Origin of the sequence: Ilumatobacter sp. (assembly GCF_965215205.1) — a bacterium.
In the GTDB taxonomy this organism is placed as follows: Bacteria; Actinomycetota; Acidimicrobiia; order Acidimicrobiales; family Ilumatobacteraceae; genus Ilumatobacter_A.
This window is the reverse complement of record NZ_OZ244049.1, coordinates 1-225,892: the sequence shown is the minus strand read 5'-3', so window position 1 is coordinate 225,892 and position 225,892 is coordinate 1. Positions and strand designations below refer to the sequence as shown.

The following is a 225,892-nucleotide window of genomic DNA, read 5'->3' as shown; positions in this document are numbered from 1 at the left end:
CCGACCGTCGTCGAACACGGCGACCGCTCCGGCGCGCTCGGTCGTCTGCAACCGGTGGGCGACGACCAGGCCGGTCCGCCCCTCGAGGAGGCGACGCGACGCGCGCACGACCGCCGCTTCGGTCATCGGGTCCATGCGCGCCGTCGCCTCGTCGAGCACGATGATCCCGACGTCGCGCACCAGCAGGCGGGCGAACGAGACGAGCTGCTCCTCCCCGGCCGACAGGGCGGTCCCGCCCGGGCCGAGCTCGGTGTCGAGGCCGTCGGGGAGCCGCCCCACCCACGCCGAGAGGCCGAGCTCGTCGAGGGCGGCCTCGATCCGCGACCGGGGGACGTCGGCGAACAGCGCGATGTTCTCGGCGAGCGTTCCGGCGATGATCTCGGTGCGCTGGGTGACGACGCCGACCGCCGACCGCAGCACGTCGAGGTCGAGGTGGAGCACGTCGACGCCACCGACGAAGACCGTCCCGGGGTCGGGGTCGACGGCGCGCGACAGCAGCGACGCCAGCGTCGACTTGCCCGAACCGCTGCGCCCGACGAGAGCGCACGTGGTGCCGGCCGGGACCGTGAAGGTGACACCGTCGAGCGCGAACGGCCCGTCGTCGTAGGAGAACCGCACGTCACGGAACTCCACGTCGAGGCGGTCGTGGCCGAGGCCGAGCCCGCCCACCGCCTCCGCGGGGGCGGCGAGGACGGATCGCAGGCGCGTCACGGCGCCGACCCCGGCCTGAATGTCGGGGAGCTGGTGCGTCGCACGGGCGACCTGGCCGACGAAGGTGCTGGTGACCGCGAACAACGTCACGAGGGTGGCGATCGAGCCGGCGTCCCCGGCGAGCGCCGCCACGCCGACCACAACGGTCGTCGCGAGCAGGCCGTGGAGGACGAGCCCGGACCGGCGGGTCATCCGCACGTCGAGCTCGAGCACCTCGGAGAAGCGTGCGTGGACGACGGCGGCGAGCTGGGCGCTGCGGCGCACGACGAAGCCCTGCCCGAGGCTGGTGCGCAGGTCGTCGCGCGCGGCCACCCCCTCCTCCATGGCGGCGGCGTGGTCGCTCCAGGCGGCCTCCTCGATCACCCGCAGCTCGGCGACCGGGCCGAGGAGGCCACGCACGACGAGGAACACCAGCGCCGCCGTCGCCGGGAACAGGAACCAGGCGGGGGTCCAGGTGAGGCCGGCCACGACGAGCAGCGGGATCGCCCCGAGCGCCAGGCGGATCACGACCCAACCGCTGTTGCGCAGCAGCGACCCGGTCTCGTGGGTGTCGTCGTCGACCCGGTCGAGGATCTCACCGACGGGCTGCTCCTCGAGATCCGTCAGCGTCTGGTGCATCACGGCGTCGAGGAGGTCGACCCGCGCGCGGCCCTCGGCTCGGTCGACCACCGCGCTCCAGATCGTGCGACCGGCGGTGTCGAGCACCCCCGCACCGACGACGCAGGCGGCGAGGAGCCCGACGAGCGTCCACGACGGGCGCTCCGCGAGCCGTCCCACGACGACGGTGCCGAGCGCCGCACCGATCGCCCCCACGGCCGACGCCGTGAGCGCGAGGACGGTCGCCCGACCCCGGAGGCGGCGCCACCCGAGCTCGCGACCGGCGGTGGCCGTCGTCATCCACCCGACGCTAGGTCGGGGGGACGGCCCCTCGAACGTGGGTTTCCGTCGTCCGGCCGATCAGTCGAGAACGGAGCGGACCGGCGGACCACCGGCCGTCGTGGTGCGCTCACGTCGCGGAGAGGGGGTGGGGGCGACGGGGCCGCCCGACGTCACCCGCCGCCGGTCTCCGGTGGGCGAGCCCCGTCGAGGTCCGCCACGAGCTCGTCGAGCTCGATCGCGCCGGCGATCCACGCGGTGGTCCGTTCGAGCACCTCGTCGCGGTAGGACGAGGCGAACCCGTCGGAGGCGTCCGGGCGCATCGTCCGGCGCTGCGCGAGCAGCCTGGCGAGGCGCCGGTCCTCGGGCTGGTGGTAGCGGTCCACGTCGATGGACGAGCGACTGCTCAGGTAGCCGCCTCGGCGCGCCCACGCGGCCGCTCCCTCGGGCGACGCGAGGTAGGCCACCAACCGGTCCACCGCGTCGGCGTCGACGAACTGCACCACGGAGTCGTTCCCGACGATGATCGGCGCCGGAGCGTCCGGGTCGACGCCCGGCAGCACGAAGACGTCGACGTCACCGTCCGGGCCGATCTCGACGTCGTCGTCGAACCACACCGTGGCGAAGCTCGCCTGCTTGAACATCGCGCACCCCGGTTCGTCGTCGAGGAGCGGACCGGGGATCGAACCCAGCTCCGTGCCGAGCACCCGGGTCGCTCCGCCGGCCGACCGCCCACCGGAGAGCACGAGGTCGGCGAACTCCTCGTGGGCCGAGCGGATCGCGGGGTCGGAGAAGCCGCGCTCCCCGCGACGCCACTCGTCGTACACCTCGGCACCCGCGCGCCGCACGACCAGGTCCTCGACCCAGTCGGTCGCGGGCCACCCGGTGTCGTCGCCGGAGGAGACCCCGAAGCACCACGGCGCGAGGTCCGACGACGTCTCGACGAGCTCGACCAGGGCGGTCAGCTCGTCCAGCGACCGCGGCACCGACCACCCCCGCTGGGCGAAGAGGTCGGGGCGGTGCCACACGAGCGACTTCACCACCGTCCGGTAGGGGAACGCCCGCAGCTCCCCGGCGTCGTCGACCTCCAGCGTGGAGTCGGGGAAGTCGGCCCGGACCGCCGTCGCGACGTCGTCGGAGAACGCGACGATCGCCTCCTGCGCCGCGAGGTCGTCGACGAACCCGGCCTGGGGGATCACCGCGACGTCGGGCGGGGCGAGCGCTCCGTCGAGGCGACCGCGCAGGTCCGACACGACATCGAGGCTGCCGGTGTAGCGGACCTCGATCCCGGTCCGCTCCACGAAGCCCTCGACGGAGTCCGCGAACGCGTCCGCGTCGGCTCCGAGCCACGGTCCGAAGACCTCGATCGAACCGTCGCCCGCGCCCTCGTCGCTCGGGGGGCGGGCATCCGCGCACCCGACCGCGACGAGAGCGGACGTCGCGGCCGCGAGCAGCGCCGTGCGCCTCACCGCGCCGACACCACGGACAGCTCGTCGCTCTGGTACAGCAGCCGCAGCTCCACGGGGCCGTCGACGCGGTCGCGGATCCGCTGGGCGAGCGACCACGCCGGCGGCGACTCGCCGACACCGACGACGACCAGCTCGACGTCGGCCGTCCCGCCGCTCGTCTCGGCCGACAGGGTGACGATCCGCGCCTCGTCGTGCCAGTCCTCGACGGACTCGACGACCGAGCTGCGCAACCGCATGTCGCGCACGGTGGACGCGGTGTGCCGGAACAGGGGGACGGCGACGGCAGCGACGGCGAGCGCCGTCACGAGCACCCGTCGGCGCAGCACCCCGCGCCGCAGCGTGGCCGGGGGACGGAACCCGCTGACCGCGAGCACCAGCCCCGCTGCGAACACGATCGCGGCGAGGTTGGTGAGGTACAGCAGGACGGCGTTGGCGGCCTCGTCGACGAGGCCGAGCTCGAGGGTGATCCCGGCCGTGGCCAGCGGAGGGACGAGCGCGACGGCGATGCCCACCCCCGGCAGCGCCGAGATGGCCGAGCGTCGTGGTTGCACGTAGCCGCCGGCCGCCCCGGCGGTGATCGCCACGCCCAGGTCGAGCAGACCGGGGAAGGTGCGTCCGCGGATCTCCGCGGGCAGCGCGCTGACGTCGATGACGGATCCACCCGCCAGCAGGCTCACCGCCCACCCGAACGCGACGGCGAGGGCGGTGCCGACGACGATCACGCCGAGCGAGCGCGCCAGCCGCAGGTCGTCGGCGGTGACGGTGGCGGCGGCCGCCGCCATGATCGGCGTCATCAGCGGTGCCACGAGCATCGCCCCGATCACGACGGCACCCGAGTCCGACAGCAGCCCGAACGACGCGATCGACGCCGACAGGGCGATCAGCGCGCAGAACCGGACGAGGAAGTCGCGCAGCGCGGGTCCCTGGTGCGGGATCAGCTCGTCGACCGACCGACGGGCGTCGGCGTCGGGCTCGGTCGGGAGCACCGATCCCACCCAGCGGGCCGCCCCGCCGATCGCGGTCTGGGATCGCCCACGCGCCCCCGCCGGCGCCGGGCCCGTCGAACGCTCGCCGGTCGTCACGAGGCGACCGTACTGCGTCGGGGGGTGGTGCTCGCCACGATGGATCCGTCGCGAGACGGGCTCGGACACCCGGCGCCTCCCGTCCACCGGGCGGCCTGCGACACGACCGGACCGACGCACCCGCGACGTGGCCGGGGAGGAATCGGCCCGGGTTCCGGGCACCGTGTCGGGGTGGAGCACGTCGACATCGCCGTGATCGGTGGCGGCCCGGCCGGAGCGGCCGTGGCCATCCGCGCCGCCCGGCAGGGGGCGACGGTCGTGGTCCTCGAGAAGGGCGAGCACGGCCGCGACAAGGTGTGCGGCGACGGGCTCACCCCTCGGGCCGTCGGCGCGCTGCACGACCTCGACATCGACCTGTCCGACGCCCACCGGATCCGCGGGCTTCGGATGATCGCCGGCTCGACGACGCGCGAGCTCGACTGGCCGACCACCGACCGGTTCCCGAACCACGGCGCGGTGTGGCCCCGTCGACGCCTCGACGCCGCGCTGATCGACGCCGCGACGGCATCGGGCGCCGACGTCCGCTTCCGGACCGTCGCCCTCCCCGTGCTCGACGGCGACCGGGTCATCGGCGTCGACACCCGCCCGGCCGGCGACGACGCCACCGGACCGACGACGCGGATCACGGCCGACCTCACCGTCCTCGCGGCCGGCCCCCCGGGCGCCGCGGCGCGGGTGCTCGGCGCGACCCGCGTCGAGGGCGAGACGTTCGGCCTCGCCATCCGCACCTACGCCGAGACGCCCCGCCACGACGACGAGCACCTCGAGGCGATGCTCTCGCTGACCGACGAGGCGGGCACGGCGATCCCCGGCTACGGCTGGATGTTCCCCGCCGGGGACGGCACCGTCAACATCGGGGTCGGCGCGCTGTCGACGATGAAGGGGTTCAAGTCGCTGAACCTCAACTCGATGATCGAGTCGTACCGCCGGGTCGTCGAGCCCGACTGGCAGCTCGGGCCGAACCTGTCCAAGCCGCGTGCGTGGCGACTTCCCATGTCGGCGCAGCGTCGTCACGGGCCGGGTTGGGTCGCGATCGGGGACTCCGCCGGCCTGGTCAACCCGATGAACGGCGAGGGGATCGACTACGGGCTCGAGTCGGGGATGCTCGCCGCCGACCTGTTCGTCGCCGATCCGGCCACGGCCCCCGAGCGCTACGACCGCGAGGTCGGGAGGCGCTTCGACGCGTTCCTGCGCACCGGACGCCGGTTCTCGTTCCTGATCGGTCACCCGTGGATCCTCAAGACCGGGCTGCGCTTCTCGGTGAGCACCGAGTCGATCGCGAACATCACGCTCGCCGTGATGGGCAACCTCGTCGACGACCGGACCCCCGGCGCGGCGGGCCGTGTGATGTGGGCCGCCGACAAGGGCCTCGGGCTCGCCGACCCGGTCCTGCGCCGCACGCGCGCCTCCGCCTGAGCGACGCGACCTCGGCGGCGCGAGGCGGGTCACGAACCGAGCGGCCCGCTTCGGCCGTCACGAGCGGGCGTCCCCGCCCGCGGAGCCGGTCCTCGCTCGAGCACCGCTCGCGCCGGCGGGCCAGACTGGTGAGGTGGTGTCCCTGCGACCGGCGACGGCATCGGACGAGCCGTTCCTGCGCGAGGTGCTCGCCATCGCCGCCGACTGGCGACCCGGCACCGACGTCCGATCCGCCGACGAGGTGCTCGACGACCACGCGATCGCGCGCTACCTCGCCGGGTGGCCGCGGCCCGGCGACCTCGGGGTGGTCGCCCACGATCGCGGCACCCCCGTGGGCGCGGCGTGGTGCCGCACCTTCACCGGCGAGGATCGCGGTTACGGCTTCGTCGCCGCCGACGTCCCCGAGGTGACGATCGGCGTGGTCGAGCAGCGGCGCGGCGAGGGCATCGGCCGCCGCCTGCTCGTCGCCCTGATGGGCGCGGCGAGCACGATCGGGGCGCAGCGTCTCAGCCTCAGCGTCGAGAGCGACAACCCGGCCCTCGAGCTGTACTCGCAGGTGGGGTTCGTCGAGGTGTCGCGGGTGGCCGACTCCCCGACGATGGTCGCCGACTGCCGAGACCTCCCCCGTGATCCCTCGGCGACGGGGAGCGACGTCGCCACCGAGTCGACGACCTGAACCCCCAGCTGCGGACCGGACGAGAGCTCCGCTGCTCGCAGCAGTGGTCTCGGTTCGACCGGCCGGCATACCCGGAACGCATCCGATGACCAGTCCGCGCCGCCCGCCGATGACCGCGCAGATCGTCGTGCATATGTCGACCGACTTGCAAGACGCCCGGGTTCGTGACGACGACGAGCATGACCGAACGGTGGCGCACAGCGCCCGGGTCCACCTCGAGCGCGTCCTGTCGGTCTGGTGACGTGTCCCTGGCATGAGGGAAATGCGTCGCCCCGGGGTCCCTGCGCGGCGCGCCGTGAGTGGCTATTGTCGCACGCGATTGGTCAGCGGTTCGCCTCGGAACGTCTCAGGAGTAGCGCATGAGTTCCGAGGCGAAGCGAGAGGTCGTAGCGGTACGTCACGATGCGCTGGTCGGGGCGTTCCGGTGGTCAGAGATGACGATCGTTCAGCACAAGCGGATCGTTAAAACTCTCGCCGAACTACCGCCCCCTCGAACTCCCGCCGACCGCTCCTTGGTCGGTCGATCGCTGTGCGATGCCCGCTTCTTCGTGTACTCGGCTCGAATGTTGTCGCAAGCGACCGATCAGCTACGCGACGCCCACCCGGCGCTGACCATGCCCCCCGAGATGCAGGAGCATGTCCGAGTCCTACGGAACTGCATTGCCCACTGGGATGAGGCCCGGTCAGGAAGAGCGTTCGATGAGCTGGAGAGGCTCGTTGGACACCGCAACATCGACACCTTGATCTGGAGCGTCGACGCCCCTGATCTGACGTTCGGCGGACTTCGTCTCGATCACGTCTTTGAGTTCAGCAAGCGCATCCGGCCGATCCTGAACAACCTTCTGCCAAGGGCCTGACGCCGGGTCCCGATGGCTGGCCGCAAGGCTGCGCATCACGGCGGCGTCTACCACGTCCGTGCAGCTCGATCCCGCCGGGCGGCGTACGCCTGCCCGTCGGCGAGATCCTGGCGCTGCCGGATGACGCTGCCGAAGCGCAGACGTCACCGTGATGGGACGCCGGCCCGATGGACGGCCGGTCACCTGATCGACGGCGATCCGTCGCCGCCGTTCGCCCCGGAGTGCTCGCCGTGCAACTACTCGTGGGGCGCGAGGCTCGGCAACGCGACCCGCACGGTCGGCACGAACCCTTGATCGAGAGTGTGGCGACCCCCAGGGGGGTCAAAAGTTCGGGACCGGGTGGTCCCGCCCAGACCCCTCCGCTGCTCTCGACCGGTCGCGACGACCGGTCGAGCTCGACCGGCGACGGCGGTGCGGCCCGGACCCGTCGCGCCGGAGCTGCCGTGCCAAGCTCCGGCGGTGCCCCGCCCGGACGAGCCCGACCACGTCGCGATGGCGAGGGAGGCGTACGACCACGCGGTCGACCGCTACCTCGATGCGGTGGGCACGACGGTCTCGGCCGAGTTCGAGACGACGATCGACCTCGCGGCCCTGCGTGCCTTCGCCACCGACCTCGCCACCGCGGTGCGGGGATCGGTCATCGACGTGGGTTGCGGGCCGGGGCGGGTGACCCGGCTGCTCGCCGACCACGGCCTCGACGTCCGAGGCGTCGACGTGTCGGTTCGCATGGTCGAGGCGGCCCGTACCGCGCACCCCGACCTGCGCTTCGACGTGGCGTCGCTCACCGACCTGCCCGCCGCCGACCGCTCGATGGCCGGGGTGGTGTCGTGGTACTCGATCATCACCACCCCGCTCGACCGGCTCGGCGAGGTCTGGCGCGAGTTCGACCGGGTGCTCGTCGACGCGGGTCGGATGCTGGTCGCGTTCCAGGCCGGGGACGGCGAGGTCGTGGAGCGCTCCGACGACGGCTCACCGACGCTGCGGCTCCACCGCCACCGCGCCGACGCGGTGGCGACGTCGCTCGACGGGGAGGGGTTCGAGGTCGTGCTCGATCTCCGCCGTGCCGCCGCCCTGGACCACGAGACGACCCCGCAGGCGATCCTCATCGCACGGCGGGCGCGAGGGTGAGACCGCCGCGACGCGGCACCCGACGGGAACGGAGCCCGGGAGCCCGCTCGGGGTGTGGCACGATCGCTCGATGCGGGTGGTCGGGGCGTGCTCGCTGGGAGGCGCCGGCCACCTCGAGCCGCTGCGGCCCGTCCTCGACGCGGCAGGTCGCCTCAGAGCCGAGACCATCGTCGCCGGTCCACCCGCTCTCGCCGAGCTGGTCGCCGACGCCGGGTTCGACTTCGCCCCGTGCGGTGAACCCCACGAGGACGTCGTCGCACCGATCCGCGAGCGCCTCGCGACCGCTCCGGCCGCGGAAGCGTCGGTGCTCGGCGACCGCGAGCTGTTCGGTCGGCTCGCGACGACGGCGATGCTCCCCGGCATGGAGCGGCTGCTCGCCGAGCGACCCCCCGACCTCGTCGTCCGCGATCCGTGCGAGTACGCCTCCGCCGTGGTCGCGCATCGCGCGGGCATCGGGGTCGTCCAGGTCGCGATCGGCCTGGCCGAGGTGGAGTGGCGCTCGATCGGGGTCGCCGCACCGGCGCTCGAGGACCACCGCGCCGGGCTCGCCGACGAGGTCCGCGCGACGCCCTACGTCTCGCGCTTGCCCGCCTCGGTCGACCCGTCGCCGTTCGGTGACACGCGTCGGTTCCGCAGCACCCCGGTCCCCGCGTCACCCCTGCCCGACTGGTGGGACGGATCGACGGCTCCCCTCGTCTACGTCAGCTTCGGCACGGTGCTCGGGTACATGACGACCGCGGCGGCGGCCTACGAAGCAGCACTCGAGGCGGTGGCCGGTCTCGAGGCCCGCGTGCTGATGACCGTCGGCCACCGGTTCGATCCGGACCGGCTCGGGCCGGTCGCGTCCCACGTCCACGTCGAGCGGTGGGTCGACCAGACCGACGTGCTCGCCGAGGCCGACCTGGTGGTGTGCCACGGCGGCTCCGGGACGACGTTCGGCGCGCTGGCGGCGGGGCTCCCCGTGGTGATCACCCCGATGTTCGCCGACCAGCACGCGAACGGCGCCGCCGTCGAGGCGGCCGGAGCCGGGCTCACCGTAACGCCCGGGGACCGCGACGGGGTGCGCGGCACCTTCGACCGAGCCGACGTCGGCCCGCTGATCGCAGCGATCGCAGCGGTCCGCGACGACGGGTCGCACCGGGTCGCGGCGCAGCGGATCGCGGAGGAGATGGCCGCGGCGCCGACGCTCGACGAGCTCGTCGCCGACCTCCTGTCCGACCCGTCGCCGCGGCACTGACGGGCGGGCCGATCCGCGACGACGGCGCCTCGGCGCGGGCGCCTGCGCCTCAGGCCTCCACGGCGGCGGCGAGGCGGTCGAGGGTGAGACCCATGGTCTCGCGGTTGCGGCCCGGACGGTCGTCGATCCCCGACATCGTCCGGCTGAACTCCAGCGCCGACTCCGGTCGCAGGTCCTCGGCCCACTCGGTGACGTGCGAGCCCCCGTCGGTGGGCTCGATCCGGTACCCCCAGGTCGCGAAGTGGACGTCGAACATCGAGCACTCGAACGCGAACGCCCGGCCGGGCTCGGCCTCGACGACCCTGCCCTGCGTCGTCCACTCGTGGTCGCCGTTGCGGTTGTGGCCGTCGAAGGTCGCGCCCACCACGGCCCGCTCGACGCCGCCGTGCCACTCGCAGGAGTGGCACTCGTCGGACCACTCGCCCATGCGGGTCACGTCCGAGATCGCGTCGTACACGGCCTCGGGGGTCGCTGCGATGGTCCGTTCGATCTCGACGCGCTCTCGCATGGGAACAGCTCACCACGTCGGTGGCGGCGAGGTCGACCCGGCCCCCCGTCACCGGACCACCACCCGGTCGTGCGTCGGATCGATGGGCGTCGCGTCGTCGGGCGAGGTCGACGTCGCGGCGACGTCCGGCCCGATGCCGGCCGACCCGATGCCGGACGGTGCGACCACCGTCGGATCGACGTCGAGCGCCGACGCCGCAGCGCCGTCGACGTCGACGTGGGGCAGCAGCCGGTCGAGCCACGCCGGGAGCCACCAGTTGGCGTCGCCCATCAGCGTCATCGTCGCCGGGACGAGCACGACCCGCACGATCGTCGCGTCGACGGCGATCGCCACGGCGAGGCCGAGCCCGAACATCTTCGTGGTGGGATCGTCGCCGAGGACGAACCCGCCGAACACCGAGATCATGATCAGCGCAGCCGAGGTGATCACCCGCGCCGTCCCGGCGAGGCCGGCGATCACGGCGCCGTCGTTGTCACCGGAGGCCACGTACTCCTCACGCACCCGTGACAGAAGGAACACCTCGTAGTCCATCGACAGACCGAACACGATCGCGAACATGAACATCGGCACGAACGACACGATCGGGACCGTCGACTCGAGCCCGATCAGCTCCTCGCCCCACCCCCACTGGAACACCATCACCAGCACCCCGTAGGCGGCCCCGATCGAGAGCAGGTTCAGCAGCGCCGCCTTGAGCGGCACGAGGATCGAGCGGAAGACGAGCATCAGCAGAACGAACGAGAGCGCCACGACGGACCCGACGAACAGCGGCAGGCGGTCGGTGACTCGCCCCGCCACGTCGCCGACGTTCGCCGTCGACCCGCCGACGTGGGCCGACGCCGGGCCGTCACCGACGACGACGGGGAGCACCTCGGCGCGCAGGCGCTCGACCGTCGCGAAGGTCGCGTCGTCCTGCGGCGCGGTCGTCGGCTGCGCCACGATGGTGGCGATCCCGGCGGCGTCGTCCACGATCGGCGAGGCGACCGACTCGACCCCCGGGTCCGCGACGATCGCACCGACGAGCGGATCGACGATCGCAGGCTCGCCCGCCAGGTCGACGACGATCAGCAGCGGACCGTTGGCGCCCGGACCGAAGCCCTCGGCGACCAGGTCGTAGGCCCGCCGTTGGGTGCGCGAACCCGGCGCGCTCCCCTCGTCGGGGGAGCCGAGGTCGAGCGCGAGGACCGGGGCGGTGAGCGCCAGCAACACCCCCGTCACGCCGAGCGCGTACGGCCACGCGTGCCGCGAGACGTGGCGACCCCACCGCGTCCAGCGCGCACCGACCCCGCTCCCGCGGCCGCCCCGGTGGATGCCGAAGCGGTCGATCCCGTGCCCCGCGAGGCCGAGGAAGGCCGGCAGCAGGGTCACCGACGCGACGACCATCACGGCGACGACCACCGACACCGCGACCCCCGCGGCGGTGAGGAACGGGATCCCGGCGACCCCGAGCCCGAGGATCGCGATCACCACGGTGCCCCCGGCGAAGACGACCGCCTGGCCGGCGGTGGCCACGGCGCGCCCCGCCGCGTCCGCGACGGCGATCCCCCGGTGGAGGAAGTCGCGGTGGCGGGTGACGAGGAACAGGGCGTAGTCGATGCCGACGCCGAGGCCGATCATGCCGGCGATCTCCGGCGCCCAGCTCGGCACCTCGATCACCCACGCGAGCAGCGACATCGCGCTGACCCCGAGCGCGAGGCCGAACAGAGCCATGCCGATCGGGAGGCCCATCGCGACGACGGAGCCGAACGCGACGAGCAGGACGACGACCGCGACGAGCAGCCCGCCGACCTCGCCCGGGCCGGTCTCGGGTTCGTCGAACGTGAAGAACAGGTCGCCGCCCGCCTCGACCTGCAACGACGAGCCGGCTCGCACCTCCGTGAGGGCGGTGCGCAGCTCGTCGAGGTCGCGGGCGTCGAGCTCCGAGATCTCGCGGTACCTCACGTCGAGCAACGCGACGCGCCCGTCCGGGGAGACGAGACCGGAGGCGACCGCCGCATCGGGATCGTCGGTCAGCATCGCGACCGGATCCGCGACCGCGAGCGCGCCGCCGAGCCGGACGAGGCGGTCGCGCACCGCCGCGAGATCACGCCGGGCGCCGTCGTCGTCGAAGAACGTCGTCCCCGGCTCGCTCGGCGTGGCGACCACGCGGGCGCTCGACCCGGCCCGGTCCGACCCGGCGCTGCTGAGCAGGTCGAGGGCGCGCTCGGAATCGACGCCGGGTACCTCGAAGGTGTCCTCGAGGTCGCGGCCGAGCATCGTCGACGCCGCCACGACCACCACGGCGACGAGCGCCCACGCCCCGATCACGCGCCACGGGTGGCGGGCGGCGGACCGACCGATCCGGAACAGGGCTGACGACATGGTGATCTCCTCCACGAGACGGCGGAACGCCGATCGGCGATCCCGCATCCCACGCTGACGATCCGCACGCCCCGGGTCATCGGGGGATCGGCCGTTCGCGCCTCGACCGAACGGGTGGGACGGGATCGTCCCTTCGGCCGATCCGCCGCCACGGCCCGATCTCTACGCTGGTCCGCGTGTCCCCCGCCGTGATCTCGTCGCTCCTCGCCGAGCCGGCCGTCGCGGACCCGCCGCGTCGGGTGCGGCGCGACTGGGTGCTGCTCGCGGTGATGGTGCCGACGGCGATCGTCGAGGGGGTCGTGAGCGACCGGGTGTCGTGGTTCCCGGCGAGCGGCGTCGTCGTCGTCGCGATGATCGTCGCGACCGCGCTGTGGCGTCGGACGCACCCGCTGGCGGTCACGCTGACGACGTTCGGCCTGCTCGTCGCTGCCGACGCCGTGGCCGCGATCCGCGGGGACGCCCCGTTCGAGTACTACTCCGCCGCGCTGCTGCTGGTCGGCGTGTACGCCCTGTTCCGTTGGGGCTCGGGTCGCGAGGCGGCGATCGGCCTCGCGGCGATGGCCGTCGCCTTCGCGTCGACGATGATCACCAACTGGACGACGCTCGGCGACGCGATCGGCGGGGCGCTGGTGCTGTTCTTCCCCGCCGCGCTCGGTGTCGAGGTCCGCCACCTCGTCGGCGCCCGCGCCCGTGACCTCGCCGACGCCAAGCTGCTCGAGCGCGAGATGCTGGCGCGCGAGCTGCACGACTCGGTCGCCCACCACGTCTCGGCGATCGCGGTGCGCGCCCAGGCCGGACGGCTGCTCGGCGCCTCCGAGCCCGCCGAGGCGCTCGACGCGCTCGAGGTGATCGAGCGCGAGGCATCGCGCACCCTCGTCGAGATGCGCGCGATCGTCGGCACCCTGCGCGGATCGCAGGGCCCCGAGCTGTCCCCGCGGCCCGGCCTCGCGGAGGTGGTCGGCCTCGCCGCGCCCGACGTCGGGCCGCGCGTCGAGATCCACCTCGACGACGACCTCGGCGACATCGCCGAGACGGTCGGGACGGCGCTCTACCGCGTGTCGCAGGAGGCGATCACCAACGCCCGACGCCACGCCCACGACGCGACCACCGTCGAGGTGTCGATCACCGGCGAGAACGACCGGGTGCTGCTGCGCGTCGACGACGACGGCCGGCCCGCCCCGGCGTCGCGCACCCCACGCTCGGAGGGTGGGTTCGGCCTGGTGGGGATGGCCGAGCGGGTGCATCTGCTGGGCGGGACCTTCGCCGCCGGCCCTCGCTCGACCGACGGGTGGCGCGTCGACGCCACGATCCCCCGCGGCGGTCCGCGATGACGCTGCGGGTCCTCGTCGCGGACGATCAGGACATCGTGCGGACCGGGCTGAGGATGATCCTCGACGCCCACGACGGCATCGAGGTCGTCGCCGAGGTCGCCGACGGTCGCAGCGCGGTCGCCGAGGCGCTGCGGCTGCGTCCCGACGTCTGCCTGCTCGACATCCGGATGCCGGGCCTCGACGGGATCGAGGCGACCCGTCTGCTCGCCGGACCCGGCGTGGCGGAGCCGATCGCGGTCGTCGTCATCACCACGTTCGATCTCGACGAGTACGTCCACGGCGCGCTGCGCGCCGGCGCGCGCGGGTTCCTGCTCAAGGACGCCGGCCCGGCGCTGCTCGTCGACGCGATCCGCGCCGCCGCGGACGGCGACGCGATGATCTCGCCGAGCGTCACGGCCCGCCTGCTGTCGACGTTCGCCGGTCGCGACGCCGCCTCGGCGGGGCGCGAACCCGTCGAGGCGCTCACCGCGCGCGAGGAGGAGGTCCTCGCCGCGGTCGCCCGCGGCTCGACCAACACCGAGATCGCCGGCGAGCTCCACGTGAGCCTGAGCACGGTGAAGACCCACGTCGCGAGCACGATGGCGAAGCTCGCCGTGCGCAACCGCGTGGAGCTCGCGATCTGGGCGTACGAGACCGGTCGAGCGGGCTGAGACCGCTCGGGCCGCCGCTCACTCGACGTCGTGGTTCGCGAGCCGCCAGCTCGCCAGCGCCAGCGCCCCGACCGCGACCGCCAACGGGACGACGACCCCGATCGCGGTCGAGAAGTCGGCCCCCGTCAGGTCCGCTCCGGTGCGGTCGGCGATGATCGAGCGCGTGTAGGTGCGCATCGCGAACCGTGCGACGCCGGGTCCGCCGAGGGCGATGAACCCCTCCCAGATCAGGATGTACGCGAGGCCCCACACGATGTGGCGCACGAGCAGGACGCCGAGCATCGTGAAGATCGAGCAGTAGGTGACGAGGCCGACCACCGAGGCCAGTACCGTCGCACCGACGAGCCCCTCGCCGACCCCGGTCAGCGCCGCGGCGGCGATCACGGGCGGGAGGGTGATCGGGGCGGCGATCGTCAACGCCGCGAGGGCCGCGCCGACGACGACCGGCCATCGCCGGAGCGGGCGCAACCACAGGTAGATCAGGGTCTTGTCCTCGCGCAGGTCGCCGATCGCGGCACCGCCGAAGACGAGGCAGACCACCGGGATCACGATCGCGAAGCCGAGGTTCGCGATCACCGAGGCAGCGGCGTCGACGTCGGCCGCGTCGGAGGTCCCCACGGCGAACCCGGCCACGGTCGCGGTCAGCGACAGCAGGAGCAGGCCCACGACCCGGCCCGGCGAGACGAGTCGGGCGACCGTCACCCGGTACGCGATCGCGAGAGCGCGACCGGCACCCACCGGGTGCCGTTCGACGCCGTCGGGGTACCCGACCGGACCCGAACCGGAGCGCCGCTGGCGAACGCGGTCGGTCCGGTCCGTCACCGTCCCTCCACGAGGTAGCGGAACACCGACTCCAGGTCGTCGTCGAGCGGGGCGACCTCGGTGAGCCGCGCCCCGAGGTCGACCGCGATCGGAGCGAGCTCGCGCCCGAGGGCGTCGACGTCGAGGGTGTCGACGACGACGTGCTCGTCGGCCAGGTCGACCCCGGTCACCAGTCCACGCTCGACCAGCGTCGAGGCGACGCGGCGCGGATCGGAGGTGGCGAGGCGGATCCGGTGCGGACGGTCGTCCATCAGCTCGCGCAGGTCGCGGTAGTCGCCGCGGGCGACGAGCCGCCCCTGCGCGACGACGAGCACCTGCGAGCCGAGCCGGGCGACCTCGTCGAGCACGTGGCTCGACACGAGCACGCAGCGACCGGCGTCGCCGAGGCGGTGGAACAGCTCGATCATCCGACGCCGCTGCACGGGGTCCAGGCCGGTGAGCGGTTCGTCGAGGATCAGCACCCTCGGGTCGTTGACCAGGGCGGCGGCCACCTTCACGCGCTGGCGCATCCCCTTGGAGAACGCGCCCAGCTCCTTGCTGGCGACGTCCGCGAGGTCGACCTGCTCCAGGGCCCAGCGAGCCACGTCGCCGGCGTCGCCGGGGGACACGCCGTGGGTGCGGGCCGCGATCTCGACGAAGCCCGCCGCCTCGAGGTGATCGAACAGCGCGTCCTGCTGGGGGACGAGACCGATGCTGCCACGCACCTCGCGATCGCGGCGCGGGTCGGCGCCGAGCACGCGCAGGGTCCCGCGCGAGGGGGCGGTCAGCCCGCACAGCATCCGGAACAGCGTCGACTTGCCCGCACCGTTCGGGCCGAGCAGCGCGGTCACGCCGTCGTCGATCGCGAAGGTCACGTCGCTGACGGCGACCACGGATCCGAACCACTTCGACGCCCCGTCGACGGCGATCATCCCGCTCGGCGGGACCGCACCCGCGGCGGGCGGAGCGAGGGGCGCCGGGGGCGGCAGCTTCGGGCCGGACGGCGGCCCGGTCGGCGCGGGCGGGGCCGTCATCGGGCGATCACCAGTCGCGAGTAGCGCCACACGACGACGGCAGCACCCGCCACGATCCAGGCGATGTTGACCGCGACCACGCTCCACGTCGACAGCTCGGGGAAGCTGCCGCGCTCGCCGAAGATGCGGTAGACGAGCTCGAAGGGCATCGAGAAGGCGTCGATCAGGCGCCACCGCGGTGACAGCCCGGCACCGTCGACGAGGGCGGACGCCACCGCCGGCGAGGCGAGGGCGAGCAGCACCACGCCGATCGAGGCGAAGGCTCGCCGGTCGGTCAGGCTCGCGGCCGCCATCGAGATCGCCGTGAGCGCCCCCGACACCGCGAACGACGAGACCACGATGCGCCCGAGCACGCTCATCCACCCGTCGAAGCCGTCGGGGCCGACGTTCTCGAACGTGTACCCGATCAGCACCAGCAGGGGCGGTCCGAGGGTGACGAGAGCGAGGGTGGCGAGGACCGCGACGAGCTTGGCGACGAGGTACGTCCCGCGGTGCAGCGGTGTCGACAGGTACATCGCGAGCATCCCGTTGCGTCGGTCGCCCACGAGCACCTCGGGCGCGACGAGCCCGGCGAACAGCAGGATCGCGGCGGTGACGAAGCCGTAGTAGCTCGCGTAGTCCGCGATCTCGTTGGGGTCGAGCAGATCGCCGACGAGCACCGACAACCCGACGAACACGATCGCCGGGATGTACGCGATCCCGACCGCGATCACCGGGAAGATCTTGTGGCGCGCCGGGCGCCCGATGCCGAGCGTGGCGCGGACGCTCTGCCACGCGACGCTGCGGATCGCTCCGCCGACGCCGGCACGATCCCCCTCGTAGCGCTGGAACCCGCGCTGGACGATCTGCGCCGTGCCGCCTCCGCGGACGCCGGCCGGACCGGGCGGGTCGCCGCCCGACGGGGGCGGCGGAGGTGCCGGGGCACCGGTGACGTCGCCGCGCTCGGCGCCGCTCACGACGAGCCCGCCCCGATCCGGTCCCCGGCGGATCGTGCGCCGGCGTCGTCGCTGAACACGTCGTCGAGGGAGCGCCGGCGGGGTGCGAGGCGTCGGATGCGCGCTCCCGCCTCGGCGACGGCGACGACGATCGCGTCCGACAGCTCGTCGTCGGATCCCGGGCCGGCCGGCGTCGTCGACGACGACGACGACACGGTGAGGGAATCGACCGTGCGACGAACCCGGAACCCGGCGTCGGCGAGGCGGCGCTCGACCGCCTCGACGGTCCCCGGCCGGTCGGCGAGATCGACGAGCCGGCCCGCGTCGAGCGCGACGACGTGGTCGCAGATCCGCTCCACCTCCTCGAGCACGTGGGAGGACAGCACGACGTCGATCCCGAAGCGCCGGTTGACGTCGACGATGATCGCGAGGACCTCGTCGCGCTGGACGGGATCGAGGCCGTCGGTCGGCTCGTCGAGCACGATCAGCGACGGATCGGCCGCGATCGCCTGCGCGAGCTTCACCCGTTGGCGCTGCCCGGTCGACATCGTCCCGAGGGATCGGAAGCGCTCCTCGCCCAGGCCGACCAGGTAGAGCGAGTCGCTCGAGCGGGATCGGGCCTCGTCGGCGGGGAGGCCCTTGACCTGCGCGAGGTGACGGACGAAGTCGTCGGCGCGCATGTCATCGGGCATCACGTTGCGCTCGGGCCCGAACCCGATCCGCGAGCGCAGCTGCGGCCCGTCGGTGCGCGGATCGAGGCCGAGGACCTCGATCGACCCCGACGACGGCGTCAGCAACCCGAGGCAGACGGAGATCAGCGTCGTCTTGCCCGCACCGTTCGCCCCGACGAGGCCGGTGACCCCGGGCGGCACGTCGAGGTCCAACCCGTCGAGGGCGCGTGTCGAGGGGAAGTCCATCACCAGACCGCTCGTCGAGATGATGGCGCCCACGTGCGTGAGTCTTGCACCGATCCGCACCGCGCACCGACCGTCGCGCGAGCACGGTCGCCCGGGTCGGGCTACGTTCGCGGCGATGCCGAGCGGACCCGACCGCAGGAACCTGTACCGCGTCCTGCACGTCCAGCCCGACGCGCCCCCGGCGGTGCTGAAGTCCAGCTACCGCGCCCTCATGCTGAGCATGGAGATGCACCCCGACCGCGGCGGCGACCACTGGAGCGCGGCGAGGATCAACGACGCGTACGCCGTGCTCTCCGACCCCGTCGCACGAGCCGACTACGACCGCACCCTGGTCGCGTCCCCGTCGGCCGCGGACGCCCGCGGGGCGGCGGGGCGGGCGCAGCCGACCCCGTCCGCTCCCATCGGAGCGGACGGGTGCGCTCCGGACGACGACACGTGCTGCGTCTTCTGCGGCGCGCGGAGCCGGGGCACGGCCGATCCGTCGAGCGCGTCGTGCTCGGTGTGCCGGAGCCCGTTGGGCCTCGCCGACGCCCCGCAGGTCGTCGCCGACGGACGCCGCATCGCGCGCCGGGTGGAGCGCGACGGCGCGATCCGCTTCTTCGAGCGGTGGCCGTCGCCGCCACCCGGCGTCGGGCGCATCCTCGACCTGTCGCCCAACGGGCTGCGCTTCGAGGCCGATCGCCCGATCGGCGAGTTCCGCATCCTCAAGCTGGCCGGCCCCCTCCTCGACGCCGTGGCCCGCGTCGCCTCGGTCACCGAACACGGAGGCTCCAGCGCGATCGGCGTCGAGTTCTACACCGTGCGCTTCCACCACGATCGCGGCACCTTCCTGTCGACGACGGCGTGAGCCCCCGGGGGCGCTCGGTCGCGCCCCCGGGTCAGCGTGCGCCGCGTGCGTCGGGGAGGGTGACCACCACCCGGGCGCCGCCGAGCTCGTCGCTCGCCGCGATCACGACGTCGCCGTCGTGGGCCGCGACGACCTCGCGCACGATCGACAGGCCGAGCCCCGACCCGCCGCCGTCGCGCGAGCGCGCCTCGTCGAGTCGGACGAAGCGCTCGAACACCCGCTCGCGCTCCGCGGGCGGGACGCCCGTCCCGTCGTCGTCCACCGCGAAGGTCACCGCGCACCCGTCCCCGACGATCGACACCGCCACCCGTCGACGGGCGTGGCGACGTGCGTTCTCCACCAGGTTCCGCACGACGCGGCGGAGCTGCTCGGCGTCGCCGCGGACCTGCCCCGCCGAGACGGCGGAGACGTCGATCACCACCTCCGGGTCGGTGCGCTCGGCGAGCCGGACCGCCTCCGACAGGACCAGGTCGTCGAGGTCGACCAAGTCGTCGGCGCGCGACGGCGACCCGGAGTCCCGACGGGCGAGCAGCAGCAGGTCGTCGACCAACCGCTGCATCCGCTCGTTCTCGGCCGCCACCACCGCCGCGACGTCCTCCCAGTCGGGGGCGGGGGACGCGGCGGCCGTCTCCAGGCGGTGGCGGACGATCGTGATCGGCGTGCGCAGCTCGTGCGACGCCGCCGAGGAGAACTCCCGCTGCGACCGGGTCTCGACCTCCAGGCGATCGAGCATCGAGTTCATCGTCGCCGCCAGCCGCCGGACCTCGTCGTCGGTCGTCGGGACGGGCACCCGGCGCCCGAGCTCGGTCGCCCCGATCTCGGCGAGCTCCGCGCGCATCGAGTCCACCGGCCGCAGCGATCGACGGACCACCCGCCACGTGGTCAGACCGGCGAGCGCGGTGATCGCCGCTGCGCCGACGCCGAGCGCCGTCGCGGCGATCCGCACCGTGCGGTCGACGTCGTCCAGCGCCTCACCCACCACGACGCGGACCGGCCCCGACGGCGACCTCGCGCCCACCGCCAGCACGCGGAAGTCGACGAGCTCCCCCGTCGTCTCACGCACCGCGACGATGGTCTCGGCCCCGGTCGCGACGACGTCCACCGGCGGACGCCCGCGGACGTTGCTGCTCGCGGCGACCACCCGGTCCCCGAGCACGATCTGCGCGAAGGACCGGCCGTCGTCGGGGATCGCGATCTCTCGCGGGGTGACCCCAGCCGCCGTCAACGTGGCGAGATCGCCGGCTCGCAGCTGCAGGGCCGAGTCGAGGTTCTGGACCATCGTGGTCCGCAGGATCGCGACGAACCCGGCGGCGGCGGCGACGGACGCGATCGCGAACACGATCGTCGCGAAGAGCGTCGCTCGACCCCGGATCGAGGCGAGCGGGGTCACCGGGTCACCCTCCCGCCTCGGACAGGCGGTAGCCCCGGCCGCGCACCGTCTCGATCGAGCTCCGATCGAACGGGACGTCGACCTTGCGACGCAGGTGGCCCACGTACACCTCGACGATGTTCGCGTCCCCGGCGAAGTCGACGTCCCAGACGTGGTCGAGGATGTCGCGCTTCGACACGACCGCCCCGGCGGCAGCCATCAGGTGCTCGAGGACGGCGAACTCCCGCGCCGTCAGCTCGATCCGCACCTCACCCCGGCGGACGGTGCGCCGGGTCGGGTCGAGCACCAGGTCGCCGACCACGAGCTCGGTCGACGGCTGGGCCGAGCTGCGGCGGATCAGCGCACGCAGCCGAGCGACCAGCACGAGGTGCGAGAACGGCTTGCGGAGGAAGTCGTCCGCGCCGGTCTCGAACGCCTCGGCCTCGTCGAGGTCACCGTCCTTGGCCGTCAGCACGAGCACCGGCGTCCAGTCGTCGCGCGCACGCAGCGCCCGGCACACGAGCCACCCGTTGCGGCGCGGGAGCATGATGTCGAGCACGATGGCGTCGTAGTCGTGCAGCGCCGCCATCTCGAGCGCACGCTCGCCGTCGAGCGCCACGTCGACCGCGAAGCCGTCCGCGGTGAGACCGGCCTCGAGCGAGCGCGCGAGCGGCTCGGAGTCCTCGACGACCAGCACCCTCACCCCAGCCACCTCCCGGGGGCGGGGACCGCGACGGCTCCACGCGTCATCATCGCTCCATTCCATCGGATCGAACCTGAAGCGGCGTTCAGGTCGCTTCAGCGTCCCTTCAGGTCGCACCCCCATGCTGGCCCTCCATCGCACCCGACCCACCCGGACGAGAGGACCAACCGTGACCGACACCCCCGACCGCCCCCACCGCGGACCGACCGCAGCGGCCCCCACCACCCCGACGGACCGCCCCGGATCGGCGTCCCCGTGGCAGCCCCCCGCCCCGGCGCCCACGCCCTCGACTCGTGCGGGAGGCCGACGTCCGGGCGTCGCCCGCAGCGCCGTGGTCGCCCTGGCCTGCGTCGCGACGATCGCCGGCGGGACCGCCGGCGGAGCGATCGCGGGCCACCGTGCGGGTGCCGGCGACGCCGCCGCCCAGGATCGGGCCCCGGTCGCCGAACCCGCCGCGGCCACCCCGGCGGTCGCGCCGGCGCCCGCCACCTCCGACGTCAGCGACCTCGTCGCAGCGGCCGCCCCCAGCGTGGTCCGCATCGACGTGGTGGGCCCCTCGGGGCGGCGCGGGGGGACGGGCACGGGGTTCGTCGTCTCCGCCGACGGCGAGATCGCGACCAACGCCCACGTGGTGGGCGACGCCGCCACCGTCGACGTCACCTTCTCCGACGGATCCACGACCGAGGCGCAGGTGATCGGTACGTCCCCGGGTCACGACCTCGCGATCGTCGACGTCGACACCGCGGGGCTGGTCCCGCTGCAGCTCGGCACGAGCGAGGACCTCGCCGTGGGCGAACGGGTCGTCGCGATCGGCAACGCGCTCGGGCTCGAGGGCGCCAGCACGGCGACCGACGGCATCGTGTCGGCCCTCGGCCGCTCGATCGCGCTGCAGGACGGGACCCGGATGACCCACCTCATCCAGACCGACGCCGCGATCAACCCGGGCAACTCGGGCGGGCCGCTGCTGACCCTCGACGGCCGCGTGGTCGGGATCAACTCGGCGGGGTCCGTCGGCGCCCAGAACATCGGGTTCGCGATCTCGATCGACACCGCTCGTCCGCTCCTCGACCAGCTGCGGACCGGAGAGCCGATCACCAGCGCCTTCCTCGGGATCACGACCGCCGAGGCGGCCGCGGTCGGCACCGACGTGACGGCCGCCGACGGGCTCGTGGTCGTCGACATCACCCCCGGCTCGGCGGCCGAGGGCGCCGACCTGCGGCGGGGCGACGTGATCGTCGGGGTCGACGGGGACCCGGTGGCGGCGGCCTCCGAGCTGGCGGACGTGATCGCCGATCGCGATCCGGGCGACGCCCTCGAGCTCGAGATCCAGCGAGCGGGGCAGGCGGCGCCGATCGACGTCGAGGTGGTGCTCGGCAGCCGGCGGGTCTGAGCGGCGCGGGCGCACGTGCCGCTCGACGCCGCGGCGCTCCACCTCAGAACTCGATCACGAGTCGCCCGCGCACCCCGCCGGCCTCGAGGCGACGGTGCGACTCGGCGGCGTCCTCGGGGGCGAAGGTGTCCGCGACCCGCAGCGTGATCGCCCCCTCCTCGACCTGGCGGCGCAGGGTGTCGAGCTTCTCGCGCTCCTCCAGGTAGGTGTGGACCCACACCTGGTGCACCTCGATGTCGCGCGGGGCCTCGCCGCGGAACCCGCGCACGGTGGCGAAGCCGCCCCCGTCCTTCACCGCCGCGAACAGGGCGTCGTTCTGGACCGAGCCGTCGATGATCGCGTCGACCCCGTCGGGAGCGTGCTCGGCGATCCGGTGGGCGACGTCGTCGCCCCGACGCACGACGACGTCCGCCCCGAGGTCGCCGACCAGCGACTCGTCGTCCTCGGAGGCGTCGGCGATCACCCGCAGGCCGTCGGCCTTCGCGAGCTGGACCGCGTACCCGCCGAACGCTCCCGCCGCGCCCGTGACGGCCACCGTCTCCCCCGGCTCCAGGCCGAGCAGGTCGAGCGCGAGGCGCGCGGTGAGGCCGTTCATCGGCAGCGTCGACGCCTCCACGTCGGTCGTGCCCTCGGGGACGGCGACGACCGACCCGGCCGGGAGCGCGAGCTTCTCGGAGTAGCCGCCGTGGGATCCGTCGGGGAGCACGATCGCCATCACGTGGTCGCCCACCGAGAGCTCGGTGTCGACGTCGGGACCGATCGCCTCCACGACCCCGGCGACGTCCATCCCCGAGACGTACGGAGGCGGGTCCTTCTTCTGGTGCTCGGCACGGGCGCCGTTGCGTCCGTAGGTGTCGGTGGGGTTCACCGTGGCGGCGTGCACCCTCACCAGGATCTGACCGGGCCCTGCCTCGGGGTCGGGGAGCTCCACGACCTCCAACGCCTCGGGACCGCCGTGCTCGTTGACTCCGACTGCTCTCATCGCAGGAGTCTCCCCGATCCCGCGCCTCACCCACGAGCGCAGCCCGCCCGTCGCGGAGGTCCCACGAGGGGTTCGTCAGGCGCGGCGTTGCTGGAGCAGGACGCTGTCGGGGTCCGCGGCCGAGGCGGTGCCGGCGCGGACGACGGCGAAGCGCTCGCAGATCGATCCACCGAGGATCGCGAGCGACCCGAGCGCCGACAGGAGCCGACGCCCGCGCGGGGTGACGAGCGAGGCCGCGGTCGCGACGGCACCGGCGACGCTCAGCGCGGTCGCGGCGTGGGCGTACGGCGCCGCCTCCGGGGAGTCGTAGGTGTCGAGCGGTCCGAGCCGGCGCTTCATCACCCCCGCCGCCACGACCTCCCCCACGGCACCGAGCACCGCGACCCGAGCGGCCAGCGGCTCGAGACGTCCGTCGACCGACGCGAGCAGGCCGCTCGCCGCGCCGGCGCTCGCCGTCGCGCTCCCGGCGAAGACGAACGGCAGCTCCCGGCGCGCCTCGTACCAGGCGGGGGTCGCCGTGTCGGCGACGAGCACCGCGGTGTAGGTCGCGATCGACGGGCCGACGAGGGCCGCACCGGCGCCCAGCGCACGGCGCAGGCGCGGGAGGGCACCGAGCTCGTCGAGGATCCAGGCGCCGCCCGACAACGGGCTGTAGGCCATCAGCAGCCACGAGCCGACGCTCATCGGCGACGACGGTCGCAGCACCCGCAACATGTGGTGGAACCGCTTCGGCCGGCCGAGGTCGACGATCAGCAGGACCGGGCTCGGGAGCAACCCCGCCACCGCTGCCCGCCGGGCGTGGACCGCGAGGCGGCGGCGCCCGGTGAGCTCGGCGACCTCGGCGAGCACCGACGACGCTCCGGCGAGACCGCCGGTGAAGAAGTACCAGCCGATCGCGTCCTTCCAGATGTGGGGCCGCACGATCGGCTTGCCGTAGTAGCCCGACGTGTCGGCGGCGCGTTCGACCGGGGTCTCGGGACCGGCTCCCGGTTCCGCCCGAACCCGTCGAGCGACCGTGTCGGTCACCGTCGTCCTCCCAGCGCCGCCGCCGCGATCCCCCCGACGAGGGTGGCCGCCGCCATCGCCGCGCTGGCCCACATCCGCGGGAGCTCGCGGCTGGCGACGACCGGTGCGGGGGGCAGGCCGTACACCTCGGGCTCGTCTCGCAGCAGGAAGACCGCACCGGACCCGCCGACGCCGTCGGAGGGGTCCTCGCCGTACAGCCGGGCCCGGTCGTCGCCGGCGTCGTGGAGCTCGCCGAGGCGCTGGTGGGCGCGTCGGCGCATCTCGTCGAGCGGTCCGAACTGGATCGAGTCGGTCGGGCAGGCGTGCGCGCACGCGGGGGTCTGGTCGCCCTTGAGCCGGTCGTAGCAGAGCGTGCACTTCGCGGCGCCGCCGGTCGACTCGTCGCGCCCGATCACACCGAACGGGCACGCCGGGACGCAGTACCCGCACCCGTTGCAGATGTCGGGCTGCACGACGACCGTGCCGAACTCGCTGCGGAACAGCGACCCGGTCGGGCACACGTCGAGGCACCCGGCCTCGGTGCAGTGCTTGCACACGTCCGAGCTCATCAGCCACACGATCGACGCCGGACCGTCGGGCGAGGTGAGCGCGGTCGGCAACGTGACCTCCCCGGGCGCCACCGGGTCGACGTGGAGGTCGGGCGCCGGGGTCCCCGACGCCTGCCGGTGCCGGGCCTGCTCGATGAAGGTGACGTGGCGCCAGGTGGTCGCACCGAGCGCCCCGGTGTTGTCGTAGGAGTCCCCGGACAGCTCGCCGACGGTGCTCGGGATGTCGTTCCACTCCTTGCACGCCACCTCGCACGCCTTGCATCCGATGCACACCGAGGTGTCGGTGAAGAAGCCCGCCCGCTCACCCGATGCGACGACGAGGTCGTCGTGGGCGACGAGCCCCGAGGGGACGCCGGAGCGGTCGCCGAGCACGGTCATCGGCTCGCTCCGTCGCTCGCCGGGCCGCTCGGGCGAACGTCGGCAACGGAGGTGCCCGCCATCGGGGGCTCGAGCTGATCGTCGTCGTGCCGGTGCGACGTGTCCGGGCGGTGCGCGAGCACGAACTCGCGCCGTGCCGGTCCGCGCGGTCGTCGTCCCGGGACGATGTCGCACGTCTGGGCCTTGGTGTCCTGGATGTGGACGTTGGGGTCGAGGCGCAGACCGAGCAGGTCGTTCGCCGAGTCGCCGGTGTTCGCGCCCGACCACCCCCAGTGGTACGGCAGGCCGACCTGGTGGACCCGGTGCCCGTCGACGTCGAGCGACGGGATCCGCTCGGTGACGAGCACCCGCGCCTCGATCGCCGCCCGCGACGACACGATCGTCGCCCACCCCATGTGCTCGAGCCCGCGGACCCCGGCCAGCTCGGGGCTGACCTCGCAGAACATGGCCGGTTGCAGCTCGTTCAGGCGGTCGACCGTCCGGCTCATCCCGCCCGCGGTGTGGTGCTCGGTGACCCGGTAGGTGGTGACCACGAACGGGTAGGCCGCGCCGTCATCGAGACCACCCCCGCCGGGCTCGTCGGGGTTCGGGTGGAGCGGGTTCTCGGGTCGGTCGATCGACTCGATCGCCGGGTTCTCCTGGCGGTGGTGGATCGGGTTGCGCACCGGTGACTCGTGGGGCTCGTAGTGGGTCGGCAGGGGCCCGTCACGCAGGCCGGCGGGGACGTACAGCCACGCCTTGCCGTCGGACTGCATCACGAACGGGTCGTCGCCGCCGAGGGCGTCGGCTCCCTTCGCGCCCGGCTCGGGTCGGAAGTCGGGGCGCTTGTCCGCCTCGATGTCGGGGACGTCGTGGCCCGTCCACGAGCCCTGCTCCTCGTCCCACCAGACGTAGGCCTTGCGCTGCGACCACGGGTCGCCCGCCGGGTCGGCCGAGGCGCGGTTGTAGATGATCCGCCGGTTCGCCGGCCAGGCCCACCCCCACTCCGGAGCCACCCACGACTGCTCGGAGCCGGGCCGTCGGCGCCGGACCTGGTTCACGCCGTCCGCGTAGCAACCGGTGTAGATCCAGCAGCCTCCGCTGGTCGAGCCGTCGGCGCGCATCTCGGTGTAGGACGACAGCGGCGTCCCGTCGGCGTGGGAGCCGTTGATCTCGGCGAGCACCGCCTCGGGGTCGGGCTCGTCGGTCGGGCCCTCGAGCGGGTAGTCCCAGGTGAGGTCGAGCACCGGGCGGTCACGGGGGTCCTCGGAGCCGGCGAGCCGCTCGCGCACGAGGCGGCCGAGGTGGTAGAAGAACCACAGGTCGGAGCGGGCATCGCCCTCGGGCTCGACGGCCTTGTCGTGCCACTGCAGGAGGCGCTGGGTCTGGGTGAACGACCCGCTCTTCTCGGTGTGGGCCGCGGCGGGGAGCAGGAACACCTCGGTCCCGATGTCCTCGGTCACCAGCTCACCGGTCTCGATCTCGGGCGAGTCCTTCCAGAAGGACGCCGTCTCGATCTCCTGGAAGTCGCGCACGACCATCCAGTCGAGCTCGGCCATGGCCATCCGGTGCATCCCCGAGTTGGTCGAGCCGACCGCCGGGTTCTCACCGAGCACGAAGAACCCGGTCACGTCGCCCTCGAGCATGCTCACCACCGACTGGTAGGTCGAGTGGTCGCCGGTGAGGCGCGGCAGGTGATCGAAGCACCAGTCGTTCTCGGCGGACGCCGCGTCGCCGAACCAGCTCCGCATGAGGCTCACGGTGTACGCGTCCATCGCCCCCCAGAAGCCGGTGTCGGGGGCGCCGGCGTCGACGAACTCGGCGAGCGAGGCCGAGTGCTCGACGTGGGGCATCGGGATGTAGCCGGGGAGGTAGTTGTACAGCGTCGGGATGTCGGTCGAGCCCTGGATGGTCGCGTGGCCGCGCAGCGCCATGATCCCGCCGCCGGGGCGGCCCATGTTGCCGAGGAGGGTCTGCAGGATCGCGGCCGAGCGGATGTTCTGGACCCCGACCGAGTGGTGGGTCCACGCGACGGCGTAGCAGAACGATCCGGTCCGCTCACGCCCCGAGTTGGCCGTGATCGCGTCCGCGACCCGGTGGAACAGCTCGACGGGGATCCCGCACGTCCGCTCGACCATCTCGGGGGTGTAGCGGGCGAAGTGCCGTCGCAGCACCTGGTACACGCAGCGCTCGTCCTGCAACGTCGGGTCGACCCCGGGGGCGTCGACCGGCTCGGTCTCGGCGTCGACGACGTGCATCTCGGCATCGCTCGCCTCGCCGCCGGCCTGGCGGTCACCGGCGGACGCCTTCGCCCCCTGGGACGCGTAGGCCCAGGCGGCCGGGTCGTAGGTCCGGGTGTCGGGGTCCCACCCGGCGAAGACGCCGCCGAGGTCGTCGGCGTCGACGTAGTCCTCGCCGACCAGCATCGACGCGTTCGTGTAGGCCTCGACGTAGTCCCGGAAGTCGGAACCGCTCTCCATCACGTGGCGGATCAGCCCGCCGAGGAACGCGATGTCGGTCCCGGGACGGATCGGCACGTGGACGTCGGCCACGGCGCTGGTGCGGGTGAAGCGCGGGTCGACGTGGATCACCGTCGCCCCCCGCCGCTTGGCCTCCATCACCCACTGGAACCCGACCGGGTGGTTCTCGGCCATGTTCGAGCCCATGATCGTGATCACGTCCGAGTTCTGCAGGTCCTGCAGGAAGCCCGTCGCCCCACCCCGTCCGAACGATGCCCCCAGACCGGGGACGGTGGACGAGTGTCAAATGCGCGCCTGGTTCTCGATCTGGACGGCCCCCCACGACGTCCACAGCTTCTTCCAGAGGTAGTTCTCCTCGTTGTCGATGGTGGCGCCGCCGAGCGACGCCATCCCCATCGTGCGGTTCAGCGCACGCCCCTCGGCGTCGGCCGCCTGCCAGTGCTCGGCGCGGTTCGCGACCACCCGATCGGCGATCATCTCCATCGCCTCGTCGAGGTCGAGCGACTCCCACTCGGTGCCGTGCGGGCGGCGGTAGCGGACCGACGTCAACCGGCTCGGCGACTGGACCAACGCCTTCGTCGCCGCTCCCTTCGGGCACAGGTGACCGCGCGAGATCGGCGAGTCGGGATCGCCCTCGATCTGGGTGATCCGCTCGTCCTCGACGAAGACCCGCTGCCCGCACCCGACCGCGCAGTACGGGCAGATCGACTGGACCACGCGGTCCGCGGTGTCGGTGCGCGGTGTCAGCTGCACCGACCACGGCGACCTCGCGGCGGGCCCCTTGGCGCCCCGGTCGGAGCCGGTGACCTGGCGGACGACCGGCCATCGGGCGAGGCGGGAGGTGAGGGATTCGCTCATCGGGGGTGCTCCACGGGTCGGTGACGACTCCACGACGCCACCACGGGACCCGGCGCCGGGATCCTCGCATCGTCGCCCAGCGACCCCGCCCGGGTCCACTCCGGCGCCGACGATCGCCGTCGCGCTCGGCGCCGTCGTCGAGCGCTCGCCGCGATCAGCACCGGGGGGTGTGGGCGAGGCCGGGGATCGCCCCGAGCACCTGCTGCGACGGTGTGGCGATCGTGCCGGGCCGCATCACGCGACGCAGGTGCGACCAGGCCGCCCGGCCGCGCGACACGGGAGCCTCGGGCCGGCGATCCGCGGTCGGGACGACCCGCGGGCGGGCGGCGTGCCGCACCGTCGAGGTGTCGGTGACCGGCGCGAGCGCCGGGAACGCGACCGTGGGGGCCTCGCCGCGGGCTCGGGGGGTCCGCAACCGGTAGCTGCAGGCCGTGCGCTCCTGCCCGGTGCGGATCGCGGTGCGGCGATGCGAGGACCGCGAGCGGTGGTCGATCGGCGTCGAGGGGGTCGCGCTCCGGTCGGGGGCGGGGGCGACGGGGGCCGGGGAGGTGGTGCGACTCGTTGTCATGCCTCCAGGGTGCGCCCGGTGCGAGCATGACACAAACGACATGTTCTTGTGCTTCCCATGTGAGGCTGTCATGCTGTGGCGATGCCACCCGCGCTCCAGCTCGACGTCGAATCGCTGCGGACGCTGATCGCCACGCTCGACCACGGCGGGATGACCCGGGCGGCGGAGCGCCTCGGGGTGACCCAGTCCGCCGTCAGCTGGAAGATCAAGCGACTGGAGCAGCGCATCGGTCGACCGCTGCTGATCCGCGACGGCCACCAGCTCCGCCCGACGCGCGACGCTCGCGCCCTGCTCGACGAAGCTCGCGAGCTGGTGGCCATCCACGACCGCCTCGCGGCGCGCCTGTCCAGCTCCGAGCTCACCGGGATGGTGCGCCTCGGCTCCAACGAGGAGATCGACCCGGTCAAGATGGCCCGCCTGCTCGGGCGGTTCGCCTGGTCCCACCCCCACGTGCGCGTCGAGTTCGTCATCGACTCGACGGTGCGGCTCACGCGTGCGCTCGCCGACAACACGGTCGACGTCGCGATGATCCAGGTCGTCCCCGCCGACCTGCGCGAGGACGACGTCGTGCTGTGGTCGGATCAGCTCCGGTGGGTGACGTCGTGGGACGATCCGGACCGGTACACGTCCCCGGTCCCGCTGGTCACCTTCGGCGAGCACTGCTTCTACAACTCGATCAGCGAACCCGCCCTCACCGCCGCGGGCATCGAGCACTCGGTCGCGTTCGCGGTCTCGTCGTCGAGCGCGCACCGGGCGGCGATCGTGGCCGGCCTGGGGGTCGGGGTCCTCGGGGAGCGGTACCTCGACGACGAGATCGTGGAGTGGCCTCCCGGACGGGAGCTGCCCGACCTGCCGACGGTCCACCAGCTCGCGCGCACCGTGCCGGGGCAGGCCGACGAGGTGACCGACACCCTCGTCGCCGCGATCCGCGCGGAGCTGCTCGACCCCGCCGTGGCCACCGCGGCCGCCTGAGCCCGAGCCACCCCGACCGAGCAGCGCGACCGGGGCGGCGATCCGCGCGCCCACGAGGCGCGCGAGCACCGACGAGATCTAGGATCCGGGGCGTGCCAGGAGTCGGCGGGCCCGGGAGAAGAGGGCGATGACGTGAGGTCGCCCGAGAGGTGGACGAACTCGTTCGTCGACCCGTTCGAGCGGACCGCGCCGCTGCCGACCGCGTCGGCGGTCGCCCGGCTCGGCGACCTCGCCGGCGAGATCCTCGAGCAGTCCGGGCAGGCCGTGTGCGTCACCGACGCCGAGCTCGACCGTCCCGGACCGCGCATCTCGTGGGTCAACCCCGCCTACCTGGACATCTTCTGCTGCGACATCGACGACGTGATCGGCCGCTCACCACGCTTCGCCCAGGGGCCCCTGACCGACCGCGTGGTCCTCGACCGCATCCGCGAGCACCTCGTCGAGGGCACACCCGTTCGAGCCCAGGTGATCAACTACCGCTTCGATCGCACCGTGTTCCGGCTGCGGTGGAGCATCGACCCGATCCGCCGAGCGGGTCGCGTCACCCACTTCGTGGGACTGCTCGACGACGTGACCACCCAGGACCGGATGCGCCGGCGGCTCACCGCGCTCGACACGATCCTGACGGCGGGTCGCCCGGCGTCGAGCCTGAGCGGGCGCGAGCGCGATCGCGCCGTCGCGCGAGCGCTGGCGGAGTCGATGGCGCCGATGGTCGCCGAGATCGGGGGCGCGCTGGTGCGCGTCGGCGACGACGAGGCGAGCGTCGCCCCGCCCTCGATCGGCGTCACCGACGACCCGATCGTGACGCGCCTCGACATCGGCTCCGTCGGATCGCTGACGGTGACCACCCACCCGGACGCCGGAGCGCTCGTCGATCACCTGGGGATGCAGGAGATGGCCGCGCAGGCGGCGTGGCTCGCCGGGATCAGCCCGCCGCCCGCGACCTGACGCAGCGGATGCTGCGCGTCCCGTGGTCGTCGACGACGCTCACGTCGTCCATGACGGCACGCACGATGAACAAGCCGCGGCCGGTGCAGTCGCAGTCGGACGGCCGGCGCAGCCCGTCGAGGTCGTCGAGGCCGTCGGCTTCGCTCACGTCGAGGATCCACCGGTCGGGGGTCGTCGTGAACACGACGGCGAAGTCCCCGGCGTCGGTGTGGCGCATCACGTTCGTCGCGAGCTCGCTGACCGCGAGCTCGAAGTCCTCGACCTCGCTGGTCGTGCCACCCGACGCCCTCACCGCCCGGCCGACGCGGGTCCGCAGGGCGTTGAGCTCGCTGGGGTCGGCGTCGACCGTCACCCGTTGCACGGAGACGGCCGGATCGGACATGCGTCCACCCTGCCCACCCAGGACCGCCGGGAAACCGCGCGCCGTGGCCGCCGTGCCGTCAGCGAGGGAGGATCTGCACGATGACGGCGGCCGCGTCGTCGGTCCGCCACCCGCGTGCGGCGCGCCGCGCCACGAGGTCGCGCACCCGGTCCACGGGACGCCGAGCGCTCGCCCCGTCCGCCAGCTCGTGCTCGACCTCGGAGGCGAGCTCGGCGATCTCGACGTCGAGGTCGCGGTCGCGCGCCTCGACGACGCCGTCGGTGAACCCCACGAGCACGGTCCCGTCCGACACCTCCGACTCCGACGCGGAGTGCCCTCCGAAGCCGGAGCCGAGCGGCGGACCGACCGCGCCGGCGATCTGCGCGAACCCCGCACCAGGTCGCCCCACGATCGGCCCGGGGTGGCCCGCCGAGCACGTCCGGGCGGTTCCGTCCGAGTCGACGACGAACACCAGCGCCGTCGCCATCACCCCGGGCGACCGGCGACGCAGGTAGGCGTCGGTCGCCGACATCGCCTCGACCGGATCCCCGCTCGCCACCAGGTGCGCGGCGAGCACGTCACGGATCTGGGTCATCTCGATCGCGGCGCTCAGGTCGTGGCCGACCACGTCGCCGATCACGAACGCGCAGCGGTCGACCTCGAGCTGGACCACGTCGAACCAGTCACCGCCGACCGCCTGGAAGTCGCGACCGGGCTCGTAGAGCGTGGCGACGTCGAACCCGCGCACCTCCGAGATCGGCTTCCCGAGCATCATCGTCTGCAGGCGCCGCGCCAGCTCGCCCTCGACCTCGGTGCGCATCGAGCGCTCGAAACCGGGCCCCGCCCGTTGCGTCAACTGGGCGAGCAGCTCGAGCTCGACGCCGTCGAGCTCGTGGGCGTCGGGCCACGCGATCGCGATCGCCGCGGCGGGGCGATCGCCGAGCCCGATGCCGCTGACCACCACACTGCCCATCTCGGCCTCGGCGACGAGCTCGGGCGACAGCCCCCACGCCAGGGATTCCGACACGCTCGACAGCGCGACCAGGGGCTCGACCCCGCGCAGCACGTGGCAGATGGGCACCTCGGACTCCAACGGGATCCGTTGCCAGTCGCGCCGGATCACGGGCGGGACACCGGGGCCGTGGACGAGCATCGCCGTGTCGTCGTCGTCGACGAACGCGATGCTCGCCCAACCGGCGTCGAAGATCTCGGCCGCGCCGTCGACGATCACCTGGGCCACCCCCGAGCGCGACACCTCCGCGCTCGTGCGGGCGGCGAGGCGGTTGACCTCCGAGCGGAGCTCGCGCGCCCTGCGCTCCCGGGCGAGGGCCGAGCGCAGCGCGATGTTCTCCCGCTCGAGCTCGGCTTCGGCATCCGACAGCACCCGTCACCCCGCCGCTTCGGGCGTCGCGGCCGGGTCCGCCTCGATCAGGCCGTGCTCGACGCAGAGCTCGGTCGAGAGCTCCTTGGGACCGACCTCGTCGAACGCGACGACGATGACGTCGGGTCGGCGCGAGGTCACGCACCCCCGCCCGAAGTCGACGTGCGACACGACCGTCCCCACCGGGAACTCGCGATCGGGCACCTCCTCGGTGACGATCTCGCACACGTCGCAGTGGCCGCAGCGCTCCAGGGACTCGCCGAGGCTCGTCAGGATCTGCGACCAGCGGCAGTGGCGTGACGAGCGGTACCGCTCGACCGCGAGGAGCTGGGAGCGGTCGAACTCCTCTCGCTCGGCGCGCAGCCGCTCGACGACCTCCAGCTCGACCGCCCCCGTGACCGCCAGCCGTGGCCGGGTGGCGATCGCCCCCGCCTGCTCCAGGATCGACAGCGCGCGCGCCACCGTCCCGGCTCCGAACGGCATCTGCTCCGCGAGGCGCCGGCGCGAGACCACGCCGCCGCGCATCGCGTCGTAGACGGCAGCGCACTCACCGACCGACGTGGAGCGCACCCCCGATCCGAACGCCCGCCGCGACCGGGCGCGCAGCGAGACGAACACCGCCCCGCGGGCCGGGGCGCCGTCTCGACCCCCCCGGCCGACCTCCTGGTAGTAGGCGAGCAGCGAATCGGGCATGTCGAGGTGGACGACGGTCGTGATGTCGGGGACGTCGATCCCCATCCCGAACGCGGTGGTGGCCACGATCACGCATCGCTGCTGCGAGCGGATCAGGCCGAGCGCCTCGGACTTCGCCGACTTCGGGAGTCCGCCGTGGAACGGTCGCGCGACCTGTCCCGTCGCCTCCAGTCGCTCGGCGATCTCGACGGTGAGCGCGCGCGTCGGGACGTACACGAGCGCCTTGCCCTCGCCCGGGGTGAGGTGCTCGACGATCCGATCGATCGCGTCGTCGGCGCTCGACGAGCCGACGACCGAGAGGTGGATGTTGGTCCGCTCGAGGTCCGAGGTGACGATCTCCGCCTCGGCCATGTCGAGGGAGCGGCAGATGTCGGTGCGCATCCGCGGGTCCGCCGACCCGGTCAGCGCGACGGCGAGCGGGGTCCCGAGCCGGCGACGGACGTCGCCGATCACCGTGTAGTCGGGACGGAACCCGTGACCCCACGTGACGATGCAGTGCGCCTCGTCGACCGCGAGGAGGCGCACGCCGATGCGCGCGAGCGCCTCGACCACCGCCTCGTCGGTCAGGATCTCGGGCGTGGCGAAGAGGTACCGCGCCGCCCCCGACGACAGGCGGTCGACGATCGCGGCTCGCTCGGAGTCCGAGGTCGCGCCGTCGATCGCGACGGCCTCGCCGAGGTCGGCCGAGGCGATCGCGTCCATCTGGTCCTCCTGGAGCGCCAGGAGGGGCGACACCACGACGCAGACCCCGTCCAGGATCTCGGTCGCGACCTGGTAGATCGCCGACTTGCCCCCACCGGTGGGGATCACGGCGAGCACGTCGCGCCCGGCGACGAGGGCCTCGACGGCCGCCCGCTGCGCCGGCCGGAGCTCCTGGATCCCGATCCGGCCGGCCTCCGCGTCCAGGTCGACCGCGCCCGGCGGCGCGACGAGGTCGACCGTGCCGGCCGCCGGCTGGGGACTCGTCGTCGACGGGGCCCGGCTCACGCCTCGCCGCTCCGTCGGAACGAGCGCAGGCGAGCCGGATCGAGCCGGCTCCGCACGGTGCCCTCCGACGAGCGCCGGTCGGAGACGACGACCGCCCCGACGCCCGGGGGCGTCCGCGAGTCGAGCCCGGCCGAGAACGCACGCACGGCGGAGATCGCGGCCGCGACGATCGGCACGGCGAGGAACGCTCCCGCGAGCCCGGCGACGGCACCGCCGGCCGTGAGCGAGACGAGGACCAGCACGGGGTGGATGGACACCTGACGGGCGACGATCAGCGGCTGGAGGACGTTGCCCTCGATCTGCTGGACGACGAGCGTGAGGATCACGACCCACACCGCGGTGGCCGGACCCACGGCGACGAGCGCGACGAGCGCGGCCGCCGCGCCGGCGACGACCGCTCCCACCACCGGGAACAACCCGGCGATCGCGGTGAGGATCATCAGCGGGAGGACGAGGGGGACGCCCAGCACCCACAGCCCGAGCCCGATGAGCAGGCCGTCGGCGATGCCGGTGATGATCACGCTGCGCAGGTAGGCCGACACCGTCGTCGAGACGGCCTGACCGCTGCGGTCGAGGGTCGCGCTCCGCGACTCGTCGACGCGGGTCACGATCGCCTGCCACATCGACGGACCGTCCTTGGTCAGGAAGAACGTCAGCACGATGGTGAGCAGCACGCCGCCGAGGATCTGGAGCACCATCGTCGCCTGCTGGGTGCCGAGCGAGTCGACCCCGCTCGACAGCCACGATCGCAGCGTCTCCTCCGCGTCGGCGATCTGGGCCTCGTCGAGGTCGAACGGCTCCCCCGACAGCCACGACTCGATGCGCTCGCGCACCTGCTCCTGGGTGAGGCTGTCTCCCTCGAGCGTCACCCGGGTCCGATCGACGACGAACCAGCCGGCCCCCGCGACGATCGCGCCGACCCCGACGATCGGGATGGCGGCGGCCAACGACGACGGGGTGCCGAGGTCCTCCAGCCGTCGGGCGAGCGGACGCAGCGTCGCGGCCACCAGGAACGCGACGAGCAGCGGGACGAGCGCGACGCGCACCTGGAGGGCGATCCACAGGATGGCGCCGAGCAGGATCCCGATGACGATCAATCGCATCGCCCACGCGGCGGTGCGATCCAACCACTCCGGGACCAGGAGGGCCGCTCGGTCGTCGACCGCGGCGGTGGCACCCGCGTCGTCGTCGGACCCCTCGCCCGCTACGCCGACGTCGCTCGCTGCGTCCCCGCCGTCGCCGATGTCCACGTCCCCGCCCGTCCGCTGCTCGCTCACCACGTCACCAGATCGGTCACCCTACGACACCAGGGTGCTCAACGACCCCAACTCCCGCTCGCCGTGGTGCTGGCGCAGGTAGAGGTGCAGGTCGTGGGCGCGCTGGGCGGTGTCGACGTCGGAGGTGAACGGGCGCGGCCCGAAGGCCCGCCCGAAGCGATCGAGGACGTCCGTGCAGGTCCGTTCGACCACCTGCCTCAGCGACCGGGCGACGAACTCGGCCTCCGCCGCGTCGTCGTGGGCGTCGTCCATCTGGCTCCCCGCGCCGACCAGCAGCGCGAGCAGCGACCAGCGGGCCGCGACGAGCGCGCCGTGCTGGGCTCGGCGGTGCGGGTCGTCGTCGACGAGGCGCGAAGCCGTGTCGGCGAGAGCGATGGCCGAACCCGCCCAGCACGCGGCCGGCCCGCACGCCCCGTGCCAGAAGCCGGGGCGGGTCAGGTACCAGTCCGGCCCGCCGACCACGTCGTCGGGGCCGACCGGGTGCTCGTCGAGGACGATCGCGGCGGTGGCGGTGTCGCTCAGCGCCGACGTCGCCCACCCCACCGTCTCGCCGACGACGGTGGACGACGGGGTGACGTCGACGTCGAGCAGCAGGCGGGTGCCGTCCGAGTCGACCACGGTGATCAGCGCGCGATCGACGATCCCGACACCCGTGCCGAACGGTTTGCGCCCGCTGACGGTCCACGTCGCACGGTCGAGGACGACCGCCTCGCCGGGCTGCTCCGATGCCCACACGCCGTACGCCACGTCGGGCGGTGCCGTGCGCCCCGCCTCGGTCAGGATCGCCACCGCGTCGGTGTGCGCCTCGGCCAGGCGCGCCACACCGACGGGCTGGTTGCGTGCGATGTCGCACAGCCGCAGCAGGCGCTCGGCGCCCTCCCCGTCGGCCGGCATGGGCAGGTCGAGCGATCCGCGTCGCACGAGATCGGTGAACGACCGCGCCGTCGTCATCTCAGCACTGGGCGGCCCGGGGCGCGACGATCGCAGATCATCACCCTCGGTACCCCGAGGTGACGCTGCGCATTCGAGCGCGACGGGGTCGATCGTCGGCTCAACCGGACGATCCCCCGACGGCGGCGAGCGCGCGCGCCGCGGACTCGATGCGCTGCGGCGCCACCTCGACGAGGGGGTCCGGCCGATCGCGCACCGTGGCCTGCGTGAGCCGCCTCACGTCGAGGTCGGGACCGACCTCGTCCCACGACAGCGGCGTGGAGACCGTCGGGATCGAGCGCGCCCGCGGGCTCCACGCCGCGATGAGGGTGGCGCCGATGCCGACGCGGGTGCAGTCGACGAACAGGCGACCGCCGCGCTCGTCCTTCGCGAACCGCGTCGTGAGCTCGTCGGGGTGCCGCCGCACGCACTCGGCCGCCACACCCTCGACCAGCGCGCGCAGCTCGTCGGTGGCGTAGCGGCGCTCGACCGGCACGAGCACGTGGAGGCCACGACCCCCGCTCGTCTTCACCCCCGAGCGCAGCCCGATCTCGTCGAGTACCTCGCGCACCCACGGAGCCGCGACCACCGCCGTGACCGAGGACTCCGAGGGGTCGAGGTCGATGACCAGGGTGTCGAGCCGGTCCGGCCGGTCCACTCGGAACAGGCACGCGTGGAGCTCGGTGACGTTCTGCCCGGCGCACCACCGCAGCGCCTCGGGCGAGTCGATCAGGGCGTAGTCCACATCTCGGCGCGCCGTGCGGGCGTGGGTCGTCCACCGCCCGACGAACGCCGGGGCGTGGGACGCGAGGTCCTTGCGCATGAAGCCGTCCCGGTCGACCCCGCGGGGGTGGTGGTTGAGCGTCACCGCACGCCCGGCGAGGTGGGGCAGCAGACGATCGCGCACGTCGTGGTAGTAGTCGGCGAGGTCCGCCTTCGTGATCGACCCCTCCGGCCACAGGACCTTGTCGGGGCTGCTCAGCTCCACGTCGTTCGTCGCCATCGCTCCTCCTCCGTCGCGTGCGCGCGTCGCGCACGCCTCGCCCACCGTCTCCGACGCTCGCACGCCGCTCGGTCGGCGCCCACGACCGTGTTCCCCTCTCCCCACGATCCCACTCCCCCCGCCCGACCTCGCGACCGCTGCGACGCATGGATCGGGTGACGTTCGGGTACCCGGATCGCTCACCCACCACATCGAGAGAGGACCCAACATGTTGCGTTTCGATCCCTTCGCCGACCTCGACCGGATGTCCCGGCAGGTGGAGCGCCCCACGCGCTCGTCCGTCCTCGCCATGGACGCGATCCGCGACGACGACGAGGTCGTCATCTACTTCGACGTCCCCGGCGTGAGCCGAGACGACATCGAGGTGAACGTCGAGAAGAACGAGCTGACCGTGCGCGTCGAGCGCCGCTGGGACGACAGCGGCCAGCAGAAGCTCGCCCAGGAGCGGGCGCAGGGGACGTTCACCCGCTCCCTGATGCTCGGTGACGCGCTCGACCTCGACCAGCTCACGGCAGATCTCGACGAGGGCGTGCTGACCGTGAAGGTCCCCGTCTCGGAGACCTCCAAGCAGCGCACGATCCAGGTCGGCGGCGGGTCGTCGAGCAGCGAGGCGATCGACGCGACCTCGAGCGACTGAGTCGGTCGGCACGGGCGGTACCGATCACGACCCGCCCGGGGACGGCTCCACCCGGTACCGCCGATCGCCGGCGGATCCGCCGCCGGCGTCGACGGCGGTGAGATCGCGATGACCGTCGAGAGCCTCGCGCACCGACGACGAGGTCGACGGTCCTCGAGCCGCCACGCGGACGACCTCGCCGTGCGCGACCTCGCCGGCGGACTCCCCGGCCGCGCCGCGGGCCCGCCCGAGAGCGAGGGCCGTCGCCACCGCCCGCTCGACGATCGCCTCGTCGTCAGGCGGCTCCCACCAGGCGCGACCGCGCTCGCCGAGAGCGACCTTCGCGTCCTGGACGCGCCGACGCGCGCTCGCGACCGCGTCCTCGTCGCTCGACCGTGAGCCGGCTCCGACGGCGCGCCGGGCCGCCATCAGCTCGCGCACCAGCTCCGCGCGGACGTCGTCGTCGATCGCCGGATCGCTCGCCCTCCACCTCCGACCGTCGACCACGATGTGGCGACCGTCCTCGGTCCGCTCGACCTCCCGACTCACCGCGCCCGGCCCCCGGCCCGAGCGACGGGCGGGCGAGCGGTCACCCGGCCACACCGCTCCAGGCGCCCGGCGCGACGAGGGACCGGACGCGGGACCGCTCGTACAGCGCCTCGTACGCGTCCACCATCACGTCGATCGACAGGGTGGCGACCGCGTGCTCGCGGCACCGCCGGCGGTCGGCCGCGGCCGCCACCTCGATCGCGGCGGCGAGCGCCGCCGCGTCGTCACCCTCCGCGATCGCGCCGACGTCGGAGGTGATGACGTCGGGCAGGACACCGCGGGCGAAGGCGGCGACCGGGGTCCCGCAGGCCAGCATCTCCGCGGCGACGAGGCCGAACGGCTCCTCCCAGCAGGGGGCGACGACCCCGACGGCTGCGGTCGCGTACAGCTCGACCAGCTCGTGCGAACCCAGGTGGCCGAGGTAGCGGACGTCGGGGCCCAGCCGCGGCCGCACCTCGCGCTCGAAGTACACCGGTTCCTGGATCGGACCGGCGAGGTCGATCGAGCGGCCCGCGAGGCGGGCGGCGTCGATCGCGACGTGCGGGGCCTTCTCCGAGACGATGCGCCCAGCCCACGCGCATCCCTCGCCGGCGGCGTGGTCCCCCGGGGACCACACCTCGACCTCCACCCCGTTCCACACCGGTCGCGAGCGAACGGGTCGCCATCGCCGCGCGAGCGGGGCGGAGACCGCGACGACCTCGTGGGAGTCGCGCGGGTCGACCTGGCGCGCACGGTGGGCGGCGTCCACCTCCGCGATCGGGGGGCAGTGGAGCACGTGCAGGACGCCGAGCGGCCCGTAGTCGTGCGACGCCGGGAGCTCGTGCAGCGTGTTGTTGTGCACCGCGTCGAAGCGCCCGGGCATCGTGACCTGTTCGAGCACGCGCCGGTGCCCGACGTCGAGCTGAGCGACGGCGCTCACCGGCATCGAGGTGTCCGATCGCTCGGAGGCGTCGATCTCGAGGGATCGCTCGATGATCGGGGTGACCGGGAAGTCCGGGGGAGGCGCGGAATCGCCGGGGCCGGCGAAGAGGGTCACCTCGTGGCCGCGCCGGCGCAGCGCCCGTGCGAGCGTGAGCGTGTGCGCCTCGAGCCCACCGGCGAACGGCTCGCCGACGGCGAAGCGGGCGGGGCCGAGCACGGCGATCCGCCGCGGTCGCCGCGCAGCGGCTGCGAGCGGTCGAGCGATCTGGAGGGGGCGAGCACGCACGGCAGGGTGAGTACCCGGGGCGCGCAGATCGCATTCGTGCCCCCCGAGACCCGTGGTACCGTCACGTGGCGGGCGGAGCGCGAGCTCGACTGGTCGCATCGTCGACGGATCCGCGACGAATGCGACGGGTTCGCCTCGGGTACCACCGGAGGGACGCACCATGAGATCCACCGCACCGCACATCGTCATCGTGGGCAGGTCCGGGGTGGGCAAGTCGACCGTCGGGTTCGAGTTGTCACGCCGGCTGCACCGTCCGTTCTTCGACGCCGACAACCACCCCGACCGAGCCCCCGAGCACGCCGGCGAGGCGACCGACGACGAGATCGTCGCGTGCCGGGACTGGATCCAGGTCATCTGCTCCACGTCGATGCCCGCGGTCATCGCGGCTCCGTGGGTCGGCGTCGACCAGGTCCTGCGCTCGCGGGACGAGCAGCGGTGGGGGGAGCCGCACTGGATCGTGCTGCTCGAGGCCGACGATGACGTGCTTCGAGGGCGCATCGGCGAGCGAGGCGCGCCGGCGAGCCCGGCGGCCGACGCCGATGCCGACGACCGCCTGGCCGCTCTCCGAGCAGCGGCGGCCGTGGAGGTCGACACCGGCAGCCACTCGACCTCGGAGGTCGTCGACCGTGTCGCGCAGGCCTGGTCGCGACGCTCGGAGAACCTCCCGGCGCGCTGAGCCCGCGGTCCGTGGTCGGCCGCCGCGAGCGCCTGCGCGATCGGGCGTCGAGCGCACCTCGTCCACGACGTGCGGAGCACCGCGTCACGACGTGCGCAGCGCCACGTCACGACGTGCGCAGCACCGCGTGACCTCGAGCGTGCATGACCCCGGCCGCCGTCGGGTACCGCTCCGTCGGACGTCGGCACCGTGCCGGTCGTCGACGAGAGAGGATCGTGGAACCCATGTGGATCGTCATCACCGCCGTCGGGGTCGTCGCCCTGATCGTGGTCCTCGTCGTGCGGAGCTCCGCACCCGGACGGTCGGCACCGGACCCCGACGACCAACCCGAGGTCACCGACCCCACCCACCACGACCTGCCCGAACCGGGTGAGCACCGCTCGGCGCACCGTCCCGACGGGTCCCCCGTGCCGGGGTCCGAGGAGGATCGCAACCGACATGGCCAGGCGTGACACCGCGATGACGTCGCCGGAACGATCCGATCGGTCCCGATGAGCGACTCGACCACGATCACCGAGCGCTTCCGCGACGCCCTGCGCTCGCTCGAGGAGTCCTCGTCGACCGACGACCTCGTCGATCTCTACGCGTCGGGGTGCTCGGTCGGCAACGTCGTGGACGGCGAGGCGTTCTCCGGGCACGACGGCGTGCGCGAGTTCTGGACGATCTACCGCGAGCAGTTCGACGAGGTGAGCTCGGAGTTCGCCGTGATCGCCGGAGACGACTCCGGCGGGGTCCTCGAGTGGACGACCACCGGCACCTCGAACGGCCACGAGGTGTCGTACCGGGGCGCCACCGTGCTGGAGGTCGCCGACGGCGAGATCACCCGATCGATGGCGTACTACGACCCGGCCGACCTGGGCCGCCAGGTCGTCGAGAGCTGAGCGTCGGCGGGCTCCGGCGACCGGGCCGCCCGGCCGTCGCCGCGCCTCGGTACCGTCGGTGAACATGCCACCGGACCCGCGCGACCTCGTGCGACGCCTCAACCGAGCAGGAGACTCGGTGGGTGAGTTCCTGCGCGACTCCGAGCGACGGATCAACGACCGGGCCGCCGAGCTCGGCGGCGCACGGCGCAGCACCGCCCGGACCCCGGACGAGATCCAGGCCGACCTCGACCGCCTCGTGGGCCTCGACTCGGTGAAGGAGCAGGTGACGACCCTCGTGGCGCTGCTCTCCGTGCAGCGCGAGCGCCGCGAGCACGGGTTGTCCGACCTGCCCACCAGCCACCACCTCGTGTTCACCGGGAACCCCGGGACCGGCAAGACGACCGTCGCTCGGCTGATCGCCGAGATGTACGGGGCGCTCGGCCTGCTCGAGCGCGGGCACCTGATCGAGGTCGACCGCGCCCGCCTGGTCGGCCAGTACGTCGGCCACACGGCGTTCAAGACCAACCGGGCGATCCGGCGCGCCCTCGACGGGGTGCTCTTCATCGACGAGGCCTACGCCCTGACGCCGCCGGGGCCGCGCAGCCTCGACTTCGGCGCCGAGGCCGTGGAGACGCTGATCAAGCGGATGGAGGACCACCGCGATCGCCTCGTCGTCATCGTCGCCGGCTACCCCGAGCTGATGGAGGAGTTCCTCGACTCCAACCCGGGGCTGCGATCCCGCTTCTCGAGGGAGATCGACTTCGACGACTACACCGACGCCGAGCTCGTCGCGATCATCCGCAGCCTCGCCGAGGAGGCGGAGTACGCCATCGCGCCCGATGCCGACGTCGCGCTCGCGGAGATCTTCGCCGTGGCGCGCGACGATCCCGGGTTCGGCAACGCCCGCTTCGCCCGCACGCTGTTCGAGCAGGCGGTCAACCGCCAGGCGCTGCGGTTGCAGCGCGCCGGGGTGCGCGGCATCGGCCGAGACGAGCTGACGACGCTGACCACCGACGACATCGACGAGGCGGCCGAGCTGCTGTGAACCGGCGGACGGTCGCCGTGCGGCACCGGGGCGGCGGTCGTTCGAGTCCCGACGCGACGGCCCGCCCCCGATCTACGCTCGGTCGGTGATGGTCGTGCGCGGAGCCGAGGACGTCGACGCGAGCCAGGAGATCACCGACTCGGCCGAATCGATCTGGACGAGCGTCGTGGAGGCGCTCCCCCGCATCGGGATCGCCGTCGTCGTCACCGTCGTCGGCTACGTCGTGGCGCGACTGCTGCGCTACGTGCTCGCCAAGGTGTTCGCCCGCTCGCAGACCCCGAGCTTCACGCGGGTGATGAGCAAGCTGTCGGGATACATCGCCATGGCGCTGTTCGTCCTCGCCGGGGTCACGATCGCCTTCCCGTCGGTCCAGCCCGTCGACCTGCTCGCCGGGCTCGGCTTCTTCTCGATCGCGGTCGGCTTCGCCTTCCAGGACATCCTGGAGAACACCCTCTCCGGGGTGCTGCTGCTCTTCCGCCAACCCTTCGCGTCGGGGGACCAGATCGAGGTGGACGGCCAGCGCGGGACGGTGCAGGCGATCACCATCCGCGAGACGCGGCTGAAGACGTTCGACGGCGAGCTCGTCGTCATCCCGAACCGCGACGTCTACAAGAACGTCATCCAGGTGAACACCCACTACGACGACCGGCGCGTCAGCTTCACGGTGGGCATCGCCTACGAGAACGACGCGCGCGAGGCGTGCGCCGTGATCGTCTCGGCGCTCGATCGGGTGACCGGGGTCTCGGGTCGACCCGGACCCGAGGCGCTGGTGCGCGAGCTCGGGGTGTCGACCGTCGACATCGTCGCCGCCTTCTGGTGCGGCCCGCGCCAGCACGACGTGCTGATCCTGCGCGACGAGGCGATCAAGAAGGTCAAGGAGGCGCTCGAGGCGGCCGAGATCGAGATGCCGGCCGACATCATCGCCCTGCAGGCCACGCCGAGCCTCAAGGCCGCGCTGCAGAACGAGGCCGACGTGACCCCCGGCGGCTCGATCCGCTCGTGAGCCGACGGTTCGAGGAGCTGGACCGCCAGCCCACCGCGATCGGCGAGATCAGCCTCCGCCGACGGCTCGAGCCCACGACGCTCGTCGACGTGTTCGAGATCAAGATCGGCGAGGACGGGCTGATGTCGAGCCTGATCACCGACGGAGAGGAGGCGGTCGCCACCGTCGGGCTCGCCGCGACGGCCAACGATCCGCTCGACGTCGTCGTCGGTGGGCTCGGGCTGGGGTTCACTGCCGACGCCGCGCTCCGGGACCCGCGGGTCCGATCGGTGCGCATCGTCGAGGCGCTCGCGCCGGTGATCGATTGGCACCGGCGGCACCTCGTCCCGCTGGGCGCCGACGTCGCGGACGACCCGCGCTGCGAGATCGTCCACGCCGACTTCTTCGCCCTGGCGGCCGGCGGGCTCGACCGGTCGCCCGGTGGCGACGGTGCCGGGGACCGGCGCGTCGACGCCGTGCTCCTCGACATCGACCACTCGCCCCGCCACGTCCTCGACCCGGCGAGCGCGCCCTTCTACCGCCCCGGCGGCACCAGCGCCCTCGCCGCGGCCATCCGATCGGGCGGGGTGTTCTCCCTGTGGTCGAACGACCCTCCCGACGACGACTACCTCGCGGTCCTCCGCGGAGCCTTCGACCGGGCGGACGCCGAGGTGGTGACGTTCGCGAACCCGCTCACCGGCATCGACACGTCCAGCACGATCTACGTCGCGACCGTCGCTTGAGCGCAGCTCGTGCGATGCCGCGGATCGGCCTCAGGGTGACGACGGGGGGAGTTCGAGCCCGAGCGTGACGACCGCATCGGCGAGCTGGCGAAGCGGGGTGTTCGTGCGTCGCGAGTGGGTGCGCAGGAGGTCGAACGCCTGCCCGACGGGGACGCCGTGGCTGTGCGCGATGATGCCCTTGGCCTGCTCGATCACGACACGGGAATCGAGGGCGTGCTGGAGCTGACCGGAGAGCCGTCGCTGCTGCTCGAGCTCTCCGGCGCGCACGATGTAGGTCGCCGCGATGTCGGCGAGCACCCGGGCCACGCGCAGCTCCTCGACGTTCCAGTCGCGCACTTGGTCGTCGTAGACGTTGAGCGAACCGATCCGGGTCGCGCCCGTCCACAACGGCACGCCCACGACGGACTCGAAGCCGGATTCCCGAGCCGCACGGCGGTAGTCCTCGGAGTCGAGATCGGCGATGTTCCGCACGGCGACCACCTCGCCGGTGGCGAACGCTTCCACGCACGGCCCGGCCTGGTTCTGCTCCTGCGTCCGCTCGACCGCGATCACCGTCTCGCTGGTCGCGGTCACGAACAGGAGCTGGCCCTGCTCGTTCGCGACCGACACCCCGGCGCCGCGGGCATCGAGGATCTCGACGGTGCGATCACCGAGTTCGTAGAGGACGTCGTCGACCTCGTACGTGCCCGCCATCGTGGTGGCGAAGCGCTCGAGGACCCCGACGAGCTGGGACGGTCCGGCCATCGTGGGCCCCCTGGATGTAGGTGTGCGCGGATACGGCGAATGCCGAGGTACCACGCACCTCCACCGCGTGCGGGGGAGCGGAGCGCCACGAGTTGTCCAGGGTCTGGGGACGACAGAGCCCGGCATCAGCCGAGGACTCATCCGAGTGGGAGCGTACACGAGGATCCCCCGAACGCGCCGTGACGGCGGCGGCGGCGCGACCGCCGGTCCCGTCCCGATCAGGCGAGCGGGATCGTCGCGTGCTCGAGCGGCGTCGAGAGCGACGACACGACGGTCCGCGCCCAGTCCCGCGCGGTCCACCCACGCACGGTGCGCGCTCGACGAGCGGCCAGGCGACGACGGTCGGGTTCGGTGGCGCGCAGGGCCGTGGCGACGCCGTCCGCGATCGACGCGGGGTCGAGACCGTCGACGAGGACGGCGTCGCCGCCGAGCTCCACGGCGACCGACGTGCGTTCGCAGAGCACCAGCGCTCCCGCTGTCGCTTCGGCGAGGATGGCGAACTCCTTGGCGACCCGCTCGTCGCCGTGTCGTCGCGGGGTGACGATCGCGACCTCGGCGGACGCCAGCAGCGCCAAGGCCTCGTCTCGCCCGACGGGATCGAGGCGCACCTCGACCGGCACCGATCCGTCCGTCCGCTGACGGCCCGAGTTCAGGGCGAACATCCGCCGTTCGATCTCCACGGTCTCCGTCGGGGGACGGGTGGACCCGCCGGTGGCCGTCGTCAGCTCCACGATGTCGACCCGAGCCGGGTCGATGCCGGACCGGTCGAGGGCGATCTCGTAGGCCCGCAGTCGTTCCAGGATCCCGCTGGAGCGGTCGGAGCGGTCGAGAGCGACCACGAGGCGGCGATGTCCCGATCCGAGGTGTCGATCACGACCCGGACGCCCCGGCACGGACGGGGACGGGACGAGGCGGGTCGGGTCGATCGAGGTCGGTGCCACCACGGTCGCGGGCGGCTCGGTGCCGCCGTACCGGGCCACGAACGAGCGGATCCGGTCGGCGTCGCCCGCGGTGGGGACCGCCACGACCGCGCACGCGCCGAGGCCGGCGGCGACGAGCGGCGCGATCGGTGACGGCGTCGACCAGCCGACGTCGAGCGTCCCGTCCAGCGACAACCCGACGCGGATCCCGGGGCGGAGACCGGCGAGGATCGACGGCACCGCGAGCAGCGCGTCGCCGTGGACCCACACCGCGTCGTGGGGCGCGCACGACCTCGCGGCCCGGTGCGCCAGAAGCCGTGCGAACTCGACGGCGGCGCGCGACTCCAGCGACGGCGACGACCTGTCGGCGGGCCACGCCGGTCCACGTCGGCTCCCGGCGACGGCGAGCGCGACCGGCTCGGGGATCTCGACCGGCACCAACGGCGCGAGTCGCGAGCCGAGGGGCGCGGTCCGCAGCAGGCGATCTCCGGGCCCCCTCGCCGGGGCGATCCATCCCCCGATGCGCTGCTCCGTCAGCGAGCGCACCCCGTCGACGAGTCCGTCGGCGACGAAGCGCCACCCGTCCGCTGAGCTCCGCTCGATCGGCATCGTCGCCGCCACGACGTGCAGCGACGGCGTCACGCTCTGCCCCGGCGGGAGGCGTCGCGGCCCGGCGCGGAGCCGGCGCAGGCGGTCGTGGCGCCCACGATGGCGCCCCCGCCCGGCACCTCGTCGCCGCGTGCACCACCGACCCGCACCGGTGACAGCTCGCCACGACGAGCGGGCCACGACCCGTCGAGGTGCAGCACCCGCGACACCCGATCGACGATGTCGCTCGTCGCGGCGACGACCAGCACCCCGCCACGCTCGGCCATCCGGTCGGCCAGACGCTCCACGAACCGCACACCCGCCGCGGTGAACACGGTCACCTGACCCAGATCGACCTCCACGAGGTCGCACCCGTCCACGAGGTCGAGGCACGATGCCCTGACCACGGCCACCGACCAGGCATCGATCTCACCGTCGAAACCGAGCGAACCCCGACTCGCCCGGCCGTCGGGCGTCGCGCGCCGCAGCCTCGTCACACGCAGCTCACACGTGCCGGACGGTCTCGCGCCCTGCCTCCCCGACGTCGACCCGTCGATCGGATCGCAACGCTCCCTCACCTGACACCTCCGCGACGAAGGCCGCCGAGAGCAGGGGCAGCTGATGAGTCGCCGGAGGTCAGGAGCGACGGATCGCAGCGTACACGCGCAGCGGTCGGGCGACGTGCGCGGACCGCCACCCCGCGTGCGACCCTCGTCGCCGTCCGTCGTCGTGGACGGCGCCGTTCGCTCGCCATCGACGGCCACGGGGACGGGAGCGAACCGACGACGACCTGCCCGAGACCGACGTCACGGGTTCAGCCGACCCGAGGTCGGGGTACGACCGTCGTGGTTCATCTGTCTCAGGAGGAGTGGTCCATGCAGAACGACAAAGGTGTCCGCGACCTCGCGAAGATCCTCGCCCCCGACGCGACGATCGTGTCGACGTCGAGCCCCGAGCCCGCGCTCAAGTCGTTGAACGTGGTCGCCATCTTCGACGACGACGAGGCGTCGCGCAGCGCGGTGCTCGCGCTGGAGGGGGTCGAGAACGACGACGCCTCGATCGGTCTCGTCTCGCTCGCCAGCAAGTCCGCCGGCGCCGCCGACGAGCGGCCCGAGGCACGCGCCGCCGGAGTGCAGCCCGAGGACACCGACATCGCCAGCGACACCCTCGGTCGCACCGCGAAGGGAGGGATCATCGGCGCCGTCGTCGGCGCAGCGATCTTCGCGCTCGTCGGGTTCCTGCTCGCCGAGGGCGGCGTGATCATCGGCGCCGCGGTCGGCGGTGCGCTGTTCGGTGCGTTCATCGGCGGCGTGTGGGGCGCGTTCGCCCGCTTCGGCGGCAGCGACGCCTACCGCGAGTCGTTCGCCCGCAACGAGGGCGGCATCACCCTGGTGTCGCTGCACACCGACGACGCCGACGAGGCCCGACGCGCTGAGGAGCTGCTCGCTGACGGGTCGCTGTCGGCGCCGATGGTCTTCCGCCGCGATGGCGATCGCGTGTGGTCGGAGAACACGCCGACGTGACGCGACGTGCGCGTCGCCGCCGTTCTCGGTGTCGCCGCCGTGTTTCGTGTCGCCGCCGATGGGCGAGGATCGCACCATGAGCTACGACATCCACATCGGTGACACCGTCTCGTGGAACTGGGGCGATTCGACCGCGAGCGGTGAGGTCACCGAGCGCTTCACGGAGAAGGTGACGCGCACCATCAAGGGGACCGAGGTGACCCGCGACGCCTCCGAGGACGAACCGGCGTACCTCATCGAGCAGGAGGACGGCGATCGGGTGCTGAAGTCGTCGAGCGAGCTCGACAGCTGATCCTCGCCCACCGCCCCGAACGGGGCGGCGCCTGCGTCACGAGCGACCCGGCACCGCCGCCCGGTGGCCGCCCCCGACACCTCGTCTGATCGCCGGACCCGGGTCAGCGGACGTCGGGCCCCACCGGTTCGGTCGCTCGTCGGTCGGCCAGCTGCTCGCTCCGGCGGGCGATGCGCTCCTCGGCTGCCGCCCACCGCCACAGCGCGACGATCGCGAGCGGCAGCGTCGTCGCCATCCCGCCGACCCACATCAGCGAGGCGGCGATGCGCTGGTCGTCGAGCGCGGGGCCCGCCCCGAGGCGGGCGGCGTAGGTGTCGACGAGCGGAGCGCCGGCGGAGATCAGCACCACTCCCAGCAGCGCCGACCCGGCGATGACCCCGAACACCGCGGCGACGCGCCCGACGCCGTCGACGCGGCCGCGCCCGCCGACGACGGACCACAGCAGGACCGCGGAGCCGAGGTAGGCGGCGTGCTCGGCGTGGTGCACCGCCGTCGATCGCAGAGCGAGGTCGTACACACCGGTCAGGTGGGTGATCACGAGGGTCCCGACGAACGCACCGCCCGCGACGATCGGGCCGACGTCGCGCCACCACCGGCCGACGCGCCGCTCGACGTCGGTGGCCCGCACCCGCCGACCGCGCGCCCTCAGACCCCGGCGCAGCGTCGTGACGGGCGTCGCCCACGCCAGCGCCGGCGCGGCGATCGAGATCAGCAGGAGGTGCTGCAGCATGTGGCCGGTGAAGGTGCGTGCCGCGACGGACTCGACGGGCGGCGACAGCGCGACGAGGACGGCGATCGAACCGACCCCCCACGACGCGAGCGAGCGCAGCGGGCGGGCGGCCGCCTCCCACGCCCATGCGTACGTCGCGCCGGCTGCGAGCACCACGGCGAGGAGGGCGACGTGGTCGACGAGGCCCGCGTGCGCGATCACGTGTCGCTGTCGCGGACGAGGAGCAGGACCTGCGAGGCGACGATCGCGACCCCACCCATCGACATCCACGATCCCAACGGGATCCCGAGCACGATCGCGGTCGCGCCGATCGCGAGCGCCAGCGGACGCAGGCTCGCGGTCGGGTACACCCCGACGATCCCGGTGAGGTCGCTCGCGTCGACCTCGGCGCGATCCTCGATCCGGCTCCCGTGGCGACGTCGCCAGTCCCACGTCCACCCGGCGACGAGGCCGCCGAGGCCGGTCGCCATCAGCAGCGCCGACACCCCGGCCGGATCCCCGCCGACGACCGCGTAGACGACGCCGATCACGACGAAGTACACCGTCACCCCGGTCCACAGGATCGCCTCGAGCCTCACCGCCCGTCACCGCCCTGGAGCGGGGGATCGCGATCGGCGTCGTGGCCGGGCTCGGCGCGATCGCCGTCGGAGTCCGCCTGGCCCTCCGCGGTGGCCTCGTCGGGCAGCGCGGGCTCGTCGCCGTCGTGCTTCTCCTCCTCCACCTCCGGGTCCTTCGAGAACTGGTGCAGCGGCAGCCACCGCTCGTCGTGCTCCTGTCGGGCCATCCACGCGTCGACGGTCTCGGCGGCGCCGATCTCGGAGTAGTTGATCCACCGCAGGTCGAACACCGGCCGCTCCGAGCGGATCGGGGGCAGCCACGAGAAGTTGTGCTCCGCCGGCGGCGACGACGTCGCCCACTCGAGCGAGTTCGCGTGCCACGGGTCGGCACCGACCGACGGGGGCCGCCGGAACGACGCGACGACCGCGATCAGGAACGGGATCGTCGAGGCGAAGAGGATCGCGGAGCCGATCGACGAGATCAGGTTGAGCACCTCGAAGCGCTCGATCGGCCGGTAGTCCGCCACTCGGCGCGGCATCCCGTCGCGCCCGAGCACGTGCTGGACGAAGAAGGTGACGTTGAACCCGATCAACAGCGACCAGAAGTGGAGCGAACCGAGCCGCTCCGACAGCAGCCGGCCGGTGACCTTGGGCCACCAGAAGTAGATCCCGGCGAACATCGCGAAGATCACCGTCCCTCCCATCACGTAGTGGAAGTGGGCGACGACGAAGTAGGAGTCGGACAGGTGGAAGTCGAGGGTGGGCGACGCCAGCATCACCCCGGTCACGCCGCCGATGACGAAGGTGACGAGGAAGCCGAGCGCGAACTTCATCGGCGCCTCGAAGCTCAGCGACCCGTTCCACATCGTCCCGATCCAGTTGAACACCTTGACGCCGGTGGGCACCGCGATCAACGCCGACGTCGCCGCGAAGAACGGCAGCACCACCTCGCCGGTGACGAACATGTGGTGCGCCCACACCGACGTCGACAGCGCCCCGATCGCGAGGGTGGCGAGGACGAGGCCCTTGTACCCGAAGACCGGTCGACGCGAGAACACCGGGAGGACCTCGGTCACCACGCCGAAGAACGGCAGGGCGACGATGTACACCTCGGGATGGCCGAAGAACCAGAACAGGTGCTGCCACAAGATCGGCGAGCCGCCCGACACCGGGTCGTAGAAGTGGGTCCCGAACTGGCGGTCGGCCTCGAGCATCAGCAGCGCGCCCGACAGCACCGGGAACGCGAGCAGCACCATGAACGAGGTGATGAACAGGTTCCAGGTGAGGATCGGCATCCGGAACAGCGTCATGCCCGGGGTGCGCATCATCGTCACCGTCGCGATCACGTTGACCGCGGTCAGGGTCCCCGAGGTGCCGGTCAGGATGATCGACACGATCCACATGTCCGCACCGACCTCGGGGCTCGCCTGCGCCCCCGACAGCGGCGGGTAGGCGAACCACCCGAACGACGCGGCACCGCCGTCCGCGACGAACCCCAGCAGCATCACCGCGCCCCCGATCGCGTAGAGCCAGTACGAGAACGCGTTCAGCCGGGGGAACGCGAGGTCGGGCGCGCCGATCTGGAGCGGCACCAGGTAGTTCGCGAGGCCGAAGCCGAACGGGACCGCGAACAGGTACACCATCACGCTGCCGTGGATCGTGAACACGCTGTTGTACGTCGCCTGATCGACGAGCTGGATCCCCGGCTGAGCCAGCTCGACGCGGATCACCGCGGCGAGCGCTCCCCCGACGAGGAGGAAGATCATCGAGGTCACGATGTACGCGATCCCCAGGGCCTTGTGGTCGGTGGTCGTCAGCCACCCCATCACGGTGCGCGGCAGGCCGTGGTGGGTGTCGTGGCCCTCCTCGACCGCGAGGAACTCGTCGATCGACACGAGCCGCCGCTCGTGGTCCATCCCGAGCGTCCGGCGGACCCCGGCGTCGGAGGTGGGGTCGACCGTCGTCACGGCGCTCCCCCGGCCGGTGCCGTCGCGATCGGTTCCGCCGCCCCCGACCCGGCCGCGGTCGCGCCCTGCCGCGACCACGCCCGGAAGTCCTCGGGGGAGAGCACGCTCACCGAGAACTGCATCGTGGCGTGGTCGAGCCCGCAGTACTCCGCGCACACCCCGATGTTCGGGTACTCGCCGACCGAGTCGGCGGCGACGTCGACCTCGAACGACGTGTCGCGGCCGGGGATGATGTCGCGCTTGAAGCGGAACGCCGTGATCCAGAACGAGTGGATGACGTCGAGCGAGGTCATCTCGAAGCGCACCGTGGAACCGGCGGGGAGCACGAGGGTCGGGATGTCGCTCCCGGCGCCGCCGATGATCGTCGTGCCCGACTCGGGGTAGGTGAACTGCCATTGCCACTGGAACGCGACGACCTCCACGACGAGGTCGACCTCGCGCTCGCTCGCGCCGATCTCCTCCTCGGTCACGAACGTCACGACGAGCAGCGCGACGACGACGAGGAACGGGATCACGATGTAGGTGATCTCCATCGGGATGTTGTAGTGCTTCTGGGTCGGCATCTCGTCGCTGCGGCGACGGAACCGCACGACCTGGTAGGTCAGCAGGCCGACGACGAGCAGGGTGACCCCGACGGCGATCCACAGGAACAGGGCCCACACGTCGTCGACGGTCTCCGCCTGCTCCGACAGCGGCGGCGGGAGGGGGCTCGCGGGAGCGGTCCCGAGGATCACGACACCGACCCCTCGCTGCGGGCCGCGTCCGCCGCCTCGACGTCCACCACGTCCGTCGTCGGACCCCCGGCTCGGTGCCCGCGTCCGTCCGCGCCGGCGCTGCCGCCCGGACCGTCCGAGCGCGGGCCGCGCACCGAGTCGCGCTCGGAGATCTCGTCGAAGTGCCCCGGCGCGGCGCCGCCCGCGGTCATCCAGTCCTCCGCGTCGTCGTCGGGAACCTCGTAGCCCCCGCTCGCCGTGCGCGCGACGGGCACCCGCCGCTCGGTCCGCTCGGGGCCGGGCCGGTCGCGCAGCGAGGTGCAGGCCCGACGGGTGACGACGAACGCGATCGGCGGCGCGAGCAGCAGGCAGAGCTGCAGGAACGCGGTGACGTTGCCGACCGAGACGTTGAGCGTCGCCGCGACGACGTCCTGCGCTCCGCCCAGGAACAGCACCGCGACGAACATCGTCGACGCGACCCCGATCGCGGTGCGGTTCGGCGCGTCGCGTGGGCGATCGAGGAGGTGGTGGTCGCGATCGTCACCGGTCAGCCTCCGCTCGATCCACGGCACGGCGTAGAGGCCGCCGAAGATCAGGCCCGGGACGACGACCCCCGAGAGCACGATGTTGTTCACCACGTAGCCGCCGACGCGGATCTCCCACGGCGGGAACAGGCGCAGCGACCCCTCGAGGAAGCCGATGTACCAGTCGGGCTGCGCGAAGGAGGTCGCGGCCGCCGTGTCGTAGGGGCCGTAGAGCCAGACCGGGTTGATCTCGAAGATCGCCCCCATCGCGGTGATCACCGCGGCCGTCAGGAACAGCAGGCCGATCGACGACATCGCGAACGACGGCCACACCCGCTCGCCGACGACGTTGCGCTCCGTGCGGCCCGGCCCGCGGAACTGGGTGTGCTTCTGGCGCCACACCAGCCCCAGGTGGGCGCCCAGCAGGGCGACGATCCCGGCGGGGATGAGCAGGATGTGCACCGGGTAGAGCCGCCCGATGATGTCGGTGCCGGGCCACTCTCCGCTGAACACGAGGTACGCCAGGCGCTCGCCGACGAAGGGGATCGCGAGGATGATCGCGTTCGTGATCCGCAGCCCGGTGCCCGACAGCAGGTCGTCGGGGAGCGAGTAGCCGGTGAACCCGGCCGCGAGCGACAGCACCAGCAGGGTCATCCCCACGAGCCAGTTGATGTCGCGCGGGCGTCGGAACGCCCCGGTGAAGAAGATCCGGGCGAGGTGCAGCGCGATCGCCGCCATGAACAGCAGCGCCGCCCAGTGGTGCATCTGGCGGATCAGCCGGCCGCCCTTCACCTCGTGCGAGATCCGCATCACCGAGTCGAAGGCGGCCGACACCGGCTGGCCCCGGAGCGGCTCGTACGAGCCCGTGTAGGTGAGCACCTCCTGGCTCCCCTCGAAGAAGAAGGTGAGGTACGTGCCGGTGAGCAGGAGGACGACGAAGCTGTACAGCGCCAGCTCGCCCCACAGGAACGAGAAGTGCGTCGGGAAGACCTTCCGCAGGCTCTTCGTCACGAAGGAGCCGCCGCCGGTCCGCGACGTCACCGAGTCGACGTAGCGCTCGACGAGCAGCTTCGGGGGGCCGTCGCCACGGCCGTCGTCGTCCCCGCGCCGCCGCGCCGTGGGGTCGTCGGCCACCTCGCCCCCGGGCCCGGGGTCGTGGCGATCGCCGTCACCGTCGCGCAGCAGCCGGCCGAGGAGCGACATCAGCCCTCGTCCCAGGTGATCGGTCCGACGGGTCGCTCGAAGTCGGACACCGCGACGAGGAACCCCTCGTCGTCCACGGTGATCGGGAGCTGGGGCAGCGACCGGGGCGCCGGCCCGCCGACCGGTCGGGCCCCGTCGGCCGGGTCGAACACGGACTGGTGGCAGGGGCACACCAGCTGGCGCACGACCTCGGGGGGGCGGTTGTCGGCACCGAACAGCCCGACCGAGCAGCCGGCGTGGGTGCAGATCTTGGAGTACGCGACCCACCCGTCGACCGTGCCGACCTCGCGGGTCCGAGCGGTGAGCAGATCGGGCGGGAGGCGCACCAGCACCACCTGGGAGTCGTCCTGGCCGATCCGGCCGTCCGGGAACACGGTCGCGAGCTGATCGAAGCCCTGCGACGCCACACCGACCGGGGTGCCGTCGACCGTGACGAGGCGCCGCCCGGGTGCCCACCCGGTCCGGTCCCGCTCACCGCGCGGGCGCGGTCCCAGCGACCCGATCGGGCCGACGAACCCCACGGCGAGGCTGAGGAACGACGCGCCGAGGAGGCCGACCAGCAGGGGACGCCTCCCCACCGTCCCCGTCGTCACCTCCACCTGCTCGCGCAGGTCGGCGTCGTCGGTCGGAGTCGTGCGCAATGGCTCGCGCCGCTGCTCGACGTGCTCGTCGAGGTCGAGGTGCTTCGCCCACGAGACGAGCCCGAACCCGATGCCGGCGAGCGACAGCGCGAGGCCGATCCCGAGCAGGGTCTGGGTCTCGCTCGACCAGTAGGCCACCGCCGCCACCAGTCCGCCGACGACGGCGACCGCGAACGACACCACCGCCGCGCGGTACGCACGCTGGTTGACCTCGCCCTCGCCCACCGAGCTCCACCCGTCGGCGGCACGCTCGCCGGCATCGCGCCCCTCGGCATCGCGCCCCTCGGCATCGCGCCCGTCGGCGTCGACCGGGGCGCTCACGTGCCGCGCTCCCGGGTCGTCACCGAGGTCTCTCCCCGGCCGCGCCCGGCTCGTGGCGGGCCGGATCCCTCCCCGGCGGATCCGCCTCCACCCGTCCCCTCGTCGGACGGTCCACCGGGTCGATCGGGATCGGCGTCCGGCGCCGGCTCCTCGCGCTCGTCGAGCGGGTACGACAGGTCGTCGATGTCGTCGCCGTCGAGCGGCCGGTCGCGACCCTCCTTCGGCGATCCGATCCACCGGGTCAGCGCGACGAGCGGGATCAACCCGATGATGAACGCGGCGAGCCCCTCGGCGACCGGTCCGGCCCCGCCGAAGCTCGAGGCGCTCGTCGTGTCCTCGGCGGCGAGCTCCTCCACGTAGGCGGCGATGTCGTCGATGTCGTCGCCCGACAGCGACTCGAAGACGGGCATCGCCCCCGGGCCGACCAGGATGGCCTCGCCGACCTCGACCGGACTCGACGAGACCAGGTTCGGGGCCTCGCGCCCTCCGCCGATCGGCGCCCCCGCCCCCGACGCCACGTGGCACGCCGCGCAGTTCAACCGGTACAGCCGCCCCCCGGACGAGACGTCGCCGCGCGACGCGTCGACGTCGGGGACGTCGGGACCGTCTCCGATCCGCGCGACGTAGGCGACGAGCGCGACGATCTCGGCCTCGGAGTAGCGGATCGGTCCCGATCGCGCCTGGAGGTTCGGGTCCGCCAACGGCATGCGACCGGTGCGCAGGACGAAGTCGGCCGAGTCGCGGCCCTCGGGCTCCAGGCTCGGGCCGCGCTCGTCGACGCCGAGACCGTCGAGGCCGTGGCAGCTCGAGCACTGGGTGGCGTACAGGTCGGCTCCGAGCGCGGCCACCTCGGCATCGCCCTCGACCGACTCACCGGCCTCCCCGTCACCGGCCTCCCCGTCGTCGGGTTCCGCCGCCGCCGTCGCGTCGCCCACGGCCCCGACCGCGTCACGGGCCGCGTCGACCGCGGCCGCCGGGTCGGGGGCGAGCAGCGAGGCGATCGCGAGGCCGGAGGCGGCGACGAGCGGCGTCGCCGCGAGCGCACGACGCGTCGCCGTCCTCACCGGATGATCCAGATCGTGACGAAGACCCCGACCCACACGACGTCGACCAGGTGCCAGAACAGCGAGATGCCGTTCGCCCACGGCCCGATCTCGTCGAGGGCCCGGGAGCGGGCGGCGCGCACCTGGAGCAGCACGAGCGCGCCGACCCCGCCTGCGACGTGGGCGGTGTGCAGGCCGGTGAGGCCCCAGTAGATCGACCCGTACGGGTGATCGTCCCAGCGGTGCCCGATGGTCACGTACTCGGCCATCTGGTTCACGAGGAACGCGACCCCGAGGGCGATGGTCGCGACGAGCCGCCGCCTCATCGCGACGACGTCGCGGTGCTCGTAGGCGCGATCGGCCGCGGCGAGCGTGAACGACGACGCCACCAGCGCGATCGTCGCGATGAGCGCGCGCGGGACGTCGAGCTCGACACCGGCCGCGGGCCACGGATCGTTGGTCGCCCGGAGCAGGAAGTACGCGGCGAAGAACGGGGCGAACAGCATCACGTCCGACGCCAGGAACACCACGACGCCGAACTGGCCGGTGGTCCGCGCAGGCGGCGGCCCCGTGCCTCCCGAGCCGACGGTCGCCGTCATGACGAGCAACGTACGGGCGGGCGAGGAGCCTGTCCAGTCCCTGACCGCCTGATGTCGGACCCGAGGCGGTCGTCACCCGCCGAGCGGCCGGCCTCAGGGCCAGCCGGCCAGCATCGCGACGCCGAACAGGGTGAACAGGACCGCGGACGCCCATCGCAGCGCGGCGTCCGGGATGCGGTCGCCGACCATCGTGCCGGCGTAGGCCCCGATCATCCCGCTCGCCACCGCACCCGCCGTGGCCCCCACCCACGTCGCGATCGGGTTGGATCGAGCCGCGAGAGCCGCTGTCGCGATCTGGGTCTTGTCGCCCATCTCGGCCACCGCGATCGTCAGCGCGATCGACGCGACGACGGACGGGGACCGACGGACCCCGGCTCGCTCCGCGTCCGCGTCGCCGTCCCCGTTCCCGTCGACGTCGCGCACGGCCAGGACGGCGAACACGACGAACACGACGCCGCCCACGATCTCGATCGGGCGCTGCGGGAGCGCGGATCCCAGGATGCCCCCGACCGCGGCGGCCACGAGGCCCGCCGCGCCGTAGCCGAGGGTCAGGCCGAGGGCCACCGTGCGCAGCGGGTGCCGAGCGCCGAACCCGAGGGCGAGCAGTTGGGTCTTGTCGCCCAGCTCGGCGACGAAGACGATCCCGAACGCCACCGCGACGGCACCGAGCAGATCGAGCACGGGTGGTGTCTACCGGCCGCGCCGGACCTGCGGCTCGCTCGACGCGATCGGTCGGCGTCGGCGTCGAGGCCGGAGACGCGCGTCGCCGTCCGCCACCCGATGTCGGCGAGCAGGTCGTCGTCGAGGACGGCGCAGCGCAGGTGGTGCCACGACACGAGGGGATGGGTGAGCGGGGCGTCCGACCCGAAGAGCAGCTCGTGCCCGACCCGCTCGGCCGCGTCGGGGAGGAACGCCGCGAGCCACACGCCCGAGGTGTCCAGGGAGAGGCGATCGTGACGACCCGCCAGGTCGACCGCGCCGCTCGAGTCGACCTGAGGTCGGTCCCGGAGCGGACGTGGGTCCGCCCGACGTCGGATCCGGTGCGGTCAGGCGCGGGTGCGACGCTCGCCCCAGTGGTCCATCGCGCCGATGCGGCGGTAGCGCTCCGGGCGGTCGTCGGGGCCGAGAGCATCGGTCGCGAGCCACAACCGCTTGAGCCACCGCACCCGTCCGCTCGCCGCGTCGTCGCGGTAGCGGCGGCGCCCGTGGAGCACGTGGTAGTTGTTCACGAACTGCATCTCACCCGGCTGCAGCAGCATCTCGACGCGGTTCTCCCTCGCCGCCACCAGCTCGTCGTACGCGTCCATCGCCGCACGTTGGGTCGCGGTGAGGCGCGGCGCGTCGTCGTGGCGCTGCGACGCCTCGACGAAGGGCCGGATGTAGCGGACGAACAGGCGGTCGCCCTCGATGCCGGGGTGTCGGGTGAACGCGGGCAGCGAGTACCAGCCGCGGGCGCCGGAGCGCTGCTCGCCACGGAAGTCGTAGGGCAGCGGCTGGTAGAGCGCGGCGGCCAGATCCGGCTCGGCGCGCACGAGCTGGTTGTGGGCGCGCAGCGCGTTGGCGACCATGCTCTCGCCCCCGCTCACCCCCGGGTCGAGGCACAGCAACCCGACCAGGTCCGACCCGTCGCTGTGGAAGGTCAGCGGCTCGCCCCCGATCTCGTTGCCCCTCGCGGTCGGGTCGTCCGACGCCTTGCCCTGGTCGCGGACGTCGCCGAGCAGGTGCCCCTTGGCGTTCTGCGGCCACGGGTCGCCCAGGTGCATCCCGATCCCCCAGTAGATCCACGACGCGTCCTCCGCTCCGAGGCGGTCGACGTCGAGGGCCCCGATGCGCGCGAACCCCCGCCCGTCGACGAGCTCGGAGGCGAGCGCGCGCAAGCGCGCCCGCAGCGTCGGCAGGGGGAAGTCGGTCGCGGTGACGTCGAGCACGTCGGCGCGCACCGATCGGGCGTGGGCGAGAGCGTCGTCCAGCTCGGCGAGGTCGGCGTCGTCGAGGCGCATCGCCCACCGCGTCGGATCGGCGACGTCGTCCGCGGTCCACTCGGCGTGGGTCTCGAGCGGGACCACGCTGCGCTCGGCGTCGATCATCGACATCGCGGTCACCGCCCCGCCGGCGCCGGCGTGGCGCCCCGCACCAGACGGCCCGGGAGGGCATCGGTCTCCTGGCCGCTGCGGTACGTCTCCTCGCCGGCGACGACGGTGTGCAACCACCCGTCGGCGCGCTGCAGGAGTCGCCGCCCCCCGGCGGGCAGGTCGTGGGCCACCTCGGGTCGGTGGAGCCGGAGGCCGTCGAAGTCGACGACGTTGAGGTCGGCGCGGTACCCCGGCGCGAGCACGCCGCGGTCCAGCAGGCCGACCGTGCGCGCGGTGCCCTGGCAGTGGCGCTGCACCAGGAACGGCACCTCGAGGGTGCCGCGCTCGCGGTCGCGACCCCACCACTGCAGCAGCGTCGTCGGGAAGCTGCCGTCGCAGATCGTGCCGACGTGAGCGCCGCCGTCGCCCAGGCCGGGCACCGTGTGCGGGTGCGACAGCATCTCCGCGCACCCGTCGAGGTTCCCGTCGACGTAGTTGAGGAAGGGCAGGTAGAGCATGCCGCGCCCGTCGTCGGAGAGCATCACGTCGAGGGCGAGCTCGGCGGGTGTGGTCCCGTCGCGCTCGGCTCGCGCCGCGATCGAGTCGGACGGTGACGGTTCGTAGTCGGGCTCGGGGCCCATCTCGAAGAGCAGCTCGAACTTGGTCACCAGCGAGCCGCCGAGCTTGTCGCGCTCGCCGGACGCGCGCTCGCGGTGGCGAGCGAGCAGCCGCTCGCGCCGCTCGGGGTCGCGCAGCGCCGCCACCCGCTCGGCGAGCGGACGATCGGCGATCTCGCGGTACACGTCGTTGGTCAGGAACGGGTTGAGGGTGAGCTCGAGGCCGAGGATGAGGCCGACGGCGCGCGCCGCGACCTGGCCGGTCATCTGCAGCCCGTCGGCGTTCGCCGCGCTGATGCGATCGAGGATCGTGCGGAAGTGGTCGGGCAGCATCGGGTTGCGCGCGACCGAGATCGACAGCGGTCGCCCGGAGCGCTCGACCATCTTCCGCAGGGTCGCGAACTCGTCGTCGACGTCGAGGAAGTCCGACACGACCTGCAGGACCCCGGTCCCGGCCGCGCCGACGCCCTCCGCGATGCCGATCAGCTCGTCGGGGGCGGCGGTGAGCGTCGGGGTGTAGGCACCCCTCGACGTCTTGTGGTTGCGGGTGCGGCTGGTGGTGAACCCGAGCGCTCCCGCCTCGATCCCCGCCCGGGCGAGCTCGGCCATCGCGGCGATGTCGTCGGGGGTCGCGTCCTCGTGGTTCGCTCCCCGCTCGCCCATCACGTTGAGCCGCAGGGCGCCGTGGGGGACCTGGGCGGCGACGTCGACGTCGTGGGGGCGCGCGTCGACGGCGTCCATGAACTCGGCGAACGAGTTCCAGTTCCACGACAGACCCTCGTGGAGCGCGGCACCGGGGATGTCCTCCACCCCCTCCATCAGCTCGATGAGGGTGTCGTGGTCGTCGTCGGCCACCGGCGCGAAGCCGACCCCGCAGTTGCCCATCACGACGGTGGTGACGCCGTGCCACGAGGAGGGCTGCATCCGCTCCTCCCAGGTCGCCTGCCCGTCGTAGTGGGCGTGGATGTCGACGATGCCGGGGATCACGAGCGCCCCGTCCGCGTCGATCTCGCGATCGGCCGAACCGGTCACCCGGCCGACCTCCACGACGACGCCGTCACGGACCGCGACGTCGGCGGATCTCGCCGCGGACCCCGTCCCGTCCACGACGCTGCCACCACGGACCACCAGGTCGAACTCGCTCATGTGAACATGTTCCCACGATCCGGCGTCGTCGTCCCACGTGGAGCCCCCGGATCGGCCCGCGGGCCACGGATCGGGACCCTCGGGAACGATGGCCGCCGTGCGTCACGTCGATGTGTGCCCCGAGGGCTCCGGGGGTACCCGGGTCGGCATGAGCGACACCACCTCCATCACGGTCGAACGGACCATCCCCGCGTCGTCGAAGGAGCTGTTCGACATCCTCACGAACCCGCACCGCCACGAGGATCTCGACACCTCCGGGTTCGTGCGGGGCATCGAGCACGGCGACCGGCTCAACGAGGTCGGCCAGGTGTTCACGATGAACATGAACGGCGATCACATGGGCGGCGACTACCAGACGGACAACGTGGTCAGCGCCCTCGACGACAACCGCATGGTCGGGTGGAAGACGGCGCCCGCGGGCACCAAACCCCCCGGGTGGGAGTGGCTCTGGATGCTCGACTCCCAGGGCTCGGACTCCACCGACGTCCGCCTCACCTACGACTGGGGCGACGTCGACGACCAGGACCTCCTCGAGAAGGTCGGGTTCCCGCTCGTCACCGAGGACCAGCTCGAGGAGTCGCTCGGCAAGCTCGCCTCCGTCGCCTCCGGGGAGTGAGCGTCCGCCGGGCGCGGCGGCGACGCACCCCGGAACCCGACGCCGACCGTGACCCCGTGCGCAGCGGCTCCGATCACCACGTGGTGGTGATCGGAGCCGGCTTCGGCGGGCTCAACGTGATCCGGGCGCTGCGCGACGCACCGGTCCGCATCACGGTCGTCGACTCCAACAACTTCCACACGTTCCAGCCGCTGCTCTACCAGGTGGCGACCGCCGGGCTGTCGGCCGACGACGTCGCCCACCCGGTGCGCAGCATCTTCCCCCGATCGCGCACGTCGACGGTCGACGCGGTGATGGCCACGGTCGTCGACATCGACACCGCGGCGAAGATCCTCACCACCGACGGGGAGGTCGAGATCGGGTACGACACCCTCGTCGTCGCCGCCGGCGCCGTGTCGGCCGACTTCGGCGTCGACGGCGTCGACCGCCACGCGTTCCCGCTGAAGTCGCTCGACGACGCCCTCGCCGTGAACCGGCACCTGATCTCGACGTTCGAGAGCGCCGCACGACGACCGAGCGACCTCGTCGAGGGCGCGCTGGACGTGGCGATCGTGGGCGGCGGCCCGACCGGCGTCGAGATGGCCGGGGGGGTGGCCGAGCTGTTCGCGAACGTCCTCGCCGACGACTTCCCCGAACTGGCCGTCGACGACGCGCGCGTCCACGTGATCGAGATGGCCGACCGGGTCCTGTCGCCGTTCAGCGAGGTGTCGTCGCGCCGGGCGCGCGACACCCTGGAGGCGCTCGGGGTGGAGGTGCGCACGGGCTCGGGAGTCGAGCGCGTCGAGGCGGACGGGGTGGTGCTCGACGACGGGACCCGCGTCGCCGCGGGGACGATCATCTGGGCCGCCGGGGTCGAGGCGCACCCGGTCGCACGCTCGCTCGGCGTCGAGCTCACGGGCGCCGGGCGCATCCCGGTCGACGCCGACCTCTCGGTCACCGGCGTCGACGACGTGTTCGCGATCGGCGACGTTGCCGCCGTCGAGGGCGTCGACGGCGACGTGCTCCCCCAGGTCGCGCAACCCGCGATCCAGGGCGGGCGGCACGTCGCCGAGCAGATCGAGCGTCGCCTCGACGGGCGCTCGACGGTGCCGTTCACCTACTCCGACCGGGGGTCGATGGCCACGATCGGGCGACACAGCGCGGTGGCGGATCTCCCCGGAGGCATCCACCTCGGCGGGCTGATCGGCTGGGTCGGGTGGCTGGTGCTGCACCTCGTGTACCTGATCGGCTTCCGCAACCGCCTGGTGGTCTTCGTCAACTGGTGCTGGAACTACGTCACCTCCGACCGCCCCAGCCGGCTGCTCTCGGGGGGCGCGGTCTCCGTCGATCGCGAGCTGGAGCCCCACGACACCTCCGGCGACGGTGGAGCCCCCGGATGAGCCCGTCGCGCCCGATCGGCGACTACGCCCTGCTCTCGGACTGCCACTCCACCGCCCTCGTCAGCACGGAGGGGTCGATCGACTGGGCCTGCCTGCGCCGCTTCGACAGCGGGAGCGCGTTCGCCCGGCTCCTCGACCACGACCGCGGCGGGTTCGCCTCGTTGCGGCCGGTGGCGACGATCACCGAGCGGTCGCGGCGGTACCTGCCCGGGACGATGGTCCTCGAGACGACGCTCACCACCGGGAGCGGCGTGATCGTGCTGACCGACGCCTTCGCGATGCGCGAGGGAGGTGCCTCGGACCCCCAGACCCACGTCCTGCGCCGGGCGCGCTGCACCGCCGGCGAGGTCGAGGTCGAGGTCGTGATCGACGTGCGCTTCGACTACGGCAGCATGCACCCGTGGCTGCGCTCGGGCGCGCCGGGGTGCTACACCGCCGTCGGCGGCGACGACGCGCTGGTGATCTCGGCCGCCCTCGAACTGGCGATCGATCGCGACGCGGCGCGGCTGGCCGGACGACGACGGCTGACGGAGGGCGAGGAGCTCACCGTCGAGATGGTCGCCCAGCCGGCCCACCACGTGGACCCCGACCAGGCCGACTTCGACCGCGTCGACGAGCACCTCGCCAGCACGATCGAGTGGTGGCGCGAGTGGTCGTCGTCGACGTGCGCGCAGGGCCCCTACGGCGCCCAGGTCGAGCGCTCCGCGATGGTGCTCAAGGCGCTGACGTGCGCACCGACGGGGGCGATCGTCGCCGCTCCCACCACCTCGCTGCCCGAGATCGTCGGCGGCGAGGCGAACTGGGACTACCGCTACTGCTGGGTCCGCGACGCGACGCTGACGATCGGCGCCCTCGACGAGGTCGGGCACCCCGAGGTGGCGCAGGGCTTCCGCGACTTCGTCCTGCGGTCGGCGGCGGGGCGCGGCGACGAGCTGCAGATCATGTACGGGTGCTACGGCGAGCGGCGCCTCACCGAGTACGAGATCGACCTCGCCGGGTGGCGGGACTCGACCCCCGTGCGGGTCGGCAACGCGGCGGCCGGGCAGACGCAGCTCGACGTGTACGGCTACCTGCTCGACGCAGCCCACCTGTGGGACTCGCGCGGGGCGGGTTCGATCGACGCGGACGAGTGGGCGTTCCTGCGCTCGGTCGTCGAACAGGCGATCTGCGCGGTCGACGATCCCGACGCCGGGATCTGGGAGCTGCGCGACGAGCCACGGCACCACGTCCACTCCAAGGTGATGGTGTGGGTGGCGCTCGACCGCGGGCTGCACCTGGCCGAGGAGGGCGGCTACGAGTGCGACCGGGACACCCTCGAGCGCTGGCACCGCGAGCGCAAGCGCCTGCGCGCCGAGATCGAGCAGCGCGGCGTCGACGACGACGGGGAGCGGTTCGTCCAGGCGTACGGCACGAGCGGGCTCGACGCCAGCCTGCTGAAGCTCGCGCTCGTCGGCTTCGTCGAGGCCGACGATCCGCGGATGGTCGCGACCGTCGACGCCCTGCGCGACGAGCTCGGCGAGGGCCCGCACGGGTTCCTCCGGCGGTTCTCCGGCGACGGCGGCACGGGCGAGGGCACGTTCCTGCTGTGCTCGTTCTGGCTCGTCGAGGTGCTCGTGATGCAGGGCCGCGCCGACGAGGCGCGCACGCTGTTCGAGGCCCTGCTCGACGTCGGCAACGACCTCGACCTGTTCGCCGAGGAGTACGACGTCGAGGCGGGGGAGATGCTGGGCAACTACCCCCAGGCGTTCACCCACCTCGGCCTGATCACCGCGGCGACACGACTGCGAGACGACGGATGACACGGGGCGAGCGATGACGACCGACCACCACCACGACGACGCCCCCGACCCCGATCCCGACCCCGGGGCGACCGGCTCCCCCCTGCGTGATCGCCGGGCGCTGGTCACCGGCGCCAGCACCGGCATCGGCGCCGCGATCGCGACCGAGCTCGCCACCTGCGGCGCGCACGTCGCGGTCAACCACCTCGACGACGCCGAGGGGGCCGCCGAGGTGGTCGAGCGCGTCGTCGCCGCCGGATCCGACGGGTTCGCCATCGACGCCGACATCTCCGACCCGGCGGCGGTGGACGCGCTCTTCGACGCCGTCGACTCCCGTTGGTCGGGCCTCGAGATCGTCGTCTGCAACGCCGGCGTCGAGGGCGAGCGCGAGGAGGCGTGGTCGGTCGACGTGGAGTCGTGGCGCCGGGTCGTCGAGATCGACCTCGTCGGCACCTTCCTGTGCGCGCGAGCGGCCCTGCAGCGGATGATCCCCGCGGGGCGGGGCGTGATCGTGTTCATCTCGTCGGTCCACGAGGTGATCCCCTGGCACGGTCGCAGCGCCTACGCGGCCTCGAAGGCCGGCGCCGCGATGCTCGCCAAGACGCTCGCGATGGAGGCCGCGCCGCACGGGGTCCGCGTGCTCGGCGTCGCGCCCGGCGCGATCGCGACGACGATCAACGCCGATGCCCGCGACACCCCCGCGGAGCGGCGCGACATGCTCGACAAGATCCCGATGGAGCGCATCGGGGACCCCTCCGACGTGGCCACGGTGGTCGCCGACCTGGTGTCGGACCGGGCCTCCTACGTGACGGGGTCGACCGTGTTCGTCGACGGCGGGATGACCCTGTACCCGAGCTTCGAACGTGGCGGCTGACCCGACGCCGTCGGCGCGGGCGACCGTCGGAGCGGGGGGCTGACGTCGTGCTGTGGTGGCAGCCCCTGGTCGAGCGCGTCCGCCAGAACCTGTGGTTCTGGCCCGTCCTCACCGCGATGGCCTCCGTCGTGGTCGCCCACGTGCTCGCGACGGTCGGGGCGTCGTGGGAACCCGCGCTCGACGGCGTGCTGGTGTCGATGGCCCCCGACGAGGTCCGCTCGGTCCTCGCGACGGTGCTCGCGGCCCTCGTCACGGCGTCGAGCGTCGTGTCGTCGCTGACGATCGTCGCCCTGCAGACGGCGTCGAGCCAGTTCTCGCCCCGTCTGCTGCGCAACTTCGTGCGGGACGGGACCACGCAGGCCGTGCTCGCGCTGTTCGTCGGGTCGAGCGGGTACATCGTCACCCTGATCGTCCAGGCCGGTGACGAGACGGCGCGGCTGGCGGTCACGTCGGCGTTCGTGCTCGTCCTCGTCGGGGTCATCGTGATCGCGTACTTCTTCAACCACGTGAGCCAGTCGATCCGAGTCGAGTCGATCATGCACTCGGTGGTCGAGGAGACGAACGGCGCGACGCAGCGCCTCGGGACGTGGACCTCGACCGGTGAGGCCTCGCGGACGGCGGACGCCGCCCCGCCCCCGCACGCCCGGCCGGTCGTCGCCGAGCGCTCGGGGTACGTCCAGCAGATCGCCATCCACCCGCTCGTGAGCTTCGCCGCCGAGCACGATCTCGTGATCCGCTACGTCGTCCAGGTCGGCCAGCCCACCACGCGCGGCGCCCTGGTCGCCTGGTGGTGGGCGTCGGAGGTCGAGGGCGGCGTCCCCGACGACATCGACCACCAGATCGCCGACCACCTGCAGATCGGCGAGGAGCGCACCATGCACCACGACGTCGGCCTGGGGCTGCGGCAGCTGGTCGACATGTCGGTGAAGGCCATGTCCCCGTCGATCAACGATCCGTACACCGCGGCCCAAGCGGTCGACCACCTGGCCGACGTGCTGGTCGCCCTCGACGAGATCCCGCTCGGGGACCGTGCCTGGCGCGACGGGGACGTGGAGCGACTGATCATCCCGGTGGTCTCCTTCGCCGAGCTGGCGTCGCTGGCGACGTCGCAGCTCCGTCGCTACGGGGCGCACGAGCCGACGGTCCTGCTGCGCCTGGTCACGATGCTGCGCGACGTGGCGAGCGCCGTGTCACCGGAGCACGAACCGATCCTGCGCGATCTCGTGATCCGCTGCTCGGACGGCTCCGGGATCGAGCTGGAGCTCGACCGCGAGGAGCTCGCGCGCGCTCGCGACGAGGTGCTCAGCTGGTTCGACCACCGGGCGCCCCCGCGCACGTCGGCGCGCCACGGGCTCTGATCCGCCCGAGCGCGACGACGCCCGCCGGACACCCGTGAGGCGGCCGGCGGGCGTCGTGGCGGGGTCAGCCGTTGCGCGAGAACTCGGCCACGAGCTTCTCGTTGAACGCCGGGATGTCATCGGGGTTGCGGCTCGTGATCAGGTGGTTCGGCCCGTCGGTGCAGACGCACACCTCCTGGTCGACCCACGATCCGCCGGCGTTGGAGATGTCGGTGCGCAGGCTCGGCCAGCTCGTCAGGGTGCGCCCCGAGACGACCCCCGCCTCGACCAGGGTCCACGGCGCGTGGCAGATCGCGGCGACCGGCTTGCCGGCCTCGAAGAACGCCGAGGCGAAGGCCACGGAAGCGTCGTCGGCGCGCAGCTGGTCGGGGTTCGCCACCCCGCCGGGGAGGACGAGCCCGTCGTAGTCGGCGACGTTCGCGTCGCCGGCGGCGAGGGTCGCGTCGAAGGTGTCGGCCTCGGTCAGGTGGTTGAACCCCTGGACCTGGCCCTTCTCGATCGAGACGAGGACCGGCGTCCCCCCGGCCTCCTCGACCGCCTTCCAGGGCTCGGTCAGCTCGACCTGCTCGACCCCCTCGTTCGCGGTCAGGAACGCGATCTGCTTGCCGTCCAGCTCGTTCGCCATGGTGTGGTCTCCGTTCGTCGGTTCGTCGGGTGCGACGCCGTCGTCGCTCGACCGATCGATACCCGCCCACGCCGCTCGCCATGCACGTGCCGTGGAGCTGCCCCGCCACGTCGCCACCGAGCACGCCCGCCGCGGGCCGTCGCGCGCACGTCGAGATCGACCCCCGACGTGCGCCGGCCGGGGTGACCGGCCGCGATCAGGCGCGCCGGACGACGACGCTGCCCACCGAGTAGCCCGCGCCGAACGAGCAGATCACCCCGAGGTCGTCGGCGACGAGGTCGTCGCGGTGGCGGTGGAAGGCGATGACGGACCCCGCCGAGGAGGTGTTCGCGTACTCGTCGAGGATGACGGGAGCCTCGTCCGCATCGGGCACCCGGCCCAGCACGCCCTTCGCGATGAGCTGGTTCATCTTGAGGTTGGCCTGGTGCAACCAGAACCGGCGCACCTCCCCGGCGTCGACCCCGACCTGGTCGAGGTGGTCGGTGATGTGGCGCACCACCAGCGGGCACACCTCCTTGAACACCGACTGGCCGTTCTGGCGGAAGACCAGCTCGTGCGGATCGCGCTCACCGTCCTCGGAGGCGTTCAGGAAGCCGAAGTCGTTGCGGATGTTGTTCGAGAACCTCGTCGCGAGCTTCGTCCCGAGCACGTCCCAGCGCACGGCCCGCCCCGGTCCCTCGCCGGCCGGGGCCGCGTCGTCGGTGCGCTCGAGCACCACCGCCGTGCACGCGTCACCGAAGATGAAGTGGTGGTCGCGCAGCTCGAAGTTGTTGTGCCCGGAGGTGATCTCGGGGTTCACGACGAGCACGCACGACGCGCTCGCGTTGCGCAGCGCGTCGATCGCGCTCTGGATCGAGAACGTGGCGGACGAGCACGCCACGTTCATGTCGAACGCCCATCCGCCCGCACCGAGCTGGTCCTGGATCTCGATCGCGACGGCGGGGTAGGCGCGCTGCAGGTTGGAGCACCCGACGATCACCGCGTCGACGTCGGTGGGAGCGCGACCCGCCTGCGCCAGCGCCTCGTGGACGGCGGGCATCGCCATCTCGGCCTGCACCCCGAGCTCGTCCTCGGCGCGCAGCGGGAGGTGGGGGCGCATCCGCGCCGGGTCGAGCACGCCGGACTTCTCCATCACGTGGCGTGACGCGATCCCCGAGGCCTTCTCGATGAACTCGGTGTCGGGGACGTCGCGGGCGCGCAGCGTCCCGGCGTCGATCTCGGTGGCGTGCTGCGCGTTCCACCTCTGCACCGACTCGGTGAGCGAGGCGGCCAGCTCCTCGTTGCTGATCGACTCCGGAGGCGTGAACAGACCCGTCCCCGTGATCGAGACGGCGACACCGGTGGCGGGATCCATGGCCGCGACGCTACGCCACGCCCGCTCGGCGGGCGCACGTGGGCGGTGCCGGCGCTCGGCTCCGCCCCGTCCGTCGACGAGGCGCTCGGTCGACGAGGCGCTCGGTCGACGAGGGCGCTCGGTCGACGAGGTGCTCAGTCGACGAGGTGCATCCGAACCGCCGAGCGCACGCGGTCGATGCCGTCGCCCGACGACGTCGACGTCCACACCACGTCGTCGGGATCGAGCCGGCAGCCCGCCGCGAGCTCGCGCCGGCGCGTCGCCCGCTTCGACGACTTGACCTTGTCGAGCTTCGTCGCCACGACGGTGTGCGGCACGGTGTTGTAGCGCAGCCAGTCGAGCATCGAGGTGTCGAGCGAGGTCGGGCCGATCGCGCCGTCGACGAGGACGAACACCATCGCCAGCTCCTCGCGCTCGAGCAGGTAGCCCTCGATCATCGGCCCCCACCCCTCGCGCACCTTCTTCGCCGCCTTGGCGTAGCCGTAGCCGGGGAGGTCGACGACGGTCCCGACCGGCTCGTCGCCGGCCACCGGTGCGCCGCCTCCGCGCCGACCGTCGTCGAGGCGGAACAGGTTGATCAGCTGGGTCCGACCCGGGGTGTTGGACACCCGAGCGAGCTGGCGCCGGTTGGCCAGCGCGTTGATCAGCGACGACTTGCCGACGTTCGACCGCCCCACGAAGGCGACCTCCGCGGGTGACTCCGGCAGGGTGGAGGCGCGCGACGCCGACTCGACGAAGGTGAGCTGCAGCGGGGGGCTCACGACGGCACCCTCACGACGTCACCCTCACGACGTCACCAGCGATGCGATCGCCCAGATCGCGGCGACGAGCCCGATCGCGGCGAACGCGAGGCTGCGCACGACCGGGGCGCGCTCGAGGTTGGTGTCGTCGAGCTGGCGCCCGGGAGGAGCGACGACGGCGAGGACGTTGCCGACGAACAGCGCGCCGCCGAAGGCGAGCACCAGGTAGCCGAGGAGGTCGTCACCCAGGAACACGACGACGAGCGTACGGCGCGACGTCGCGACGTCGCGACGGCTCAGGCGGGGGTCGCGAACACCTGCGTCCAGTAGGCACGCCCCGACGCGGACTCGGCGACGCCGACACCGACCTCGGTCGTGTGGCGGCTGAGGATGTTGGCCCGGTGCCCGGGGCTCGACATCCACCCGCCCACGACCGCTTCGGGGGTGCGGTAGCCGTACGCGACGTTCTCCGCCCACCGCCGCCACCGGTACCCGGCCCGCGCGATCCGATCGCCGGCGCTGGAGCCGTCCGAGCCGGTGTGGGACATCCGCTCGCATGCGGCCTGGTCGCGCGAGTGGCGGTCGGCGGCCGCCGCGAGGCTCACGTCGATGCGCAGGGGGGTCAGGCCGTGGGCGCGCCGGTGGTCGTTTGTGAGCGCGAGCACCTCCGCGAGGGTCGCGCCGGATCCTCCCTCGTCGCTCGACGGAGGCGGCGGGGTCGTGCCCTCCGTCGCCGAGGGGTCCCCGACGCGGCGGGCGCTGCGGTGCGCTCCGGCGGACTCCGCGAGATCGAGCGACGGGGCGCCGGCCACCCCACCGGCCGGTGCCAGCACCGCGACCGTGAGGACGAGCGGCAGCAGCTTCTTCATCGGATCACTCCTTCGGCAGCGGTGCGGCTCGGCCCCAGCGCGAGCCGGTCGACGAGACGAGACCTTGTCGGTGCCGGGTGCGGACCGCACCCGGATCGTCACCCGGAGCGCGCGCCGACCCGACGGCGTGGGATCATGACGATCGTGCGAAGAACGTTACAACGAGATGACGGAGGGCGCACGAGCCGGGCCGGCGCGCGCCGCGGGCAGGAGGTCGACGAGTCGCTGTACGGCGACCGGGATGCGCCGCGCTCCGAGCACCAGCGGCCCGGCGGCCTTCATCAGGTACGTCCCCGCCTCCAGCAGCGGTGGTGAGCTGGCGCCGGGTGCGTCTCGCACGCCGGCACGCCACGGCTCGGCCCGCACCCGCCGGTCGACCGGCGCGGTGGGTCGGCGCGCTCGGCGGGCGTGGGGAGCGCCCGCCGCTCTCCACGGCGCATCGGCCCCGAGGTCGGCGGTGCGGGCGGGGACCCGCGGTCGCAGGACGGCGGGCGACGCAATAGCGTCGAGCGTGCCCGGGACGGGTCGGCGACGATCCGACAGGGGGGCCGCCCACGCCGTGGGGCGCGCCCGGTCGTGCACCCGCGACGGGCTCCGACGCAGAGACGGGACCGCGATGAGCCACCACGACGACCACCAGAGGGCGAACGACGACCACCGCGCCGGCCACCGGGCGAACGGGATCCGCGTCGGAGGGGAGCGGCCGGGCGCCGGACCGCTGCGTCGGTCGACGACCCGTCGCATCGTCGTGTCGCTGGCGGCGGGCGCGCTGGCGGTCGCCGCCTGCTCCGGTGACGAGGGGGAGGCCGAGGAGCCCACCGAGCCGACGATCCCCGCCGACGCCGAGCAGATCGTGGCCGCGTCCGCCCAGGCGATGGGCGACACCACCAGCGTCCGCTTCCGCCTCGAGCGCGGCGGTGCCCCGGTGTTCATCGATCCGGCCGAAGCGGTGTCGTTGAGCACCGCGGCCGGCGAGTTCACCGTGCCCCGCTCGGCGCGCGCCCTGCTCGAGGTGGAGGTCGCCGGCGACCTCGCGACCGAGCTCGGCGCGGTCGCGATCGACGACGAGGTGTGGCTGTCGAACCCGATCACCGGGCGCTTCGAGACCCTGCCCCCCGGCTACGACATCGACCCGTCGCTGTTCTTCGACCCCGAGGACGGGTGGCGCCCGCTGATGGAGAGCCTCGACGACGTCGAGCTCGTCGGCTCCGAGGAGCGCGGCGGGGGGCAGCGGTACCACGTGACGGGGACCGCCCCGGCCGAGCAGGTCGAGACGATCACCGCGCGCCTCGTTCGCGGACAGGAGGTCGAGATGGACTTCTGGATCCAGCCCGTCACCGGGGAGGTCCGCTCGGCGGAGTTCACCACCCAGGTCCCCGACGGCGCCGTGACCTGGGTGCTCGAGCTGAGCGGGTACGGCGAGGAGTTCGACATCGGACCCCCCGAGGGCGTCGAGACGTGACCGAGGAGGTCGCGGCGGAGGTCGCCGGACCGCCCGACGACGACACCGGGCGCGGCTCGCCGGCGCGACGAGCTCCGAGCTCGGCGCGCACGGTGCTGCTCGCCGTCGGGTTCAGCGTGTTCGTCGCCGCCGACGACCTGACCGTCGTGTCGACGATGCTGCGGCCGATGATCCGCGACGTCGGGTTGTCGCTGCCCGACGGCCTCGACGACGCGGCGTGGATCGTCAACGCCTACCTCATCGCGTTCGTCGCGGTGATGCCCGTCGCGGGTCGCATCAGCGACGTGATCGGACGTCGCCGCACCTTCCTGGCGGCGTACGCCGTGTTCGGCGTCGGCACGATCTGGATCCCGCTGTCGGACTCGCTCGGGCCGCTGCTGGTCGGTCGGGTGCTCACCGCCCTCGGAGGCGGCGCGATGGTGCCGGTCGCGCTCGCCGTGGTCGGCGACGTGTACGCCGAGCACCGGCGGACGCGAGCGCTCGGCGCGCTCGGCGCGATCGAGACCCTCGGCTGGGTGTGGGGTCCGCTGTACGGCGCGATGCTGGTGCGCTTCGTCGGGTGGAGGTGGCAGTTCTGGCTGAACGTCCCCCTCGCGATCATCGGAGCCGCCGCGGTCTGGTGGGCCCTCGACGGCCACGAGCGCCCCCGGCGCGCCACCCGCGTCGACTGGGTCGGTGCGGCGCTGCTCACGACCGTGCTCGTCGCGCTCAACCTCGCGCTCCTCGGATCGGCCGAGGTGCAGAGCGTGCGCGGCCTCGACGAGCTGACCGGCGGCGGCGGCACCGATCTCCGCTGGCTGCACGTCGTCGCGGCCGTCGCCGCCGTCGCCCTGGTGCTCCAGCAGCGACGGCTGCGTCGGGCCGGTGGTCGCCCGGTCGTCGACGTCGACCTGTTCCGCGGCCGCGGCGTGCGCGTGGCCCTCGTCGTCAACTTCGTCGTCGGCGCGGCCCTCGTCATCGCGATGGTCGACGTCCCCCTGTTCGTCAACGCGGTCGAGGTCGACCTCGAGCGGGCGGCGGTGGTGTCGGGGTGGGTCCTGTCCGCGCTGACCGCATCGATGGCGCTCACGTCGTACCTCGGCGGGCGCCTCACGGAGCGCACGTGGTGGGGCCCGCCGATCGTGATCGGGCTCGTGGCCGCGCTGGCCGCCTACGTCGCGATGGGCACGACGTGGGACGCCGCCACCCCCCACCCCCTCCTCGCCCTCCAGCTCGCCCTCCTCGGAGCGGGCATCGGCCTCACGATCGCGCCGACGACCTCGGCCGTCGTCGACCGAGCCGATCCCGACGAGCGTGGCGCGGCCGCGGCGATCGTGATCGTCGTGCGCATGATCGGCCTCAGCGTCGGGCTCTCGGCGCTGACCGCGTGGGGGCTCGCTCGGTTCGAGGCGCTGCGCGCCGACATCGAGCTGCCCCCGATCGACGATCCCGGCTTCCGCGACGCGCTGACGGCGGCCACCGAGCGCCTGACCGCGCAGTCGATCGCCGACACCTTCCTCGCGAGCGCCGTCGCGCTCGGCGTCGGGCTCGTGCTGAGCCTCGCCCTCGTGCGACGCGCCGACGACCGGGCGGACGACGGCGACGGCGACGGCGAGCTCGCGCCCGCGGCACCCGACGACGATGGCCCACCGCCCACCCCACCACCCACCCGAGCACCCGCCCCGACCGCACCCATCCCCGCGAGGACCGCCTCCATGCCCAGCTCCCCCAGCCCCGCACCGCCCGAGCCCGGCTCCCCCGGCGCGGCCGCCTCCGACCCGACCGGCCCCGGCGACGACGCGACCGAACCGACCGCGAGCGCGAGCGCGACCGACGACTCGACGACCACCCCCCGCCACCACGCACGGGGCGGTCGGGTGGGCGATCACCTCGGCGCCGTCCTGGCGGCGCTCGGGCTCGGGCTGATCGGTTCGCTCGTGCTCTCGCTCGTCCTGCTGGCACGCGTCGAGTCCGCGCGCTCCGAGCTCGACACCACCCGCGACGACCTCGCGCGCGTCGAGGCGGGCGCCGCGCTGTTCGCCGCTCAGGTGAACGGGTTCGTCGAGACGGTCGACGGCCTCGGCCCCTCGATCGGCGACGGTCTCGACCAGGCGATCACCGGACTCGAGGAGTTCGGCGCGTCGTCGATCGAGTTCACGGTCCCGATCGACCAGACGGTCTCGATCAGCGAGACGTTCGAGCTGGAGCGGACGGTGACCGTGCCGATCCGGACGTCGATCCCGATCCAGGAGGAGATCGACACCACGATCACCGTCGCCGGGCCGTTCGGCGTGGACGTGCCCCTCGACATCACCGTCCCCGTCGACATCGAGGTGCCGATCGACCTCGTCGTCGACATCCCGATCGACGAGTCCGTCCCGATCGAGGTCGACGTGCCGATCCGACTCGACGTGCCGATCGCGATCGACGTGTCCGGCACCGAGCTCGACACCCTGGCGCAGACGCTCGCCGAGGGGCTGCGCGCCTTCCAGGAGGGCCTCGGTGGGCTCACCGGCGGCTGACGGTCCCCCCGTCGATCCCCCGTCGGCGCGGTCCGTGCGCCGACCGGCGCTCACGTTCAAGGTGCGCCGGCGCGGGCTGTCGACCAAGCGCCGACGAGAGCTCGAGAGCTGGTCCGAGCGCTGGTGCATCGACCTCGACGGGCCCCCGCTCGACTTCGACGAGGTGTTCGGCCCCGAGCGCCCGTCGGGCCGGGGGGTGGTGCTCGACATCGGGTTCGGCCACGGCGAGTCGACGATCCAGATGGCGCGCGCCGACCCCTCCGTCGACGTCATCGGGGTCGAGGTGCACGATCCCGGCGTCGTCACGGTGCTCGACGCCGTCGAGAACGACCCGCTCCCCCACGTCCGCGTCGTCCACGGCGACGTGATCGCCCTCCTCGCGCGGATCGGGGCCGAGACCCTCGACGGGGTGCGGATCTACTTCCCCGACCCCTGGCCCAAGACCCGCCAGCACCACCGTCGGCTGGTGCGCGCCGACGTCGTGGGCGCGCTCACCGACCGCATGCGGGTCGGGGCCGAGCTCCACCTCGCGACCGACGTGGCCGACTACGCCCGGCTGATGCGCTCCGTCTGCGACGACGAGCCCCGCCTGGCGGGGGGCGTCGTCGAGCGACCCCCGGCGCGGCCGATCACCCGCTTCGAGCGCCGCGGGCTCGACGCGGGACGCACGGTCACCGACCTCGTGTACCGCCGCACGCCGTGACCCGGGTCCGCCCGTCGCGACGACGGGCGGACCTCGGTGAGCCTCCGATCGGACTTCGGCGTCCCGACGCTGTTACGTTCGCCGGCGTGGGGACGTGTCCGACGTCATACTCGGGTGCGGGGGCGGTCGAGGGCCCCCGTGCGCGGCGGGAGCCGACGTGAGCGCGCGGGCGTCGACGGCTCCGACGGAGCAGACCGCCGGGAACGACGCCGAGCCGCTGCTCGACGTCGAGGACCTGCGCACCCACTTCCTCACCCCGAGGGGCCGGGTCCGGGCCGTCGACGGGGTCACCCTGACGGTGCGCAAGGGGACCGCGCTCGGCGTGGTCGGTGAATCGGGTTCCGGCAAGACGATCTTCGCCCGGTCGATCATGAACCTGCTGCCCCAGGAGAACGTCGTGCGCAGCGGGCGGATCACCTTCGCGGGGCGCGAGCTGATGGATCTCGACTCGAAGCAGATGCGCAAGTTGTCGGGCGTCGAGCTCGCGATGGTGTTCCAGGATCCGATGAGCTCGCTCAACCCGGTGATGACCATCGGCAAGCAGATCACCGAACCGCTGCGCCAGCACCTGCGCATGGGTCGCGGCGAGGCGTGGGAGACCGCCGTCGCCCTCCTGCGCTCGACCAACATCCCCGAACCCGAGCGACGCTTCGACGAGTACCCGCACCAGCTCTCGGGCGGGATGCGCCAGCGGGTCATGATCGCCCTGGCGCTGGCCTGCGGGCCCCGGCTGCTCTTCGCCGACGAGCCGACCACCGCCCTCGACGTGACGGTCCAGGCCGAGATCCTGAACCTGCTCCAGGACCAGCAGAACGACCGCCAGATGGCGATGGTCCTGGTCACCCACGACCTCGGCGTCGTCGCCGGGCGCACCGACGAGATCGCCGTGATGTACGCGGGCCGCATCGTCGAGCAGGCGCCGACGAAGGTGCTCTTCTCGCGGATGCGCCACCCCTACACCGAGGCGCTGCTGCGCTCGATCCCGCGGGTCGAGAACCCGAGCCACACCCGGCTGCGGGTGATCGTCGGCCGACCGCCGGATCTGGTGGACCCGCCGGACGGGTGCCCGTTCGCGGCGCGATGCCCCTACGTCCACGACCGCTGCCTGGTCGAGGAGCCCCCGCTGGTCGATCCCGGCGGCGACGGTCACCGCTTCGCGTGCCACGCCCCCCTCGGCACCCCCGAGAACGCCGCCGCCCTCGAGGCCAACCTCGAGCGCCGGCTTCCCCAGTCGATGGTGCTGCTCGACGCCCCGAGCGGCCCCCCCGACACCTCGGCCGCGATGATGGGCCCCGATGCCGGCTGAGGCGCCCGCCCGAGCGCACGACCACCGCACGAACACACGACACGACGACACGGAGCGAGGAGGACCGACGATGGCATCGAGAGGACGGCGCAGGACGCCGCTGAGCTCCGTCACGGACAACCCGGGACGGATCTCGATGGTCGCGGCGCTGCTGGTGCTGGTCGTCGGGGGGTTCGCCGGGCTGCCGATGCTGCTCACGTTCCTCCTCGCGTTCGCCCTGATCGTGGCGGGCGCGGCCTTCGTCAACGGCGCGTACGTGCTGCGCCAGCTGCTGGTGGTGATCCCCACCCTGGTCCTCGTCACGGCCTTCACGTTCTTCCTCCAGAACGGTCGCGGCGACACGCGCGACCTGGCGTTCAACCTGCTGGGGCCCGGGGCGACCGAGGCCGGCGTCGCGGGCATCGTCGAGGAGTTCCACCTCGACCAGCCGCTCCACCAGCGCTACCTGCTGTGGCTGAGCGACGCCGTGCGCGGCGACTTCGGGCGGTCCCCGATCCAGAACCAGGACGTCTCGGCGGCGATCTCGAGCGCCATCCCCGTGACCCTCCAGCTGATGCTCTACGCCCAGCTCCTGGCGCTCGTGCTGGCGATCCCGATGGGGATGTACGCCGCCTACCGGGCGAACCGGCGCGGCGACCGGGTCGCGAGCACCGCGGCGCTCGCCGCGCTGTCGATCCCGAACTTCGTGCTCGCCGTGGTGCTCATCCTGTTCTTCGCGGTCGGTGGCCTGTCGATCTTCGGGTGGCAGGCCGGCACCGAGGTGCTGCCCGCGTCGCGCTACGTCCCGTTCGGCCAGAACTGGGTGGAGCACTTCCAGCACATGGCGCTCCCCGCGATCTCGCTCGCGCTCGGCCAGGCCGCGGCCTACATGCGCGTCCTGCGCGCCGACATGATCACCACCCTGCAGGACACCTACATCACCACCGCCAAGGCGAAGGGCGTCTCCGACCGGCGGATCCTGTGGGTCCACGCCCTGCGACCCTCGTCGTTCACCCTGATGACCGTGTTCGGGGTGAACACAGCGACTCTGATCGGGGGGACGCTCGTGATCGAGACGATCTTCACCCTGCCGGGTCTCGGGACCGCCATCGGCACCGCGATCTTCCAGAAGGACTTCCTGGTCGTCCAGGGGATCGTGGTCGTCATCGCGATCGGGTTCATCCTGATCAACTTCCTCGTCGACCTCCTGTACGCAGTCCTCGACCCCCGGGTGCGCCATGTCCGTTCTTGATGCAGAAGACCAAGCCTCCTCGGTGGGCGTCCAGCCCGCCGAGGTGCCCGACGCCGAGCCCGAGGAGCGCGTCTACCAGCGCCACCGCCTCGGGTTCTGGTTCTGGGCGTCCGTCGCCTGGCTGGCGGCGCTCGTGCTCGGCGCCGTCTTCGCCGATCTCCTCCCGCTGAAGGATCCGAACGAGACCTTCCGCGGGGTGTCGCGCAGCGGCCCGTCGGCCGACCACTGGTTCGGCGCCGACAACATCGGCCACGACGTGTTCAGCCGGACGATCTTCGGTGCTCGCCGCTCGCTCGCGGTCGCCACGGTCGCGACCGTCCTCGGGCTCGTCATCGGCGCCGCGGTGGGGATGGTGGCCGGCTACTACCGCAAGGCGCTCGACTCGGTGATCATCGCGATCCTCAACGTCCTGCTCGCCATCCCCGGCCTGGTGCTCCTGCTGGCGCTCATCTCGTTCCTCGCCCCTCCCGGCGAGGCGTCGCCGACCCGTCAGACGGTGTGGGCGACGATCGCGCTCGCGATCCTCACGGTGCCGACCATCGCACGCGTCACCCGAGCCCAGACGATGGCGTGGTCCGACCGCGACTTCGTCGTCGCCTCGCGCACCCTGGGCGCACGCAACATGCGCATCCTGCGCCGCGACATCCTCCCGAACATCGTCTCCGCGCTGGTGTCGTTCGCCTTCGTGCTCCTCGCCGCGCTGATCATCATCGAAGCCGCCCTCGCGTTCTTCGGGATCGGCGACGTCAGCGGGGTGAGCTGGGGGATCATGATCCAGAACGGCCGATCGCAGCTCGATCGAGCTCCGCACATGGTGCTCTTCCCGGCGTTGTTCATGTTCCTGACGATCCTGGCCCTGAACTTCGTGGGCGACGAGCTGCGGACCCGCTTCGACGTCCGTGAGAGCGGCATCTGATGGCCGGCAGCGGAACCGCCCACCTGCGCGACGAGCCCGGCATCGTCCTCGGGGTCGACCACCTCGTGGTCGAGTTCCCGACCAAGCGGGGCCGGGTCCACGCCGTCACCGACGTCAGCTTCGACCTGGCCAACCGCGAGACCCTCGGGATCGTCGGCGAATCCGGGTGCGGCAAGTCGTCGACGGGCAAGGCGATCATGCGCGTCCCCCCGCCGACCTCGGGGACGGTGCAGCTCGACGGGGTGGATCTGTCGAGCCTCAGCGCCGAGGAGCTGCGCGACGTCCGCGGCCGGATGCAGATGATCTTCCAGGACGCGGTCTCCTCGCTCAACCCCCGGCTCAAGATCCGCGACGTCGTCGCGGATCCGTTGAAGGTCCGCTGGCTCGAGTCGTTCGACCGCTCCCCGGTGATCGAGGCGTGGGAGCGCTACGTCCCCTGGATGCTCAAGCTCTGGCGCCACCCCTTCGTGCGCAAGGCGATGCTGCCGATCCTGGTCGCGTTCTTCGCCGGGCTGATCCTGTGGGTCGGGTCGACCGCGTTCGGGTCGGTGGACGCCGACGGGATGCGCGACGGCGGCATCGTCCAGACGATCGGCACGATCGTGATGATCGCGGCCCTCGTCGCGGCGGCACCGATCGTCGCGATGTTCGTCGTCACGGGAGCGGTCTGGGCCGTGCTCACCCTGGCGATGCCGTTCGCGTCGATCCCGCGTGCGCTGCGCATCCGACGGGCCCGGCCGCAGTTCGAGGCGGAGACGGCCGAGCGGGTGCGCCAGGTCCTCGACGACGTCGGCATCGACCCCGAGGCGGCGATGGACCGACGCCCCCACGAGTTCTCCGGCGGACAGGCGCAGCGCATCTCCATCGCCCGCGCCCTGATCCTCGACCCGAAGGTGATCATCTGCGACGAGCCGGTGTCCGCCCTCGACGTCTCCGTCCAGGCCCAGGTCCTCAACCTGCTCGAGGACATCAAGGCCAAGTACGGGGTCTCGTTGATCTTCATCGCCCACGATCTCGCCGTGGTGAAGAACGTCTCCGATCGCGTCGTGGTGATGTACCTCGGCAAGATCTGCGAGGTCGCGTCACCCGACCGGCTCTTCGGTTCGCCGCGCCACCCGTACACGAACCGCCTGCTGAGCGCGATCCCCGCCACCGACCCGTCGATCGACCCGCGGGCGTCGGCGACCCTCGGCGGGGAGCTCCCGTCACCGATCGACCCCCCGTCGGGGTGCCGCTTCCGCACCCGTTGCCCCAACGTCGGCGACGTGTGCGCCACGGAGGAGCCGCAGATCCGACCGCTCGCGAGCGGCCACTACGTGGCGTGCCACTTCCCGGTCGAGGACGGCTCCGTTCCCGTCGGCGGCGCCCACGGCACCGCCGACGGCGCCCTGGCCACCTGACGCGCACCCCTCCTGCCACGACCCTGGTGGACGTTCGCCGGCCCCTCCGGACGGTCGGGGCCGACCAAGGAGGTCACCGCCATGGGAAAGATCCTCGTCGTCGAGGACGACAGCGACATCCGCGAGATGGTCGAGTTCAAGCTCGCCTGCCTCGGGCACGAGGTCGTGGTGGCGCACGACGGTGAGCGCGGGCTCGAGCAGGCTCGTGCGGAGCGGCCGGACCTCGTCCTCGCCGACTGGATGATGCCGCGGCTGTCGGGGCTCGACATGTTCCTCGCGATGCGCGCGGATCCCGAGCTCGCCCACCTGCCGGTGATGCTGATGTCGGCCAAGGCCTCCGACACCGACGTGCGCCTCGGTCGAGCGGCGGGGGTCGACGACTACGTCGTCAAGCCGTTCAACCTGCTCGACCTCGCACGTCGCGTCGAGGTCCTCCTCGACGCCGCACGCTCGACGCCGCTCGAGCTCGCGCTCATGGACCTCGTCGCCGTCAGCTGACGGTCGGATCGCCGTCGCGCACGTCGCCGGCGGCGCGTCGGCGCGTCGCCGCGATCAGCCGAGCGGCGAGGACGCCGATGACGGCGACGCCGACCGCGGCGACGACGACGGTCGGCCACCACCAGGCCCCGTCGTCGGAGTCGACGAACTCCAGGAGCGGGGGTGGCGCGCCCGGCTCGTAGGTGAACAGGTACGCGGCCTCCACCACGTCACCGTCGGCGGAGCGCACGGTGTGGCGCACGGCGTGCTCCCCCGGAACCGTCAGCGCCTCGTCGAGGACGATCCGCACCTCGACCTCGGACACGAGCTCCACCTCCGAACCGAGCTCGGCGCCCGAGGGATCGCTGACCGATCCGCGGGCCTCGACGACGATGCTCTCGTACAGCAGGCGCGCCTCGGTGATCTCGCCGCCGACCACCGAGCCCGGTCCGGGGCTCGCCGCCGCCAACCCGGAGTGCGCCGCGACCGGGGTCGCCGAGCCGGCCAGGGTCGCCCCGACGAGCAGCGCCGTCGCCGTGACGATCGCCGTGACGATCGCCGAGACGGCACCCGGGCGTGGCGGGGCGCTCGGGCCGGTGACCCGTCCACGTGGTGCTCGCCTCGACCCCATCTGCCGCGCAGCGTAGCGGTGGCGACCGCGGCGGTCGCCGAGCGCGCACCCCGCCCTGCCGTGCGTCGTCGTGGAGGACGAGTGCTACTCGCAGGAGCCTCCGTCGCACCACAGCTGGTTCATCTGGTGGCGGCCGGAGAAGGCCAGCCCCACGCCCTCGGTCCCGTCGGGAGCGACGTTGGCCTCGAGGCCGTTCACGTAGGGCGCCTCGAGGACCCCCCACATCGTCCACGTCGACCACAGGTTGTAGACCTGCTCGCCGAAGATCCGGTTGATCTCCTCGGCCGCCTCCTGGCGGGTGGCCTCGTCCGGGTCGGTCGCGATCGTCTGGAGCGCCGCGTCGATCCCCTCGTCGCGGAAGCGACCGAAGTTCAGCGCCAGCGCACCGATCGGTGACGACGACGTGCTGGCCCACCAGTACGCCTGGGTCGCCGGGTCGATGCCTCCGTGGTTGCGCCATCCGAAGGCGTTGAACGTCCCGACCAGCGCGAGGCCGATGTACTGGCCCTGCTCGATCGGGGTGATCGTCGCGTCCACCCGGTCGCCGAACGCCTCGTCCCACATCGACACCACGAGGGTGTTCGTCTCGACGTTGAACGGGTCGTTCGTCGTGTTGAAGGTGAACTCGGCGACCTCGACGCCGAGCTCGGAGAGGCAGGTGTCCATCTCCTCGTTCGCGGCGTCGATGTCGAACTGCGGGTACCCGCTGTCCTCCAGGTAGCCGATCTGGCCCTCGCCGAACGGACCGTTCGCCACCTCGACGATCCCGGCGCCGCGCTCGTCGGCGAGTCGCTGGTTGTCGGTCGCGTGGGCGAGCGCCCGGCGGCAGTGGACGTTGAGCAGCGGGCTCGACGCGTTGACGCCGTCGGGGTCGAGCTCGCCGTCAGCGACGTTCAGCATCGTGTAGTTCGTGTCGCCGAAGAGGCTCGAGGTGATCGCCTCGAACCCGTCGTCGTCGAGGAACTCCGAGATGGTGTCGGAATTCGACGTGTGGATGGCGTCGAACTGGCCCGAGCGCAGCGCGTTCGCGCGGCTGTCGATGTCGACCGCCGGGACGGCCTCGATCGCGTCGAGGTACGGCAGCTCCTCACCGGTGATGCCGTTGGGACCACGCCAGTAGTCCTCGTTGCGGTTGGCGATGAACGAGTTGCCGTTGCCGGGGGTGTACGACTCGAAGACGAACGCTCCGAGGCCGACCGGCTCGAGGGCGTTCCCGTCGGCCGGCGTGGCCGCCAGGTCGGCGTCGTAGATCGGCGACCCCTCGGTGCGCTGCGGCACATCCGCCAGGCTGCCGAGCCACTCGGGCGACATCATGAAGCCGCACTGGCGCTCCATGAACCCGTAGGGAGCGGCCACGTAGGGGCCGTTCGTCGCGATGGTCACGTCCTGGCCGGACGACGAGATGTCCTGGATCCACGTCAGCGCGGCGCCGGTGAGCGGCGAGTACTGGCAGGACTCCATGTTGAACTCGACCGCCGCGCCGTCGAGCGGCGTGCCGTCGTGGAACGAGATGCCCTCGCGGATCGTGAACGTCCACTCCGTGTAGTCCTCGTTGTTCGTGTACTCCTCGACGAGGATCGGCAGCGGATCACCCTCGGGTGTCGCCGTGAACAGCGGATCGGTCAGCGAGGCGAGCAGGACGTACCCGGCCGTCGCGTAGCTCGTGGCGTACGGGGCGAACAGGTTCGCCGTGTCGGCCTCGATGCCGTAGACGAGGGTGCCGCCCTGCACGGGCTCGCCCTCGTCGGAGACGCCGCCGGCGTCTCCGCCACCCGAGTCGCCGTCCGATCCACCGCCGGACTCGCCGCCGGAGTCGCTGGTGTCGACGGAGCCGGAGTCGACGGAGCCGGATCCCTCGGACCCGCTCGGCGCGACCGTCTCCTCCCCGCCGTCGTCGCCGCCCGACGAGGTCTCACCGCCGTCGCTGCCGCACGCGGCGACGGCGAGCATCATCGCGACGGACAGCGTCGCCGTGACGCCACGTCGTGAACCGGTCGTTCTCGATCCCATTGTCTCTCCCCTTGTCATCCCTCGGCCGGCGCCCGGATGGGCGGGCCGTTCGGTCCGGGATGTGACGCCCGCCACCGACGCCGTGACCGTACCAGCGGGTGGTCGGCGCAGGAGAGACGGACGGGAGGCGGGAGGTGACCTCCTCGGACGGCCGCCCGGGCTGCCCGGCCGTCAGGGCTCGGGGGGGAGCGCGGTCCCGAGGATCCACCCCTCGACGACGCCGACCGCCTCGGGTCCCGACACCTCGTCGACCACCGCGAGGAACGCCTCGGTGCTCATGTCGGAGCCGGCGTGGCGGTCGTAGGCCGTCGCGAGCACCTCGCGGAGCACGTCGTCACCCACCTCGACCCGCAGCGCGTGCAGCGCCATCGCACCCCGGAAGTAGACCGACGTGGAGAACATCTCGCCGCGCTCGATCTCGGCGGGCCCCGTGGTCGGCGCCGCCTCGAGCGCGTCGTACATCGTGGCCGGGTCGATCGGCGACGGCCGGCCACGGTCGTCGAGGTACAGGTGGGACAGGTAGGTGGCCGACCCCTCCAGCAGCCAGATGTCCTGCCAGTCCGAGACGGTGACCGAGTCGCCGATCCACTGGTGCGCGATCTCGTGGACGATGATCGACTCGCTCGTCGTGTCGAGGCCGTGCAACGACACCGTCTGGTTCTCGAGCGCGTACCCGAGCGGGAACGGCACGACCACGGAGCCGTACTCGTCGAACGGGTACGGGGCGTCGAGGTACTCGCCCAGCCACACGAGGGCGTCGTCCGTGACGGCGAACGCGCGCTCGAGCTCGTCCGCCCGCTCCGGAGGGAAGTAGTCGCGGACGCGGACGCCCGAGCTCCCCGTCGAGGCGCGCAGCTCGAAGTCGCCGATGTAGATCGCGGCGAGGTAGGTGGCCATCGGGTCGTCCATCACCCACGTCGTCGTGGTGCGGTCGCCGTCCGGCTCGACGGCGACCAGGACGCCGTTCGCGACGGCGGTCAGGTCCGCGTCGTGGGTGAGGACGAACTCGAACGTCGCCTTGTCGCTCGGGTGGTCGCTGCCCGGGAACCAGCTCGACGCCCCGGACGGCTCCGACGCGACGTAGACGACGCCCTCGCGCACGTTCCACCCCGAGCTCGTGATCGGCACGGCCGGGTCGACGATCCCCTCCGGCCGTCCCGAGTAGTCGACGACGACCTCGAAGTCGCGATCGGGCTCGATCGCGAGCTCGGGGGTGACCTCGACCTCGTCGCCGGCGCGCTCGACGCCGGCCTCGGCGCCGTCCACGCTGACCCGTGCGATCTCGAGCCCGTGGAGGTCGAGGTGGAACGACGTGAGGCGCTGCGTCGACCGAGCCGAGATGGTCGTCACCGCCTCGATCCGCTCGAGGTCGGAGGAGACGTCGAGATCGATGAGGTACGCGTCGACGTCGTAGCCGCCGTTGCCGCGCGACGGGTAGAAGGGGTCACCGACGCCGGCCGCCCCGGCGTCGGGGCCGTCGGGCGCCGAACCCGGTTCGGGGACCGCACGAGGATCCCGATCCGGGTCGGCGGCCACGTCCGAGGAGGGCTCCGGTGCGCGGGGCGGCTCCGGGTCGGCGACGGGCGGCGGCGCCGGGTCGGTGCCGGGCGAGGACGGATCGGGCCCACCGGGCGACGACCCGGCGGCGGGCGGCTCGACCGGCGCGCCCCGCGTCGCCGGGGTGAGCTCGACCTGGTCCCGGCGCGCCACGCGCACGTCGGCGTCCCCCGACGCGGCAGCGCACGATGCGAGGAGCGCGGCCGCCGCGACCCAGGTGGCGATCGACCGGCGGGCCATGGAGCGAACGTAGCGGCGGGCGCGGACGCGTCGTCGTCGCCAACGACCCCGTCGCCGGGCACACTGGTGAGATGACGATCCTGCAGGAGCTGATCGACGAGCGCGGGGTGCTGCTGGTCGACGGCGCCATGGGGACCGAGCTGTTCGCACGCGGCCTCGGCTCGGGTGGCGCTCCGGAGCTGTGGAACGTCGAGCACCCCGACCGGGTCCGGGCGGTGCACGCCGACTACGTCGCGGCCGGCTCCGACATCATCCTCACTAACTCCTTCGGCGGTACCGGTTTCCGCCTGCAGCTCCACCAGCTCGACGACCGGGTCGTCGAGCTCAACGAGGCCGCCGCCCGGGTCGCGCACGACGCGGCGCGCGACGCGGATCGCCGCGTCGTCGTCGCGGGATCGATGGGGCCCACCGGCGAGCTGCTCGAACCCATGGGATCGATGACCCCCGAGACGTGCGCCGCCGCGTTCGCCGAGCAGGCGAGGGGCCTCGACGCGGGGGGAGCCGACGTGCTGTGGATCGAGACGATGAGCCACCTCGACGAGATCGTCGGCGCCGTCGAGGGCGCCCGCTCCGTGAGCGACCTCCCGATCTGCGTGACCCTCAGCTACGACACCGCCGGGCGCACGATGATGGGTGTGAGCGGCGCCGACGCCGTGCACCGCCTCGCGGAGCTCGGGGTTGCGGCGATCGGCGCCAACTGCGGAAACAACCTCACCGACACCGAGGCCGCCGTCGCCGAGATGCACGCCGCGCGACCGGACGTGGTGCTGATCAGCAAGGCCAACGCCGGGATGCCCGAGTGGCACGGGGCCGAGCTGCGCTACAGCGGTTCACCCGACGTGATGGCGGCCCACGCCCACCGGCAGCGCGAGAGCGGGGTGCAGATCATCGGGGCCTGCTGCGGGAGCTCGCCCGAGCACCTCGCGCTGATGCGCCGCGTCCTCGACCGGGAGATCGAGGCTCCCGACGTCGGCTACGAACCGCCGCCGCGCCGCGAACCCCCGGCCCCGCGCGAGCGGCGCGGCGGTCGTCGCCGGTCCGGCGTCGGCGGGCCCGAGCAGTGAGCCGCGGCGACGACGAGCGCGGCCGGAGCCGTCGCGACGGGGCCGGCGACGACCGGGCACGACCCCCGAGGATCGACGAGATCGACTTCACCTCGCTGTTCGAGCTCGTCACCCACGGCCCCGACACCTTCGTCGGCGATGTCGCCCGCTACCCGTGGGGGAGGCGGCTGTTCGGCGGTCAGGTCGTCGCCCAGGCCCTGCGCGCCGCGATCCGCACCGTGGTCGCGGATCGCCGCCCCCACTCGTTCCACTCCTACTTCATCCGGCCCGGGTCGCCGTTCGAGCCGGTCCGCTTCGAGGTGGAGCGCCTGCGCGACGGGCGCTCGTTCACCACCCGCCAGGTCGTCGCCCGCCAGTCCGGCGGGGCGATCCTCAACGCGTCGGTGTCGTTCCAGGTCGACGAGGACGAGGCCGACGCCCCGGTGGCGGGGCTGCCCGACGACCTGCCGCCCCCCGACGACCCCGCGCTGCGCGACGACTCGTGGGGCTCGCTGCTCGACCGGCGTGCCGTCGACCTGCCCGACGGGCGCTACGGCTACTGGATCCGGCTCAGCGCCGACCTGGGAGACGACCCCGTCGATCACGTGTGCGCGCTCGCGTTCATGTCCGACGCCGCGCCGTCGCGCGCCGGCCGGTCCTCGCACCCCGACTTCACCAACGTGCGCATCGACGACCGCGACCGCTTCGTCGGCGCGAGCCTCGATCACTCGGTCTGGTTCCACCGACCGTCGCGCGCCGACCGCTGGCACTGGTTCGACACCCGCTCCCACGGCCTGTCCGGCGGTCGGGGGCTCGTGACCGGTGACGTGCTCACCGAGGACGGGGTGCACGCGGCGACGATCGCGCAGCAGATCCTGCTGCGCGCCAAGCGCGGCGCGTGAGCGGGCGCGAGCCGCCGGACCGCGGTCGAGCCGTGAGCGACGTCGTGCGCTGCGGTTGGTCGACCGACGACCCGCTGTACGTCGAGTACCACGACACCGAGTGGGGTCGTCCGACGACCGACCCGGTGCGCCTGTTCGAGAAGGTCTGCCTCGAGGGCTTCCAGTCCGGTTTGAGCTGGATCACGATCCTGCGCAAGCGCGACGCGTTCCGTGCGGCCTTCGCCGGGTTCGATCCCGCCGTCGTCGCCGACTTCGACGAGGCCGACGTGGAGCGGCTGCTCGGCGACGCCGGCATCGTCCGCCACCGGGGAAAGATCGAGGCGTCGATCTCGAACGCCCGCCGAGCCCTCGAGCTCGTCGAGGAGGAGGGATCGCTCGTCGACTGGTTCTGGTCGTGGGCGGTCACCGAACCCCATCGCGACGACGGCGGGATCCCGTCCACCACCCCCCGGTCGACGGCGCTCGCACGCGAGCTCAAGCGGCGCGGGTGGCGCTTCGTCGGGCCGACCACCGCGTACGCGCTCATGCAGTCCGAGGGCCTGACCAACGACCACGAGGCCGGCTGCGCCGTGCGCGACGAGTGCGAGGCGCAGCGCCGCGAGTTCCTCGCGGGGCGCGCGCTGCGGCCGGCTCCCTGATCGGGCGGGAGCGCGAACCGACCCGCTGCTCGGCGATGCCGGTCGTCCCGCGCGACGGTACGGTCGGCGCATGGCGAGCTCGACGACCCAGCCACCCCCCGACGTCGACGTCCTGATCGTCGGCGCCGGCCTCTCCGGGATCGGCATGGCCTGCCACCTCACCCGGGAGGTGCCCGACCTGTCGTACGCGGTCGTCGAGGCGCGCGACGACCTCGGGGGGACGTGGGACCTGTTCCGGTACCCCGGCGTGCGCTCCGACAGCGACATGTTCACCCTCGGCTACGACTTCAAGCCGTGGGCGAGCGACCTCGCGATCGCGGACGGCGCGTCGATCAAGGCGTACATCGCCGAGACCGCCGCCGAGCACGACGTGATGCGCCACATCTCCTTCGGTCAGCGGGTCACCGGAGCCTCGTGGGACTCGATGCAGGCCCGGTGGACGGTCACGATGGAGGGCGCGGACGCCGATGGCGCATCGACCACGTCGACCACCACGTGCCGGTGGCTGCAGATGTGCAGCGGCTACTACTCCTACACCGACCCCCACCGCCCCGACTTCGAGGGTGAGGACTCCTTCTCGGGTCGGATCGTGCACCCGCAGAGCTGGCCCGACGACCTGACGACCGACGACGAGCTGCGCGACCTGCGGATCGTGGTGATCGGTTCGGGGGCGACGTCGGTGACGCTCGTCCCGTCCCTCGCCGAGGGGGGAGCGAAGGTCACCATGCTGCAGCGGACGCCGACGTGGATCGTTCCGGCGCCGAACCGCAACCCGATCACGACCGGCCTGCGTCGGGTGCTCCCCGAGGAGCTCGCCTACCGGGCGATCCGCAAGATCAACTCGTGGCGGACCGAGAAGCTCTACTCGATGTCGCGCAGCGATCCCGCCAGGGTCAAGGACATGATCAACACCGAGATCCGCAAGTCGCTCGGCGACCACGAACTGATGGACCCGCACTTCACCCCGAGCTACGACCCGTGGGACCAGCGCCTCTGCCTCGCTCCCGACGGCGACTTCTTCGAAGCGATCAACTCGGGGCGTGCCGAGGTGGTCACCGATCGCATCGAGCGCTTCGACGCGACGGGGATCGTGCTCGAGAGCGGCCGCCGACTCGACGCGGACGTGATCGTCACCGCGACCGGGCTGCGGCTGCTCGCGCTCGGCGGGGTGTCCCCGGTCGTCGACGGCGAGCGGATCGACCTCTCCGAGACGTTCACCTACAAGGGCTTCATGTACTCCGGCATCCCGAACCTCGGGACGACCTTCGGCTACATCAACGCCTCGTGGACGCTGCGCGCCGACCTGGTCGCCCGCTACGTCTGCCGCCTGCTCACGACCATGGACGCGCAGGGCGCCGGGCGCGCCGTCCCGGTGGTGTCCGACCCCGACATGGCGCGCCGGCCCTACGTCGACGACTTCCCCGCCGGGTACATGCGACGGGGGCTGCACAGCTACCCGAAGCAGTCCGACGCCGCGCCGTGGATCGCCTCGCAGAGCTACTCCGAGGACCGCGAGCACCTGCTCGGGCCCGACGTCGACGTCGACGACGGCGTGATCGAGTTCTCCTCGTCGCGCCACCCGGTCGGGGCGTGAGGCCCGGCGGCGACGTTTGCCCCCTCGGCCTTCGGGCACGTTCACGACGTCGGTCCGATCGGTCCGGCCGACCCCGAGGAGCCCCATGAAGTCGTCGACCAAGTACAACGCCATCTCCACCGTCGCAGGAGCGGGAGCCGCCGTCGGGATGCGCCGACTGGTGTCGGCGATCTGGCCGGCCGATCCACCGAAGAACCCGGCGGAGCCCGGGGTCCTGTGGCGTGACGCCCTGACGTGGGCGATCGTGTCGTCGATCGGCGCCGGGGTCGCGCGCGTCGTGGCGCACCGGCTCACCGCATCGGGGTGGGAGCGCCTCACCGGCGACATCGCCCCTCAGCAGAGCTGACCCGCACCCGCACGGCGACCCGGCGCACGGGTCGTCCGCTGGCACGCGACGGCGTCGGAGTTGATACGACGGAGCGATGACGGATCTGCTCACCGCCCACGCCGAGAACCAGGGCGACAAGCTCGCGGTCATCGACGATCGCCTCGGAGACGACGTGCGGATGCTCACCTACGCGGAGCTCGAGCAGCGCGCCAACCGCCTCGCGAACGTCGTCGTCGAGCACGGCGTGCGCCCCGGCGGGAAGGTCGTCTGGTGCGGGCAGAACTCGCTCGGGATCGTGGTGATGGTCAACGCGGCGCGCAAGATCGGTTCGACCGCGGTCCCGCTCAACTACCGCCTGTCCGACGAGGAGGCGGCCTACGTCGTCGACCACTCCGACGCGACCGTCGTCTACGTCGACGCCGAGTTCGCTCCCCTGTTCGAGCGCATCCGCGACCGGATCCCGAAGGTGGAGCGGATCCTGGTCTTCGACGGTGACGCACCCGACGGGATGATCGCGGTCGACCCCCTCGTCGACGCGGCCTCGGCCGAGCCCCCGGTGATCCCGCCCGAGGAGGCCGACCGCGCGACGGGATCGACGATGATCTACACCTCCGGCACCACCGGCAAGCCGAAGGGCGCGCTGCGCACGGCCGGGACGGACCCCGAGCAGACCGCTGCCCTCCTCGGCTTCATCGGGTACTCGCCCGACGACGTGTACATCACCACCGGTCCCCTCTACCACTCCGGTCCGGGCGGCTTCATGGGCATCGGGCTCGCGATGGGCCAGACGATCGTCGTCCAACGCAAGTTCGATCCGGTCGACTGGCTGCGCCTGGTCACCGAGCACCGGGCGACGACCACCTTCTCCGCCCCGACCCCGATCCGCATGATCTGCAACGTCGACGACGAGATCAAGGCGCGCTACGACACCTCCTCGATGCGCGTGATGATCGCGAACGCAGCACCCTGGAGCTTCGCTCTCAAGCAGCGGTACGTCGAGGACTTCCCCCCCGAGTCGCTGTTCGAGGTCTACGGCTCGACCGAGCTCGGGGTGAACACGGTGATGCGCCCCGAGGACCAGATGCGCAAGCCCGGTTCCTGCGGCAAGGAGGCGCCGATGGTCGAGATCCGGCTCTACGACGACGACGGGAACATCGTGACCGACACCGGACCGCAGGCGACCGGTGAGCTCTACGTGCGCTCGGCGTCGGTGTTCTCGGACTACTACAAGCAGCACGACAAGTTCGAGGAGGACCGCCGCGACGGGTTCCAGACCGTCGGCGACATCGCCTACCGCGACGACGAGGGCTTCCTGTTCATCTGCGACCGCAAGAAGGACATGATCATCTCGGGGGGGATGAACATCTACCCGGCCGAGATCGAGGCCGCCCTCGAGCAGCACCCCGACGTCTACGAGGTGGCGGTGTTCGGCATCCCCGACGACGACTGGGGCGAGTCGGTGCACGCGGTGATCGTCGCCCACGAGGGCGCGGAGGTCGACGACGCCGCGATCGACGTCCACGCCCGGGCCCACCTCGCGAACTACAAGATCCCCCGCTCGATCTCGTGGATGGGCGAGCTGCCCAAGACCGGGAGCGGCAAGGTGCTCAAGCGCGACCTGCGCGCCCCGTTCTGGGAGGTGGCGTCCGGGAACGTCTGACGTCGTCGTCGGGTCACGTCCGACGACGACGCCCGGTGTCGTCTCGCGCTCCGCGTGGTCAGGCGCGGACCGTCGCCAGCCAGTCGTCGACCAGTCGCTCGATCGCCGCGACGTCGAGCGCTCGGTGCTCGACCAGCGCGGCGAACAGCAGCGGACCGAGCAGCCGGCCCGCGACCGTCCCGGGGTCGATCCCGGGGCGCAGCTCGCCGTCGGTGACGCCCCGGTCGAGGATCGCGTGCAGATCGGTGATCCCGACCCCGGCGAGGGTGGCGAGGACCTCGCGCGCCTCGGCGTCCCACTGCGCCTGGGCGAGCATCTGGGCGAGCATCTTGCGCTTGGCGGGTTCGACGAGCACCTCGCTCGACGCGGTGGCGACGTCGACCACGTCGCGTCGCAGGTCCCCCGAGGGTTCGACCCGACGGCGCGGCTCGCTCGCCTGGCAGATGTCGAGCAGCAGCTCCGCCCGGGTCGGCCAGTAGCGGTACAGCGTGGTGCGGCTGAGCCGGGCGGCCGACGCCATCGCGGCGTGGGTGATCGCCTCGGGACCCTGCTCGAGCAGCAGCTCCCGGCCTGCGTCGTGGACCGCCTCGTGGGTGCGCCGCACGCGCGGGTCGAGCTCGTCCTCGTCGTGCGCTGCGTCGCCGTCGCCTGGATCGTGCGCATCGCCTGGATCGACGAGCTCTGTGGCTCCGGACACATCCCCCTCCATCGGTTGCATCCTACCGGCTAAGTGGACAGTATGTCCATCTATGAACAGTATGTCCACCATCGACTGCGACGAGGTCGCGGTCGGCCCGCCGTCGTCCGACGGCTCCGGCTCCGACTCGACCCCGTCGATCTGGGCGCGCATCGGCGCCTTCTCCTTCGACCGCCGGCGCTGGGTGCTCGCGGCCTGGGTCGCGCTGCTCGTCGCCGTCGGCGCCGGGGTCGGCACCCTCGGCACCTCGACGGACAGCTCGTTCGAGAGCCCCGACTCGGAGTCCGCGCGCGGGCTGCAGGTGCTCGCCGACTCCTTCGGAGCCGGGAACAACTTCCTCTCGGGGTCGATCGTGTTCCGCGCCGCCGACGGGGTCGACTCCCCCGGAGCGCGCGACACGATGACCGATCTGCTCGCGGAGGTCGACGAGATCGACGGCGTGACGGTCACGAGCCCCTACTCGCCCGCGGGTGAGCAGCAGGGTCTCGTGTCGGCCGACGGGACGATCGCCCGTGCGCCGATCGACTTCGCCGCCGACATCACCGAGACCGAGTCCGCGGAGATCGGGGTGGAGGTCAACGAGATCGTCGCCGACGCCCGCACCGACGGGTTGCAGATCGAGGTCGGCGGAGCGGCGCTGGCGGAGTTCGAACCGCCCGAGTCCGAGCTGATCGGCGTCGCGTTCGCTGTGGTCATCCTGATCCTGTCGTTCGGATCCGTGCTCGCGATGGGCCTCCCCATCGGTGTCGCGCTGTTCGGCGTCGGGATCGGGGTGGCGACGATCCAGCTGCTCACCAACGTGATGACGATCCCTGAGTTCGCGACCAGTCTGGGAGCGATGATCGGTCTCGGGGTCGGGATCGACTACGCCCTGTTCATCGTCACCCGGTACCGCGAGGGCACCCGAGCCGGGCTCGACCCGCGCTCCGCGACGGTCACCGCCATCGACACCGCCGGGCGCGCCGTGGTGTTCGCCGGCTTCACCGTCGTCATCTCGCTGCTCGGGATGTTCGTCATCGGGCTGTCCTTCATCAACGGGTTGGCGACGGGGGCGGCGGTCACCGTCGCGATCACGATGGTCGCCTCTGTGACCCTCCTGCCCGCGCTGATCGGCTTCGCCGGCGAGCGGGTCGAGGTGACCCGCTACCGCGGCCTGATCATGGCCGGCGGCGCGGCGCTCGCGGTGCTCGGCGTGGGCATCGGGGTGCCGATCCTGTCGATCGTCGGGCTGATCGTGCTCGTCGGGACCCTGCTCGCGTCGTTCGTGGTGAAGCCGCTGCGCCGCCGCCTCCCGCCGCGCGAGCACCCCGAGCTGCGCGACACGTGGTCGTACCGGTGGAGCCGGTTCGTGCAGCGCAACCCGTGGCCGATGGCGATCGGCGTGACGCTCTTCCTGCTCCTGGTGGCGTCACCGGTGCTCGGGCTGCGGCTCGGCTTCGGCGACGAATCGACCTACTCCGAGGAGACGACGACCCGGCAGGCCTACGAGCTGGCCGCCGACGGCTTCGGAGCAGGCAGCAACGGGCCGCTGCTGCTGGTGACCGAGCTCGACGACCCCGCCCAGGCGCAGACGCTGGTCGGCCTCGTCGAGACCCTCGACGGGACCGACGGCGTCGAGCGCGCCCTCGGACCGATCCCGTCCGAGGACCTCGACGCGGCGCAGATCATCGTGATCCCCACGACCGGGCCCCAGGACGAGGCGACGGCCGAGCTCGTGCGCGAGCTGCGCGACGAGATCGTCCCCACCGCCACCGACGGGAGCGGTCTCGACGTCCTCGTCACCGGGTCGGTCGCGTCGAGCATCGACTTCAGCAGCTACCTCAGCGAGCGGATCCCGTTCTTCTTCGCCGCGGTGCTGACCCTGTCGTTCCTGCTGCTGATGATGGTCTTCCGCTCGGTGCTCGTCCCGCTCAAGGCCGTGATCATGAACCTGCTGTCGATCGGCGGGGCCTACGGCATCGTCGTGATGGTGTTCCAGTGGGGGTGGGGGGTCGAGCTGCTCGGCTCGGGGAGCGGCCCCATCGAGCCGTTCCTGCCGATGATGCTGTTCGCGATCGTGTTCGGTCTGTCGATGGACTACGAGGTCTTCCTGCTCTCGCGGGTCAAGGAGGAGTACGACCGCTCCGGTGACGCGGCGAACTCGGTCGCCGACGGGCTGGCCGCGACCGCCCGCGTGATCACCGCCGCGGCCGCGATCATGGTCGTCGTGTTCGGCAGCTTCGTGCTCGAGGACAACCGGATCATCAAGATGTTCGGCCTCGGCCTGGCGAGCGCCGTGTTCCTCGACGCCACCCTCGTGCGGATGCTGCTCGTCCCCGCCACGATGGAGCTGCTGGGCGAGCGGAACTGGTGGCTGCCGCGCTGGCTCGACCGCGTGCTGCCCGACCTCGACGTCGAGGGATCCACCCACGAGCCGGTGGCGCAGCCCGTGGAGGCCTGACGTGAGCCGCCGCGATCGTCTTGAATGGGGCGATGGCGTCGAAGAAGAGCTCCGGTCCCGCACGCTCCGCACCCAAGGGTCGGCCGACCCCCCCACGGGGGGCCCGCCGCGACGGTCGCGCGACGCTGTCGTCGCGAGCGCAGTGGGCGATCGTCGTCGTCGTGGGTCTGCTCGTGATCGGGTTCGTCCTCTGGCTCGGCCGCGACGTGCAGTCGAACCTCGGCGCCCCCGGACCGCGACCCGCGCCCGCACCAGCGGTGGCGGCGCCCGCTCCCGACCCGACGGCGGATCGGTGACGGGGCCGGCGGGCGCCCGGTCACCGGCGCCCGTTCCCCCCGACGGCGTCGCGCCACGTCCGTGACCGAGCCCTCGTCGTCCGGCCCGTAGGATCGCGCCCGTGCCACCGCGACCGTCGACGACGACCCGGATCGGTCCCCGATCGTGAGCGAACCGGTCGTCGGCGTCGTGATGGGCTCGTCCAGCGACTGGCCGACGATGGAGCACGCGGTGTCCACCCTCGAGCGCTTCGGGGTGGACCACGAGGCCAAGGTGGTGAGCGCGCACCGGATGCCCGACGAGATGTTCACCTACGCCGAGTCCGCTCGCGCACGGGGACTGCGAGCGATCATCGCCGGAGCCGGCGGGGCCGCCCACCTCCCCGGCATGCTCGCGGCGAAGACGACGGTCCCCGTGCTCGGCGTGCCGGTCGAGTCACGGCACCTGTCGGGCCTCGACTCGTTGTACTCGATCGTCCAGATGCCCGCCGGGGTACCGACGGCCACCTTCGCGATCGGGCGCGCCGGCGCGACGAACGCCGCCCTGTTCGCGATCGCGATGCTCGCCGCCGACGACGAGCCGCTGCAGCGCGCCCTCGACGAGGAGCGCGACGAGCGACGCCGGGGAGCGGCCTCGTCGACCCTGCCCCCTCCCCCGACGTGACGACGACCGGCGGCGACCGCGCCGCACCCGCGGCGGTCGGGCCGATCGTGCCGCCGTCGACGATCGGCATGCTCGGTGGCGGGCAGCTCGGCAAGTACGCCCTCGTCGCCGCGAACGCGATGGGGTACCGCACGATCGTGCTCGACCCGAGCGACGGCGCGCCCGCCGGCGTCGTCGCCGACGACCACCTCGTCGCGGCGTACGACGACCCCGGCGCGCTCGACGCGCTCGCGTCGAGGTGCGCGGTGGTCACGACCGAGTTCGAGAACGCTCCGGCCGCCGCCCTCGAGCGCCTCGGCCGGGAGGTGCGCGTCGCCCCCTCGCCCGCTGCCGTCGCGATCGCGCAGGATCGGATCGCGGAGAAGGGCTTCCTGGGCGGTCACCGGTTCCCGGTCGGCGACCACGTCGCGCTCGCCCACGACGCGACCGACGACGTCCGTCGGCGCGCCGTGGCCCTCGCGGAGCGCGGGGCCGTCGTCAAGACCGCCCGACTCGGCTACGACGGGCGCGGCCAGCGACGTGCCACGGGTGCGCACGGCCTCGACGTCGCCCTCGCCGAGCTGGGCGGCGTCGACTGCGTGGTCGAGGCGGCGCTCGACCTCATCGGCGAGCTCAGCGTGCTCGTGGCGCGCACGCACGCCGGGGACGTGACCACGTGGGCCGTCGCCGAGAACGTCCACGTCGACGGCATCCTCGACGTGTCGGTCGTCCCCGCCCGCTGCGACGAGGAGCTCTCGAGGGGTGCCGTGGAGCTGGCGGTCGAGGTCGCCGAGGCGCTGGACTTCGTCGGCGTGGTCGCGGTCGAGCTGTTCGTGGTCGCCGACGGCGCCGGGAACGGACGCCTGCTCGTCAACGAGATCGCCCCGCGACCGCACAACAGCGGGCACTGGACGCTCGACGCGTCGGTCACCAGCCAGTTCGAGCAGCAGATCCGCGCGGTCTGCGGGGTGGGGTTGGCCGACGTCGCGATGACCGCCCCGGCGATCGCGATGGTCAACCTGCTCGGCGACCTGTGGTTCGTCGGCGAGACCGTGGACGGCCGTGCCGATCCCTCTCGGACGCCCGGCGGCGCCGACCCCGCCGACCGGGCGGCCGTCGAGCCCCGGTGGGAGCGGGCTCTCGCTCATCCGGCCGCGGCCCTCCACCTGTACGGCAAGGACCGGGCGCGCCCCGGGCGCAAGATGGGGCACCTCACGGTCACCGGCGACGATCCCGGGGTCGCCGCGGCGGCGGCCGTCGCGCTGCGCGCCTCGCTGACGGGCGGGCGGGAGGTCCGCGACTGAGTCGTTCGCCCACCTGACGTGGCGACGGGTGCGCCCAGGCGCGACACTTCGCCGATGGCGACGACCCAGGCTCCCGACGGCACCGAGATCCACTTCGAGGCGACGGGGCCCGGCGACGCGGGAGCGCACGACGGGGAGCCGGGGGGTGCGTCGGGTCCGTCCGGCGACGGCGCTGCGCCGTCGCAGCCGCCGACGGCGGTCGTGCTGGTCCACGGCATCACGGAGAACCACACCGCGTGGGAACCGGTCGTCGAACGGCTCTCCGCCACCAGACCGACCGTGGCGCTCGACCTGCGCGGCCACGGCCGCTCCGACTACGCCGACCGCTACGACCTCGAGGCGATGGCGAGCGACGTCGCCGCGGTGATCGACGAGGCCCGCCTGGAGCGCCCGCACCTCGTCGGCCACTCCCTCGGCGGGGCGGTCGTGTCGGTGGTGGGAGCGACGATCCCGGTGTCCTCGGTCGTGAACGTCGACCAGTCGCTCCAGCTCTCCGGGTTCTCCGATCAGCTGATCACGTTCGAGAACCAGCTCCGCAACCCGGACACCTTCCCCGTCGTGGTGAACGGCTTGTTCGAGACGATGTACGGCGACCTGCTCGCCGATTCCGAGCGCGCCCGCCTCGACGCGCTGCGCCGCCTCGATCCCGATGTCGTGCTCGGGGTGTGGGAGATGCTGCTCACCTCGACATCCGACGACGTCGACGCCGCCGTCGACGCCGCCCTCTCCGGGTACCGGGACCGCCACGTCGACTACCTCCTGATCCACGGCATCGACCCGGGGACCGACGGGACGTGGCTGGCCGAGCGCGTCGACGGCGCCGTGACGGAGGTGTGGGAGGACCACGGCCACTACCCGCACCTCGTGGACCCCGATCGCTTCGTGGAGCGCCTCGAGCGGTTCTGGTCGTGACGCGGATCCCGACCACGACGCACCGGGTCGCCGCGCTGGCTACCCTCCGCTCGTGGCACGACTGGAGGAGATCGGTGAGCGCGACGGCTGGCGGTGCTGGCTGTGCGACGAGCCGGTCGACCCGGACCGGTCGGTCAACGACGACCGCGGCCCGAGCGTCGACGCACGGATGACCGAGCGCAAGGCGCGCGCCAAGTCCAGGTCGCGACGTGGCGCTCCCGCCCCGGAGCGCTTGGCGCACCGGGGGTGCAACACCGGAAAGGGCAACGTCGAGGCCGTGGTGCCGTGGTCCGACCACCTCTTCGTGGTCGATCCGTCGCCGATCATCGCGAGCGTCGAGCGACTCGAGGCCAAGGGCGGGCGCGAGGTGATGGCCCGGTGCCCGACGAGCGCCGATGCACGCGAGACCGCCGACTGGCTCGTCGATCGGGTGTCACGGCTCGCTCCCGACCTCGTCGTCGACGCCCAGATCGACGAGGGCGGCGGGCAGCACCTGGTCGCCCTCCGCCGCCGCTGACCGACCCGCCCCCGCCGCACCCGCGGTCACCCGATGCCGGCACCAGCCACGGGCACGGCTGCGATGTGGTCGGCGCCTGAGGGACTCTTGACCCAAGTCGTCGTCGTGCGGTTCCGAATGAGATCGCATCATGGACGATGACGCGGGCCGACGATGAACGGCGATCGGCTCGCCCACGTCCGGGACGCGCTCGCCGAGGTCTGCGGGCGTGACGTCGTCGTCACTCGGCCCGATCCCCAGTTCCTCCGGATCGTGCTCGAACCCGTCGACGACCGGGGGCGCGTCGACGTCGTCGCGAGCCTGACCGATCGCGGGTGGGTGGTGAGCGACCGCGGGTCGACCGTGCGCGGCCTCGGAGAGGACGCCGACTTCGTCCGGGCGAAGCTGGTCGACGCCGGGATGTCGATCCGGTTCGACGGCGACGTCGTGATCGCGGAGACCGACCGGGTCTCGTTCGTCGACGCGGTGTCGCAGTTCGTGCGCGACCTCGAGTTCATCCCGGTGCTCGCCGGTCTGTGGTCGAGCGCCGCCGCGGACGTGTCCTGAGCGAAGCGAGCGCCGGCGCTCGAGACCGGGGCGGGGACCGGCTCGGTCTCGACCGAGGGCGCTCGTCGAGCTCTCGACGTGCGATCGGGCGTGCTCTGCCGACCCCTGCGCGACCTGGCCGAGTCGGAGACGAGGGCGAACGTCGCACACCCCGCCACGCGCGTCGGAGCCCGACGGGGCACCCCGGCCGACTCGCTCAGGCCGTGGCGAGCGACTTGCCGGGGTCGAAGAACGGGAGCTCGACGACGGTCGCGGCGGCCGGACCCGACGGCGTCGCGACCTCGAGGCGCGTGCCGATCGCGGTCGCGTCGACGGAGACGATCGCGAGGGCGATGTTCCGGTCGAGTCGTGGCGAGTGGACCGCCGAGGTCACCGCCCCGACGGTCGATCCGTCGCGACGGACCGGCCACCGGGTGGTGTTGGGTCCGGCCAGGGGCTCGGCGTCGATGACGAGGCCGACCTGGCGGCGGGTGACGCCCTCGTCGCGGATGCGCCGGAGCGCGGCGGCGCCGATGAAGTCGGCGCCGGCGTCCAGGTCGACGAGGCGATCGAGACCGAGCTCGTAGGGGTCGGTCCCCTCGTCGGCGTCCGCCCGGTAGGACAGCATCGCGCCCTCGATCCGGCGGATCGTCGACGTGTGCCCGGGTCGCAGGCCGAACGGCTGACCGACGGCCATGATCCGCTCCCACAGCTCGTCGCCCCGGTCCCCGTCCCGGAGGTAGATCTCGTAGCCGAGCTCGCTCGACCAGCCGGTGCGGGAGACCACGAGCGGGATGCCGTCGAGCTCGACCTCGCGCAACCGGAAGTACCCGAGGTCACCGATCTCGGGTCCGAGCAGGGCCTCGGCGACGTCGCGTGATCGAGGTCCCTGGAGCTGCAGCGGCGACACATCGGGTTCGCCGATGCTCACGTCCAGCTCGGAGTGCACGGCGACGCCCTTCGCCCACAGCCCGACGTCGCTGTCGGCGGTCGAGATCCAGAAGCGCTGCTCGGCGAGGCGGAGCAGCACGGGGTCGTTGATCAGACCGCCCTGCGCGTTCGTGATCAGGACGTACTTGCACTGTCCCACCTCCATCCTCGAGAGGTCGCGACAGGTCAGGAGCTGGGTGAACCGGGCCGCGTCGGGGCCGGTGATCTCGACCTGGCGCTCGACCCCGACGTCGCACAGGATCGCGGCCTCGACGAGGTTCCGGAAGTTCTGCACCGGATCGCCGAAGTCACGCGGGATGTACATGTGGTTGTACACCGAGAACCCGGTCGCACCCCATCGGACCGTCGCGTCGAAGAACGGCGACCGGCGGATCTGGGTCCCGAAACCGACACCGTGCGGTTCGAGCGAGCCGCGTGGCACGCCATCGGGCGTGACGGAGTCGTCGCCGTCGCCCTCCCGACCCATCGGTCCAGTCTGGGCGATCGAACCGACACGGGGAGAACGCAGGCGACGATCACGACGCGACATCCCCGTGCCCGCCCGCGAGCACGAGGTCGCCACGCCGGTGCTCGCCGAGACCGCCGCGACGTGGAGTCGTGGTAGACCGGCCGTCGTGGTCGAGTTGCCGTCATCGGTCCGTCACGGCCCGCTGGGTTCGGTCGGGACCATCTACGAACTGCCGGACGGACGGCGCTGCGTCGTGACGTTCGCCAACCGCGGTTCGGACTCCCTCAGCCCGGTCCGCGACGACCGTGGGCAGCTGTGGATCGGCCACCTCCTGCGAGGAGACGTCGAGCCGAAGCGCTTCGACGACTGGGAGCGCGAGTGGGTGCCCGCCGAGCTCCTCCGTCCCGTCGGCGAGCTGGACCACCGGGAGCGTCGGATCTGAGCCGCGGCGTCGCACCCTGGCGGGGTCGCGACGAGGTGACCGCGCCGGTCGGCTCGCGCTCGGACCATCGGTCGGGGGTGCGACAGAAGAGAACTCTCAGACCCACCTCAGCCGTCGACCACGGGCGATCCGTACGTTCGGTGTCCATGCCCACCCCCGATGCCCACCGCGGATCGAGAGACGAGGGAACGATGAGGACGCCCGGTCGCGACGACGAGCGGACGGCGAGTCGACGCCCGTCGCCCGAAGCGGGATGTCCGTCGTGGTCGACGACCGGCGACGAGCGTTCGCCACGATCCTCGCCGGCGCCGATCGGGTTCTCGAGTCGCGGGATCGCGGTCCGGTCGGAACCGGGTCCGGCGGGTGGGCGACCCTCGGTGCTGCGCGTCGAGGGCGACATGTGCACCGAGACGCTCCCACCGGCGGTGCTGCGTGCGATGTCGATCGTCGTGGAGCTCGCCGACCGTGACGTCGACGTCGACCTCGGCGCCGTGTCGTTCGTCGACGGACGGGGCGTCGGCGCCCTCGTCCTGCTCCGACGAGCGGCCGAGCGACGCGGCGTAGCGCTGCGTGTCGTGGGTCCGTCGGGACGCGTCCGGCGCCTGCTCGAGATCTGCGATCTCGACGGTCTGATCGCCGCGCCGGTGTCCGGAGCGATCCGGCCACCGGTGGAGGACCGACCGGGTCGTCCGTCGCGGTCCGAGGTGCGCCACGAGCTCTCGGGCGCGGTCGCCAGCCGCCGCGGTGGCTGAACCGGATCGTCGGAGCCGGCGATCGTCGTCGGTCGGCACGGCGCCGAGCAAGCCGTGAGCCGGCCCGTCCGAACCCTCGGCCCGGTGATCCGGATGGGTGCGCGATGAGCGCCGGCTTCTCGGTCGATGCCGGCGTCCTGCTCGGCGGGGTCCTGCTGCTGGTCGGGGTGATCGCGAGTGGTCTCACGTCCCGTTGGCGCATCCCGAGCCTCCTGCTGTTCCTCGGTCTGGGGATGCTGGTCGCCGACGACGGGCTCGCGATCGTCCGCTTCGACGATGCGCCGCTCGTGCAGGACATCGCCGTCGTGGCGCTCGTCGTCATCCTGTTCGAAGGTGGCATGGGGACCCATCCCGACGCGTTCCGCTCGGTCGGAGCGTCGGCGGGCGCTCTCGCCACGGTCGGAGTCGCGGTGACAGCGGGCGTCGTGGCGCTCGTGGTCTGGTGGGCGCTCGATCTCGACTCGACCATCGCGCTGCTCCTCGGGTCGGTCGTCGCGTCGACGGATGCCGCAGCGGTCTTCGCCTCGCTGCGTTCGGAGGCGCTGCGGGAACGAACGCGACAGCTCCTGCAGCTCGAATCCGGCATGAACGACCCGGTCGCCGTGCTGTTGACGATCGGCGTGCTGGAGACGTGGCGTGCGGATCCGACCGCGTGGGACTGGGTTCGGTTCCTCGGTGTCCAGATGGGCGCGGGTGTGATCGTCGGACTCGCCGTCGGTCAGCTCGGTCGGCGCACGCTCGATCGCGTCAGCGGTTTCCGCTGTCCTGACGCCGTTCGGGACACCGCAGCGCGAGGCCGTCGTCGTGTCGTGGGCGGGCCTGCGGGGCGCGGTCCCGGTCGTCCTCGCCACGATCCCGTTCACCGCCGGCCACCCCGACGGAGCGCTGATCTTCAACGTGGCGTTCGTCGTGGTCGTCGTATCCGTCGCGCTCCAGGCACCGACCGTCGGATCGCTGGCGCGGCGGCTCGGTGTCGTGGCCGACCAGCGACCGACGATCCGCTCCGAGATCGTCCCCGTCGACGCCCACGATGCCGACCTCATCGAGATCAGCATCCCCTCCGACGCGACGGTGCACCCGACCACGCTCGGGGCGTCGCCGCCGCCGGCGGGAGCGCGCGTCACGGTGATCCGATGCGACGACGCGACGATCGTGGCGCACGGCAGCACGACGATCGAGCCCGGTGACGTCCTGCTCGTCGTCGCCCCGACACGGAGCGACCTGCGCGACATCGAGCGCTGGGGCCACGGCCTCATCGACGACGAACCCGCGGCGCGGGCCTGATCGTGCGAGCGCCCCGATCCGGACCGTCGACTCCGACGTGGCGATCGTCCGGCGGTCGCGAGCCGCCGCTGCGACGCCGTCGGATCCCCGCGAGGCGTGCGAACCCTCCGCCCGCACGGCCGGTCGAGGGGGCGAGCGCCCGGCGCGCGCTCGCCGCGCGCTCGGAGGCTCACGCCGCGCTGGCAGCCGGGACGCTCGTGGTGGCGACGCCCGCGGGCATCGCGGCGCTGCGGTCGTGCGCCGGCGCCGGGATCACCACGCACGTCCCGACGCGGCGACTCAACGAACCCGCCTGCGTCGCCGTCGACCCGCGCAGGGGGCGCGCGAGCGCACGGTGCGATGCGATGGTCAGGCGTCGGTCGACCTCGGCGCCGCCGGAGCGCGCGAGCCCGGTCGTGTCGACCACCCCGGCCCGGGCGCGGATCGGTGAGGAGAGCGCGGCGGCGCACGACGCGAGAGCGAGGGCGATGGCGCGCTCGGCGCGCCCGGCCCCGGTCGCCACGGACTCCTCGTGGACCACGGCGACCACATCGGCCACGTCGACGCTCGCGGAGGTGAGGAGGAGCTCGGCGAGCACGACGTCGGGGGCGTCGTCGGCGTCGAGCAGGACCAGCACCCCGCGCGATCCACCCGGAGCACCTGGAGCACCCGGCGATCGCCCGGCGGCGGCTCGACCGCTCCGACGGCGCACCAGGCGGCGGCTGACGACCGCCGCGGGCACCGTCAACGCTCCCACGAGAGCGGCGGAGAAGACCCACGGGCCCGGGTGGTGCCCACGGTGCGTCATCGACGCGGCCGCGACGAATCCGGGGCCGTACCACAGGGCCAGTGCGAGCGCGATCGACATGGGATCTCCTCCTCGGGAGTCGTGAGCGGCGGCACGGACGCCGCCGGGGCACCAGCATCGGCGGCGGCGCTGAACCACGTCTGAGACGGATCTGAGAGTTCTCCGCGCGCCGCGGAGACGGCGGTCGGTGGATCGCGGAGGCGACGTGCCGTGACCTGAGAGACTTCTCAGCGAGCGCTCAGCCGAGGCTCATCGGTCGACCTGAGGATGCTCCCAGATGGCTCAGACGGTGTTGGTGATCGAGGACGAGGAGCGCATCGTGCGCTTCCTCGAGCGCGGTCTCGAGGCGGAAGGCTACGTCGTCGTCGCCACCCACAGCGGAGAACGTGGTGTGCAGCTGGCGCGGACGCTGCCGGTCGATGCGGTCATCCTCGACCTCATGTTGCCCGGGCTGTCGGGCGAGGAGGTGCTCGACCGGATCCGGGAGTCCGACCGCGACCTCCCGATCATCGTGCTCACCGCGAAGGACTCCGTCCCGGACCGGGTCGCGATGCTCAACGCAGGGGCCGACGACTACCTCTCCAAGCCGTTCAGCCTGACGGAGCTCATCGCTCGGATCCGAGCGCGCCTGCGCGACCGGGGCCAGGAGCGCGCCACCAGCCTGGAGGTCGGGGCCGTCACCCTCGACCTGCTCGCACGGCGCGCCGTGCTCGACGGGCGCGAGATCGACCTCACCGCCCGGGAGTTCTCGCTGCTCGAGACGTTCATGCGTCACCCCGGCCAGGTGCTGTCGGAGTTCCAGCTCCTCGATCTGGTGTGGGGGTACGGCTTCGACACCGGGTCGAACGTGGTCGAGGTCTACGTGGGCTACCTGCGCAAGAAGCTCCGACCGGACGTGATCGTGACGATCCGCGGGTCCGGCTACCGCTTCGAGGGATGACGGCGATGCGCTCCCTGCAGTTCCGGCTCCCCCTGATCGTGATCGGGGTCCTCGCCGTGAGTCTGGCCTTCTCGGCGTTCGTGATGTACGAGACGCTCCTGCTGACGGACCAGCGCCGCCTCGACGACAGCGTCGAGCGGGAGTTCCTCCGGGCCCGCGAGGCCCTCGCGCTCACCCTGCCGGCAGCCCTCGCCGGCAGCTCGGCCGCTCCGCCCTCCTCGGCGGAGCTCGTGGAGACGATGGACGCGTACCTGGCCGAGCGCAGTCGCGACGAGGCCACGATGACGATCGTGCGCGCCGGGTCCGACCTGCTGACCACCGACGACGCGCCGACGACCCTCGAGCTGCTGCGCGACGAGGGCCGGCTCCCGGTGGCGGTCGAGGACGCCGACGGCTCGATCACCACCGTCGCCAGCGCGCGCGGCGATCTGCGCATCGCCGCGCTCGACGTGCGCGCCACGGACGGCGATCCCCAGGTGCTGGTCGCCGGATCGCTCAGCGACGTCCGCGACGCCGCCGTGCGCTCGCTCGCACGCATCAGCGCCGCCGCCGGCATCGGGTTGATCGTCGCCGCCGGCCTCCTCGTGGTCGGGATCCGTCGGGTGCTGCGCCCGCTCAGCTCCCTCGCGAGCACGGCGCGGGCGTCCGAGCTCCAGGCCCTCGGGGCGCGCGTCGAGCTGACGAGCAGCACCAACGAGGTCGGGCTGCTCGCGGCCGAGTTCAACCGGATGCTCGATCGGCTCGAGCGCTCCGTCGACGATCAGCGCCGGTTCATGGCATCGGTCTCCCACGAGCTGCGGACGCCGATCACCATCGCCCGCGGCCACCTCGAGCTGCTCGAGGATCGGTCGCGCTCCACCGCGACGGCGGCGACGGGTTCCGATGCGACGGTCGACGACGTGGTCGACCTGGTGCGCGCGGAGCTGCTGACCATGCAGCGGCTGGTCGCCGACCTGATGACGTTGGGTCACGCCGGCGAGGAGGACTTCGTGCACCTCGAAGCGGTGCGGCTGCGTGAGCTCTTCGACGAGCTGCACCTGCGGATCGTCGGTCTCGGCACCCACGGGGTCCGCTTCGCGGCCGTCCCCGACGACGTCGTCCAGGTCGACCCCGATCGGCTGGCGCAGGCCGTGCTCAACCTCGTCACGAACGCCGCCGTCCACGCGCCCACCCGGACGCGCATCATCGTGGGCGCCCTCTCCGACGACACCGCGCTCGTCGTGTACGTCGACGACGACGGGGCCGGGATCGACGAGCGGGTCCTCGGATCGCTGTTCGAGCCCTTCGTCCGCTCCGAGTCGGCTCACGGCTCCACCGGGCTCGGCCTCAGCGTGGTGCGGGCGGTCGCCGAGGCGCACGGCGGGACGGTGGAGGTCACGACGACGGAGCTGGGGACCCGCGTCGGGATCCGCATCCCCCAGGCCACCGCGACCCCGCGGACCGGCGACCGGGTGCTCGAGGCGCGTTCGTGACCACGTGGATCTGGGGGCTGCTCGGCCTCCACGCCCTCGTCGCCGTCGTCGCCCCCCTCCTCGCGCGCCGGATCGGGCACCGCGTCCTCGTCGCGTGCGCCGTCGCACCCGCCGCCACCCTGGCGTGGTCGCTCGCCGTCGCGCTGCGGGGCACGGCGCCGTCGCAGCAGCGGACGGGCGTCACCTGGATCGAGGGGCTCGACCTCGGTCTCACCGCACGCATCGACTCCTTCGCGCTGCTCTGGGTCGCGATGATCTCCGCGATCGGTGTCGCGGTCTTCGCGTACAGCTCCGCCTACCTCGCGGGCCACGCCGACGTCGGCGCCTTCGCCGCCCGCCTGACCGGGTTCGCCGGAGCGATGATCGGCGTCGTCGTCGCCGACGACCTGCTGCTCGTGTACGTCGCCTGGGAGCTGACGTCGGTCTTCTCGTACCTGTTGATCGCCACGGACGACCGTCGCGCCGCACCGATCGCCGCGGCGCGCCAGGCGCTCGTCGTCACGGCGGGGGGCGGGCTCTGCATGCTGGCGGGGTTCGTGCTGCTGAGCGTCGACGCCGGGACCTCGTCGATGTCCGAGCTCGCCCAGTCTCCCCCGTCGGGGCCCGCCGTGAGCGCGGCCGCCGCCCTGGTGCTCCTCGGCGCCCTCACCAAGTCGGCCCAGTTCCCGTTCCACGGCTGGCTGCCGGGGGCGATGGCCGCGCCGACGCCGGCGAGCGCGTACCTCCACTCGGCCACGATGGTGAAGGCCGGGGTGTACCTCGTGGCCCGCTTCGCGCCGATCTTCGCGGTGTCGGTCGAGCTGTGGCGCCCGGCCGTGATCGGGCTCGGTCTCGTCACCATGCTCCACGGGGGGTGGGTCGCGCTCCGTCAGACGGATCTCAAGCTGCTCCTCGCCTACGGCACCGTCTCCCAGCTCGGGCTGCTCGTGGTCCTGTTCGGAGCGGGGATCGCGTCGCTGACCGCCGCAGGGATCGTGATGCTCGTCGCGCACGCCGCCTTCAAGTCGGCGCTGTTCCTCGTCGTCGGGATCGTCGACAAGCGCACGGGCACCCGCGATCTGCGCGAGCTGAGCGGACTGGCCCGCCGACTCCCGGTCACCTGCGTCGCGGCGACGCTGGCGGCCGCCTCGATGATGGGGCTGCCTCCGTTGCTCGGCTTCGTCGGCAAGGAGAAGGCCTTCAAGGCGCTGCTCGGGGCCGACGAGCCGTGGGCCGTCGTCGTGCTGCTGATCGCGATCGTGGGCTCGGCGCTCACCGTCGCCTACAGCGCCCGCTTCGTGTGGGGGGCGTTCGGCGGGTCGGCGACCGCCACCGCGACCGACGGTGCTGCGCTCGGGTCCTCGAGCGGGGCCACGACGATGACCGCCGCCGCGGTCGCGCTCTCGGCGACGGGGCTCGTGGCCGGCGTCGTCGCGACGTCGCTGACCGCGATCGTCGAGCCCGCCGCCGTCGCGGTCGATCCCTCGGCCGCCGGGACGACGGTCGTGCTGTGGGCGGGCTTCGATCTGGCGCTCGCGTCGTCGGCGGTGGCGGTCGTCGTCGGGATGGCGCTGTTCGTGGCGTCCGCAGGGGTCGTGCGGCTCCAGGAGCGCCTCACCCTCGGGATCGGCTGGGCCGCGTGCTTCGCCGGGTGCATGCGCGCCCTCGACCGCGTCGCTCGCCGCACCACGGGCGTCGTCCAGAACGGGTCGCTGCCGATCTACCTGGGCATCATCGTGGTGGTCGTGCTGGGAGCACCGACGATGGTCCTGCTCCCCCACCTCGCCCTCGGTGACGGCGCGGTCGTGTCGGAGTCCGCGCTGCAGCTCGCGGCGTGCGCCCTGGCCCTGCTCGCCGCGGTCGCGACGGTGCTGTCGAACCGGCGCTTCGTCGCGGCCCTCGCGGTCGGCGCGGTCGGCTACAGCGTCGGCCTGCTGTTCGTGATCCAGGGCGCCACCGACCTGGCGCTCACCCAGTTCCTGGTCGAGACGCTGTCGGTCGTCGCCCTGGTGCTCGTGCTGCGGCGGTTGCCCGAGCGCTTCCCCAGCGTCCCGTGGAAGCTCGGACGGGCGATGTCGGTCACCGTCTCGGCGATCGCCGGCCTCGCCGTCGTCGCCCTCACCCTGACGGCCGGATCGGCGTCGAGGGGACCGTCGGTGTCCGACGACTACCTCGCCCGGGCGCTGCCCGACGGCGGCGGTCGCAACGTCGTCAACGTCATCCTCACCGACTTCCGGGCGCTCGACACGCTGGGCGAGATCGTGGTGCTGGCGATCGCCGGGCTCGGGGTCACGAGCCTCGTCCTCGGGGTCTCGGACCGCGGCGATCGACCGGCGATGAAGGCGGCGGACTCGCTGCTGCTCGGGGCGCTGGTGCGCATCGTCGTCCCGGTCGCCCTCGTCTTCGCCGGGTTCCTGCTGTCCGCCGGGCACAACGCCCCGGGCGGCGGGTTCGTCGGTGGGCTGGTGGCCGGCGCCGCCCTCGCGCTGCAGTACGCCCGCGGGGGCTTCGCGGACGTGGCGCGCATCGTCCGGGTGAGCCACGAGGCGCTCCTCGGCACCGGAGTCGCGATCGCCGGGCTGACCGGTCTCGCTGGCTACCTCGTCGGCGACGAGTTCCTCGAGGCGGGCAAGCTCACGACGTCGGTGCCCGTCCTCGGGACGGTCAAGGCCACCACCGCCCTGCCGTTCGACATCGGTGTCTTCCTGGTCGTCGTCGGCCTCGTCGTGTCGGTCCTCGACGGACTGGGCTCGCGCTCCGACGACGACGTGCGTGACGAGCCCGGGCGCGATCGCGCTCCCGCCGTGCCGACCTCGGCGGGCGGGAACCGATGAGCATCGCCCTCGTCGTCACCGCCGGAGCGCTCGTCAGCGCCGGGACGTACCTGCTCCTGCAGCGCGTCCTCACCCGGATCATCGTGGGCTTCGTGCTGCTCGCCCACGGCGCGAACCTCCTGCTGCTCGCCGCCGGCGGGCGCGCCGGCGACCCCCCGTTCTCGGCCGCGGACGGCTCCGTCCCCGACGACGTCGCCGAGCCCCTCCCCCAGGCGCTCGCGCTCACCGCGATCGTCATCAGCTTCGGGATGCTCGTCTTCCTGCTCGCGCTCGCCCACCGCAGCTGGGCCCTGACCGGTGACGACGAGGTCGAGGACGACGTCGAGGATCGCCGGGTCTCGGCATCGATCGGCGGCACCGACCTGCGCTCGGACACCCCCGAGGACGCCGAGGACGTCGACCCCGGTGACGCCGTCGCCGATCGACCCCACGACGACCGGAGCGCCGATCCCCGATGACCGCCGACCTCGTCCCCGCTCCCGTCCTGTTCCCCCTCGTCGGCGCGGCGATCGCCGTGACCCTGGGTCGGCGACCCCGAGCCCAGGCGCGCATCGCGCTGGTGGCCCTCTCCGCCGCCGTGGTCACCTCCGTCCTGCTGCTCCTGGCGGTGCGCGACGGCGACGTGGTCGTGGCCCGCATCGGCGGCTGGACCGCACCGGTCGGCATCACCCTCGTCGTCGACGCGTTCGCTGCGCTCCTGCTCACGATCTCGAGCGTCGTCCTCCTCGCCGTCTTCGTCTTCGCGATGTCCCAGCGCATCCCGCCCGAACGGTGGACGACGTTCTCGACGAGCTACCTCGTGCTCGCGGCCGGGGTCGGGCTCGCCTACACCACGAGCGACCTGTTCAACCTGTTCGTCGCCGTGGAGGTCACCCTCGTCGCGAGCTACGTCCTGATCTCGCTGCGCAGCGACGGGGCGACGATCCGCAACACGATGATCTACATCGTCATCAACCTGGTGGCGTCGAGCCTGCTGATCATCATGATCGCGATCGTCTACGCGGCCACCGGATCGGTGAGCATGGCGGAGCTCGCCACGCGCGTCGGCGACCTGCCGACCGGGCTCGACAGCGCTCTGGGGTTGCTCTTCGTGCTCGTGTTCGGGATCAAGGCCGGCCTGTTCCCCCTCTTCTTCTGGCTCCCCGACGCGTACCCGACGGCGCTCACCCCGGTCACGGCGATCTTCGCCGGCCTGCTCACCAAGGTCGGGGTCTACGCGATCATCCGAACCCAGACGCTGATGTTCCCGACCGACGGCGCTTCGTCGGTGCTGCTGGTGATCGCCGGGCTGACCATGGTCGTGGGCGTCCTCGGCGCGCTCGCCCAGGACGACATCAAGCGGATCCTCAGCTTCCACATCGTCAGCCAGGTCGGGTACATGGTGATGGGGCTCGCGCTGTCGACCGTCGCGGGCATCGCCGGCGCGATCTTCTACATGGTGCACCACATCCCGGTGAAGACGGGCCTGTTCCTCGCCGCCGGCCTCGTGGAGCGCCGGGGCGGTTCGAGCGCCATCGGCCAGCTCGGCGCGATGCGGCGGCGGGCACCCGCGATCGCCGCGCTGTTCGCCGTGCCGGCGCTGAGCATCGCCGGGATCCCGCCGTTCTCGGGGTTCGTCGCCAAGCTCGGGCTGGTCCGCGCCGGCCTCGATGCCGGGCAGGGAGGGATCGTGGCGGTCAGCCTCGCGGTCAGCCTGCTCACGCTGATGTCGATGGTCAAGATCTGGTCGGGGGTGTTCTGGGGCGAGGCTCCCGAGCCCACCGATCACGACGAGCCGTCGGCCGGGACCCCGACGCGCCTCCCCGGCGGGATGCTCGGCGCCGCGGCCTGCGTGGCGGGCATCGTGCTCGCGGTCGGGTTCGGCGCGGGACCGGTGTGGGATCTGTCGACCACCGCGGCGCGCACGCTGGACGCACCGCTCGCCTACGTCGAGGCGGTCCTCGGCCGATGAGCGATCGCCGGTTCGAGACCCTGCGCGCCTGGGCGCTGTCGCTGGTCGCCCTGGTCGCGGTCTGGATGGTGCTCTGGGGTGCGCCGAGCTGGGCGAACCTGCTCAGCGGGTCGGCGCTCGCGGTGGCCGTGCTGGTCGCCGTTCGAGGGCGCGCGACCGGCGGCGAGCCGGCCGCCGACATCGGGTTCCGTCCGCTGGCGGCGGCGCGCCTCGCCGCGTGGTTCGGCTGGAAGCTCGTGGAATCGAGCACGATCGTCGCGTGGGAGGTCCTCACCCCGACGCAGCGCACCCGTCAGGGGATCGTGCGCGTGGAGCTGGCGACGTCGTCGCCCAGCGTGGTGGCGATCGTCGCGAACATCATCACGCTGACGCCGGGGACCCTCGTGCTCGAGGTCGCCGACCGACCCAGCCGGCTCTTCGTCCACGTCCTGCACCTGCGCGACCTCGACGCGGTGCAGCGCGACGTGTCGCGCCTCGAGGACCTGGCCGAGCGCGCCTTCCCGGCGCGCTCGGAGCGCACGACGAGCGCGCCACCGAACCGACCAGAGGGGACCCACGGACCGTGATCGACATCGCCAGCAGCGCCACGTTCGCCGCGCTGATCGCTGCCGCCGTGCTCGCGGTCGCCCGCCTCGCACGCCGCGGGTCGCTCCCCGACCGCCTGCTCGGACTGGACAGCTTGCTGCTGATCGCCGTCGCCGCCCTGGCCACCCACGCGGCCTGGACGGGCAGCGGGATCTTCCTCGACGTCCTGGTCGTCGCCTCGCTGCTCGGCTTCGTCGGGGCCGTCTTCATCGCCGCGCTGATCGAGGAGCGCTCGTGACCACCGCGCGCGATCTGCTCGCCGGCGCCCTCCTGCTCGCCGGCGCCGGTCTGTTCGTGGTGGCCGCGATCGGGCTGCACCGCTTCACCGACGTCTACGGCCGGATGCACGCCGCCACCAAGCCGGCGACGCTCGGGGTGGTGCTGACGCTGGCGGCCGCCGCGCTGCGCGTCGAGTCCCCGGCGGCGGTGGGCAAGCTGGTGCTGATCGCCTGCTTCCAGCTCGCCACGGTGCCGGCGGCCGCGCACCTGATCGGCCGAGCCGCCTACCGTGGCGGCATCACCACCGACATCTCGGCCGACATCGACGACCTCGCGGAGTACGAGGCGCAGCGACGTGCGCAGCGACCATCCGTCGGTGGCGGAGGCGAGGACGGACCGGGATCGACGGCGAGGTGACGAGCGGACGGGGCGGCGCCAGCGGGCCGCTCGAGGCCGGTGCCGAGCCCCGTTCCGAGGCTCGCGAGGAGAAGATCGACGAGGCGCGCCGACGTCTCGAGCACCAGGCCCCGGCCGGATCCGAGCGCGGCGACCCGGCGGCGCCGATCCGGCGCGACGTCCGGTGGTGGCACCGCCACCTCGAACCCGGGGAGCGCCAGCGGATCATGGCCGAGCTGGCCATCAAGCGGGAGCGGACCTGGGGCGGCCGCTTCGCCGTGATGCTCTCGCTCTCGGTCGTCGTCGCGGTGATGGGGCTGTCCGCCGACTCGGCCGCCGTCGTGATCGGGGCGATGCTGCTCGCCCCGCTGATGCAGCCGGTCCTTGCGGCGGCGGCGTGCATCTCGATGGCCCTGTTCAAGAAGGCGGCGCGCTCGGCCGGCCACGTCGCGCTCGCGACGCTCGGATCGATCGCGCTGTCGTACCTGCTCGCGGCAGCGTTCGTCACCGGAGACCTGCCGAACGAGGTGACGAGCCGGACGGCACCCGACATCCGCGATCTCGTCGTCGCGCTCGGAGCGGGGACCGCCGGCGCCTACGCCACGGTGCGCAAGGACGCATCGTCGTCGCTGGCCGGGGTGGCGGTCGCCGTCGCGCTCGTCCCGCCGCTCGGAGCGGTCGGGATCTCGCTGCAGGCGGGGCGGGGAACGCTGGCGCGCGGTGCGCTCCTGCTGTACACGACCAACCTCGCCGCGATCCTGCTGGCCGCGTCGATCGTGTTCGTGCTCACGGGGTTCGTCCCGCCGCGCCGGCTGGCGACCACGTTCCGGCGCACCGCCGTCGTCGCCGCAGCGGTCGCGATGGTCGTCGGAGCGATCACGATCCCGCTGTACCGGGCGTCTCGCAGCGCGGTCGAGGCCACCGACCGCCAGCTCGAGGCGAGTCGGATCGTCGGCGAGTGGCTGGGGGACATCGAGACGACCGAACCGCCCCGGATCGCCTTCGACGGCGATCGGGTCCTCGTCCGGGTGCGCAGCTTCGAGTTCCCGCCCGACGACACCCCGCGGACCGTCGCGCTCGGCGATGCGTTCGGCCCCGAACGGCAGCTGTCGCTCGAGTGGGACCGATTCGATCGGCCCACCACCACCGTCGCGGCGGAGCTCGCCGACGAGGAGCGCCGCTTCGAGCGGGTGGAGGCGATCGTGCGCGAGTGGCTCGGCACGGGCCGCAGCGACGGCACCGGGCGCCTCGACGCCCTGGTCATCGACGACGCCGACGTGATCCGGGTCGACGCCAGCGGCGTCGGCAGCCCGCCGTCGATGAGCGAGCTCACCGACCGCCTCGACGACGCCTTCGATCGTGCCCTCGAGGTCCAGCTCACCTGGCTCGAGCGCGAGAGCGTGGGCCGGTCGAGCGACCCCTCGCCCGACGCTCTGCTCGCCGGCCGGGTGGAGGTGCTCGCCGACGCCTGGGCCGAGCGCGAGGGCGTCACCGTCGCCGCCACCTCGGTCGACCGGACCAGCGCGGTGGTCGAGGTGGTCGGCGCGCAGGCCCCGGACGCGAGCGATCTCGTCGACGAGATCGACGCGCTGCTCGGAGAGGGGGCGTCGGTCTCCGTGCTCTACGTCGAGCGGATCGACATCACCCGGCAGCCCGGACCCACGACGACCACCGCCGCCGCCACGACCCCCACCACGACGCCGACCGGCTCGGGAGCGGGCGAACCCACGGGTTGATCGCGGACCCGGCGAGCCGGAGGCGAGGCCGGTTCAGCTCGGGACGGCGACGATCGAGGAGCGGACCGAGCGGATCAGGTCGCCGACGACGTCGCTCCCGACCATCTCGTGCCACCCTCGGCGGCGGGGGTTGCCGGCGACGACGACGTCGACCGACTCGCTCTCGACGAGGCGCTCGACGACGTCGACGGGATGCCCCCGCTTGACGTGGAGGAGCGCGGGCACGTCGCGGGGCGCGAGGCGCTGGAGCGCCTGTCGACGCTCGTCCAGCGTCGTCGGGCGTTCCACGTCGAACGGACGGCCCTCGACGTGGGGCACCCTGCGACCGGCGGGATGATCGTCGAGGAACTCCCAGGTGTGGACGATGTGGAGGCGCGACCCCCGGCCGCGGGCGATGTCGGCCGCCTGGGTGACGATGCGCTGGTTCGCCTCGACGTCGGGCGACGACGTGTCGACCGCGACGAGGACCGCGTTCCCCGTCGTGCCGGGCCGATGGATCCACAGGGGGCACGGTGACGAGCGCAGCAAGCGCGGCAGGGACCGGCGCGACGCGGGTGAGTCGGTGAGCACGACGAGGTCGTACCCGCGCGAGCTCACGTCGTCGGTGAGGACATCGACCGCGTCGCCGAGACCGACCGCGACCTGACCCGGGTCGAGACCGTGATCGGCCGAGAGGCGGCGCAACGACGCATCGAGCGTGCGGCGACGTTCGCTCGCCTGCTCTCGCCGGCGCCGCGTCGCGGTGTCGAGGCGGCGTGGCGACGATACCGCGAGGATGCGGAGCCCGTCGGCGGCGGCGACGGACCGTCCTCGTCGCACGGTGCACCCCGTCGGAGCGCGATCGACGCCGCAGACGAGGACGCGGGTCGTGGGAGGGGTTCGCACGGGGCGGGCGGTGGGGGGCGGTGGGGAAGTCATCGGATGTCCTGCGGATCGGCGGGCGCCCGGCGGGGACGGCCCGAGCCTGGCCCGATGGGTCGGTGCGCTCGGATCGCACGCTGACCCATCGGTGGACCGATGATCGGGCACCCCGCTGAGATCGTCCTGAGACGACGCTGAGATCGGTCTCAGGCAGACCCCGGGCACAGGTGCGCGCCCCGGACGAGAAGAGGGATCTCAGCCGAGAAGAGGGATCTCAGCGCCCCCTCAGGATCACCGCAGCCGAGGCCCGTACGTTGCGCGGCGTGCTCGATTCCACCCATCGTCCGCTCGGATCCCGGCGCGGGCCCGACGGCGACGACCTCCAGCCGCCGCCCACCCGTGGCCTCGTCCTGCTGACGACCGACACCGGCTGGCGGGCCGGGTGCAGCGTGCGCGAGGTGGTGCGCGGGTTCGGACCCGCCTTCGGGTACGTCCTGCTGCACGTGCACTCCGAGCCCGCCGTGATCACGACCGGCGCGTCGGCGGACGCCGCGCTCGTCGCGCTCCCACCGCCGCCGGTCGACACCGTCGAGCTCGCCGCGGCCGACGTGGTGAACGCTCTCGCCAGCGAGCTGCGCGAGCGGTTCGCCGTCACGGTCGACGTGCGCTTCGAGCGGGGGCCCGTCGCCGCCACCATCTGCCGGACAGCGCACGAGCTCGGCGCCGTCGTCATCGGCGTCGGCGCCACGGCGCGCCTCCACCGCCGCCTGCTCCGACGCACCGTGGCCGACGACGTGCAGCGCCACGCCCCGTGCGCGGTGGCCGTCCACTCCGTAGGGTGAATCGACGGGCCCCTCTCGAGGCATCGCAGCGCCTCGGCGTGGGTTCACCCGGACTGACACGGGTACGCCGTGGTCCCGGGGCGCGCATCCCCACGAACTCCGATGCGTCCCTCGACGAAAGGAACCACATGAGCATCTCCGACATCCTCGCCGACCACCCCGACAGGTCCACGTTCGACCTGGAGGAGCTGAGCCGGGCGGCCGAGAGCGCGATGGAGTGCGCCCTGGCCTGCTCGGCCTGCGCCGACTCCGACCTCGGCCGCGACGCGAGCTCGATGGCGACCTGCATCCGAACCTGCACCGATTGCGCCGACATCTGCACGATCACCGCCAAGCTGCTCGCACGCCCGGCGCCGCGCGGTGACGCGTGGCAGAAGGTCGTCGCCGCGTGCATCGCGATGTGCTCCGAGTGCGCCCGCGAGTGCGGTCAGCACGACGACGTGTGCTGCCGCGAGTGCGCTGCGGCATGTCGAGCGTGCGAGCAGGCCTGCCAGCAGCTGCTCGCCGTCGCCCAGCGCTGATCGTCCGTCCCGACGCGACGGTGGGTCGCCGACGGTCCTCGACGGCCCACCGGGCGGGGACGACGTCGGGACCGCGGCTCGACCGCGCACGACCTGGTCGGCGAAGACCGCACGCGACCTCGCCACCTCGCCACCTCGCTCCGGGTCGTCCGACCGTCGTTCAGTGAGCGGCGCGCCGCCGCGATCGAGTAGAAGTGAGATCTCATTCACTTGTTCCTCGAGGAGTCGACGTGCGCAGCAGCACCCGGTCGCACCGGTCCGGCGATGGTGGCGCCGATCGCGCCGTCGCGGCCCGTTCGGGCCACCTGTCCGGCACCGTCGACGCGCCGCTCGATCCGCTCCGCCGCTCCGAGACGAGCTGAGGCAGCGCCGTGGAGCTCTTCGCCAACCTCACGTCCGAGCGGTACGCACCCGACACGTTCGCTCGCTCGGCCGAGTCGGCGGGGTTCGACGGGGTGACCTGCTCCGACCACTTCTGGCTGCGGGATCTGTACCCGCACGTGTGGGTATCGCTCGCCGCGATGGCGACGGCGACGGAACGGGTGGCGCTCGCTCCGTCGTTCGTCAACAACCTGTTCCGCTCACCGTTCGAGTTCGCGCAGGCGAGCGTGTCGATGCAGCGACTCGCCGGCGGTCGCTACGAGGCCGGGCTCGGCGCCGGCTGGACCGAGAGCGAGATGATCGCCACCGGCCGGGAGTACCCGGACGGCCCCACCCGAGCCAGGATGTACCGGGAGGCGCTGCTGATCGTGAAGGAGCTGCTCACCACCGGGCGGTGCGACTTCCAGGGTGACCACTACCGGATGGAGGTCCCCGAGCTGACCGGGTTCACGGCGAACCCGATCCCGCTGGTGGCGTCGGTGGGCGGGGACTGGACCGTGCGCAACATCACGCCGATCGTCGATCGCGTCGAGCTCAAGGTCATCGGGCGGGCGACGCGCGGCGGCTCGCTCGACATGGGCGTCATGGCCGGCGTCACCGAGGACGAGTTGCTGGCCATGATCGAGAAGGTGCGCGACGTGCGCGACGACATCCCGATCGGGCTGTTCACGCTGATCGGAGTCGGTGCGAGCCCCCCGATCGACGCGCTCGCCGAGACGCTCGGCGACGGCTTCTGCGGCCGGTTCGTGGGCGAGCCGGCGAAGGTGCTGGACAACCTGCGGGCTCTCGAGGAGGTCGGCATCAGCCGGGTGCAGGTGACCGAGCTGGTGCCCGGGTCGATCGAGGAGCTGGGAGGCGAGATCTCATGAGCGTCGAGGACCAGCTGGCGGTCGCGGAGACGGTCTACCGGTACGCGACCGGGATCGACACGAGGGACTTCGAGCTGTACCGGTCGATCTTCGCACCGGAGGTCGCCATCGACTTCTCCTCCTACAGCGATCGCGAACCGGCGACGGTCACGGCCGAGGCCTGGGTGGCGAGCGTGCTCCCGCTGTTCTGCGGTCTCGACGCGACGCAGCACTCGATGACGAACCCGCTCGTCGAGGTCGACGGTGACGGCGCACGGTGTCGGATGTACATGCAGGCGCACCACGTCCACCGCCCCGACGACCCCACGTCGTGGTTCACGATCGGCGGCTTCTACGACGACACGCTGGTCCGGTCCGCCGACGGCCCGGCCGGTTGGCTGATCACCGGCGTCACGCTCACCGTGCTGTGGCGACGTGGCGACGCCGACATCATGGTCGCCGCCGCCGCGGACGGCCGCGACGTCCTGGGCGGGTCGGGCTCGTGACCGGCATCGGGCTGTGCCTCCCTCAGCTCGGCGAGCACGTCACGGCGGACGTGGTCACGGCGTTCTGCCGCGAATCGGAGCGGCTGGGCTACTCGAGCCTGTGGGTGCAGGACCACTTCCTCTGGCCGCTCGCGCCCGAGCGGGGCTACGCGGGCAGGCCGGGGCTGCCGATCCCGCCCCAGTACCGGTCGGTGCTCTCCCCGACGGAGCTCCTGGCCACGGCCGCGGCGGTGACGACGACCCCCCGTCTCGGCACGAGCGTGCTCGTGCAGGGCAACCACTGGCCGTCGCCGCTCGCCCAGCGGCTCGCCACCCTCGACGTCTTGTCCTCGGGCCGCCTCGTCGTCGGCCTCGGTCAGGGCTGGAACGCGGAGGAGCACGTCGCGGCCGGCACGTCGATCCGCGAGCGCGCCGCACGCATGGACGAGTTCGTCGGCGCGCTGCGTGCGTGCTGGGGGCCCGACCCCGTGAGCTTCGACGGCGAGTTCTTCTCGATCCCCGACGCGATCCAGCGCCCGAAGCCGCTGCAGCAGCCGCACCCTCCGCTGATCTCCGGTGCGAGCTCGCCCGCCGGGCGTGCCCGCACCGCGGCGCTCTTCGACGGGTGGAACCCGGCCGGCATCGCCGTCGCGGAGGTGCTCGAGCACCTGGAGGCGATGGACGCCGAACGTCCGGAGGGGCGCGGTCCGCTGCGGATCTTCCACCGGACCTTCGTCCAGTTCCTGGGGCCGACCGAGCCGCTCGACGACGTCCTCGACCGGCTCCGCGACGAGGTGCGCGCCGCACGTGCCGCCGGCTTCGAGGAGTTCATCATCGAGCACAACTTCTGGGACGGCATCACCTCCCCCGACGACTGGGTCGAGGTCCCCGAGCGGTTCGCCACCCTGCTCGAGATCGAGGAGCCGACGGACCGCACCGAAGGCGCCGGTCGGCGTCGGGGTGGACCGGGCTCGGTCACATGGTCCGGGTGACCGCCGCGGCGCTGCGGATCGCGCCGTGGATCGAGTCGCCGCCGTCGGCGTCGCCGATGAGGTGGACCGTGAAGCCGGCGTCCGGGTGCTCGTCGACCAGATGGGTCGCCAGCTCGTCCTCGAGGTCGTGGTAGGTGACGATGCACACGGTGTCGGCATCGAAGGTCGTCTCCCGCCCGAGGCCGAGGCCGACGGCGGTCACCGAGTCCTCGGTGATCCGCTTCAGCGCCATGGCCGGCACGAAGGCGACGCCGGCGGCGAAGAGGCGCTCCCGGCTCGCCTCCACCGTCGCCGGCGGGAACGGGATCTTCGCGCCGAGCTGCTCGTGGCGGCCCACGATCGTGACGGCGGCACCTGCGGCGAGCAGCTCGTCGGCGACCGAGATCGCCTCGAAGGTGCCGGTGTCGTCGTAGACGACCGCGTTCGAGCCGACCTGCGCCCGCCCTCCGAAGCCCAGCACCTCCCAGCTCGTCGCGACGTGCGGGAGATCGGCGCCGGGGACCGGGATCGTCGGACTGGACAGCTGGAACCCGGGGGTCTTGGGTCGCGAACCGGTCGCGACGATCACCTCGTCGGGAGCGGCACCCGAGATCAGGTCGGGGTCGACGGGTGTGCGGAGGTGGACCCGCACGCCGAGTCGGGCCAGTTCGCCGGCCTGCCAGCGGGTGATCGCCCCGAGGTCGGATCGCGGCGGGACCGACGCGGCCATCCGCACCTGCCCGCCGAGGTGACCCGTCATCTCGTAGAGGTCGACGGTGTGGCCGCGCAGCGCCGCGGTCCGGGCCGCTTCCATCCCGGCCGGACCCCCACCGACGACGAGCACCTTCTTGAGCGCATCGGCGGGAGCGGGCGTCTCGAAGGGGACCTCCGCCTCCGCCCCGGCGGCGACGTTGACGACGCACTGGATCCGACCCGTCGTCATGAGCTGGGCCACGCAGCCCATCGAGGTGCCGATGCACGGCCGGATCTCGGACTCCCGACCGTCGCGCGCCTTCACCACCAGCTCGGGGTCGGCGATCATCGCACGGACGATCGAGACCATGTCGGCCATGCCCGAGGAGATGATGTGGTCGGCGTGGTCGAGCGTCATGATCCGCCCGGTGACGATCGTGGGGACCTCGACGACCTCGGTGACGCGCTGGTTGTTGTCGAGCTCGTAGCCGAGCGGATCGTCGAGCGTCGACAAGAACTTGTGGAAGCGCCAGTAGGTCCCCATCGACACGTCGAGGAAGTCGATCTCCCCTTCGAGCTCGCGAGCGATCGCCTCGGCCTCGGTGTGGTCGATGCCCCCCTCGATGAACTCGTCACCCGAGATCCGGATGCCGACCGGGAACCCGGGGCTCACCTCGGCACGGATCGCCGAGAGCACCTCCCGGACGAAGCGGACCCGGTTGACCAGCGGGCCGCCGTAGTCATCGTCTCGCACGTTCGTCGCCGGGGACATGAACGAGCCGAGCAGGTAGCCGTGCGCGGCGTGCAGCTCGACGCCGTCGAGACCCCCCTGCTCGACGCGCCTCGCAGCCGCCGCGAAGTCGGCGACGACGTCGTCGATCTCCCCGGTCGACATCGGCCGCGGCGTCACGCCGACCATCGCGTTGGGGATGGGGCTCGGCCCGATCGGTCGCTGGCCCGGGACGCGCTGCAACGTGATCCCCCCGTGCCAGAGCTGCTGGAACACCTTCGTGCCGTGCACGTGCATCCGGGCCGAGAGCTGCTCGTACCAGGGCAGCACGGAATCGGAGTGGACGGGGATCCCGGTCGGCGAGTCCGTGTTCACCCCGGCGATCTCGATGATCGCGAGACCCACCCCGCCCCTGGCCCTCGCCTCGTGGTACGCGATCAGGTCGTCGCCGGTCGCGCCGGTCGAGTGCGCGGTGCGCACGATCCGGTTCGCGATGGTGCACCCCCCGATCGTCTGCGGTCGGAAGACGTTCGGGTACCTCATGACGGGTCCCAGGCGACCGGGAGGGTCTCCACGCCGTGGAGCACGGGCGCCGAGATGAAGTTCGGTTCACCGGTCAGTCGCAGGTTCGGGAGCCGGTCGAGCACGGCCTCGAGCGCGACCGAGGCTTCGATGCGGCTGAGCGGTGCGCCCATGCAGAAGTGGATGCCCTTGCCGAACGCGTAGTGCTTCCTCAACGTGTCGAGGTCGCGCGTGATGTCGAATCGCTCCGGCGCGTCCCACGCGTCCGGGTCCATGTTCGCGGAGAAGAAGCTGCACATCACCTTCGAGTTCTCGGCGATGGTGACGCCCCGCAGCTCGGTCTCCTCGGTGTTGGTGCGGAACAGGCCGTGGACCGGAGCGTCGAAGCGAAGGCTCTCCTCCACGCAGTGGGGGACCAGGCTCCGGTCGCCGCGGACCAGTTCCATCTGATCGGGATGCTGGAGCAGACGCCACACCATGTTGCCGATGAGCTGGGTGGTGGTCTGGCTCCCGGCGATGAACAGGAACCCCATGAAGCCGAGGACGTCGACGTCGCTCAGCACCCTGCCGTCGAGCTCGGCGGTCATCAGCGCGGTGAGCGTGTCGTCGGGGAGGTCGTCGCCGGCTGCGATCGCTGCGCGCCGTTCGGCGATCGTGCGCAGGAAGTACGCGGTCTCCTCCTCCCGATCGCCGTCGCGCGAGCTCGGCGTGGCGGACTGCACGTCGGCGTCGCGCGAGACGACCCCGTCCGCTCGCGGACGGATCTCGCGGCAGTAGTCGACATCGAGGCCGAGCAGCCAGGCGATCACGACCAGCGGCACCGGCGTCGCGAGCAGCTCCATCAGGTCGCCGTGACCTCGGTCGCACCAACCGTCCATCTCGGTCGCGACGAGGTCGGCGATGTCCGGTTCCATCGCGTTCAGCGCATCGGCGTCGAAGGCCCGTTGCACGAGCCGCCGGTCCGAGGTGTGCCGGGGTGGGTCGACGCTCACCAGCGCGCTCCCTCCCGCGTAGGCGAGGCCGGGTCCGTGGGAACTGCTCCACAGCTTGTACTTGCGCAACATCTGGCTCACGTCCTCGGCGCGGGTCGCGGCCCACCAGTCGTAGGGCTCGCTGGCGTGCGCGACGGGGCACCGCTCGCGCATCCGTGCGTACTGCCCGTGCGGATCCGTCCGGAACGCCTCGGAGAAGAAGTCGAAGTCAGCCATCTCGGAACCCCCTGGTGAAGATGTCGTTGCCGCAGAAGTGAAAGCACATTAACCTCGGGCCGCATGGGGTCGCAAGCGATGGCGGGGCGCGCAGCCACCGAGGCCCCGCGGATCGGCCGACCCGCCAAGGGCGCCAACGCGGTCGCGACCCGTGAGCGCCTCCTCGTCGCCTCGGTCGACGAGTTCGTCGAGCGCGGCTTCGACCGAGCCGGCCTGACGCGGATCGCCGAGCGCGCCGGGGTCTCGGGGCCCGCGGTGTACAAGCACTTCGACGGCAAGGCGGACCTGCTGGTCCACGCCGCTCGGCGCAGCCTCGACCAGATGCTGCGCACGATCGAGACCACCCGATCACCCCACGAGCTCGCACGCCGCTGGCTCGCCGACGACTTCACGTCGACTCGTCGCCTGCTGGTCGAGCTCCACGTCGCCGCCAGCCGCGAGGGCCACCTCGCGAACCTGCTCGACGAGTGGATCCTCGAGCAGACTACCCTCTGGACGAGCTCGAGCGACGACTCCGTCGAGCAGGTCAAGGTCTTCTACCTGCTCCTCCTGGGCCTCGCCCAGATCGACTCGCTCTCCTCCCTGCTCTCCACTCCCGACGTGGTCGGCGTGCTCGTCGATCGAATGGTCGATGCGCTGTTCGCCGACGGACGCACCACGAACTGAACGGACGGACCCGTGCCCCCACCTGCCCTCACCGATCTCATCGACCTCGGCGCCAAGCGCGCGCTCGTGACCGGTGGCGGCAGAGGGATCGGAGCTGCGATCGCGGCGCGCCTGCGTGAAGCCGGAGCGCAGGTGACGGTCGCCGATCTCGACCCGTCCGCCCAGGGATCCGCCGACGAGATCGGCGCGGCGTTCGCACGATGCGACATCACCGACCCCGACGAGCTCTCACGAACGGTCGACGTCGCGGCCGGTGACGCGGGTCTCGACATCGTCGTCAACAACGCCGGCATCTTCCCGACCACCGGTCCGCTGGCGCAGGTCACCGACGAGTTCGTCCACCGGATGCTCGACGTGAACGTGCGGGCCCAGTTCAGCGCCACCCGCGAGGCGGCGGACCGGATGCCGAACGGCGGGGCGATCGTGAACATGGCGTCGGTCGCCGCGATCGGTGGCGGAGCGGGCATCTCGGCCTACGCCGCCTCGAAGGCGGCGGTGGTGGCGATGACCCGAGCCCACGCCAACGAGCTCGGACCGCGGGGCATCCGGGTGAACGCGATCGCTCCCGGCATCATCGACACCCCCGGCGTGCAGGAGCAGCTGGCGCCGCTCGCGGCGGGCGGGCTCGACATCGGCAAGCGCATCGCCGCGAACCCGGTCGGCATCGCGGGCCATCCGGACCACGTCGCGTGCGGCGTCGTGTTCCTCGCGTCCGACCTCGCGAGCTTCGTCAGCGGGCACCTGCTCGTCATCGACGGCGGATCCACCGCCTGACCCGTCACCCGCACCACGACCGAGGAGGTCGACGCATGGATGTCTTCGAAGCGATGAGCACGTGCCGAGCGATGCGCTACCTACGACCCGATCCGGTCGACGACGAGCTCATCGAGCAGATCATCACCGCCGCGACGTGGGCGCCCAGCCCGGGCAACTCCCAGGGGCGCGACTTCGTCGTCGTGCGCGACGCCGACAAGAAGCGACGGATCGGCGACGCCGTCGAGGCCGCCATGGCGGATCGAGTGGCGGCGATGGAGCGACCCGACCGCACGCACCGGCTGATGCTCGACGGCACCGCCCACCTCATCGAGACGCTGAAGACGTGCCCGGTCCTCGTCCTGGTGTGCGGCAAGGCCGTGTACCCGTACGAGGCTCCGCGGGAGTCGTTCGTGTGGTCGTCGATCTACCCGGCCGCGCAGAACCTGATCGTCGCCGCGCGGGCGCTCGGTCTCGGAACGGTGTTCACCACGTTCCACGGGGTGGCCGAGGCGACCATCCGCGACACCCTCGCCATCCCCGACGACGTCCTCATCGGGTGCCTCGTCCCGGTCGGCTGGCCCGACCGGGAGTTCGGTCCGCTCGAGCGGGTCGGGTACGGCGGCGTCGTCCACGTCGACGGCTGGCGGGGAGACCTCCGCACGTACCCGCCGACCCACGACGAGTAGCGATCCACCGATCCGACGCCGATCGCACGACACGGGCACGGGGCGGCGACGCGCCGAGCGTCGGTCGCCGCCGCTCGGGGCCGACGATCGGGACTCAGCCGTCGGCCGCGCGCGCGTACCTCCGCACGCTCAGCGGAGCGAAGACCGCCACGATCACCGCCGCCCAGATCAGCGTGTAGACCACCGGGTGCTCGAGCGGCCAGACGGTCGGCTCGGGCACACCCTCGGGGATGTTCCCGAACAGCTCGCGCGAGGCCTGCGTCACCGACGAGACGGGGTTCCACTCGGCGAACGCCTTCAACGGACCGGGGAGATCGTCGGAGGGCACGAAGGTGTTGGCGATGAACGTCAGCGGGAAGATGACGATGAACGACGCGTTGTTGATCACCTCGACGCTCGGCACGTGCAGCGCGACGTACGCCATGACCCACGACAGCGCGTAGGCGAAGACGAGCAGCAGCAGGAACCCGCCGAGGGCCTCGAGGACCGAGCTGCGGATGCGCCAGCCGACCAGCAACCCGGTCGCCGACATGATCGCCAGCGACAGGACGTTGTAGATCACGTCGCTGATCGTGCGCCCCGCCAGCACCGCGGCGCGGGACATCGGCAGCGACCGGAAGCGGTCGATGATCCCCTTCTGCATGTCCTCGGCGATCCCCGCTCCGGTGAACGTCGCCCCGAACGCGACGGTCTGGGCGAAGATGCCCGCGATCAGGAACTCGCGGTAGCTGACGCCCTCGATGTCGATCGAGTTGCCGAACACGTAGGCGAAGAGCAGCACGAACATGATCGGCGAGATCAGCACGAACACGAGCACCTCGGGGACCCGGGTGATCTTGATCACGTTGCGCCTGGCCACGACCCCGATGTCGCTCACGGTGCGCGACCAGGAGATGCTGTTCGCGCTCACGACGCGTCCCTTCCGTCGTCGTGCGATCGTCGGTCCGCGTCGACGTTCGTCGAACCGCTCCGGGCCGCGTGCCCGGTGAGGGTCAGGAACACATCGTCGAGCGTGGGCCGTCGCAACCCGATGTCGGTGACGTCGATCGAGTGCTCGCGGAGGTCGCCGATCACGTTCTCGAGTGCGCTGATGCCGTCGCTGACCGGACAGAGGAGGGTGCGTGTCGCCGGCTTCACCTCGACGTCGTGCGGGTCGCGCGAGGGCGCGTGCGCAGCGAGCAGCGCACGGGTCCGATCGATGTCGGTCGCGTTCGCCACGACCAGTTCGAGGCGCTCGCCACCGACCTGGGACTTCAGCTCGTCCGCCGTGCCGCGAGCGATGTCGCGCCCGGCGTCGATCACCACGATCTCGTCGGCGAGCTGGTCCGCCTCCTCCAGGTACTGGGTGGTGAGCAGCAGCGTCGATCCGTCGGTCACGAGTTCGCGGATCGCATCCCACAGTTCGAGGCGGCTCCGGGGGTCGAGGCCGGTGGTCGGCTCGTCGAGGAACAGCACGGGCGGCTGGGCGACGAGGGCGCCCGCCAGGTCGAGCCGCCGGCGCATGCCGCCGGAGTAGCCCTTCACGGGGCGGTCGCCGGCATCGGTCAGGTCGAACCGCTCGAGCAGGTCGCTCGCACGCGCCGTCGCCCGCTTCTTGCCGAGGTGGTACAACCGGCCGATCATCTCCAGGTTCTCGCGACCGGTGAGCACCTCGTCGACCGCTGCGTACTGGCCGGACAGCCCGATGCGCTCGCGGACCGCCTGGGGTTGCGTGGCGAGGTCCGCGCCGGCCACCGTCGCGCTGCCGCTGTCGGGCCGGAGCAGGGTGGTCAGCATCGAGACGGCGGTGGTCTTGCCGGCGCCGTTGGGCCCGAGCAGGCCGAGCACCGTCCCGGTCTCGACGACGAGGTCCAGGCCGTCGAGCGCCTGCACGTCGCCGAACCGCTTGGTGAGCCCGTGCGCTTCGATCGCCGGGGATGAGGTCGTGGTCATGTCGCAGAACCTACGGAACGATGCGGACAGGATCGGTCCTCGGTTTCCGCGAAGATGTCGACCGATGGGAGGTTCGGATCCGACCCGGCGGGTGCTGCGACTCCTCGATCTGCTGCAGACCCACCGCCGGTGGCGCAGCGACGAGCTGGCGACCGAGCTCGAGGTGACCACGCGCACGGTGCGTCGCGACATCGACCGCCTCCGCACCCTGGGGTACCCCGTCGACTCCGCCCCCGGTCTCGACGGCGGGTATCGCCTCGCAGCCGGCGCGCACCTGCCCCCGCTGATGTTCGACGACGACGAGGCGGTCGCGCTCGCCGTGGGTCTGTGGTCGGCCGCGTCGTCGCCGCTCGAAGGGGCCGAGGACACGGCCCTGCGCGCCTTGGCGAAGATCGAGTCGCTGATGCCCGAACGTGTCCGCCGGCGGACGAGCGCGATCACGTCCAGCGTGTCGACGCATCGCTGGCACGACCTGCGAGCCGAACAGGTGGACATCGCCACCGTCTCGACGGTGACCGCGACGTGTCGCGACGACGAGGAGCTGCGGTTCTCCTACGTGTCGAAGTCGGGTGACGCGACGGAGCGACTCGTGGAGCCGCACCGCCTGGTCGCCGTCGATCGACGCTGGTACCTCCTGGCGTGGGACGTGCGCCGTTCCGACTGGCGCACGTTCCGCCTCGATCGGATGAGCGAGGCCCGTGCCGCCGGGGTGCGGTTCGTCGCGCGGGACATCCCGGGTGGCGACCCGGCCGCCTTCGTCGCCGAGAACCTCGGTGCGACGCCGCGACCGTTCGTCGTCACCGTGCGGGTCTCCGCGTCGTTCGACGAACTGGACGCCGTCGCGCCGTGGCTGACGGAGAGCTGCGTGGCCCGTCGGGGCGCTCTGGACGTGGAGCTGAGAGCGACAGCACCGGACCGCCTCGTCACCCAGATCGCGAGGATCGCCTCGGTCTTCGACGTGCAGCTCATCGGCCGCGGTGAGACCGTGGACGAGGTGCGCCGTCAGCTGGGCGTCATCAGCGCCCGCCTGGCGTGATCGCCGCGTGTCGCTCGCGGCCGCTGCGGTGACCTACGTGTCGAGGTGGGTTCGGTGCTGCGCGATCTCGGGTTCCGGGACGTCGTCGATCCAGATCGTCTCGGCATCGGTCGAGCCGGTGAGGGAGCGGTCGCGGTCGGATCGATGGCGCGTTCCGATGTCGAGCGCGCCCGACCTGGCGTCGAGGGAACGCTGTCGCGATCGCTGCGGTTCGACGACGGCGCTACCGGTCACGCAAGCCTCTGCCCTCGAGGATCCGGGGGACGACTCCGTCGATTCGACGCTTCCGCGTCTCGGTCCGCTTGGCGCCGGAGACGTGGAGGTTGTACTCCCGCTGGCGGCCGGGGGTGAGGTGCTCGAACGCCTCGGCGAGTTCGTCGTCGTCGGCCAGCCGCTCGCTCAGCTCCGTCGCGAGCTCCTCCTCGGGCCGTGGCGGCAGCTCCGTGCCGGCCTCGGCGTGGTGGATCGCTGCATCGACGTAGGTCGCGATGACCTCGGCGATGGATTCGACGTCGCCGACCGACGTGAACTCCATGCGCTTCGGCCCGTGCGTGTTCGGTCCCTGCGCGTGGAGGACCTGTTCGGGATCGTCCAGCAGCACGCCCCGGAAGAACATCAGAGCGAGATGATCGGAGAACTCCTGGATGAGCACGACGTTCTCGCCGCCGCCCGTGCAGTAGCACGGCTTCCCCCACTTGATCGTCTCGGTGAGCCCGCGTGACAGCAGGATCGGACGGAGCGCGGTGATCTCGTCGGGCCACCGGTCGCTGTCGAGGAGGTAGGCATCGACGTCTGGGTGGTCCTGCATGGGTGCTCCCTCGGAGGTTCGGGCCGGGCTCGCTCCGTTCCGACCCTACGTGTCGGAGCGTGTCGGCACGGCAGATCGCGGCGTGGAGCGCGACCGGGGGAACCCGCCCCGAGGTGACGATCGTTCGTGGGCGCGGCCCGGGTCGGGGCGATCCCCGGGCCGGGGTGACCCGATCCGATCGGGCGTCGCCGCGCGGTGCGTGATGTGCGACCGGTGACCGCAGGACCTCGGCACGAGGGCTCAACGGCGCTCGACGAGACGACGACTCGAATCGAGGACCCGGGCGGCGTCGGCGACGACTGATTCGACGATCCGCGCCGCCGGCTCGTGCTCCGTCACCATGCCGGCGACCGGCCCCGCGTACGCGGGAGTGGGGTCGTGTCCCTCGGCGTGGTCGGCGTCGGGATCGTGCGCGAGCAGGTCGCTGAGCTCGTCGGGGTGGTCCGACCATCGATCGAGCCACTGCGTGCGGATCGAGCGGGCACCGATCCCGCTGGGCCACCGCGACCGGCCGCCTCCCTGGTGGATGTCGATGGCAGTCGTCCAGACCGAGTCGTCGACCGACGCGTCGAGCACCTGACCGGGCAGTCGCGGCCAGTCGCTCTCGGCCTCGTTCGATGCGATGAAGCGCGTTCCCATCAACCCTCCCTGCGCGCCGAGCACGAGCGCTGCCGCGAGTCCCCGTCCGTCGCCGATGCCGCCGGCGGCGAGTACGGGGACATCGCCTGCGACGTCCACGACCTGGGGCAGGAACGGCAGGAGCGGGATCAGTCCGGTGTGGCCGCCGGCGTCGTTGCCCTGAGCGATGATCACATCGACACCGGTCTCCACCGCGCGTCGGGCTGCCTCGACCGTTTGAACCTGATCCAACAGCAGCGAACCTGCCGAATGGATCCGATCGATGTACGGAGCGGGGTCGCCGAACGACAGGGTGACGGAGGCGACGCCAGCCTCGAGCGCCGCATCCAAGGGTGACGGGTCGTGCTCGATCAGCCACGCGATGAAGTTCGCGCTGAACGGCCAGTCCGTCAGCGCCTTGACCGCTTCCACGCGCGTCGTCACCTCGGCTGCGGATGCGCCACCCATCGCGACCGCCGCGATGCCGCCGGCATCAGCGACCGCCGCGCACAACCGTGCGTGCGCGACACCGGCCATGCCCGCGTTCCCGACGGGGTGCTCGACACCCAGCAACTCGCAGATCGCGGTCCGAATCCCCATCCCGCGAACCTAGTCCGAGGCCCCGTCCGGCGAACCTCGGTTTCCCCCCCGCCGGGGTGCCCGGTCGGCGCGGTCGCGAAGTCGGACTTCGAGCGAGGTCGTTCTGGACCCAGGTGGCGACCCGATCGGTCGCCGCTGTGCCGTCGAGCGGAGCGGTGCACCGGGTGGCACGCGGATGCGGGAGGTCTGCCGGGCACTCGGGGGCCCGTGGCTGTCGTTCACCCGAGGAGGGCGAGGTCCCGGCGGACGTAGCGCAGGTGGGCCCATTCCTCCTCGAGGATCACGCGCACGCAGTCGCCGACGGTGGGATGCCAGTCGCCGCCGCCCCACGGGTCGTCGCGCTCCTCGGCGAGCAGTCCCGGCGTGGCAGTGGACAAGAAGTCGGTCACCATCTGCTGGCGCTCGGCTCGCACCGCGAGGATCTCCTCGAACGTCGGTGCGTCGGCTTGGAAGATCGACGTGTCGAAACCCGTGTCGGCCGCACCGGTGAAGATCTGGCCGATCTCGTGGAACGGCTGCTCCATGCCCATGATCCCGCCGTGGAGCCAGGCGTCGGTCGCCAGCACGAGGTGACGCAGGGTCTGGGCCAGCGACCACTCGTCGTCGACGTGGGCGTCGATCAGTTCCGGGGGTGTGCTGGTCACCGTCGCCTCCCACGCGGTCTGGGCTGCGACCCAACCGTCCCGCAGACTCTCGGGCGTCTGCGCCTTCTGCAGCTCGCGGCCGGGGAACCGACGGTCGAGCTCGGCGTCGACGAGCGGCACCACGTCGACGCCGTTGACGATGAGGCTGCCGAAGAACAGGTCGTGGCTGTCGATGTCGAGCCCGGCGACCTCGACGCTGCGCATCGTCACCCCGCTGACGTCGCACGATCTCAGGGTGGCGCCCTTGAAGCTCGTCATGGCGAACGTCGCGCCCTCGAACCCCTGGCCATCGGAAGAGATCGTCATCCCTGGATTCTGCCCGTTCGACGGTGCCGGTTCGAGCCCTCGAGCCGCTCACCAGCCGCAGCGATGATCGCCTCGACGAGAACGTCGCCCACTCGCACGATCTGGAGGGTTCCACGACGAGCCGGTCGAACACGTCGTGGCAGCCCGGGATCGACCACGATCACGCGATGGGAACCGCAGGACATCTCCTCACCACCCGGCAGATGGCCGAGTTCGTGGCGAACGGGTTCCTTCGCTTCGACGAGATCGTCCCGGCCGACCTCAACGAGCGAGCGGTCGCCGAGCTCGCCGCGCTGGACGCCGGCCGTCTTCTCCCGTCGGAGTCGGCGAACAGCAGGTCAGTTGCAGGGCTGGTTCCGTCCTGGTGTTCCACCACGGGTTGTGGCACGCGGGCCAACCGAACCCCGGGCGCGACCGGTGGATGTACAAGATCCGCCTGAACCCGACCGAGCCTCAGGTCCGGCTGTGGGATGCGTCCGACTTCGATGAGGCTCAGAGCCCGCGGACCGATCACGTCTTCGCGCGCATGCAGTCCGGCACGATCGCCGAGACCCTTCGTTCGATGCCGCCGTGGATGAGCGTCACCGACTACCGCAACGCGCAACTCCAACGGGCGTTGCTGTGGCGCCACCTCACCGGCGACGGCGACTTCGACGTCGACTACTACCTCACTCGCCTCGAACAGCGCGCCGTGCGCGCCATGGCGCGATGACGCGACGTCAACAGGTCCTCTACCTCTGGATGGACGGCGCCAGCCTCGATGACGCGGTCATCGCGTGGGCGTTCCACGACGGCACCGCCGGAGCCGGACCGCCACCTCCGGGCGGCCCGGCTCACGTCGAGCCGCCGTACGTGACGGGGGTGGGTGCTCTCGAGGACGGGTGGATGCTGATGCAGTCCGCTCAACTCATCCCGCCAGCCCCCGGTCACGAGCACACGAACTCGTACCTCGAGTACGAGTTCGTGTTCGAACGTCGAGTCGACGTGTCGTGACAGCCCGACCTGGGCGCCCGTCCACGGAACGAGTCTCCTGATCGAGCGTCCCGACTGTCGTCGCGAGCGGTCTCCTCGGTGTCGGGCTCCCGGCGGTTCCAGAGCTCATCCCCAGGTTCCACGTCTGGTGAATCCCACCCCGACGAAGAGGCGTTCAGAGGCGCTGTTGCCATCGGTGATCGTCGCTCCGACCTCGGTGATCCCTTCGTCGGCGAGCGAATCGAGGAGAGCAGCCACGGCTCGTCGACCGATGCCGTCTCGTTTCCGATCGGAGGCGACCACGACAGGGTCGACGTAGTGCACGGAGTCGACGATCACGACGCACGCCACGGCGATGATCCTGTCCCGCTCGACCACGACGAGGGAGTGCTGCCGCAGAGCGTGAGCCAAGTAGTGGTCGATCGCTTCGAGCGCGTCCTCGAAGCTCTCGCCCTCGTCGTCGATGGTGCCTCGATAGCCGTCGAGCATCAACGCCGCGAGAGCCTCGCGGTCGCTGTCGAGCACTCGTCGAGTGCGCGATCTCCCGGCGCTCGATGTCACCGGGATCGGCGACAGGCGGTACTCGCTTCGGGTTCGCTCGGGTCGTTCCGTCCTGCTCGTGGACGACCCGACCAGGTCGAGTGACAGTCGCATCTCCGGCACCTCGACTCCGAGTACCTCTCGGCGACGATCGACGTCGTCATCGATCCAGCCTCGCGCGGAGTAGAACCGACGCGCCCGCCGGTTGCCGGGGTGGACCCACAGCACCGCCGATGCGAAGCCGCTGTTCCGCAGTGAGCTGACGGCCTCGTCGATCAGAGCTGGACCCGCACCGGTACCCCAGTGATCGGGATCCACGTTGATGGCATGCAGCTCCCCGAGGTCGGGGCGCCCGTCGACGCATGCGCTCCCGACCACCGCGAATCCGATCACCTCGCCGTCGGCGGTCGCCACCAGGCGCGACCCGCGCGGACTCGGCGGGCTCTCGAGGACGGTTCGCCACGACGAAGCACGCTCGGACTCGGACAGCGAACCCAGGTACTCGTCCGGCATCAGACCGCCTGAGTACGCAGCTCTCCATGCCCGGACGTGAACGCGTCCCAGTCGATCAGCATCACCCACCTCCGGGTTCCGGATCTCGACGCTCACGCCGTCGACCGTAATCCCGGATCCACAGCGGACGCCCAGGCATCTCGACGCGTCGCGACGTCGGCCCGACGAGGACCGCACGCACCACGACCAGCATCGTGCCCCGCTGCGGCCCGACGACCCGGTGGGCGTCACGTGCCGCGAAGTCGGAACCGATGCACAGGAGGCGAGCGCTCGTGTGGACTGCGTCGCGATCTGTCGCGCGCGGGTCGGCCGTCGCAGATGGCCGCGCTCGCGAGTGATGTCAGGGCGTCTCGGCGGCGGCGACGATGTCGGCGATCGGACTCAATCGGAGGGTCGCTGGAAGTCGCCGAACGATCGCGGGGGTTCCGTCGAGTTCGAGGTGCCCGTTCTCGACCGCCTGCCGGAGCGTCTGCTTGCCCAGCCAGATCCGGTACATCGTGGAGAGGTCGGTCTTGACCGTGGCGTCGACGCCGAACCCGGGGTCGTGCGTGCAGATCGAAGGGCCCTGAGCGTCCTTCAGGATCCAGAACCACCGTGGTTGGTCGCTGAATCGGAACTCGAAGACGAGTCGTCGATCCGGCAGGTGCGAGTAGTCGAGTCGACCGTGGACCCACCACATCAACAGCTCCGGGTCGAGTTCGCTGTGGCGCGGGTCGTCGAACTGCCACTTGGCGCCCCACTCGCCCAGGCTGAACACGACGCTGCGCAGATCTTCCCCGGCCGGGGTGAGCAGGTACTCGTCGTCGACGTGCTCGATGACGCCGGCCTGCTCGAGTTGACGGAGCCGTTTGGAGAGCAACGTGCGTGACAGGCGTGGATTGCCGCGCGCGATGTCGTTGAAGCGCGTCGCTCCGACCAACATGTCGCGCAGGATCAACACCGACCACCGCTCGCCGAGCACTTCGACGGCGCGAGTGATCGGGCAGTACTGGCCGTAGCGGTTCCCGTCGCTCATCTCGACCTCCCAGGTCCTCGTCGTGCGCGACCCTACGCCGTCGGGCGACACCCGGTACAGATGTTGTACCGGGGTGGTCCAGAATGTGTACTAGCGGTCGGTCGGCATCGATCCGTACGTTCGTCAGCAGGTCCATCCGGACCGCGATCACACCTCCAGAACGGAACCAGAAATGACGATCTCGGCGACCCAGCGCGACCCCGAAACGGATGTGGGGTCCTCAGCCCCTCACTGGACGGGGGTCGACAGCGGCAGCGAATGGCTCGCTGCCGCGCGACGGCTCGCCCCCCGACTCGCCGAGCGTTCGGCGAAGCACGACCGTGATGGCACGTTCGTCGCCGACTGCCTCGACGAGCTCCGAGCACAGGAGTTCATGTCGCTGCTGGTGCCGCTCGAACTCGGCGGAGGTGGAGCCAGCCACGCTGAAGCCTGTGCCGTGCTGAGCGAACTCGCCCGTGGTTGCCCGTCGACGTCGCTGTCGTACTCGATGCACTCGCACGTGGTCGGCGCCCAGGTGTGGCGCCACCGCCACGACTTGCCCGCGCCCGTCCTCGGCAAGATCGCCGCCGACCAGATGACCATGATCTCGACCGGCGCCTCGGACTGGATCGAATCGAGTGGCGACGCCGTCGAGGTGGATGGTGGTTTCCGCGTCTCCGCCCGCAAGTCGCCGGCGAGCGGGTGCCCCGCCGGTGACGTGTTGGTCACCAGCATCCGCTGGGACGATGCTCCCGACGGGCCGCACGTCATCCATTGCTCGGTCCCGTTCGGAGCCGACGGCGTCAGCGTCGTTCCGACCTGGGACACGATGGGGATGCGCGGCACGGGTTCGGACACCGTCGTGCTCGACGACGTGTTCGTCCCCGACGAATCCGTGGCCCTGGTACGGCCCGCCGGTTCTTGGCACCCGGTCTGGAGCATCGTGCTCGGCACAGCGCTTCCACTCATCATGTCGGTGTACGTCGGCATCGCCGAAGCGGCGGCCGAGCGGGCGATCGAGCTGGTCGGCCGTCGGGCCGAACGTCCCGAAGTCGCCGTGCTCACGGGTCGGATGCTGAACCGGCTCGCCGTCGGTCGTGACACCGTACGAGCGATGATCGATGCCAGCGACGATCTCCGCTTCGACAACACCCTCGAGGCTGCCGCTCTCGCGCTCACCCGGAAGACCAACGCGACCGAAGCGTGCATCGACACCGTGCGCACCGCTCTCGAAGTCGGAGGTGGTCCTGCTCTCGGACGACGGAACGGGATCGAGCAGTTGTTCCGCGATGTTCACGGAGCGCTCTACCACCCGCTGCCGGCGACTCGCCAAGAGTGCTTCACGGGCCGACTGGCTCTCGGCCTCGACCCGCTCGCGAGCGCCTGACATCGACGATCGCGTCCCGGCGCATCGACGTTCGCGTTCAGTCGTCGATCAGGGAGTCGATCGGGGCGATGGTCGATCCGTCGAGGACGTCGCGCTCGCCGAGCGGGGCATCGAGCTGAACGACGAAAGGTGTCGAAGGGTTCCCTGGGCAGTTCTGGCCGCCTGGCCGGGGGACCAAAGCGAACGCGAGACGAACAGCATCATCGGTCTCGACGACCTGGGGTCCGAGAAGTCGATCGCCCATCTCCTCTCCGCTCGCGCAGCCGCGTTCGGTGACCAACACACGGATCTCGGTCGAGGAAGCATCGGGGGTCGGTGACCGGGGGTCCACGACCCACTCCACGGGTCCGAGGCCCTCGGGCAGCTTCAGTCGGACATCGCAGCGCTGTCCGCCACCGGCACCCGCCCAGATCCATCCGTCGGCTCCCATCTGGGTCCCGCTCACGAGGGTCGGGAGGCTTCACGTCCTCGCTCGTGGCGGTCGCCCGTCGCTCCCCGTCGAAGACCGGGACGGCGTGCGGACACTCGGGACGAGCGTCGCCGTGGTGGGACGGGTGCATCGATCGGGACACGTCGTCCGGCGCTCATCGTCAGATCGAGCGGGCGGCGTTGTCGAAGCGCGTGTACTGGCCGAGGAACACGAGGCGCCGGGTTCCGATCGGGCCGGCGCGGTGCTTGGCGACGATGACCTCGGCGGATCCCTTGTCGGGCGACTCCGGGTTGTACACCTCGTCGCGGTAGAGGAACATCACGACGTCCGCGTCCTGCTCCAGCGAGCCCGACTCGCGCAGGTCCGCGAGCATCGGGCGCTTGTCGGATCGGCTCTCCAGGTTCCGGCTGAGCTGGGACAGCGCGACGATCGGGACCTCGAGCTCGCGTGCGAGGACCTTCAGGTTCCGGCTGATCTCGGACACCTCGAGCTGGCGGTTCTCCGAGTTCCCGCTCCCGCTCATCAGCTGGAGGTAGTCGATCATGATGAGCGACAGGCCGCCGTGCTGGGCCTTGATCCGTCGCGCCTTGGCCCGGATCTCCATCACCGTGACCCGGGGGTTGTCGTCGAGGAACAGCGGCACCTCGAGGCGCCCGACCGCGAGCCCGATCTTCGACCAGTCGGACTCGGTCAGCTTGCCGGTGCGCAGCTTCGTGGAGTCGACCTTGGCCTCGCTCGACAGGATGCGCTGGGTCAGCTCCGCGTGGCCCATCTCGAGGGAGAACACCAGCGCCGGCTTCGCCTCGTGCTTGGCGATGTGGGTGGCGAGGCCGAGGCCGAACGCCGTCTTGCCCATCGCGGGGCGGGCGCCGACGATGTTCAGCGTGCTCGGCTGCAACCCGCTCAGCAGCTCGTCGAGCTCGATGTAGCCGGTGGCCGCGCCGGTGATCGTGTCGCCACGCTCGAAGTTCTCCTCGAGCTGGTCCATCGCCAGGTTGAGCAGCTCCTGGATCGGACGGGTCGAGTCGACGACCCGATCCTCGGCGACCTCGAACATCTTCGACTCGGCCATGTCGACGGCCTTGATCACGTCGTCGGGCTCGCCGAACGCGATGTCGGTGATCTCGCCGGCGGTGTGGATCAGGCGCCGCAGCAGCGCCGTGTCCATCACGATCTTGGCGTAGTGCTCTGCACCCGACACCGACGGCGTCGCGTTCTGCAGCTCGTTGAGGTGGGCGACGCCACCGATCTCGTCGAGCAGGCCGTGACGGCGCAGCTCGTCGGCGACCGTCACGACGTCGACCGGCCCCGACGTCGAGTAGATCGCCCGGATCGAGTCGAACACGTGCTGGTTCGCCGGGTTGTAGAAGTCGCGCGGCTTCAGCCCCGCCTCGCCCACCGCTCCGATCGCGTCACGCGACAGCAGCAGCGCACCGAGCACGGACTCCTCGGCCTGCAGGTTGTGGGGAGGGACGCGGCCGGCACCCGCTCCCGACCGCCGCATCGTGGATGTCCGTCCACCGTCGTCGATCGGGAAGTTCTCGTCGCCAGCCATGGATCGGTCATTCTTCCTGGTCGGCGCTGGGGAGCGATAGAGGAACAACCCTGAGCACCGCCTGTCGACAGCCTGTGGACAACGCCACGATCTCCCTGGTGCGCTGTGGGCGAGCCTGTGGAGGAACACGACGGGCGCGCCCGTCGCGAACGACAGGACGCGCCCGGTGACGTGTCGATCCGCGCCGGCACGGGGCCGGCACGTGGTGCGCTGCGGACTACTCGGCCGCGACCACCTCGACGGTGATCGGGAACGACACCGCCTGGTGGAGCGACGCCGTCACCGTGTGCTGGCCCGTCGTCTTGATGCCGTCGACGTCGAGCTGGCGACGCTCGAGCTCGACATCGGTCTGCTCCTTGACCGCGTCGACGACGTCGGACGCCGTCACGGAACCGAACAGGCGGCCTTCGCCGCTGGCCTTGGCCTCGATCCGGATGACCTTCGGGACCAGGGTGCTGGCGATCGACGTCGCCGCCTCGCGTGCCTCGTGGTCGCGGGCGTCACGTGCGGAGCGCATCCGTGCGGCCTGCTCGATCGCACCCGGGGACGCCTTGATCGCGTGCCCTTTGGGGGACAGGAAGTTGCGGAAGTGCCCGTCGGCGACGTCGACGATGTCGCCGCGCATCCCGAGGCCGTCCACATCGGAGCGGAGGATCACCTGCATCGTCAGACCTCCACGTTCTCGTCGGTCGACGAACCGGTCGCGGCGTCGGCGGGTGCGTCCTCGTCGGCACCCTCGGCCGACGTGGTGCTCTCCAGCGAGCTGTCCTCCTCGTTGCGGCCCGAGCGCCGGTCGTCGCGGCCCTCGCCGCGACGGCCGCCGGTGCGGGTCGAGGCGACGCGCCGCGCGTACGGGAGCAGCGCCATCTCGCGAGCGATCTTGACGGCGTTCGCCACCTCGCGCTGCTGCTGCAGGTCGTTGCCCGCCACCCGGCGGTTCTTGATCTTCGCCCGGTCGCTCATGAACCGCGACAGCAGGTCGACGTCCTTGTAGTCGACGTACTCGACCTTCTCGATCAGCAGCAGGCTGGTCTTCTTCTTGAACTTGCGGGGGTTCGCGTCCCGGGCGGACCGGGCCTTGTTCTTCTTGGATGCCATGAGGCAGGTTCCTTCTCTTCGTGGGGTTCTCGTCGTCGTGCGGCGGGGCGGTCCTGCGCGGACGGGCCCGACGCGAGGTCAGGGTCGGGACCCGGTCAGAACGGCTCCTCGTCGCCGTAGACGGGGTCGGGGGCCGACGTGGAGCCGCCGCCGCCGCCACCACCGCCGCCGCCGCCGCCGGAGGGGGCCGAGTCGCGACTGATGCGCTCGACCTGCGCCTGGGCCCAGCGGAGGCTGGGACCGAGGTCGTCGGCGATGACCTCGACGATCGTGCGCTTCTCGCCCTCGCGGGTCTCGTAGTCGCGCTGCTGGAGCCGGCCGGTGACGAGGATGCGCGCACCCTTCGTGAGGCTCGCCGCGGCGTTCTCGCCGAGCTCGGCCCACGCCGTGATGTTGAAGAAGGAGGTCTGCTCCTGCCACTCGCCGTTCTGCTGGTACCGCCGGTTGACGGCGAGGCCGAAGCTGGCGACGCCGCGCCCCCCGGTGGTGTACCGGAGCTCGGGATCGCGGGTGATGTTGCCGACCAGTGTGACGCTGTTCTCTGATGCCATGTGGGTTCCCCTCGTGCTGGGTGCGTTGCGCCCGGCCCGCTCAGGCGGCCGTGACGGCCATGCCGCGGCGCTCGGCCTCGGCGTCGGGCAGGCGGAGCAGCTTGTGGCGGACGACCTCGTCCGCGAGACGGAGCGTGCGCTCGAGCTCGTCGAGCGCGCCCGGGGCCGCCACGATCTCCGCGACGAGGTAGTAGCCGGACGGCTTCTTGTCGATCGGGTAGGCGAACTGGCGCTTGCCCCACCAGTCGATCTTCCCGTGCAGCTCGCCGTCGGCCGCGTTGACTCCGTCGGTGACCGACTTCATCCACGCCTGCGCCTTGGGGTCGTCGACGTCACCGTCGATGATCACCATCAGTTCGTATCCACGTGTCATACGTGTTCTTCCTCCCTTCGGATACCTCCACCGCAGGCGACCCCGCGATGGCGGCAGCCCCGTGTGGGGCAGGGCCAATCTGGACTGCGCCACGCTATCGGCCGCGCGCCGGTCGCGTGGCCGGCGTCGGTGCCGCCGTGGGTGATCGAGCTGGCGTCCCATGCTCGACATGGTGCGCGCGGGGGTGCGTCACCCGTTCGCGGGCCCGGTGCGCTCCCCGGCCCGGGCGGGGTCCGGCTCAGCTCGTCGCGCAGGTGGGGGACTCGGATCCGTCGATCAGCTCGATCGCTGATCCCGGGCCGATCCCGAGGTCGCCCAGGTCACCGGCGAAGACCTCGACCGCGACCGTGTACTCGCCGTCGGCTGGGTACCGCTCGCAGGTCGCGGGATCGTCGGTGACGCACGGCTCCATGTCGGTCTGCGAGACGTGGGACCCGTCGGGCCCGAACCAGGCGATCGACAGCGGTGTCGGGGTGCCGAGCATGTAGAAGCGACCCTGCGTCGGCGCGTCCCAGGCGAACGCCATCCCCTCCGCCTCCCCGAGGTCGGTGACGCCCATCAGGCCCCGGCCGCGCTCGGCGTCGTCGTCGGCGAGCCACAGGCACGCCTCGCACACCTCGCCCTCGGCCGAGGTGATGCGCGCCGTGACCGTCGTGAACCCCTCCGGCCGCACCTCGGACCCGTCGACCGTCGCCACCGGGGCGCCGGATCCGCCGCCCGACCCCGGCGTCCCCGCGTCGAGCGTCGCGGTGGACGGCTCCGCAGGGGTCCCCGGCTCGGGCGCCAAGCGGGTGACGGTCGCCGCGGGCGCGTCCGATCCGCCGGCGGTGGTCGCGGTGGCGCCGACATCGCTCGACGCGGGGCCGGCGTCGCCGGATCCGCACGCCACGAGCGCCACGGCGAGGGCGGCGGCGAGGGCGGCGCCTCGATGTCGCGGGGCGATCACGCCCGCCGACGGCCGCCGACGGGCAGCACGCGCAGCAGGTGGTGCCACCGGCACGCCGTGCACGCCTCGACGACGTACGCGCTGAGGTCGTCGGGTCGCGCGTTCAGCGACCGCATCTCCTTGGCGGTCGACACGCAGCGACCCTGCGGCCCGATCCCGTGGCCGAACACGTAGGTGACGAGCCGCAGGTTGACCTCCTCGCAGATCGGGCAGGTGGTCGACGTCTCGGTCCCGACGTTGTCGGCGGCGCGGATCAGCTCGGGGTGCGCATCGCACACCGTGTCGAGCGGGACCCGGCCCCGGCGGACCTCGTTGATCAGCATGCGGCGGGCCAGGCGGTGGTCGATGATGCCGCGCGCACCGTCGGTGCCGCGCAGCGCTCCGACCGTGAAAGCCATGGCCTCCGATCGTACTGGCACCTCGCGGTGCGTCCCTGCGCGGACGGCGCCCAGCGGTCAGAATGGGATCGTGGCACCCGACATCACCTACGGCAACGACATCCCCGGCGACGCGGAGCTGCGCCTGTGCGGCGACGTCGGAGGGGCTCGGCGAGCCGTCGAGCTCGGGGTGTCGGAGTGGTTCAACTCGATCGAGTTCGCGCGCGCCGGCGCCAAGGCGATCGCGGTCGACCCCGACCCCGAGCGCATCGCCGAGCTGCGCCGTCGAGCCGACCAGGCCGAGGTGACCGTGCAGTGCCTCGGCGCTGCGCTCGCCGACCTCGGCGACATCTCGTCGGCCACCTGCGACGTCGTCGTCGCCTCCCAGACGCTGCGCAAGGTCGGTGACCTCGGACGCCTGCTGCGCCAGGTCCACCGCATCCTGATCCCGTCGATGCCGTTCGTCATCGCGATCCCCCACCCGTTCGCCGCCGTCGACGCCGAGCACCCCTACGGCACGGGGACGCGCACCGTCGGCGACTGGTTCACCGCCCTCGGGCGCTCGAACTTCCGCGTCGACCAGGTCAAGGAGCTCGGCGTCTCGCCGACGCGCCCGGTGCCCACCACCCTCGTCCTGCGGGCGCGCAAGCAGGGCTCCTGACCGCGCGCGCACGCGGCCTCCCCCGGGGCGGTCGGCTCAGCGGCCGCTCACGCCCAGCGGCGAGGCGCCGACGAGCGACGGCGCCGACACCGCCGCGCTGAACAGGTGGCCCTGGCCCTCGTCGGCGCCCAGCTCTCGGAGCCGGGCGAGCTGGAGCGGCGTCTCGATGCCCTCCGCCACGACGACCAGACCGAGCGAGTGCCCGAGGCGGATCACGGCGTCGACGATGGAGGAGTCGTCGACCTCGATCCCGAGGCCGTCGACGAAGCTCTTGTCGATCTTGATCGCCTGCACCGGGAACATCTTCAGGTAGGTGAGCGACGAGTACCCGGTCCCGAAGTCGTCGACGGAGAGCTGGATGCCCAGGCCGCGCAGCTGGCGCAACGTGTCGCGCGCCGCGTCGACGTCGGTCAGCAACGCCGTCTCGGTGATCTCGAACCAGAGCGCCTCGGCCTCGACCCCCGTCGACACCAGGGCGTCGGAGACGGTGGCGAGGAGGTCGGGGTCGCCGATCTGCTGGGTCGCGAGGTTCACCGACAGCGAGCAGCGGCCGTAGGGGTGGCCCTCGGCGCGCCACGACGCGAGCTGGGCGAGCGAGTCGGCGAGCATCCGTCGGCCGATCTCGACCATCAGACCGCTGGCCTCGGCGGTCGGGAGGAACTCGTCGGGGCCGAGCAGGCCGCGCTCGGGGTGGTCCCACCGGATCAGCACCTCGAGGCGCACCACCTCGCCGCTGGCCAGATCGACGATCGGCTGGAAGTGGGGCAGGATCTGGTCACCGGCCAGCGCCCGTCGCAGGTCGGCCGTCGTCTGCAGCGTCGCCACCGACTCGCTGCGCTCGTCCGAGCGGTACCGCTGGACCCGGGCTCGCCCGGCCGCCTTGGCCCGGTACATCGCGGAATCGGCGTCGCGCAGCAGCTCGCCGGCCGTCGCGGTCACCGTCGAGTTGGTCGCGAACCCCACCGACGAGGTCACCACCAGCTCGTGGCCGTCGATCACCACCGCCTCGTCGACGCAGCGCTGGAGCCGCTCGGCGACGGTCTCGGCATCGAGCGGGCCGAGGTCGATCTCGCCGGTGTCGTCGCTGCCCCGGGTGGTCGTGCCGTCGACGACGACCACGAACTCGTCGCCACCGAAGCGGGCGAGCTGGTCGCCGACGCGCATCACCGAGCGGAACCGCTCGGCGACGTGGCGGAGCAGCTCGTCGCCGACGGCGTGACCGAGGCTGTCGTTGACGATCTTGAAGTTGTCGAGGTCGATGAACAGCACGGCCACCTCGTCGGGCCCGGCCGTCTCCAGCAGCTCGTCGAGGCGGGCGACGATCGACGCCCGGTTGGGGAGACCGGTCAGCGAGTCGTGGGTCGCCGCGTGCGAGAGGCGCGCTGCGGTGAGCCGCTGCTCGGTGATGTCCTCGATGTGGGTGATCGCGAGCGACTCGCCGTCCTCCTCGGTGACCGACACCTGGGTCTTGGCCCAGATGTACTCGCCGTCGCGGCGCAGGTAGCGCTGCTCGATGCGGTAGCCGTCGTCGATCCCGAGCTCGATGCGCGCACGGTCGGCCGCCGCCGAGCGCAGGTCCTCGGGGTGGGTGATCTCGCGGATCGACCGCCCGAGCAGGAAGCGGCGGGAGTGATCCAGCATGTCGGCGAGCGACTGGTTGGCGTCGACGATGCGGTTGTCGGAGAGGCGCACGAGCGCCATCCCCGTCGGAGCGGAGTGGAACGCCTGCTGGAAGCGGCGGCGCGCGGCTTCGAGCGCGCTCGTGCTGCGCTCGCGGGCGGTCACGTCGCGGAGCACCACGATCCGCTCCCCCGTGGCGGGGTCCGCGTCCCCCCGACCGCCGTGCGACGTCGGCCGGTGGATGCTCGCCTCGACGAGGTGGCTCGAACCCGACGCGTCGACGAGCTCGAGCACCGCGGTCTCGCGCCCGTCGCGCCGATCGACGGCCGCGGGCCCGACGTGGGTCGCGTCGGGGTCGTCGGCGGGGCGGACGCTCTCCCAGCGGTCGGTGACGTCGCGCTGGTCGTCGTCGGCGACGAGGCCGAGGAACGGCCTCCCGAGCAGGTCCTCGACCGGACGGCCGGTCAGCACCGCCGCGCGCGCGTTGGCCGAGGTCACCCGGCCACGCCCGTCGACTCCGAGCACCGCGTCGGGGAGGTCGTCGAGCAGCCGCCGGACCCCGGCGTGGTTCGCCTCCAGCGCCGCCACGGAGGAGAGCAGGCGGCGTCGGACGTTGCGCGCCTCGAACCAGGTGAGCGCGATCGCCCCGAGCGCGACCGCACCGATCGCAGCGACGGTGAGCAGCGCGTCGGGGGTCGGGTCGGACGCGGCGCGGTACACCACGGTCCCCATCAGCACCGCCGACAGCACGACGACGGGGAGGCTCAACCAGGCCGCTCGCGCTCCGTCGTCGTTCGCTCCGAACACGGCGGGAACGGTAAACCGCCCGCGCCCCACGCCGGTGGATGCACCCAGCGTGCTCGTGGTGCCACCCACGGAACGACCGACGGAACCACCCCGGGCCGTCGCCCCCGGCGTCCGCGCACGGGCGGTGATCGCCCGCGACGACGTCAGGCGCGCGTGGCGTACCAGTCGTCGAGGCGGGAGCGGATCTCGTCGTCGCCGAGCAGACCCTCCTCCAGTCGGATCTCCATCAGGAACCGCATCGCCTCGCCGACCGTCCGGCCCGGCGCGATGCCCAGGTGCTCGATCACCGCGTTGCCGTCCATCTCCGGGCGCAGCGCCGCCAGCTCCTCGGCTGCGGCGAGCTCCTCGATCCGCGCCTCGAGCTCGTCCATCCGGCGCGACAGCCGAGCGGCCTTCTTCGCGTTGCGCGTCGTGCAGTCGCACCGGGTCAGCACGTTGAGCTCGCCGAGCAGGTCGCCCGCGTCGCGCACGTAGCGACGCACCGCCGAGTCGGACCACCCCATCGAGTAGGTGTGGAACCGCAGGTGCAGCGCCACGAGCTCGGAGACGTCGCGCACGTCGTCGTTGGAGTACCGCAGCGCCGCCATCCGCTTGCGCGCCATCCTCGCCCCGACCGCGTCGTGGTGGTGGAACGTCGTGCCCTTGCCCGGCTGGTACCCCCGGGTGCGCGGCTTGCCGATGTCGTGGAACAGCGCCGCGAGCCGCGTCACGCGGAAGTCGTAGGCGCGCCGCGCCGCCTGGACGCCCTCCCCCTCCCGCCCCTGCTCGTCGGGGGGCCGCACGTTCTCCACGACCGCGATCGAGTGGCTGAGCACGTCCTTGTGCCGGTGGATCGGGTCGTGCTCGAGGCGCATGTTCGGCAGCTCCGGGAGGAACTGGTCGGCCAGTCCGGTGTCGACGAGGAACCACAGACCCGGGCCCGGGTGATCGACGACGATCAGCTTGTCGAGCTCGTCTCGGATGCGCTCGGCCGAGACGATCTCCAGGCGCGAGGCCATCGACTCCACGGCGGCCACGAGCGCCGGGGTGGGCTCGAGCCCGTAGCGGGCGACGAAGCGCGCGGCGCGCAGCATCCGCAACGGGTCGTCGCTGAAGCTGACCTCGGGACCGAGCGGGGTGCGCAGCACACGGCGCGCCAGATCCCCCGCACCGTCGAAGGGGTCCACCAGGGCAGGCGAGGCGTCGTCACCCGTCAGCTCGAGCGCCATCGCGTTCACGGTGAAGTCGCGCCGCGACAGGTCGGCCTCGATCTCGTCGGCGAACACGACGTGGGGCTTGCGCGAGTCGTCGGTGTAGGCCTCGGCGCGGAACGTCGTGATCTCGTAGATCCGGTCCTCGCCCGACTCGGGGTCACGTCGGCGCGCGCCGATCGTGCCGAAGCGCTCGCCCTGGGTCCACACGGCGTCCGCCCAGCCGTCGAGGCGGGCCTTGATCTGGGGCGGGCGGGCGTCGGTGGTGAGGTCGAGGTCGAAGTCGCGCCGCCCGTCCGCGTGGAGCAGGTCACGCACCGTGCCGCCGACCAGGTGGAGCTGGTGCCCGGAGGTGGCGAAGCGCTCCGCCAGCGGTGCGAGCTCGCGCAGGACCGGGGCGAAGCGCTCGGGGATCACCCCGTCAGCGTATTGGAGGCGACCCCGCCCGAGCAGTTCCGCCCGGGGCCGGGGCGCCCGGGACGAGACGCCGAGCAGAGGTAGCGTCGGGCGGTGGTGCGTCAGGTCAACCGCGACTCCGGGGTGCGTGCACGTCTGCGCTCGTGGCCCGGCGACCCCGCGATCCGACACCTGGTGCTGCTCGACTCGACGACGACCCCGGCGCCCGGCGACGTCGCGCGCTGGGTCGCGCTCGCGTTCGACGGCGGCGATGGCGGAGCTGGCGGCGGCGGAGCATCGGCCACGGGAGCGCCCGCCCGGGCGATCCGCACCGGGGCCGTGTTCCCCCGCGCCGCCGAGGCGTTCCTCGAGGCCGGGTTCCGTGAGGTGGACCGGCTCACCCTGCTCGAGCGCGACCTCGTCGACATCGACGACCTCCGTCGACGGGGTCGGGATCGGGATCGGGATCGGCGGGGACCGGGGCCCGGGGCCCGGCGCGGCGTCCTGCGGACCGTCCGGCTCCGCTCCGGCGATCTCGCGACGGCGGCCGAGATCGATCGATCGTCGTTCGCCGCCGGCTGGTCGAACGACGTCGACTCGCTCCGCGACATCGCATCGGCGACGCCGCAGGCGCGCCTGCGGCTCGTCACGCGCCCCGCCGGGGGGTCGTCCGGCGGCGCACGCGCCCACGGCCGACCGAGCCACGGGACCCGCAGCCCGAGGCGCGAGGCGCTGGGGTTCTCGATCACCGGACGTGCCGGCACCACCGCCTACCTCCAGCGCCTCGCCGTCCGGCCGTCGGCGCGGCGGGCGGGAGCCGGCCGCCTCCTCGTCGACGACGCGCTCGGATGGGCGGTGCGCCGCGGCGCGACCCGCGCCCTGGTCAACACCGGAGCGGGCAACGACGCCGCGCTCGAGCTCTACCGCTCGAGCGGCTTCCGGCCCCTCGACGAGCCCCTCGTCGTGCTCGAGCTCGACCGACCGCGATGAAGCGGCCGGCGCGGGTGTGGGTGACGCTCGCCGCCGCCGCCGTCGCGCTCGCCTCGACGACGGGCGCGCCCCACTCCCCCGCCGATGCGCAGGCGGCGTCCGGTCGAACCGGCACGGACGGCGCGAGCGCCGGCGCCGCCCCCGTCCCGCAGCAGTTCGAGGACCCGCTGAGCGTCGAGCTCTCGCTCGTCGACCAGACCTACGAGCTCGAGGTCGGCGGCGACCTGCGGCTGACGTACCGCATCGTCGGCGACCTCGCCGAGGTCGCCGACCTCACCCCGCCCACCACGACGACGACCACGACCACCACCACGACGACCACGACCACCACCACGACCACGACCCCCGCGGCGCCGTCCGACGAGGAGGGGGCGCCCCCCGGAACGGCGGCCGCCGAGCCCGCACCGTCGACCACGGTCGCGCCCGCGCCGCCCGTGCTCTCCGAGCTGTCGGTGCTCGTCGTCAACCACCGACCCTTCGACGCCGCCGCCGACCTCGATCGGCTGCTCGGGCCGTCGGCGCGCGTCACGCCGCTGCCGCCGACGGTGGACGGGATCCTCTTCGCCGACGTCCGGCCCCTGATCGCGGTGGCCGACGACGGCACCGCGACGATGGAGCTGGTGGTGCCGACCGATCGGACGCCCGACAGCCTCCCCGACCGCCTCGAGTTCGGATCCGACGGGATCTACCCGATCGTCGTGCGACTCGTCGCCGACGGGAGCGTGATCGCCCGCCACACCACGGCGGTCGAGCACGCCGGCGGGGATCGAGCCCCACCGCCGACCCTGACGCTCGGGCTGCTCGCCGCGGTCACGGACCCGGGACCCTCGGCGAGCGACCGCGAGATCGCCGACGCCCTCGAGCGCACGAGCGCGATCGGCCGGTCGGCATCGCAGATCGGCTCCGCCCTCACCCTCGCGATCCCCCCGTCCGTCGCCGCCGCCGCCACGCGCGCGCAGACGTCGGAGGAGGAGACCGATCAGGAGCCGGATCAGGAGCCGGATCAGGAGCCGGATCAGGAGCAGCCCGAGGAGGGGTCCGGCGGGGGGCTCGCCGCCCGGATCGCGGACGACGAGGTGCTCGCGGCGCCGTCGACCCCGTTCGACGTGTCGTCGGCCGTCGCGGCGGATCGCCTCGACGCCTTCGTCGACCAGCTCAGCAGCGGCGAGGACCAGCTGCGGTCTGCCCTGCCGACGGTGCGCGTCGGACGGGAGGTGTGGCTCGCCGATCGACCGCTCAGCGATCCAGCCGCCGCCGCGCTGCGCGACCTGGGGGTGCGCTACCTCGCGATGACCCCCGACGTCTACCGCTCGAGCGTGGCGGCGGATCCCGCCGCCGATCTCCCCGACCGCGACCGCTTCGTCTCGATCGACCTCGACGACGGTTCCTCGATCGCGGTGCTCGTGCTCGACGACGAGCTCGGCGCCGAGCTGACGACGCAGCGCACCGAGCAGATCCTGCGCGCCGGCACCGCGACCGAGTGGGTCGTGGCCACCATCGCCGCCCTCCGCCTCGAGCAGTTCACCGCCGCCGCGAGCGAACGAGACGCACGGCGCAGCCGACTGCTCGCGCTCCCCGACCGGGGTGCTCCCGACCCGCGGCTGGTGCGCGAGCTCGCGCGCTTCGCCGAGGCGATCGACGGCGTCGAGATCGTCGCGGCGAGCCGCATCGCCACGGTCACCGACACCCAGCGGGTCGGCGGCGACCGCGGGGTCGCCGCCCCCGCTCTCCCGGCGACGGCCGGGCCGTCGCTCGCCGCCCGCATCGAGCGGCTCGACATCGCGCGCTTCGACCTCGCCCAGGTCGCCTCCATGCTCCCCGACGGCGAGGAGTGGGCCGCGGAGCGCGGCCGCCGCCTCGACGAGCTCGTGTCGAACGCCTTCGACGAGGACGAGGTCGACCTGGCGGTGGCCGAGGTGCGCGCCGAGGCCGCGCAGATCCGCGCGTCGGTCGTGCCCCCCGAGCCGTTCACGTTCACCCTCACCGGTCCCGACGGGGTGATCGACATCCCGATCGCCAACGCCTACGACCAGCCGATCGAGGTCGTCGTCGAGCTGACGTCGTCGCGGATCGACTTCCCCGGGGGCGACGTCACGGTCACCGTCCCCGCGCAGGACTCGACGATGGTCAGCGTCCCGGCGACGGCACGCTCGAACGGGACGTCGTCGGTCAGCGTCGCGATCCTCACCCCCCTCGGCGAGGCGCTGGTCGAGCCGGTCACCCTGACCGCCCGGGTGAACGCCCTCACCGGCATCGGCCCCGTGCTCACCGGGGCCCTGGTGCTGATGCTGCTCGCATGGTGGTTCTCGAACTGGCGGGCCCGACGCCGCGAGCGCGGGGAGCTCGACCCCGTGCCCGCTGGGTAACCTCCTCGGCCGTGAGCAACGTCCGCATCGTCACCGACAGCGCCTGCGACCTCCCCGCCGACGTGGCCGCCGAGGCCGGGATCGAGATCGTGCCGCTGAGCATCCGCTTCGGCGACGAGGAGCTCATCGACCGAGAGGAGCTGTCGGTCGCCGAGTTCTGGAACCGGTGCGCCAACATGGACGCCCTCCCCGAGACCGCGGCTCCCGCCCCCGGCCAGTTCGAGACCACGTACCGCCGGCTCGCCGACGAGGGGGCGACGGGCGTCGTGGTGGTCACCCTGTCGGGCGAGCTGTCCGCGACGATCCAGAGCGCCGAGCTCGCCGCACGGTCGATCGCGCAGGACGACGGCGTCGAGCTCGACGTCCGCATCGTCGACTCGCGCACGGTCACCCTGGGGATCGGCACGATCGCGCTGGCGTGCGCCCGAGCCGCCGAGGCCGGCTCCTCGATCGACGAGATCGAGCAGCTCGCCCGCGACCTGGCCGGGCGCACGCGCGTCTACGGAGCCCTCGACACCCTCGACAACCTGAAGAAGGGCGGTCGGATCGGCAACGCCAAGGCCTTCCTCGCGACCGCGCTGTCGATCAAGCCGATCATCGAGGTGCGCGACGGCGTCGTCGAGCAGGCCGGCAAGCAGCGCACCCGCTCCAAGGCCCTCGCCTTCCTCGTCGAGCAGGTGAAGGGCTACGAGGGGCGCATCGAGAACCTGGCCGTGCTCCACGCCGACTGCTCCGACGTCGACGTGTTCGTCGACATGCTGCGCCCCCACCACGACGGCGAGATCGTCGTCGGCGAGATCGGCCCGGTGATCGGCACCCACGGCGGTCGCGGCACGATCGGCGTGGCGTTCCACGAGAAGGCCTGAGCGGGACGATCCGCGACGGGTTCACGGCACCGCCACCGACGATTGCCCCGATCCCGGCCGGCGACGCAAGTAGCGTTCCGGGACGTCCATGTCCTCGACGCACACGATCATCGCCGGGCGCTACGAGCTCCAGCGCCACCTCGCCACCGGCGGGATGGCCGAGGTCTGGTTGGCGACCGACCTGACCCTCGACCGCAAGGTCGCGGTGAAGTGGCTCAAGCCGAACCTCGCGACCGACCCGATCGTCGCCGAGCGCTTCCGCCGCGAGGCCATCGCGGCGGCGAGCCTGAACCACCCGAACATCGTCGCCGTGCACGACGTGTTCGAGCACGAGGGGCGCCAGGCGGTGGTCATGCAGCTCGTCGACGGCAAGAGCCTGCGCCAGCTCCTCGACACCCAGAAGCGGCTCAGCGCGGCGCTCACCTGCCACATCGGGATCGCCGTCGCGAACGCCCTCGACCACGCGCACTCGGCGGGCTTCGTCCACCGCGACGTGAAGCCGGGGAACATCATGATCGTCCCCGACGGACGGGTGCTGCTGACCGACTTCGGGATCGCGAAGGGGCTCGGCGAGGCGGGCGACGACCTCACGAGCGAGAACATCATGATGGGGACGGCGAAGTACCTCTCCCCCGAGCAGGTGCGCGGCAAGCGACTCGACGGCCGCGCCGACTTCTACTCGCTCGGGCTGGTCCTCTACGAGTGCCTCGCGGGGCGGGTGCCGTTCCTCGGCGAGACCGACGCGGACACCGCCCTCGCCCGCCTCCAGCGCGACCCGACCGATCTCGCCCGCCTCCGCGCGACGCTCCCGGTGCGCCTCGTCGGGGTGATCCACCACCTGCTGGAGCGACGCCCGGAGGATCGACCGGCCACCGGCGCCGACCTCGTCGTCGAGTTGAGAGCCGCCAGCACCGAGGGCCCGCCCGAGGTCGACCCGACCGACGAGCGGACGTCGCCGACCGCGCCGTACTCGGCCGGGCGCCTCGTGCGCGCCCCGTCCGACGTGCGCGGGCGCGTCGCCGATCGAACGCGCGGCACGCGGACCCCGCCCAGGGGGAAGCGCTCCCGCGGCGACGACCGATCGGGGGCCACCCGGCGACGCCCGTCACCGACGGGCGGGATCGAGCGGACGGCGGCCGAGCCCCGAACGGGCGCGTCGGCGGGCAGCGAGCCGATCGTGACCGGCCCGGTCGACATCCCCGGGGAACCGCCCCACATCACCGGACGGGTGCCGGTGACCCGGGCCGAGCCCGGATCCGCTCCACGGTCTCCCACACCCTCGACGCGCGTCGCGGTCACCCGGGCCGACGGTCCGCCGCCCCTGCGCTCGGCGAGCTCCGAGCGACGCGCCGACACCCCGCCGCGACCCGCGCGTGGGATCACCCAGGGGTGGAACCCTTCGGCGACCGTCGTGGCCGCCCTCGTCGTCACCGCCCTCGTCGTGGTCGCGCTGCTCTGGCTCTCACTGCGCGGCGGCGCCCCCGAACCCGCTCCGATCGGCGCCGACAGCGCCGAGGCCACGGTGGTCGCGACGTCGTCGACGGTCGGGGTCACCGTCGCTCGCGGCGCCGTGACCGCTGCTCCCGAGGCACGGGTGACCGAGGGCGACGCCGCCGCCGTGATCGGCGACATCGTCGCGCAGCCGTTCACTACGCTCACCTGATCGCCGTCCAGACCGACGACCTCCAGCTCGTGGAAGCTGCGCGCGCCGGTGACCGCTACGCGCTCGATCAGCTCCTGCGCCGCCACTACGACCGCATCCACGCCGTGACGCGCCGGATCGCCGGATCGACCCGTGACGCCGACGACGCGACCCAGGAGGCGTTGATCAAGATCGTGCGGAACCTGCCGAGGTTCGACGGGCGGTCGTCGTTCGGCACCTGGGCGTACCGGATCGCCACCAACGCGGCGCTCGACGAGCTGCGCAAGCGGCAGCGGCGGCCGCAGCTGCGCTCCGTCGGTGACGACGGCCGGCACCCCACCGACGAGGTGGTCGACGACCTCGCCGGTCGCCGCATCGAATCGATCGCCGATCGGCTCGGGATCGACGAGGCGCTCGCCGACCTGGCCGAGGAGTTCCGCACCGCCGTCGTGCTGCGCGACGTCGGCGACCTCGACTACGCCGAGATCGCCGAGGTGCTCGAGATCCCCGTGGGGACGGTGAAGTCGCGCATCGCCCGGGGGCGCCAGCAGCTCGCCGACCGCCTCCGCCTGGAGGACCGGCCGGACGAGGTGGCGGAGGTCACCCGGCGCGGTGCCCAGCGCGTCGGGAACCGCACCGGCGACTTCGAGCGTCCAACGGATCTGACATGAGCGACGACTCCCCCACCTCCGACGGCGCGACGACGCCCGACGCGAGCGACCCGGCCGGTGACCCCGTGGAGCTCGTGAGCGCCTACGTCGACGACGAGGCGACCACCGACGAGCGCGCGCTGGTCGAGACCGACCCCGATGCCCTCGTCGACGTGGCGCAGCTGCGCTCGGTCCGCGCCGTGCTGGCGGCCTCGGTCGAGCCGGCGTCGCTGTCGGAGCGCGAGGGGCACCTCGCCGCCGCGCTCGACGTGTGGGAGCGGACGTCGGACCGCGAGCGGTCGGGCGAGGCGACCCCGGCCGCCGGCGTCGACGCTGCGGCGGCCGCAGCGGTCTCGACCCCCGCGTCGGGGACCGGGCGCGGCCGACGCCCGCGGCGTTCGCTGCCCCAGTGGGTGCTCGGCGCCGCAGCCGCCCTGCTCGTCGTCGGCGGTGCCGGGGCCGTCCTCGTCGGGCTGCAGAGCGGTGGGACCGACGACAGCGCCGAATCGACGTCCGACGCGGCGAGCGCGGACACGGAGGCGGTCGACGCGCTCGAGTCGCAGGTGGCCGCCGAGCTCCAGGGAGAGAACACCAACGACGAGGTCGACCCCGACGCCGACCTGAGCGCGCGTGCCGAGGTCGGCGTCGCCGACTCCGAGGAGGAGACCACCGACGCGATGGCCGAAGCGGCCGACGCCGGCGGGGACGATGCGTCGGCGCCCGAGCCCGCGGCGGGCGATGGCAGCGACGCTGCTGCGTCGTCGGAGATCTCGAGCGACGCACCGACCGGTGCGACCACCCCGCCCCCGGCCGAGGTGGGGCTCGTCGAGCTCGCCGACGTCGACGACCTGGCCGACTTCGCCGACCTCGCTCGCCGAGCCCTCGACGCCGTCTCCGGTGCTCCCGCCGCTCCCCCGCCCGACTCGTGCGCCTCGCGACTCGGGATCGATCGGATCGTCGACGCCGCCCGCTACCAGGGCATCGAGGTGATCGTCGGACTCGAGCTCGGCCCCGACCGAGCGGTCGCCTTCACCGACCCGGCCTGCGAGGTCGTCGCGCGGACCCCGTTGCCCGACGGGCCCTGACGGCCCTCCACCGGGGTTCGGTGGCCGACGGCGCGGAGGGATCGGGAGGGAGCGCTCGTCGGCGTGCGCGAGCGATCACCACCTGACGTGATCGCTCGGCCGACGGTGCGGCTAACGTCGCCCTCCATGCCAGGCAACCCGCTGACCGACCCGAACTGGGCCGACGACACGGCCGACACCGTGATCCGCCTCGTCGACACGGTGAAGTCCAAGACCACCCGCCCGGCGGTGATGGTCGCCCGGGGCCTCGTGTTCGGCCTGCTCGCCATGTTCCTCGGCCTGTTCGCCCTCGTGCTGCTGCTGATCGGGCTGTCGCGCGGCCTGCAGGCGATCATCGAGCCCTTCGCCGACCAGTCGCGAGCGGTCTACATCAGCTACCTCCTCGTCGGGGTCCTGCTGAGCGTCGTCGGCGCCGTGCTGTTCAAGAAGCGCAACGACACCTCGGCGAGCACCCGCAACTCCTGACCCGTCGGCCGCGGCACCGCCGGGCGGAGAGTTCACGGATCGGTCACCTCTTCGCGCCACACTGTCGGTCGACAGACCGTCCACCCCGGGGAGCACCATGTCCGACACCACCACGACCACGAGCGACGACGTCCACGACGTCGTGATCATCGGCTCGGGTCCCGCCGGCCTCACCGCCGCGATCTACACCGCCCGGGCCAACCTCGCGCCGCTGATGATCGAGGGGGAGCCCTCCTCGACGTCGGACCAGCCCGGCGGGCAGCTCATGCTGACGACCGACGTCGAGAACTTCCCGGGGTTCCCCGAGGGGATCATGGGCCCCGAGCTGATGGAGAACATGCGCAGCCAGGCCGAGCGGTTCGGCGCGGAGATCATCACCGACAAGGTCACCGGCGTCGACCTGGGGGAACGCCCGTTCGTGATCACCACGCGCGAGGGAACGCACCGCGCGAAGTCGGTCATCGTGTCGACGGGGGCCCAGTCGCTGATGCTCGGTCTCGAGGCCGAGGCGCGCCTCATCGGTCACGGCCTCTCCACGTGCGCGACCTGCGACGGCTTCTTCTTCCGGGGCCACGAGATCGGCGTCGTCGGGGGCGGCGACTCGGCGCTGGAGGAGGCGACGTTCCTCACCAAGTTCGCCGACAAGGTCACGATCTTCGTCCGACGTGACGAGTTGCGAGCGTCGAAGATCATGCAGGACCGGGCGATGGCGAACTCCAAGATCGAGTTCATGTGGAACACCGAGGTCACGCAGATCAACGGCGAGGACAAGGTCGAGTCCGTCGACCTCGTCGACAACACCACCGACGAGACGTCGACGATGGAGATCACCGGTCTGTTCATCGCCATCGGCCACAAGCCGAACACCGACCTGTTCCGCGACGTCCTGGACATGGACCCCGACACCGGGTACCTGATCACCGAACCCGACTCCACCGTCACCAACATCGCCGGCGTGTTCGCCTGCGGGGACGTGAAGGACCACGTGTACCGCCAGGCGATCACCGCCGCGGGGAGCGGGTGCATGGCGGCGATCGACGCGGAGCGGTGGCTCGAGGACCAGGCCGACGGCTGACGCGGCGCACGTGGCGACGGGAGCGGGTGAGGCTCCCGTTTCGGATCGAGCACGACGGGTACGCCCGCGGACGGGAATAGCGAACGGCTCGTCGTGGTTTCACGGAGTCGAACCCTCCTGGAAGGACCCCACCATGGCCAACGGAATCACCGATCTCTCCACAGCGACCTTCGACGAGACGGTCAACGGCGCGGCCAAGCCCGTCGTGGTCGACTTCTGGGCCGAGTGGTGCGGACCGTGCAAGAAGATCGCGCCCATCCTCGAGGAGATCGCCGGCGAGCGCGACGAGCTGACGGTGTCCAAGCTGAACGTCGACGACAACCCCGACATCGCGATGAAGTACAGCGTAATGTCGATCCCGACCCTCCTCGTCTTCGAGAACGGCGAGGTCACGGGGCGCATCACCGGTGCCAAGAGCAAGGGTGCCCTGCTCGAGGAGATCGACGGATTCCTGGCCACTTCCCGCTGACGCGGGGCCAGAGCGGCGAGGCGGTCCGCGACCTCAAGCGCCGACTCGGCACCGCCGGCTTCCCTCCCCAGGGGTCGGATGCCGGCGGCTACTGCGACGCGACCGAGGCGGCCGTGCGTGACTTCCAGAGTGCGCGCGGTCTGAACGTCACCGGCTCCTGCGACGAGCAGACCTGGCTCGCGCTGATCGAGGCCGGGTGGCAGCTGGGCGATCGCCTGCTCCTGCTCGCCGCGCCGATGCTGCGTGGCGACGACGTCGGTGACCTGCAGCGGAGCCTCAACCACGTCGGCTTCGACTGCGGTCGGCCGGACGGCATCTTCGGGCCCGCCGCCGGTCGCGCGGTCGTCGACTTCCAGCGCAACTCGGGCCTCACCCCCGACGGGGTCTGCGGTCCGTCGACGGTGTCCACCTTGCGCCTGGTCAGCCGGCAGAGCGGGTCGGGCCCCGGTGTCGCATCGATCCGCGAGGCCGAATCCGGACGTGCTAGCACCTCGATCGTCGGGCTGCGCGTCGTGGTCGGTCAGTTCGGAGGGCTCAGTTCGATCGCCCGCACGCTGTCTCGCTCCCTGCGCATCCGGGGAGCGACGGTGATGTCGACGGACGAGTACGAGGCGCCGGCGCAGGCGGCCGCTGCGAACCGATTCGGTGCCGCCGCCTACGTCGGGTTCGACGCCCGGCCGGACGCCTGCTCGGTCGTGTCCTACTTCGCCGTCCCGTCGTTCGAGTCGGTCGGTGGTCGCTCGCTCGGCAAGCGGATCGTCGACGAGATCGCTCCCCACCTCGACGGGCCGGTCTCGCTCGACGGCATGCGCCTCCCCGTCCTGCGGGAGACGAGGATGCCAGCGGTGCTGTGCTCGGTCGGGCCCGTGCGCGGGGTGGTCGACCGGTCCGACCGCATCAGCGCCGCCGTCACCCGGGCGGTGTGCGCCTGGAGCGAGCGGCCGGTCTCCGCCGACACGGCGTGACCCCCCTGGGGACGACCGAGAGCCCCTCGCACGACTTGTCCACAGCTTTGTCCCCAGACTGTGTGTTTCCCTGAAGGTCATCTTCACGACGCTCCCACGTCACGTGGGACCGTCGCGCCCGCATGCGACGTTCGGTGGTGTCGAACCCACCAGGGATCACCGACATGCAGGCTTCTCGCGCGGCTCGCGCGTCATCGACCGCGAACCGCTGCGACGACGTCGACGTCACGCGCGACGTGAGGGTCGAGGGTTCGATCGTCACGGAGCGCACGACTGTCGAGCCTCACGCTGTCATCTGGCGGTAGATCCGCTCGAGGTCCTCCAGATCTGCGAAATCGATCGTGACCCGACCCCGCTTCGCTCCGAGTTGGACGTTGACCCGCGTGGCCAGGTGCTCGGCGAGCAGTTGCTCGAGCTCGAGCAGACCGGGCGGCCGCAACTTGGTGGCCGGGGTCAGCCCGGCGCCGTCGATCGACGGCGACGGACCTCTGTCCTCGTCACGTCCGTCGGCTGGTTCCGGGTTCGGTGCCTCGTCCGGCTCGTCGCGGACGGCGCGCTCGACCATCCGCACCGACCACCCCTCCGTCACGGCGGTGCGCGCCAGCTCCTCCTGTCGGGAGCGATCGGGGGTCCCGAGCAGCGCGCGTGCATGGCCGGCGCTGAGCTGACCCTCCGCGACGAGGCTCTGCACCCCCGGTGGCAGACCGAGCAATCGGATCGTGTTCGTGATCACCGACCGGCTCTTGCCGACCCTCCCGGCGAGCTCGTCGTGGGTCAGGCCGAAGTCCTCGAGCAACTGCTGGAAGGCGGCGGCCTCCTCGAGCGCGGTCAAGTCGCGGCGATGGAGGTTCTCGACGAGGGCCTGCTCGATCGAGCTCATGTCGCTCGTCATCCGCACGATGGCCGGGATCGTCGCGAGCCCGGCTCGCTGCGTCGCGCGCCACCGCCGCTCCCCGGCGATCAACTCGTAGGTGTCGTCTCCCGACGGCCGGACGAGAACCGGCTGGAGGACGCCCATCTCGGCGATCGACGCCGCGAGCTCGACGAGCCCGTCCTCGTCGAACTGACGTCGCGGTTGGTGCGGGTTCGGGCTGATTGCGGCGGTCGGGATCTCGACGAGCGCGGCTGCTTCCCCGTCGTTCGAAGCGCCCTCCATCGGGATGAGCGAGCTGAGCCCCTTCCCCAATCCGCTACGACGCGTCATCGTGGACCTCCTTGGCTGCGTCGCGGTAGGCGATCGCACCGCGAGATGTGGGATCGAACGTCGTGATCGGTTGACCGAACGACGGAGCCTCGGACAAGCGCACCGAACGCGGGATGACCGCGCGTAGGACCTTGTCCCCGAAGTGCTCGCGCACCTCACCGACGACCTGGTCCGAGAGCTTCGTGCGAGCGTCGTACATCACGCACAGGATCGTGCTGACGTCGAGCGCCGGGTTGAGGTTCCGCTTGACCAGATCGACGTTGCGCAACAACTGACCGAGGCCCTCCAGGGCGTAGTACTCGCACTGGATCGGTACCAGGACCTCGTGGGCGGAGGCGAGCCCGTTGACGGTCAGAAGGCCGAGCGACGGCGGGCAGTCGACGAGGACGTAGTCGTAGTCGTCGAGCACCGACTCGATCGCCCGCTTGAGGCGTTGCTCCCTGCTGAAGGCTGGGACGAGCTCGATCTCCGCTCCGGCCAGGTCGAGCGATGCCGGGGCGACGAACAGGTTCCTCACGTCGGTGGGCTCGACGACGTTCTCCATCGGTTCGTCCTGGAGGAGGACGTGGTACATCGAGTGCTCCAAGCCGCGGTTGTCGATCCCCAGCCCGGTCGAGGCGTTGCCCTGGGGGTCGAGGTCGACGATCAGCGTCCGCAGCCCCATGTCGGCGAGCGCCGCCCCCATGTTCACGGTCGTCGTCGTCTTCCCGACCCCGCCCTTCTGGTTGGCGACGGCCAAGACACGAGGGAGCGGCCGCCGCGGCGTCGGGGGTGCCTCGGTCGGAGCACTCGTTCGGATCGCACCATCGGGTGCGGTGTCGTCGGACACGGAGTCTCCCATCACGGCGTCAACGGACGCAGATCGTCGAAACCGCCACTGTGGCGCACCTCGATCGGCGATACAAGCATTTCGGGCGCGATTCCTCCACCGGTCGGACGTCGCGAACGACGTTCCACGTGGAACGTCGACGCCACGCCGCTCTCAACCGGCGATGGGCCATCGCGGTCGGCGTTCCTCGGCCTGTGCGGACCGCCGATGTTTCACGTGAAACGGCGACCGCACCGCCCTCGCCGTCAGCGATGCGCACGTCTCCGGTGCCGTTCATCTGCCTTTCGACCTCGAACGGCAGGTTTCACGTGAAACGTCGGATGGGTTACCGCTCGCGATCGACGAAGGGACCATTCGGGTGCCGCCCCTGCACCGGTGGGGGCTCACGGAGGTTCCACGTGAAACATCCAGCGCGAGGCGTTGATCGAGGGGCCGGGATCGACCACGGATCCGACGAGATGTTCCACCAGGAGCAGCGGTGCCGGTGATCGCCCGGTCCGACGTGAGACGATCGATCCCGCAGGCCGACGGTGGAGGTCGGTTCACCGTTCGTGGATCGACCGGGGGAGCCGACGGAAGACCGCGACGCGATCGTCGGGAGAACCGACCCGCTCGACCGACGCCGCGCTCAGGACGTGCGGAGGCCACCGATCGCCCGTCGGAGGTTCGCTGATCACCACCAGCCCACCGTCGACGGTCAGCGACGACGCCGTCGCCAGGGTCGACTCGGGAGGACCGAACCCGCGAGCGACCGCCCCGTCGAAGCACCGACCATCAGCCACGACGTCAGCGACATCGCCGGAGATGATCTCGACGCGCTCCCGCCACCCGAGTCGACTGACCGCCCGCGCCAGGAAATCCGTCCTCTTCCGGCGCCGATCCACCAGGACGAGGCGGAGATCCGGCCGACCGTCGGCGATGACGAGGCCGGGGACTCCTCCTCCCGACCCGAGGTCGGCGACCTCGCCGTTCACCGTCGTGAGCGCTGCGACGAACGCCTGCGCGTGCTCGACGACCTGTTCGACCGAACGGTCACCGAGGAACCCCTGTCGGCGACTCTCCTCGAGTACCTCCAGCACCTCGACGGACGAGCTCACGGTGACAGTCTGGCGAGCGGTGCGACGTGAACGTGGGATCCGACCCGGGTTCTCGGGCACGGGAGCGAACTCCGATCGCACGGAACCGACGACTCGTGCGTCAGCGCGTGGGTCACGCCGGCCGACGCGAGACCGGCGATGTCGCTCTTCGGGGACGGTGGGGGAGCGGGGCGTGCGGGCGCAGCCGGCGTGGCCGAGAACGACGACAGCCCGGCCGCTCACACGAGCGACCGGGCTGCCGGAGGAACCGCCCTCGGACGGGGGGATCGGGATGTCAGTCGAGGACGACCACGATCCGTCGGTTGGGATCGTCGCCCTCCGAGCGACTCCCCACGCCGTCCTCCTCGTTGAGCGCGTCGTGGATGACCTTGCGGTCGGCTGAGGTCATGGGCTCGAGTGCACGGGCCGCTCCGCTCTCGCGCACGGACTCGGCCACCTCGCGCGCGAAGCGCTGCAGCGCCTCGGTCCGACGTTCGCGGTATCCGGCCACGTCGATGCGGAGCCGGGTCTCGTGATCACCGAGGCGCCGCTGGGATGCCACTCGTGCGAGGTCCTGGATCGCGTTGAGCGTCCGGCCACCCGGTCCCACGAGCAACCCGAGCTCGGCTCCGGTCACTCGGACGTCCAGCTCGATCCCGTCGACGGCGAGCTCGCTCGATCCGTCCGCACCGAAGGCCTCGACGAGCCCGTCCATGAAGGTGACCGCTGCGGCACCCACCTCGTCGGGGCTCACGGTCTGCTCGTCTCGGTCGTCCATGGGGGTCTCCTGTCGATCATCGGAAGTCGTGCTGGTGCGTCGTGATCCGGCGGAACGGCGACGCGACGAACGGCCCTCGCTGCGATCCCCGGACGGACGCTCGGTGTCCGACGGCCGAGCAGCTGCCGGCGCATCGTCGGACGGCGCATCCGCATCTGTCGCGTCGGAGGACTCGGTGGCGTCGGTGGCGTCGGCGGTCGGGGCGGAGGTCGGTGTCGCGCCCTCGTCGCCTCCACCCGCTGCCGCCGCGTCGGTCGACGATCCGGCACCCTTCGTGCGTCGTCGTCGCTCCTGCTTCGGGCGCGCCTGCGTGGGCTGCACCCGAGCCCGGACCCGGGCCTCGCCGCGCGTGCGGCCGAACAGCCCCGGCTTCGGCTCCTCGATGACCTCGAACTCGGCCTCGTCGGCGGCGACGCCGAGTTGGTCGAGCGCGGCCTCCCGAGCGTCCTCCAGCGTCTTGGCGGTGGTTTCGACCCACTCCATGTGTTCTTCCCTTCGGTGTTGTCGTGTCTGTCGTCCCGCTCGCCGTCATCGGCGTGCGTACCCCTGCTCCGGCCGATGCGGTCAGCGGCGCTTCCGGCCCGATCTCCCGCTCGACGGTCGTGATGTCCTCGTCGACTTCTTCGGCCGCTCGCGACGCTCCTGCGCCTCCTTGCGGCTCGGGGTCGGGCGGCCCTTCCCGCCCGGCGCGGGCCCGGCTGCGGCGCCGGGTCGGGCCTTCGGCGGCGTGACGCGCTTCGACTGACCGGTCGGGCGTCCCGTCGCCGGGCCCTTCTTCTTCCCGGCAGGGCCCCCCGTGCGCGGGGACTTCGAGGGCGCTGCGTCATCGGAGTCGCCACCCATCAGGTCCCGCCGGGCCTGGCTGAACAGGCCACCGGTCTCACCGCTCGCCTTCGACGCGGCCCGCGCCTCCTCGCCGGCGCGCTGCGCCTGGCGTCCGAGCGATTCGTCGCCCCCGTAGAACTTCTTGGTCACGTAGTACTGCTGGGCGATGCGCAGCAGCGTCTGGAAGATGTAGTAGACGACCAGCGACGTCACGAAGAAGATCTGGAAGACCGCGAACACGACCGGCAGGTACTGCATCAGCTTCTGCTGGGTGGGCGACATGGTCGGGCTGACCGCGGCCCGTGCCGCGACCATCCGCTGCTGCGCGAAGTAGAGCACGCCGAGGACGACGACCAGGAGGGCGTAGAAGATCCCCTGGCCGGGGCTGCGGCTGATCACCTCGAAGGGCGATTCGCCCAGGTTCAGGCCGATCCCCCGCATCTCCTGCTTCCCGTACAGCGACAGGTACAGGTCGGAGTCGGTCGAGAGGAACCGAGGCACGAACCCGTCGATCTCGTCGGGCCGGCCGACGGCGTCGAAGACCGTGTCGGTGATCGGGCGGACCTCACCGGTCGGTTGGTAGGTGAGGCCGCGCAGCACGCGGAACATCACGATGAACACCGGCATCTGGGCGAGCAACGGGAGGCAGGACGAGGCGGGGTTCACCTTGTGCTCCGAGTAGAGCTTCATCATCTCCTCGTTGAGCTTCTGCTTGTCGTTGCGGTGCTCGTTCTGGAGGCGGCGCATCTCGGGCGCGATCCGCTGCATCTCGAGCATCCCCTTGGTGCTCTTCAACGTCAGCGGTGTCGTGATCGCCATCACGACGACCGACATCAGCGCGATGGCGATGATGTAGCTGTCGGTGTACTCGTAGAACCAGGCGAGGAGGCCGGCGGGGATCTCGAACATGTTCAACCGCTCTTCTCTGATCGTTGCTCGGTGACCGATCGGTCACCGACGGGGTTCGGACTGGGGGCCGCACGGCCATTCACGCGACGGGGGAGCGACTCGGGAACCGGGTCCCACCCCGACGGGCCGAAGGGCCGGCATCGCACGAGACGGCGCAGAGCGAGCGTGAGACCACGTCGGGCGCCGTGCACCTCGATGGCTTCGTGAGCGTAGGCCGAGCACGACGGCGAGAACCGGCACGGGGAGGGTCGTCCCTCCATCGCACGCTGGTACAGCTCGATGGTCGCCAACGATCGTCGGCGGACCCGTCCGCCGTTCACCGATCGCCCACCTCGACCGCGGCCTGACGCTGCGCGATCCGCTCCACCAGCCGCTGGGTCGTCCCTCGGAGCTGATCGAACGTCAGTTCGGCGGCCGCCGGTCGACAACCGACCAGGTACGACCCGTGCGGCACGTCGAGGCCGGAGAGGATCGCGCGCAGCCTCCGTCGCAGGCGGTTGCGGACGACGGCGTTGCCCACGGCCCGGTTGATCGCGAAGGCGACCTCGGCGGTGTCCGAGGCCGGTTCGATCGAGTAGGTGCACCAGAGAGGTTCGATCCGGACCCGACGGCCCTCGCGGCGGAGCCGGACGAAGGTGTCGCGGGTTCGGATCCGCTCGATCAAGCGGACAGGCGGGCGCGGCCCTTGGCGCGGCGCGACTTGAGCACGGCGCGTCCGGCGCGCGTGCTCATCCGGGCTCGGAACCCGTGCTTCTTCGCTCGCCTCCGGGCGTTCGGCTGGTAGGTGCGCTTCACGACTGATCTCCGTCTCTGACACCGGGGGCGATCGCACGCTGCTCGAGCGGGTGGCGCAGCCGTCGGCGAGAGGACCGCGGTGGTCCCGATCCCAGGTGGGCGGCCAGGCTACGACCTCGCGCGGCATCCTCCCAACCCGCGCCGCGACCGGCGCGACGCGCGGTGAGGAGCTCACCGCACCTCGACCTCTGCGCCGGCGGACGACCGGCGGCGGCCAGCGGTCGAACCACACCGATGTCACTTACCCACAGGCGGGAACGAATCGCGAAGCACCAGCGTACGGGGGTCGCGGGCCACGTTCTCGCACCTCGGCCGAGGTGGTAGCGTGACAGGCTCCGTGCCGGGGGCGCCGACTGTCCACACATGTGGACAACCCTGTGGACCACGGATCCGCCCCTCCTGGAACCGAAACGAAACCGCACCACGCCGATGCCCCTCACCGACGCCGACGACATGTGGACGAAGGTGACCTTGTCGTTGCGCTCGCAACTGGCGGAGAGCGTCTGGTTCTCGACGTTCCAGGAGGTGATCCCGCTCGACGTCGACGAGCGCACGTTCCGGCTGATGGCGCCGAGCGCCTACGTCAGAGATCGGATCACGACCCGCTACGTCCCGCTCATCGTCGACGCCCTGGACGAGTCCGGGCTCGGAGCCCGCGAGATCGTGATCGAGGTCGAGAGCAACGACGACCGCCCCGACACGGCCGCAGCGCCCGACACCGCCGTCGAGACGTCCGATCTCGACGACCCGGTGATCGTGCCGACCGACGACGACCACGACAGCCGGCTGCACCTCCTGGAGGCCGCCGGACTCAGCACCGACTACACCTTCGACACCTTCGTGAAGGGCGCGTCGAACCAGTTCGCGCTCGCGGCGGCCCTGCGCGTGGCCGAGACCCCTGCGCGGAGCTACAACCCGCTGTTCATCTACGGATCGGCCGGCCTCGGCAAGACGCACCTGCTGTACGCGATCGGGCACTACGTCCACCAGAACTACCAGCACCACCAGATCCGCTACGTCTCGACCGAGTCGTTCATGAACGAGTACGTCGAGTCGATCCGCCAGAACACGACGAACCTGCTGCGCCAGCGGTACCGCGACATCGACGTCCTGCTGATCGACGACATCCAGTTCATGGCGAGCAAGGAGGGCCTCCAGGAGGAGTTCTTCCATACCTTCAACGCCCTGCACGGTGCGAACAAGCAGATCGTCATCAGCTCCGACCGGATGCCCGACGCGATCCCCACCCTCGAGGAGCGCCTCCGCAGCCGCTTCAAGTGGGGGCTGATCACCGACATCCAACCCCCCGATGTCGAGACCCGGCTGGCGATCCTGCGCAACAAGGCCGAGCGCGAGGGGGTCGAGGTCCCCGGCGACGCGCTCGAGTTCGTCGCCGAGAACGTGGACACCAACATCCGTGAGCTGGAGGGAGCGCTCGTGCGGGTGATGGCCTTCGCGAGCCTGAGCCGGCAACCGATCACGACCGACCTGGTCAAGCGCCAGCTCAGCGATCTCCTGACGGTGAAGAGGCCGAAGGTCCGAACCCCCGAGGAGCTGCTCGACGAGATCGCCGCGATCCTCAAGTTCGACGTCGAGGCGCTCAAGGGCAAGAGCCGCCAGCGTCCGCTCGTCACCGCCCGCCAGGAGGCGATGTACGTCTTCCGCGAGATGACCGACCTCAGCTACCCGGCGATCGCCCGACTGTTCGGGGGCCGCGACCACACCACCGTCATCCACGCGAACGAGAAGATCCAGAAGCTGATGAAGGAACGCAAGCAGGTCTACGACCAGGTCACCGATCTCCTCTCGCAGCTGAAGGCCTGACGGGTGCCTGCTCGACCGCTCGTGCGCGCGGTCACGTGCGGGCGCAGCGAACGTGCGCGCGGGGGACGCGCCGGTGGACGAGCGACTCACGCGCGGTGGACGGGCCGGCGTCGTCCACCGAACGACATCGGCGCGATTCGCCGCCTGGGGATCGACGCCGGTCCCGTGTGGACGCGCGTGCGCACCGTACGCTGCCGCGACGCGGCTTGTCCCCAATCCACAGCCCCTACTACTTACAGTGTCCATGAATCATCCCTCCATGAGGAGAAGTGCCGACCGTGAAGTTCCGTTGTGAGCGAGATGTCCTCGCCGATGCCCTCAACTCGGCCGGGCGTGCCGCGACCAACCGGACCGGGACGCTCCCCGTCCTGTCCGGCGTGCGCCTCCAGGTGGACGGCGACACCCTCACGGTCACCGGGACGGACCTCGAGCTGACGATCCGGCTCACGGTCGAGGTGGGCGGAGATCGCGACGGCGCAGCGGTGGTTCCCGCCCGCCTCGTGGGCGACATCGTCAAGGCGCTGCCCGCCGGAGCCGTCGAGGTCGAGCTCGATCAGGGGGACTCGGGCGAGGTGTCGATCAGCGCGGGCCGCTCCCAGTTCTCGGTGCGACCGATGTCGCTCGAGGACTACCCGGCCCAGACCGAGCCCGCGGGGGAGGCGGTCACCCTCTCGGGCGAGACCATGTCGGACGCGCTGCGCCAGGTCGTGCGAGCTGCGTCGACCGACGACGCGCGCGCCGTGCTGACGGGGGTGCTGCTCGCCTCGGAGGAGGACGGGGTGCGGATGGTGGCGACCGACTCCTACCGCCTCGCCGTGCGCGACCTCCCGGAGTCGTCCGTGCTCGGATCGGGCCAGAAGGTGCTGATCCCCGGCCGGGCGCTCAGCGAGCTGCAGCGGCTGATGGGCGACGAGGAGGAGCTCAGCGTGCGCTTCGGCGAGCGCGACGCGACGTTCAGCGCCGGAGGGACGCGACTCACCACGCGACTCATCGAGGGGGAGTTCCCGAACTACCGCAACCTCTTGCCGTCGAGCTACCCGAACCTGCTCACGGTCGGCAAGGCCGCCATGATCGAGGCCATCCGACGGGTGAAGATCCTGGCCCAGGACTCGACCCCGGTGCGGCTCACGCTCGGCGGCGACACGGTCCAGCTCACCGCGATCACCCAGGACGTCGGCAACGCGACCGAGGAGATCGACGCGAGCTACGACGGCGCCGAGATGACCGTCGCGTTCAACCCCGACTACCTCGCCGCCGGGATCGACGCGATCGACGCCGACGACGTCACCCTCGCGACGATGGACCCGATGAAGCCGGCGGTGCTGCGCGGCGCCGGCGACGACGGGTACCTGTACCTGCTGATGCCGGTGCGCGTCCCCTGACCGGGGTCGTCGCCCGGTCCGCTCCGACGGGTCGCGCCGGCACCGCGCCGGGTGCCGCTCGGTCCCGCTCGACGCCGTGATCGTCTCCCACCTCGAGCTCGTCGACTTCCGCAACTACGCGTCGGCGACGTTCGACCTGACGGCGGGGACCACCGCGGTCATCGGCGACAACGGCCAGGGCAAGACGAACCTGGCCGAGGCGCTCGCCTACCTCGCGACCCTGTCGAGCTTCCGCGGCGCCCCGGGCGACGCGCTGGTCCGCGTCGGTCGCGACCAGGCGATCATCCGCGCCACGGTCGGCCACGACGACGGCCGGGAGTCGCTGATCGAGGCCGAGCTGGTCGCGAACGGGCGCAACCGCGTCCAGGTCAACCGACAGAAGCTGAACCGCGTCCGCGACCTGCTCGGCACGGTGCGGGTGACGGTGTTCTCCCCCGACGACCTGGTCGTGGTGAAGGGGGGCCCGGGGGACCGCCGGCGGTTCCTCGACGACACCCTGGTCGCCCTCGCGACTCGCTACGACTCGGTCCGCCTGGAGATCGACCGGATCGTCAAGCAGCGCAACACCCTGCTCAAGCAGGCGCAGAAGGCGACCGGTGGGGGGCGCTCCGAGCTCCCCGACGACGTGGCCGTCACCCTCGACGTGTGGGACCGGCGGTTCGCGGAGATCGCGGACCAGTTCGGCCACGCGCGTGCCACCCTCGTCGCACGGCTGTCGACGATGGCGCAGCAGGCGCACGCCGAGCTCGCGGGGGAGCGGACCCCGATCGAGCTGCGCTACGAACCGGGGTGGAGGCGCGTCGGGCTGCTCGCCGCGCTCGCCGAGGCGCGCGCCGACGACGTGCGCCGTGGCGTGTCGACCGTGGGACCTCACCGCGACGAGGTGGAGATGTCAATTGGCGGCCTGCCCAGCCGCACCCACGCCTCCCAGGGCGAGCAGCGGACGCTCGCCCTCGCGCTGCGCCTGGCCGGGCACCGCCTCGTGACCGAGCGGACCGGGTCGGCCCCCGTGCTCGTGCTCGACGACGTGCTGTCCGAGCTCGACGACCACCGCGCCACGGCTCTGCTCGCGCACCTGCCCGACGGTCAGGTGGTGATCACCACGGCCGGCGAGCTCCCCGAGGCGGCGCGCACCGACCGGGTGCTGCGCATCGCGAACGGGGCGGTGGTCGACTGACGCGTCGGCGGCGCCCGGTGCTCGGTCCGCTACGTTCGGGCCCGTGAGCGACCCCGTCCCGCTGAGCCGCTCGCTCGACTCGATGATGCGCTCGTTGCGGGGCACCGATCGGATCCAGGTGGCGGGGGTGTTCGGGCGCTGGGACACCGCGGTCGGCCCCCAGATCGCGGACCACGTCCGCCCCATCCGGCTCGACGAGGCGGTGCTGCTGGTCGAGACCGACAGCGCGACCTGGGCGACCCAGGTCCGGTTCCTCGCCGGGTCGATCATCGAGCGGTTGCGCGAGGAGGCCGGGGTCGAGATCGACCGCATCGAGGTGCGCGTCGCGTCGCGCCGCCGTCGCTGAGGCGAGTCGCGCCGACCGTTCGGGGGTGCTCGTGCGAGCTGGGGCGGTGCGATACCGTCGGCGCACGTCCACAGCGAGGGAGCAGGTATGACGAACACAGGTGGGACGCCCGAAGGCTGGTACCACGCGCCGGGTGATCCGGACGGGACGCAGCGGTACTGGGACGGATCCCGGTGGGTGGGTGAGCCGCAGATGTCGGCGCCGTCGACGCCGCCGCCCCCGCCCCCGCCGAGCGGGTCGTCGAGCGCGCCCCCGCCGCCGCCGTCGGGGTCGTCGAGCCCGCCCCCGGGCTACGTCGCGTACGGCCAGGGCAGCGGTCAGCCGACGAACCTGGCGTCGCCGGGGCAGCGCATCGGAGCACGGGTCATCGACTGGATCCTGTGGTTGATCGTGTCGATCGTGTTCGCGGTGGTGTTCGGAGCGGGTGCCATCGCGACCGGTGACTCCGACGACATCTCGTTCGCGGCGAGCGCCGCTGCCGGACTGCTCGCCGGGGTGATCGTCGTCGCCTACGAGGTGCTCATGGTGTCGTCCCGCCAGGCGACCCTGGGGAAGATGGCGCTCAACCTGAAGGTCGTGAACGAGGACGGGTCGGCCCCCGACGTGACGGTGGCGCTGAAGCGGATGAGCGTGTACATCGCGTCGGTCCTGCTCGGCCTGATCCCCCTGCTCGGTGTGCTCGCGTCGCTCGCGGCCGTGGTGGTCGGCGTCGTGTCGCTGGTGTTCCTGTTCACCGACGACCGGAACCAGGCGGTGTGGGACAAGATCGCGGACACCCTGGTCGTCAAGGACTGACGGGTCGGGTCGAGGAGGTCCGCGTGACGGTGGTGCAGCGATGAGCGACGGGGCGACGACGCCGGCCGGGTGGTACCACGCCCAGGGCGATGCGGACGGGACCGAGCGGTACTGGGACGGCGAGCGGTGGGTGGGCGAGCCGCGCCCCGCCCCGTCCTCGGCCTCGGTCACGTCCCCCACGTCGCCGGGCCGGGGGTTCGCCCCGCCCGACGCCTCGACCGCCGCGACACCGGGCGGCACCGGTGGCGGGTGGACGTCGGGACGAGGCGCCGGCGTGCAGCCGTCGCACCGATCGCCGGTCGCGGGCCGGGTGCCGGCGTCGTGGGGCCAGCGTGCGATCGCCTACCTGCTCGACGTGGCCGCGGTGCTCGTCCTCGCGATCGTCGGCGCGATCGTGGCTGCCGTCGGGTTCGCGATCAGCGACGTGCTGGGGGCGGTCCTGGCGGTGGTGCTGTACCTCGCGGTGTTCGCGTTCCAGATCTGGAACCTGTTCGTGCGCCAGGGCCGCACCGGCCGCTCGCTCGGCAAGGAACAGCGCGGGATCGAGCTGGTGAAGGACGACACCGGTGGACCGGTCGGCGGCGGGATGGCCTTCGTCCGGTACCTCGTCGCGGGCCTGCTGTCGAGCGTGACCTGCGGCGTCTACGGGATCGTCGACGTGCTGTGGCCGCTGTGGGACGACGACCGCAAGCGGCTCACGGACAAGATCCTGAAGATGAGCGTCGTCGAGTCCGACCCGTCGCGCTGACCCGTCGATCGCACCGTCGCGTGCACGGTCGCTCGGGCTCGGCGAGGGCCCGTGGGGCCGCGATCGGCTCACGGGGGACGGCCCGCGGGCCTCGGCGCGACCCGGGTCCCTCCCCATCTCGGGGGGACCCCGCTGGTAGGCTGGAGCGAGACGACGACGGGGGCGAGCGTCGGCCTGACCGGTCCGACGAGCCCGTCCTCGCGACGTCGATTGCGCCCTCGCGTGGCGCCCTCCGCACACCACCCCCCGCCTCCGCACGAGGCGGTCGACGCAAGAAGGTACGAGTGTCCACAGACACCAACACGGCCGTGACGTCCGACGACACCACCGAGGCGATCCCGCGCCCCAGCGATGCGGAGCTGTCCGCGAACGGGGTGCCCGACGCCGTCACCAACGGCCTCCCGCAGACGGCGCAGGAGGCGCGCGACGACGAGGAGGCCCCGCGCACTCCGCGCAGGAAGGTGACCGCCAGCTCGCGCACCACCGCCGAGTACGACGCCGCCGCGATCCAGGTCCTGGAGGGTCTCGACCCGGTCCGCAAGCGGCCGGGCATGTACATCGGCTCCACCGGTCTGGCGGGCCTGCACCACCTGATCTGGGAGGTCGTCGACAACTCGGTCGACGAGGCGATGGCGGGCCACTGCGATCGCATCACGGTGACCCTCCTCGCCGACGGCGGGTGCCGGGTCGACGACAACGGGCGCGGCATCCCGGTCGACCCGTTCACCAGCGGCGAGCACAAGGGCAAGTCCGCCGCCGAGGTCGTGCTGACGGTCCTCCACGCCGGCGGCAAGTTCGGCGGTGACGGCTACAAGGTCTCCGGCGGCCTCCACGGGGTCGGCGTCTCGGTCGTCAACGCGCTGTCGTCACGCCTCGAGATCCAGGTCGACCGCAAGGGCGAACGCCACGAGCAGGTCTACGAGCGGGGCGGCAAGCCGACCGGCGAGATGCGCGTGGTCGGCGAGACCCCCGGGCGCGGGCGCACCACCGGCACCTCGATCACCTTCTACCCGGACCCGACGATCTTCGCCGCCGAGGGCGTCGAGTTCGTCGCACGCACCGTGCTCGAGCGCCTGCAGACGATGGCGTTCCTCAACAAGGGCCTCACGATCGTCTTCCGCGACGAGCGACCCGAGCGCGAGCAGGAGATCACGTACCAGTACAAGGGCGGCCTGGTCGACTTCGTCAAGCACCTCAACGCGTCGAAGGAGCCGCTGTTCTCGAAGGTCTGCGACTTCGAGGACGAAGACGACGACGGCCAGATCCTCGACATCGCGATGCAGTGGAACACCGGGTACCACGAGGGCATCCACGGCTACGCGAACGGCATCTCGACGATCGAGGGCGGGATGCACGTCGAGGGGTTCCGCACCGCGCTGACCAACGCGGTGAACCGCTACGCGAAGGAGAAGAACCTCCTCAAGGACAAGGATCCCAACCTCACCGGTGACGACGTGCGCGAGGGTCTCACGGCGATCGTCTCGGTCAAGTTGCGCGAGCCCCAGTTCGAAGGCCAGACGAAGGCCAAGCTCGGCAACGTCCCGATGCGGTCCTTCGTGATGAAGGCCACCTACGAGGCGCTCGGCGAGTGGCTGCAGGAGAACCCGACCGAAGCGAACAAGCTGGTCAAGAAGGGCATCGCCGCCGCCCAGGCCCGCGCCGCGGCGAAGAGCGCCCGCAACGCGATCCGCCGCAAGACGGCGCTCTCGGGTGCCGGCATGCCCGACAAGCTGAAGGACTGCCAGTCGAAGGACGCCGGCGAGTCCGAGCTGTTCATCGTGGAGGGCGACTCGGCGGGCGGCACCGCGGTCGACGCCCGCCGCCCCTACAGCCAGGCGATCCTTCCGATCCGCGGCAAGATCCTGAACGTCGAGCGAGCGCGCGTCGACAAGATGCTGAAGAACAACGAGATCCAGGCGTTGATCACGGCGATCGGCGCCGGCGTCGGCGAGGAGTTCGACGTCGCCAAGTGCCGGTACCACAAGGTCATCGCGCTCGCGGACGCCGACGTCGACGGCAGCCACATCCGGACCCTGCTGCTCACCTTCTTCTTCCGCCAGATGCGCGAGATGGTCGAGGCCGGCTTCGTGTACATCGCGCAGCCGCCGCTGTACTCGACCGAGATCGGCAAGGAGAAGGTGTACCTCAAGGACGACGTGGCCAAGGCGGCGTTCCTGCAGGAGCGCCCGAACCACAAGAAGAACTTCGCCCGCCTCAAGGGCCTCGGCGAGATGGACTGGCAGGAGCTCCGGGCGACCACCATGGACCCCGCGACGCGCACCCTGCTGCAGGTCAACGTCGACGAGGCCGCCCGCGCCGACGAGGTCATGTCGGTGCTGATGGGCGACGACGTCGGTACGCGCCGCGAGTTCATCACCACCAACGCCCGCGACGTCCAGAACCTGGACTTCTAGTCGTCGTCACTCGGTCGTTCGCTCGTGCCCCGCTCCCTGCCTCCGTTCCTCGGACCTCGTCCGGCCGCCTTCGGCGGACCCACCACCACCACCATCGCCTCGCAGCAACCTGCTCGTGCTCGGGTGTCGGCGCACGGGCCGACGCTCGCTGCGCTCGCGCTCGACTCGTTCGATAGGACACCTCGCACATGACTGACACGACCGACACGACGGGTGACGACGGGGGGCCGGACGATCCGATCCAGCCGATCCCGCTCTCGGACGAGATGGAGTCGAGCTTCCTCGAGTACGCGATGTCGGTCATCATGTCGCGGGCGCTCCCCGACGTGCGCGACGGCCTCAAGCCGGTCCACCGCCGGATCATCTGGGACATGGAGGAGCAGGGGTTCCGCCCCGATCGCGCCCACGTCAAGTGCGCCCGCGTCTCGGGCGACACGATGGCGCGCTTCCACCCCCACGGTGACTCCGCGATCTACGCGGCCCTCGTGCGCATGGCCCAGCCGTTCTCGCTGCGCCACCCGCTGATCGACTTCCACGGCAACTACGGCAGCCCCGACTTCGGGCCCGCCGCATCGCGCTACACCGAGTGCCGCCTCCACCCGCTCGCGATGCAGCTCCTCGCCGACATCGACGAGGACACCGTCGACATGATCCCGAACTACGACGGGACGACGGAGGAACCCCTCGTCCTGCCGTCGCGGTTCCCCAACCTGCTGGTCAACGGGAGCCAGGGGATCGCGGTCGGCATGGCGACCAACATCCCGCCGCACAACCTCGGCGAGGTCATCGACGCCGTCGTCCACCTGATCGACCACCCCGAGCTCGTCGACGACCGCGAGGCCGGGGTGGTGGCGATGATGGAGCACGTCACCGGTCCCGACTTCCCGACCGGGGCGCACATCCTCGGCCGCTCCGGGATCATCGAGGCGTACCGCACCGGGCGCGGCTCGGTGAAGATGCGCGCCAAGGCCGAGGTGCGCGAGGCGCGCAACGGTCGCTTCGAGATCGTCGTCACCGAGATCCCGTACCAGACGAGTTGCTCGTCGATCGCCGCGCGCATCCAGCAGCTCGTCGACGCCGGCGACATCGTCGGCATCTCCGACGTCAACGACGACTCCTCGGGCGGCGACACCAGCCTGATCGTGTCGCTCAAGCGCGACGGGAACCCGAACGTCATCTTGAACCAGCTGTTCAAGCTCACCCAGCTGCAGTCGACGTTCTCGATCAACATGGTCGCCCTCGTCGACGGAGTGCCGCGCCAGGTCAACCTGCTCGACGCGCTCGTGGCGTACCTGCGCCACCAGCGCGACGTGATCACGCGGCGCAGCGAGTTCCGCCTCGCCAAGGCCGAGCGGCGCGCCCACATCCTCGAGGGGCGCATCAAGGCGCTGAACGTGATCGACGAGATCATCGCGCTGATCCGTGCGAGCGACGACGTCGCCGCAGCGCGCACGGGCCTGATGGCCGAGCCCTTCGAGTTCACCGAGGTCCAGGCGAACGACATCCTCGACATGCAGCTCCGCCAGCTCACGCGCCTGTCGCGGATCGACCTCGAGTCCGAGCTCGAGGACACCCGGACCACGATCGAGGACCTCCAGGACATCCTCGCGAACCCCGGTCGCCTCGACGGCGTCATCAAGGACGAGATCACGGCGATCCGCGAGGAGTTCGCGACCCCGCGCGTCTGCGAGATCACCTACGACGACGGCGAGATGTCGATCGAGGACCTCACCGACGACAAGGAGCTCGTCATCGTGATGACGCAGGCGCAGTACGTCAAGGCCGTGCCCGCCTCGTCGTTCAAGACCCAGCAGCGCGGCGGGCGCGGCGTGTCCGGCGGGAAGATGAAGGCCGAGGACATCGTCCGCCACGTCATCTTCACCACCGCCCACGCCCACCTGCTCTTCTTCTCCGACCGCGGCAAGGTGTACCGCCTCCGGGCCCTCGACATCCCCGAGCGCGAGCGCACCGCGAAGGGGATGCCGATCGTCAACCTGCTCCCGCTGCAGGCCGACGAGAAGATCCAGGCGATCATCGACACCCGCGAGTTCGCGGGCGACCGCTACCTGTTCTTCGCCACCGAGCAGGGCACCGTGAAGAAGACGACCTTCGACGCGTACGACTCCTCGCGACGCGACGGCCTCATCGCGATCAACCTGCGCGACGAGGACCGGCTGGTGAAGGTGATCGAGACGACGGGCGACGACGACATCTTCATGGTCAGCCGCAAGGGGATGACGATCCGCTTCAGCGAGGACGACGTGCGTGCGATGGGTCGCACCGCCGGCGGGGTGCGCGGCATGAAGCTGAGGAGCGGCGACGACGCCGTCGTCTCCGTCGACGTCGCTCGCGACGACACCGCGATCCTGCTGATGACCGAGGCCGGCTACGGCAAGCGCACCCAGCTCGACCGCTTCAACGTCCAGGGTCGCGGCGGCCAGGGCGTCAAGGGGATCAAGCTCACCGGCCGCAAGGGCGAGGTGGTGGACGCGTTCATGGTCGGACTCGACGACGAGATCGTCGCCGTGTCGAACAACGGCATCACGATCCGCATGGGGGTGCGCGAGATCTCCTCGCAGGGTCGCGACGCGACCGGTGTGCGGATCATGAACATCGACGACGGCGACCGCGTCGGATCCGTCGCCCCCATCCTCGCCACCGACGCCGACTGAGCGCCCGGGCCCCCTCGACGCCCCACGCGGGAGCGTCCCGCCGGGTCGACGACCTCGTCGACCCGGCCCGTCGGCGCCCCCGCGCCCTCGGCGGCGACCGCCGCACCCGGCGACCCAGCGAGGTGGAGCCATGCCCCGATCGACCACGACCGCGCGACCCACGGTCCGCGCATCGGCGACCGCTGCACGCGCCGCGCCGACCCCGGCGAGGGGGCGGCCTGCGCCGCCCCGACCCGCCCGCCGACGGCCGCGGTCACCCGCGTCGGGGGAGCGCGACGCGGCGGTTCCGGTCGGCCTCCACGAACGGCCCGCCGCCGGCGGCTCGCGCCGCGGAGACGGAGGGCAGAGCGCCGTGCTGCTCACCGTCGTGGCGACCGCGCTCGCCGTCGCGATGATCCTGGCCGCCGGAGTCGCAGGCCGCACTCTGGCCGATCGCGCTCGGGCGCGGACCGCCGCCGACGCCGCCGCTCTCGCCGCCCTCGGCGGCGGACGTCCGGCTGCGGCCGAGACCGCGTCCGCCAACGGCGCGACGGTCGTCGGGTACGAACGGGACCTGCGTGCGACGGGGGCCACGGTGACCCTCACCGTGCGGATCGGCGCTGCCACCGCCACGGCCCGCGCCACCGACGACTTCTCGACGAGCGGTGGCGGGCCGACGATCGGTGACCCCTGACCGAGGACCCGGCGACGGGAGGCCGCCTCGTCGGAGCACACGGGTCGACCGTCGCAGCGACGTGCCGGGCGGCGCTCCGCGCGAGCGCTCGAGGACGTCGAGGTGAGGTGTGGCGGGCCGGAGCCGCACGCAGCCTCTACAATCGGTAGGGTGAGCAAGACGGAGCGCGACCTGGCCGCCTCGGAGTCGGCCGGCGCGCTCGACGACATGTTCGACGACACCTCGGTCGACGACGCGCATCGCGACGCGATGGCCGGCGCCGAGCTCGACCTCGACCGGCGGTCCCGCTCCGGCGGCGAGCCGTCCCCGCGGGCCTCGCGCCGCTCGAACCCGACGCCCGACCACGTGGCCGCAGACGCCGAGGCCGACGTCGTCGGCCCACGCGACGGTGGGCCGGACGCTGCGCGGAGCGGCTCCGCGGACGCGCCGACCCGCGAGAGCTCGTCGTCCGGGACCGAGTCGTCCGGGGCCGAGTCGTCCGGGGCTGCGTCGTCCGACATCGACCGGGGCTCGGCGATCGACGACGTCGTGGCGGTCGATCACCACGAGTCGCCCGTCGAGCGTCGTGGTCGTGGTCGTCGGGGCGACGACCGACCTCCCGTCGATCGTGACGGCCTGCACGGCGACGAGGTCGTCGGGCGTGACGATCGGACCGACGACGAGGACCCCGTCCCCGACGAGATCCTCGAGGAGCTGCGACGGGCCGACATCGACGGCCCGGTCGTGGCGCACGCCCCGCAGGACGAGACCACCTCGGCGCGACGTCGTCCTCGACGGTCGGTCGACTACGACCCGGCCCCCGTCCCGATCCCGGCGAAGGTCCCGCGCGTGCTGGGACGGCGACCTCGGGTGCGGCGGGTCACGCGGGTGGTGCGCAGCGTCGACCCCTGGAGCGTGTTCAAGATCGCCATCGTCGCCCACCTCGTGCTGTACGTCGTCGTGCTCACCGCCTCGGTCCTGCTGTGGAACGTCGCGAACGCGACGGGCACGGTGCAGAACGTCGAGCGGTTCTTCGAATCCTTCGGCTGGAACACCTTCGAGTTCGACGGCGGTGAGATCTACCACGCCGGTTGGATCGCCGGGCTGTTCGTGGTCATCGGGTTGACGGGCCTCGCCGTGCTCGCGGCGACCGTGTTCAACCTCATCACCGACCTCGTCGGCGGGGTCCGCTTCACCGTGCTCGAGGAGGAGGTCGTCGAGACGCGCTCGTCGCCGATGCGTCGCTTCGTCGTCCGTCGTCCGGAGCCCGAGGTGCCGGCCGTCCTCGACGACGGATCCGGGCCGCTCGTGCGCGAAGCGGTGGTCGACGACACCGGTGCGAACGAACGGCCCACCCGATAGCGTCCCGGACCTGTCGGGGCTATAGCTCAGTCGGTTAGAGCGCATCGCTGATAACGATGAGGTCCCTGGTTCGATTCCAGGTAGCCCCACCATCCGACACCGCCGAGGCCCCGCATGAAGATCGTTCGACGGCTCGTGACCGCGCTGATCGCCACCGTGCTCACCGCAGCGGCGGTCCGGCTCCGAGGCTCGGGAGGGACCCCGCCCCAGCACGGGGGGTGGCGCCCGCTCGAGGTCCCCGACCCGTGATGTCCGATGACCAGGCGTCGTGCGTCGTGGTCGGCGGGGGAGGCGTCGTCGGTCGGCGGGTGGTGCAGCGCCTGAGAGCGACCCTCGGTGAGGCCCGCGTCCGAGCGTTCGACACCCGCCTCGACGACCTCGCCACGAGCCCGCGCCTCGATCGCGCCGTGGTCGCCGTGCTCGCCCACCCCGTTCCGCACCACCGCGATGCGCTGACCCTGCTCGATCGCGGCATCAGCGTGGTGTCGGTCAGCGACATGATCGACGACGTCGCGCTCCTCCTCGGGGAGCACCGCCGAGCCGAGTTCGACGCGTCCACCCTCGTCGTCGGTGCGGGGATGTCGTCCGGCTTGACCGCGCTGCTCGCACGGCACCTCGCGGACTCCATGGCCACCGTCGACGAGATCCACATCTCGATCCACGGCACCGCCGGACCCGCCTGCGCCCGACAGCACCACCGAGCGCTGTCGGGTCGCGCCGCCTTCGTGCACGACTCGGGGTTCGACTCCGCTCGAGCCGGAGGGGGTCGCGAGCTCTGCTGGTTCCCCGAGCCCGTCGGGGCCTACGACTGCTACCGCGCCGAGATCCCCTCCGCCTTGGTCCTGCACCACGTGTTCCCGGAGGCCACGCGCATCTCGGCGCGCATGTCGGCGAACCGCCGCGACCGGTTGACGTCGCGGCTCCCGATGCTGACCCCGCCGCACCGCGAGGGAGGGGTGGGAGCCGTGCGCGTCGAGGTGCGTGGCACCGATCACGACGGCGGGCGATGGACCCAGATCTCGGGGATGGCCGAGATGGTGGGTACGGCGGCCGCGGCGTGCGCGAGCGCCTACGCTGAGCGGATCGTGCGCGGCACCTCCCCCCGCGGCCTCGTCGTGCCCGGCGACCGTGAGGACGACACCGGGTCGCTGCTTCGAGCGGTGGAGCGCTTCGGTGTCCGCCTCCAAGAGTTCACAGGAGTCCCCAGTGTCTGAACCCCGCACCCGTCCGACGGCCCCGCAGGCGGAGACCTCCACCCCGCCGCCGCCCGCGGTCGGTCGACGTCCGACGTCCCCGCTGCTCAGCCCGACGAGCCCCGTCGTCGCCGCCGACGGCACCCTCGACTCCCCCGGCTCGTCGAACGTCGAGTGGCCGGCACCGCACCCGGAGACCGCCGATGCCCCGCGGCCGGCCCCGGGCGCCCCGCCACCCTGGCTGCCTCCGGGCCGCATCGTCCCCGTCGCGGGACGAGGCGAGTTCTTCGTGCGCCACCACGTCCACCCCGATGCCGACGCACCGACCGTGCTGCTGCTGCACGGGTGGACGGCATCGGCGGATCTGCAGTTCATCGCCGCGTACCGCGCGCTCGCCGAGTCGTACTCGTTCGTCGCGATCGATCACCGAGGCCACGGGCGCGGGCTGCGCACCCTGACCGAGTTCGCGCTCGAGGACGCCGCCGACGACGCGGCCGCCGTCGTGCGCGCGCTCGGCATCGACTCGGTGATCGCGGTCGGCTACTCGATGGGCGGTCCGATCTCGATGTTCCTCGCCCGCCGCCACCCCGACCTGGTCGCTGGCCTCGTCGAGCAGGCGACCGCCCTCGAGTGGCGCGCCACGTTGCGCGAGCGACTCGTGTGGCGCCTGCTCCCCTTCGTCGGGTTCGCGCTGCGGTCGTGGACGCAGCCCAAGGCGCTGCGCGTGGCGGTCGAGCGGATGATCACCGATTCCTCCGAGCTCGCCCCGTACCGGGCCTGGTTCATCGCCGAGACGATGCGCAACGACGCGGCGTCGATGGTCGAGGCGGGGCGGGCGCTCAGCCTCTACGACGCCCGCGACTGGGCTCGCGAGCTGGGCGTCCCCGCCGGGAGCCTCGTCGCGACGGAGGACCGCCTCGTGCGGCCGAAGAAGCAGCGACAGCTGGCGACCGCCCTCGACGCGATCGTCGTCGAGGTCGAGATGGACCACCTGGGGTCGATCGAGCGTCCCGATCAGTTCGCGTCGGCGACCGTGGAGCTGGTCGACGCGGTCGCGTCGGCTCGCTCGACCCCCGCCGGGGCGAGCGCCTCGCCGAGCGACTCGACCTGACGGCCGAGCGACTCGACGACGTCGGTCAGGCGGACCAGCCGCTCGTCGAAGTCCTCCCCGGTCACCATGTCCGACAGCGAGACGCGCACGCTCGCGATCTCGCGGGCCAGGAACTCGGTGTCGGACTGGGTCCGCTCGGCGACCTCGCGGTCGATCTCGGCGACGACGCGGTCACGCCGCTCCTGGCGCGACTGCGCGAGCAGGATCAACGGCGCCGCGTAGGCGGCCTGGATCGACAGCACCAGCGTCAGCAGGGTGAACCCGCGCGACCACGGGTCGAACACGAGGGCGTCGGGGGCGAGGGAGTTGTGCAGGATCCAGACGGAGATGAACACCGTCTGGTACACGAGGAACCGGGCGGTCCCGATGAAGCTCGCGATCGACTCGGCGAAGGAGCCGAACGCGTCGGAGTCGACCTGGACGCCGAAGCGCCGGATCGCGCGCGGCGCGGTCAGGTCCTGCTGGCGCTTCACCGTCGCCTCCCGGTCGCGAGCGGCGGGACCGGCCGCGCGGTCGGGCGGGGGGGACGCGTCACCCGGATCTCCCCGTCGCGGCCATCGGCGCGGCGGCGGTGGACGTGGGGCGGTGGCGCTTGCGCCACTCGGTGCCGAGCATCCGGTCGATGACGTCGTCGACGGTCACCGCGCCGAGCAGCCGTCCGGCCTCGTCGCACACCGGGATGGCCAGGAGGTCGTAGCTCGCGAGCTGCACCGCGACCTCGCGATCGCTCATCGTCGGCGGGACGATGGGCACGTCGTCGACGAGCTGGCGCAGCTCCATCGCCGGCGGCTCGCGCAGCAGCCGCTGCATGTGCACGACCCCGAGGAACTTGCCGGTCGGCGTCTTGAACGGGGCCTGGGTGACGAACACCTGGGTCGCGATGCTGACCACCCAGTCGGGGTCGCGGATCTGGGCGAGCGCCTCGGCGACCGTGGCCGAGGGACCGAGGACGATCACCTCGGGGGTCATCAGCCCGCCCGCCGTGCCGGCTTCGTAGGACAGGAGTCGGCGCACGACCGCCTCGTCCTCGTCGTCCATCGCGTCGAGCATCCGCTCCTGCTGCGCGGCGGGCATCTGGCCGAGCAGGTCCGCGACGTCGTCGAACTCCATCTCGTCGAAGACGCCCTCGAGCCGTTCGCGGTCGAGGCCCTCGACGATGCGGATCTGCTCCTCCTCGGTCAGCTCCTCGAGCACGTCGGCGAGGCGTTGGTCGTCGAGGGCGTCGGCGAGCTGGCGTCGCTGGTGGTCGGGGAGCGCACGCACGACGGCGGCCACCTCGGCGGGGTGGAAGTCGCGCAGGCGCGCGGCCTCGGCCTCCATCGCGGTCGGGTCGGTGAACAGCCCGGGCACCTCGGCGACGTCGGCGAGGCGGTAGGTGGAGCGGCGTCCGAGGCTGGCGCGCCGCGCGAGTCGCACCTTGTCGATCTCCCACCACGACGACCGCCCGTCGCCGGCCGCGACGAGACCGATGTCGCTGACGGTCTCGTCGCCGAGGCGACGATCGATGAGTTCCTCGCCGATGAGCACCTCGCCCGGGCGCGGCTTGAACGGGTTGAGGTCGACGTCCCAGCTCTTCAGCCGCGCGCCGTCGCTGCTGAGTTCGCTGACGCGGTTCGCGTTGACGAAGATCCGGCGCTGCTGGCTGCTCGCGACGAAGCCGACCAGGCGGGGGGCGCTGCGCGGCTGGCCGTGTCGGGCGGGACGCCCCGGGACGGCGACCAGGTCCTCGATCCGACCGATCGTCGCACCGCCCGCGTCGAGGAGGGGGAGGCGCATCACCCGGAACGCGTAGATGAGCTCGCGTGCCATGGCGGGGAGGCTACCGGTGCCCCGACCTGGCCTCGGGGCCACCACCGCCCCGGCCGGGGCGACGGGACGTCGCGGCACGCACGACGTCGGGGGACGGGCGCGGATCGGGTTCGGACGTGGTCAGCCGAGCGAGGAGACGATCCACAGGGTCGCCATCCCGGCGACGAAGGTCCACACCAGGTTCGCGCGCCACACCGCCACGGCGGCGGCGACCACGAGGGCCGCCACCTCGGCGACCTCCACCGTGGCGATCCCGCGGCCCCCGATCGCCAGGTTGATCGTCAGCGCCGCGAGCACGGCCGGGCCGACGTGGGCCAGGGCCCGCTCGACCGCGGCGGGCAGCTCGCGCCCCGCGAGCACGAGGATCAGCGCGCCGCGCGCCGCGTAGGTGCCGAGCGCTGCGACCGCGACCACGGCGAGGGCGGTCGCGGTGCTCATCGTCGTTCTCCGGGTCCGTCGGCGTCGGGATCGTCGATCGCACCGATGACGGCGCCGGAGGTGCCCCCGACGATCGCGTCGCCGCCGGCGTCGGCCCCGGATCCGCGTCGTCCGCGAGAGAGCATGGCCTGCTCGACGACCGCTGCGGTGACGACACCGCAGAGGGCGCCGACGACGATCCCGAGGCGGTCGGGCAGGCCCACCGTCGCCAGCGAGACCGACCCGCCGACGAGGGCGGCGACCGCCGCCGGGATCCGCTTGACGGCGAACAGGGTGAGCCCAGCGAACATCACCGGCGGGGCGAAGTCGAGGCGCCAGGAGTCGGGCACGATCGGCCCGACCAGCATCCCGAGCGGGACCGCGACGTTCCAGATCGCGTACAGCACGACCGCCACGCTCAGGTAGTAGCGGCGGAACTCGGCGGGGGAGCGGTGGGTCTGCAGCGCGGAGAGGGCGAACGTCTGGTCGACGAGGAGGAAGGGGGCGAACCACCGCATCCACCGGGGCTGGTGGCGGAACGCCGGAGCGAGAGCGGCGGAGTACATCAGGTGGCGGGTGTTGATCACGAGGACGGCGGCGATCACCGCCCACACCGACGCCGCTCCCGCGAGGGTGATCATCGCGAGCTGGGCGGCGCCGGCGAAGACCAGGGGGGCGGACGTCCACGCGACCCACGTCGGCATCGCCGACTCCGTCGCGGCGAGCCCGACGACGAAGCCGAACGGGATCGCCGGGATCGCGAGCGGGATCGCGTCGGCCACGGCTCGCCGATCCGGCGCACGACCGATCGGGTGGGGTGCGCCCGACGCCTCGACCGACGTCATCGAGCGGCGCCGACGGGCGTGGCGGGGTCGCCGGCGCGATCCACGCGGACGACCTCGACGAGGGTGTCGCCGAACGCGACGCCGCCCCCGGCGTCGACGAGGGCATCGCTGGTCAGCGAGTTCGCGACCGACCCGTCGCGGTGGTCCGCGGACCACCACCCGAACGGGATCGCGACGACGCCCGGTCGCAGGTGATCCGACGTGCGGACCTCGACCTCCACGCTCCCGCGGTCGTTGACGACCCGTGCGACGTCACCCGGGTGCAACCCGCGGAAGACCGCGTCGTCGGTGTGCAGCTCGACGTACGGGCCGCCCTTGGGGGGACCGTGCTTCGGGAGCTGGGGGTAGCTCGAGTTGAGGAAGCGCACGTGGCGCTTCGGGGTGAGCAGCTGGAGCGGGTAGCGGCCCCCCGAGTCGTCGTCGACCGCCGACTCCGGGGGCGCCACGAAGGTCGGCACCCGCCCGAACCCGAGCGACCCCATCGCATCCGACGCGAGCTCGACGCGACCGGTCGCGGTCGGGATCGGGGTCGCTCCGTCGGGGTCGCCCCAGGGTCGACCGTCGGCCGGGTACGGGGCGCGGATCCAGCGGCGCCGCTTCAGGTCGTCGAGGTCGATCCCGGGGAGCACCTGGCGCACGAGGGCGTCGTCGTCGTCGTGGAGCGACTCCTCCTCGAGGCCCACCGCGGCGGCGAGGCGACGGAACAGCTCGGTGTTGCTGCACGACTCGCCCGCGGGTGGGACCGCCGCCTCGTTGTGGGTGATCCACAGGTGCCCCCACGGGACGACGACGTCGTCGGCCTCGATCTGGGTGGTGGCCGGGAGCACGATGTCGGCGTAGCGAGCCGTGTCGGTGAGGAACTGCTCGTGGACGACGGTGAACAGGTCGTCGCGCTCGAGCCCGGCACGGATCGCGTTCGCGTTCGGGGTGGTGACCAGCGGGTTGCAGTTCCACACGACGAGGGCGTGGATCGGCGGGTCGAGCTCGGTGAGCACGGAGCCCAACCGGCTCATGTTGACCGAGCGCGGCAGGTCCCGCCCGAGCAGGTCGGGTCGCGCCGCGGCGGCGAGGTCGATGCCGCCCTCGGTCCAGTGGCCGACGCTGCGTGAGAAGCCCCCGCCGCGATCGCGCCACGCCCCGGTGAGCGCGGGCAGGCACGACAGGGCGCGGAAGAACGACGCCCCGTTCGCGTGGTGCTCGGGCCCGATGAGGGTCCGCAGGGCGGTCGGACGGGTCGTCGCGACGTCGACGGCGAGCTCGGTGATCACCGTCGCGTCGACGCCGCAGACCCGGGCGGCACGCTCGGGGGGCCACCGCTCGGCCTCGGCGCGCAGCTCGTCGACGCCGACGGTGTGCCGCGCGATCCAGTCGTCGTCCGTGAGGCCGTCGCGGAACAGCACGTGCATCATCGCGAGGATCATCGCGACGTCGGTCCCGGGGAGGGGCTGCACGAACCGGTCGCCGCACGACTCGTCGACCGCGCGGGCGGTGGAGGTGCGGATCGGGTCGACGACGACCAGGCGGGCCCCCTGCGCCCGGGCGCGCTGGACGGTCGGCCACAGGTGGCGGTTGGTGAGGCGGGTGTTGGTCCCCCACAGCACGATGAGGCGCGAGTGCTCCATCTCGCTCGGATCGAGGCTCGCACCCGTGCCGTAGGCCATCGCGGTGCCGACCCCGGCGGTGACCCCGCAGATCGCCCGCTCGAGGCGGGTGGCGCCGAGGTGGTGGAAGAAGCGGTGACCGGCGACGAACATCGACAGCAGGCTCTGGTTGCCGGCGCTCGAGTAGGGCAGGACCGCCTCGGCGCCGTGGGTGTCGATCACCTCGTGGAGCCGTGCCGCGATCTCGTCGAGAGCGTCGTCCCACGTGATCCGCTCGAACCGGCCGGAGCCCTTCGGTCCGACCCGGCGCATCGGGTGGAGCAGCCGGTCGGGGCTCGCGGCCCGGTCGAGGAACCGGTTCACCTTCGGGCACAGCTCGCCGCGCGACGACGGGTGCTCGGGGTCGCCCCGCATCGTGAGCGCGACGGGCACCGGTCCGCTGTCGTCCACGGTGACGATCCAGCCGCACGAGTCGGGGCAGTCGTGGTGGCAGGCGCCCCTCACGGCCCGGGTCGCGCCGCCACCACCACCACCACCACCGTCGATCGTCACGCCCACGACGCTACGCCCCTCCACGCGACGACCGAACAGGGTTCCGGCGCGCACCCGCCCGGCCGCCGGCCGAGCCCGTCCGCTCCGACGAGATCGGGGCCGCGCGGTGTCGCGGTGGCATGCTGGGACGATGAGCGACCAGGCGAACCGCGAAGCGAGGATCGTGCTGATCCGACACGGGGAGTCGGCATCGAACGCCGGCGGCTGGCTCTCGGGTCAGGAGACGTGCGGAGGCCTCACCGACCTCGGGGTGACCCAGGCGGAGGCCCTGCGCGACCGACTCGAGTCGGATCCGACGATCCGCCCCGACCGGGTGATGGTGTCCACGATGCTGCGCGCGGTGCGCACCGCCGAGGTCATCGCCGAGCCGACCGGGCTCGAGGTCGAGCAGCACGCCGACCTGATCGAGCGCACCTCCGGCGAGGCCGAGGGCCTCACGATCGCCGAGTACACCGAGCGCTACGGCGTGGCCCCGTGGCAGGACTGGTCCGCTCCGCTGTCCCCCGGCGGCGAGTCCGGAGCGGAGTTCAGCGCCCGGGTGCGCGCCGCCCTCGACCGCGTCGCCGAGGAGTGCCGCGGCTCGACGGTGTGGGTCGTCTGCCACGGAGGCGTGATCATGGCCACGGCGGTCGGTCGCTGGCCGGGCGGGACGGACGACCTGTCGACGATCCCGCTCGCGAGCCCGATGAACACGTCGATCAGCGAGTGGGTGGTCGACGCCGAGGGCGGGTGGCGGATGGTGCGGTTCAACGACCACACCCACCTCGTGGGCGTCTCCGACGACGTCCAGGCCCCCGCCCCGGTCTGAGACCGCTCGCTCAGGCGTGCGCGCCGCCGGCTCCCTCGCCGGGGTCGGTCGCCACCCCGGCTCCGACGATCCGCCGCAGGTGCGGCCAGGCCGCGGCGAACCCCGCGTGGATCGCGAGCCCGTCGACCTCGTCGAGGGTGAACCAGCCGACGGCGTCGGTCTCGAAGTTCATCGACGCTCCGAAGCGCTCGGCGACCTCGACGACCACGGTCGTGTAGGCCCAGTCGGGCGACGGCCGGAACACGTACTCGCCGACCACCCGAGCGGACGCCGGGACCGCGCCGATCTCCTCGCTCGCCTCGCGCAGCGCGCCCTCGAGGGGCATCTCCCCCTGATCGAGCGCGCCACCGGCGCACGACCACGTCCCGCCCTCGTGGGCCATCGCGGACCGCTTCTGCAGCATCACCCGGGGCGCACCGTCCTCGTGCACGACGAACACCACGCCGGCCGCCCCGAAGATCCCCCACCGGACGTGGCCGTCCCCGCAGCGCAGGAACCCGTCGCCGCTCCGTCGTTCGAACACCCCGACACTGTGGCCCAGCGCGCCCCCCGAACCAACGCCGGACGGGCGTGGTGCGAGATCGGTCACCGCACCACCTCGCCGCCGGGGGAAGGAAAGGAGGGCTCGCGTGGTTTCATGACCCCGTGAGCGAACGTGACGTCGAGACCTACGACCTGATCATCGTCGGATCCGGATCGGGCAACTCGATCCCCGACCACCTGCGGGGATGGAGGGTGGCGCTCGTCGAGCGCTCGACGTTCGGCGGCACCTGCCTGAACGTCGGCTGCATCCCCTCGAAGATGTTCGTGCTCCCGGCCGACAAGGCGCTCGAGGCGTCGCACTCGGAGAAGCTCGGGATCCGCACCACCTTCGAGGGTGCCGACTGGGGAGCGATCCGCGATCGGGTGTTCGGCCGGATCGACCCGATCTCGGCGGGTGGGCGCGACTACCGCGCCAACGGGACGCCCGACCTGACCCTGATCGAGGGCACGGCCCGACTGACCGGCGAGGTCGTCGACGGAGCCCACGTCCTCGATGTCGACGGGCGGTCGATCGCCGCTCGCCACGTGCTCCTCGCGGCCGGAGCGCGGCCGACGTCGCCGCCGATCCCCGGCCTCGACGAGGTCGGGTTCCACACCTCCGACACGATCATGCGACTCGAGTCGCAGCCGGAGCACCTCGGCATCATCGGCGGGGGCTTCATCGCCGTCGAGATGGGTCACGTCTTCGCGGGGCTCGGATCTCGGGTCACGGTGCTCAACCGGTCCGACACCCTCCTGCGGGGCTTCGACGACGACATCCGCCGGCGCTTCGTCGAGGTGTTCGGCGAGCGCGTCGACCTGCGCCTCGGTCACGTCCCCGAGAGCGTCGTGCGGCGCGACGACGGGGGGATCGCGATCGAGCACCCCGACGGCGAGGTCGTCGTCGACGAGGTGCTCGTGGCGACCGGTCGACGCCCGAACACGGACCTGCTCGACGTCGCGGCGGCCGGGATCGAGTGCGACGACGACGGAACCGTCCACGTCGACGACACGATGGCCACGAACGTCGCGGGCATCTGGGCGATCGGCGACCTCACCAACAGCTACCAGCTCAAGCACCTCGCGAACGCCGAGGCGAAGATCGCGTTCTGGAACATCACCCATCCCGACGACATCCGGCACCAGAGCTACGCGGCGGTCCCGGGAGCGGTGTTCTCGAACCCGCAGGTGGCGACGGTCGGGCTGACCGAGGCCGAGGCGCGCGCGGCGGGGCTGCCGATCCGCGTCGGTCGACGGGACTACTCCGGGACGGCCTACGGGTGGGCCCTCGTCGACGAGACGTCGTTCGCCAAGGTGATCGTGCACGCCGACACCGGGATGATCCTGGGAGGGCACGTGCTGGGACCGCAGGCCGCGACCCTGATCCAGCCCATCGTGCAGGCGATGCAGCTGGGCACGACCGCCGCCTGCGTCGCCCACGACGTGTTCTACATCCACCCCGCGCTCACCGAGGTCGTGGAGAACGCGCTGCTCGAGGCGCTCGACGACGAGGCGGGGGGCGACCAGGGTTCGGCCGACGACGTCGATCCCTCGCCCCCCGACGACGAGGCCCGCCCCGGTCTCGACGAGGAGGCGGGAGGCGCGATCACGGGGCGCGAGCCGTGACGGCGCACCGGTCGTGACCGCGCCGTTCACCGCCGAGGAGGTCACCGCCATCCGCGCGGCGACCCCGGGCTGCGACGGCGACCTGATCCACCTCGACCACGCCGGCTCCTCGCTGCCCGCTCGCGCGGTGCTCGACACCCAGATCGACCACCTCCGACGGGAGGCCGCGATCGGGGGGTACCGCGCCGCCGCCGAGGCGGCCGAGCGCTCCGACGCGGTGCGTTCGTCGCTCGCCACGATGCTCGGGGCGAACCCGTCGGAGATCGCGCGCACCGAGCACGCCACCGCGGCGTGGAACGCAGCGTTCTGGTCCATCCCGATGCGTGCCGGCCAGCGCGTCGTCACGCACGACCACGACTACGGAGCGAACCAGATCGCTCTGCTCCACGCCGCCGAGCGGTTCGGTGTCGTCGTGGAGCGCGTCGCGAGCGACGGCCACGGCCAGATCGACCTCGACCGCCTCGCGACGGTCCTCGAGCGACCCGACGACGTCGCGGTGGTGTCGCTCGCGTGGATCCCGACGAGCAGCGGGCTCGTCAACCCGGCGGCCGCCGTCGGCTCGCTGTGCCGCTCGGCCGGGGTCCCGTTCCTCCTCGACGCGTGCCAGGCGGTCGGTCAGCTCGACGTCGACGTCGCGCAGCTCGGCTGCGACTTCTGCTCCGGCACCGGGCGCAAGTTCCTCCGCGGCCCCCGTGGGACCGGCTTCCTCTACGCCCGGGCGGGGATCCTCGACCGGGTGGTGCCGTCGCAACCCGACCACCACGGCGCCAGGTGGCTCGACCTCGACCGGTACGACTACGTCGAGGGGGCGCGGCGCTTCGAGCACTGGGAGCACTCCGTCGCCGGGTGGCTCGCGCTCGGCGCGGCGGTCGATGTCGCGCTGGAGCTCGGGATCGACCGGATCGAGGCGACGATCGCGCAGCGGGCCGACGAGCTGCGCGCACGACTCGCCGACGTCGGCATGGCCGTCCACGATCCCGGGGCCGTCCGCTGCGGCATCGTGACCGCCACCCACCCGGAGCTGGCGGCCGACGACGTGTCGAGCGCGCTGCGTGACCGGGGGATCAACACGACGGTGACGTTCGCGGGATCCGCTCTGGCGGACATGGCGGCGCGGCGGGTCCCGCCGGCGACGCGGCTGTCGGTGCACTGCACGACCACCGCCGACGAGCTCGACCGGGTGGTCGACGCCGTGCGCGCCCTGTGACGTCGACCGAGCGGCTCGTCTCGCTGCCGACGCACGACCGGGGCGCTCGACGGCGCCGTGGGGCCGGCAGCCGGTTCGGGGCGTACCCTGCGGGTCGTGGGCGTCGCGACGAGGAACTGGGCGGGCAACCAGAGGTGCGCGCCGGCGTCGGTGCACGAGCCGGTGTCCACCGACGAGGTCGCCTCCGTCGTGTCCGCCGCGGCGGCCGAGGGACGGCGGGTGAAGGTAGTCGGCGGCGGTCACTCGTTCACCGACATCGCGATGACCGACGGGACGCTGATCTCGCTCGACTCGATGGATCGCGTCATCGGGGTCGGGGGGGCGGAGGGCTTCGACGTGTCCGTCCAGGCCGGCATCCGGCTCGGCGCGCTGAACGACGCGCTCGCGGTGCGTGGCCTCGCGCTGCCCAACCTCGGTGACATCGACCGCCAGTCGATCGCCGGGGCCATCTCGACCGCGACCCACGGCACCGGCGCCGGCCACGGCAACCTCGCCACCACCGTCGTGGCGATGACCCTCGTCGTCGGCGACGGCTCCGTGCGGCGGATCGACGAGGACACCGATCCCGAGCTGCTGCGCGTCGCGCGCGTCGGGCTCGGCGCGCTCGGCGTGGTCACCGAGGTGACGTTGCGCTGCGTCCCGGCGTTCAACCTCCACGCGGTCGAGACGATCGAGCCCCTGGTCGACGTCGTGGCCGACTTCGGGCGGGTGATGCACGGCACCGACCACGTCGAGTTCTACTGGATGCCCGGTGCCCGTCGCTGCCAGGTCAAGCGCAACACCCGCACCTCGGCCGAGGCCGACCCGCCGTCGCGGGCTTCCTACGTGAAGGACAAGTGGATCGGCGAGAACCTCGCGTTCGGCGCGGTGTGCCGGGTCGGTCGCCGGTTCCCCGCGGCGGCGCCGAGGATCGCGAAGCTGATCATGACGGGCGCGTCCGAGCGCGAGCTGATCGACCGCAGCGATCGGGTGTTCTGCAGCCCACGCAGGGTTCGCTTCCTCGAGATGGAGTACGGCGTCCCCTTCGACGCCGTCCCCGACGCGCTCGGCCGGATCGCCGCGCTGGTCGAGTCGCTCCCCTTCCCGCCGCTGTTCCCGATCGAGGTGCGCGCGTCGGCGGGCGACGACATCGCCCTGTCCACCGCCAACGGGCGCGCATCGGGGTGGATCGCCATCCACCAGTACGTCGGCGCGCCCCACGAGGCGTACTTCCAGGGCGTCGAGAACATCATGAACGACTACAACGGTCGTCCCCACTGGGGCAAGTTGCACTTCCAGTCGTCGGCGACGCTCGCCCATCGCTACCTCGAGTGGGACGTGTTCCAGCGCACGCGCCGCGAGCTCGATCCGGCGGGGACCTTCGCGAACGCCTACACCGATCGCGTCCTCGGACCCGTCTGAGGTCCCCGGCGCCCGGGTCACCGGGCGGCCGCTCGGGCCTCAGCCGCGGATCGGGCTCTGCGCGACGAGCCAGCCCAGGATGCCCGCGGTGGTGTCCGCGAACGAGCCGTCGCCGGCGCGCTCGGGCAGAGCCGGGTAGCCGTCGTAGTTGATGACCACGACGCGGTCGCCGGGTCGCCACAGGCCCCGGAACGACACGTTGCGGTACATGCTCTGGATCTCGGCCAGCCACCCCCGCTCGCCGATGCCGTAGCTGTCGGAGTAGCCGGTGAACCAGGTGAACGGGACGCCGCGGTCGCGAGCGATGGTCATCGCCCGGAAGAAGCCGTCCGCGTAGCCGCCGCCCGTGCACACGTCGAGCGGGCACTCGATGCCGATCCCGTCACCGGATCGCAGCGCTGCGTCCCCGGCGCTGCCCGGCGAGATCGTCGGGAAGCTGGCGGTGTTCTGCGCCCCGGTCAGGTTCTGCGGCTGGTACAGCGTCTCGATCGCCCCGTAGCCCATCGGTCCGTAGTGCGCGCGCGCCCCGCCGACCCCGCCGACGTCGCCCCAGCAGCCCGGGTTCTCGGCCGCGTAGATCGACATCCCGATCCGGTTGAACGACAACGCGCCGCGCGCCTCGACGTTCTTCCAGTAGCTGTCGTCACGGAACCCGACGCAGGTCCTGCCGAGCGTGATCGGGTGCTCGACGACGAGGTCGAGGGTGCCGACCGACTTGGCGAGCGAGACGGCCTTGTCAATCGAGTTCGGCTCGGCGAAGCCGTTGCCCCACAGACCGTCGATGTTCGTGCGCGCGTAGGTCCACTGGCCGTCGCGCCCGAGCAGGCCCTCCGAGCCGTAGAACGCGAGGTAGACCTCGGGGCGGTCGCTGACCTCCGCCGGCGGTTCCGGGGGGTTCAGCCGGTCCGCGGGGCGCGCCCGGCTCACGTCGGCCGGTCCGGTGACCGCGCCGGTGAGCGCCTGCATCACGACCTCGGCGGGTGCGAGGGCGGCGGGCTCGTCGGCGGCCGCGGCGGCGGTCACCGCCGGCAGGCGATCGTCGGGGAGGCCGGTCGAGGTGCCGCAGGCGGCGAGGCCGACGAGCGCCGCGACGGCGGCGAGGACGGTGGTGCGTGGTGTCATGGCTCAGTCCAGGATGACGGCGTAGGCGTCGATGATGTAGTGGGTGGCGCCTCGGCGGTTGAACACCGACACCACCTCGGCGCCTCGGCTCGTGGCGCCGTAGGTGGCGACCGCGGCGTTCGCGATCGTGCGACCAGCGACGACGTTGATGTTCGACACGTCGGCCTCCCCGGCGGGGTGGCCGCCGCCGGCGTGCGCGGGGGTGAGCGACAGGTAGGTCGTCGGTGGATCGGACGCCCGAGCCTGGGTGTGCGCGACCGCGGTGACGTTCGCGAGCAGCGAGCTCTGCGCGCCGACCGGCCGTCCGTTCAGGCTGATCGAGTCGGCGAAGTCGTCGAAGCGCAGGTCCTCCCACTGCTGGTCGCCGAGCTTGACGGCGTCGAACGCCTCGGCGCGGGTGTCCATCGTGCGGAACGGCTCCTCGAGAGCGATGATGCGACCGGCGGTCGTCTCGTCGGCGCGCGGCTCGAGGGAGCCGACGACGTCGACGGCCACGTGGAGTCGGCCCGCCCGGTTGTAGAGGTGGATCCGGCCCGACGAGTCGAGCTCGACGATCGCCAGGCTCGCCACGATCGCCCCCGGTCGGTAGTTGCCGTTGGAGGATCCCGGGGTCGCGCCGACGGGGACCGGTGCGGCGCTGGCGGTGAGGTAGGTGTCGGCGGCGTCGGCGCGGGAGTTGATCCCGGTGATGTTCACCACCACGGCGGTCGCGTCCGGGGACACGCCGGCCCGACCGGCCACCTGCACGGAGCGGTTCGATCGCGGGCCGAGCGGCGACGAGGTGCGGGTGTCGAGGACGCGCGTCGGCTCCAGGCTGTCGAGGCGGGCGCCACGTCCGGCGGTGTGCGACGAGGTGGTGACGTAGCCGACGACGTCGACGACCAGGCGGCTCGTGCCGCCGGCGTTCGTGACCAGTCGGACGTCGAGGCGGGCGTCGTCGACGCCGATGATCCCGAGGTTGGGGACGACGTCGCCGGGGCGGTTGAAGTTGAGCAGCGACGCGCCGGGAGCACCGGGCCCGGCGGCGCCGGAGGCCGCCGCGCTCAGGTACCCCGTTCCGCGGGCGTCGGCGAGGGTGATGTTGACCGCGACGGCGAGGATGTCGTCGCGGTCGATGCCGGCGTCGCGGACCCACACGTCGACGGCGGTGGTGCTGTTCGCACCGACGCGGGCGTCGAAGACGCGCGTCGGCGTGACCGGGAAGTACTCCCCGCCCGCTCCGAGCGAGGTGCTCTGCGCGTGGCTCGCAGCGCCGGTGGCGAGCAGCGCCGAGATGGCGGCGAGCGCGCCGGCGACGAGGTGGAGGAGGCGGCGGGTGGGTGGCACGGGGGTCTCGGGCGGTTCGGGTCGAAGCATGTTGTACCCCACCGTGCGGCGGACGTGGCCGCGCGCACCGAGGTCGACCCCGTCGGCCCGGATCGACTCGCCCGACGCGCCGACGTGGCGCGAGCCGCGACGGCGGAGCGCGCCGGCCGCCGTCGCGGTCAGCCGGGGTGGGCGAGGACGAAGGCCAGCAGGAACCCGAGCGCCGTGCTCAGCGCGTTGAACGGGCGACCGTGCTCGAACGCCTCCGGCATCAGCGTGTCGGCGAGCGACGCCAGCACCGCCCCGCCGGCGAAGGCCAGCGCGAAGGCCAGCGCGCCGGGCGACATCTGCGAGGCGAGACCGTCTCCCGCCACGACGGCGAGGGTGAGCACGGCCGCCGTCGCCGCCCAGATCGACACGACGAACCCGCGCGACCGCCCGGCGGAGCGCATCGCGATCGAACCGACCAGGCTCTCGGGGAGGTTGGACACGAACACCGCGACGAGCAGCGCGGTGACGCCGCTCAGCTCGCCGCCGACCCCTTCGAGCGTGACGCCGAGGGCCAGGTTCTCCGGCACCCCGTCGAGGGTGACGGCGGCCAGCAGGGCGAAGGCGATCCCCGGTCCGGTGGACGCGCCGCCACGACCGGCGGCGCTGTGCGCGAGCTTGTCGCTCTGGTCGGCCTCCGCGCCGTCGAGCGCGTCGGGCACCCCCGCTGCGGCGTCCGCAGCGTCCCCCCCACCGGCTCGGGCCGCGCCGCCCGCCCCGCTCGCGACGCGAGCGTCGACGAGCGCGTTCACCACGACGAACACGATCGCCCCGACGAACAACCCCAGCACCGACGGCCCGAGCCCGCCGACCTCGACCGCCTCGGGGAACAGCTCGAACGCGAGCGCCGCGATCAGCGCCCCGCTGGCGAAGGCGAGCAGGACCCCGGTCACCTGAGCGGGCGCGGACCACCACGATCCGACCACCGCCCCGATCACCAGGGCGCTCGACCCGATCACCCCGATCAGCAGCGCGGTCCACACCGCCCCATCCTCACCCACCGCCGGCGCGGTGGGCGACACCAGGTCGGGGGAGCTGCGCTGTCCGAGCGGTGCTCGCCGTGCGGTCAGCCGTCGTGGGCGGTGCGCCGGGAGACGTCGCGCGCCACGGCGCCGTAGCGCTCGAGCGTCTCGGGGTCGGCACCCGCCGCGCTGTACATCACGAGGCGGTCGGCGCTGCCCCGGTAGGTCTCGACGAGGGCGTCGGCGAGGTGGTCCCAGTCGGCGGTGGTGCAGAACGCCTGGAGGTGGTCGTCGGTGACCTCGGCGCGCATCGCGTCGAGATCACCGGCTCCCCGGTGGGCCCGGATCCGCTCCGTGGTCCCCTCGAACCCGGCCTCGTCCCAGATGAACGCGTAGTTCGGGGTCGAGCCGTAGAACGAGAGCGCGGTGCGCGCCGCCTCGCGCGATGCGTGGCGCTCGGCGTCGTCGTCGCCGACGATCGTCGTCACCGGCACGATCACGGCGACGTCGCCCGGTGAGCGACCGCCGAGGATCGCACCCTGAGCGATGCCGGGCAGCACGTGGCGCTCGAGGTACCCCGGGTGGCCGAGGGGGTGGACGTGGACGCCGTCGGCGACCTCCCCCGCCATCTGCAGCATCCACGGGTTGACGGCCGCCACGTCCACCGCGGGGTCGGCGAACGCGATCGGACCGGGGCTCCACCGCCGGTTCAGGAAGGTCAGCTCGTGGAACTCGCCGCGGTGGTCGAGGGCTTCGCCGCGGAAGGCGGCGAAGCACGCCTTGACCGCGCGCACGTGGTCGCGCAGGCGGGGTCCGGGGCGATCGAACTCGACTCCGTAGCGGCGCACGACGTGGGTGCGCACCTGGGTGCCGAGCCCGAGGCGGAAGCGACCTCCGGTGAGCTCCTGGAGCTCCCAGGCGTTCTGCGCCGTGATCATCGGGCTGCGCGGGAAGGCGACGGCGACCCCCGTCGCGAAGTCCAGGTCGGGCTCGGCCAGGGCGGCGGCGGTCACCGCGCTGAACGCCGTGCGTGCGCCCTCGGCCAGCACCATCCCGTCGAAGCCCGCCCGTCGCGCCGCTCGAGCGGCATCGCCCATCCGGGCGAGGGCGCTCGGGGTCGTCATCACGTCGACGCGCACCCGGGCGACGGTACCGGTCGGCGGTCGCGGCACCGGAGCCGGAGCCGGAGTCGGAACGGGAGGTCGGGAGCCGGGCGTCCGGACCCCCTCGTGTGACTCGGGTCGGGTCGGGTCGCTACCGTCGTGCCATGTCGAAGCAGGCGATCACGGGACTGGAAGCGGAGATCGGCCGGGTGCGCGAGCTCCTCGCCTCGATGAGCGACCAGGAGTGGCAGGCGCCGTCGGCGTGCGAGGGGTGGAGGGTGCAGGACGTCGTCACCCACATGGCGTCGGTGCACCAGCAGATCGCCGAGCCCGAGTCGATCGACACCGGCGACGGCGCGAAGGCCGAGGAGGCGGCCGAGGTGCCCGTGCGCGCACGTCGCGACTAGAGCACGCAGCAGGTGCGCGACGCGTACGACGAGTGGTCGGTCAAGGGCCTCGCCGCGCTCGGCGCGGTGCAGGACCCGCCGATGGCCGACACGGTGGTGTCGCTGTCCGACCTCGGGGAGCACCCGATGCACCTGCTGGGCAACGCGATCGCGTTCGACCACTACTGCCACCTGCGCCACGACATCGGCGCCGCGATCGCCCGCGCCGCCGATCTCCCGCGCGACCCGACGGTGCTCGCGGCGACCCTCGAGTGGATGCTGGCGGGCCTACCCCAGATGTGCGCCGACGCCCTCGACGGCGCGCCGCGCCAGCCGGTCAACCTGGTCTTCGACGGCGTCGCCGCCGACAGCTGGTGCCTCACCCCGGGCGATCCCGAGGCCGGACCGCGGTGGGTCGTCGCCCACGGGGTCGACGACGACGCCCCCGTGGTGCGCACCACGGCGCACGACTTCGTGTCGTGGGGGACCAAGCGCGCCGACTGGCGCTCCACCAGCACGGGCGACGTGGACGATCCCAGGGTCGCCGCCGTGCTCGACGCGATCGACGTCATCTGATCGTGCCGTCCACGACCCCCGAGCGCGACGCCGCGACGCCCGCGGACGACGCCACCGCGAGGACACCCGACGACGACCACGACGACCACGACGGCACCGACCGTCCGTGGTGGCGGACTGCGACGATCTATCAGATCTACCCGCGCAGCTTCGCCGATTCCGACGGCGACGGCGTCGGCGACATCGCCGGCATCGCGTCGAAGCTCGACCACCTCGTGGAGCTCGGCATCGACGCGGTGTGGCTCTCGCCGATGTACCCCTCCCCGCAGGACGATGCCGGCTACGACATCAGCGACTACCGCGGGATCGACCCCCTGTTCGGATCGCTCGAGGACTTCGACGCCCTCGTCGAGGCGTTGCACGAGCGCGGCATCCGCCTGCTCATGGATCTCGTCGTCAACCACACCTCCGACGAGCACGAGTGGTTCGTCGAGTCGCGGTCCGCGACCGACTCGCCCCGCCGCGACTGGTACTGGTGGCGGCCGCCGCGCGACGGCATGGCCGGAGGCGAGCCCGGAGCCGAGCCGAACAACTGGGGATCGGTCTTCGGCGGTCCGGCGTGGCGGTGGGACGAGGCGACCGCCGAGTACTTCCTGCACCTGTTCAGCACCAAGCAGCCGGACCTGAACTGGGAGAACCCCGACGTCCGCGCCGCCGTGTACGAGATGATGCGGTGGTGGCTCGATCGCGGGATCGACGGGTTCCGGATGGACGTGATCAACTTCATCTCGAAGGATCCCGAGCTCCCCGACGGCCGTGTCCGACCCGGCGGTCGCTTCGGGAACGGGATGCCGCACCACGTCGACGGGCCGCGGATGCACGAGTTCCTCGCCGAGATGCGACGTGAGACGGGCGGGGGGCCGCGTGACGAGGCCGCCGACCGCGCCGGCGGCGAGCGCCCCCTCGTGTGGGTGGGGGAGATGCCGGGCGTCACCGTCGACGACGCCATCGCCTACACCGACCCCGACCACGCCGAGGTCGACATGGTGTTCCAGTTCGAGCACGTCGGCGTCGACCACGGCGAGCGCGGTCGCTTCGACGTCCGGCCCCTGCGCCTCATTGACCTCAAGGCGGTGATGAACCGCTGGCAGGTCGGCCTGGCCGAGACCGGGTGGAACAGCCTCTACTGGTGCAACCACGACCAGCCCCGCGTCGTGTCGCGCTTCGGTGACGACGGCGAGCACCGGGAGCGCTCGGCGACGATGTGGGCGACGGTGCTCCACCTCCACCGCGGCACTCCGTTCGTGTACCAGGGCGAGGAGCTGGGGATGACGAACTACCCGTTCACCTCCCTCGACGAGGTGCGCGACGTGGAGGCGGCGAACCACGTCGTCGACGCGCGCGCGGCCGGCGCGTCCGACGACGAGATCCTCGCCGAGCTGCGCGCCGGGTCGCGCGACAACGCACGCACCCCGGTGCAGTGGGACGCGTCGCCCGGAGCCGGGTTCACCACCGGCGAGCCCTGGATCGCGATCAACCCGAACCGCACCGAGATCAACGCGGCCGATCAGCGCGACGACCCCGACTCGGTGTTCCACCACTACCGCCGCCTGGTGGAGCTGCGCCACGACCTCGACGTCGTCGTCGACGGCGAGTTCGCCATGCTGCTCGCCGACGACGAGTCGATCTACGCGTTCACCCGCACCCTCGGCGACGACCGGCTGCTCGTCCTCGCGAACGCGACGGGCGAGCCCGTGGCGGTCGACACCGACGAGCTCGGCGACTGGGTGGACGCCACGACGCGCGACGCCACGATCGAGGTGGTGATCGCGAACGTCGCCGACCCCGCGCCCCTCGGTGCCGAGCTGGTGCTCCAGCCGTGGGAGGCGCGCGTCCACCGACGCCGCTGATCCACGTGCTGGGTGCGTCGTCCGGCGAGCCGAGCGTCAGGCTCCCGACGGGCGCACGAGGCGGAACCAGCGGTACCCGTGGGCGGCGACCTCGACCTTCGTCGCCCCGTCGGCCACCTCGATCGGTTCGTTCGTCCCGATCAGGTCGCGCAGCACCGCCCCGTCGGCGTCGCCGAGGTCGATCCGGGCGGTGGCCTTCCTCTTCGCCAGGTTGTGCATCGTGACGACGGTGCGGCCCTCCCAGTCGCAGCGGAGCGCGAGGACGGAGTCGACCTCCGTCTCGAGGACGGTGTGCTCGCCGAAGCCGATCTCGGGGACGTCCTTGCGCAGGCGGATGAGGCGCTCGAACCAGTTGAGCAGCGATTCGGGGTCGGTCCGCTGGTCGGCGACGTTGACGTCGGCGGGCGAGCGGTCGCCGTCGGGCAGCGCTCGGGTGGCGGCGTCGGGCGGCGCGGTGGTGAAGCCGCCGGCGGGGCCCGAGTCCCACTGCATCGGTGTGCGCACGGCGAGGCGCCCCTCGATGTCGAGGTTCTCGCCCATCCCGATCTCCTCGCCGTAGAACAGCGACGGGGTGCCCGGCATCGCGAACATCAGGCTGTACGCCATCCGCACGTGCTGGTCGTCCCCGCCGAGCATCGGGGGGAGCCGGCGTCGGAGCCCGCGGTCGAAGAGCTGCATGTCGGGATCGGGGCCGAACGCGTCGAACACCTCCTGGCGCTCCTCGTCGGTGAGCTTGTCGAGGGTGAGCTCGTCGTGGTTGCGCAGGAACGAGGCGAAGGCCGAGGCCCGCGGGATCTCCGGTCGCGACCGGATCGATTCGGCGAGCGGCGTCGCGTCCTGGCGCGCCATCGCCAGGTAGGTCGCCTGCATCCCCATGAAGTCGAACAGCATCGTCAGCTCGTCGCCGTCCTCGTCGCCGAAGAACCGGCGCTGCTGCTCGAAGTGCAGGTTGACCTCACCGAGCAGGACCGCGTCGCCGCGCCGCCGCTGCATGAACGCACGCAGGTCGCGCAGGTACTGGTGCGGGGCGATGTCCATCGCCTGGTCGATCCCGTCGAGCTCGAGCAGGAACGGCACGGCGTCGACGCGGAACCCCGACAGGCCCTGGGCGAGCCAGAACCCGATGACCTTGCGGATCTCGTCGCGCACCGCCTCGTTCGCGACGTTCAGGTCGGGCTGGTGGTGGTAGAAGCGGTGGAGGTAGTACTGGCCGGCGTCGGCGTCGTAGGTCCACACGCCCTCCTGCTCGCCGGGGAACACGACCCCGGCGGGGCCGTCGTCGGGGATCTCGTCCTGCCACACGTAGAAGTCGCGGAAAGGAGACTCGCGGCTGGTGCGCGCGGACCGGAACCAGCGGTGCTGGTCGGAGGTGTGGTTGACGACGAGGTCGGCGATGACCCGCAGACCGCGGTCGCGCGCGACGGCGATGAACTCGGTGAAGTCGCCGAAGGTCCCGAGGCGCGGGTCGATCGCGTAGTGGTCGGCGACGTCGTAGCCGTCGTCGCGATCGGCGGTCGGGTAGAAGGGCATCAGCCAGATGCAGGTGACGCCGAGTCCGGCGAGGTGATCCACGTGGCGGGTCAGCCCGGGGAAGTCTCCGACCCCGTCGCCGTTCGAGTCGGCGAAGGTCTGCACGTCGAGGCAGTACACGATCGCGTTCTTCCACCACAGGTCCGCCGTCGTCGGGATGTCCATGCACCCACCCTGCCACGCGCGATCCGCCCCCTCCACGGAGGCTCCCCCCCGTCGACCCCGTCCCGTGCGCACGCGACCCCGGTCGACCCGCCGGTCCGGTCGTCACCTCCTGCGCGTCGCGCCCGGGATCGCGACCAGACGCAGATCGATGGATGGGCGGGCGCGTGCGGTCGTGACGGAGTCAGCGTGGGGGCAGGCGGCGGCGGAGCTCGACGTAGACGGTCTCGCCGGCGAGCTCGGTCAGCTCGTCGACGAGGCTGTCCACGACCATCTCGTCCCCGGAGTACGCCTCGCCCCCGTCCGAGCGCTCCGTGCAGCACCACGCCATCGTCGTGCCGTGCTCGCCCCAGTCCGCTCGCGACCACCGCCGGACGGTCGCCGTCTCGGGACCGTCGGGCTCCTCGTCGTGCTGCAGCGACCAGTCGACGCGCAGCGGGAGCTGCCAGCACACCGACGGCTTCCACTCCGTGGGCGAATCGCCCGCCTCGAGGGCGGCGATGTGCAGCGCGCACCCCGCACCCCCCTCGAAGCCGGGTCGGTTGAGGAACACGCACGCCCCGTCGACGACGCGCGTGCAGCTCCGCTCGGCGTCGCCGTAGAACCCGGCGACCGCGACCGCGACCGCGGCGTCGGGCGAAGCGTCGGCCCCGGTCGCGGCCTCGGCCGCGCTCGCCGGGACCCCGACGTCGTCGGCCCGTCGGGGGTCGGTCGGCGACGTGGACTCCGAAGCGACCTCGCCCATCGCCTCGGCATCGTCGTCGACGCCCGCACGCTCGGACGGATCGGGTCCGCTCGGCGGGACGTGCTCCGCGGTCCCGACCCCGTGGAACTGCCAGCGGGCGGGGGTGAGCAGCGCGACGTAGGCCGAGATCCGCCGCGCCTCCTCCTGCCCGGACGGTCCGTCGCCGAAGTGCGCACCGAGCGAGCAGCACCCCTGGCCGAGCTCCTCGGCGGGTCGCGACAGGATCCCCTTGCACCCGTCGCCGAACAGGCAGCGCCACCGGGAGGTCAGGAACCCGCGCTCGAACCGCCACACCGTGTCGGAGTCGACGACCTCGACGAAGCCATCGTCCGCGATCTCGGACGGACCGTCGCGCGGGGGTTCGTCCACGGTCACGACGTCACCGGCGGCCGAACAGGACGAGGGAGTCGCCGTCGGGCAGATCGATCGGGTCGCCACCGTCGATCCGGACCAGCGACCGCTCGGTCCCGGTCCGGGCGATGTAGGCCGAGCCGTCCGGGGTGAGGTCGAGCACCTCGTCGGCGTCGACGGCCACCACCTCACCGGCGGCGAACACCTGCGGGTTCCCGCCGTCGACGATGGAGATCGTGCAGCCGTCGACGGACACGTCGGTGATCGAGCCGCGCCCGATGTCGCCGATCTCGGCGCCGTCGTCGAGGTCGACGACGGTGGCTGCCCGCCCACCGCGCTCGGACGACACGATCGCGCAGCGCGACGCCTTCGTGAGCGGCTCGGCGAGCTCGCCGACGAAGGTGGCGACGACCTCGCCGTCGGGGTCGAGGACGGTGATCTGGCCGTCACCGGTGACGACCATCCGATCGCCGTCCGCGACCACGTCGCCGGATCGGACGTCGACCCGGCGGCCGTCGGCGTCGACGAGGTCGTCGTGCTCGTCGAGGTCGCCGCCGGTCGTGGCGGTGCCGACCGAGCCGTCGGCCGCGACGACGAGGAGGTCGCCGGACGGGGTGAGCAGGGTCGCGATCGGCGCCGGGACGTCGACGGTCGCGATCTCCTCGCCGTCGAGGTCGGAGAACTCGATCTCCGACACGTCGCCGGCCGGCTGCTCGGTGACGACGACGTCGTCGTCGAGGGCCACAACCCGGCCCGCCAGCGCGACCGCGGTCTCCTCGGCCAGGTCGACGACGAACGACTGGAAGATGTTCGGGACCGGCACCGCCGCGAGGCCGGCGGACGGGGCGATCAGGACGTCGCCCGCATCGATCAGGGGGGACTCGACGTCGGTGACGTCCGCCAGCCCGAGGAGGCGTCCCTCCGCGCTCAGCACGATCACGACGTCCCCGCGACCGTCGCCCGCCACGAACACGACCGACGGGTCGTCCGGGCTGACGAGCAGCGTCTGGTCGCGCTCGACCCGGCGGGTGCGGGTCGAACCGTCGGAGAGGTCGACGAGCGTCAGGCGCCCGGCGTCGCTGAGCGAGAGGAGGACGTCGCCGGCGACGACGGTCCGGTGGTCGAGCAGGTCGTCGTCGTCGTAGGACGCGACCTCGTCGCCCGAACCGCGCTCGATCACGTCGATCCCCGAGTCGGTGAGCGAGACGACGGTGTTCCACTCCGTCGCCTCGGACGTCGCCGAGGTGTCGGATCCGTCGTCGCCGATGATCCGACCGACGACGATCGCCCCCATCGCGACGACCGCGACGACCGCCGCGACGAGGATCGCACGACGCACGATGTAGTTCGGTTCGTCCCAGTCGTCGTCGTCGATGTCGTCGTCGACGTCGTCGGGATCGTCGTACCGGTCACGAGGGGACGGCTCGTCGTCGCCTCGCTCGTCGTCGCGATCGCGCTCGTCGTGGCGCTGCTCGTCGTCGCCGGGGCCCTCCTCGGCCGGGGGCTCGCCGCCGTCGAGGGGGTCAACGTCGTCGGGCTCGGAGCTCGGCCGCCGACGATCGGTCACGCCGCGAATCTAGGCGCGGTAGCGTCGGAGCCGTGGAGTTCACCTGCCCTCGATGCGCCACGAGCGCGGAGGCGGAGTTCTACGGTCCGTGCCCGAGCTGCCGGGCCGAGCTGATCGCCACCTTCCGCTCGGACGGGCGCGTCGTCGAGCTCGCCGAGTACGAGCCGAAGATGAACGTGACGCCGAACGCCGTCGCCTTGAAGGACGACTGACGCCGCGCACGTCGACCGGCGGTCGGGCGGGAGCGGGGCGGGGACGAGGGTCGGAGCCGTCAGCCGCGTGACGGGACGTCGTCGACCTGGTTCGTCCCGCTCAGCGCCTTGTCGTCGATCCACTGCTGGACGCGGGGATGGAGCGTGGCGAGACCGATGACGCCGGCGATGATCAGCGAGATCCCGGCGACGATGAAGCTCGGGAACACGACGATCACGACGATGCCGGCTGCGATCAGCACCACCCCGGAGAGCGCGAGCATGATCCGGCCGCCCTTGGACTCCTGGAGCTTGCGGACCGCGTCGGCGGCGCGCTCGACGACGATGTCGAGCAGCCGCTGAGCCCAGTCGAACTCGGTCGCCAGGATGAGCAGGCCGACGATGATCACCACGACGCCGGGGCCGGGCAGCGCGAGCAGGGCGATCCCGGCGAGCACCACGAGGGTGCCGAGGAGGAAGACGCCGATGCGCTTGCCCTGACGTCCTACCTTCCCGAGCGCGGTCATGTCCGATCACCGTCGTGGGTCATCGACCCAGTGTGGCCTCTCGACGTGGCGGTCGCGCACCGCAGCCCGTCCGACCCGCGCGGAGCGCTCGACGTCGGCGCCGCCGATGGAGCGTGAGCGGGCACGGTCCGTGAGGATGGTCCGATGGACGGAGCTCCGATCGGGCGTGGTTCGTGAAGCTCGGTCTGATGTCCGCGAACACCGTGTGGACACGTCCCGCGGAGGTGCGCCTCGCCGTGGAGATCTGCGAGGGAGCGAGCGTCGAATCGCTGTGGGCGGTGGAGCACGTGCTCACCCCGTCCACGTCGTCGTCGCGCTCCCCGTTCAAGGCCGACGGAGGCCTGGACGGGCTGAACGACGTCGTGCTGTGCGACCCGGTGGTGTGGTCGGCCCACGCAGCGGCCTGCTCGACGACGTTGCGGCTGGGCACCGGGATCGTGATCCTCCCCCAGCGTCACCCCGCGTACGTGGCTGGCGGACCGCCTCGCCCGGCTGCCTGCCCGTCGCGACGGCTGACGACGTCCCCGGCACCCGCACCCGGGTGCTCAGCGTGTCGGACCGTTCCACCACGCCCCGCCGAGCTGGGCTCGGGCCGAGTTCGGAGGGGTGCTCTCCGTCACGTTTGTGAGATCGTTGTCGCGTCAACCATGAGCGCATGACCATCGGAATCGTCTTCTACTCCACCTACGGAACCACCCACGCGCTCGCGCAGGAGGTCGCCGCCGGGATCGCATCGGCGGGAGGGGACGCTGCCTTGCGCCGCGTGCCCGAGCTGATGCCCGACGAGGCGATGGACGACAACGCCAAGGCCGCCGCCGAGGCGCAGTCCGACATCGCGTTCGCCGATGTCGAGGAGCTCCCCGAGTTCGACGGGATCATCCTGGGCTCGCCCACCCGCTTCGGGAACCGGGCCGCTCAGCTGTCGCAGTTCATCGATCAGACCGGGCCGCTGTGGCAGTCGGGGCGCCTCGTCGGCAAGCCGGTCGGCTTCTTCACCGGGGCCGCGACGATGCACGGCGGCCACGAGTCGACGATCCTGACCATGTCGACGTGGGCGTACCACCAGGGCATGGTGATCGTCCCCGCCGGCTACGCGAACGAGCAGATGGGCTCGACCCGCACCGGCGGCGGACCGTACGGTCCGACGCACCTGAGCCCGACCGACGGGTCGAAGACGTCGCTCAGCGACGAGGAGATCTCGATCGCGCGGGGCTACGGCGAGCACTTCGCGACCATCGCGGCGAAGCTGGCCTGACGGGTGCTGCCGGGCCGTTCGCTCGCGTGCGCGACGAGCGGCCCGGTAACGTGAGCGCGTCCTGAGGCCGGGACGACGATCACGGGGACGTAGCTCAGTTGGCTAGAGCACCTGCTTTGCAAGCAGAAGGTCGTGGGTTCGATTCCCATCGTCTCCACCGGTAAAGCCCCTGGTAGCGAAGCTGCCGGGGGCTTTCTCGTTCTCCGACGAGACCCGCTTGCACGCGTATTGCACGCGTAGCAGAGGAGGCGTATGGTCGTCAGCGTGGGTCAAAGGCGAACATTCGGCTCGGTCCGGAAGCACCGTTCCGGGCGCTGGGGCGCCGACTACACGGACCCGGTCACGGGCCAGCGCGTGACCCCCGGTCGCTCGTTCGCCTCCAAGGTCGAGGCGACACGCTGGCTGTCGGAGATGCAGACCGATCTCGACCGCGGTCAGGCGCTCGACGCCACCGGGACCAAGCGGACGTTCGAGTCGTATGCGAACACCTGGCTCGCTGGAAGGACCGATCTGCGACCGAAGACTCTCGACCTCTACCGCTACCTGCTCGACGCGTTCATCCTTCCCAGGCTGGGCGACGTGCCGGTCGGCAAGATCGACCCGTCCACGATTCGCCGCTGGCACGGCCGTGTGAGCGAAGGTGACCAGAGCGTGGTCACGACCGCCAAGGCGTACCGGTTGCTCCGCCAGATCTTGTCGGCTGCGGTCGACGATCTGCTCCTGCGGGCCAACCCCTGCACATTGAAGGGCGTTGCCGTGGAGCGAACCCAGGAGCGCCAGACGCCGTCGATCGCGGAGGCGATGAGGCTCGTCGACGCCGTGAAGCCCGAGTACCGACTGATGGCGATGCTGGCTGCGGTCGTCGGGCTCCGGCGAGGTGAGTGCTTCGGACTCAGGCGGCGCCACCTCGTCGAGGCGGATGGCGTGTGGACGGTGACCGTGGAGTCGGCGGTCGTGTTCGTGCGCAATGTCCCCCATCTCCAGCCACCGAAGACGAGCGCCGGCATCCGGCGGCTCGTGGTGCCCGCCGTGGTGACGCCGACGATCGTGGACCACCTCGATTCGTTCGGGCCGTTCGGTGACGATGACCTCCTCATCGTCGATCGGCGCACCGGTCAGACGCCGACGCTCACGGTCTGGCGGCGCGTGTGGGAGAACGCACGCAAGTCGGTTGGCGTGGACTACACGTTCCACGATCTCCGGCATCTCGCCGGCACGCTGAACGCGACGGCGGGTGCGAGCATCCGTGAGTCGATGGCCAGGATGGGTCATTCGTCGCCGAGGGCTGCCCTGCGCTACCAGCACCTCGTCGACCTGCGAGACGCAGAGGTCGCGTCGTCGATCGATCGGCTCTTCGACTGATCGATCGAGGACCGCGCGTTCAGATCAGCGCTTCGACTCGTTGCGCTGCGAGGTACCGATCGATGTCGCGTTGATCGAATCGGACGTACTTGCCGACCTTGTGGAACGGCACTCGGCGTTCGGCGACGAGACGCCGCACGAACCGCTCCGGTGTTCCCAGTCGCTCCGCGACTTCGGGGATTCCGAGCAGCGCCAGCGGCTCCGGTGATGGGCCGCCCTCGGCCGTTGGCGGCGCTGAGTTCTTCGCTTCGAGCTTCATCGCACTTCCCAACTCTTGAACGCTGACGTGAAGCCAAGGCCCGCACCGGGCGACGGCGTTACACCTCGATGGCGGCGCACACGCCTGCCGTCGGCGCTGTGGTGATCTTGGCGTCCATGCGAGGAACGCCTGGTCAGCGATAGCCGGCTCAGTGCCGTTGGAGGTGTGCGAGCAGATGCCGAAGCACGGCGTCAGGGTTCTCTTCGGGCAGGAAGTGGCCACCGTCGAGTACCTCACACCTCACGTTCGTGGCCCAGCGTCTCCAGATCTCGGTGAGGTCGCCTCGGCCGGCGCTCGACAACACCAGGATCGGGCAGTCGATCGTGTTCGCCGAGTTGCGATCTGCCTCGTCGTGGTCGATGTCGGCGGCTGCTCCGGCCCGATAGTCGGCGCACGTTCCGTCGATCACCTTGCGCTGTCGGAAGCATCGTCGGTACTCGGCCATCGCCTCGGCCGAGATTCGTTCGGGGTACTTCGACCAGCTCGCCATCAGATGATCGAGCCACGCGTCCGCCGCTCCTGCGATCAGCGTTTCGGGCAGACCGTCGGGTTGCGCGAGGAACGGCCAGTGGAACGTCTCGATCGAAGTCGGCCCATCGATCAGATCCCACTCCTCGATCGTCGGGATGATGTCGATGACGGTCAACGACTCGACGACATCGGGATGGTCCAACGCCATGCGGTACGCGACTCGGGCTCCTCGGTCGTGGCCGACCACGGCGAAACGATCGTGACCGAGCCCGCCCATCAGCTCGATCATCGACGAGGCCATGGCCCGCTTCGAGAAGCTCGAGTCATCATCGAGGGGCACGTCGCTGTCGCCGTACCCGGGCAGATCGGGAGCGATGACCGTGTGGCTCTCGGAAAGCTTCGCGGCGACCTGATGCCAGCAGACATGGGTCTCGGGGTAGCCGTGGATGAGAAGCACCGCAGGTCCTCCGCCAGCCGTGCGACAGACGGTCGATCCGGCGGCCAATTCCGACCTCACAAGTGGTTGATCGAACAGGCTTCGGCTATCCGAGCGCACCTCGCCACCGCACGCGCTCACATCGCATCCCAGGGGATCTCGTCGTAGGTCAAGCGGAGCAGGTCGACGATGACCGACGGATCACCCATCTCGTGGTCGCCGATCCTGCCCACCGGGGCAATACCGATCGAGTTCGTCAGAAACGCTTCGCGCATGCCAGCCACGTCGGAGACCGAGACCGGTTCGCGAACCGACTCGACGCCGCGCTGAGCGAGCGCAGGCTCGAGGAGGTGCCACGTGATCCCCGGCAGCGAGGGCTGTGTGGGCCACACCACTCGTCCGGCGTCGTCCCAGAAGCCGATGTTGGCGCCGGTGGTCTCGGAGATCAGCCCGTCGGTCGTTGTGTGAACTGCATCGTCGAACCCGGCACGTTCCGCGACGACCGCCTGATAGATCTTGGAGAACGTCCCGACATGTTTCACGTGTGCGATTGATCGTTGGTACTCCACCGGCAACAAACTGATCGGCGTGTCGCTGGGTCGAACCGCAGGACGCTGGACCGTCATCACCGCAGTCGTCCCGCGCTCGGACTCGTAGAGCACAGTGCGGAGATAGCAGTCAGCCATCTCCGACACCGCCAAGCGCATGCAGTCCAGCACCATCTCGATGTCCAGCGGCGTGCCGAACAACTCGACATGAGACCGTTCGATACGTTCGATATGAAGCTGCAGTCCGCGGACCTTTCCTGATCGAACCTGCATCGACGTGAAGTGGCCGTAGTTGATCGCCGCCGGGTGGCGAAGATCACGAACCGACGGCTTCTGTCCGTTCACCAGGATCCGAAGTGGATCCGAACTGTCGAGCTGACCTGCTGCCTGGGACACAGTCGCTCACCATAGGACCGGATTCGGCCGGGCCCGAGCGGCGGTCGCGGACCCGGCATCGATGCCGACCGTCTACCGCGCGACAAAGCTCACGTCAACGTGCGCAACGGTGCCGAGCAGGGGTCAAAGGCTTCACAGCGCGTGGCGATGTGGGCGGTTCAGGTCTGGTCGCCTTCTCAGAGCCCGAACCAGGGTCACTCATCGCGTATATGGTCGGACGGCTGAGCTGATCGTGTTGACGAGTCGGGGTAGGTAGAGGTTGTCGGGGTCGTGGAGGGGGTTGGTCTCGGTGATCACGACCGCAGCGAGGTTCTCGGTGTCACAGAGTCGGGTGAGGATCTGGGTGGCGGTGTCGAGGGTGACTCCGGTGTTGAAGTGTGGGAACTCTGCGAGCGGGCAGTCGATGGAGTCGACGGCATCGAGGTCGAAGTGCACGATTCGTGGTCGGTCGCCGAGCGTGTCGACGATTCGGTCCAGGGTGTCGTCGGGGTCTTCTCGGAGTTGTTCGGCTGGGAACAGGCTGACGCCGCGGTCGTCGAGGAGTGTGCGGTGGTCGTCGGTGAGGTCGCGGTCTTCGAAGCCGATGAGCGCAAGGTGGTCTCCGGAGAGGAGCGGTGTGGTTGCGCCGACCGTGGCGAGGTGCTGGTTGGCGCCGTCGATGTTGAGGAGGTGCGCGATGCCCATGGCGTCGAGGATTCCGGAGCGGGTGGTGGCGGGTGTGGAGAGGTCGGTGTCGCCGTCGAAGTAGGCAACGGTGGCGTCGGGTTGGTGGTCGAGGACGCCGGCGACAACGCCGAGGGTGATGGTGCAGTCGCCACCGATGACGAGAGGTATGTCGTTCGCAGTGACCGCTGTCGAGACGGCGTGGCGGACGTTGTGGGCGACGGCGAGCACGGTGTCGAGGTTCTGTGCGGTGGGGCTGGTGGGGTCGGGGGCGAACGGGGTCGGCGTGAGGTCGCCCGCATCGTCGATGTCGGGTCCGAGGGCGTTGATGAGTCCGGCGGCGCGCAGCGCCGTAGGGGCCTGCTCTTGGCCGATGCCGTAGGCGCCGGCGCTGGTGGGCACGCCGATGAGACGCAGGGTCATGGTGGTGTCCTTTGTGCGTCGAGATGGCATCGCCCGATCGAGCGTCGACGACGGGTGGTGACGTTGGTGGAGCCGTGGTGGGCGAACGGAGCAAGGTGGATGTCGGCGGTGTTGTTCATGAGACGTTGTGGCGGTGGTAGTAGTCGGTGACTTTCTGGCGATTGCCACAGATCGCCATCGAGCACCAGCGTTTGGTTCGGCTGCGTGAATGGTCGTAGAACACCCATCGACAACCGTGGTTGGCGCATGCCTTGAGACGTTGCCAGGTGCCGTCTGTTCGGGCAGCGAAGACGTCGGCGACGATTTGTCCGAGCGCACCCGTAGAGCCGCCGACGGTCGGGGTGAGGTGGTCACCGTCGCCGGTGAACTCGATCCGATAGCTCGCTCCCTCGGCGGTCTGATTGAGTAGATCGGCGACATCTTCGTCGATCGTGGCCCGGTCGTGATTCGCAACGCACGCCTCGCGTAAAGCCTCACGGATGGCGATCGCCCGTTCCACGTCACCGTCGTCGATCCTGGACCTTCCAGACAGCAGACCCTGTCCGCGGAACCAGGCCGCAAGGGCGCTGCTGCTCGTGAGGGTTTCGCGTTCTCCTTCGATGTCCCAGGTGTTGATGAAGTCCTGCACTCTGGCGAGGCGCTCGGGTGCGGGCGCTTCGCCGCCGGGCTGCTCATAGGTCGCCATCCCAACCCACTATAACCATCATCGACTTGACGAAGGTGTGAACGTTCACACTAGCATTTACCGGATGACGGTTAGTCCAACCGAACCGGTGGCAGCTGGTGTCCGCTCATCTGGGTTTCGAAGACTGTGGATGGCCACGGGGGCGGCCAATCTCGCCGACGGGATCACCTTGGCGGCGGCACCGCTGCTCGCTGCCAGCGTGACCCGCGATCCGGTGCTGGTGTCGGGGCTGGTCGTCGCGCAACGCCTTCCGTGGTTCGTCTTCACGTTGCCGAGCGGTGTTCTCGTGGACCGCTACGACCGACGGCGGATGATGTTCGTCGCCAACCTGCTTCGCGGTGCAGCACTTGCCGGACTGGGTGTTTCACTGGCTGTCGGTGTCGAGCATCTCAGCGTGCTCTATGCCACGGTGTTCCTGCTCGGCACCGCTGAAACAGTGGTCGACAACGCCGCACTCGCGGTCCTTCCTGCAATCGTCCGCAAGGACGACCTCGAGCGGGCCAACGGGCGAATCTTCGCGACGCAGTCTGTTCTCAATGAACTCGTCGGTCCTCCGGCTGGCTCTGCTCTGTTCGCCGTTGCTGCGGTGTCGGCGTTCTTGACCGGTGGCGCCGCGTTCGCGATCGCCGGGGCGCTGGTGGCGTTCGTGCCGACCCTGCGCCACGAACCCGATCCCGACGCGCCCGCGATGCTCGGCGCGATCCGGGAGGGATTCGCCTGGTTCTGGCAGCACCGCCTGATCCGCACCGTGGCGATCATCGCCGGGGTGAGCAACTTCTTCTCAGCTGCCACCCTCGGTGTGCTCGTCCTGGTCGCCCAAGAACGCCTCGGACTCGGTGACGCCGGCTACGTAGTCTTGTTGTCGTTCGCTGCGATCGGTGGCATCGCCGGTGCCGCCCTCGCCCCGCGGATCATCGACCGGATCGGGCAAGGCCCATCGCTGGTCTTCGTCGACCTCGGTCTGCAAGCACTCGGCGCGCTCGGCGTCGCGATCACTACCAGCCCCGCCGTCGCAGCGGTGATGCTTGCGTTCGGGTCCTTCGCCGGTGGGATCGGCAACGTCATCGTCATCACCCTCCGCCAAGCCGCAGTGCCCGATGAGCTGCTCGGTCGAGTCACCAGCGCCTACCGCCTGGTCGGCCTTGGCGCCCTGCCCGTCGGTGCGCTCTTCGGAGGAATCCTGGCCCGCAACGTCGGACTCACCGCACCGTTCTACGCCGCCACGATCGGACTGGTCATCGCCGCCGCCTGCGTGTCGCGGATCGTCACCACATCGGCCTACCAAGCTGCCGTTGATGCCGGCACAGATCCCCACGCCCAACCGCGCGTCGAGCAGTGACCAAGCCCGACCGGACCATCATCGCCGTCGCATTGGCCATCGGCGCCTACGGTTTCGCCTTCGGGGTGGTCGCAACCGGCACAGGGCTGCGCGGCGTCCATGTTGCTGTGATGTCGGTGTTTGCCTACTCCGGCGGCGCCCAGGCAGCATTCGTCCAGACCCTTGCGTCGGGCACCCCCGCTGCGGCGGCCTTCGCCGGGCTGGCCGTCAACTCGCGCCTCGTCGTGTACGGCACCCTCGCCGCCCGCACCCTCAAAGCCGAACCGGTTTGGAAACGGTTGCTCGGAGCCCATCTCGCCAGCGACGAGACGATCGCCATCACCGCCGCTGCCGAACCCAACGACGCCGGAGCCACCTACTGGGTCAGTGGGATCTGCTTCTTCGTTGTGTGGGTCGCCACCACCGTGACGGGTGCGATAGTCGGCGACACCATCGCCAACCCCGCCACGCTCGGGATCGACGCCGCGTTTCCTGCCGTGTTCGCCGTTCTTCTCATTCCGTTCCTCACCAACACGGCAACCAGACTCGCTGCGCTCGCCGGAGCGATCGTCGCGTTGATAGCGGTGCCGACACTTCCGGTCGGGATGCCCGTCGTGGCAGCCGTCGCTGCTGGGCTCACCATTGGCGTCATCGGGCGACCCAAGATCGCAACTGAGCCGTGACGATCCTCGCTGCGATCGTGGTGCTCGCGCTCGGCACCTACGCCTTCCGCGCCACCGGAATCGTCATGCCGACGACGAGAATCGAACCGTATGCCCAACCAGTCACCGCTGCGATCCTCGCCGCGCTGATCGTCACCAGCACCCTCAGTTCCGACAACCAGCTGGTCCTCGACCACCGAACCGTCGGACTCGCAGCCGCGATCGCCGCCATCGTGGCGAAACGCGAACTACTCACCGTCGTCGCAATCGCCGTCGCCGCCACAGCCCTCAGCCGGTTCTTCATCTGACTCGACGTGTACGAAACGTACGGACCCCGCCCAGCACAGTGAGGGGTGAACGAGCTATCGGAAGTCGTCGACGTGGTCGACCGCCCACTTGCGGAACGAACGCCCATTTCCGCCGGTCACTCGCTGGACCGTGTCTCGGACCCTGGGTGCCTGGTCGACATAGTCATTCAGCAGTGCCAGCTCGAGCTCGATCGAGTCCTCATCCCAACCAGCGTTGCGCCATCGCTCACGTGCTTCGTCGTCGGACAGCTCTTCGATCTCCAGCGGCCGATCGAGTGCGCGGCTCAACGCCGCGGTCTGCTCGATCGGTGTCACTGATTCGGGTCCGGTCACCATCAGCTTCTGCCCATCGTGATCGGGCGTGAGCAGACACGCTGCGACGACATCGGCAACGTCGTCTTCGTGGACATGCGGATACGCAGCGTTGATCAGCGGGTGTCGCACTGTTGCCGTGGACACGATGTCATCTCGCCACGACATCGCGGCAGCCATCAGCCCGACCGGTCGCACGATCACCCAATCAAGATCACTCGCCTCCAGACTCCGTTCCGCTGGAAGGAACCACTGCTGATCACCGGTAAGCGACCGCTCGTGGGGCGCCGCCGGCGACGACAACAGCACCACCCTCGGCGGCGTCGCCGAGGCCGCAAGCCCGTCCACAATGCTCGGCACGGCTGGTGGGTCGGTCGCCACGAACACCGCAGCGACCGCCTGACCGGGATCGGCGGGCCAGGAGATGTCGCTGATCTCGTGACCGTCCTCGATCAATCGTTGTCGCATCGCATCAACGATGAGGGCGTGGGTCGGACTCGACGCGATGGCAATCGTCGTCGACATGGTCGTCATCGACGTTCGGTGGTCCCGAAGCCGTCACCCTGTGTGCGTTGGTCGTACTGCTCCATCTATTGGAACAACGTGACCTGCGGTCCGGCGGGTGCGGCAAGGCGAGAGTTGAGTGACTTCCACGGTGTGATGGTCGGCTCGGCGAGCACGTCGGCGCCGGCCGATGCGAGTTGGTCGGTGAGGGCGGCGGTGTCGTTCACTTCGAACGCGACGCGTATGCGGTCGCTTTCGTGGCCGCCGGCCTCGACGTCATCGATCATCCGCTTCTGGGCGGGGTTGGCCAACTCCAGAGTGGCCCGGCCCGCATCGAAGATGACCACACGCTCGTCGCCGTCGGCTTCGAACGCCGCCTGCTCGGAAAGCCCGAGCGCGTCGCGGTAAAAGGCGACGGCGGTGTCGAAGTCTTCGGCTTCGACGACGAGACGGAGCTGGCGGACCGTGGAGTTGTCGGAGTCGGTCATGCCCACAACGTAAACCGTGTCGTCGACGGCAGGGCCGAGCCCTCTCGGGATGGCCGGAAAGGCGCCTCGGGCCGATCCCTGATCCGGCAGAGAAGCGCGATCTCGGCGGGCCGTGCGGACTGTCGCCGACAGCGCTCAGCACGTGTTCACTATGAGTGTGTTGGTTCCTCGGGTGGGGTGTCTCCGAGGTCGATCAGGAGGGTGCGCAGGTTTCGTTCGAGGCGGTTGCGTGCGGTCGGGCTGAGCGCGGCGAGGAGCGCTTCTTCGAATCGGTAGTGGTCGGGAGCGACAGCTTCGACGAGCGCTCTCCCGTGATCGGTGAGCGCGACGACGATGCGTCGGCGGTCGTCGGTGTCGTGTCGGCGGGTGACGAGTCCGCGGTCGCTGAGGCGGTCGATTCGGTTGGTCATTGCGCCGGTGGTGACCATCGTGTGTTCGACGAGTTCGGTCGGGGAGAGTTCCCATGGTTCGCCGCTGCGGTACAGGGTGGCGAGGACGTCGTACATCCAGTCGTCGATGTCGTGTGCGGCGAAGTTCTCCGCGAGCCGTCGGTCGATGATTCGTGACAGGCGCGAGAGGCGTCCGATGATCGCCATGGGTGACACGTCAAGATCGGGGTCCACGTGTGCCCACTGTTCGAGGATTCGATCGACGGCGTCACCAGCCACACCCACATCGTACTGGAGTTGCTCGACGTCTAGTAGTTTGATGTTAAGGTAACGAACGTGAAGGCGAATCGTCAGATGTCGATTGCGTTGGTCACGGTGCTTGCACCGATTTTGTGGGGAACGACCTATGTGACGATCACCGAACTGCTGCCCGACGGCCGTCCGCTACTGGTCGCATGGCTGCGGGTGATGCCGGCCGGGCTCCTGCTCTTCGCTGTGGGTTGGTGGCGGTGCCGGTGGCGGCCCGACCGGCGCGAGTGGGGTCGGCTGACGTTGCTGGCGATGTGCAACTTCGGGGTCTTCTTCCCGCTCCTGATCATCGCGATCTATCGACTTCCCGGCGGCGTCGCCGCATCGGTCGGCGGTGTCCAACCGCTGCTTGTCGGGTTGATCACGTGGACGGTCGTCGGTCGGCCGATGCGCCACCTCGACATCGCCATCGGGATTGCCGCAGCCGCCGGTGTCGCAATGGTCGTCATCCGCCCCAACGCAGCCATCGACCCCGTCGGTGTGGTCGCAGCACTGAAAGCGAACGCCTCGTTCTCCGCCGGGGTGGTCGCCACGAAACGACTCCCCGCGTTCCCGGACCGTCTCGCGTCGACCGGAATCCAGATGCTCCTCGCCGCCGTCATCCTGCTCCCACTCGCACTCGTGGTCGAGGGGCCACCGCCAGCGATGTCGGCAACGAACGTCGCCGGGTTCGCCTACCTCAGCCTGATCGCAACCGGGATCGCCTTCGTCATCTGGTTCTCCGGCATCCAACGCCTACCAACACAGGCACCACCCGTTCTCGGCCTCGCCGCGCCACTCACCGGCGCCACCCTCGGCTGGCTCCTCCTCGCCGAAGACCTCACCATCATCCAGATCCTCGGCTTCGCCACCACCATCTCAGCAATCACCTACGCCGCCACCTTCGGCTCGACCGAAACCACACCCATCCCGCCGCCGACGACGATCGACCAGCCAGCGCTCAGACGGTGACCACGCCACACGGCGCTCGCGATCCATACCTGCTCTTCGACGTCCACCACAGGACGGTCAGGTGCGCTGCGCCTCGCGATAGGCGGTGTCGAGTTCGGTGAGGACGCCGTCGTCCGGTCGCGGGGAGCCGTCGAGATGGATCGCGCGAAGTTCGCCCATGAACCGCTCAGCCATCTGCGGCCCGCCATCGGCGAGGAGCCGGGCCCGCACGGCCAGTTCGTTGCTGGTGGGGAGCCAGCGTGACCCCCAATCGCCGAGTTCGACGATCAGCGGGACGAGTTGGATCGCCGGTTCGGTGAGGAAGTAGTCGATCTTCTGGCGGTGCCCCTCGACGGCGTTGCGGGTGAGCAACCCGGCGTCGGTGAGCTTGGCGAGCCGGGAGGCGAGCACATTGCTGGCGATCCCTTCGAGTGAGTTGTCGAGCAGCTCGCGGAAGCGGGTCCAGCCGCCGAACATGATGTCGCGCAACACGACGAAGCTCCACCGGTCACCGAGCAACTCCATCGTCATGTTGATCGGACACCCCGACCGCCCGCCCCCGACATCGAGAAGTTCTCGACCTTCTGGTTGCTCCACGCAACCAGTCTAGCTACTCTGGCCACTCGACCGATTGCAGTTCGCAATCGGTCGGTGACCTGAGTCATATCCCTTGAAAGGAACCGACATGAGCGTCGAGCACACCCTCGCCGTCGTCGCCGTCAGCGACTTCGACACCAGCCACGACTGGTACCAGCGCTTCTTCGACACGCCAGCCACCAACGTTCCGATGCCCGGCGAACTCGCCGAGTTGCGGACCACCGACACCGGCTGGATCCAGATCTTCCACTCGCCCGACCACGCCGGGCACAGCCTCGCCAACCTCGCCGTCACCGACATCGACGACCATGTCGCCGAACTGCAAGATCGAGACATCGAGACCGGTGACATCGTCGAGGTCGACAAGGGCGTTCGGGTCTGTGCGATCGCCGACCCCGACGGCAACACGATCACCATCATCGGCAACTTCCGCGAGCAGTACTGAGACGGGGCCACGGCGATGCAACAACATCGGACCCGTCCCTCCACCAGCGAGCGGCCCGGCTCGCAACCCACCGACGAGTCCCGATCCCCGGCGATGCTGTTGATCCCGGGAGCGTGGATGGGTGGATGGATCTGGGAGCCAACCATCGACCGACTGCGAGGCACTGGCGTCGATGCGCACACGCTCACCTTGAGCGGGCTCGACGCCGACGCGCCGGCAACGTCGCTCGCACAGGTCCGCCTCGATGACCACGTCGACGATGCGGTGCGTGCCGTCGAGTCGATCGACCGACCCGTGGTCGTCGTGGGTCACTCGTACTCGGGGCTGATCGCCGGGATCGTCGCCGACCGGCTACCCGATCAGGTCGTCCGTACCGTGATCGTCGCCGGGTTCTTCCCCCGCGACGGCCGATCGCTGCTCGACGACTGGGGCTCCAACAGCGACGAACGCGAATCCGAACGCGCCGACATCGAACGAGCCGGCATGGTCTGGGCGCCACCCCCCACCGCGGGGATCGAAGCCGACGAAGCCCTCGACGTCGACCAAGCCCGCTGGCTCGGCCAGCGCCTCGTTCCGCACCCCGGCCGCACGATCCTCGATGCGGCCAGCATGCAACGCCCGATCACCGAACAACACGTCACCGTCATCGCCAACGTCGGGAGCAGCGGTGACCCACGCTCCACACTTCCCGACGACCTCGCCCGGTCCGACCTCGTCAAGTGGGACTTGCAAACCGTCCCCGCCGGTCACTGGCCGATGCTCGGCTGCCCCGAGGAACTCGACCGAGTCCTCCTCGAAGCAGCGACGACTGCGGCCAACGATTGACATCGAGCGGGCCAGGCCTGAAGCCGGGACTGTCAGATCGTTGGTGTAACTGACCTGGCTCATGGTTGTTGTTGGGATCTTAGGGCCTTAGAAGAGGCGGCCTTCGAAGGTGATGGCGAAGGCGTTGAGGGCGGGCTTCCAGCGGTTCATCCAGCGTTCCTGGCCGGTGCCTTTCGGGTCGAGCGACCGCACGACCATGTAGAGGCATTTGAGCGCTGCTTGCTCGTTGGGGAAGTGACCGCGTGCCCTCGTTGCTCGCCGGAACCGGGCGTTCAACGACTCGATCGCGTTCGTCGAGTAGATGACCCGGCGGATCTCCGGTGAGTAGTCGAGGAACGGCACGAACTCGGCCCACGCGTTCTTCCAGAGCGACTGGATCGCCGGGTAGCGGTTGCCCCAGATGGTGTGGAACTCGTCCAATCTCGCTGCGGCGTCGGCTTCGTTGACGGCGGTGTAGACGGGTCGCAGATCGCGTGCCATCTTGTCCCAGTCGGCGCGGCTGGCGAGGCGGAAGGTGTTGCGGATCAGGTGCAGCACACAGGTCTGCACGATCGCCAACGGCCAGGTCGCCTCGATCGACTCGGGCAGGCCTTTGAGTCCGTCGCACACGACGATGCAGGCGTCTTCGACGCCGCGGTTCTTGATCTCGGTGAGCACCTGCAACCAGTACTTGGCGCCCTCGCCACCGGTGCCGACCCAGAGGCCGAGGATGTCGCGTTGACCGTCAACGGTGACACCGATCGCCGCGTACACGGGCCGGTTGGCGACTTGACCGTCGCGGATCTTCACGACGATCGCATCGATGAAGATGACCGGATAGACGCGGTCGAGCGGCCGGTTCTGCCACTCGGCCAACTCGCCCAGGACCCGGTCGGTGATCTTCGAGATCGTCTCGCGGGAGATGTTCGTCGAGTACACCTCGGCCAGATGGGCTTCGACCTCACCAGTCGTCAAACCCTTCGCCGTCAAGGAGATGACCATCGAGTCGACCCCGTCGAGCCGGCGCTGGTTCTTGCGCACCGTTTCAGGCTCGAAGCTGCCGTCACGATCGCGTGGCACCTCCAGCTCGATCGGGCCGATCTCGGTGATCACCGTCTTCGAACGTGTCCCGTTGCGACTGTTGCCACCGTTGCGGCCCTCGACGGCGTGTTTCGGATAGCCGAGATGTTCTTCCATCTCGACCTCGAGACCCGTCTCGAGGACCTGCTTCGTGAGATCGCTCAGCAGCCCGCCGGGGCCGACGAGATTCCGCCCGTCCGATCGTGCCTGGTCGACGAGCTGCTCGGCAAGCGACCGATCTGGCCGCTCCTCGCTCGTCTCATCCGACGGTGTCACCACCGCCACATCATGGTCTGTCATCGTTGTCTGTCCTTCCGGCCAAGCGAGTCGCTCAGCGTTTCAGGCCAGACCAGTTACACCGCGGATCTGACAGTCCCCTGAAGCCGAGTCGATCCTGTACAGCGGGACGGCGATGTCGGGCTGTGCCGGATTGCGATATGCGTAGGGTGGGTCGATGCTTCCGAACTCGATTCGTCTCGGCTTGCGTGTTGACGACGTCACGGCGGCGCAAGACTTCTACACCGGACTCGTTCGCGTCGTTGGTGAGGGGTGGTAGGGATGGCGAAGTCAGCGGGACTGGACGGGGCTGTCGTTCGTGCTTGGTCGATGGGAGACGTCGGGCACGATGCTCGCGCCGGACGGCACAGATCTCATGACGATTTCGGGGACCGATGAGTACGAAATGATGGACGGCGGGCGCTGGATGATCCATCGAGTCGACGTGATGATGGGGACCGAGTCCACCAAAGCGTTGGAATTCATCGGTGATCCCGACGAGCACGGACATCTTCGAGGGCGCGCATTCACCACGTCAGGCGACTACGACGAGACAACGTTCCGGCAACTCGAAGACGGGGCCTGGCGACTCGATGCCGGCGACACCCGTTCCACCTTGCGGCCGGACGGAGCGGATGTGATGACCGCACTCTGGGAACGCGACGACGGACAAGGGTGGCGCGACTGGATGCACATGCGCTTCGTGCGGATCTGACCCCGCAGGGTTCGGTTCGAGAAAAGCCGGAAGCGTCACGCGAAGTCCGACGCAACGCATGGCGTGGAACATCGAGATCCTTCGAGCGGGTTCGGAAGTTCTCGTCGCCAGTCACCCCTCGGTAGGGAAATCCCTACCCACACTCGTTGGTGTGCCCGGTCGAACGCCGCCTGGTCGATCCGTACGGTCGACGGCATGTCCTCCACCCCGACCCTCCCACGGGATTCGACGCCGCCGAACGGTCCGGCGACGACCCCGGCCGCTCGTGCGGTCGCCATGACCAAGGTCTACGGCCGCTCGGACACGCAGGTGACGGCGCTCGATTCCGTCGACCTCGACGTCGGCACCGGGTCGTTCGTCGCGATCATGGGACCGTCGGGGTCGGGCAAGAGCACACTGATGCACTGCCTCGCCGGCCTCGACCGGCCCACGTCAGGCCGGGTGTTCCTGGGAGACGTCGAACTGGCTGCGCTGAGCGACCGCAAGCTGACGTTGCTCCGCCGAGAGCGGATCGGCTTCGTGTTCCAGTCGTTCAACCTGATGCCGACGTTGAACGCATACGAGAACATCACCTTGCCGTCCGTGCTCGCCGGCCGACGCCCCGACGCCGACTGGCTCGATACCGTGATCGACGTCGTCGGCCTCGGCGACCGTCTCGGGCACCGGCCGAGCGAGCTGTCGGGTGGCCAGCAGCAACGCGTCGCCGTCGCCCGCGCTCTCGCCAACGAACCGGAGGTGATCTTCGCCGACGAGCCGACCGGCAACCTCGACCAGCGTTCCGGCGACGACGTGCTCGGATTCCTCCGCCACGCTGTGGATCGTTTCGGCGCGACGATCGTGATGGTCACCCACGACGCACGTGCGGCGGCGTTCGCCGATCGGGTGACGTTCCTCGTCGACGGTCGTGTCATCGACCACCTCGACGATCCGACTGCGCCGGTCGTGCTCGACCGCCTGAAGACGTTGGAGGTCTGAGAGTGCTCCGAACGATGCTGTCCGATCTGTGGCTGCGCAAGCGCCGGCTCGCCGGCGCAGGCGTCGCCGTCGTGCTCGGAGTCGCGTTCTTATTCGCGACGCTCACGACCGCCGACACGTTGCGCGCCGGGTTCGACGACCTGTTCGCCGAGGCGAATGCGGGAACCGATGTCGTCGTGCGCAGTGGTTCGGTGGTCGGCGCCGGTGAGAACTCCGAACGCCAGCTCCTCGAGCCGGGGGTGGTCGACGATGTCGCCGATCTGCCGGGCGTGGAGCGCGCGGTGCCGACCGTCGACGGCATCGCCCAGATCGTCGGCACCGACGGGACACCGATCGGAGGCGACGGCCCACCCACCTCCGGTGGCGCATGGATCGACGACGCAGCGCTCAGCCCGTGGCGTATCGCCCACGGACGATCCCCGACCGCCGACCACGAGGTCGTCATCGATCGCCGATCGGCGACATTGGGCGACATCTCGGTCGGCGACGACATCGCGGTGCTCACCCCGACGCCGACACCGGTGACGGTGGTGGGGATCGCGACGTTCGGCGAGGCGGACAGTCTCGGCCCGACGACGTTCACGGCGTTCACGCCGGACCGGGCGACCAAGCTCTTGGCGGACGGGCCGGGTGCGTCGACGATCCGCATCGCCGCCTCGCCCGGAACATCCGCAGAAGAGCTGCTCATGAGGATCGAAACCGCCCTGCCTGAGGGTGTCGAAGCGCTGACCGGCGACGAACTGAGCGCCGAGATGGTCGCCGACGTCGAGAGCGACTTCCTCGGGTTCGTGCGCATCTTCCTGATCGCGTTCGCCGGTGTGGCCGTCGTGGTCGCGGCGTTCAGCATCCAGAACACGCTGTCGATCCTCGCCGCCCAGCGCACACGCGAAGCCGCGCTGCAGCGTGCGATCGGTGCGACCAGGCGCCAGGTGTTTGCGCACGCCGTCGCCGAAGCGCTCGTGATCGGTGTCGTCGCGACCGGGATCGGCGTCGGCGTCGGCTATGGCCTGGGTGTCGGGTTGAACTGGCTGATCGACAACGTCGGGGTCGATCTGCCCGACGACGGGCTCACCGTGTCGACGACGAGCGTCGCGGTCGCATGCGCCGTCGGGTTGGTCGTGACCGTGGTTGCGAGTCTCGCGCCGGCGGTTCGATCGTCACGGGTCGCTCCGATCGAAGCGCTGCGCGACGTCGCGGTCGACCGCTCCGACCGGTCGTTGGTGCGTGCTGCGATCGGCGTCGTCATGCTCGGCTCGGGGGTGGCGATCACGATCGTCGCCGGTTCGCGCACGGACCAGCCGATCCTCTGGGCGGGTGCGGGAGCGCTCTTGGTCGTCGTGGGCGCTGTCGTGCTCGGCCCCGCAACGGTCCGGCCGGCGGTGGCGGCCTTCGGTGCGCCGGTTCGGATGCTGCGCGGTGCGACGGGTCGACTCGCCGACCGCAACGCCCGTCGTAACCCGGGTCGGACGGCGGCGAGTGCATCTGCGCTGCTCGTCGGAACCGCCGTGGTGGCGTTGTTCGCCACGCTCGGCGCGTCGATCACCGACGCCGTCGAGTCGGCCGTCGACGAGTCGTTCGGCGGCGACCTCGTGATCGAACCGGCGTCGTTCGCCGGAGCCGGACTGGATCCCGAGATGTCGGACCGGGTCTCCGCCCTCGCCGAGGTCGACGCGACGGCTGCGGTGCGGATCACACCCATCGACGTCGCGGGCGACCCGACGTCGGCCTCGGCGGTCGATCCGACGGCGCTCGCAGCCGTGATCGACCTCGACCCCGTCGCCGGATCGCTCGCAGGTCTCGACGCCGGGTCCATCGCCATCGGCGAGGCGTACGCAAACGAACTCGACGTCGGCCTCGACGACGAGCTCTCCGCCACGCTGGCCGACGGGACCGACACCACCGTGCGGGTCGGAGCGATCTACTCGCGCACGGAGCTGTTTGGCGAGTTGATCGTCACGCTCGACGACGCTCCGGGGAGCGAACTCCGCGGCGACGTCGCCGTCCTTGTCGATCTCGCGGAGGATGTCTCCATGGCCGACGGCGCGGCCGCTGTCGACCGTGTCGGTGCGGAGTTCGCAGCGCCCGGCGTCCAGACACGTGACGAGTACGTCGACGGCATCGCCGCGGAGATCGATCAACTCCTCGCATTGATCTACGGGCTGCTGGCACTCGCCGTCCTGATCGCCCTGATGGGGATCGCCAACACCTTGTCGCTGGCGGTCCACGAACGGACGCGGGAACTCGGGCTGCTCCGCGCCGTCGGCCAGACCCGCTCGCAGCTCCGGTCGACGGTGCGCTGGGAATCCGCGCTGACGGCGGTGTTCGGGACGGCCGGCGGGGTCGGGCTCGGCGTGTTCCTGGGGTGGGGGCTGATGCGGGCGATCGAGGCCGAGGAGGGCATCGGCGGGTTCGCGATCCCCGTCGGCCCGCTTGCGATCGTCGTCGCCGTGGCCGCCGCGTCGGGTACCGTGGCTGCGATCAGTCCCGCCCGCCGAGCCGCCCGGCTCGACGTCATCGACGCACTGAGCACGCAATGACGAACTCGACCACGGCGTCCGATTCGGAGTCGGCTCCCGGGTCGCAGCCGCTTCGGGTCGTCGCCCCGGACCGTGATGCGACGCACGACCGGTTCGTGAGAGCCGATGATGCGACCACGCCGACCCAAGCCCCGCCGGGTGACCGTGTCGCCGTGTCCGGGTGGTCGTGGCGCCATCCGGTCCGGTTGTGGAGGAGCCTGGCCTACGTCGTCAGCGGCATGATGACCGCACCGATCGCGTTCGTCTTGACGATCGTCCCGCTGGCCGTGACCATCGGGCTGCTCGTCACCGTGGTCTTCGCCATCCCGTTCGCCTGGCTTCTGTTCGCCGTCGCGCGCGGTCTGTCTCGTGTCCAACGCTCTCGCGTCGCCGGTCTCCTCGGCGTGGAGATCGCCGACCCGGTGCCTCCGCTGCGGTCGAGCGGGTTCGTGCGTCGGTTGTGGGAGCGCGCCCGCTGCCAACCCCGATGGCGTGAGATCGCCCACCATCTCGTGCGGTTGCCGGTCGACGCGATCGGCTTCGCCGTGGTCGTCGCGGTCTGGTGCGGGTCGCTCGCGCTGATCGCGTTGCCCGCCTACGTGTCGGCGCTTCCCGACGAGACTGCGAAGTTCTACTTCTTCGAGATCGGCCAGGGCGGCGGCGCAGCGACGGCCGTCGTCGTCGGGTTGGTCGGGATCCTGGTCGTCGCTCCGCCAGTGACGGCGGCGGTGGCGTCGATCGAGGCCACGCTCGCACAGGCGCTGATCGGCCCACGTGGCGACGAGTTGCTGCGCGCCGAGGTGAGCCGGCTGGAATCGCGACGGAGTGCGGCGGTCGTCAGCGCCGAGACCGAACGTCGCCGCATCGAACGCGACCTCCACGACGGAGCCCAGCAGCGCCTCGTCTCGCTCGCCGCCGATCTCGGTGCCGCCCGCGACAAACTCGCCGCCGATACGCACGACATAGACGACGCGATCCCGTCCGCCGACCGGCTGGAGGCGACGAGACTGGTCATCGACGCCCACGAGGAGGCGAAGGCCGCACTTCGCGAGATCCGCGACCTCGTTCGCGGTATCCATCCGGTGATCCTCGAAGACCGCGGGCTCGACGCTGCGCTGTCCGCCGTCGTCGCCCGGTCACCGGTGCCCGTCACGCTCGACGTCGATCTCGCCGCCGGACAGACGGCTGGATCGGTACGTCTGCCCGCCCCCGTCGAGAGCGCTGCGTACTTCGTCGTCAGCGAAGCGCTCGCCAACGTGGCCCGACATGCGCAGGCGTCCCGCGCGGTCGTGTCGATCGCCCGGTCGGCGGGTCGGCTCGTCGTCGAGGTCCGCGACGATGGCATCGGCGGCGCCGACGCATCCCGTGGCACCGGGCTCCAAGGGCTACGCGACCGGGTCACCGGCCTGGGTGGCACCGTGCACGTGCTGAGTCCGGTCGGCGGTCCGACGACGCTCACCGTGGAGTTGCCGTGCGCATCGTGATCGCCGAGGACTCCGTGCTGCTGCGCGCCGGGCTGACGCGCATCCTCGCCGATGCCGGTGAGGACGTGATCGCCACCGTCGGCGACGCACCATCGTTGATCGAGGTGGTCGAACGCCACGAGCCCGACCTGGCGATCGTCGACGTGCGGATGCCGCCGTCCCACACCGACGACGGACTGCGCGCCGCGATCGAGGTGCGCTCGCGGTGGCCGCAGGTCGGAATCCTCGTGTTGTCCCAGTACGTGGAGGAGCGCTACGCCGTCGAGCTGCTGGCCGGCGACACCGAGGGCGTGGGCTATCTGTTGAAGGACCGTGTCGCCGACGTCGGGGAGTTCCTGGGTGCGGTCCGCCGCGTCGCCGAGGGTGGCGCCGCGCTCGATCCGGAGGTCGTCGCCCAGCTGCTTGGCCGCAGCCGCCGTCTCGACCCGCTCGAACGTCTGACGCCACGCGAGCGCGAGGTGCTGGAACTGATGGCGGAGGGTCGGACCAACCCGGCGATCGCCCGTCGCCTCGTCGTCGGAGAGAAGGCGATCGAGAAGCACGTCGGGAACATCTTCACCAAGCTCGATCTGATCCCGATCGACGACGACCACCGCCGGGTCCTGGCCGTGCTGCACTGGCTCGACGACCGCAGCGGCGACTACCGGACGCCTCGCCGCCGACGAGCGGCGCATGAGGCCGACGAGGAGCGACGATGACCGATTCTGTGATCGCACCCGACCGAACTTCGACGGATCCGACGAGTGCCGAGGAGGGCGGACCTACCCCCGCGGTGGCCCGGCGCGCATGGCTCCCCATCGCGAGCGTGCTGACTTTGCTCGCACTCGGGTGGGGCACGTGGAACGTCGTGGCTGTGCTCGCCCACGGCGAACGGACCGATATCGTCGACTACACCGAGATCCGAGCCGTCTCGATCGACAACGACGATGGCTGGGTGACCGTCCGCTCGGACGACGGCGCCGACGCGGTCACCGTGACGACGACGATCAGCGAGGGACTCCGCGCTCCCGACGTGTCGGCCGAGGTCGTCGACGGTCAGCTCGTCCTCGAAAGTTCGTGCCCGAGTCTGATGTCGACCTGGTGCTCCGTGACCTACACCATCGACGTGCCGACCCACACCGACGTGACGGTCCGCAGCGACAACGGCCGCATCGAACTTCGCGGCGTGCTCGGAGCCGTCGACATCGGCGGCGACAACGGATCGATCGAAGCCGATGCGTTGGAGGCGACGTCGTTGCGGCTCGAGACCGACAACGGCAGCATCCGAGCGAGCGGAGCGCTTGCACCGGTCGTCACCGCCGAGACGGAGAACGGCTCGACCAGGTTGTTCTTCGACCGCCCGCCCGGGGCCGTCGACGCCGAGTCGAAGAACGGGAGCGTGGAGGTGGTCGTCCCGGCGACCGGCGAGGCCTACGACGTCGACGCATCCAGCGACAACGGCGGTGAGACGGTCTCGGTGCCGGTCGACTCACGGAGCGATCGCCGCATCGACGCCCACACACGCAACGGTTCGGTCAGCGTGCGGACCGAACGCGGTTGAGCCGCCACGTCGAGATCACGTCGAGAGCCTTCGATGAGCTACGTCGGCGCCGCACGGGCGGTGGCGGTTCTCAATCAGCAGCGACGATCGAACTCTTCGAGCAGTACGGCTTCGTGCGGAGAGCCAGCTGGGCAGGCCTGCGTGGATCGTCGGCCGCACCATCTTCAGTAGCGAACGACCACGACCCCGAGCCTGCGTTCTGAGCTTCGGTTGCGGCGAGCGTGTCTGGCCGTTGTCAGGGGGAGGGCGGTGTGGCGTTGGTGAGTCGGACGGCGACGTCGTGGACGGCGTCGCGGAGTTCGGGTCCGCCGTGCACGTGGAAGGGGTGGGGGATCGGGGCGAGCCATTCTGATGCGTACATCTGAGGGTTGCTGGTCGTACCCCGCAGCCGGCATCGTTGGCCGTCGGGGGATGCTTCGAGTCGGCCCATTGGTGGGCGAACCCAGGGGGCGACGTCGCCGATGGGTGCGTCGAAGTCGATGACGGCGTCGTACTCCCAGCCGGTCGCCATGTGGGCTTCGAGCGCGGTGACGGGGTCGAAGTCGGCCGGGGGTGCGGTCGTGGTGGCGGCGGTGAGTGTGCCGAGGCGGGTGATGCGGTCGATGCGGTAGGAGCGGGTGGCGTCGGGTCGGTGTGCGTGGCACAGCAGGTACCACCGGCCGTGGCGGACCACGACAGCCCACGGGTCGCAGTCGACTTCGAAGGTGCGTCCGGCACTGGTCGTGTAGTCGAAGCGGACGCGTCGTTCTTCGGCGAGCGCGTCGGCGAGGGAGGTGACGACGGTCGGGTTGCTGCGTGCGGCGCCGCGGTCGGGTGCGGCGCGGGCGTGGCTGCGAACGATCGAGGCCTGGCGTGCGGTGGCTGCGGGGAGTGAGGCAATGAGTTTGCTGAGCGCGGAGCCGACGGGGTCGTCGGGATCGGCGGCTGCGTGGTGGCCGTCGAGGACGGCCGTCACCAGCCCGAGTACTTCGCCGGATTCGAACACGAGCGGGGGTGGTTCGGTGGATCGACCGATCCGGTAGCCGCCGTAGCGGCCGCGAGTGGAGTCGATCGAGATACCGACCGATCGCAGGGTGGCGATGTAGCGGCGAACAGCCCGTTCGGAGATCTCCAGGCGCCCTGCGATCTCGGCGGCGCCGATTCCCGGATTCGCCTGCAGCAAGCGCAGCACCCGGAGGGCGTGTGCGACCGGGACGCTGATCGACGACGACATCGCGTCGAGCGTATTCAGGATCTGTTCCGTCCGGAATGCGTTCTACGGTGAACCAGCATGGACATCATCTTGATCGCCGGACTCTGGATGCCGGCCACGGTGTGGGCCGACACCGTTGAAGCGCTGGACCGGCTCGGTCACCGCCCGATTCCGCTCGAATTGCCCGGTGTCGACGACGCAACGCCATCGGTGACGCTCGACGATCAGCTCGACGCCGCGCTCGATGCCGTCGACGCCGCAACGCAACCGCTCGTCGTCGGACACTCCGCCGCGGCGACGTTGGCGTGGCTGGTCGCGGACCGCCGACCCACTGCGATCAGCGGTGCGGTATTGATCGGTGGCTTCCCCGCTGCATCGGGGTCGAGCTACGCCGCCTTCTTCGACATCGTCGACGGCGCAATGGCGTTCCCGGGTTGGGAGCCGTTTGAGGGACCCGACGCCGCCGATCTCGACGAACGCATGAGGCAACGTCTCGCCGAGCTCGCCGTTGCGGTTCCCGCCGACGTCGCGAACGGTCACGTCGCCTACGGCGACGATCGACGCTTCTCGGTCCCACTCACCGTCGTGTGCCCCGAGTTCACACCGGCCGACGTCCGAGGATGGGTTTCGGCCGGCGATGTTCCCGAACTCGACCGGGTCGAACGCCTCGACCTCGTCGACATCGACTCGGGACACTGGCCCATGATCACCCAACCGGACAACCTCGCACAGCTCATCGCCGACGCCGCGGAAGACGCGCAGTCGATCGACAGGGGTGATGGTGGGTGAAGCTGGTCCGTCACGTGGTCGTGTTCGACGCCGCCGATGTCCATGTCGAGAGCGCCTTTTGGGCCGAGGTGCTCGACGGTGCCGTGGTCGACGACGACCCCCGGTTCCACTGTGTCGTCGACGCCGACTCGACCTGGCTGATCGGCGTACAGCACGCCCCCGACCACACACCACCCGATTGGCCCCACGGCACACCCGGCCAACAGATCCACCTTGATCTCCACGTCGACGACCCGACCGCCGCATGCGCTTGCGTCATCGAACTCGGCGCTCGCCCGCTGTTCGTCGACCACGACCCGACCGAGCAAGAAGTAGGTTTCCAGGTGTTCGCCGATCCCGCAGGACATCCGTTCTGCATCGGATGGGGCCACCCCGACGACGACACGATCCGACACCACGTCTCCGATTTGATCGAGACCACCGAATGAGGGTTGTTGCGACGAGGTTTCGAACGGAATCTTGAGCCAGCACCTTCGCTGCGGCGCAAGTCGGCGCAGATGTGGGCGATCACCTGCACCCACCCGTGCCGATAGCGGACGGTTTCAGCGTCGGTTGCGCTCCGTTGATATGCCGCTCTTCTGCTGTATCCGTGGGTCAGGTTCGGCCTGGGAGGGCGGGTGGGTGGCTGCCAAGCGCGAGCAGGGCGAGGGCGATGAGGGGTTCGGGTCCGTGGAAGCCGAACGCGATGCGGGTGAGGAGCCGAATCTTGGTGTTGGTCGACTCGATCAGGGCGTTGGAGAGCCCGGAGTCGAGGGCGTGATCGATCGCCACTCGGTGCTTCACGATCTTGCGGGCGAGTTCGACGAAGGCCGGCATTCGCGACCGGCGCGCCCACGACAACCACCTGTCGAGCGCGTGCTTGCCGGCGTCACCCTTGACGGCAAACACGAACCGCAGTCCTTCCTTGAGCAGGTAAGCGCGATGGAGCCGAGGGTCGATCTTGGCGATCCAGTCGAGCTGGGCGCGTTGGTTCTCGGTGAGATCGCCGGGGTTCTTCCAGAGCGCGTAGCGGGCGCGTGCGATGCCGAGCGAGGTGCCTCGTGCGCGTCCTCGCTGGGACATGACGGTCGTGATCGCGTTTCGTCCCGATGCCTGGTTCCAGGCTCGGCGACGCTCGACGTCGAGCGCTTCGATGGCCCACGCGACGACGTGAAACGCATCGGCGCAGCGCACGGCGTTCGGGGCTCGCTTGGCGACGACGCGGGCGATCCAGCCCGCCATGTCCGCAGAGATGTGGGTCAACTCCGCAGCGCGTTCGTTGCCGAGTTCGTCGAAGAACACCTCCAAGTCGGCGTCGGTGCGGCCAGGGCCGACCCACACCAGATGGCCGGTGTCGTGATCGACCACGACGATCAGGTAGCGGTGTCCGCGCTTGTAGGAGATCTCATCGATCCCGATCCGTCGCAACCCGTCGAGACGATCAACACGCGCCTCGACATCTGCATTGACCCGCGTGACGATCGCACCGATGGTGCGCCACGCCACCCGCAACAACTCACACGTCGCGGACTTCGAGGTGCGCACCGCCAGCCACGCCGCCAAGTCGTCGAAGTCGCGGGTGTGGCCGACCCCATGACGAGCCCACGGCACTGCCACCACCGTCGGTCCGTGCGTGCGGCAACGCACCCGGGGTGCGTCGGCTTCGATGAACACCTTCGTCGTGCCGGCGTCCAACGCCCGCCACCGCCGACGACCATCACCACGGTCGTAGCGAGGCGAACGTCGATGGCAGTGTCCGCAGCGGCCACGAGCCCTCGCATCAGGTCGTGCCGACACCACGATCGATCCATCGGTGTCGTCGACACGGACCCCTTCCACGACCGTGCGCGTCAACCCGCACGCCTTCTCCCATACCTTGGTGTTCAGCACCCCGTCTGCCGTCCTTTCAGTTTCGAGCCTTCGACAGCGCGAAACCTAGGAATCAGGCGGGGTGCACCCGCGGATAGGCCCTCAACTCACCCACGGACAGAGCAGAAGAGCGTGATATGCGTGCAACCGAGCCCGTTCCGGTCGAGTTGCAGGTTCAGCTAAATGCGTCGTCAGTCGTCAGGGCCATGCGAGAACCAACCGCGATTTCGGGCGGTGTCCGCCGCAACGCCGAAGGCTGCTCCGCATCGGTCGACCAGTTGGTTGAGGCTGCCGAGAGCGACAACCGAGTCAGTGTCAATGCCGTCGCCACGTCTCAGCTCGCCCAAGATTGATGCGTTGACCTGCTGCAGCAGGATGATTGCGCCGTGGCCGGTTTCAGCAGAGTCTGCGTAGACAGTCGCGCCCGGCGTCCGGTGCGGCTCACCGTCGATGTCGATTCGCTGGATGGCCGCTGCGCGTGGTCCGCCGTGGATGGCGTGGTTGCCGTAGCGATAGAAGGGTCGCAGGTGGGCGACGCCGGCAAGTCTCTCGAGATCAGCGATACCAGGGTTCGGCTTTGAACAGATCGGTACCGCCCAACCAAGCGGTCGCGCGAACGACTTCCCGCCCCATCGTTCGATCACCTCGTCGTACCGCTCACGGAGCAGCGTCAGATCTGC

224 protein-coding genes, 2 tRNA genes and 4 pseudogenes (1 of these 230 cut by a window edge) are annotated in these 225,892 nt (G+C 71.6%); 124 read left to right on the top strand and 106 right to left on the bottom strand.

Annotation, left to right across the window (positions count from 1 at the left end):
• From ACOOHC_RS01270 to ACOOHC_RS01260, 3 genes are all read right to left on the bottom strand, one after another.
• Positions 1-1,608 carry the beginning of an ATP-binding cassette domain-containing protein gene (locus ACOOHC_RS01270; RefSeq protein WP_420452199.1) on the bottom strand. 2,052 nt of this gene lie to the left of the window's left edge, so only the first 1,608 of its 3,660 coding nucleotides appear in the window; the start codon lies at positions 1,606-1,608; its stop codon lies beyond the left edge, outside the window.
• Positions 1,609-1,760: 152 nt separating this feature from the next.
• A complete protein-coding gene (locus tag ACOOHC_RS01265) occupies positions 1,761-3,056 on the bottom strand; it encodes an ABC transporter substrate-binding protein (protein ID WP_420452198.1) in 1,296 nt (431 codons plus the stop codon).
• Positions 3,053-4,138 carry a DUF389 domain-containing protein gene (locus tag ACOOHC_RS01260; protein ID WP_420452197.1) on the bottom strand — a complete coding sequence of 362 codons (1,086 nt, stop codon included), beginning with the start codon at positions 4,136-4,138 and terminating at the stop codon, positions 3,053-3,055. The genes ACOOHC_RS01265 and ACOOHC_RS01260 overlap by 4 nt, the downstream gene beginning before the upstream one ends.
• 171 nt (positions 4,139-4,309) lie before the next feature.
• On the opposite strand from ACOOHC_RS01260, the gene ACOOHC_RS01255 reads away from it, so the two are divergent.
• From ACOOHC_RS01255 to ACOOHC_RS01230, 6 genes are all read left to right on the top strand, one after another.
• A complete protein-coding gene (locus ACOOHC_RS01255) occupies positions 4,310-5,554 on the top strand; it encodes an NAD(P)/FAD-dependent oxidoreductase (protein WP_420452196.1) in 1,245 nt (414 codons plus the stop codon).
• 133 nt (positions 5,555-5,687) lie between these two features.
• Complete coding sequence (locus ACOOHC_RS01250) at positions 5,688-6,230, top strand: GNAT family N-acetyltransferase (RefSeq protein WP_420452195.1); 543 nt, start codon at positions 5,688-5,690, stop codon at positions 6,228-6,230.
• A 109-nt stretch (positions 6,231-6,339) separates the two neighbouring features.
• Positions 6,340-6,471, top strand: a complete 132-nt coding sequence (locus ACOOHC_RS01245; protein ID WP_420452194.1) for a hypothetical protein — start codon at positions 6,340-6,342, stop codon at positions 6,469-6,471.
• 118 nt (positions 6,472-6,589) lie between these two features.
• Complete coding sequence (locus ACOOHC_RS01240; protein ID WP_420452193.1) at positions 6,590-7,087, top strand: hypothetical protein; 498 nt, start codon at positions 6,590-6,592, stop codon at positions 7,085-7,087.
• Positions 7,088-7,546: 459 nt separating this feature from the next.
• Positions 7,547-8,215, top strand: coding sequence for a class I SAM-dependent methyltransferase (locus ACOOHC_RS01235; protein ID WP_420452192.1), 669 nt, complete (start codon positions 7,547-7,549; stop codon positions 8,213-8,215).
• Positions 8,216-8,285: 70 nt separating this feature from the next.
• Complete coding sequence (locus ACOOHC_RS01230) at positions 8,286-9,452, top strand: glycosyltransferase (RefSeq protein ID WP_420452191.1); 1,167 nt, start codon at positions 8,286-8,288, stop codon at positions 9,450-9,452.
• Positions 9,453-9,501: 49 nt separating this feature from the next.
• On the opposite strand, the gene ACOOHC_RS01225 is transcribed toward ACOOHC_RS01230, so the two are convergent.
• Together ACOOHC_RS01225 and ACOOHC_RS01220 are read right to left on the bottom strand one after the other, a co-directional pair.
• On the bottom strand, positions 9,502-9,960 hold the full coding sequence (locus tag ACOOHC_RS01225; protein WP_420452190.1) for an SRPBCC family protein: 459 nt from the start codon (positions 9,958-9,960) through the stop codon (positions 9,502-9,504).
• Positions 9,961-10,008: 48 nt separating this feature from the next.
• Positions 10,009-12,321: an MMPL family transporter gene (locus ACOOHC_RS01220; protein ID WP_420452189.1), complete on the bottom strand. Its 2,313-nt coding sequence runs from the start codon at positions 12,319-12,321 to the stop codon at positions 10,009-10,011.
• A 176-nt stretch (positions 12,322-12,497) separates the two neighbouring features.
• Here ACOOHC_RS01220 and ACOOHC_RS01215 point away from each other — a divergent pair, with 176 nt between their 5' ends.
• Both ACOOHC_RS01215 and ACOOHC_RS01210 read left to right on the top strand, forming a co-directional pair.
• Positions 12,498-13,652 carry a sensor histidine kinase gene (locus ACOOHC_RS01215; protein ID WP_420452188.1) on the top strand — a complete coding sequence of 385 codons (1,155 nt, stop codon included), beginning with the start codon at positions 12,498-12,500 and terminating at the stop codon, positions 13,650-13,652.
• Positions 13,649-14,302, top strand: coding sequence for a response regulator (locus tag ACOOHC_RS01210; protein WP_420452187.1), 654 nt, complete (start codon positions 13,649-13,651; stop codon positions 14,300-14,302). The genes ACOOHC_RS01215 and ACOOHC_RS01210 overlap by 4 nt, the downstream gene beginning before the upstream one ends.
• 18 nt (positions 14,303-14,320) lie before the next feature.
• Here the strand turns inward: ACOOHC_RS01210 and ACOOHC_RS01205 are convergent, their stop codons facing one another.
• Genes ACOOHC_RS01205 through ACOOHC_RS01190 form a run of 4 tightly spaced genes read right to left on the bottom strand, consistent with a single transcriptional unit; the run spans position 14,321 to position 18,022 of the window.
• A complete protein-coding gene (locus ACOOHC_RS01205; RefSeq protein WP_420452186.1) occupies positions 14,321-15,124 on the bottom strand; it encodes a hypothetical protein in 804 nt (267 codons plus the stop codon).
• Positions 15,121-16,137 (bottom strand): ABC transporter ATP-binding protein, encoded by a 1,017-nt coding sequence (locus ACOOHC_RS01200; protein WP_420452185.1) that lies wholly within the window; start codon positions 16,135-16,137, stop codon positions 15,121-15,123. The genes ACOOHC_RS01205 and ACOOHC_RS01200 overlap by 4 nt, the downstream gene beginning before the upstream one ends.
• The gene (locus ACOOHC_RS01195; RefSeq protein ID WP_420452184.1) at positions 16,134-17,093 is read right to left on the bottom strand and encodes an ABC transporter permease; all 960 of its coding nucleotides are present in this window, start codon (positions 17,091-17,093) and stop codon (positions 16,134-16,136) included. The genes ACOOHC_RS01200 and ACOOHC_RS01195 overlap by 4 nt, the downstream gene beginning before the upstream one ends.
• Positions 17,090-18,022 (bottom strand): ABC transporter ATP-binding protein, encoded by a 933-nt coding sequence (locus tag ACOOHC_RS01190; protein ID WP_420452183.1) that lies wholly within the window; start codon positions 18,020-18,022, stop codon positions 17,090-17,092. The genes ACOOHC_RS01195 and ACOOHC_RS01190 overlap by 4 nt, the downstream gene beginning before the upstream one ends.
• A gap of 82 nt (positions 18,023-18,104) precedes the next feature.
• On the opposite strand from ACOOHC_RS01190, the gene ACOOHC_RS01185 reads away from it, so the two are divergent.
• Positions 18,105-18,836: a DnaJ domain-containing protein gene (locus ACOOHC_RS01185; protein WP_420452182.1), complete on the top strand. Its 732-nt coding sequence runs from the start codon at positions 18,105-18,107 to the stop codon at positions 18,834-18,836.
• A gap of 31 nt (positions 18,837-18,867) precedes the next feature.
• Here ACOOHC_RS01185 and ACOOHC_RS01180 read toward each other — a convergent pair whose 3' ends face one another.
• Together ACOOHC_RS01180 and ACOOHC_RS01175 are read right to left on the bottom strand one after the other, a co-directional pair.
• Positions 18,868-20,226 (bottom strand): ATP-binding protein, encoded by a 1,359-nt coding sequence (locus tag ACOOHC_RS01180; RefSeq protein ID WP_420452181.1) that lies wholly within the window; start codon positions 20,224-20,226, stop codon positions 18,868-18,870.
• 4 nt (positions 20,227-20,230) lie between these two features.
• Positions 20,231-20,908: a response regulator transcription factor gene (locus ACOOHC_RS01175; RefSeq protein ID WP_420452180.1), complete on the bottom strand. Its 678-nt coding sequence runs from the start codon at positions 20,906-20,908 to the stop codon at positions 20,231-20,233.
• A gap of 169 nt (positions 20,909-21,077) precedes the next feature.
• Between ACOOHC_RS01175 and ACOOHC_RS01170 the strand changes: the two genes are divergently transcribed.
• Positions 21,078-22,298, top strand: coding sequence for a S1C family serine protease (locus tag ACOOHC_RS01170; protein ID WP_420452179.1), 1,221 nt, complete (start codon positions 21,078-21,080; stop codon positions 22,296-22,298).
• Between the two features lie 43 nt (positions 22,299-22,341).
• Here ACOOHC_RS01170 and ACOOHC_RS01165 read toward each other — a convergent pair whose 3' ends face one another.
• The 5 genes from ACOOHC_RS01165 to ACOOHC_RS01145 form a co-directional block, all read right to left on the bottom strand.
• The gene (locus ACOOHC_RS01165; RefSeq protein WP_420452178.1) at positions 22,342-23,280 is read right to left on the bottom strand and encodes an NADP-dependent oxidoreductase; all 939 of its coding nucleotides are present in this window, start codon (positions 23,278-23,280) and stop codon (positions 22,342-22,344) included.
• A gap of 75 nt (positions 23,281-23,355) precedes the next feature.
• Positions 23,356-24,306 carry an NrfD/PsrC family molybdoenzyme membrane anchor subunit gene (nrfD, locus tag ACOOHC_RS01160; RefSeq protein ID WP_420452177.1) on the bottom strand — a complete coding sequence of 317 codons (951 nt, stop codon included), beginning with the start codon at positions 24,304-24,306 and terminating at the stop codon, positions 23,356-23,358.
• Positions 24,303-25,232: a 4Fe-4S dicluster domain-containing protein gene (locus tag ACOOHC_RS01155; RefSeq protein WP_420452176.1), complete on the bottom strand. Its 930-nt coding sequence runs from the start codon at positions 25,230-25,232 to the stop codon at positions 24,303-24,305. Before ACOOHC_RS01155 ends, nrfD begins: the two co-directional genes overlap by 4 nt.
• Positions 25,229-28,549, bottom strand: a complete 3,321-nt coding sequence (gene fdh / locus ACOOHC_RS01150) for a formate dehydrogenase (protein ID WP_420452175.1) — start codon at positions 28,547-28,549, stop codon at positions 25,229-25,231. The genes ACOOHC_RS01155 and fdh overlap by 4 nt, the downstream gene beginning before the upstream one ends.
• A gap of 154 nt (positions 28,550-28,703) precedes the next feature.
• Positions 28,704-29,117 carry a hypothetical protein gene (locus ACOOHC_RS01145; protein ID WP_420452174.1) on the bottom strand — a complete coding sequence of 138 codons (414 nt, stop codon included), beginning with the start codon at positions 29,115-29,117 and terminating at the stop codon, positions 28,704-28,706.
• Between the two features lie 81 nt (positions 29,118-29,198).
• Between ACOOHC_RS01145 and ACOOHC_RS01140 the strand changes: the two genes are divergently transcribed.
• Together ACOOHC_RS01140 and ACOOHC_RS01135 are read left to right on the top strand one after the other, a co-directional pair.
• On the top strand, positions 29,199-30,089 hold the full coding sequence (locus tag ACOOHC_RS01140; protein ID WP_420452173.1) for a LysR family transcriptional regulator: 891 nt from the start codon (positions 29,199-29,201) through the stop codon (positions 30,087-30,089).
• 132 nt (positions 30,090-30,221) lie between these two features.
• Positions 30,222-31,037 carry a PAS domain-containing protein gene (locus ACOOHC_RS01135; protein ID WP_420452172.1) on the top strand — a complete coding sequence of 272 codons (816 nt, stop codon included), beginning with the start codon at positions 30,222-30,224 and terminating at the stop codon, positions 31,035-31,037.
• Here the strand turns inward: ACOOHC_RS01135 and ACOOHC_RS01130 are convergent.
• The 6 genes from ACOOHC_RS01130 to ligD form a co-directional block, all read right to left on the bottom strand.
• Positions 31,015-31,419, bottom strand: coding sequence for an ATP-binding protein (locus ACOOHC_RS01130; RefSeq protein WP_420452171.1), 405 nt, complete (start codon positions 31,417-31,419; stop codon positions 31,015-31,017). The genes ACOOHC_RS01135 and ACOOHC_RS01130 overlap by 23 nt on opposite strands.
• Before the next feature lie 58 nt (positions 31,420-31,477).
• Positions 31,478-32,782 (bottom strand): PP2C family protein-serine/threonine phosphatase, encoded by a 1,305-nt coding sequence (locus ACOOHC_RS01125; protein WP_420452170.1) that lies wholly within the window; start codon positions 32,780-32,782, stop codon positions 31,478-31,480.
• A 3-nt stretch (positions 32,783-32,785) separates the two neighbouring features.
• Positions 32,786-34,459 (bottom strand): RecQ family ATP-dependent DNA helicase, encoded by a 1,674-nt coding sequence (locus ACOOHC_RS01120; RefSeq protein ID WP_420452169.1) that lies wholly within the window; start codon positions 34,457-34,459, stop codon positions 32,786-32,788.
• Entirely contained in the window at positions 34,456-35,736 is a 1,281-nt protein-coding gene (locus ACOOHC_RS01115; protein ID WP_420452168.1) for an AI-2E family transporter, read from the bottom strand. Before ACOOHC_RS01115 ends, ACOOHC_RS01120 begins: the two co-directional genes overlap by 4 nt.
• A gap of 21 nt (positions 35,737-35,757) precedes the next feature.
• Entirely contained in the window at positions 35,758-36,687 is a 930-nt protein-coding gene (locus ACOOHC_RS01110) for a hypothetical protein (protein ID WP_420452167.1), read from the bottom strand.
• 100 nt (positions 36,688-36,787) lie between these two features.
• A complete protein-coding gene (gene ligD, locus ACOOHC_RS01105) occupies positions 36,788-37,669 on the bottom strand; it encodes a non-homologous end-joining DNA ligase (RefSeq protein ID WP_420452166.1) in 882 nt (293 codons plus the stop codon).
• Between the two features lie 208 nt (positions 37,670-37,877).
• Here ligD and ACOOHC_RS01100 point away from each other — a divergent pair, with 208 nt between their 5' ends.
• Positions 37,878-38,306 carry an Hsp20/alpha crystallin family protein gene (locus ACOOHC_RS01100; protein WP_420452165.1) on the top strand — a complete coding sequence of 143 codons (429 nt, stop codon included), beginning with the start codon at positions 37,878-37,880 and terminating at the stop codon, positions 38,304-38,306.
• A 24-nt stretch (positions 38,307-38,330) separates the two neighbouring features.
• Here ACOOHC_RS01100 and ACOOHC_RS01095 read toward each other — a convergent pair whose 3' ends face one another.
• Positions 38,331-38,834 (bottom strand): DUF3253 domain-containing protein, encoded by a 504-nt coding sequence (locus ACOOHC_RS01095; protein WP_420452164.1) that lies wholly within the window; start codon positions 38,832-38,834, stop codon positions 38,331-38,333.
• A 40-nt stretch (positions 38,835-38,874) separates the two neighbouring features.
• Positions 38,875-40,041, bottom strand: coding sequence for a glycosyltransferase (locus tag ACOOHC_RS01090; RefSeq protein ID WP_420452163.1), 1,167 nt, complete (start codon positions 40,039-40,041; stop codon positions 38,875-38,877).
• 160 nt (positions 40,042-40,201) lie between these two features.
• Between ACOOHC_RS01090 and ACOOHC_RS01085 the strand changes: the two genes are divergently transcribed.
• The 6 genes from ACOOHC_RS01085 (at position 40,202) to ACOOHC_RS01060 (ending at position 44,350) form a co-directional block, all read left to right on the top strand.
• Positions 40,202-40,717, top strand: coding sequence for a shikimate kinase (locus tag ACOOHC_RS01085; RefSeq protein WP_420452162.1), 516 nt, complete (start codon positions 40,202-40,204; stop codon positions 40,715-40,717).
• A 215-nt stretch (positions 40,718-40,932) separates the two neighbouring features.
• On the top strand, positions 40,933-41,169 hold the full coding sequence (locus tag ACOOHC_RS01080) for a hypothetical protein (protein WP_420452161.1): 237 nt from the start codon (positions 40,933-40,935) through the stop codon (positions 41,167-41,169).
• A 39-nt stretch (positions 41,170-41,208) separates the two neighbouring features.
• On the top strand, positions 41,209-41,598 hold the full coding sequence (locus ACOOHC_RS01075; RefSeq protein ID WP_420452160.1) for a nuclear transport factor 2 family protein: 390 nt from the start codon (positions 41,209-41,211) through the stop codon (positions 41,596-41,598).
• Positions 41,599-41,662: 64 nt separating this feature from the next.
• On the top strand, positions 41,663-42,625 hold the full coding sequence (locus ACOOHC_RS01070) for an AAA family ATPase (protein ID WP_420452159.1): 963 nt from the start codon (positions 41,663-41,665) through the stop codon (positions 42,623-42,625).
• 88 nt (positions 42,626-42,713) lie between these two features.
• Positions 42,714-43,628, top strand: a complete 915-nt coding sequence (locus ACOOHC_RS01065) for a mechanosensitive ion channel family protein (protein ID WP_420453841.1) — start codon at positions 42,714-42,716, stop codon at positions 43,626-43,628.
• Positions 43,625-44,350 (top strand): spermidine synthase, encoded by a 726-nt coding sequence (locus tag ACOOHC_RS01060; RefSeq protein WP_420452158.1) that lies wholly within the window; start codon positions 43,625-43,627, stop codon positions 44,348-44,350. Before ACOOHC_RS01065 ends, ACOOHC_RS01060 begins: the two co-directional genes overlap by 4 nt.
• A gap of 30 nt (positions 44,351-44,380) precedes the next feature.
• On the opposite strand, the gene ACOOHC_RS01055 is transcribed toward ACOOHC_RS01060, so the two are convergent.
• The 3 genes from ACOOHC_RS01055 to ACOOHC_RS01045 form a co-directional block, all read right to left on the bottom strand.
• The gene (locus ACOOHC_RS01055; RefSeq protein ID WP_420452157.1) at positions 44,381-45,094 is read right to left on the bottom strand and encodes a GAF and ANTAR domain-containing protein; all 714 of its coding nucleotides are present in this window, start codon (positions 45,092-45,094) and stop codon (positions 44,381-44,383) included.
• Between the two features lie 218 nt (positions 45,095-45,312).
• Positions 45,313-46,656 carry a trehalose-6-phosphate synthase gene (locus ACOOHC_RS01050; RefSeq protein WP_420452156.1) on the bottom strand — a complete coding sequence of 448 codons (1,344 nt, stop codon included), beginning with the start codon at positions 46,654-46,656 and terminating at the stop codon, positions 45,313-45,315.
• Complete coding sequence (locus tag ACOOHC_RS01045) at positions 46,653-47,099, bottom strand: STAS domain-containing protein (RefSeq protein WP_420452155.1); 447 nt, start codon at positions 47,097-47,099, stop codon at positions 46,653-46,655. Before ACOOHC_RS01045 ends, ACOOHC_RS01050 begins: the two co-directional genes overlap by 4 nt.
• A gap of 378 nt (positions 47,100-47,477) precedes the next feature.
• Between ACOOHC_RS01045 and ACOOHC_RS01040 the strand changes: the two genes are divergently transcribed.
• Positions 47,478-48,125 carry a hypothetical protein gene (locus ACOOHC_RS01040; protein ID WP_420452154.1) on the top strand — a complete coding sequence of 216 codons (648 nt, stop codon included), beginning with the start codon at positions 47,478-47,480 and terminating at the stop codon, positions 48,123-48,125.
• A 76-nt stretch (positions 48,126-48,201) separates the two neighbouring features.
• Positions 48,202-48,417 (top strand): DUF2945 domain-containing protein, encoded by a 216-nt coding sequence (locus tag ACOOHC_RS01035; protein WP_420452153.1) that lies wholly within the window; start codon positions 48,202-48,204, stop codon positions 48,415-48,417.
• Between the two features lie 103 nt (positions 48,418-48,520).
• Here the strand turns inward: ACOOHC_RS01035 and ACOOHC_RS01030 are convergent, their stop codons facing one another.
• The 11 genes from ACOOHC_RS01030 to ACOOHC_RS00980 form a co-directional block, all read right to left on the bottom strand.
• A complete protein-coding gene (locus ACOOHC_RS01030; RefSeq protein WP_420452152.1) occupies positions 48,521-49,348 on the bottom strand; it encodes a cytochrome c oxidase assembly protein in 828 nt (275 codons plus the stop codon).
• A complete protein-coding gene (locus ACOOHC_RS01025; protein WP_420452151.1) occupies positions 49,345-49,725 on the bottom strand; it encodes a cytochrome c oxidase subunit 4 in 381 nt (126 codons plus the stop codon). The genes ACOOHC_RS01030 and ACOOHC_RS01025 overlap by 4 nt, the downstream gene beginning before the upstream one ends.
• Positions 49,722-51,620 (bottom strand): cytochrome c oxidase subunit I, encoded by a 1,899-nt coding sequence (gene ctaD, locus ACOOHC_RS01020; protein ID WP_420453840.1) that lies wholly within the window; start codon positions 51,618-51,620, stop codon positions 49,722-49,724. The genes ACOOHC_RS01025 and ctaD overlap by 4 nt, the downstream gene beginning before the upstream one ends.
• A 47-nt stretch (positions 51,621-51,667) precedes the next feature.
• Positions 51,668-52,405: a cytochrome c oxidase subunit II gene (coxB, locus tag ACOOHC_RS01015; protein ID WP_420452150.1), complete on the bottom strand. Its 738-nt coding sequence runs from the start codon at positions 52,403-52,405 to the stop codon at positions 51,668-51,670.
• Entirely contained in the window at positions 52,402-54,111 is a 1,710-nt protein-coding gene (locus tag ACOOHC_RS01010; protein WP_420452149.1) for a cytochrome b, read from the bottom strand. Before ACOOHC_RS01010 ends, coxB begins: the two co-directional genes overlap by 4 nt.
• Positions 54,111-55,073: a Rieske 2Fe-2S domain-containing protein gene (locus ACOOHC_RS01005; protein ID WP_420452148.1), complete on the bottom strand. Its 963-nt coding sequence runs from the start codon at positions 55,071-55,073 to the stop codon at positions 54,111-54,113. Before ACOOHC_RS01005 ends, ACOOHC_RS01010 begins: the two co-directional genes overlap by 1 nt.
• Positions 55,070-56,137, bottom strand: a complete 1,068-nt coding sequence (locus ACOOHC_RS01000; protein ID WP_420452147.1) for a c-type cytochrome — start codon at positions 56,135-56,137, stop codon at positions 55,070-55,072. Before ACOOHC_RS01000 ends, ACOOHC_RS01005 begins: the two co-directional genes overlap by 4 nt.
• On the bottom strand, positions 56,134-56,715 hold the full coding sequence (locus ACOOHC_RS00995) for a cytochrome c oxidase subunit 3 (RefSeq protein ID WP_420452146.1): 582 nt from the start codon (positions 56,713-56,715) through the stop codon (positions 56,134-56,136). Before ACOOHC_RS00995 ends, ACOOHC_RS01000 begins: the two co-directional genes overlap by 4 nt.
• Positions 56,716-56,808: 93 nt before the next feature.
• The gene (locus tag ACOOHC_RS00990; RefSeq protein ID WP_420452145.1) at positions 56,809-57,396 is read right to left on the bottom strand and encodes a TMEM165/GDT1 family protein; all 588 of its coding nucleotides are present in this window, start codon (positions 57,394-57,396) and stop codon (positions 56,809-56,811) included.
• Between the two features lie 365 nt (positions 57,397-57,761).
• Positions 57,762-58,808 carry a TauD/TfdA family dioxygenase gene (locus ACOOHC_RS00985; protein WP_420452144.1) on the bottom strand — a complete coding sequence of 349 codons (1,047 nt, stop codon included), beginning with the start codon at positions 58,806-58,808 and terminating at the stop codon, positions 57,762-57,764.
• Positions 58,809-58,813: 5 nt separating this feature from the next.
• Entirely contained in the window at positions 58,814-60,550 is a 1,737-nt protein-coding gene (locus ACOOHC_RS00980; RefSeq protein WP_420452143.1) for an N-acyl-D-amino-acid deacylase family protein, read from the bottom strand.
• Positions 60,551-60,698: 148 nt separating this feature from the next.
• Between ACOOHC_RS00980 and ACOOHC_RS00975 the strand changes: the two genes are divergently transcribed.
• Genes ACOOHC_RS00975 through ACOOHC_RS00955 form a run of 5 tightly spaced genes read left to right on the top strand, consistent with a single transcriptional unit; the run spans position 60,699 to position 66,555 of the window.
• Positions 60,699-61,166, top strand: a complete 468-nt coding sequence (locus ACOOHC_RS00975) for a polyketide cyclase (protein ID WP_420452142.1) — start codon at positions 60,699-60,701, stop codon at positions 61,164-61,166.
• A gap of 56 nt (positions 61,167-61,222) precedes the next feature.
• Positions 61,223-62,545 carry an NAD(P)/FAD-dependent oxidoreductase gene (locus ACOOHC_RS00970; RefSeq protein WP_420452141.1) on the top strand — a complete coding sequence of 441 codons (1,323 nt, stop codon included), beginning with the start codon at positions 61,223-61,225 and terminating at the stop codon, positions 62,543-62,545.
• Positions 62,542-64,344 (top strand): glycoside hydrolase family 15 protein, encoded by a 1,803-nt coding sequence (locus tag ACOOHC_RS00965; RefSeq protein ID WP_420452140.1) that lies wholly within the window; start codon positions 62,542-62,544, stop codon positions 64,342-64,344. Before ACOOHC_RS00970 ends, ACOOHC_RS00965 begins: the two co-directional genes overlap by 4 nt.
• A 13-nt stretch (positions 64,345-64,357) precedes the next feature.
• Positions 64,358-65,197: a 3-oxoacyl-ACP reductase FabG gene (fabG, locus tag ACOOHC_RS00960; RefSeq protein WP_420452139.1), complete on the top strand. Its 840-nt coding sequence runs from the start codon at positions 64,358-64,360 to the stop codon at positions 65,195-65,197.
• 47 nt (positions 65,198-65,244) lie between these two features.
• Positions 65,245-66,555, top strand: coding sequence for a DUF2254 domain-containing protein (locus ACOOHC_RS00955; RefSeq protein ID WP_420452138.1), 1,311 nt, complete (start codon positions 65,245-65,247; stop codon positions 66,553-66,555).
• Positions 66,556-66,619: 64 nt separating this feature from the next.
• Here ACOOHC_RS00955 and ACOOHC_RS00950 read toward each other — a convergent pair whose 3' ends face one another.
• The 6 genes from ACOOHC_RS00950 to ACOOHC_RS00925 all read right to left on the bottom strand — a co-directional run bounded on the left by ACOOHC_RS00950 (position 66,620) and on the right by ACOOHC_RS00925 (position 70,482).
• Positions 66,620-67,180, bottom strand: a complete 561-nt coding sequence (locus ACOOHC_RS00950; RefSeq protein ID WP_420452137.1) for a type 1 glutamine amidotransferase domain-containing protein — start codon at positions 67,178-67,180, stop codon at positions 66,620-66,622.
• Between the two features lie 196 nt (positions 67,181-67,376).
• Positions 67,377-68,534, bottom strand: a complete 1,158-nt coding sequence (locus ACOOHC_RS00945; RefSeq protein WP_420452136.1) for a beta-ketoacyl-ACP synthase III — start codon at positions 68,532-68,534, stop codon at positions 67,377-67,379.
• A gap of 134 nt (positions 68,535-68,668) precedes the next feature.
• A complete protein-coding gene (gene yihA, locus ACOOHC_RS00940; RefSeq protein WP_420452135.1) occupies positions 68,669-69,295 on the bottom strand; it encodes a ribosome biogenesis GTP-binding protein YihA/YsxC in 627 nt (208 codons plus the stop codon).
• A gap of 24 nt (positions 69,296-69,319) precedes the next feature.
• Positions 69,320-69,529 (bottom strand): hypothetical protein, encoded by a 210-nt coding sequence (locus tag ACOOHC_RS00935; RefSeq protein WP_420452134.1) that lies wholly within the window; start codon positions 69,527-69,529, stop codon positions 69,320-69,322.
• 41 nt (positions 69,530-69,570) lie between these two features.
• The gene (locus ACOOHC_RS00930) at positions 69,571-70,143 is read right to left on the bottom strand and encodes a CAP domain-containing protein (RefSeq protein WP_420452133.1); all 573 of its coding nucleotides are present in this window, start codon (positions 70,141-70,143) and stop codon (positions 69,571-69,573) included.
• Between the two features lie 156 nt (positions 70,144-70,299).
• A complete protein-coding gene (locus tag ACOOHC_RS00925) occupies positions 70,300-70,482 on the bottom strand; it encodes a hypothetical protein (RefSeq protein ID WP_420452132.1) in 183 nt (60 codons plus the stop codon).
• A gap of 277 nt (positions 70,483-70,759) precedes the next feature.
• On the opposite strand from ACOOHC_RS00925, the gene ACOOHC_RS00920 reads away from it, so the two are divergent.
• The 8 genes from ACOOHC_RS00920 (at position 70,760) to ACOOHC_RS00885 (ending at position 80,160) form a co-directional block, all read left to right on the top strand.
• On the top strand, positions 70,760-71,605 hold the full coding sequence (locus ACOOHC_RS00920; protein ID WP_420452131.1) for an LppX_LprAFG lipoprotein: 846 nt from the start codon (positions 70,760-70,762) through the stop codon (positions 71,603-71,605).
• A complete protein-coding gene (locus ACOOHC_RS00915; protein WP_420452130.1) occupies positions 71,602-74,106 on the top strand; it encodes an MFS transporter in 2,505 nt (834 codons plus the stop codon). Before ACOOHC_RS00920 ends, ACOOHC_RS00915 begins: the two co-directional genes overlap by 4 nt.
• 34 nt (positions 74,107-74,140) lie before the next feature.
• A complete protein-coding gene (gene trmB, locus ACOOHC_RS00910; protein WP_420452129.1) occupies positions 74,141-74,809 on the top strand; it encodes a tRNA (guanine(46)-N(7))-methyltransferase TrmB in 669 nt (222 codons plus the stop codon).
• Between the two features lie 157 nt (positions 74,810-74,966).
• Positions 74,967-76,115: an ABC transporter ATP-binding protein gene (locus ACOOHC_RS00905; protein WP_420452128.1), complete on the top strand. Its 1,149-nt coding sequence runs from the start codon at positions 74,967-74,969 to the stop codon at positions 76,113-76,115.
• Between the two features lie 70 nt (positions 76,116-76,185).
• Positions 76,186-77,346, top strand: coding sequence for an ABC transporter permease (locus ACOOHC_RS00900; RefSeq protein ID WP_420452127.1), 1,161 nt, complete (start codon positions 76,186-76,188; stop codon positions 77,344-77,346).
• 22 nt (positions 77,347-77,368) lie between these two features.
• Complete coding sequence (locus ACOOHC_RS00895) at positions 77,369-78,262, top strand: ABC transporter permease (RefSeq protein ID WP_420452126.1); 894 nt, start codon at positions 77,369-77,371, stop codon at positions 78,260-78,262.
• Positions 78,262-79,662, top strand: a complete 1,401-nt coding sequence (locus tag ACOOHC_RS00890; protein ID WP_420452125.1) for an oligopeptide/dipeptide ABC transporter ATP-binding protein — start codon at positions 78,262-78,264, stop codon at positions 79,660-79,662. Before ACOOHC_RS00895 ends, ACOOHC_RS00890 begins: the two co-directional genes overlap by 1 nt.
• Positions 79,663-79,743: 81 nt before the next feature.
• Complete coding sequence (locus ACOOHC_RS00885; RefSeq protein WP_420452124.1) at positions 79,744-80,160, top strand: response regulator transcription factor; 417 nt, start codon at positions 79,744-79,746, stop codon at positions 80,158-80,160.
• Here the strand turns inward: ACOOHC_RS00885 and ACOOHC_RS00880 are convergent.
• From ACOOHC_RS00880 to ACOOHC_RS00870, 3 genes are all read right to left on the bottom strand, one after another.
• Entirely contained in the window at positions 80,153-80,770 is a 618-nt protein-coding gene (locus ACOOHC_RS00880; protein WP_420452123.1) for a copper resistance protein CopC, read from the bottom strand. The two genes, ACOOHC_RS00885 and ACOOHC_RS00880, sit on opposite strands and share 8 nt — an antisense overlap.
• 84 nt (positions 80,771-80,854) lie before the next feature.
• On the bottom strand, positions 80,855-82,780 hold the full coding sequence (locus ACOOHC_RS00875; RefSeq protein ID WP_420452122.1) for an ABC transporter substrate-binding protein: 1,926 nt from the start codon (positions 82,778-82,780) through the stop codon (positions 80,855-80,857).
• Between the two features lie 171 nt (positions 82,781-82,951).
• Complete coding sequence (locus tag ACOOHC_RS00870; RefSeq protein ID WP_420452121.1) at positions 82,952-84,577, bottom strand: M1 family aminopeptidase; 1,626 nt, start codon at positions 84,575-84,577, stop codon at positions 82,952-82,954.
• A 71-nt stretch (positions 84,578-84,648) separates the two neighbouring features.
• Between ACOOHC_RS00870 and bmt the strand changes: the two genes are divergently transcribed.
• The 6 genes from bmt (at position 84,649) to ACOOHC_RS00840 (ending at position 90,742) form a co-directional block, all read left to right on the top strand.
• Positions 84,649-85,641, top strand: a complete 993-nt coding sequence (gene bmt, locus ACOOHC_RS00865; RefSeq protein ID WP_420452120.1) for a betaine--homocysteine S-methyltransferase — start codon at positions 84,649-84,651, stop codon at positions 85,639-85,641.
• Positions 85,638-86,522 carry an acyl-CoA thioesterase gene (locus ACOOHC_RS00860; protein WP_420452119.1) on the top strand — a complete coding sequence of 295 codons (885 nt, stop codon included), beginning with the start codon at positions 85,638-85,640 and terminating at the stop codon, positions 86,520-86,522. The genes bmt and ACOOHC_RS00860 overlap by 4 nt, the downstream gene beginning before the upstream one ends.
• 32 nt (positions 86,523-86,554) lie before the next feature.
• Complete coding sequence (locus ACOOHC_RS00855; protein ID WP_420452118.1) at positions 86,555-87,160, top strand: DNA-3-methyladenine glycosylase I; 606 nt, start codon at positions 86,555-86,557, stop codon at positions 87,158-87,160.
• Between the two features lie 70 nt (positions 87,161-87,230).
• On the top strand, positions 87,231-88,754 hold the full coding sequence (locus ACOOHC_RS00850; RefSeq protein WP_420452117.1) for a flavin-containing monooxygenase: 1,524 nt from the start codon (positions 87,231-87,233) through the stop codon (positions 88,752-88,754).
• An 85-nt stretch (positions 88,755-88,839) separates the two neighbouring features.
• Positions 88,840-89,100, top strand: coding sequence for a DUF4235 domain-containing protein (locus tag ACOOHC_RS00845; protein WP_420452116.1), 261 nt, complete (start codon positions 88,840-88,842; stop codon positions 89,098-89,100).
• 76 nt (positions 89,101-89,176) lie between these two features.
• Positions 89,177-90,742 carry a class I adenylate-forming enzyme family protein gene (locus ACOOHC_RS00840; RefSeq protein WP_420452115.1) on the top strand — a complete coding sequence of 522 codons (1,566 nt, stop codon included), beginning with the start codon at positions 89,177-89,179 and terminating at the stop codon, positions 90,740-90,742.
• Between the two features lie 58 nt (positions 90,743-90,800).
• Here ACOOHC_RS00840 and ACOOHC_RS00835 read toward each other — a convergent pair whose 3' ends face one another.
• On the bottom strand, positions 90,801-91,451 hold the full coding sequence (locus tag ACOOHC_RS00835; protein ID WP_420452114.1) for a TetR/AcrR family transcriptional regulator: 651 nt from the start codon (positions 91,449-91,451) through the stop codon (positions 90,801-90,803).
• Between the two features lie 49 nt (positions 91,452-91,500).
• Here ACOOHC_RS00835 and ACOOHC_RS00830 point away from each other — a divergent pair, with 49 nt between their 5' ends.
• The 7 genes from ACOOHC_RS00830 to ACOOHC_RS00800 all read left to right on the top strand — a co-directional run bounded on the left by ACOOHC_RS00830 (position 91,501) and on the right by ACOOHC_RS00800 (position 98,076).
• Positions 91,501-93,879: an MMPL family transporter gene (locus ACOOHC_RS00830; RefSeq protein WP_420452113.1), complete on the top strand. Its 2,379-nt coding sequence runs from the start codon at positions 91,501-91,503 to the stop codon at positions 93,877-93,879.
• Positions 93,880-93,911: 32 nt separating this feature from the next.
• On the top strand, positions 93,912-94,175 hold the full coding sequence (locus ACOOHC_RS00825; protein ID WP_420452112.1) for a hypothetical protein: 264 nt from the start codon (positions 93,912-93,914) through the stop codon (positions 94,173-94,175).
• Between the two features lie 172 nt (positions 94,176-94,347).
• The gene (gene purE / locus ACOOHC_RS00820; protein ID WP_420453839.1) at positions 94,348-94,818 is read left to right on the top strand and encodes a 5-(carboxyamino)imidazole ribonucleotide mutase; all 471 of its coding nucleotides are present in this window, start codon (positions 94,348-94,350) and stop codon (positions 94,816-94,818) included.
• The gene (locus ACOOHC_RS00815; protein ID WP_420452111.1) at positions 94,815-96,101 is read left to right on the top strand and encodes a 5-(carboxyamino)imidazole ribonucleotide synthase; all 1,287 of its coding nucleotides are present in this window, start codon (positions 94,815-94,817) and stop codon (positions 96,099-96,101) included. Before purE ends, ACOOHC_RS00815 begins: the two co-directional genes overlap by 4 nt.
• 54 nt (positions 96,102-96,155) lie before the next feature.
• Positions 96,156-97,013, top strand: a complete 858-nt coding sequence (locus ACOOHC_RS00810) for an alpha/beta fold hydrolase (protein ID WP_420452110.1) — start codon at positions 96,156-96,158, stop codon at positions 97,011-97,013.
• A 52-nt stretch (positions 97,014-97,065) separates the two neighbouring features.
• The gene (locus ACOOHC_RS00805) at positions 97,066-97,530 is read left to right on the top strand and encodes a hypothetical protein (RefSeq protein WP_420452109.1); all 465 of its coding nucleotides are present in this window, start codon (positions 97,066-97,068) and stop codon (positions 97,528-97,530) included.
• Positions 97,531-97,683: 153 nt separating this feature from the next.
• Positions 97,684-98,076 carry a hypothetical protein gene (locus tag ACOOHC_RS00800; protein ID WP_420452108.1) on the top strand — a complete coding sequence of 131 codons (393 nt, stop codon included), beginning with the start codon at positions 97,684-97,686 and terminating at the stop codon, positions 98,074-98,076.
• Positions 98,077-98,272: 196 nt separating this feature from the next.
• Here ACOOHC_RS00800 and ACOOHC_RS00795 read toward each other — a convergent pair whose 3' ends face one another.
• The gene (locus tag ACOOHC_RS00795; RefSeq protein WP_420452107.1) at positions 98,273-99,472 is read right to left on the bottom strand and encodes a glycine cleavage T C-terminal barrel domain-containing protein; all 1,200 of its coding nucleotides are present in this window, start codon (positions 99,470-99,472) and stop codon (positions 98,273-98,275) included.
• A gap of 67 nt (positions 99,473-99,539) precedes the next feature.
• Between ACOOHC_RS00795 and ACOOHC_RS00790 the strand changes: the two genes are divergently transcribed.
• The 4 genes and pseudogenes from ACOOHC_RS00790 to ACOOHC_RS00775 all read left to right on the top strand — a co-directional run bounded on the left by ACOOHC_RS00790 (position 99,540) and on the right by ACOOHC_RS00775 (position 101,932).
• Complete coding sequence (locus ACOOHC_RS00790; protein ID WP_420452106.1) at positions 99,540-99,896, top strand: hypothetical protein; 357 nt, start codon at positions 99,540-99,542, stop codon at positions 99,894-99,896.
• A gap of 146 nt (positions 99,897-100,042) precedes the next feature.
• Positions 100,043-100,648, top strand: a complete 606-nt coding sequence (locus tag ACOOHC_RS00785; RefSeq protein ID WP_420452105.1) for an STAS domain-containing protein — start codon at positions 100,043-100,045, stop codon at positions 100,646-100,648.
• 104 nt (positions 100,649-100,752) lie between these two features.
• Positions 100,753-101,382 (top strand): annotated as a pseudogene (locus ACOOHC_RS00780) (cation:proton antiporter); the annotation flags it as partial.
• Positions 101,383-101,389: 7 nt separating this feature from the next.
• Positions 101,390-101,932, top strand: coding sequence for a cation:proton antiporter (locus tag ACOOHC_RS00775; RefSeq protein WP_420453838.1), 543 nt, complete (start codon positions 101,390-101,392; stop codon positions 101,930-101,932).
• 169 nt (positions 101,933-102,101) lie between these two features.
• Here ACOOHC_RS00775 and ACOOHC_RS00770 read toward each other — a convergent pair whose 3' ends face one another.
• Positions 102,102-102,548: a hypothetical protein gene (locus tag ACOOHC_RS00770; RefSeq protein ID WP_420452104.1), complete on the bottom strand. Its 447-nt coding sequence runs from the start codon at positions 102,546-102,548 to the stop codon at positions 102,102-102,104.
• Positions 102,549-102,996: 448 nt separating this feature from the next.
• Here ACOOHC_RS00770 and ACOOHC_RS00765 point away from each other — a divergent pair, with 448 nt between their 5' ends.
• From ACOOHC_RS00765 to ACOOHC_RS00725, 9 genes are read left to right on the top strand one after another with little or no spacing between them, the layout of a single operon-like run.
• Complete coding sequence (locus ACOOHC_RS00765; protein WP_420452103.1) at positions 102,997-103,659, top strand: response regulator transcription factor; 663 nt, start codon at positions 102,997-102,999, stop codon at positions 103,657-103,659.
• Positions 103,656-105,131 carry an ATP-binding protein gene (locus ACOOHC_RS00760; RefSeq protein ID WP_420452102.1) on the top strand — a complete coding sequence of 492 codons (1,476 nt, stop codon included), beginning with the start codon at positions 103,656-103,658 and terminating at the stop codon, positions 105,129-105,131. Before ACOOHC_RS00765 ends, ACOOHC_RS00760 begins: the two co-directional genes overlap by 4 nt.
• The gene (gene mbhE, locus ACOOHC_RS00755; protein WP_420452101.1) at positions 105,128-107,944 is read left to right on the top strand and encodes a hydrogen gas-evolving membrane-bound hydrogenase subunit E; all 2,817 of its coding nucleotides are present in this window, start codon (positions 105,128-105,130) and stop codon (positions 107,942-107,944) included. Before ACOOHC_RS00760 ends, mbhE begins: the two co-directional genes overlap by 4 nt.
• The gene (locus tag ACOOHC_RS00750; protein ID WP_420452100.1) at positions 107,941-108,402 is read left to right on the top strand and encodes a Na(+)/H(+) antiporter subunit C; all 462 of its coding nucleotides are present in this window, start codon (positions 107,941-107,943) and stop codon (positions 108,400-108,402) included. The genes mbhE and ACOOHC_RS00750 overlap by 4 nt, the downstream gene beginning before the upstream one ends.
• On the top strand, positions 108,399-109,895 hold the full coding sequence (locus ACOOHC_RS00745) for a proton-conducting transporter membrane subunit (protein WP_420452099.1): 1,497 nt from the start codon (positions 108,399-108,401) through the stop codon (positions 109,893-109,895). The genes ACOOHC_RS00750 and ACOOHC_RS00745 overlap by 4 nt, the downstream gene beginning before the upstream one ends.
• Entirely contained in the window at positions 109,892-110,461 is a 570-nt protein-coding gene (locus tag ACOOHC_RS00740) for a Na+/H+ antiporter subunit E (RefSeq protein ID WP_420452098.1), read from the top strand. Before ACOOHC_RS00745 ends, ACOOHC_RS00740 begins: the two co-directional genes overlap by 4 nt.
• Positions 110,458-110,718 (top strand): monovalent cation/H+ antiporter complex subunit F, encoded by a 261-nt coding sequence (locus ACOOHC_RS00735; RefSeq protein ID WP_420452097.1) that lies wholly within the window; start codon positions 110,458-110,460, stop codon positions 110,716-110,718. The genes ACOOHC_RS00740 and ACOOHC_RS00735 overlap by 4 nt, the downstream gene beginning before the upstream one ends.
• Positions 110,715-111,116, top strand: a complete 402-nt coding sequence (gene mnhG, locus ACOOHC_RS00730; RefSeq protein WP_420452096.1) for a monovalent cation/H(+) antiporter subunit G — start codon at positions 110,715-110,717, stop codon at positions 111,114-111,116. Before ACOOHC_RS00735 ends, mnhG begins: the two co-directional genes overlap by 4 nt.
• Positions 111,113-112,831 (top strand): DUF389 domain-containing protein, encoded by a 1,719-nt coding sequence (locus ACOOHC_RS00725; protein WP_420452095.1) that lies wholly within the window; start codon positions 111,113-111,115, stop codon positions 112,829-112,831. The genes mnhG and ACOOHC_RS00725 overlap by 4 nt, the downstream gene beginning before the upstream one ends.
• A 33-nt stretch (positions 112,832-112,864) precedes the next feature.
• On the opposite strand, the gene ACOOHC_RS00720 is transcribed toward ACOOHC_RS00725, so the two are convergent.
• Positions 112,865-113,650: a universal stress protein gene (locus ACOOHC_RS00720; RefSeq protein ID WP_420452094.1), complete on the bottom strand. Its 786-nt coding sequence runs from the start codon at positions 113,648-113,650 to the stop codon at positions 112,865-112,867.
• Between the two features lie 365 nt (positions 113,651-114,015).
• On the opposite strand from ACOOHC_RS00720, the gene ACOOHC_RS00715 reads away from it, so the two are divergent.
• From ACOOHC_RS00715 to ACOOHC_RS00695, 5 genes are all read left to right on the top strand, one after another.
• Positions 114,016-114,534 (top strand): universal stress protein, encoded by a 519-nt coding sequence (locus ACOOHC_RS00715; RefSeq protein WP_420452093.1) that lies wholly within the window; start codon positions 114,016-114,018, stop codon positions 114,532-114,534.
• A 128-nt stretch (positions 114,535-114,662) separates the two neighbouring features.
• Positions 114,663-115,055, top strand: a complete 393-nt coding sequence (locus ACOOHC_RS00710; protein WP_420452092.1) for a four-helix bundle copper-binding protein — start codon at positions 114,663-114,665, stop codon at positions 115,053-115,055.
• A 371-nt stretch (positions 115,056-115,426) separates the two neighbouring features.
• A complete protein-coding gene (locus ACOOHC_RS00705) occupies positions 115,427-116,305 on the top strand; it encodes an LLM class flavin-dependent oxidoreductase (protein ID WP_420452091.1) in 879 nt (292 codons plus the stop codon).
• Positions 116,302-116,790 carry a nuclear transport factor 2 family protein gene (locus ACOOHC_RS00700; protein ID WP_420452090.1) on the top strand — a complete coding sequence of 163 codons (489 nt, stop codon included), beginning with the start codon at positions 116,302-116,304 and terminating at the stop codon, positions 116,788-116,790. Before ACOOHC_RS00705 ends, ACOOHC_RS00700 begins: the two co-directional genes overlap by 4 nt.
• On the top strand, positions 116,787-117,761 hold the full coding sequence (locus ACOOHC_RS00695) for a TIGR03619 family F420-dependent LLM class oxidoreductase (protein WP_420452089.1): 975 nt from the start codon (positions 116,787-116,789) through the stop codon (positions 117,759-117,761). Before ACOOHC_RS00700 ends, ACOOHC_RS00695 begins: the two co-directional genes overlap by 4 nt.
• Here the strand turns inward: ACOOHC_RS00695 and ACOOHC_RS00690 are convergent.
• A complete protein-coding gene (locus tag ACOOHC_RS00690) occupies positions 117,745-119,706 on the bottom strand; it encodes an FAD-dependent oxidoreductase (RefSeq protein ID WP_420452088.1) in 1,962 nt (653 codons plus the stop codon). The two genes, ACOOHC_RS00695 and ACOOHC_RS00690, sit on opposite strands and share 17 nt — an antisense overlap.
• Positions 119,703-120,893 carry a cytochrome P450 gene (locus ACOOHC_RS00685; RefSeq protein ID WP_420452087.1) on the bottom strand — a complete coding sequence of 397 codons (1,191 nt, stop codon included), beginning with the start codon at positions 120,891-120,893 and terminating at the stop codon, positions 119,703-119,705. The genes ACOOHC_RS00690 and ACOOHC_RS00685 overlap by 4 nt, the downstream gene beginning before the upstream one ends.
• 63 nt (positions 120,894-120,956) lie before the next feature.
• Here ACOOHC_RS00685 and ACOOHC_RS00680 point away from each other — a divergent pair, with 63 nt between their 5' ends.
• From ACOOHC_RS00680 to ACOOHC_RS00670, 3 genes are read left to right on the top strand one after another with little or no spacing between them, the layout of a single operon-like run.
• A complete protein-coding gene (locus tag ACOOHC_RS00680; RefSeq protein ID WP_420452086.1) occupies positions 120,957-121,559 on the top strand; it encodes a TetR/AcrR family transcriptional regulator in 603 nt (200 codons plus the stop codon).
• A gap of 12 nt (positions 121,560-121,571) precedes the next feature.
• A complete protein-coding gene (locus ACOOHC_RS00675; protein ID WP_420452085.1) occupies positions 121,572-122,333 on the top strand; it encodes an SDR family NAD(P)-dependent oxidoreductase in 762 nt (253 codons plus the stop codon).
• A gap of 35 nt (positions 122,334-122,368) precedes the next feature.
• A complete protein-coding gene (locus ACOOHC_RS00670; protein WP_420452084.1) occupies positions 122,369-123,001 on the top strand; it encodes a nitroreductase family protein in 633 nt (210 codons plus the stop codon).
• 94 nt (positions 123,002-123,095) lie between these two features.
• On the opposite strand, the gene ACOOHC_RS00665 is transcribed toward ACOOHC_RS00670, so the two are convergent.
• Positions 123,096-123,911, bottom strand: a complete 816-nt coding sequence (locus tag ACOOHC_RS00665; protein WP_420452083.1) for an ABC transporter permease — start codon at positions 123,909-123,911, stop codon at positions 123,096-123,098.
• Positions 123,908-124,933 carry an ATP-binding cassette domain-containing protein gene (locus ACOOHC_RS00660; protein WP_420452082.1) on the bottom strand — a complete coding sequence of 342 codons (1,026 nt, stop codon included), beginning with the start codon at positions 124,931-124,933 and terminating at the stop codon, positions 123,908-123,910. The genes ACOOHC_RS00665 and ACOOHC_RS00660 overlap by 4 nt, the downstream gene beginning before the upstream one ends.
• Here ACOOHC_RS00660 and ACOOHC_RS00655 point away from each other — a divergent pair.
• Positions 124,932-125,969: a helix-turn-helix transcriptional regulator gene (locus ACOOHC_RS00655; RefSeq protein WP_420453837.1), complete on the top strand. Its 1,038-nt coding sequence runs from the start codon at positions 124,932-124,934 to the stop codon at positions 125,967-125,969. The genes ACOOHC_RS00660 and ACOOHC_RS00655 overlap by 2 nt on opposite strands.
• 223 nt (positions 125,970-126,192) lie before the next feature.
• Here ACOOHC_RS00655 and ACOOHC_RS00650 read toward each other — a convergent pair whose 3' ends face one another.
• From ACOOHC_RS00650 to ACOOHC_RS00640, 3 genes are all read right to left on the bottom strand, one after another.
• On the bottom strand, positions 126,193-126,777 hold the full coding sequence (locus tag ACOOHC_RS00650; protein ID WP_420452081.1) for a YdeI/OmpD-associated family protein: 585 nt from the start codon (positions 126,775-126,777) through the stop codon (positions 126,193-126,195).
• 240 nt (positions 126,778-127,017) lie between these two features.
• Positions 127,018-127,995: an NAD(P)H-dependent flavin oxidoreductase gene (locus ACOOHC_RS00645; protein WP_420452080.1), complete on the bottom strand. Its 978-nt coding sequence runs from the start codon at positions 127,993-127,995 to the stop codon at positions 127,018-127,020.
• Between the two features lie 218 nt (positions 127,996-128,213).
• A complete protein-coding gene (locus tag ACOOHC_RS00640; RefSeq protein ID WP_420452079.1) occupies positions 128,214-128,945 on the bottom strand; it encodes a DinB family protein in 732 nt (243 codons plus the stop codon).
• A 167-nt stretch (positions 128,946-129,112) separates the two neighbouring features.
• Here ACOOHC_RS00640 and ACOOHC_RS00635 point away from each other — a divergent pair, with 167 nt between their 5' ends.
• From ACOOHC_RS00635 to ACOOHC_RS00625, 3 genes are read left to right on the top strand one after another with little or no spacing between them, the layout of a single operon-like run.
• The gene (locus ACOOHC_RS00635) at positions 129,113-129,385 is read left to right on the top strand and encodes a hypothetical protein (RefSeq protein ID WP_420452078.1); all 273 of its coding nucleotides are present in this window, start codon (positions 129,113-129,115) and stop codon (positions 129,383-129,385) included.
• Positions 129,367-129,657 (top strand): hypothetical protein, encoded by a 291-nt coding sequence (locus ACOOHC_RS00630; RefSeq protein WP_420452077.1) that lies wholly within the window; start codon positions 129,367-129,369, stop codon positions 129,655-129,657. The genes ACOOHC_RS00635 and ACOOHC_RS00630 overlap by 19 nt, the downstream gene beginning before the upstream one ends.
• The gene (locus ACOOHC_RS00625) at positions 129,654-129,938 is read left to right on the top strand and encodes a hypothetical protein (RefSeq protein ID WP_420452076.1); all 285 of its coding nucleotides are present in this window, start codon (positions 129,654-129,656) and stop codon (positions 129,936-129,938) included. Before ACOOHC_RS00630 ends, ACOOHC_RS00625 begins: the two co-directional genes overlap by 4 nt.
• 105 nt (positions 129,939-130,043) lie before the next feature.
• On the opposite strand, the gene ACOOHC_RS00620 is transcribed toward ACOOHC_RS00625, so the two are convergent.
• The 3 genes and pseudogenes from ACOOHC_RS00620 to ACOOHC_RS00610 all read right to left on the bottom strand — a co-directional run bounded on the left by ACOOHC_RS00620 (position 130,044) and on the right by ACOOHC_RS00610 (position 131,985).
• A complete protein-coding gene (locus tag ACOOHC_RS00620) occupies positions 130,044-130,442 on the bottom strand; it encodes a GNAT family N-acetyltransferase (protein WP_420453836.1) in 399 nt (132 codons plus the stop codon).
• A gap of 129 nt (positions 130,443-130,571) precedes the next feature.
• Positions 130,572-130,970, bottom strand: a pseudogene (locus ACOOHC_RS00615) (GNAT family N-acetyltransferase); the annotation flags it as partial.
• Positions 130,971-131,310: 340 nt separating this feature from the next.
• Positions 131,311-131,985, bottom strand: coding sequence for a winged helix-turn-helix transcriptional regulator (locus ACOOHC_RS00610; RefSeq protein ID WP_420452075.1), 675 nt, complete (start codon positions 131,983-131,985; stop codon positions 131,311-131,313).
• A gap of 172 nt (positions 131,986-132,157) precedes the next feature.
• Between ACOOHC_RS00610 and ACOOHC_RS00605 the strand changes: the two genes are divergently transcribed.
• Complete coding sequence (locus ACOOHC_RS00605; protein WP_420452074.1) at positions 132,158-133,351, top strand: acyl-CoA dehydrogenase family protein; 1,194 nt, start codon at positions 132,158-132,160, stop codon at positions 133,349-133,351.
• 37 nt (positions 133,352-133,388) lie between these two features.
• On the opposite strand, the gene ACOOHC_RS00600 is transcribed toward ACOOHC_RS00605, so the two are convergent.
• The 8 genes and pseudogenes from ACOOHC_RS00600 to ACOOHC_RS00565 form a co-directional block, all read right to left on the bottom strand.
• Positions 133,389-133,781 (bottom strand): hypothetical protein, encoded by a 393-nt coding sequence (locus ACOOHC_RS00600; protein ID WP_420452073.1) that lies wholly within the window; start codon positions 133,779-133,781, stop codon positions 133,389-133,391.
• A 160-nt stretch (positions 133,782-133,941) separates the two neighbouring features.
• Positions 133,942-135,336 (bottom strand): replicative DNA helicase, encoded by a 1,395-nt coding sequence (gene dnaB, locus ACOOHC_RS00595; RefSeq protein ID WP_420452072.1) that lies wholly within the window; start codon positions 135,334-135,336, stop codon positions 133,942-133,944.
• A 217-nt stretch (positions 135,337-135,553) separates the two neighbouring features.
• A complete protein-coding gene (rplI, locus tag ACOOHC_RS00590; protein WP_420452071.1) occupies positions 135,554-136,000 on the bottom strand; it encodes a 50S ribosomal protein L9 in 447 nt (148 codons plus the stop codon).
• Between the two features lie 185 nt (positions 136,001-136,185).
• Positions 136,186-136,434, bottom strand: a pseudogene (gene rpsR / locus ACOOHC_RS00585) (30S ribosomal protein S18); the annotation flags it as partial.
• Between the two features lie 95 nt (positions 136,435-136,529).
• Positions 136,530-136,985, bottom strand: coding sequence for a single-stranded DNA-binding protein (locus ACOOHC_RS00580; protein ID WP_420452070.1), 456 nt, complete (start codon positions 136,983-136,985; stop codon positions 136,530-136,532).
• A 40-nt stretch (positions 136,986-137,025) separates the two neighbouring features.
• The gene (rpsF, locus tag ACOOHC_RS00575) at positions 137,026-137,358 is read right to left on the bottom strand and encodes a 30S ribosomal protein S6 (protein WP_420452069.1); all 333 of its coding nucleotides are present in this window, start codon (positions 137,356-137,358) and stop codon (positions 137,026-137,028) included.
• A gap of 238 nt (positions 137,359-137,596) precedes the next feature.
• Positions 137,597-138,304 carry a DUF192 domain-containing protein gene (locus ACOOHC_RS00570; protein WP_420452068.1) on the bottom strand — a complete coding sequence of 236 codons (708 nt, stop codon included), beginning with the start codon at positions 138,302-138,304 and terminating at the stop codon, positions 137,597-137,599.
• The gene (locus ACOOHC_RS00565; RefSeq protein ID WP_420452067.1) at positions 138,301-138,702 is read right to left on the bottom strand and encodes a DUF5318 family protein; all 402 of its coding nucleotides are present in this window, start codon (positions 138,700-138,702) and stop codon (positions 138,301-138,303) included. Before ACOOHC_RS00565 ends, ACOOHC_RS00570 begins: the two co-directional genes overlap by 4 nt.
• Positions 138,703-138,772: 70 nt before the next feature.
• Here ACOOHC_RS00565 and ACOOHC_RS00560 point away from each other — a divergent pair, with 70 nt between their 5' ends.
• A complete protein-coding gene (locus ACOOHC_RS00560) occupies positions 138,773-139,342 on the top strand; it encodes a class I SAM-dependent methyltransferase (RefSeq protein ID WP_420452066.1) in 570 nt (189 codons plus the stop codon).
• Positions 139,343-139,378: 36 nt separating this feature from the next.
• Here ACOOHC_RS00560 and ACOOHC_RS00555 read toward each other — a convergent pair whose 3' ends face one another.
• Together ACOOHC_RS00555 and ACOOHC_RS00550 are read right to left on the bottom strand one after the other, a co-directional pair.
• On the bottom strand, positions 139,379-141,769 hold the full coding sequence (locus tag ACOOHC_RS00555) for an EAL domain-containing protein (RefSeq protein WP_420452065.1): 2,391 nt from the start codon (positions 141,767-141,769) through the stop codon (positions 139,379-139,381).
• 143 nt (positions 141,770-141,912) lie between these two features.
• Positions 141,913-143,376, bottom strand: coding sequence for a CCA tRNA nucleotidyltransferase (locus ACOOHC_RS00550; RefSeq protein WP_420452064.1), 1,464 nt, complete (start codon positions 143,374-143,376; stop codon positions 141,913-141,915).
• Between the two features lie 93 nt (positions 143,377-143,469).
• Here ACOOHC_RS00550 and ACOOHC_RS00545 point away from each other — a divergent pair, with 93 nt between their 5' ends.
• The 10 genes from ACOOHC_RS00545 (at position 143,470) to ACOOHC_RS00500 (ending at position 153,928) form a co-directional block, all read left to right on the top strand.
• A complete protein-coding gene (locus ACOOHC_RS00545) occupies positions 143,470-144,345 on the top strand; it encodes a GNAT family N-acetyltransferase (protein WP_420452063.1) in 876 nt (291 codons plus the stop codon).
• The gene (locus ACOOHC_RS00540) at positions 144,342-146,711 is read left to right on the top strand and encodes a DUF6049 family protein (protein WP_420452062.1); all 2,370 of its coding nucleotides are present in this window, start codon (positions 144,342-144,344) and stop codon (positions 146,709-146,711) included. Before ACOOHC_RS00545 ends, ACOOHC_RS00540 begins: the two co-directional genes overlap by 4 nt.
• A gap of 11 nt (positions 146,712-146,722) precedes the next feature.
• Positions 146,723-147,577: a DegV family protein gene (locus ACOOHC_RS00535; RefSeq protein WP_420452061.1), complete on the top strand. Its 855-nt coding sequence runs from the start codon at positions 146,723-146,725 to the stop codon at positions 147,575-147,577.
• An 88-nt stretch (positions 147,578-147,665) separates the two neighbouring features.
• Complete coding sequence (locus ACOOHC_RS00530; protein ID WP_420452060.1) at positions 147,666-149,240, top strand: protein kinase domain-containing protein; 1,575 nt, start codon at positions 147,666-147,668, stop codon at positions 149,238-149,240.
• Between the two features lie 29 nt (positions 149,241-149,269).
• On the top strand, positions 149,270-149,890 hold the full coding sequence (locus tag ACOOHC_RS00525; RefSeq protein ID WP_420452059.1) for an RNA polymerase sigma factor: 621 nt from the start codon (positions 149,270-149,272) through the stop codon (positions 149,888-149,890).
• Positions 149,887-150,954 (top strand): hypothetical protein, encoded by a 1,068-nt coding sequence (locus ACOOHC_RS00520; RefSeq protein WP_420452058.1) that lies wholly within the window; start codon positions 149,887-149,889, stop codon positions 150,952-150,954. Before ACOOHC_RS00525 ends, ACOOHC_RS00520 begins: the two co-directional genes overlap by 4 nt.
• A gap of 126 nt (positions 150,955-151,080) precedes the next feature.
• Positions 151,081-151,419 (top strand): hypothetical protein, encoded by a 339-nt coding sequence (locus ACOOHC_RS00515; RefSeq protein ID WP_420452057.1) that lies wholly within the window; start codon positions 151,081-151,083, stop codon positions 151,417-151,419.
• Between the two features lie 97 nt (positions 151,420-151,516).
• Positions 151,517-152,494 (top strand): thioredoxin-disulfide reductase, encoded by a 978-nt coding sequence (gene trxB, locus ACOOHC_RS00510; protein ID WP_420452056.1) that lies wholly within the window; start codon positions 151,517-151,519, stop codon positions 152,492-152,494.
• 133 nt (positions 152,495-152,627) lie between these two features.
• Positions 152,628-152,963 (top strand): thioredoxin, encoded by a 336-nt coding sequence (gene trxA / locus ACOOHC_RS00505; protein ID WP_420452055.1) that lies wholly within the window; start codon positions 152,628-152,630, stop codon positions 152,961-152,963.
• Positions 152,942-153,928 (top strand): peptidoglycan-binding domain-containing protein, encoded by a 987-nt coding sequence (locus tag ACOOHC_RS00500; RefSeq protein ID WP_420453835.1) that lies wholly within the window; start codon positions 152,942-152,944, stop codon positions 153,926-153,928. Before trxA ends, ACOOHC_RS00500 begins: the two co-directional genes overlap by 22 nt.
• 283 nt (positions 153,929-154,211) lie before the next feature.
• On the opposite strand, the gene ACOOHC_RS00495 is transcribed toward ACOOHC_RS00500, so the two are convergent.
• From ACOOHC_RS00495 to rpmH, 8 genes are all read right to left on the bottom strand, one after another.
• Entirely contained in the window at positions 154,212-155,132 is a 921-nt protein-coding gene (locus ACOOHC_RS00495) for a ParB/RepB/Spo0J family partition protein (protein WP_420452054.1), read from the bottom strand.
• Positions 155,119-155,973: a ParA family protein gene (locus tag ACOOHC_RS00490; protein WP_420452053.1), complete on the bottom strand. Its 855-nt coding sequence runs from the start codon at positions 155,971-155,973 to the stop codon at positions 155,119-155,121. Before ACOOHC_RS00490 ends, ACOOHC_RS00495 begins: the two co-directional genes overlap by 14 nt.
• Positions 155,974-156,503: 530 nt before the next feature.
• Positions 156,504-157,058 (bottom strand): RsmG family class I SAM-dependent methyltransferase, encoded by a 555-nt coding sequence (locus tag ACOOHC_RS00485; protein WP_420452052.1) that lies wholly within the window; start codon positions 157,056-157,058, stop codon positions 156,504-156,506.
• A 274-nt stretch (positions 157,059-157,332) separates the two neighbouring features.
• Entirely contained in the window at positions 157,333-158,298 is a 966-nt protein-coding gene (gene jag, locus ACOOHC_RS00480; RefSeq protein WP_420452051.1) for an RNA-binding cell elongation regulator Jag/EloR, read from the bottom strand.
• An 81-nt stretch (positions 158,299-158,379) separates the two neighbouring features.
• Entirely contained in the window at positions 158,380-159,549 is a 1,170-nt protein-coding gene (gene yidC, locus ACOOHC_RS00475) for a membrane protein insertase YidC (protein ID WP_420452050.1), read from the bottom strand.
• A gap of 2 nt (positions 159,550-159,551) precedes the next feature.
• Positions 159,552-159,869, bottom strand: coding sequence for a membrane protein insertion efficiency factor YidD (gene yidD, locus ACOOHC_RS00470; RefSeq protein WP_420452049.1), 318 nt, complete (start codon positions 159,867-159,869; stop codon positions 159,552-159,554).
• Positions 159,866-160,213, bottom strand: a complete 348-nt coding sequence (locus ACOOHC_RS00465) for a ribonuclease P protein component (RefSeq protein ID WP_420452048.1) — start codon at positions 160,211-160,213, stop codon at positions 159,866-159,868. The genes yidD and ACOOHC_RS00465 overlap by 4 nt, the downstream gene beginning before the upstream one ends.
• Positions 160,210-160,344 carry a 50S ribosomal protein L34 gene (rpmH, locus tag ACOOHC_RS00460; protein WP_420452047.1) on the bottom strand — a complete coding sequence of 45 codons (135 nt, stop codon included), beginning with the start codon at positions 160,342-160,344 and terminating at the stop codon, positions 160,210-160,212. The genes ACOOHC_RS00465 and rpmH overlap by 4 nt, the downstream gene beginning before the upstream one ends.
• A 429-nt stretch (positions 160,345-160,773) precedes the next feature.
• Between rpmH and dnaA the strand changes: the two genes are divergently transcribed.
• The 14 genes from dnaA (at position 160,774) to ACOOHC_RS00390 (ending at position 176,020) form a co-directional block, all read left to right on the top strand.
• Positions 160,774-162,168, top strand: a complete 1,395-nt coding sequence (gene dnaA, locus ACOOHC_RS00455) for a chromosomal replication initiator protein DnaA (RefSeq protein ID WP_420452046.1) — start codon at positions 160,774-160,776, stop codon at positions 162,166-162,168.
• Positions 162,169-162,446: 278 nt separating this feature from the next.
• Complete coding sequence (gene dnaN, locus ACOOHC_RS00450; RefSeq protein ID WP_420452045.1) at positions 162,447-163,550, top strand: DNA polymerase III subunit beta; 1,104 nt, start codon at positions 162,447-162,449, stop codon at positions 163,548-163,550.
• A 76-nt stretch (positions 163,551-163,626) separates the two neighbouring features.
• A complete protein-coding gene (gene recF, locus ACOOHC_RS00445; protein WP_420452044.1) occupies positions 163,627-164,727 on the top strand; it encodes a DNA replication/repair protein RecF in 1,101 nt (366 codons plus the stop codon).
• Positions 164,728-164,770: 43 nt separating this feature from the next.
• Positions 164,771-165,073 carry a DciA family protein gene (locus ACOOHC_RS00440; RefSeq protein WP_420452043.1) on the top strand — a complete coding sequence of 101 codons (303 nt, stop codon included), beginning with the start codon at positions 164,771-164,773 and terminating at the stop codon, positions 165,071-165,073.
• A gap of 87 nt (positions 165,074-165,160) precedes the next feature.
• On the top strand, positions 165,161-165,868 hold the full coding sequence (locus ACOOHC_RS00435) for an RDD family protein (protein WP_420452042.1): 708 nt from the start codon (positions 165,161-165,163) through the stop codon (positions 165,866-165,868).
• 40 nt (positions 165,869-165,908) lie between these two features.
• Positions 165,909-166,616, top strand: coding sequence for an RDD family protein (locus tag ACOOHC_RS00430; RefSeq protein WP_420452041.1), 708 nt, complete (start codon positions 165,909-165,911; stop codon positions 166,614-166,616).
• Positions 166,617-167,077: 461 nt separating this feature from the next.
• Positions 167,078-169,030: a DNA gyrase/topoisomerase IV subunit B gene (locus ACOOHC_RS00425; RefSeq protein ID WP_420453834.1), complete on the top strand. Its 1,953-nt coding sequence runs from the start codon at positions 167,078-167,080 to the stop codon at positions 169,028-169,030.
• Positions 169,031-169,218: 188 nt separating this feature from the next.
• Positions 169,219-171,702: a DNA gyrase subunit A gene (gyrA, locus tag ACOOHC_RS00420; protein ID WP_420452040.1), complete on the top strand. Its 2,484-nt coding sequence runs from the start codon at positions 169,219-169,221 to the stop codon at positions 171,700-171,702.
• Between the two features lie 352 nt (positions 171,703-172,054).
• The gene (locus tag ACOOHC_RS00415; RefSeq protein ID WP_420452039.1) at positions 172,055-172,375 is read left to right on the top strand and encodes a hypothetical protein; all 321 of its coding nucleotides are present in this window, start codon (positions 172,055-172,057) and stop codon (positions 172,373-172,375) included.
• Positions 172,376-172,477: 102 nt separating this feature from the next.
• A complete protein-coding gene (locus tag ACOOHC_RS00410) occupies positions 172,478-173,716 on the top strand; it encodes a DUF3566 domain-containing protein (RefSeq protein WP_420452038.1) in 1,239 nt (412 codons plus the stop codon).
• A 15-nt stretch (positions 173,717-173,731) separates the two neighbouring features.
• Positions 173,732-173,808, top strand: a tRNA-Ile gene (locus ACOOHC_RS00405).
• Between the two features lie 22 nt (positions 173,809-173,830).
• Positions 173,831-173,965 (top strand): hypothetical protein, encoded by a 135-nt coding sequence (locus ACOOHC_RS00400; RefSeq protein ID WP_420452037.1) that lies wholly within the window; start codon positions 173,831-173,833, stop codon positions 173,963-173,965.
• Positions 173,962-174,930 carry a hypothetical protein gene (locus ACOOHC_RS00395; RefSeq protein ID WP_420452036.1) on the top strand — a complete coding sequence of 323 codons (969 nt, stop codon included), beginning with the start codon at positions 173,962-173,964 and terminating at the stop codon, positions 174,928-174,930. The genes ACOOHC_RS00400 and ACOOHC_RS00395 overlap by 4 nt, the downstream gene beginning before the upstream one ends.
• Positions 174,923-176,020, top strand: coding sequence for an alpha/beta fold hydrolase (locus ACOOHC_RS00390; RefSeq protein ID WP_420452035.1), 1,098 nt, complete (start codon positions 174,923-174,925; stop codon positions 176,018-176,020). The genes ACOOHC_RS00395 and ACOOHC_RS00390 overlap by 8 nt, the downstream gene beginning before the upstream one ends.
• Here ACOOHC_RS00390 and ACOOHC_RS00385 read toward each other — a convergent pair.
• From ACOOHC_RS00385 to ACOOHC_RS00365, 5 genes are all read right to left on the bottom strand, one after another.
• Positions 175,924-176,493, bottom strand: coding sequence for a DUF1003 domain-containing protein (locus tag ACOOHC_RS00385; RefSeq protein ID WP_420452034.1), 570 nt, complete (start codon positions 176,491-176,493; stop codon positions 175,924-175,926). The two genes, ACOOHC_RS00390 and ACOOHC_RS00385, sit on opposite strands and share 97 nt — an antisense overlap.
• A 58-nt stretch (positions 176,494-176,551) precedes the next feature.
• A complete protein-coding gene (locus ACOOHC_RS00380; RefSeq protein ID WP_420452033.1) occupies positions 176,552-177,829 on the bottom strand; it encodes a magnesium transporter MgtE N-terminal domain-containing protein in 1,278 nt (425 codons plus the stop codon).
• Positions 177,830-177,949: 120 nt separating this feature from the next.
• The gene (locus tag ACOOHC_RS00375; protein WP_420452032.1) at positions 177,950-178,267 is read right to left on the bottom strand and encodes an AzlD domain-containing protein; all 318 of its coding nucleotides are present in this window, start codon (positions 178,265-178,267) and stop codon (positions 177,950-177,952) included.
• The gene (locus tag ACOOHC_RS00370) at positions 178,264-179,028 is read right to left on the bottom strand and encodes an AzlC family ABC transporter permease (protein ID WP_420452031.1); all 765 of its coding nucleotides are present in this window, start codon (positions 179,026-179,028) and stop codon (positions 178,264-178,266) included. Before ACOOHC_RS00370 ends, ACOOHC_RS00375 begins: the two co-directional genes overlap by 4 nt.
• Positions 179,029-179,087: 59 nt before the next feature.
• Positions 179,088-181,244, bottom strand: coding sequence for a molybdopterin-containing oxidoreductase family protein (locus ACOOHC_RS00365; RefSeq protein ID WP_420452030.1), 2,157 nt, complete (start codon positions 181,242-181,244; stop codon positions 179,088-179,090).
• 130 nt (positions 181,245-181,374) lie between these two features.
• On the opposite strand from ACOOHC_RS00365, the gene ACOOHC_RS00360 reads away from it, so the two are divergent.
• Positions 181,375-182,052: a histidine phosphatase family protein gene (locus ACOOHC_RS00360; RefSeq protein WP_420452029.1), complete on the top strand. Its 678-nt coding sequence runs from the start codon at positions 181,375-181,377 to the stop codon at positions 182,050-182,052.
• Positions 182,053-182,062: 10 nt separating this feature from the next.
• Here ACOOHC_RS00360 and ACOOHC_RS00355 read toward each other — a convergent pair whose 3' ends face one another.
• Positions 182,063-182,575, bottom strand: coding sequence for an NUDIX domain-containing protein (locus ACOOHC_RS00355; protein ID WP_420452028.1), 513 nt, complete (start codon positions 182,573-182,575; stop codon positions 182,063-182,065).
• A gap of 122 nt (positions 182,576-182,697) precedes the next feature.
• On the opposite strand from ACOOHC_RS00355, the gene ACOOHC_RS00350 reads away from it, so the two are divergent.
• The 3 genes from ACOOHC_RS00350 to ACOOHC_RS00340 all read left to right on the top strand — a co-directional run bounded on the left by ACOOHC_RS00350 (position 182,698) and on the right by ACOOHC_RS00340 (position 186,808).
• Positions 182,698-184,200, top strand: coding sequence for a mycothione reductase (locus ACOOHC_RS00350; protein ID WP_420452027.1), 1,503 nt, complete (start codon positions 182,698-182,700; stop codon positions 184,198-184,200).
• A gap of 13 nt (positions 184,201-184,213) precedes the next feature.
• Complete coding sequence (locus ACOOHC_RS00345) at positions 184,214-185,407, top strand: aminotransferase class V-fold PLP-dependent enzyme (protein WP_420452026.1); 1,194 nt, start codon at positions 184,214-184,216, stop codon at positions 185,405-185,407.
• A gap of 96 nt (positions 185,408-185,503) precedes the next feature.
• Entirely contained in the window at positions 185,504-186,808 is a 1,305-nt protein-coding gene (locus ACOOHC_RS00340) for a D-arabinono-1,4-lactone oxidase (protein WP_420452025.1), read from the top strand.
• A 39-nt stretch (positions 186,809-186,847) separates the two neighbouring features.
• On the opposite strand, the gene ACOOHC_RS00335 is transcribed toward ACOOHC_RS00340, so the two are convergent.
• The 4 genes from ACOOHC_RS00335 to ACOOHC_RS00320 form a co-directional block, all read right to left on the bottom strand.
• Entirely contained in the window at positions 186,848-187,930 is a 1,083-nt protein-coding gene (locus ACOOHC_RS00335; protein ID WP_420452024.1) for a hypothetical protein, read from the bottom strand.
• A 3-nt stretch (positions 187,931-187,933) separates the two neighbouring features.
• Positions 187,934-189,286: a hypothetical protein gene (locus tag ACOOHC_RS00330; protein ID WP_420452023.1), complete on the bottom strand. Its 1,353-nt coding sequence runs from the start codon at positions 189,284-189,286 to the stop codon at positions 187,934-187,936.
• A gap of 128 nt (positions 189,287-189,414) precedes the next feature.
• On the bottom strand, positions 189,415-190,266 hold the full coding sequence (locus ACOOHC_RS00325) for a ZIP family metal transporter (RefSeq protein ID WP_420452022.1): 852 nt from the start codon (positions 190,264-190,266) through the stop codon (positions 189,415-189,417).
• 83 nt (positions 190,267-190,349) lie between these two features.
• Positions 190,350-191,384: a TIGR03617 family F420-dependent LLM class oxidoreductase gene (locus ACOOHC_RS00320; RefSeq protein ID WP_420452021.1), complete on the bottom strand. Its 1,035-nt coding sequence runs from the start codon at positions 191,382-191,384 to the stop codon at positions 190,350-190,352.
• Positions 191,385-191,512: 128 nt separating this feature from the next.
• Here ACOOHC_RS00320 and ACOOHC_RS00315 point away from each other — a divergent pair, with 128 nt between their 5' ends.
• The 3 genes from ACOOHC_RS00315 to ACOOHC_RS00305 are packed head-to-tail and all read left to right on the top strand — an operon-like array spanning position 191,513 to position 194,160.
• Positions 191,513-191,755 (top strand): maleylpyruvate isomerase N-terminal domain-containing protein, encoded by a 243-nt coding sequence (locus ACOOHC_RS00315; RefSeq protein WP_420452020.1) that lies wholly within the window; start codon positions 191,513-191,515, stop codon positions 191,753-191,755.
• 12 nt (positions 191,756-191,767) lie between these two features.
• The gene (locus ACOOHC_RS00310; protein ID WP_420452019.1) at positions 191,768-192,310 is read left to right on the top strand and encodes a hypothetical protein; all 543 of its coding nucleotides are present in this window, start codon (positions 191,768-191,770) and stop codon (positions 192,308-192,310) included.
• Between the two features lie 2 nt (positions 192,311-192,312).
• Positions 192,313-194,160, top strand: coding sequence for a glycoside hydrolase family 13 protein (locus ACOOHC_RS00305; RefSeq protein ID WP_420452018.1), 1,848 nt, complete (start codon positions 192,313-192,315; stop codon positions 194,158-194,160).
• Positions 194,161-194,196: 36 nt separating this feature from the next.
• Here ACOOHC_RS00305 and ACOOHC_RS00300 read toward each other — a convergent pair whose 3' ends face one another.
• The 3 genes from ACOOHC_RS00300 to ACOOHC_RS00290 all read right to left on the bottom strand — a co-directional run bounded on the left by ACOOHC_RS00300 (position 194,197) and on the right by ACOOHC_RS00290 (position 198,515).
• Positions 194,197-195,855 carry an alpha-amylase family protein gene (locus ACOOHC_RS00300; protein WP_420452017.1) on the bottom strand — a complete coding sequence of 553 codons (1,659 nt, stop codon included), beginning with the start codon at positions 195,853-195,855 and terminating at the stop codon, positions 194,197-194,199.
• A gap of 181 nt (positions 195,856-196,036) precedes the next feature.
• Entirely contained in the window at positions 196,037-196,966 is a 930-nt protein-coding gene (locus ACOOHC_RS00295; protein WP_420452016.1) for a hypothetical protein, read from the bottom strand.
• A gap of 10 nt (positions 196,967-196,976) precedes the next feature.
• Entirely contained in the window at positions 196,977-198,515 is a 1,539-nt protein-coding gene (locus tag ACOOHC_RS00290; protein ID WP_420452015.1) for a hypothetical protein, read from the bottom strand.
• Positions 198,516-198,547: 32 nt separating this feature from the next.
• Here ACOOHC_RS00290 and ACOOHC_RS00285 point away from each other — a divergent pair, with 32 nt between their 5' ends.
• Positions 198,548-198,727 carry a hypothetical protein gene (locus tag ACOOHC_RS00285; protein WP_420452014.1) on the top strand — a complete coding sequence of 60 codons (180 nt, stop codon included), beginning with the start codon at positions 198,548-198,550 and terminating at the stop codon, positions 198,725-198,727.
• Positions 198,728-198,786: 59 nt separating this feature from the next.
• Here ACOOHC_RS00285 and ACOOHC_RS00280 read toward each other — a convergent pair whose 3' ends face one another.
• Positions 198,787-199,233, bottom strand: a complete 447-nt coding sequence (locus ACOOHC_RS00280) for a PGPGW domain-containing protein (RefSeq protein ID WP_420452013.1) — start codon at positions 199,231-199,233, stop codon at positions 198,787-198,789.
• Between the two features lie 188 nt (positions 199,234-199,421).
• On the opposite strand from ACOOHC_RS00280, the gene ACOOHC_RS00275 reads away from it, so the two are divergent.
• The 4 genes from ACOOHC_RS00275 (at position 199,422) to ACOOHC_RS00260 (ending at position 201,850) form a co-directional block, all read left to right on the top strand.
• Positions 199,422-199,892 carry an LLM class flavin-dependent oxidoreductase gene (locus tag ACOOHC_RS00275; protein WP_420452012.1) on the top strand — a complete coding sequence of 157 codons (471 nt, stop codon included), beginning with the start codon at positions 199,422-199,424 and terminating at the stop codon, positions 199,890-199,892.
• A complete protein-coding gene (gene wrbA / locus ACOOHC_RS00270; RefSeq protein WP_420452011.1) occupies positions 199,889-200,488 on the top strand; it encodes an NAD(P)H:quinone oxidoreductase in 600 nt (199 codons plus the stop codon). Before ACOOHC_RS00275 ends, wrbA begins: the two co-directional genes overlap by 4 nt.
• An 83-nt stretch (positions 200,489-200,571) precedes the next feature.
• A tRNA-Ala gene (locus ACOOHC_RS00265) sits at positions 200,572-200,645 on the top strand.
• Between the two features lie 107 nt (positions 200,646-200,752).
• Positions 200,753-201,850: a tyrosine-type recombinase/integrase gene (locus ACOOHC_RS00260; RefSeq protein ID WP_420452010.1), complete on the top strand. Its 1,098-nt coding sequence runs from the start codon at positions 200,753-200,755 to the stop codon at positions 201,848-201,850.
• 19 nt (positions 201,851-201,869) lie between these two features.
• Here the strand turns inward: ACOOHC_RS00260 and ACOOHC_RS00255 are convergent, their stop codons facing one another.
• The 5 genes from ACOOHC_RS00255 to ACOOHC_RS00235 all read right to left on the bottom strand — a co-directional run bounded on the left by ACOOHC_RS00255 (position 201,870) and on the right by ACOOHC_RS00235 (position 205,731).
• Complete coding sequence (locus tag ACOOHC_RS00255; protein WP_420452009.1) at positions 201,870-202,109, bottom strand: helix-turn-helix domain-containing protein; 240 nt, start codon at positions 202,107-202,109, stop codon at positions 201,870-201,872.
• 148 nt (positions 202,110-202,257) lie between these two features.
• A complete protein-coding gene (locus tag ACOOHC_RS00250) occupies positions 202,258-203,136 on the bottom strand; it encodes an alpha/beta fold hydrolase (RefSeq protein ID WP_420452008.1) in 879 nt (292 codons plus the stop codon).
• Between the two features lie 17 nt (positions 203,137-203,153).
• Positions 203,154-203,960, bottom strand: a complete 807-nt coding sequence (locus tag ACOOHC_RS00245; protein WP_420452007.1) for an aminotransferase class IV — start codon at positions 203,958-203,960, stop codon at positions 203,154-203,156.
• 198 nt (positions 203,961-204,158) lie between these two features.
• Entirely contained in the window at positions 204,159-205,046 is an 888-nt protein-coding gene (locus ACOOHC_RS00240) for an arginase family protein (RefSeq protein ID WP_420452006.1), read from the bottom strand.
• A gap of 115 nt (positions 205,047-205,161) precedes the next feature.
• Positions 205,162-205,731, bottom strand: coding sequence for a CGNR zinc finger domain-containing protein (locus ACOOHC_RS00235; RefSeq protein ID WP_420452005.1), 570 nt, complete (start codon positions 205,729-205,731; stop codon positions 205,162-205,164).
• 64 nt (positions 205,732-205,795) lie between these two features.
• On the opposite strand from ACOOHC_RS00235, the gene ACOOHC_RS00230 reads away from it, so the two are divergent.
• Genes ACOOHC_RS00230 through ACOOHC_RS00220 form a run of 3 tightly spaced genes read left to right on the top strand, consistent with a single transcriptional unit; the run spans position 205,796 to position 208,019 of the window.
• Positions 205,796-207,070, top strand: coding sequence for an MFS transporter (locus ACOOHC_RS00230; RefSeq protein WP_420452004.1), 1,275 nt, complete (start codon positions 205,796-205,798; stop codon positions 207,068-207,070).
• Positions 207,067-207,732 (top strand): AzlC family ABC transporter permease, encoded by a 666-nt coding sequence (locus ACOOHC_RS00225; RefSeq protein ID WP_420452003.1) that lies wholly within the window; start codon positions 207,067-207,069, stop codon positions 207,730-207,732. The genes ACOOHC_RS00230 and ACOOHC_RS00225 overlap by 4 nt, the downstream gene beginning before the upstream one ends.
• Entirely contained in the window at positions 207,729-208,019 is a 291-nt protein-coding gene (locus ACOOHC_RS00220) for an AzlD domain-containing protein (RefSeq protein WP_420452002.1), read from the top strand. The genes ACOOHC_RS00225 and ACOOHC_RS00220 overlap by 4 nt, the downstream gene beginning before the upstream one ends.
• Before the next feature lie 54 nt (positions 208,020-208,073).
• Here ACOOHC_RS00220 and ACOOHC_RS00215 read toward each other — a convergent pair whose 3' ends face one another.
• From ACOOHC_RS00215 to ACOOHC_RS00205, 3 genes are all read right to left on the bottom strand, one after another.
• Positions 208,074-208,865 carry an NAD(P)H-binding protein gene (locus ACOOHC_RS00215; RefSeq protein ID WP_420452001.1) on the bottom strand — a complete coding sequence of 264 codons (792 nt, stop codon included), beginning with the start codon at positions 208,863-208,865 and terminating at the stop codon, positions 208,074-208,076.
• 56 nt (positions 208,866-208,921) lie between these two features.
• Positions 208,922-209,323, bottom strand: coding sequence for a VOC family protein (locus ACOOHC_RS00210; protein ID WP_420452000.1), 402 nt, complete (start codon positions 209,321-209,323; stop codon positions 208,922-208,924).
• A gap of 149 nt (positions 209,324-209,472) precedes the next feature.
• Positions 209,473-209,919 (bottom strand): MarR family winged helix-turn-helix transcriptional regulator, encoded by a 447-nt coding sequence (locus ACOOHC_RS00205; RefSeq protein WP_420451999.1) that lies wholly within the window; start codon positions 209,917-209,919, stop codon positions 209,473-209,475.
• Between the two features lie 129 nt (positions 209,920-210,048).
• Here ACOOHC_RS00205 and ACOOHC_RS00200 point away from each other — a divergent pair, with 129 nt between their 5' ends.
• Positions 210,049-210,972 carry a DMT family transporter gene (locus ACOOHC_RS00200; RefSeq protein WP_420451998.1) on the top strand — a complete coding sequence of 308 codons (924 nt, stop codon included), beginning with the start codon at positions 210,049-210,051 and terminating at the stop codon, positions 210,970-210,972.
• Positions 210,973-211,029: 57 nt separating this feature from the next.
• Here ACOOHC_RS00200 and ACOOHC_RS00195 read toward each other — a convergent pair whose 3' ends face one another.
• On the bottom strand, positions 211,030-211,482 hold the full coding sequence (locus ACOOHC_RS00195; RefSeq protein WP_420453833.1) for a winged helix-turn-helix transcriptional regulator: 453 nt from the start codon (positions 211,480-211,482) through the stop codon (positions 211,030-211,032).
• Positions 211,483-211,636: 154 nt separating this feature from the next.
• On the opposite strand from ACOOHC_RS00195, the gene ACOOHC_RS00190 reads away from it, so the two are divergent.
• Positions 211,637-211,993 (top strand): VOC family protein, encoded by a 357-nt coding sequence (locus tag ACOOHC_RS00190; protein WP_420451997.1) that lies wholly within the window; start codon positions 211,637-211,639, stop codon positions 211,991-211,993.
• Positions 211,994-212,086: 93 nt separating this feature from the next.
• On the top strand, positions 212,087-212,818 hold the full coding sequence (locus ACOOHC_RS00185; RefSeq protein WP_420451996.1) for an alpha/beta fold hydrolase: 732 nt from the start codon (positions 212,087-212,089) through the stop codon (positions 212,816-212,818).
• Positions 212,819-212,905: 87 nt separating this feature from the next.
• On the opposite strand, the gene ACOOHC_RS00180 is transcribed toward ACOOHC_RS00185, so the two are convergent.
• On the bottom strand, positions 212,906-214,177 hold the full coding sequence (locus ACOOHC_RS00180; RefSeq protein WP_420451164.1) for an IS256 family transposase: 1,272 nt from the start codon (positions 214,175-214,177) through the stop codon (positions 212,906-212,908).
• A 325-nt stretch (positions 214,178-214,502) separates the two neighbouring features.
• On the opposite strand from ACOOHC_RS00180, the gene ACOOHC_RS00175 reads away from it, so the two are divergent.
• The 6 genes and pseudogenes from ACOOHC_RS00175 to ACOOHC_RS00150 all read left to right on the top strand — a co-directional run bounded on the left by ACOOHC_RS00175 (position 214,503) and on the right by ACOOHC_RS00150 (position 221,383).
• The gene (locus ACOOHC_RS00175) at positions 214,503-214,868 is read left to right on the top strand and encodes a hypothetical protein (protein ID WP_420451995.1); all 366 of its coding nucleotides are present in this window, start codon (positions 214,503-214,505) and stop codon (positions 214,866-214,868) included.
• Between the two features lie 195 nt (positions 214,869-215,063).
• Positions 215,064-215,843 carry an ABC transporter ATP-binding protein gene (locus ACOOHC_RS00170; protein ID WP_420453832.1) on the top strand — a complete coding sequence of 260 codons (780 nt, stop codon included), beginning with the start codon at positions 215,064-215,066 and terminating at the stop codon, positions 215,841-215,843.
• 14 nt (positions 215,844-215,857) lie between these two features.
• Positions 215,858-218,380: an FtsX-like permease family protein gene (locus ACOOHC_RS00165; protein WP_420451994.1), complete on the top strand. Its 2,523-nt coding sequence runs from the start codon at positions 215,858-215,860 to the stop codon at positions 218,378-218,380.
• A gap of 260 nt (positions 218,381-218,640) precedes the next feature.
• Positions 218,641-219,843: a sensor histidine kinase gene (locus ACOOHC_RS00160; RefSeq protein ID WP_420453831.1), complete on the top strand. Its 1,203-nt coding sequence runs from the start codon at positions 218,641-218,643 to the stop codon at positions 219,841-219,843.
• Positions 219,831-220,469 (top strand): annotated as a pseudogene (locus ACOOHC_RS00155) (response regulator); the annotation flags it as partial. The gene ACOOHC_RS00160 and the pseudogene ACOOHC_RS00155, both read left to right, overlap by 13 nt.
• 68 nt (positions 220,470-220,537) lie before the next feature.
• Positions 220,538-221,383 carry a DUF4097 family beta strand repeat-containing protein gene (locus tag ACOOHC_RS00150; protein ID WP_420451993.1) on the top strand — a complete coding sequence of 282 codons (846 nt, stop codon included), beginning with the start codon at positions 220,538-220,540 and terminating at the stop codon, positions 221,381-221,383.
• 235 nt (positions 221,384-221,618) lie between these two features.
• Here ACOOHC_RS00150 and ACOOHC_RS00145 read toward each other — a convergent pair whose 3' ends face one another.
• On the bottom strand, positions 221,619-222,596 hold the full coding sequence (locus ACOOHC_RS00145) for a helix-turn-helix transcriptional regulator (protein WP_420451992.1): 978 nt from the start codon (positions 222,594-222,596) through the stop codon (positions 221,619-221,621).
• Between the two features lie 57 nt (positions 222,597-222,653).
• Here ACOOHC_RS00145 and ACOOHC_RS00140 point away from each other — a divergent pair, with 57 nt between their 5' ends.
• Both ACOOHC_RS00140 and ACOOHC_RS00135 read left to right on the top strand, forming a co-directional pair.
• The gene (locus ACOOHC_RS00140) at positions 222,654-223,364 is read left to right on the top strand and encodes an alpha/beta fold hydrolase (protein ID WP_420451991.1); all 711 of its coding nucleotides are present in this window, start codon (positions 222,654-222,656) and stop codon (positions 223,362-223,364) included.
• A 20-nt stretch (positions 223,365-223,384) separates the two neighbouring features.
• Positions 223,385-223,792: a VOC family protein gene (locus ACOOHC_RS00135; RefSeq protein ID WP_420451990.1), complete on the top strand. Its 408-nt coding sequence runs from the start codon at positions 223,385-223,387 to the stop codon at positions 223,790-223,792.
• Between the two features lie 166 nt (positions 223,793-223,958).
• On the opposite strand, the gene ACOOHC_RS00130 is transcribed toward ACOOHC_RS00135, so the two are convergent.
• Together ACOOHC_RS00130 and ACOOHC_RS00125 are read right to left on the bottom strand one after the other, a co-directional pair.
• Positions 223,959-225,233, bottom strand: coding sequence for an ISL3 family transposase (locus ACOOHC_RS00130; RefSeq protein ID WP_420451721.1), 1,275 nt, complete (start codon positions 225,231-225,233; stop codon positions 223,959-223,961).
• A 170-nt stretch (positions 225,234-225,403) separates the two neighbouring features.
• Positions 225,404-225,856 (bottom strand): hypothetical protein, encoded by a 453-nt coding sequence (locus ACOOHC_RS00125; RefSeq protein ID WP_420451989.1) that lies wholly within the window; start codon positions 225,854-225,856, stop codon positions 225,404-225,406.
• Positions 225,857-225,892 lie beyond the last annotated feature (36 nt).

Bases quoted from the DNA above. Each gene is read 5' to 3' on its own strand.
- ACOOHC_RS00175 (WP_420451995.1), top strand. From the start codon at position 214,503: ATGCTCGCGCCGGACGGCACAGATCTCATGACGATTTCGGGGACCGAT.
- dnaB (WP_420452072.1), bottom strand. From the start codon at position 135,336: ATGGCTGGCGACGAGAACTTCCCGATCGACGACGGTGGACGGACATCC.
- ACOOHC_RS00810 (WP_420452110.1), top strand. From the start codon at position 96,156: ATGGCGACGACCCAGGCTCCCGACGGCACCGAGATCCACTTCGAGGCG.
- ACOOHC_RS00840 (WP_420452115.1), top strand. From the start codon at position 89,177: ATGACGGATCTGCTCACCGCCCACGCCGAGAACCAGGGCGACAAGCTC.
- ACOOHC_RS00600 (WP_420452073.1), bottom strand. From the start codon at position 133,781: ATGGGAGCCGACGGATGGATCTGGGCGGGTGCCGGTGGCGGACAGCGC.
- ACOOHC_RS00360 (WP_420452029.1), top strand. From the start codon at position 181,375: ATGAGCGACCAGGCGAACCGCGAAGCGAGGATCGTGCTGATCCGACAC.
- ACOOHC_RS00375 (WP_420452032.1), bottom strand. From the start codon at position 178,267: ATGAGCACCGCGACCGCCCTCGCCGTGGTCGCGGTCGCAGCGCTCGGC.
- ACOOHC_RS01185 (WP_420452182.1), top strand. From the start codon at position 18,105: ATGCCGAGCGGACCCGACCGCAGGAACCTGTACCGCGTCCTGCACGTC.
- ACOOHC_RS01010 (WP_420452149.1), bottom strand. From the start codon at position 54,111: ATGTCGCTCCTCGGCCGGCTGCTGCGCGACGGTGACGGCGATCGCCAC.
- ACOOHC_RS00235 (WP_420452005.1), bottom strand. From the start codon at position 205,731: ATGGCGACCTATGAGCAGCCCGGCGGCGAAGCGCCCGCACCCGAGCGC.
- ACOOHC_RS00710 (WP_420452092.1), top strand. From the start codon at position 114,663: ATGAGCATCTCCGACATCCTCGCCGACCACCCCGACAGGTCCACGTTC.
- ACOOHC_RS00685 (WP_420452087.1), bottom strand. From the start codon at position 120,893: ATGGCTGACTTCGACTTCTTCTCCGAGGCGTTCCGGACGGATCCGCAC.
- ACOOHC_RS00945 (WP_420452136.1), bottom strand. From the start codon at position 68,534: ATGGATCCCGCCACCGGTGTCGCCGTCTCGATCACGGGGACGGGTCTG.
- ACOOHC_RS01075 (WP_420452160.1), top strand. From the start codon at position 41,209: ATGAGCGACTCGACCACGATCACCGAGCGCTTCCGCGACGCCCTGCGC.
- ACOOHC_RS00180 (WP_420451164.1), bottom strand. From the start codon at position 214,177: ATGACAGACCATGATGTGGCGGTGGTGACACCGTCGGATGAGACGAGC.
- ACOOHC_RS00740 (WP_420452098.1), top strand. From the start codon at position 109,892: ATGAGCGATCGCCGGTTCGAGACCCTGCGCGCCTGGGCGCTGTCGCTG.
- ACOOHC_RS00140 (WP_420451991.1), top strand. From the start codon at position 222,654: ATGGACATCATCTTGATCGCCGGACTCTGGATGCCGGCCACGGTGTGG.
- jag (WP_420452051.1), bottom strand. From the start codon at position 158,298: ATGGAGTGGGTCGAAACCACCGCCAAGACGCTGGAGGACGCTCGGGAG.
- ACOOHC_RS00690 (WP_420452088.1), bottom strand. From the start codon at position 119,706: ATGAGGTACCCGAACGTCTTCCGACCGCAGACGATCGGGGGGTGCACC.
- ACOOHC_RS00965 (WP_420452140.1), top strand. From the start codon at position 62,542: ATGAGCCCGTCGCGCCCGATCGGCGACTACGCCCTGCTCTCGGACTGC.
- ACOOHC_RS00300 (WP_420452017.1), bottom strand. From the start codon at position 195,855: ATGGACATCCCGACGACGGCGGACCTGTGGTGGAAGAACGCGATCGTG.
- ACOOHC_RS00315 (WP_420452020.1), top strand. From the start codon at position 191,513: ATGTCGAAGCAGGCGATCACGGGACTGGAAGCGGAGATCGGCCGGGTG.
- ACOOHC_RS00275 (WP_420452012.1), top strand. From the start codon at position 199,422: ATGTCCGCGAACACCGTGTGGACACGTCCCGCGGAGGTGCGCCTCGCC.
- rpsF (WP_420452069.1), bottom strand. From the start codon at position 137,358: ATGACACGTGGATACGAACTGATGGTGATCATCGACGGTGACGTCGAC.
- ACOOHC_RS00515 (WP_420452057.1), top strand. From the start codon at position 151,081: ATGCCAGGCAACCCGCTGACCGACCCGAACTGGGCCGACGACACGGCC.
- ACOOHC_RS01230 (WP_420452191.1), top strand. From the start codon at position 8,286: ATGCGGGTGGTCGGGGCGTGCTCGCTGGGAGGCGCCGGCCACCTCGAG.
- ACOOHC_RS01065 (WP_420453841.1), top strand. From the start codon at position 42,714: ATGGTCGTGCGCGGAGCCGAGGACGTCGACGCGAGCCAGGAGATCACC.
- ACOOHC_RS00900 (WP_420452127.1), top strand. From the start codon at position 76,186: ATGGCATCGAGAGGACGGCGCAGGACGCCGCTGAGCTCCGTCACGGAC.
- ACOOHC_RS00885 (WP_420452124.1), top strand. From the start codon at position 79,744: ATGGGAAAGATCCTCGTCGTCGAGGACGACAGCGACATCCGCGAGATG.
- ACOOHC_RS00520 (WP_420452058.1), top strand. From the start codon at position 149,887: ATGAGCGACGACTCCCCCACCTCCGACGGCGCGACGACGCCCGACGCG.
- ACOOHC_RS00795 (WP_420452107.1), bottom strand. From the start codon at position 99,472: ATGGGTCGGGAGGGCGACGGCGACGACTCCGTCACGCCCGATGGCGTG.
- ACOOHC_RS00875 (WP_420452122.1), bottom strand. From the start codon at position 82,780: ATGGGATCGAGAACGACCGGTTCACGACGTGGCGTCACGGCGACGCTG.
- ACOOHC_RS00745 (WP_420452099.1), top strand. From the start codon at position 108,399: ATGACCGCCGACCTCGTCCCCGCTCCCGTCCTGTTCCCCCTCGTCGGC.
- ACOOHC_RS01165 (WP_420452178.1), bottom strand. From the start codon at position 23,280: ATGAGAGCAGTCGGAGTCAACGAGCACGGCGGTCCCGAGGCGTTGGAG.
- ACOOHC_RS01140 (WP_420452173.1), top strand. From the start codon at position 29,199: ATGCCACCCGCGCTCCAGCTCGACGTCGAATCGCTGCGGACGCTGATC.
- ACOOHC_RS00145 (WP_420451992.1), bottom strand. From the start codon at position 222,596: ATGTCGTCGTCGATCAGCGTCCCGGTCGCACACGCCCTCCGGGTGCTG.
- ACOOHC_RS01110 (WP_420452167.1), bottom strand. From the start codon at position 36,687: ATGACGACGGCGCGGTCGTTCACCGATCTCGTGCGACGCGGATCGCTC.
- ACOOHC_RS00880 (WP_420452123.1), bottom strand. From the start codon at position 80,770: ATGGGGTCGAGGCGAGCACCACGTGGACGGGTCACCGGCCCGAGCGCC.
- ACOOHC_RS00240 (WP_420452006.1), bottom strand. From the start codon at position 205,046: ATGACCCTGCGTCTCATCGGCGTGCCCACCAGCGCCGGCGCCTACGGC.
- ACOOHC_RS00680 (WP_420452086.1), top strand. From the start codon at position 120,957: ATGGGGTCGCAAGCGATGGCGGGGCGCGCAGCCACCGAGGCCCCGCGG.
- ligD (WP_420452166.1), bottom strand. From the start codon at position 37,669: ATGGCGACGAACGACGTGGAGCTGAGCAGCCCCGACAAGGTCCTGTGG.
- ACOOHC_RS00210 (WP_420452000.1), bottom strand. From the start codon at position 209,323: ATGACCGACTCCGACAACTCCACGGTCCGCCAGCTCCGTCTCGTCGTC.
- ACOOHC_RS01245 (WP_420452194.1), top strand. From the start codon at position 6,340: ATGACCGCGCAGATCGTCGTGCATATGTCGACCGACTTGCAAGACGCC.
- ACOOHC_RS00230 (WP_420452004.1), top strand. From the start codon at position 205,796: ATGACGGTTAGTCCAACCGAACCGGTGGCAGCTGGTGTCCGCTCATCT.
- ACOOHC_RS00750 (WP_420452100.1), top strand. From the start codon at position 107,941: ATGAGCATCGCCCTCGTCGTCACCGCCGGAGCGCTCGTCAGCGCCGGG.
- ACOOHC_RS00985 (WP_420452144.1), bottom strand. From the start codon at position 58,808: ATGTCGATGATCGACGCCGAGCGCAGCGTGGTCCCGCTCGAGACCCAC.
- ACOOHC_RS00580 (WP_420452070.1), bottom strand. From the start codon at position 136,985: ATGGCATCAGAGAACAGCGTCACACTGGTCGGCAACATCACCCGCGAT.
- ACOOHC_RS00850 (WP_420452117.1), top strand. From the start codon at position 87,231: ATGGCGAGCTCGACGACCCAGCCACCCCCCGACGTCGACGTCCTGATC.
- ACOOHC_RS01155 (WP_420452176.1), bottom strand. From the start codon at position 25,232: ATGACCGTGCTCGGCGACCGCTCCGGCGTCCCCTCGGGGCTCGTCGCC.
- ACOOHC_RS00785 (WP_420452105.1), top strand. From the start codon at position 100,043: ATGCCCACCCCCGATGCCCACCGCGGATCGAGAGACGAGGGAACGATG.
- ACOOHC_RS00655 (WP_420453837.1), top strand. From the start codon at position 124,932: ATGTCGCAGAACCTACGGAACGATGCGGACAGGATCGGTCCTCGGTTT.
- ACOOHC_RS00635 (WP_420452078.1), top strand. From the start codon at position 129,113: ATGGGAACCGCAGGACATCTCCTCACCACCCGGCAGATGGCCGAGTTC.
- ACOOHC_RS00930 (WP_420452133.1), bottom strand. From the start codon at position 70,143: ATGAAGAAGCTGCTGCCGCTCGTCCTCACGGTCGCGGTGCTGGCACCG.
- ACOOHC_RS00195 (WP_420453833.1), bottom strand. From the start codon at position 211,482: ATGACGATGGAGTTGCTCGGTGACCGGTGGAGCTTCGTCGTGTTGCGC.
- ACOOHC_RS00950 (WP_420452137.1), bottom strand. From the start codon at position 67,180: ATGGCGAACGAGCTGGACGGCAAGCAGATCGCGTTCCTGACCGCGAAC.
- ACOOHC_RS01055 (WP_420452157.1), bottom strand. From the start codon at position 45,094: ATGGCCGGACCGTCCCAGCTCGTCGGGGTCCTCGAGCGCTTCGCCACC.
- ACOOHC_RS01145 (WP_420452174.1), bottom strand. From the start codon at position 29,117: ATGACAACGAGTCGCACCACCTCCCCGGCCCCCGTCGCCCCCGCCCCC.
- ACOOHC_RS00380 (WP_420452033.1), bottom strand. From the start codon at position 177,829: ATGGCACGCGAGCTCATCTACGCGTTCCGGGTGATGCGCCTCCCCCTC.
- dnaA (WP_420452046.1), top strand. From the start codon at position 160,774: ATGCCCCTCACCGACGCCGACGACATGTGGACGAAGGTGACCTTGTCG.
- ACOOHC_RS00645 (WP_420452080.1), bottom strand. From the start codon at position 127,995: ATGGGGATTCGGACCGCGATCTGCGAGTTGCTGGGTGTCGAGCACCCC.
- ACOOHC_RS00530 (WP_420452060.1), top strand. From the start codon at position 147,666: ATGTCCTCGACGCACACGATCATCGCCGGGCGCTACGAGCTCCAGCGC.
- ACOOHC_RS00975 (WP_420452142.1), top strand. From the start codon at position 60,699: ATGAGCGACACCACCTCCATCACGGTCGAACGGACCATCCCCGCGTCG.
- gyrA (WP_420452040.1), top strand. From the start codon at position 169,219: ATGACTGACACGACCGACACGACGGGTGACGACGGGGGGCCGGACGAT.
- ACOOHC_RS00630 (WP_420452077.1), top strand. From the start codon at position 129,367: ATGTACAAGATCCGCCTGAACCCGACCGAGCCTCAGGTCCGGCTGTGG.
- ACOOHC_RS00845 (WP_420452116.1), top strand. From the start codon at position 88,840: ATGAAGTCGTCGACCAAGTACAACGCCATCTCCACCGTCGCAGGAGCG.
- ACOOHC_RS00435 (WP_420452042.1), top strand. From the start codon at position 165,161: ATGACGAACACAGGTGGGACGCCCGAAGGCTGGTACCACGCGCCGGGT.
- ACOOHC_RS00835 (WP_420452114.1), bottom strand. From the start codon at position 91,451: ATGGAGGGGGATGTGTCCGGAGCCACAGAGCTCGTCGATCCAGGCGAT.
- ACOOHC_RS00670 (WP_420452084.1), top strand. From the start codon at position 122,369: ATGGATGTCTTCGAAGCGATGAGCACGTGCCGAGCGATGCGCTACCTA.
- ACOOHC_RS00995 (WP_420452146.1), bottom strand. From the start codon at position 56,715: ATGACGGCGACCGTCGGCTCGGGAGGCACGGGGCCGCCGCCTGCGCGG.
- ACOOHC_RS01085 (WP_420452162.1), top strand. From the start codon at position 40,202: ATGAGATCCACCGCACCGCACATCGTCATCGTGGGCAGGTCCGGGGTG.
- ACOOHC_RS00215 (WP_420452001.1), bottom strand. From the start codon at position 208,865: ATGACGACCATGTCGACGACGATTGCCATCGCGTCGAGTCCGACCCAC.
- yidC (WP_420452050.1), bottom strand. From the start codon at position 159,549: ATGTTCGAGATCCCCGCCGGCCTCCTCGCCTGGTTCTACGAGTACACC.
- purE (WP_420453839.1), top strand. From the start codon at position 94,348: ATGGGCTCGTCCAGCGACTGGCCGACGATGGAGCACGCGGTGTCCACC.
- ACOOHC_RS00980 (WP_420452143.1), bottom strand. From the start codon at position 60,550: ATGAGCGAGTTCGACCTGGTGGTCCGTGGTGGCAGCGTCGTGGACGGG.
- ACOOHC_RS01130 (WP_420452171.1), bottom strand. From the start codon at position 31,419: ATGTCCGATCCGGCCGTCTCCGTGCAACGGGTGACGGTCGACGCCGAC.
- ACOOHC_RS00870 (WP_420452121.1), bottom strand. From the start codon at position 84,577: ATGGCCCGCCGGTCGATCGCCACCTGGGTCGCGGCGGCCGCGCTCCTC.
- ACOOHC_RS00495 (WP_420452054.1), bottom strand. From the start codon at position 155,132: ATGACGCGTCGTAGCGGATTGGGGAAGGGGCTCAGCTCGCTCATCCCG.
- ACOOHC_RS01035 (WP_420452153.1), top strand. From the start codon at position 48,202: ATGAGCTACGACATCCACATCGGTGACACCGTCTCGTGGAACTGGGGC.
- ctaD (WP_420453840.1), bottom strand. From the start codon at position 51,620: ATGGACCACGAGCGGCGGCTCGTGTCGATCGACGAGTTCCTCGCGGTC.
- ACOOHC_RS00920 (WP_420452131.1), top strand. From the start codon at position 70,760: ATGAGCCACCACGACGACCACCAGAGGGCGAACGACGACCACCGCGCC.
- ACOOHC_RS00185 (WP_420451996.1), top strand. From the start codon at position 212,087: ATGCTGTTGATCCCGGGAGCGTGGATGGGTGGATGGATCTGGGAGCCA.
- ACOOHC_RS00255 (WP_420452009.1), bottom strand. From the start codon at position 202,109: ATGAAGCTCGAAGCGAAGAACTCAGCGCCGCCAACGGCCGAGGGCGGC.
- ACOOHC_RS01225 (WP_420452190.1), bottom strand. From the start codon at position 9,960: ATGCGAGAGCGCGTCGAGATCGAACGGACCATCGCAGCGACCCCCGAG.
- ACOOHC_RS00800 (WP_420452108.1), top strand. From the start codon at position 97,684: ATGAACGGCGATCGGCTCGCCCACGTCCGGGACGCGCTCGCCGAGGTC.
- ACOOHC_RS00170 (WP_420453832.1), top strand. From the start codon at position 215,064: ATGTCCTCCACCCCGACCCTCCCACGGGATTCGACGCCGCCGAACGGT.
- ACOOHC_RS00640 (WP_420452079.1), bottom strand. From the start codon at position 128,945: ATGACGATCTCTTCCGATGGCCAGGGGTTCGAGGGCGCGACGTTCGCC.
- fabG (WP_420452139.1), top strand. From the start codon at position 64,358: ATGACGACCGACCACCACCACGACGACGCCCCCGACCCCGATCCCGAC.
- ACOOHC_RS00400 (WP_420452037.1), top strand. From the start codon at position 173,831: ATGAAGATCGTTCGACGGCTCGTGACCGCGCTGATCGCCACCGTGCTC.
- ACOOHC_RS00660 (WP_420452082.1), bottom strand. From the start codon at position 124,933: ATGACCACGACCTCATCCCCGGCGATCGAAGCGCACGGGCTCACCAAG.
- ACOOHC_RS00605 (WP_420452074.1), top strand. From the start codon at position 132,158: ATGACGATCTCGGCGACCCAGCGCGACCCCGAAACGGATGTGGGGTCC.
- ACOOHC_RS01200 (WP_420452185.1), bottom strand. From the start codon at position 16,137: ATGACGGCCCCGCCCGCGCCGACCGGGCCGCCGTCCGGCCCGAAGCTG.
- ACOOHC_RS00610 (WP_420452075.1), bottom strand. From the start codon at position 131,985: ATGAGCGACGGGAACCGCTACGGCCAGTACTGCCCGATCACTCGCGCC.
- ACOOHC_RS01240 (WP_420452193.1), top strand. From the start codon at position 6,590: ATGAGTTCCGAGGCGAAGCGAGAGGTCGTAGCGGTACGTCACGATGCG.
- ACOOHC_RS00150 (WP_420451993.1), top strand. From the start codon at position 220,538: ATGACCGATTCTGTGATCGCACCCGACCGAACTTCGACGGATCCGACG.
- ACOOHC_RS01220 (WP_420452189.1), bottom strand. From the start codon at position 12,321: ATGTCGTCAGCCCTGTTCCGGATCGGTCGGTCCGCCGCCCGCCACCCG.
- rplI (WP_420452071.1), bottom strand. From the start codon at position 136,000: ATGCAGGTGATCCTCCGCTCCGATGTGGACGGCCTCGGGATGCGCGGC.
- trxA (WP_420452055.1), top strand. From the start codon at position 152,628: ATGGCCAACGGAATCACCGATCTCTCCACAGCGACCTTCGACGAGACG.
- ACOOHC_RS00830 (WP_420452113.1), top strand. From the start codon at position 91,501: ATGTCCACCATCGACTGCGACGAGGTCGCGGTCGGCCCGCCGTCGTCC.
- ACOOHC_RS00430 (WP_420452041.1), top strand. From the start codon at position 165,909: ATGAGCGACGGGGCGACGACGCCGGCCGGGTGGTACCACGCCCAGGGC.
- ACOOHC_RS00190 (WP_420451997.1), top strand. From the start codon at position 211,637: ATGAGCGTCGAGCACACCCTCGCCGTCGTCGCCGTCAGCGACTTCGAC.
- trxB (WP_420452056.1), top strand. From the start codon at position 151,517: ATGTCCGACACCACCACGACCACGAGCGACGACGTCCACGACGTCGTG.
- ACOOHC_RS00825 (WP_420452112.1), top strand. From the start codon at position 93,912: ATGGCGTCGAAGAAGAGCTCCGGTCCCGCACGCTCCGCACCCAAGGGT.
- ACOOHC_RS01070 (WP_420452159.1), top strand. From the start codon at position 41,663: ATGCCACCGGACCCGCGCGACCTCGTGCGACGCCTCAACCGAGCAGGA.
- ACOOHC_RS00565 (WP_420452067.1), bottom strand. From the start codon at position 138,702: ATGGCTTTCACGGTCGGAGCGCTGCGCGGCACCGACGGTGCGCGCGGC.
- ACOOHC_RS00540 (WP_420452062.1), top strand. From the start codon at position 144,342: ATGAAGCGGCCGGCGCGGGTGTGGGTGACGCTCGCCGCCGCCGCCGTC.
- ACOOHC_RS00890 (WP_420452125.1), top strand. From the start codon at position 78,262: ATGGCCGGCAGCGGAACCGCCCACCTGCGCGACGAGCCCGGCATCGTC.
- ACOOHC_RS00335 (WP_420452024.1), bottom strand. From the start codon at position 187,930: ATGACACCACGCACCACCGTCCTCGCCGCCGTCGCGGCGCTCGTCGGC.
- ACOOHC_RS00760 (WP_420452102.1), top strand. From the start codon at position 103,656: ATGACGGCGATGCGCTCCCTGCAGTTCCGGCTCCCCCTGATCGTGATC.
- ACOOHC_RS00165 (WP_420451994.1), top strand. From the start codon at position 215,858: ATGCTGTCCGATCTGTGGCTGCGCAAGCGCCGGCTCGCCGGCGCAGGC.
- bmt (WP_420452120.1), top strand. From the start codon at position 84,649: ATGACGATCCTGCAGGAGCTGATCGACGAGCGCGGGGTGCTGCTGGTC.
- ACOOHC_RS00650 (WP_420452081.1), bottom strand. From the start codon at position 126,777: ATGCAGGACCACCCAGACGTCGATGCCTACCTCCTCGACAGCGACCGG.
- ACOOHC_RS00330 (WP_420452023.1), bottom strand. From the start codon at position 189,286: ATGCTTCGACCCGAACCGCCCGAGACCCCCGTGCCACCCACCCGCCGC.
- ACOOHC_RS00765 (WP_420452103.1), top strand. From the start codon at position 102,997: ATGGCTCAGACGGTGTTGGTGATCGAGGACGAGGAGCGCATCGTGCGC.
- ACOOHC_RS00625 (WP_420452076.1), top strand. From the start codon at position 129,654: ATGACGCGACGTCAACAGGTCCTCTACCTCTGGATGGACGGCGCCAGC.
- ACOOHC_RS01210 (WP_420452187.1), top strand. From the start codon at position 13,649: ATGACGCTGCGGGTCCTCGTCGCGGACGATCAGGACATCGTGCGGACC.
- wrbA (WP_420452011.1), top strand. From the start codon at position 199,889: ATGACCATCGGAATCGTCTTCTACTCCACCTACGGAACCACCCACGCG.
- ACOOHC_RS01100 (WP_420452165.1), top strand. From the start codon at position 37,878: ATGTTGCGTTTCGATCCCTTCGCCGACCTCGACCGGATGTCCCGGCAG.
- ACOOHC_RS00490 (WP_420452053.1), bottom strand. From the start codon at position 155,973: ATGGGAGACTCCGTGTCCGACGACACCGCACCCGATGGTGCGATCCGA.
- ACOOHC_RS00280 (WP_420452013.1), bottom strand. From the start codon at position 199,233: ATGACCGCGCTCGGGAAGGTAGGACGTCAGGGCAAGCGCATCGGCGTC.
- ACOOHC_RS00205 (WP_420451999.1), bottom strand. From the start codon at position 209,919: ATGGCGATCATCGGACGCCTCTCGCGCCTGTCACGAATCATCGACCGA.
- ACOOHC_RS00700 (WP_420452090.1), top strand. From the start codon at position 116,302: ATGAGCGTCGAGGACCAGCTGGCGGTCGCGGAGACGGTCTACCGGTAC.
- ACOOHC_RS01040 (WP_420452154.1), top strand. From the start codon at position 47,478: ATGCAGAACGACAAAGGTGTCCGCGACCTCGCGAAGATCCTCGCCCCC.